This window comes from Rahnella sp. PCH160, assembly GCF_047784855.1.
Taxonomy (GTDB): domain Bacteria; phylum Pseudomonadota; class Gammaproteobacteria; order Enterobacterales; family Enterobacteriaceae; genus Rahnella.
Genome location: NZ_JBLOGT010000001.1, coordinates 1,784,475 through 2,015,160, shown reverse-complemented (window position 1 = coordinate 2,015,160; position 230,686 = coordinate 1,784,475). Strand labels below are relative to the sequence as shown.

201 protein-coding genes, 8 tRNA genes, 3 rRNA genes, 1 other RNA gene and 14 pseudogenes (2 of these 227 only partly in view) are annotated in these 230,686 nt (G+C 52.7%); 83 read left to right on the top strand and 144 right to left on the bottom strand.

All coding sequences use genetic code 11. From position 1 onward, the window contains the following. Positions 1–628, top strand: partial view of an acyl-CoA dehydrogenase FadE gene (gene fadE / locus ACM5QY_RS09430; protein WP_416120394.1) — the end only. 1,841 nt of this gene lie to the left of the window's left edge; the window shows 628 of its 2,469 coding nt (coding positions 1,842–2,469); its start codon lies off the left edge, out of view; it ends in the stop codon at positions 626–628. Between the two features lie 197 nt (positions 629–825). Here fadE and ACM5QY_RS09425 read toward each other — a convergent pair whose 3' ends face one another. Continuing rightward, the gene (locus ACM5QY_RS09425) at positions 826–2,229 is read right to left on the bottom strand and encodes a carbohydrate porin (protein WP_416120393.1); all 1,404 of its coding nucleotides are present in this window, start codon (positions 2,227–2,229) and stop codon (positions 826–828) included. Between the two features lie 294 nt (positions 2,230–2,523). After that, positions 2,524–2,994, bottom strand: a complete 471-nt coding sequence (locus tag ACM5QY_RS09420) for a YehS family protein (RefSeq protein WP_416120392.1) — start codon at positions 2,992–2,994, stop codon at positions 2,524–2,526. Between the two features lie 388 nt (positions 2,995–3,382). Here ACM5QY_RS09420 and ACM5QY_RS09415 point away from each other — a divergent pair, with 388 nt between their 5' ends. The 4 genes from ACM5QY_RS09415 to ACM5QY_RS09400 are packed head-to-tail and all read left to right on the top strand — an operon-like array spanning position 3,383 to position 8,787. Next, on the top strand, positions 3,383–4,672 hold the full coding sequence (locus tag ACM5QY_RS09415; protein ID WP_416120391.1) for an MFS transporter: 1,290 nt from the start codon (positions 3,383–3,385) through the stop codon (positions 4,670–4,672). A gap of 48 nt (positions 4,673–4,720) precedes the next feature. Further along, complete coding sequence (locus ACM5QY_RS09410; protein WP_416120390.1) at positions 4,721–5,479, top strand: oligogalacturonate-specific porin KdgM family protein; 759 nt, start codon at positions 4,721–4,723, stop codon at positions 5,477–5,479. Positions 5,480–5,525: 46 nt separating this feature from the next. Further along, the gene (locus ACM5QY_RS09405; RefSeq protein ID WP_416120389.1) at positions 5,526–6,746 is read left to right on the top strand and encodes an alginate lyase family protein; all 1,221 of its coding nucleotides are present in this window, start codon (positions 5,526–5,528) and stop codon (positions 6,744–6,746) included. A 19-nt stretch (positions 6,747–6,765) separates the two neighbouring features. After that, the gene (locus ACM5QY_RS09400; RefSeq protein WP_416120388.1) at positions 6,766–8,787 is read left to right on the top strand and encodes a heparinase II/III domain-containing protein; all 2,022 of its coding nucleotides are present in this window, start codon (positions 6,766–6,768) and stop codon (positions 8,785–8,787) included. A gap of 75 nt (positions 8,788–8,862) precedes the next feature. Here the strand turns inward: ACM5QY_RS09400 and mtnK are convergent, their stop codons facing one another. Then, positions 8,863–10,062 (bottom strand): S-methyl-5-thioribose kinase, encoded by a 1,200-nt coding sequence (gene mtnK, locus ACM5QY_RS09395; RefSeq protein ID WP_416120387.1) that lies wholly within the window; start codon positions 10,060–10,062, stop codon positions 8,863–8,865. A gap of 116 nt (positions 10,063–10,178) precedes the next feature. On the opposite strand from mtnK, the gene mtnA reads away from it, so the two are divergent. The 3 genes from mtnA to ACM5QY_RS09380 all read left to right on the top strand — a co-directional run bounded on the left by mtnA (position 10,179) and on the right by ACM5QY_RS09380 (position 11,699). Continuing rightward, positions 10,179–11,207 (top strand): S-methyl-5-thioribose-1-phosphate isomerase, encoded by a 1,029-nt coding sequence (gene mtnA / locus ACM5QY_RS09390; RefSeq protein ID WP_416120386.1) that lies wholly within the window; start codon positions 10,179–10,181, stop codon positions 11,205–11,207. Between the two features lie 64 nt (positions 11,208–11,271). Then, positions 11,272–11,505, top strand: coding sequence for a hypothetical protein (locus tag ACM5QY_RS09385; protein ID WP_416120385.1), 234 nt, complete (start codon positions 11,272–11,274; stop codon positions 11,503–11,505). A gap of 72 nt (positions 11,506–11,577) precedes the next feature. Next, a non-coding RNA gene (locus ACM5QY_RS09380) (RtT sRNA) lies at positions 11,578–11,699 on the top strand. 278 nt (positions 11,700–11,977) lie between these two features. Here ACM5QY_RS09380 and ACM5QY_RS09375 read toward each other — a convergent pair. The 3 genes from ACM5QY_RS09375 to ACM5QY_RS09365 are packed head-to-tail and all read right to left on the bottom strand — an operon-like array spanning position 11,978 to position 13,832. After that, positions 11,978–12,523, bottom strand: coding sequence for a 1,2-dihydroxy-3-keto-5-methylthiopentene dioxygenase (locus ACM5QY_RS09375; protein WP_416120384.1), 546 nt, complete (start codon positions 12,521–12,523; stop codon positions 11,978–11,980). Positions 12,524–12,534: 11 nt separating this feature from the next. Further along, on the bottom strand, positions 12,535–13,221 hold the full coding sequence (gene mtnC, locus ACM5QY_RS09370; protein ID WP_416120383.1) for an acireductone synthase: 687 nt from the start codon (positions 13,219–13,221) through the stop codon (positions 12,535–12,537). Beyond that, positions 13,218–13,832, bottom strand: a complete 615-nt coding sequence (locus ACM5QY_RS09365; protein WP_416120382.1) for a methylthioribulose 1-phosphate dehydratase — start codon at positions 13,830–13,832, stop codon at positions 13,218–13,220. Before ACM5QY_RS09365 ends, mtnC begins: the two co-directional genes overlap by 4 nt. A 187-nt stretch (positions 13,833–14,019) precedes the next feature. On the opposite strand from ACM5QY_RS09365, the gene ACM5QY_RS09360 reads away from it, so the two are divergent. After that, positions 14,020–15,180 (top strand): pyridoxal phosphate-dependent aminotransferase, encoded by a 1,161-nt coding sequence (locus ACM5QY_RS09360; protein WP_416120381.1) that lies wholly within the window; start codon positions 14,020–14,022, stop codon positions 15,178–15,180. Continuing rightward, complete coding sequence (locus ACM5QY_RS09355; RefSeq protein ID WP_416120380.1) at positions 15,168–15,941, top strand: amidohydrolase; 774 nt, start codon at positions 15,168–15,170, stop codon at positions 15,939–15,941. Before ACM5QY_RS09360 ends, ACM5QY_RS09355 begins: the two co-directional genes overlap by 13 nt. Positions 15,942–16,028: 87 nt before the next feature. Here the strand turns inward: ACM5QY_RS09355 and ACM5QY_RS09350 are convergent, their stop codons facing one another. After that, on the bottom strand, positions 16,029–17,243 hold the full coding sequence (locus ACM5QY_RS09350; RefSeq protein ID WP_416120379.1) for a nucleoside deaminase: 1,215 nt from the start codon (positions 17,241–17,243) through the stop codon (positions 16,029–16,031). A 358-nt stretch (positions 17,244–17,601) separates the two neighbouring features. Beyond that, positions 17,602–18,108 (bottom strand): DUF1993 domain-containing protein, encoded by a 507-nt coding sequence (locus ACM5QY_RS09345; protein ID WP_416120377.1) that lies wholly within the window; start codon positions 18,106–18,108, stop codon positions 17,602–17,604. 212 nt (positions 18,109–18,320) lie between these two features. On the opposite strand from ACM5QY_RS09345, the gene ACM5QY_RS09340 reads away from it, so the two are divergent. Further along, a complete protein-coding gene (locus tag ACM5QY_RS09340) occupies positions 18,321–19,589 on the top strand; it encodes a glutamine amidotransferase-related protein (protein WP_416120375.1) in 1,269 nt (422 codons plus the stop codon). A 13-nt stretch (positions 19,590–19,602) separates the two neighbouring features. Here ACM5QY_RS09340 and uraH read toward each other — a convergent pair whose 3' ends face one another. From uraH to ACM5QY_RS09295, 9 genes are all read right to left on the bottom strand, one after another. Then, positions 19,603–19,953 carry a hydroxyisourate hydrolase gene (gene uraH / locus ACM5QY_RS09335; RefSeq protein WP_416120373.1) on the bottom strand — a complete coding sequence of 117 codons (351 nt, stop codon included), beginning with the start codon at positions 19,951–19,953 and terminating at the stop codon, positions 19,603–19,605. Further along, entirely contained in the window at positions 19,950–20,447 is a 498-nt protein-coding gene (gene uraD, locus ACM5QY_RS09330) for a 2-oxo-4-hydroxy-4-carboxy-5-ureidoimidazoline decarboxylase (RefSeq protein WP_416120371.1), read from the bottom strand. The genes uraH and uraD overlap by 4 nt, the downstream gene beginning before the upstream one ends. Continuing rightward, positions 20,444–21,718 (bottom strand): allantoate amidohydrolase, encoded by a 1,275-nt coding sequence (gene hpxK, locus ACM5QY_RS09325; RefSeq protein WP_416120369.1) that lies wholly within the window; start codon positions 21,716–21,718, stop codon positions 20,444–20,446. Before hpxK ends, uraD begins: the two co-directional genes overlap by 4 nt. Beyond that, the gene (locus ACM5QY_RS09320; RefSeq protein WP_416120367.1) at positions 21,718–22,956 is read right to left on the bottom strand and encodes a pyridoxal-phosphate-dependent aminotransferase family protein; all 1,239 of its coding nucleotides are present in this window, start codon (positions 22,954–22,956) and stop codon (positions 21,718–21,720) included. The genes hpxK and ACM5QY_RS09320 overlap by 1 nt, the downstream gene beginning before the upstream one ends. Before the next feature lie 18 nt (positions 22,957–22,974). After that, positions 22,975–23,727, bottom strand: coding sequence for an amino acid ABC transporter ATP-binding protein (locus ACM5QY_RS09315; RefSeq protein WP_416120365.1), 753 nt, complete (start codon positions 23,725–23,727; stop codon positions 22,975–22,977). Further along, positions 23,727–24,377 carry an amino acid ABC transporter permease gene (locus ACM5QY_RS09310; RefSeq protein ID WP_416122856.1) on the bottom strand — a complete coding sequence of 217 codons (651 nt, stop codon included), beginning with the start codon at positions 24,375–24,377 and terminating at the stop codon, positions 23,727–23,729. Before ACM5QY_RS09310 ends, ACM5QY_RS09315 begins: the two co-directional genes overlap by 1 nt. Before the next feature lie 2 nt (positions 24,378–24,379). Continuing rightward, complete coding sequence (locus ACM5QY_RS09305) at positions 24,380–25,045, bottom strand: amino acid ABC transporter permease (protein WP_416120363.1); 666 nt, start codon at positions 25,043–25,045, stop codon at positions 24,380–24,382. A 24-nt stretch (positions 25,046–25,069) separates the two neighbouring features. Then, positions 25,070–25,861: a transporter substrate-binding domain-containing protein gene (locus tag ACM5QY_RS09300; protein ID WP_416120362.1), complete on the bottom strand. Its 792-nt coding sequence runs from the start codon at positions 25,859–25,861 to the stop codon at positions 25,070–25,072. A 257-nt stretch (positions 25,862–26,118) separates the two neighbouring features. Then, the gene (locus tag ACM5QY_RS09295; protein ID WP_416120361.1) at positions 26,119–26,958 is read right to left on the bottom strand and encodes a MurR/RpiR family transcriptional regulator; all 840 of its coding nucleotides are present in this window, start codon (positions 26,956–26,958) and stop codon (positions 26,119–26,121) included. A gap of 197 nt (positions 26,959–27,155) precedes the next feature. On the opposite strand from ACM5QY_RS09295, the gene ACM5QY_RS09290 reads away from it, so the two are divergent. From ACM5QY_RS09290 to hpxZ, 4 genes are read left to right on the top strand one after another with little or no spacing between them, the layout of a single operon-like run. Then, complete coding sequence (locus tag ACM5QY_RS09290; protein WP_416120359.1) at positions 27,156–28,742, top strand: gamma-glutamyltransferase family protein; 1,587 nt, start codon at positions 27,156–27,158, stop codon at positions 28,740–28,742. A 15-nt stretch (positions 28,743–28,757) separates the two neighbouring features. Continuing rightward, complete coding sequence (gene hpxX, locus ACM5QY_RS09285; RefSeq protein WP_416120357.1) at positions 28,758–28,952, top strand: oxalurate catabolism protein HpxX; 195 nt, start codon at positions 28,758–28,760, stop codon at positions 28,950–28,952. After that, positions 28,949–30,352: an AtzE family amidohydrolase gene (locus ACM5QY_RS09280; protein ID WP_416120355.1), complete on the top strand. Its 1,404-nt coding sequence runs from the start codon at positions 28,949–28,951 to the stop codon at positions 30,350–30,352. Before hpxX ends, ACM5QY_RS09280 begins: the two co-directional genes overlap by 4 nt. Positions 30,353–30,397: 45 nt before the next feature. Continuing rightward, the gene (gene hpxZ / locus ACM5QY_RS09275; RefSeq protein WP_416120353.1) at positions 30,398–30,781 is read left to right on the top strand and encodes an oxalurate catabolism protein HpxZ; all 384 of its coding nucleotides are present in this window, start codon (positions 30,398–30,400) and stop codon (positions 30,779–30,781) included. A gap of 395 nt (positions 30,782–31,176) precedes the next feature. Here hpxZ and ACM5QY_RS09270 read toward each other — a convergent pair whose 3' ends face one another. The 4 genes from ACM5QY_RS09270 to ACM5QY_RS09255 form a co-directional block, all read right to left on the bottom strand. Beyond that, positions 31,177–31,668, bottom strand: coding sequence for a hypothetical protein (locus tag ACM5QY_RS09270; RefSeq protein WP_416120351.1), 492 nt, complete (start codon positions 31,666–31,668; stop codon positions 31,177–31,179). 304 nt (positions 31,669–31,972) lie between these two features. After that, complete coding sequence (puuE, locus tag ACM5QY_RS09265) at positions 31,973–32,917, bottom strand: allantoinase PuuE (RefSeq protein WP_416120349.1); 945 nt, start codon at positions 32,915–32,917, stop codon at positions 31,973–31,975. After that, complete coding sequence (locus ACM5QY_RS09260) at positions 32,910–33,668, bottom strand: aspartate/glutamate racemase family protein (RefSeq protein WP_416120347.1); 759 nt, start codon at positions 33,666–33,668, stop codon at positions 32,910–32,912. The genes puuE and ACM5QY_RS09260 overlap by 8 nt, the downstream gene beginning before the upstream one ends. After that, complete coding sequence (locus ACM5QY_RS09255) at positions 33,668–34,402, bottom strand: GntR family transcriptional regulator (RefSeq protein ID WP_416120345.1); 735 nt, start codon at positions 34,400–34,402, stop codon at positions 33,668–33,670. The genes ACM5QY_RS09260 and ACM5QY_RS09255 overlap by 1 nt, the downstream gene beginning before the upstream one ends. 176 nt (positions 34,403–34,578) lie before the next feature. Here ACM5QY_RS09255 and ACM5QY_RS09250 point away from each other — a divergent pair, with 176 nt between their 5' ends. Beyond that, positions 34,579–36,081 (top strand): NCS1 family nucleobase:cation symporter-1, encoded by a 1,503-nt coding sequence (locus ACM5QY_RS09250; protein WP_416120343.1) that lies wholly within the window; start codon positions 34,579–34,581, stop codon positions 36,079–36,081. An 83-nt stretch (positions 36,082–36,164) separates the two neighbouring features. Here ACM5QY_RS09250 and ACM5QY_RS09245 read toward each other — a convergent pair. From ACM5QY_RS09245 to aguB, 4 genes and pseudogenes are all read right to left on the bottom strand, one after another. Next, positions 36,165–36,241: transfer RNA gene (locus tag ACM5QY_RS09245), tRNA-Asp, on the bottom strand. Positions 36,242–36,380: 139 nt separating this feature from the next. Further along, complete coding sequence (gene dnaQ, locus ACM5QY_RS09240; RefSeq protein ID WP_416120341.1) at positions 36,381–37,118, bottom strand: DNA polymerase III subunit epsilon; 738 nt, start codon at positions 37,116–37,118, stop codon at positions 36,381–36,383. A gap of 152 nt (positions 37,119–37,270) precedes the next feature. After that, positions 37,271–38,355: pseudogene (gene aguA / locus ACM5QY_RS09235) on the bottom strand (agmatine deiminase). A gap of 3 nt (positions 38,356–38,358) precedes the next feature. Next, positions 38,359–39,243, bottom strand: coding sequence for an N-carbamoylputrescine amidase (gene aguB, locus ACM5QY_RS09230; RefSeq protein ID WP_416120339.1), 885 nt, complete (start codon positions 39,241–39,243; stop codon positions 38,359–38,361). A gap of 271 nt (positions 39,244–39,514) precedes the next feature. On the opposite strand from aguB, the gene rnhA reads away from it, so the two are divergent. Next, complete coding sequence (gene rnhA, locus ACM5QY_RS09225) at positions 39,515–39,982, top strand: ribonuclease HI (RefSeq protein WP_056781594.1); 468 nt, start codon at positions 39,515–39,517, stop codon at positions 39,980–39,982. 21 nt (positions 39,983–40,003) lie between these two features. On the opposite strand, the gene ACM5QY_RS09220 is transcribed toward rnhA, so the two are convergent. Continuing rightward, the gene (locus tag ACM5QY_RS09220) at positions 40,004–40,729 is read right to left on the bottom strand and encodes a methyltransferase domain-containing protein (protein WP_416120337.1); all 726 of its coding nucleotides are present in this window, start codon (positions 40,727–40,729) and stop codon (positions 40,004–40,006) included. Positions 40,730–40,772: 43 nt separating this feature from the next. On the opposite strand from ACM5QY_RS09220, the pseudogene gloB reads away from it, so the two are divergent. Then, positions 40,773–41,527, top strand: a pseudogene (gene gloB, locus ACM5QY_RS09215) (hydroxyacylglutathione hydrolase). A 69-nt stretch (positions 41,528–41,596) separates the two neighbouring features. Next, a complete protein-coding gene (gene mltD / locus ACM5QY_RS09210; protein WP_416120334.1) occupies positions 41,597–42,982 on the top strand; it encodes a murein transglycosylase D in 1,386 nt (461 codons plus the stop codon). Between the two features lie 50 nt (positions 42,983–43,032). On the opposite strand, the pseudogene ACM5QY_RS09205 reads toward mltD, so the two are convergent. Together ACM5QY_RS09205 and ACM5QY_RS09200 are read right to left on the bottom strand one after the other, a co-directional pair. Beyond that, positions 43,033–44,360 (bottom strand): annotated as a pseudogene (locus ACM5QY_RS09205) (IS4 family transposase). 141 nt (positions 44,361–44,501) lie between these two features. Continuing rightward, positions 44,502–45,332 (bottom strand): endonuclease/exonuclease/phosphatase family protein, encoded by an 831-nt coding sequence (locus ACM5QY_RS09200; protein ID WP_416120331.1) that lies wholly within the window; start codon positions 45,330–45,332, stop codon positions 44,502–44,504. 332 nt (positions 45,333–45,664) lie between these two features. On the opposite strand from ACM5QY_RS09200, the gene yafC reads away from it, so the two are divergent. Then, complete coding sequence (gene yafC, locus ACM5QY_RS09195; RefSeq protein WP_416120330.1) at positions 45,665–46,561, top strand: DNA-binding transcriptional regulator YafC; 897 nt, start codon at positions 45,665–45,667, stop codon at positions 46,559–46,561. Between the two features lie 733 nt (positions 46,562–47,294). Here the strand turns inward: yafC and ACM5QY_RS09190 are convergent. From ACM5QY_RS09190 to gmhB, 24 genes are all read right to left on the bottom strand, one after another. Further along, positions 47,295–47,990, bottom strand: a complete 696-nt coding sequence (locus tag ACM5QY_RS09190; RefSeq protein WP_416120329.1) for a 4'-phosphopantetheinyl transferase superfamily protein — start codon at positions 47,988–47,990, stop codon at positions 47,295–47,297. Beyond that, a complete protein-coding gene (locus ACM5QY_RS09185) occupies positions 47,991–49,220 on the bottom strand; it encodes a beta-ketoacyl-ACP synthase (RefSeq protein ID WP_416120327.1) in 1,230 nt (409 codons plus the stop codon). It abuts the gene before it with no gap. Then, positions 49,217–49,948 (bottom strand): 3-ketoacyl-ACP reductase FabG2, encoded by a 732-nt coding sequence (locus ACM5QY_RS09180; protein WP_416120325.1) that lies wholly within the window; start codon positions 49,946–49,948, stop codon positions 49,217–49,219. Before ACM5QY_RS09180 ends, ACM5QY_RS09185 begins: the two co-directional genes overlap by 4 nt. Continuing rightward, positions 49,945–50,424 (bottom strand): hotdog family protein, encoded by a 480-nt coding sequence (locus ACM5QY_RS09175; protein WP_416120324.1) that lies wholly within the window; start codon positions 50,422–50,424, stop codon positions 49,945–49,947. Before ACM5QY_RS09175 ends, ACM5QY_RS09180 begins: the two co-directional genes overlap by 4 nt. Continuing rightward, positions 50,421–51,593, bottom strand: coding sequence for a beta-ketoacyl-[acyl-carrier-protein] synthase family protein (locus ACM5QY_RS09170; RefSeq protein WP_416120323.1), 1,173 nt, complete (start codon positions 51,591–51,593; stop codon positions 50,421–50,423). Before ACM5QY_RS09170 ends, ACM5QY_RS09175 begins: the two co-directional genes overlap by 4 nt. A 1-nt stretch (position 51,594) precedes the next feature. Beyond that, the gene (locus ACM5QY_RS09165; RefSeq protein WP_416120321.1) at positions 51,595–52,170 is read right to left on the bottom strand and encodes a DUF3261 domain-containing protein; all 576 of its coding nucleotides are present in this window, start codon (positions 52,168–52,170) and stop codon (positions 51,595–51,597) included. Beyond that, a complete protein-coding gene (locus ACM5QY_RS09160) occupies positions 52,167–54,473 on the bottom strand; it encodes an MMPL family transporter (protein ID WP_416120319.1) in 2,307 nt (768 codons plus the stop codon). Before ACM5QY_RS09160 ends, ACM5QY_RS09165 begins: the two co-directional genes overlap by 4 nt. Further along, positions 54,463–55,068: a LolA family protein gene (locus ACM5QY_RS09155; RefSeq protein WP_416120317.1), complete on the bottom strand. Its 606-nt coding sequence runs from the start codon at positions 55,066–55,068 to the stop codon at positions 54,463–54,465. The genes ACM5QY_RS09160 and ACM5QY_RS09155 overlap by 11 nt, the downstream gene beginning before the upstream one ends. Beyond that, on the bottom strand, positions 55,065–55,508 hold the full coding sequence (locus ACM5QY_RS09150; protein WP_416120315.1) for an acyl-CoA thioesterase: 444 nt from the start codon (positions 55,506–55,508) through the stop codon (positions 55,065–55,067). Before ACM5QY_RS09150 ends, ACM5QY_RS09155 begins: the two co-directional genes overlap by 4 nt. A gap of 1 nt (position 55,509) precedes the next feature. Then, entirely contained in the window at positions 55,510–57,237 is a 1,728-nt protein-coding gene (locus ACM5QY_RS09145; protein ID WP_416120314.1) for a glycosyltransferase family 2 protein, read from the bottom strand. Next, positions 57,228–57,572, bottom strand: a complete 345-nt coding sequence (locus ACM5QY_RS09140; protein WP_416120313.1) for a 3-hydroxyacyl-ACP dehydratase FabZ family protein — start codon at positions 57,570–57,572, stop codon at positions 57,228–57,230. The genes ACM5QY_RS09145 and ACM5QY_RS09140 overlap by 10 nt, the downstream gene beginning before the upstream one ends. Then, positions 57,569–58,948, bottom strand: coding sequence for an AMP-binding protein (locus tag ACM5QY_RS09135; RefSeq protein WP_416120311.1), 1,380 nt, complete (start codon positions 58,946–58,948; stop codon positions 57,569–57,571). Before ACM5QY_RS09135 ends, ACM5QY_RS09140 begins: the two co-directional genes overlap by 4 nt. Further along, positions 58,915–59,448 (bottom strand): COG4648 family protein, encoded by a 534-nt coding sequence (locus tag ACM5QY_RS09130; protein ID WP_416122855.1) that lies wholly within the window; start codon positions 59,446–59,448, stop codon positions 58,915–58,917. The genes ACM5QY_RS09135 and ACM5QY_RS09130 overlap by 34 nt, the downstream gene beginning before the upstream one ends. Positions 59,449–59,510: 62 nt before the next feature. After that, positions 59,511–59,765, bottom strand: a complete 255-nt coding sequence (locus ACM5QY_RS09125; RefSeq protein ID WP_152324699.1) for an acyl carrier protein — start codon at positions 59,763–59,765, stop codon at positions 59,511–59,513. Between the two features lie 10 nt (positions 59,766–59,775). Beyond that, a complete protein-coding gene (locus tag ACM5QY_RS09120; protein ID WP_416120309.1) occupies positions 59,776–60,033 on the bottom strand; it encodes a phosphopantetheine-binding protein in 258 nt (85 codons plus the stop codon). Between the two features lie 3 nt (positions 60,034–60,036). Further along, positions 60,037–60,831, bottom strand: coding sequence for a lysophospholipid acyltransferase family protein (locus ACM5QY_RS09115; protein ID WP_416122854.1), 795 nt, complete (start codon positions 60,829–60,831; stop codon positions 60,037–60,039). A 17-nt stretch (positions 60,832–60,848) separates the two neighbouring features. After that, a complete protein-coding gene (locus ACM5QY_RS09110) occupies positions 60,849–61,574 on the bottom strand; it encodes a beta-ketoacyl synthase chain length factor (protein WP_416120308.1) in 726 nt (241 codons plus the stop codon). A 440-nt stretch (positions 61,575–62,014) separates the two neighbouring features. Next, positions 62,015–62,091: transfer RNA gene (locus ACM5QY_RS09105), tRNA-Asp, on the bottom strand. 101 nt (positions 62,092–62,192) lie between these two features. Beyond that, positions 62,193–62,308: ribosomal RNA gene (gene rrf / locus ACM5QY_RS09100) — 5S ribosomal RNA — on the bottom strand. A gap of 121 nt (positions 62,309–62,429) precedes the next feature. Beyond that, positions 62,430–65,337, bottom strand: a 23S ribosomal RNA gene (locus ACM5QY_RS09095). Between the two features lie 208 nt (positions 65,338–65,545). After that, positions 65,546–65,621 (bottom strand) — tRNA-Ala (locus ACM5QY_RS09090). A gap of 133 nt (positions 65,622–65,754) precedes the next feature. After that, a tRNA-Ile gene (locus tag ACM5QY_RS09085) sits at positions 65,755–65,831 on the bottom strand. A 71-nt stretch (positions 65,832–65,902) separates the two neighbouring features. Beyond that, a 16S ribosomal RNA gene (locus tag ACM5QY_RS09080) occupies positions 65,903–67,445 on the bottom strand. Together the 16S, 23S and 5S rRNA genes with 3 tRNA genes alongside form the textbook arrangement of a ribosomal RNA operon. 414 nt (positions 67,446–67,859) lie before the next feature. Beyond that, a complete protein-coding gene (gene gmhB / locus ACM5QY_RS09075; protein WP_416120307.1) occupies positions 67,860–68,426 on the bottom strand; it encodes a D-glycero-beta-D-manno-heptose 1,7-bisphosphate 7-phosphatase in 567 nt (188 codons plus the stop codon). Between the two features lie 180 nt (positions 68,427–68,606). Between gmhB and metN the strand changes: the two genes are divergently transcribed. The 6 genes from metN to proS all read left to right on the top strand — a co-directional run bounded on the left by metN (position 68,607) and on the right by proS (position 74,282). Continuing rightward, the gene (gene metN / locus ACM5QY_RS09070) at positions 68,607–69,638 is read left to right on the top strand and encodes a methionine ABC transporter ATP-binding protein MetN (protein ID WP_416120306.1); all 1,032 of its coding nucleotides are present in this window, start codon (positions 68,607–68,609) and stop codon (positions 69,636–69,638) included. Then, complete coding sequence (locus ACM5QY_RS09065) at positions 69,631–70,284, top strand: methionine ABC transporter permease MetI (RefSeq protein WP_104924647.1); 654 nt, start codon at positions 69,631–69,633, stop codon at positions 70,282–70,284. The genes metN and ACM5QY_RS09065 overlap by 8 nt, the downstream gene beginning before the upstream one ends. A 63-nt stretch (positions 70,285–70,347) precedes the next feature. Continuing rightward, the gene (locus ACM5QY_RS09060) at positions 70,348–71,163 is read left to right on the top strand and encodes a MetQ/NlpA family lipoprotein (RefSeq protein ID WP_416120305.1); all 816 of its coding nucleotides are present in this window, start codon (positions 70,348–70,350) and stop codon (positions 71,161–71,163) included. A 170-nt stretch (positions 71,164–71,333) separates the two neighbouring features. After that, positions 71,334–71,741, top strand: a complete 408-nt coding sequence (gene rcsF / locus ACM5QY_RS09055) for an Rcs stress response system protein RcsF (RefSeq protein WP_416120304.1) — start codon at positions 71,334–71,336, stop codon at positions 71,739–71,741. Beyond that, a complete protein-coding gene (gene tsaA / locus ACM5QY_RS09050; protein WP_416120303.1) occupies positions 71,738–72,445 on the top strand; it encodes a tRNA (N6-threonylcarbamoyladenosine(37)-N6)-methyltransferase TrmO in 708 nt (235 codons plus the stop codon). The genes rcsF and tsaA overlap by 4 nt, the downstream gene beginning before the upstream one ends. Positions 72,446–72,563: 118 nt before the next feature. After that, a complete protein-coding gene (proS, locus tag ACM5QY_RS09045) occupies positions 72,564–74,282 on the top strand; it encodes a proline--tRNA ligase (RefSeq protein WP_416120302.1) in 1,719 nt (572 codons plus the stop codon). Between the two features lie 84 nt (positions 74,283–74,366). Here proS and nlpE read toward each other — a convergent pair whose 3' ends face one another. The 3 genes from nlpE to ACM5QY_RS09030 are packed head-to-tail and all read right to left on the bottom strand — an operon-like array spanning position 74,367 to position 76,083. After that, on the bottom strand, positions 74,367–75,044 hold the full coding sequence (gene nlpE / locus ACM5QY_RS09040; protein ID WP_416120301.1) for an envelope stress response activation lipoprotein NlpE: 678 nt from the start codon (positions 75,042–75,044) through the stop codon (positions 74,367–74,369). 56 nt (positions 75,045–75,100) lie between these two features. Beyond that, the gene (gene arfB / locus ACM5QY_RS09035) at positions 75,101–75,556 is read right to left on the bottom strand and encodes an alternative ribosome rescue aminoacyl-tRNA hydrolase ArfB (RefSeq protein WP_416120300.1); all 456 of its coding nucleotides are present in this window, start codon (positions 75,554–75,556) and stop codon (positions 75,101–75,103) included. Next, positions 75,523–76,083: a YaeQ family protein gene (locus tag ACM5QY_RS09030; protein WP_416120298.1), complete on the bottom strand. Its 561-nt coding sequence runs from the start codon at positions 76,081–76,083 to the stop codon at positions 75,523–75,525. The genes arfB and ACM5QY_RS09030 overlap by 34 nt, the downstream gene beginning before the upstream one ends. Before the next feature lie 215 nt (positions 76,084–76,298). Between ACM5QY_RS09030 and ACM5QY_RS09025 the strand changes: the two genes are divergently transcribed. Further along, the gene (locus ACM5QY_RS09025; RefSeq protein WP_416120297.1) at positions 76,299–76,499 is read left to right on the top strand and encodes a YaeP family protein; all 201 of its coding nucleotides are present in this window, start codon (positions 76,299–76,301) and stop codon (positions 76,497–76,499) included. Further along, complete coding sequence (rof, locus tag ACM5QY_RS09020) at positions 76,486–76,746, top strand: Rho-binding antiterminator (protein WP_101079200.1); 261 nt, start codon at positions 76,486–76,488, stop codon at positions 76,744–76,746. The genes ACM5QY_RS09025 and rof overlap by 14 nt, the downstream gene beginning before the upstream one ends. Positions 76,747–76,815: 69 nt before the next feature. On the opposite strand, the gene ACM5QY_RS09015 is transcribed toward rof, so the two are convergent. The 22 genes and pseudogenes from ACM5QY_RS09015 to rpsB form a co-directional block, all read right to left on the bottom strand. Further along, positions 76,816–77,148, bottom strand: coding sequence for a c-type cytochrome (locus tag ACM5QY_RS09015; RefSeq protein ID WP_416120294.1), 333 nt, complete (start codon positions 77,146–77,148; stop codon positions 76,816–76,818). Positions 77,149–77,178: 30 nt separating this feature from the next. Then, positions 77,179–78,525 carry a tRNA lysidine(34) synthetase TilS gene (tilS, locus tag ACM5QY_RS09010; RefSeq protein WP_416120292.1) on the bottom strand — a complete coding sequence of 449 codons (1,347 nt, stop codon included), beginning with the start codon at positions 78,523–78,525 and terminating at the stop codon, positions 77,179–77,181. Between the two features lie 4 nt (positions 78,526–78,529). Continuing rightward, entirely contained in the window at positions 78,530–78,922 is a 393-nt protein-coding gene (locus tag ACM5QY_RS09005; protein WP_416120290.1) for a VOC family protein, read from the bottom strand. Positions 78,923–79,014: 92 nt separating this feature from the next. Continuing rightward, positions 79,015–80,342, bottom strand: a pseudogene (locus ACM5QY_RS09000) (IS4 family transposase). 104 nt (positions 80,343–80,446) lie between these two features. Further along, a complete protein-coding gene (locus ACM5QY_RS08995) occupies positions 80,447–82,594 on the bottom strand; it encodes a lysine decarboxylase LdcC (protein WP_416120288.1) in 2,148 nt (715 codons plus the stop codon). Positions 82,595–82,783: 189 nt separating this feature from the next. Continuing rightward, positions 82,784–83,743, bottom strand: a complete 960-nt coding sequence (gene accA, locus ACM5QY_RS08990; RefSeq protein WP_416120286.1) for an acetyl-CoA carboxylase carboxyl transferase subunit alpha — start codon at positions 83,741–83,743, stop codon at positions 82,784–82,786. Positions 83,744–83,755: 12 nt separating this feature from the next. After that, positions 83,756–87,238, bottom strand: coding sequence for a DNA polymerase III subunit alpha (gene dnaE, locus ACM5QY_RS08985; RefSeq protein WP_416120284.1), 3,483 nt, complete (start codon positions 87,236–87,238; stop codon positions 83,756–83,758). Positions 87,239–87,325: 87 nt separating this feature from the next. Beyond that, positions 87,326–87,922 carry a ribonuclease HII gene (gene rnhB / locus ACM5QY_RS08980; RefSeq protein WP_416120282.1) on the bottom strand — a complete coding sequence of 199 codons (597 nt, stop codon included), beginning with the start codon at positions 87,920–87,922 and terminating at the stop codon, positions 87,326–87,328. Continuing rightward, positions 87,919–89,067 carry a lipid-A-disaccharide synthase gene (gene lpxB, locus ACM5QY_RS08975; RefSeq protein WP_416120280.1) on the bottom strand — a complete coding sequence of 383 codons (1,149 nt, stop codon included), beginning with the start codon at positions 89,065–89,067 and terminating at the stop codon, positions 87,919–87,921. The genes rnhB and lpxB overlap by 4 nt, the downstream gene beginning before the upstream one ends. A gap of 18 nt (positions 89,068–89,085) precedes the next feature. Continuing rightward, positions 89,086–89,874, bottom strand: coding sequence for an acyl-ACP--UDP-N-acetylglucosamine O-acyltransferase (gene lpxA, locus ACM5QY_RS08970; RefSeq protein ID WP_104924632.1), 789 nt, complete (start codon positions 89,872–89,874; stop codon positions 89,086–89,088). A 3-nt stretch (positions 89,875–89,877) separates the two neighbouring features. Continuing rightward, on the bottom strand, positions 89,878–90,366 hold the full coding sequence (gene fabZ, locus ACM5QY_RS08965; RefSeq protein ID WP_183850297.1) for a 3-hydroxyacyl-ACP dehydratase FabZ: 489 nt from the start codon (positions 90,364–90,366) through the stop codon (positions 89,878–89,880). A 113-nt stretch (positions 90,367–90,479) separates the two neighbouring features. Further along, positions 90,480–91,502 (bottom strand): UDP-3-O-(3-hydroxymyristoyl)glucosamine N-acyltransferase, encoded by a 1,023-nt coding sequence (lpxD, locus tag ACM5QY_RS08960; protein WP_416120278.1) that lies wholly within the window; start codon positions 91,500–91,502, stop codon positions 90,480–90,482. 2 nt (positions 91,503–91,504) lie between these two features. Then, positions 91,505–92,002 (bottom strand): molecular chaperone Skp, encoded by a 498-nt coding sequence (gene skp, locus ACM5QY_RS08955; RefSeq protein WP_104924630.1) that lies wholly within the window; start codon positions 92,000–92,002, stop codon positions 91,505–91,507. Positions 92,003–92,155: 153 nt separating this feature from the next. Further along, positions 92,156–94,576 (bottom strand): outer membrane protein assembly factor BamA, encoded by a 2,421-nt coding sequence (gene bamA, locus ACM5QY_RS08950; protein WP_416120276.1) that lies wholly within the window; start codon positions 94,574–94,576, stop codon positions 92,156–92,158. 36 nt (positions 94,577–94,612) lie between these two features. Then, complete coding sequence (gene rseP, locus ACM5QY_RS08945; RefSeq protein WP_416120274.1) at positions 94,613–95,968, bottom strand: sigma E protease regulator RseP; 1,356 nt, start codon at positions 95,966–95,968, stop codon at positions 94,613–94,615. A 41-nt stretch (positions 95,969–96,009) separates the two neighbouring features. Next, the gene (gene cdsA / locus ACM5QY_RS08940) at positions 96,010–96,858 is read right to left on the bottom strand and encodes a phosphatidate cytidylyltransferase (RefSeq protein ID WP_416120272.1); all 849 of its coding nucleotides are present in this window, start codon (positions 96,856–96,858) and stop codon (positions 96,010–96,012) included. 9 nt (positions 96,859–96,867) lie between these two features. Beyond that, positions 96,868–97,625, bottom strand: a pseudogene (gene ispU, locus ACM5QY_RS08935) ((2E,6E)-farnesyl-diphosphate-specific ditrans,polycis-undecaprenyl-diphosphate synthase). 284 nt (positions 97,626–97,909) lie between these two features. Continuing rightward, the gene (gene ispC, locus ACM5QY_RS08930; RefSeq protein WP_416120270.1) at positions 97,910–99,106 is read right to left on the bottom strand and encodes a 1-deoxy-D-xylulose-5-phosphate reductoisomerase; all 1,197 of its coding nucleotides are present in this window, start codon (positions 99,104–99,106) and stop codon (positions 97,910–97,912) included. Between the two features lie 158 nt (positions 99,107–99,264). Continuing rightward, positions 99,265–99,822 (bottom strand): ribosome recycling factor, encoded by a 558-nt coding sequence (frr, locus tag ACM5QY_RS08925; protein ID WP_104924624.1) that lies wholly within the window; start codon positions 99,820–99,822, stop codon positions 99,265–99,267. Positions 99,823–99,930: 108 nt separating this feature from the next. Next, on the bottom strand, positions 99,931–100,662 hold the full coding sequence (gene pyrH / locus ACM5QY_RS08920) for a UMP kinase (protein WP_101079218.1): 732 nt from the start codon (positions 100,660–100,662) through the stop codon (positions 99,931–99,933). Positions 100,663–100,820: 158 nt separating this feature from the next. After that, positions 100,821–101,672, bottom strand: a complete 852-nt coding sequence (tsf, locus tag ACM5QY_RS08915) for a translation elongation factor Ts (protein ID WP_416120268.1) — start codon at positions 101,670–101,672, stop codon at positions 100,821–100,823. Positions 101,673–101,819: 147 nt separating this feature from the next. Beyond that, positions 101,820–102,545 carry a 30S ribosomal protein S2 gene (rpsB, locus tag ACM5QY_RS08910; protein WP_416120267.1) on the bottom strand — a complete coding sequence of 242 codons (726 nt, stop codon included), beginning with the start codon at positions 102,543–102,545 and terminating at the stop codon, positions 101,820–101,822. Between the two features lie 367 nt (positions 102,546–102,912). On the opposite strand from rpsB, the gene map reads away from it, so the two are divergent. The 4 genes from map to ACM5QY_RS08890 all read left to right on the top strand — a co-directional run bounded on the left by map (position 102,913) and on the right by ACM5QY_RS08890 (position 107,901). Beyond that, positions 102,913–103,704, top strand: a complete 792-nt coding sequence (gene map / locus ACM5QY_RS08905) for a type I methionyl aminopeptidase (protein ID WP_416120265.1) — start codon at positions 102,913–102,915, stop codon at positions 103,702–103,704. Positions 103,705–103,799: 95 nt separating this feature from the next. Continuing rightward, a complete protein-coding gene (gene glnD / locus ACM5QY_RS08900) occupies positions 103,800–106,490 on the top strand; it encodes a bifunctional uridylyltransferase/uridylyl-removing protein GlnD (protein WP_416120264.1) in 2,691 nt (896 codons plus the stop codon). 46 nt (positions 106,491–106,536) lie between these two features. Continuing rightward, positions 106,537–107,361: a 2,3,4,5-tetrahydropyridine-2,6-dicarboxylate N-succinyltransferase gene (gene dapD / locus ACM5QY_RS08895; protein ID WP_416120262.1), complete on the top strand. Its 825-nt coding sequence runs from the start codon at positions 106,537–106,539 to the stop codon at positions 107,359–107,361. 150 nt (positions 107,362–107,511) lie between these two features. Then, positions 107,512–107,901, top strand: coding sequence for a DUF3461 family protein (locus tag ACM5QY_RS08890; protein WP_056781756.1), 390 nt, complete (start codon positions 107,512–107,514; stop codon positions 107,899–107,901). Positions 107,902–107,988: 87 nt separating this feature from the next. Here ACM5QY_RS08890 and ACM5QY_RS08885 read toward each other — a convergent pair whose 3' ends face one another. The 3 genes from ACM5QY_RS08885 to ACM5QY_RS08875 are packed head-to-tail and all read right to left on the bottom strand — an operon-like array spanning position 107,989 to position 109,563. Continuing rightward, positions 107,989–108,438, bottom strand: a complete 450-nt coding sequence (locus tag ACM5QY_RS08885) for a flavodoxin (protein WP_416120260.1) — start codon at positions 108,436–108,438, stop codon at positions 107,989–107,991. A gap of 29 nt (positions 108,439–108,467) precedes the next feature. Next, positions 108,468–109,247 carry a tRNA pseudouridine(65) synthase TruC gene (gene truC / locus ACM5QY_RS08880; protein WP_416120258.1) on the bottom strand — a complete coding sequence of 260 codons (780 nt, stop codon included), beginning with the start codon at positions 109,245–109,247 and terminating at the stop codon, positions 108,468–108,470. A gap of 1 nt (position 109,248) precedes the next feature. Beyond that, on the bottom strand, positions 109,249–109,563 hold the full coding sequence (locus tag ACM5QY_RS08875) for a YqcC family protein (RefSeq protein ID WP_416120256.1): 315 nt from the start codon (positions 109,561–109,563) through the stop codon (positions 109,249–109,251). A gap of 188 nt (positions 109,564–109,751) precedes the next feature. On the opposite strand from ACM5QY_RS08875, the pseudogene ACM5QY_RS08870 reads away from it, so the two are divergent. Continuing rightward, positions 109,752–110,989: pseudogene (locus ACM5QY_RS08870) on the top strand (MFS transporter). Positions 110,990–111,649: 660 nt separating this feature from the next. Here ACM5QY_RS08870 and syd read toward each other — a convergent pair. Further along, complete coding sequence (gene syd / locus ACM5QY_RS08865; protein ID WP_416120254.1) at positions 111,650–112,201, bottom strand: SecY-interacting protein; 552 nt, start codon at positions 112,199–112,201, stop codon at positions 111,650–111,652. Positions 112,202–112,280: 79 nt separating this feature from the next. Here syd and queF point away from each other — a divergent pair, with 79 nt between their 5' ends. The 3 genes from queF (at position 112,281) to xni (ending at position 115,564) form a co-directional block, all read left to right on the top strand. Beyond that, positions 112,281–113,126: an NADPH-dependent 7-cyano-7-deazaguanine reductase QueF gene (queF, locus tag ACM5QY_RS08860; protein ID WP_416120252.1), complete on the top strand. Its 846-nt coding sequence runs from the start codon at positions 112,281–112,283 to the stop codon at positions 113,124–113,126. Positions 113,127–113,368: 242 nt separating this feature from the next. Beyond that, a complete protein-coding gene (gene ppnN / locus ACM5QY_RS08855; RefSeq protein ID WP_416120250.1) occupies positions 113,369–114,733 on the top strand; it encodes a nucleotide 5'-monophosphate nucleosidase PpnN in 1,365 nt (454 codons plus the stop codon). Positions 114,734–114,811: 78 nt separating this feature from the next. Beyond that, the gene (gene xni, locus ACM5QY_RS08850; RefSeq protein WP_416120248.1) at positions 114,812–115,564 is read left to right on the top strand and encodes a flap endonuclease Xni; all 753 of its coding nucleotides are present in this window, start codon (positions 114,812–114,814) and stop codon (positions 115,562–115,564) included. A gap of 173 nt (positions 115,565–115,737) precedes the next feature. Here the strand turns inward: xni and rlmM are convergent, their stop codons facing one another. The 4 genes from rlmM to ACM5QY_RS08830 all read right to left on the bottom strand — a co-directional run bounded on the left by rlmM (position 115,738) and on the right by ACM5QY_RS08830 (position 118,917). Beyond that, entirely contained in the window at positions 115,738–116,844 is a 1,107-nt protein-coding gene (gene rlmM, locus ACM5QY_RS08845) for a 23S rRNA (cytidine(2498)-2'-O)-methyltransferase RlmM (protein ID WP_416120246.1), read from the bottom strand. Further along, complete coding sequence (locus ACM5QY_RS08840; protein ID WP_104924610.1) at positions 116,837–117,232, bottom strand: DUF423 domain-containing protein; 396 nt, start codon at positions 117,230–117,232, stop codon at positions 116,837–116,839. The genes rlmM and ACM5QY_RS08840 overlap by 8 nt, the downstream gene beginning before the upstream one ends. A gap of 91 nt (positions 117,233–117,323) precedes the next feature. Then, a complete protein-coding gene (locus ACM5QY_RS08835; RefSeq protein ID WP_101079234.1) occupies positions 117,324–118,244 on the bottom strand; it encodes a transcriptional regulator GcvA in 921 nt (306 codons plus the stop codon). A 451-nt stretch (positions 118,245–118,695) separates the two neighbouring features. Then, a complete protein-coding gene (locus ACM5QY_RS08830) occupies positions 118,696–118,917 on the bottom strand; it encodes a YgdI/YgdR family lipoprotein (protein WP_104924609.1) in 222 nt (73 codons plus the stop codon). A 188-nt stretch (positions 118,918–119,105) separates the two neighbouring features. On the opposite strand from ACM5QY_RS08830, the gene csdA reads away from it, so the two are divergent. Together csdA and csdE are read left to right on the top strand one after the other, a co-directional pair. After that, positions 119,106–120,311, top strand: a complete 1,206-nt coding sequence (csdA, locus tag ACM5QY_RS08825) for a cysteine desulfurase CsdA (protein ID WP_416120243.1) — start codon at positions 119,106–119,108, stop codon at positions 120,309–120,311. 18 nt (positions 120,312–120,329) lie between these two features. Beyond that, the gene (csdE, locus tag ACM5QY_RS08820) at positions 120,330–120,764 is read left to right on the top strand and encodes a cysteine desulfurase sulfur acceptor subunit CsdE (RefSeq protein ID WP_416120241.1); all 435 of its coding nucleotides are present in this window, start codon (positions 120,330–120,332) and stop codon (positions 120,762–120,764) included. Here the strand turns inward: csdE and tcdA are convergent. After that, the gene (gene tcdA / locus ACM5QY_RS08815; protein WP_416120240.1) at positions 120,752–121,567 is read right to left on the bottom strand and encodes a tRNA cyclic N6-threonylcarbamoyladenosine(37) synthase TcdA; all 816 of its coding nucleotides are present in this window, start codon (positions 121,565–121,567) and stop codon (positions 120,752–120,754) included. The two genes, csdE and tcdA, sit on opposite strands and share 13 nt — an antisense overlap. 28 nt (positions 121,568–121,595) lie before the next feature. Then, a complete protein-coding gene (gene mltA / locus ACM5QY_RS08810; RefSeq protein WP_104924605.1) occupies positions 121,596–122,708 on the bottom strand; it encodes a murein transglycosylase A in 1,113 nt (370 codons plus the stop codon). A gap of 221 nt (positions 122,709–122,929) precedes the next feature. Here mltA and ACM5QY_RS08805 point away from each other — a divergent pair. The 3 genes from ACM5QY_RS08805 (at position 122,930) to ACM5QY_RS08795 (ending at position 123,295) form a co-directional block, all read left to right on the top strand. Further along, positions 122,930–123,006: transfer RNA gene (locus tag ACM5QY_RS08805), tRNA-Met, on the top strand. A 63-nt stretch (positions 123,007–123,069) separates the two neighbouring features. After that, positions 123,070–123,146: transfer RNA gene (locus ACM5QY_RS08800), tRNA-Met, on the top strand. A 72-nt stretch (positions 123,147–123,218) separates the two neighbouring features. Then, positions 123,219–123,295 (top strand) — tRNA-Met (locus ACM5QY_RS08795). A 113-nt stretch (positions 123,296–123,408) separates the two neighbouring features. On the opposite strand, the gene amiC is transcribed toward ACM5QY_RS08795, so the two are convergent. Then, on the bottom strand, positions 123,409–124,659 hold the full coding sequence (amiC, locus tag ACM5QY_RS08790) for an N-acetylmuramoyl-L-alanine amidase AmiC (protein ID WP_416120238.1): 1,251 nt from the start codon (positions 124,657–124,659) through the stop codon (positions 123,409–123,411). A gap of 229 nt (positions 124,660–124,888) precedes the next feature. On the opposite strand from amiC, the gene argA reads away from it, so the two are divergent. Next, positions 124,889–126,214, top strand: a complete 1,326-nt coding sequence (gene argA / locus ACM5QY_RS08785; RefSeq protein ID WP_416120236.1) for an amino-acid N-acetyltransferase — start codon at positions 124,889–124,891, stop codon at positions 126,212–126,214. A 74-nt stretch (positions 126,215–126,288) separates the two neighbouring features. Here the strand turns inward: argA and ptrA are convergent, their stop codons facing one another. The 9 genes from ptrA to rppH all read right to left on the bottom strand — a co-directional run bounded on the left by ptrA (position 126,289) and on the right by rppH (position 136,264). Continuing rightward, positions 126,289–129,174, bottom strand: coding sequence for a pitrilysin (gene ptrA / locus ACM5QY_RS08780; protein ID WP_416120234.1), 2,886 nt, complete (start codon positions 129,172–129,174; stop codon positions 126,289–126,291). 304 nt (positions 129,175–129,478) lie between these two features. Then, complete coding sequence (locus ACM5QY_RS08775) at positions 129,479–129,835, bottom strand: prepilin-type N-terminal cleavage/methylation domain-containing protein (protein ID WP_416120233.1); 357 nt, start codon at positions 129,833–129,835, stop codon at positions 129,479–129,481. Next, positions 129,828–130,304: a YgdB family protein gene (locus tag ACM5QY_RS08770; protein WP_416120231.1), complete on the bottom strand. Its 477-nt coding sequence runs from the start codon at positions 130,302–130,304 to the stop codon at positions 129,828–129,830. Before ACM5QY_RS08770 ends, ACM5QY_RS08775 begins: the two co-directional genes overlap by 8 nt. A gap of 8 nt (positions 130,305–130,312) precedes the next feature. Beyond that, positions 130,313–130,900 carry a prepilin peptidase-dependent protein gene (locus ACM5QY_RS08765; RefSeq protein WP_416120230.1) on the bottom strand — a complete coding sequence of 196 codons (588 nt, stop codon included), beginning with the start codon at positions 130,898–130,900 and terminating at the stop codon, positions 130,313–130,315. After that, a complete protein-coding gene (locus ACM5QY_RS08760) occupies positions 130,891–131,376 on the bottom strand; it encodes a prepilin-type N-terminal cleavage/methylation domain-containing protein (RefSeq protein ID WP_416120229.1) in 486 nt (161 codons plus the stop codon). Before ACM5QY_RS08760 ends, ACM5QY_RS08765 begins: the two co-directional genes overlap by 10 nt. Before the next feature lie 249 nt (positions 131,377–131,625). Next, positions 131,626–132,420 (bottom strand): thymidylate synthase, encoded by a 795-nt coding sequence (gene thyA / locus ACM5QY_RS08755; protein ID WP_416120228.1) that lies wholly within the window; start codon positions 132,418–132,420, stop codon positions 131,626–131,628. 6 nt (positions 132,421–132,426) lie between these two features. Beyond that, positions 132,427–133,296 (bottom strand): prolipoprotein diacylglyceryl transferase, encoded by an 870-nt coding sequence (gene lgt / locus ACM5QY_RS08750; protein ID WP_416120226.1) that lies wholly within the window; start codon positions 133,294–133,296, stop codon positions 132,427–132,429. 182 nt (positions 133,297–133,478) lie between these two features. Next, complete coding sequence (gene ptsP, locus ACM5QY_RS08745) at positions 133,479–135,725, bottom strand: phosphoenolpyruvate--protein phosphotransferase (protein WP_416120225.1); 2,247 nt, start codon at positions 135,723–135,725, stop codon at positions 133,479–133,481. A gap of 11 nt (positions 135,726–135,736) precedes the next feature. Continuing rightward, positions 135,737–136,264 (bottom strand): RNA pyrophosphohydrolase, encoded by a 528-nt coding sequence (gene rppH, locus ACM5QY_RS08740; protein ID WP_104924595.1) that lies wholly within the window; start codon positions 136,262–136,264, stop codon positions 135,737–135,739. Positions 136,265–136,958: 694 nt separating this feature from the next. On the opposite strand from rppH, the gene mutH reads away from it, so the two are divergent. The 3 genes from mutH to ACM5QY_RS08725 all read left to right on the top strand — a co-directional run bounded on the left by mutH (position 136,959) and on the right by ACM5QY_RS08725 (position 139,199). Further along, complete coding sequence (mutH, locus tag ACM5QY_RS08735; RefSeq protein WP_416120223.1) at positions 136,959–137,645, top strand: DNA mismatch repair endonuclease MutH; 687 nt, start codon at positions 136,959–136,961, stop codon at positions 137,643–137,645. A gap of 124 nt (positions 137,646–137,769) precedes the next feature. Then, complete coding sequence (locus ACM5QY_RS08730) at positions 137,770–137,988, top strand: YgdI/YgdR family lipoprotein (RefSeq protein ID WP_416122853.1); 219 nt, start codon at positions 137,770–137,772, stop codon at positions 137,986–137,988. A 170-nt stretch (positions 137,989–138,158) separates the two neighbouring features. Continuing rightward, positions 138,159–139,199 carry an NADP(H)-dependent aldo-keto reductase gene (locus tag ACM5QY_RS08725; protein ID WP_416120221.1) on the top strand — a complete coding sequence of 347 codons (1,041 nt, stop codon included), beginning with the start codon at positions 138,159–138,161 and terminating at the stop codon, positions 139,197–139,199. Between the two features lie 70 nt (positions 139,200–139,269). Here the strand turns inward: ACM5QY_RS08725 and lplT are convergent, their stop codons facing one another. The 3 genes from lplT to ACM5QY_RS08710 all read right to left on the bottom strand — a co-directional run bounded on the left by lplT (position 139,270) and on the right by ACM5QY_RS08710 (position 145,237). Continuing rightward, a complete protein-coding gene (gene lplT / locus ACM5QY_RS08720; protein ID WP_416120219.1) occupies positions 139,270–140,478 on the bottom strand; it encodes a lysophospholipid transporter LplT in 1,209 nt (402 codons plus the stop codon). Then, entirely contained in the window at positions 140,475–142,640 is a 2,166-nt protein-coding gene (gene aas / locus ACM5QY_RS08715) for a bifunctional acyl-ACP--phospholipid O-acyltransferase/long-chain-fatty-acid--ACP ligase (protein WP_416120217.1), read from the bottom strand. Before aas ends, lplT begins: the two co-directional genes overlap by 4 nt. Before the next feature lie 326 nt (positions 142,641–142,966). Further along, positions 142,967–145,237 carry a molybdopterin guanine dinucleotide-containing S/N-oxide reductase gene (locus ACM5QY_RS08710; protein ID WP_416120216.1) on the bottom strand — a complete coding sequence of 757 codons (2,271 nt, stop codon included), beginning with the start codon at positions 145,235–145,237 and terminating at the stop codon, positions 142,967–142,969. A 250-nt stretch (positions 145,238–145,487) separates the two neighbouring features. Here ACM5QY_RS08710 and galR point away from each other — a divergent pair, with 250 nt between their 5' ends. Continuing rightward, positions 145,488–146,495 (top strand): HTH-type transcriptional regulator GalR, encoded by a 1,008-nt coding sequence (gene galR, locus ACM5QY_RS08705; protein WP_416120214.1) that lies wholly within the window; start codon positions 145,488–145,490, stop codon positions 146,493–146,495. Here the strand turns inward: galR and ACM5QY_RS08700 are convergent. The 5 genes and pseudogenes from ACM5QY_RS08700 to ACM5QY_RS08680 form a co-directional block, all read right to left on the bottom strand. Continuing rightward, positions 146,492–146,941 carry a GNAT family N-acetyltransferase gene (locus ACM5QY_RS08700; protein ID WP_416120212.1) on the bottom strand — a complete coding sequence of 150 codons (450 nt, stop codon included), beginning with the start codon at positions 146,939–146,941 and terminating at the stop codon, positions 146,492–146,494. The genes galR and ACM5QY_RS08700 overlap by 4 nt on opposite strands. 2 nt (positions 146,942–146,943) lie before the next feature. After that, entirely contained in the window at positions 146,944–147,717 is a 774-nt protein-coding gene (locus ACM5QY_RS08695; RefSeq protein WP_416120210.1) for an FCD domain-containing protein, read from the bottom strand. Positions 147,718–147,786: 69 nt separating this feature from the next. Then, complete coding sequence (locus ACM5QY_RS08690) at positions 147,787–148,104, bottom strand: PTS sugar transporter subunit IIB (protein ID WP_101079257.1); 318 nt, start codon at positions 148,102–148,104, stop codon at positions 147,787–147,789. A 14-nt stretch (positions 148,105–148,118) separates the two neighbouring features. Next, a complete protein-coding gene (locus ACM5QY_RS08685; RefSeq protein ID WP_416120208.1) occupies positions 148,119–149,555 on the bottom strand; it encodes a glycoside hydrolase family 1 protein in 1,437 nt (478 codons plus the stop codon). 22 nt (positions 149,556–149,577) lie between these two features. Beyond that, positions 149,578–150,919: pseudogene (locus ACM5QY_RS08680) on the bottom strand (PTS sugar transporter subunit IIC). Between the two features lie 279 nt (positions 150,920–151,198). Here ACM5QY_RS08680 and ACM5QY_RS08675 point away from each other — a divergent pair. Continuing rightward, entirely contained in the window at positions 151,199–151,519 is a 321-nt protein-coding gene (locus ACM5QY_RS08675) for a PTS lactose/cellobiose transporter subunit IIA (protein WP_101079260.1), read from the top strand. 39 nt (positions 151,520–151,558) lie between these two features. Here the strand turns inward: ACM5QY_RS08675 and lysA are convergent, their stop codons facing one another. Next, on the bottom strand, positions 151,559–152,818 hold the full coding sequence (gene lysA, locus ACM5QY_RS08670) for a diaminopimelate decarboxylase (protein WP_416120207.1): 1,260 nt from the start codon (positions 152,816–152,818) through the stop codon (positions 151,559–151,561). Positions 152,819–152,953: 135 nt separating this feature from the next. On the opposite strand from lysA, the gene ACM5QY_RS08665 reads away from it, so the two are divergent. Continuing rightward, a complete protein-coding gene (locus ACM5QY_RS08665; RefSeq protein ID WP_416120205.1) occupies positions 152,954–153,883 on the top strand; it encodes a LysR family transcriptional regulator in 930 nt (309 codons plus the stop codon). A 77-nt stretch (positions 153,884–153,960) separates the two neighbouring features. Here ACM5QY_RS08665 and ACM5QY_RS08660 read toward each other — a convergent pair whose 3' ends face one another. Together ACM5QY_RS08660 and ACM5QY_RS08655 are read right to left on the bottom strand one after the other, a co-directional pair. Further along, on the bottom strand, positions 153,961–155,124 hold the full coding sequence (locus ACM5QY_RS08660; RefSeq protein WP_416120204.1) for an MFS transporter: 1,164 nt from the start codon (positions 155,122–155,124) through the stop codon (positions 153,961–153,963). A 217-nt stretch (positions 155,125–155,341) separates the two neighbouring features. After that, positions 155,342–156,259: a LysR family transcriptional regulator gene (locus ACM5QY_RS08655; protein ID WP_416120203.1), complete on the bottom strand. Its 918-nt coding sequence runs from the start codon at positions 156,257–156,259 to the stop codon at positions 155,342–155,344. 116 nt (positions 156,260–156,375) lie between these two features. On the opposite strand from ACM5QY_RS08655, the gene ACM5QY_RS08650 reads away from it, so the two are divergent. From ACM5QY_RS08650 to ACM5QY_RS08635, 4 genes are all read left to right on the top strand, one after another. Then, the gene (locus tag ACM5QY_RS08650) at positions 156,376–157,251 is read left to right on the top strand and encodes an MBL fold metallo-hydrolase (RefSeq protein WP_416120201.1); all 876 of its coding nucleotides are present in this window, start codon (positions 156,376–156,378) and stop codon (positions 157,249–157,251) included. A gap of 287 nt (positions 157,252–157,538) precedes the next feature. Beyond that, positions 157,539–157,871 (top strand): DUF805 domain-containing protein, encoded by a 333-nt coding sequence (locus ACM5QY_RS08645; RefSeq protein ID WP_416120200.1) that lies wholly within the window; start codon positions 157,539–157,541, stop codon positions 157,869–157,871. A 118-nt stretch (positions 157,872–157,989) separates the two neighbouring features. Then, positions 157,990–158,268, top strand: a complete 279-nt coding sequence (locus ACM5QY_RS08640; protein ID WP_416120199.1) for a type II toxin-antitoxin system RelE/ParE family toxin — start codon at positions 157,990–157,992, stop codon at positions 158,266–158,268. Continuing rightward, a complete protein-coding gene (locus ACM5QY_RS08635; protein WP_104924579.1) occupies positions 158,268–158,564 on the top strand; it encodes a HigA family addiction module antitoxin in 297 nt (98 codons plus the stop codon). The genes ACM5QY_RS08640 and ACM5QY_RS08635 overlap by 1 nt, the downstream gene beginning before the upstream one ends. Positions 158,565–158,601: 37 nt before the next feature. Here ACM5QY_RS08635 and ACM5QY_RS08630 read toward each other — a convergent pair whose 3' ends face one another. Next, positions 158,602–159,318: a tetratricopeptide repeat protein gene (locus ACM5QY_RS08630; protein ID WP_416120198.1), complete on the bottom strand. Its 717-nt coding sequence runs from the start codon at positions 159,316–159,318 to the stop codon at positions 158,602–158,604. 129 nt (positions 159,319–159,447) lie between these two features. Between ACM5QY_RS08630 and ACM5QY_RS08625 the strand changes: the two genes are divergently transcribed. Next, positions 159,448–161,202, top strand: coding sequence for an ABC transporter ATP-binding protein/permease (locus ACM5QY_RS08625; RefSeq protein WP_104924577.1), 1,755 nt, complete (start codon positions 159,448–159,450; stop codon positions 161,200–161,202). A gap of 182 nt (positions 161,203–161,384) precedes the next feature. Further along, the gene (locus ACM5QY_RS08620) at positions 161,385–162,125 is read left to right on the top strand and encodes a GntR family transcriptional regulator (protein ID WP_416120197.1); all 741 of its coding nucleotides are present in this window, start codon (positions 161,385–161,387) and stop codon (positions 162,123–162,125) included. A gap of 6 nt (positions 162,126–162,131) precedes the next feature. On the opposite strand, the gene ACM5QY_RS08615 is transcribed toward ACM5QY_RS08620, so the two are convergent. Continuing rightward, on the bottom strand, positions 162,132–163,733 hold the full coding sequence (locus ACM5QY_RS08615; RefSeq protein ID WP_416120196.1) for a PTS transporter subunit EIIC: 1,602 nt from the start codon (positions 163,731–163,733) through the stop codon (positions 162,132–162,134). Positions 163,734–164,345: 612 nt separating this feature from the next. Here ACM5QY_RS08615 and ACM5QY_RS08610 point away from each other — a divergent pair. The 3 genes from ACM5QY_RS08610 to ACM5QY_RS08600 are packed head-to-tail and all read left to right on the top strand — an operon-like array spanning position 164,346 to position 170,046. Next, positions 164,346–165,479, top strand: a complete 1,134-nt coding sequence (locus tag ACM5QY_RS08610) for an efflux RND transporter periplasmic adaptor subunit (protein ID WP_416120195.1) — start codon at positions 164,346–164,348, stop codon at positions 165,477–165,479. A gap of 12 nt (positions 165,480–165,491) precedes the next feature. Beyond that, entirely contained in the window at positions 165,492–168,641 is a 3,150-nt protein-coding gene (locus ACM5QY_RS08605) for an efflux RND transporter permease subunit (RefSeq protein ID WP_416120194.1), read from the top strand. Then, a complete protein-coding gene (locus ACM5QY_RS08600; protein WP_416120193.1) occupies positions 168,634–170,046 on the top strand; it encodes an efflux transporter outer membrane subunit in 1,413 nt (470 codons plus the stop codon). Before ACM5QY_RS08605 ends, ACM5QY_RS08600 begins: the two co-directional genes overlap by 8 nt. A 295-nt stretch (positions 170,047–170,341) precedes the next feature. Here ACM5QY_RS08600 and ACM5QY_RS08595 read toward each other — a convergent pair whose 3' ends face one another. Continuing rightward, positions 170,342–170,710, bottom strand: coding sequence for an endonuclease domain-containing protein (locus ACM5QY_RS08595; RefSeq protein ID WP_416120192.1), 369 nt, complete (start codon positions 170,708–170,710; stop codon positions 170,342–170,344). Between the two features lie 294 nt (positions 170,711–171,004). Between ACM5QY_RS08595 and ACM5QY_RS08590 the strand changes: the two genes are divergently transcribed. From ACM5QY_RS08590 to ACM5QY_RS08575, 4 genes and pseudogenes are all read left to right on the top strand, one after another. Continuing rightward, on the top strand, positions 171,005–172,915 hold the full coding sequence (locus ACM5QY_RS08590; protein ID WP_416120191.1) for an NAD(P)-binding protein: 1,911 nt from the start codon (positions 171,005–171,007) through the stop codon (positions 172,913–172,915). After that, positions 172,912–174,088 (top strand): annotated as a pseudogene (locus ACM5QY_RS08585) (cytochrome c). Before ACM5QY_RS08590 ends, ACM5QY_RS08585 begins: the two are co-directional and overlap by 4 nt. 215 nt (positions 174,089–174,303) lie before the next feature. Next, positions 174,304–175,323 carry a DUF6973 domain-containing protein gene (locus ACM5QY_RS08580; RefSeq protein ID WP_416120189.1) on the top strand — a complete coding sequence of 340 codons (1,020 nt, stop codon included), beginning with the start codon at positions 174,304–174,306 and terminating at the stop codon, positions 175,321–175,323. Continuing rightward, positions 175,310–175,813, top strand: coding sequence for a hypothetical protein (locus ACM5QY_RS08575; protein ID WP_416120188.1), 504 nt, complete (start codon positions 175,310–175,312; stop codon positions 175,811–175,813). Before ACM5QY_RS08580 ends, ACM5QY_RS08575 begins: the two co-directional genes overlap by 14 nt. Positions 175,814–175,880: 67 nt before the next feature. Here ACM5QY_RS08575 and ACM5QY_RS08570 read toward each other — a convergent pair whose 3' ends face one another. From ACM5QY_RS08570 to ACM5QY_RS08555, 4 genes and pseudogenes are all read right to left on the bottom strand, one after another. Further along, on the bottom strand, positions 175,881–177,287 hold the full coding sequence (locus ACM5QY_RS08570; protein ID WP_416122852.1) for an efflux transporter outer membrane subunit: 1,407 nt from the start codon (positions 177,285–177,287) through the stop codon (positions 175,881–175,883). Between the two features lie 34 nt (positions 177,288–177,321). Continuing rightward, positions 177,322–180,447: an efflux RND transporter permease subunit gene (locus ACM5QY_RS08565; protein WP_416120187.1), complete on the bottom strand. Its 3,126-nt coding sequence runs from the start codon at positions 180,445–180,447 to the stop codon at positions 177,322–177,324. Positions 180,448–180,450: 3 nt separating this feature from the next. Then, a pseudogene (locus ACM5QY_RS08560) lies at positions 180,451–183,643 on the bottom strand (efflux RND transporter permease subunit). Continuing rightward, a complete protein-coding gene (locus ACM5QY_RS08555; RefSeq protein ID WP_416120185.1) occupies positions 183,640–184,974 on the bottom strand; it encodes an MdtA/MuxA family multidrug efflux RND transporter periplasmic adaptor subunit in 1,335 nt (444 codons plus the stop codon). The pseudogene ACM5QY_RS08560 and the gene ACM5QY_RS08555 overlap by 4 nt, the downstream one beginning before the upstream one ends. Positions 184,975–185,457: 483 nt before the next feature. Between ACM5QY_RS08555 and ACM5QY_RS08550 the strand changes: the two genes are divergently transcribed. From ACM5QY_RS08550 to ACM5QY_RS08540, 3 genes are all read left to right on the top strand, one after another. Beyond that, positions 185,458–186,288, top strand: coding sequence for a gamma-glutamyl-gamma-aminobutyrate hydrolase family protein (locus tag ACM5QY_RS08550; protein ID WP_416120183.1), 831 nt, complete (start codon positions 185,458–185,460; stop codon positions 186,286–186,288). Further along, on the top strand, positions 186,285–186,833 hold the full coding sequence (locus tag ACM5QY_RS08545) for a M15 family metallopeptidase (RefSeq protein ID WP_416120182.1): 549 nt from the start codon (positions 186,285–186,287) through the stop codon (positions 186,831–186,833). The genes ACM5QY_RS08550 and ACM5QY_RS08545 overlap by 4 nt, the downstream gene beginning before the upstream one ends. Before the next feature lie 166 nt (positions 186,834–186,999). Beyond that, the gene (locus ACM5QY_RS08540; RefSeq protein WP_416120181.1) at positions 187,000–188,184 is read left to right on the top strand and encodes a sugar transporter; all 1,185 of its coding nucleotides are present in this window, start codon (positions 187,000–187,002) and stop codon (positions 188,182–188,184) included. Positions 188,185–188,250: 66 nt separating this feature from the next. Here ACM5QY_RS08540 and ACM5QY_RS08535 read toward each other — a convergent pair whose 3' ends face one another. Further along, positions 188,251–188,667: a DUF2000 domain-containing protein gene (locus tag ACM5QY_RS08535; protein WP_416120180.1), complete on the bottom strand. Its 417-nt coding sequence runs from the start codon at positions 188,665–188,667 to the stop codon at positions 188,251–188,253. A gap of 132 nt (positions 188,668–188,799) precedes the next feature. Between ACM5QY_RS08535 and ACM5QY_RS08530 the strand changes: the two are divergent. Continuing rightward, a pseudogene (locus ACM5QY_RS08530) lies at positions 188,800–189,006 on the top strand (Lrp/AsnC family transcriptional regulator); the annotation flags it as partial. A gap of 13 nt (positions 189,007–189,019) precedes the next feature. On the opposite strand, the pseudogene ACM5QY_RS08525 reads toward ACM5QY_RS08530, so the two are convergent. After that, positions 189,020–190,346, bottom strand: a pseudogene (locus ACM5QY_RS08525) (IS4 family transposase). Positions 190,347–190,430: 84 nt separating this feature from the next. Here ACM5QY_RS08525 and ACM5QY_RS08520 point away from each other — a divergent pair. Further along, positions 190,431–190,712, top strand: a pseudogene (locus ACM5QY_RS08520) (Lrp/AsnC ligand binding domain-containing protein); the annotation flags it as partial. Between the two features lie 123 nt (positions 190,713–190,835). Here ACM5QY_RS08520 and ACM5QY_RS08515 read toward each other — a convergent pair. The 4 genes from ACM5QY_RS08515 to ACM5QY_RS08500 form a co-directional block, all read right to left on the bottom strand. After that, entirely contained in the window at positions 190,836–191,939 is a 1,104-nt protein-coding gene (locus ACM5QY_RS08515) for an amidohydrolase (protein WP_416120178.1), read from the bottom strand. 35 nt (positions 191,940–191,974) lie between these two features. Further along, a complete protein-coding gene (locus ACM5QY_RS08510; RefSeq protein WP_416120177.1) occupies positions 191,975–192,442 on the bottom strand; it encodes a YjiG family protein in 468 nt (155 codons plus the stop codon). Then, a complete protein-coding gene (locus ACM5QY_RS08505; protein WP_416120176.1) occupies positions 192,435–193,115 on the bottom strand; it encodes a nucleoside recognition domain-containing protein in 681 nt (226 codons plus the stop codon). The genes ACM5QY_RS08510 and ACM5QY_RS08505 overlap by 8 nt, the downstream gene beginning before the upstream one ends. A gap of 365 nt (positions 193,116–193,480) precedes the next feature. Further along, complete coding sequence (locus ACM5QY_RS08500; RefSeq protein WP_416120175.1) at positions 193,481–194,620, bottom strand: M20 family metallopeptidase; 1,140 nt, start codon at positions 194,618–194,620, stop codon at positions 193,481–193,483. A gap of 135 nt (positions 194,621–194,755) precedes the next feature. On the opposite strand from ACM5QY_RS08500, the gene ACM5QY_RS08495 reads away from it, so the two are divergent. Both ACM5QY_RS08495 and argG read left to right on the top strand, forming a co-directional pair. Beyond that, positions 194,756–195,661, top strand: coding sequence for a LysR family transcriptional regulator (locus ACM5QY_RS08495; protein WP_416122851.1), 906 nt, complete (start codon positions 194,756–194,758; stop codon positions 195,659–195,661). A gap of 278 nt (positions 195,662–195,939) precedes the next feature. After that, positions 195,940–197,304: an argininosuccinate synthase gene (gene argG / locus ACM5QY_RS08490; RefSeq protein WP_416120174.1), complete on the top strand. Its 1,365-nt coding sequence runs from the start codon at positions 195,940–195,942 to the stop codon at positions 197,302–197,304. 473 nt (positions 197,305–197,777) lie between these two features. Here argG and ACM5QY_RS08485 read toward each other — a convergent pair whose 3' ends face one another. The 6 genes and pseudogenes from ACM5QY_RS08485 to ACM5QY_RS08460 all read right to left on the bottom strand — a co-directional run bounded on the left by ACM5QY_RS08485 (position 197,778) and on the right by ACM5QY_RS08460 (position 202,429). Further along, positions 197,778–198,032, bottom strand: a complete 255-nt coding sequence (locus ACM5QY_RS08485) for a DUF7683 domain-containing protein (protein WP_416120173.1) — start codon at positions 198,030–198,032, stop codon at positions 197,778–197,780. Then, positions 198,029–198,561 (bottom strand): annotated as a pseudogene (locus ACM5QY_RS08480) (colicin E3/pyocin S6 family cytotoxin); the annotation flags it as partial. The gene ACM5QY_RS08485 and the pseudogene ACM5QY_RS08480, both read right to left, overlap by 4 nt. A gap of 156 nt (positions 198,562–198,717) precedes the next feature. Beyond that, entirely contained in the window at positions 198,718–198,969 is a 252-nt protein-coding gene (locus ACM5QY_RS08475) for a DUF7683 domain-containing protein (RefSeq protein WP_416120172.1), read from the bottom strand. 42 nt (positions 198,970–199,011) lie between these two features. After that, on the bottom strand, positions 199,012–200,472 hold the full coding sequence (locus ACM5QY_RS08470) for an S-type pyocin domain-containing protein (protein WP_416120171.1): 1,461 nt from the start codon (positions 200,470–200,472) through the stop codon (positions 199,012–199,014). Between the two features lie 308 nt (positions 200,473–200,780). After that, positions 200,781–201,206 (bottom strand): annotated as a pseudogene (locus ACM5QY_RS08465) (tyrosine-type recombinase/integrase); the annotation flags it as partial. Between the two features lie 111 nt (positions 201,207–201,317). Beyond that, positions 201,318–202,429, bottom strand: a protein-coding gene (locus ACM5QY_RS08460) for an IS3 family transposase (protein WP_416120170.1) whose coding sequence is annotated in 2 segments (ribosomal slippage) — positions 201,318–202,168 and positions 202,168–202,429 — 1,113 coding nt in all. Because the reading frame shifts where the segments join, the coding sequence is not laid out codon by codon here. Between the two features lie 800 nt (positions 202,430–203,229). Between ACM5QY_RS08460 and ACM5QY_RS08455 the strand changes: the two genes are divergently transcribed. Continuing rightward, positions 203,230–204,399, top strand: coding sequence for a DUF6602 domain-containing protein (locus ACM5QY_RS08455; protein ID WP_416120169.1), 1,170 nt, complete (start codon positions 203,230–203,232; stop codon positions 204,397–204,399). Positions 204,400–204,797: 398 nt separating this feature from the next. Here the strand turns inward: ACM5QY_RS08455 and ACM5QY_RS08450 are convergent, their stop codons facing one another. The 4 genes from ACM5QY_RS08450 to ACM5QY_RS08435 all read right to left on the bottom strand — a co-directional run bounded on the left by ACM5QY_RS08450 (position 204,798) and on the right by ACM5QY_RS08435 (position 208,064). Further along, positions 204,798–205,211, bottom strand: a complete 414-nt coding sequence (locus ACM5QY_RS08450) for a hypothetical protein (RefSeq protein ID WP_416120168.1) — start codon at positions 205,209–205,211, stop codon at positions 204,798–204,800. Further along, positions 205,208–205,954 carry a hypothetical protein gene (locus ACM5QY_RS08445; RefSeq protein WP_416120167.1) on the bottom strand — a complete coding sequence of 249 codons (747 nt, stop codon included), beginning with the start codon at positions 205,952–205,954 and terminating at the stop codon, positions 205,208–205,210. Before ACM5QY_RS08445 ends, ACM5QY_RS08450 begins: the two co-directional genes overlap by 4 nt. Positions 205,955–207,095: 1,141 nt before the next feature. After that, positions 207,096–207,269, bottom strand: a complete 174-nt coding sequence (locus ACM5QY_RS08440) for an ogr/Delta-like zinc finger family protein (RefSeq protein ID WP_416122850.1) — start codon at positions 207,267–207,269, stop codon at positions 207,096–207,098. Between the two features lie 9 nt (positions 207,270–207,278). Next, entirely contained in the window at positions 207,279–208,064 is a 786-nt protein-coding gene (locus ACM5QY_RS08435; protein ID WP_416120166.1) for a capsid protein, read from the bottom strand. Between the two features lie 578 nt (positions 208,065–208,642). Here ACM5QY_RS08435 and ACM5QY_RS08430 point away from each other — a divergent pair. The 6 genes from ACM5QY_RS08430 to ACM5QY_RS08405 are packed head-to-tail and all read left to right on the top strand — an operon-like array spanning position 208,643 to position 212,629. After that, entirely contained in the window at positions 208,643–208,903 is a 261-nt protein-coding gene (locus ACM5QY_RS08430; protein WP_379671615.1) for a helix-turn-helix transcriptional regulator, read from the top strand. Further along, a complete protein-coding gene (locus ACM5QY_RS08425; RefSeq protein WP_416120165.1) occupies positions 208,900–209,145 on the top strand; it encodes a hypothetical protein in 246 nt (81 codons plus the stop codon). The genes ACM5QY_RS08430 and ACM5QY_RS08425 overlap by 4 nt, the downstream gene beginning before the upstream one ends. A gap of 13 nt (positions 209,146–209,158) precedes the next feature. Continuing rightward, the gene (locus ACM5QY_RS08420) at positions 209,159–209,683 is read left to right on the top strand and encodes a host cell division inhibitor Icd-like protein (protein ID WP_416120164.1); all 525 of its coding nucleotides are present in this window, start codon (positions 209,159–209,161) and stop codon (positions 209,681–209,683) included. After that, entirely contained in the window at positions 209,680–209,943 is a 264-nt protein-coding gene (locus tag ACM5QY_RS08415; protein WP_379671613.1) for a hypothetical protein, read from the top strand. The genes ACM5QY_RS08420 and ACM5QY_RS08415 overlap by 4 nt, the downstream gene beginning before the upstream one ends. Beyond that, positions 209,940–210,281 (top strand): DUF5375 family protein, encoded by a 342-nt coding sequence (locus tag ACM5QY_RS08410; protein WP_416120163.1) that lies wholly within the window; start codon positions 209,940–209,942, stop codon positions 210,279–210,281. Before ACM5QY_RS08415 ends, ACM5QY_RS08410 begins: the two co-directional genes overlap by 4 nt. Positions 210,282–210,292: 11 nt before the next feature. Continuing rightward, positions 210,293–212,629, top strand: a complete 2,337-nt coding sequence (locus ACM5QY_RS08405) for a primase-helicase zinc-binding domain-containing protein (RefSeq protein ID WP_416120162.1) — start codon at positions 210,293–210,295, stop codon at positions 212,627–212,629. Between the two features lie 236 nt (positions 212,630–212,865). On the opposite strand, the gene ACM5QY_RS08400 is transcribed toward ACM5QY_RS08405, so the two are convergent. The 7 genes from ACM5QY_RS08400 to xerD all read right to left on the bottom strand — a co-directional run bounded on the left by ACM5QY_RS08400 (position 212,866) and on the right by xerD (position 220,638). Beyond that, entirely contained in the window at positions 212,866–214,038 is a 1,173-nt protein-coding gene (locus tag ACM5QY_RS08400; protein WP_416120161.1) for a tyrosine-type recombinase/integrase, read from the bottom strand. 164 nt (positions 214,039–214,202) lie between these two features. Next, positions 214,203–214,276: transfer RNA gene (locus ACM5QY_RS08395), tRNA-Gly, on the bottom strand. A 149-nt stretch (positions 214,277–214,425) separates the two neighbouring features. Continuing rightward, positions 214,426–215,955 (bottom strand): lysine--tRNA ligase, encoded by a 1,530-nt coding sequence (gene lysS, locus ACM5QY_RS08390; protein ID WP_416120160.1) that lies wholly within the window; start codon positions 215,953–215,955, stop codon positions 214,426–214,428. A 9-nt stretch (positions 215,956–215,964) separates the two neighbouring features. Then, a protein-coding gene (gene prfB / locus ACM5QY_RS08385; protein WP_416120159.1) for a peptide chain release factor 2 occupies positions 215,965–217,063 on the bottom strand; the annotation gives its coding sequence in 2 pieces (ribosomal slippage) (positions 215,965–216,987 and positions 216,989–217,063; 1,098 coding nt in all). Positions 217,064–217,193: 130 nt separating this feature from the next. Further along, entirely contained in the window at positions 217,194–218,927 is a 1,734-nt protein-coding gene (recJ, locus tag ACM5QY_RS08380; protein ID WP_416120157.1) for a single-stranded-DNA-specific exonuclease RecJ, read from the bottom strand. A 6-nt stretch (positions 218,928–218,933) separates the two neighbouring features. Continuing rightward, on the bottom strand, positions 218,934–219,653 hold the full coding sequence (dsbC, locus tag ACM5QY_RS08375) for a bifunctional protein-disulfide isomerase/oxidoreductase DsbC (protein ID WP_416122849.1): 720 nt from the start codon (positions 219,651–219,653) through the stop codon (positions 218,934–218,936). A gap of 25 nt (positions 219,654–219,678) precedes the next feature. After that, positions 219,679–220,638, bottom strand: a complete 960-nt coding sequence (gene xerD, locus ACM5QY_RS08370) for a site-specific tyrosine recombinase XerD (RefSeq protein ID WP_416120156.1) — start codon at positions 220,636–220,638, stop codon at positions 219,679–219,681. A gap of 110 nt (positions 220,639–220,748) precedes the next feature. Between xerD and fldB the strand changes: the two genes are divergently transcribed. Beyond that, complete coding sequence (gene fldB / locus ACM5QY_RS08365) at positions 220,749–221,267, top strand: flavodoxin FldB (RefSeq protein WP_416120155.1); 519 nt, start codon at positions 220,749–220,751, stop codon at positions 221,265–221,267. Between the two features lie 23 nt (positions 221,268–221,290). Here fldB and ACM5QY_RS08360 read toward each other — a convergent pair whose 3' ends face one another. After that, the gene (locus ACM5QY_RS08360) at positions 221,291–221,743 is read right to left on the bottom strand and encodes a protein YgfX (RefSeq protein ID WP_416120154.1); all 453 of its coding nucleotides are present in this window, start codon (positions 221,741–221,743) and stop codon (positions 221,291–221,293) included. Beyond that, positions 221,724–221,990 carry an FAD assembly factor SdhE gene (gene sdhE / locus ACM5QY_RS08355; RefSeq protein ID WP_416122848.1) on the bottom strand — a complete coding sequence of 89 codons (267 nt, stop codon included), beginning with the start codon at positions 221,988–221,990 and terminating at the stop codon, positions 221,724–221,726. Before sdhE ends, ACM5QY_RS08360 begins: the two co-directional genes overlap by 20 nt. 278 nt (positions 221,991–222,268) lie before the next feature. Between sdhE and ygfZ the strand changes: the two genes are divergently transcribed. After that, a complete protein-coding gene (ygfZ, locus tag ACM5QY_RS08350; protein ID WP_416120153.1) occupies positions 222,269–223,261 on the top strand; it encodes a tRNA-modifying protein YgfZ in 993 nt (330 codons plus the stop codon). Between the two features lie 74 nt (positions 223,262–223,335). Here ygfZ and ACM5QY_RS08345 read toward each other — a convergent pair whose 3' ends face one another. Then, positions 223,336–223,866 (bottom strand): class IV adenylate cyclase, encoded by a 531-nt coding sequence (locus ACM5QY_RS08345; protein WP_416120152.1) that lies wholly within the window; start codon positions 223,864–223,866, stop codon positions 223,336–223,338. 184 nt (positions 223,867–224,050) lie between these two features. On the opposite strand from ACM5QY_RS08345, the gene pfkB reads away from it, so the two are divergent. Together pfkB and ACM5QY_RS08335 are read left to right on the top strand one after the other, a co-directional pair. Further along, entirely contained in the window at positions 224,051–224,995 is a 945-nt protein-coding gene (gene pfkB / locus ACM5QY_RS08340; protein ID WP_416122847.1) for a 6-phosphofructokinase II, read from the top strand. A gap of 159 nt (positions 224,996–225,154) precedes the next feature. Then, the gene (locus ACM5QY_RS08335) at positions 225,155–225,595 is read left to right on the top strand and encodes a DUF1198 domain-containing protein (RefSeq protein ID WP_416120151.1); all 441 of its coding nucleotides are present in this window, start codon (positions 225,155–225,157) and stop codon (positions 225,593–225,595) included. Positions 225,596–225,649: 54 nt separating this feature from the next. Here the strand turns inward: ACM5QY_RS08335 and ACM5QY_RS08330 are convergent, their stop codons facing one another. After that, positions 225,650–225,985 carry a DUF2002 family protein gene (locus tag ACM5QY_RS08330; protein WP_410150564.1) on the bottom strand — a complete coding sequence of 112 codons (336 nt, stop codon included), beginning with the start codon at positions 225,983–225,985 and terminating at the stop codon, positions 225,650–225,652. A gap of 126 nt (positions 225,986–226,111) precedes the next feature. After that, on the bottom strand, positions 226,112–227,308 hold the full coding sequence (locus tag ACM5QY_RS08325) for an MFS transporter (RefSeq protein WP_416120150.1): 1,197 nt from the start codon (positions 227,306–227,308) through the stop codon (positions 226,112–226,114). A gap of 318 nt (positions 227,309–227,626) precedes the next feature. Between ACM5QY_RS08325 and ACM5QY_RS08320 the strand changes: the two genes are divergently transcribed. Next, a complete protein-coding gene (locus ACM5QY_RS08320; RefSeq protein ID WP_104924533.1) occupies positions 227,627–227,923 on the top strand; it encodes an ElaB/YgaM/YqjD family protein in 297 nt (98 codons plus the stop codon). A 128-nt stretch (positions 227,924–228,051) separates the two neighbouring features. Here the strand turns inward: ACM5QY_RS08320 and pdxR are convergent, their stop codons facing one another. Then, entirely contained in the window at positions 228,052–229,524 is a 1,473-nt protein-coding gene (pdxR, locus tag ACM5QY_RS08315) for a MocR-like pyridoxine biosynthesis transcription factor PdxR (RefSeq protein WP_416122846.1), read from the bottom strand. 122 nt (positions 229,525–229,646) lie between these two features. On the opposite strand from pdxR, the gene ACM5QY_RS08310 reads away from it, so the two are divergent. From ACM5QY_RS08310 to nrdI, 3 genes are all read left to right on the top strand, one after another. Continuing rightward, positions 229,647–230,078 (top strand): carboxymuconolactone decarboxylase family protein, encoded by a 432-nt coding sequence (locus ACM5QY_RS08310; protein ID WP_416120149.1) that lies wholly within the window; start codon positions 229,647–229,649, stop codon positions 230,076–230,078. A gap of 290 nt (positions 230,079–230,368) precedes the next feature. Continuing rightward, positions 230,369–230,608 (top strand): glutaredoxin-like protein NrdH, encoded by a 240-nt coding sequence (gene nrdH, locus ACM5QY_RS08305; protein WP_416120148.1) that lies wholly within the window; start codon positions 230,369–230,371, stop codon positions 230,606–230,608. Positions 230,609–230,618: 10 nt separating this feature from the next. Then, on the top strand, positions 230,619–230,686 hold the 5' end (the start) of the coding sequence (gene nrdI / locus ACM5QY_RS08300) for a class Ib ribonucleoside-diphosphate reductase assembly flavoprotein NrdI (protein ID WP_416120147.1). Its footprint extends 337 nt past the window's final position; only the first 68 of its 405 coding nucleotides appear in the window; it begins with the start codon at positions 230,619–230,621; its stop codon lies off the right edge, out of view.

Here is a 230,686-nt window from a genome sequence, read left to right as displayed (position 1 = left end):
TCTCAGCCAGATGTACCTGGCGACGGCGACGCTGAAACGTTATGACGAAGAAGGTTGCAACGAGGCTGATTTACCGCTGGTTCACTGGGGCGTGCAGGATTGTCTGCATCAGGCCGAAGTGGCTATCGACGACCTGCTGCGTAACTTCCCGAATGCGTTTGTGGCAGGTGTGATGCGTCTGGTGATTTTCCCGCTGGGCCGTTCGCACGCGGCACCGTCGGATCGTCTGGATCACGAACTGGCGCGCATTCTGCAGGTACCTTCTGCGACGCGCAGCCGTATTGGTCGCGGTCAGTATCTGACGCCAAGCGAACACAACCCGGTCGGGCTGCTGGAGCAGGCGTTGCTGGATATTCTGGCCGCTGAGCCGGTGCATAAACGTCTGTGCGATGCGATGGGCAAAAAACTGCCGTTTACACGTCTGGATATTCTGGCGCAAAAAGGTCTGGATGCCGGTCATATCAGCGCCGACGATGCACGTATTCTCAGCCGTGCGGAAGAAAGCCGTCTGCGTTCCATTAACGTCGATGAGTTTGAGCCGGACGAACTGGCCGCCAAAAAGCCGCAAGCGGAGCAAGAAAGCGCAAAAAAGGATGACGCCAAACCGCGCCATACCGAAGCGGCATAATCCTTAAAATTCACCGACAAAAAAGCCTGAGTGGTTGCGCACTCAGGCTTTTTCTTTTCATATCCTTCCAGATTACCCTAAATAATTCGGGTCGCAGGAAGGCGGCAAGTAAACGCATCCCCGGGAGCATAGATAACTATGTGACCGGGGTAAGTGCGCGCAGCCAACGCATCTGCGGCCTGAAGTATGAAGGGTAATCAGAAGAAGTATTTAAAGCGAACACGCCCGCCATACCGCTGGTCGCTGTCATTATCGTTGCTATAATTTTTATCCGCTTCCAGCATCGACACATACGCGCCCAGATAGACATTGAAGTTTTTCATGTCCATCACGTTCGGAATGAGATAACTGGCGTGGATGGTATGAATATCGTAGCTGCCCGGCTCGCTGAACCAGTCATCGCCGGCGTTTTCGTTATTCATTGGCCGTAAACCGTTGGCATTAAATTCTTCAATGCGGTTGTGCGCGTAGATATAGCCCAGCTCAAAGTTCTTCCACAACGCATTGGTGCCGACCGTGAAATCTTTCTCATCCGAGGCGTCCATATACGCCGTGCTCAGGTTCGCGACGATGCCGTTTTCCGGATCCGCTTTCTGACCGTTCCAGGTCATGGTCATGCCGTAACCGTTACGTTTGGACTGATCAATGGTTTCGCCCTGATCATTCTTATAGCCGTAAGCGTTGTTGACCACGTTGGTTTCCATTGCCGCCGCCACCGAGAACACATCCCCTTTCCAGGCGATAATCGGACGCAAATACGCGACGTTTTTATCCTGTTCCAGCTTGTTGCCGTGGTAGTTCTGATCGGCAAACAGCGACGTCCCGTTTTCCATCAGCGTATTCAGCTCGAAGTACCAGTTGCCGAGCGTTTTGTTCAGCAGGATGTTGCCGCCGCTGTCACTGCGTCCGCGCCCTTCTTTCATCATGTACACATAGCCGTAGCCGTCTGCGTACAGGTCATTGGCAGTGTTCCCGGAGTATTCGATAAAGGTATCCTGATTCAGCGGGAACATATCGTACGCTTCGAAGCGGCCGATTTTTGCCATCCAGTTTTGCTCTTCACCGAAGAAGAATGCCGCGTCATCGACATTCATCGAGCCGTTTAAATCGGCGGTCGGTTGCACGGAGAATCCGGAGAATTGCCCTTTTTCATTCCGGCGATAACCATCAAGCCCGATTAACAAACGGCCATTCACATCCCAGCGTTCATTGCCGCCATTCCATTTATTACTGTCACCATTTTTCGCCGAAATTAATTGTCCGCTGCGGCTTGCACCGTCAACGTTAAACTCCACATCGCCGTAGAGTTTCAGATTATCAAAACCATTTAACGTTAATAATTTATCCTTGGAGATACCGTCTGTTTTTACTTCTACCGGCGTGGCTTCTTTCACACTGGCAATTTCCTGCTCACGTTTTACATCCTGTTTTTTCAGTTGCTGGATTTGCTTCTCGGCCGATTCCGCGCGTGCTTCCGCCAGTTGCAGGCGCTGCTCAAGCTGTGCCATACGCGCTTCCAGACTGGTTGAAGAACCTGCTGCCATCGCTGAACCTGACACGGCGATCCCCACCAATAATGCCAGCGTCTTAATCTTTCTCATAATTACGATATCCTTTTCAATACAAAATCAAACCGCCGATATAAATTAACGACGCTGTTTTGTTTTTATTAAAATAGTATCCAGAGATTACATAATGAGAATTGAAGATAGATTCTGGCAGAATAAGCTGTCAAAAATAAAACAGGGAAACGTGAAGTAAAACTGTATTAACGAAATTTCATCCTTACAAAACCAATAAACGTAAAAACGGGATGCTGATATTCACAACATCCCGCTTATTATTTTATTTAGATACATTATGCTGAAACTATTTATCAGCCGAATGTTTAATACTTAACTTTTCTTAGGACGAATTTTCGCCGTCAGCCCTTTCAGGAAGTAGCGCAGAACCTGATCGCCGCACGGACGGTAGTTTTTGTGCCCTTCCTTACGGAAGAATGCGCTCAGTTCGCCTTCTGAAACCTTGAAATCTGCCGTGGTCAGCACAGCAATCATGTCTTCGGTTTTCAGCTCAAACGCCACGCGCAGTTTTTTCAGCATGATGTTGTTGGTCAGACGCTTTTCCACTTCCGGTGCCGGGAAGCGATCGTCTTTACCGCGTTTGAACACAATCAGCCCGTTCAGGAAGTTCGCCATCACTTCGTCAGGCACTTCCATATACCCTTCTTCGTCTTCTTTTTTCAGATAACGGGACATCACTTCAGGGCTGACCGGCGTGCCGGTGGTTTTGAGGATTTCAATGACCTGGCCTTCGCTCAAATCCAGCATGTAGCGCACGCTGCGCAAGACATGGTTATGCATCATAATTCTGTATTCCTGTTAAAAGTAAACCGAGGAAATGCCACCGGGTTTACCCCTACGCACCTCGAAGGCGGGCATTATACAAGGCTGCGCGCGCGGGTCGCCTGTTAATTGTGGCAAATTTCGCAGTTTCGCGCCTCCGGAGGGAAAAATCAGCGACTTCTCCACGCCTTTTCTTCGCCGGGAGATATGGCCTCTCCGTCTTAGTTTAGTGCATATATATAAAATCCAAATGGAAATTATTAATTCATCACCTCAATAGATCTAATTTAATTTGAGATAGCTCACATTACTTTCTGTTGCCTAAACCGCATAAGAAGCAAATACTAAAACAGCGTTTCATTTATATAAAACCCGTAACACAAATAACTCATCAGATGCAGGATGGCATATGAAAATCAAAGGACTACGGTGGTGGATAATAGCGTTAGTGACGCTGGGAACTATCACCAACTATTTATCACGCAGTGCACTTGGGGTGGCAGCGCCCACGTTAATTAAAGACCTGGGGATTAGCCAGCAGGAATACTCTTACATCGTCAGTGCATTTCAGGCTACCTATGCATTAGGCGCTCCGGTTGTCGGTTATATTATCGATATAATAGGTTTAAAAGTGGGGTTTGCAGTTTTTGCAGTGGCCTGGTCGATATTTAATATGGCTCACGGCTTTGCAGGTTCATGGCAACCTTTAGCGTTCCTGCGCGGATTAATGGGCGTGGCAGAATCCACAGCAAATCCGGGCGGAATGAAAGTTGTGGCAGAATGGTTTCCGGCGAAAGAACGCGGAATTGCCTGTGGGTTATACAGCACCGGTACATCCCTTGGCGCAATGCTGGCACCGCCTTTGGTGGTCTGGGCAATTTTAGAATATAACTGGGAAATGTCTTTTGTCATTACCGGTGCTGTCGGGTTGATATGGGTCATTATGTGGCTGGTATTTTATCAGTCGCCCGAAAAACATAAGTCCATGACGCAGGAAGAAATTAACTATATACATAGCGGGCAAGAACCGGTTAATACTCAGGCCATAAAACCGCGCCGTACCCCTTTAAAAGAAATGCTGGGAAACCGTAACCTCTGGGGAATATCCCTGCCCCGTTTTATGGCAGATCCGGCATGGGGAACATTACATTACTGGATGCCTTTATACCTGGTCACTGTGCGCCATATGGATCTGCATGAAATTGCGATTTTTGCGTGGCTGCCCTTCCTCGCCTCCGACTTTGGCTGCATGTTCTCAGGCTTTATGTGCCGGATATTAAACGCACGCGGCATCTCCATCATCAATGCCCGCCGAATCACATTCACCTTCGCGGCCGTGCTGATGTTGTCTATGGCAGGCGTCGGACTGGTCAGCAATGTCTACATCGCGATTGCTCTGTTTTGCATTGCAGGCTTTGCACACCAGTGTCTTTCGATCACCGTGATTACCATGTCTGCGGACCTGTTCAACAAAAATGAGGTGGGTACGGTGACCGGTTTTGCGGCACTTTCAGGGGGGACAGGCAACTTCCTGTTCTCGCTGTTTCTCGGGGCAACTGTCGCCACCGTCGGCTATACCGCCTTCTTTGTTGGCTTAGGGTTCTTTGATCTCATTGGCGCATTTTTCTTATGGATGCTGGTGCGCGACCCTTTAAAAACTCACTCAGCGCATCCTCATACCGGAATTAAAAACTCGTAGTCTGATATAAAAATCATCGCGAAAAATTAAAGTTACAAGGACATTAATATGAATATCACATCGCCACTGCGCATAGCCTGTGGTTTAGTAACCCTATTGCCATTATTCGGGCACGCCGTCACTTTTGATGTGCGCGGCGGATATAAAGCCGCAAGCCATGTGTATGAATCCCGATTTAAAGTCAGCCAAATCTGGAAAAGTGGTTGGTGGGCCAGTATGGAAACGGATAATAAGGACAATAAAAACAACGAACGCGGGCCGAATGGCACAGATAAAAGTGACAGCGCGCATTCCCTGGGAGATATCACAACAGACTATAATGAGATCGAAACCAATTACACGTATAAGCTGGATGATAAATGGAGTTTACAACCCGGCGGAATTCTTCACTGGAGCAGTAACGGAACACAGCTCCGCCCCTATATTCGTCTGAATTATAAAATTAGCGAAAATCTGAATTCAGGATTGCGATACCGTTATGATTATAACGACTACGAAACCAAAAATACGGATGACGAACTTCATCGGGATAGCGTCAACCGTCTGGATTTGTATTTGGGGTATAAAATAAATCCGACATGGAGCCTGAATTATCAGGGCACCGTTTATCGCCATTCCAGTGCGGATTACGAATATAAAAACGGTAAATCCTGGTCAACGGAAAATGCTTTCACTGTCCGCTACAAATGGAATAACACCGTCAGTAATTACGCCGAGTATGACTATCTGGATAAAACGGGTTATTACGAGGGTGAAGGTAATAAAGCCGAATCACGTTACCGCATAGGTATCACGTTCAACTTGTGATCGCCGGGCGATTTACAATGAATGATTAATAACACGAGTAATCCGAATGAATAAATTAAATGTGGCATTACGCGCGCTCCCTGCGCTGCTTTTCCTGTGCAGCGGGTTAACCCACGCGGCCCCTTCGCGTTGTTTTACTTACGATGCCGCAACACTAGCCCGGACCCGTTCTCAGGTTGCGCAGAAAAATAGCCCGCTGCTGCCTGTATATCAGGCATTACTGTCAGCAGCAGACAAAGCGCTTAAGCAACCGGCGCTGAGTGTGACCCAAAAAACGCTTTTGCCCGCCTCCGGGGATAAGCATGACTATTACAGTTTTGGGCCTTACTGGTGGCCAAACCCGGATATGGCAAGTCATCTGCCGTATATCCGTCAGGACGGCAAAACCAATCCTGACAGCAAAACCGACGCCACGGACAGCACGCGGTTAGTTCGTTTCGGCGATGACCTGCGCGTACTCGGCTTAGCGTATTACTTCTCCGGCAATAAAGCGTATGCCGACAAAGCTGCCGAAATGGCACGCGTCTGGTTTATCAACAGCCAGACACGGATGAACCCGAATATGGCTTATGCACAGGCGATTCCGGGTGTGGTTGATGGACGTGGGATAGGCATCATCGACAGTCGTGTTCTGATTGACGTCATGGACAGCATTGAGCTGATACGCCCGGCAGATACGCTGAGCGAAGCGGATTTTCAGGCCGTCAAACGCTGGTACGGCACTTTCTCTCAGTGGCTGCTGACCAGTGACAACGGCTTTGAGGAGGGCAACTGGCACAATAACCACGGGGTATTCTATGACGCACAAGTCGTGGCCTTTTCCTTGTTCAGCGACCACCCGGATGTCGCAAAACAACAAATGCGCGTCGCGATGTTGCGCCATCTGACTGCACAAATTGACCGGAAAGGTTACCTGACGGCGGAAACCGAGCGCACCCGCTCCTGGCATTACACGCAGTTCGCCCTTTCGGCATTTCAGCGTCTGGCGCGTTACGGCGAACTGACAGGCGTGGATTTGTGGAATTCAGCGATAGACGATCACCGGCTGGAGCAGGCGCTGACCGTCCCGGCGCAGTTTCTGGATAAACCCGCTGAATGGCCTTTCGCGGAACTGAAATTCGATGCTCAGGAAGCGCTTGGCAATATGATCGCAGCGGCGCACGCTTACCCGAAAAATGCGTTGTTTCGCGAGAAGGCACAACAGTTGTCCGTGGCTTATCCTGATAACATCAACCTGTTAACCATCACCGCGCCGCTGGTGCGCTGAAGACAAGGACGGTCTCCTGATGAAACAATTTACGCCGGACGAAATGCAGGAAATCCGCGAACGGTTACCCGCGTTTCAGCACGTTATCGCCACGCTGGAAAAAGAGAACGCCGTCGTCCTGAATCACCCGCTGGTGGTTCAGAAAACCGCGCTCGCGACCTGGAATCATTACTATTATTGCCCTCAACACGGCGTGCGCCTGGAGTGGCGCTATGACTCGCCAAACTCTCACCGTTGCCCGGAAGACGGCCATCTGTTTGAGGGCGAGCCCTACGACGGCGCGTGGTGGCGCTGGCTGAATGGCCTGAATGCGAAAGCCTGTCAGGAGCTGGGGTTACTGTGGCAACTGACCGGCGAAGCGCGGTATCTGGAGAAAGTCAGCGCGCTGCTGCTGACTTATGCCCGTTATTATCCTGATTATCAGGAACATGGCGGCATTCCGTATAACGGCCCCGGCAAGGCCAATGCGCAGACACTCTGTGAGGCCAATTGCCATCTGCAACTGGCACTGGGTTATGACTTTGTCCGCGACGCGCTTTCGGCTCAACAGTGCGCGCTGATTGAAACCCGCCTGCTGCGGGAGGGGGCTGAATTTCTGATGCGTCACCGCCACGATCAGTTGCATAACCATGAGGTGAAAATCAGCGCCACGCTTGGCGTCATCGGTGCCGTCATTGACGAACCACGGTATCTGGATTTTGCCGTCAACAGCCCCTACGGATTACGCTATCAGCTTGAGCACGCTCTGCTGCCGGGGGGTTTATGGTTCGAAGGATCGTTGCACTATCACTTTTACGCATTACAGGGCTTTTTTGCCTTCGAAAAACTGGCAAGAAACACACCTTACAGCCTGATGGATTTGCCGTATTACCGGCAGATGCTGACACTGCCGCTGGCGTTACTGATGCCAGACGGTGCCACACCCCGGCTAAATGACTGCACCGCCGGACAGGAAAAACTGACCCAAAGTGATCTGTACGAATTTGGCTGGCGGTACGTCGGAGCCCCCCTTTATGCCGAAGCGCTGCATGTTATTTATCAGCACAAATCGCGGGAAAACCTCGATGCCCTGCTTTACGGCGTCAGAGAATTGCCGCCGGTGAAGGGAAACCTGCCACCGGCAGCTTCGTTCCACCATCCCGGCATCGGATTAACCGTGATGCGTGATGTGACCAGACAGCGGGCGCTCCTTGTTAAGCACGCGCCCTACGGCGGCGGACACGACCACTATGACCGGCTGGGGATCATGCTGTTTAACCACGGGAATGAGATCTTCCCCGATTTGGGCACAACGGGTTACGGCGTGCCCTTACACGAGGGGTATTACAAAAACAGCGCCACGCACAATACAATTTGCATCAGTCAGGCCAACCAGCCGCCTGCAACGCCGAGGGTTTTACAGTGGCACGTCACGCCCGAAATGCAGTATCTGGATGTCTGTGTTGACTGGTTAACGCCGGCTAAAATGCCCGACAGTTTTACGCAGATCAAATGGGACAATGCGGCCTATCAGGATGTGTTCTGCCGCCGCCGTTTACTGATGGCAGGCGATATCATTCTCGATATTACACAAGTATCAAACCCGCATCGGCAACAGGTTGACTGGATCTTACACGCCGATGCCGAAGCGCTGAGTGCCTATCCGCACACCTGCACGCAATTTTCTCCTGACGGGCCTTTGCAGCACATGACGAATATCAGCACCCGGCCGCTGGCGGGCGTATTACCGCATCTTTTTGCCACGCAAAGCGGCGCATTTTCCGTCTGGCTGTACGGTGAGGGGGAGGTTTTTCAGGGAAAAGCACCGGGAAATCCGCCGTCTCATTCACTGAATTATCTGGTTGCCAGAAGCTATCAGCCGCAGATTTTACAGGTGGCGCTGTACGATTTGTCGGTCGAAAAACCGCTGGAAAAAGTGACGATAACGGATGACGGCCAGACGCTAAATATTACCGCCCTCAGCAGGCAGGGGAAAATCGCGATTAACGTGTCTTTAGGGGAAGAAGCCCGCGAGCCGGAAATGACCGTCACGCCGCCATAAGTGAAAGAGGGGTAATCAAAAGCCGGAGCAGACGCACCGGCTTTCACTTTTATCCACGCCTTTTATCCGCAAACCTCAGCTGAACTGGCGGATGCGCGCGATAAAGGATTCCACGTCACTGATTTGCCCGGCGGTCAGAATCAGCCATTTGCCCAGACTCAGCGCGTGGCGCTGGCAGTCGGCTCGCATTGCGGCGTCTTTGATAGAATCGAGATCGGCCACGTGCGCTAGCCCGATGGTGCGACGGATTAACTCCGCGCCGCAATACCCGACGGCATCGTGCCAGACTTCCTGCAAGAAAGCGTCGGCATAGCCCGGTTCGGCCAGCGTCGGATCCTGGGATTTTTCACGTGCCAGTTGCAGGAAACGTTCGGAAAAACTCAGCCACAGTTCGCGCACATCTTTCAGACGCTGTTCGCGACCGTCAGCCGCTTCACGCACGCCCACCAGCCCCGGCAAACCGCAATAATTCAGCAACAAATTACCGATAGCCGAGCCCGGATCAAAACCGACAGGACCGTAATAACCGAACTCGGCATCAATGGCTTTCAGCTTGCCTTCGGCGACAAAAATCGAGCCGCTGTGGATATCGCCGTGCAGCAACGCTTCTGCCTTGCTCAGGAAACGGTGCTTGAGCGCCGCCACCGCCAGACGCAGGGGTTTGTCTGCACGCAGCGCACCGACTTCCGGCTGTAAAACCGGATCAAAATTATTCCGTTCGTGATCGACATAAGGATCGGTAAAGAACAGATCTTCGGTGATCTGGCAAAGTTCAGGATTGGTAAACCGTGAAACTTCGGCTTTCTTGGTTTGCGCGTTCTGATAAAAATCGGAGGTATGGAATAACGTTTGCGCCAGATATTCACCCAGCTGGCTGGCGGCCTGCGGGAAGTATTTGCCCTGCACCAGCTCACTGCGCCAGATCTGATGATCTGACAAATCTTCCTGCACCATCACCGCCAGTTCCGCGTCGTGATACAACACTTTCACCGTATGCTGCGGGCAATACTGACCGTGAATGATCAGCGTTTCCGCTTCGATGCGCGCACGGTCGAGCGTCAGCGGCCAGGATTCCCCGACGCAACGCACGTAGGGCAAAGCCTGTTTCACGATCACCCGGCTTTTGCCCGTGGTATCACGAATTTTAAACACCAGATTCAGGTTTCCGTCACCGATTTCATCGGCGGTCACCAGAGACTGCGGATCTGCTACGCCACCGTATTTACGGGCATATTCAACAGCATCTTCGGCGGTAAATGTGTAGTAGCGCGACATCCTGACCTCTCGAATTCTTTTTTAGACGCTAAAGCGTTTGGACGTCTATACATCCGTAAAACATGTTGGCAGAATAAGTGAACAGATGCAACCGGGCAACAAGGATTTAACCAACAATGCAAAGCCTCACAACCACCAGTTTACGTATCCGCGAAAACCAACTGTGGATCCTCGATCAGCAGGCCCTGCCACAGCGTTCCGACTGGCGCGAATGCCGCGACGTCAGCGACCTGGTGGATCACATCCGTACCCTGCGTGTGCGCGGTGCGCCGCTGATTGGTTTATCCGCCAGCCTGCTACTGGCGTTGCTGGCTGAACTGGGCATGAAGCAGGATGAACTGGCGCATTCACTGGACGTCCTTCGCGCCTCGCGCCCGACGGCGGTGAACCTGATGAACAATCTCGAACGCATGAAAATCGCGTTACAGCAGCCCGATTTCGTCACCGCGCTGACGGCTGAAGCGCTGCGTCTGGTGGATGAAGACCGCGCGCTGTGCGAAAGCATTGCGACGCACGGTGCAACGCGGGTCACGCCGGGCAGCCGTTTGCTGACCCACTGCAACACCGGTGGTCTGGCGACAGCGGGCGTCGGCACGGCGATTGGCGTGATCCGCCGCGCGCATGAGCAGGGAAATGTCGAACAGGTTTGGGTCGATGAAACGCGCCCGTTATTGCAGGGCGGACGCCTCACCGCGTGGGAACTCGGCGAACTGGGCATTCCGTATCAGCTGATTTGTGATTCGATGGCTGCCAGCCTGATGGCACAAAACCGCGTCGACGCCATCTGGGTCGGTGCTGACCGCATCGCCGCCAACGGCGACGTCGCCAACAAAATCGGCACTTACAGTCTGGCGGTTCTGGCGAAATACCACGGCATCCCGTTCTACGTCGCCGCGCCGCATACCACGCACGATCCGCATTGTCCGAACGGCGCAGCCATCCCCATCGAGCAGCGTGATGCCCGCGAAGTCACCGGTGTTTCCGGCAGTTTTGGTTCCGTGCAGTGGGCTCCGGCGGATGCGCAGGTCTACAACCCGGCGTTTGATGTGACACCTGCGGAGCTCATCAGCGGATGGGTGCTGGATGTGGGGGTGGTGACGCCTGCGCAGGTGCGCGAAGGGATCTTCGCGGCTTCCTTAAAGTAGCGGCTGGCGGCTGGGCTGAGCCGCGGGCAGCGTTCAAAATTGACCGAGAATATTTCGGTTTTTCATGTGCGGTGATCGCTTAGCGGCTCGCGCCGAAACCGACCAAAAGAGGGAAGTGCTTTCCCTCTTTTGGATTTCTCCCCGCTTTTTCAACACGCGCTATCGCTCGCTGGCTATGTTTCAGCAACACCCGTTATTGCCGCAAACGCCGCCGCTGCGCGGTGCTCTCATTTCAGGCTCGAACCTGCTCGGAAAAAGACTCTCGCTGTTTCTCACCGTTCATTCGACGTCGTTTTGAAAGCGGCCTGGGGCTTATCTAAATTCAAAAGCAGAATGGTTTTGTCTTTTAAATAGGTGAGATGGCGCGCTCAGAAATTTTGCTGACCGAGGGTTCGAGACCGCAAGGCTCGAGCCGAGCGAAGCGAGACAGCGTCACGAAGTGACGACCCGAAGGGCGAGGCCATAGGCCGAGTAACCCCTCGAGGAAGGCACCGCGCAGCGGCAAGATTTCGCGCCACACGCCGAAGTTGCAGAACATGTCCATCGACCCAGCGGTAGCGCGCAGTTTAAGAGCCCGGGATTCTCAAGGGGCGCGGCGATAGGCGCTCCTTGAGGCCGGTTTGGGTGGCAACCCAAGGTCTTGACCTGAGCTAAGCGATCACCGCGCATGAAAAACCGAAATTTACGCTAAGCTGTCCCTTTGGGCCAGTTTGACCGGCAACCCAAGGTCCTGACCTTAAAAAGAAATTTTAAAAGCTTTTCTAAAAAGCTTATTCCCCCATCCTCGGGTACTTATCCGCGATACCATCGCCAGTGAAATGTGCCACCCATCCTTCCGGATTATCAAAAACGCGAATCGCCGTAAACGACGGTGAACCGCCCATATCAAACCAGTGGCGGGTATTTGCGGGGACGGAAATCAGATCGTTTTTCTCGCACAGGATCTGGAAAATCTTACCGTTCAGATGCAGGCAAAACAGCCCCGCGCCTTCGACGAAGAAACGCACTTCGTCTTCGCCATGGGTATGCTCGGAGAGGAATTTGGTGCGCAGCACTTCGCGCTGTTCGTTGTCCGGGCGCATACTGATCACATCCCAGCTCTGATAGCCCTTCTCTTCCACCAGTTTGTCGATTTCATGCTGATAGGCGGCGATGACGTCCTGCGGCTGCGGGTTCTGGCCTAAATCACGGTCGGCCTGCCAGCGTTCGAAACGCACGTCAATCTTGCTCAGTTCGGCAGCGATGGCCTCACCGTCACGGCTTTCCCAGACTGGCGCGGAAGGATCCTGGTCACTAAAAATCGTTAATGCACTCATGGTCAACCCTCTTATAAGAATGTTTCTAAGGCTATCTGATCAAAACGATTAACTTGCAGGTGATCGCTGAGTTCGTCAGCGTCGTCACGGATCAGCTGACAGGTATGCCAGCCCGCTAAGCGCGCGGCATCCAGCTCCTGACGGATGTCCGATAAAAACAGTAAATCAGCGGGCGGTAGAATCAGCTGTTCGGCGATGTTCTGGTAGGATTCCGTTTCGCGCTTGGCACCGACGCGGGTGTCGAAATATCCGCTGAACAGCGGCGTAAGGTCGCCCGCATCGCTGTAACCAAACAGCAGTTTTTGCGCGTCTACGGAACCGGAAGAATAAACACAGAGCCGCAAACCGCCGGCTTTCCAGGCTTCTAACTGCGGCGCAACATCCGCGTACAAATGCCCGCGAAAATCACCGTTCTCATAACCGGTGCGCCAGATAATGCCCTGCAGCACTTTCAGCGGCGTCGATTTGACGTCGTTGTCCATGTAGGTAAAAAGCTGCTCAATCAGGGCTTCGACGCTGGCCTGTGGCCGGTCGATTTCGGCGCGTAATGCGTTCAGCGCAGCCGCCACTTCCGGTGCTTCGTGATGATGACGCAGAAATTCGGCGAGGCGCTGACGGGCATAAGGGAATAACACCTGATGCACAAAACGGATATCCGTAGTGGTGCCTTCAATATCAGTGACGATGGCGCGGATCATTTGGCCTCCAGCAGGCGGCGTTGCAGTTCACACTGGAACAGAAATTCCAGCCCTTCCAGATGGCGGCGCGCTTGTGCCACATCCTGTCCCCAGCAGGTCAGCCCGTGACCGCGCAACAGAAAACCATACCGCAACGGCGCGTGTTCTGTGCTGGCAATAATCTTCTGCACCAGCGCAGAGATATCCTGGCTGTTGTCGAAAATCGGGATCACCACCTGATCAAGGTGCGTTGTCTGGCCGCTCAGCGATTTCTGCATTTCGTAGCCTTCCAGCACCAGCGTACTGCTGCGTTCCACGCGGGACAACACGGTCGAATTCACCGAATGTGTATGCAGCACCGCACCTGTTTCAGGATAGCGGGAATAGAGCATCGTGTGCAGGCCGGTTTCCGCCGACGGGCGACGTCCGCTTGGCGCGAGGCCGCTCTCCAGTTCAACCAGCAGAAAATCGTCTGCGGTCAGCGAGCCTTTGTCCTTCCCCGATTCGGTGATCAGGCAATGTTTGTCGCCCTCGCGGACCGACATATTCCCGCCTGTCGCCGGGCTCCAGCCCTTCTGACCAATCCAGTGACAGGCCGCCAGCAGCGCGCCCAGTTGCAAATTCTCTGTCATCGTAATCCTGAAAAATCGTGCGTTGAGGGCCTGAGTTCGGAGTGAAAATCGCGATATATAAATAATTGATATGGCCTAGATTGAATTAGCATTTAGCCATCTAAGCATCTCGATTGCCAAATATTAACATCGTGTTATATTGTGAGCAACATCGCTATCTGCACCGGTCCAGGAGTATTGACCCGCCATGAGCACAGCCGCACTGATCCCGGAAAGTAAGCTTCCTTCCCTCGGCACCACCATTTTCACTCAGATGAGTGCCCTGGCGCAGAAGCACAACGCCATTAACCTGTCTCAGGGTTTCCCTGACTTCGACGGCCCCGAATATCTGCGCAACCGTCTGGCGTACCACGTCAGTCAGGGCGCAAATCAGTACGCACCGATGACCGGCACCGCGCCATTACGTGAAGCGATTGCCGCGAAAACGGAACAGATTTACGGTTACGCGCCGGACGCCAATACCGACATCACGATCACCGCCGGTGCCACCGAATCCTTATACATCGCCATCACTGCGCTGGTGTCAAAAGGTGACGAAGTGATTGCCTTTGACCCGAGCTACGATTGTTACGCGCCAGCAGTTGAACTGGCGGGCGGCGTGATGAAGCGTATTCAGCTCCAGCCGCCGGAATTCAAAGTGAACTGGGCGGAATTTGCCGACCAGATTACCGACCGCACCAAACTGGTGATCATCAACACGCCGCACAACCCGTCGGCCACGGTCTGGAGCCACCGCGACGTTGAGCAACTCTGGCAGGCCATCGCGGATAAGCACATTTTTGTGCTCAGTGATGAAGTGTACGAGCACATTTGCTTTGCGCCGGAAGGCCACGCCAGCGTGCTGCGCCACCCGGAACTGCGTCAGCGCGCCATCGCGGTCTCTTCTTTCGGCAAGACCTATCACATGACCGGATGGCGTGTGGGTTATTGCATCGCACCCGCGATTATCAGCGCCGAACTGCGCAAAGTTCACCAGTATCTGACGTTTTCGATCACCACGCCGGTTCAGCTGGCGCTGGCGGATATGCTGCGGGAAGTGCCGGAGCACTGGCAGGAATTACCGGCGTTTTATCAGGCCAAGCGTGATCGTCTGGCGCAAGGTCTGGCGAACAGCCGCCTGAAAGTGTTGCCAGGCCAGGGCACGTATTTCCTGCTGGTGGATTACAGCGAAGTCTCGGATCTGGACGATGTTGCATTCTGTCACTGGCTGACTGAACATGTGGGCGTCGCGGCCATTCCGATGTCGGTATTTTGCGTCGCGCCCTTCCCACATAAACTGATCCGGCTGTGCTTTGCCAAACAGGAAACCACGCTGGACGCTGCTGCGGAGCGCCTGTGTCAACTTTAAAACTGTCCGTATTGCAACAGCCGCTGGTGTGGCTGGACGGCGAGGCCAACCTCGCGCATTTCGACGGCCTGCTGGGTTCACTGACCGGCCGCGACCTGATTATCCTGCCGGAAATGTTCACCACCGGTTTCGCCATGCAGGCACCGGGCAGCGCGCTGCCGGAATCCCGCGTAGTGGAATGGCTGCATCAGTGGGCGAAAAAACTCGGTGCAATGATAGGCGGCAGCGTGGCGCTCAGCACCCCCGATGGCGCGGTGAACCGTTTCCTGCTGGTTGAGCCGCAGGGCAACGTGCATTCTTACGACAAACGCCATTTGTTCCGCATGGCGGGCGAACACAATTATTACGTGCCGGGCAAACGCCGCGAAATCGTTGAATGGCGCGGCTGGCGTATTCTGCCGCAAGTCTGTTACGACCTGCGTTTCCCGGTCTATTCGCGCAATCAGCAGGATTACGATCTGGCGCTGTACGTTGCCAACTGGCCTGCCCGACGCAGCCATCACTGGCAAACGTTACTGACCGCGCGTGCGATTGAAAATCAGGCCTACGTTGCCGGGTGTAACCGCGTCGGGGATGACGATAACGGCCATCACTACAGCGGCGACAGCCTGATTATTAATCCGCTGGGCGAAGAGCTGGCGCGCGCCGGGGCGGGTTCAGCAACGATCATAGACGCCGAACTGTCTCTGGAAGCGTTGCAGGATTACCGCGAAACCTTCCCGGCATGGCGCGATTCCGATACGTTCCTGCTGCACGATTAAATTCACGACGGCCATAAACGTCAGAAAGCCCACCCGCTGTATTGGCAGCCGGTGGGCTTTTGTTTATGGGTGATTACTCAGAAGAAATTACGGTTTCGGTAAACGGGCAATCAGCGCGTTGATCAGGTTGATATTCGTCACCTGCTGCGGATTCACCTGAATTTCCGAGCTGTATAACGGTGGCAATTTCTGGCAATACGCGGCCAGTTCGGCCTCCGAAATCGTTGGTACACCGTACTGGAACGAATCCGGATTTTCCGGCGGTAGCGCCCCTTCCATGGTGGAACCGTAAGCGCCGAGTTCAATCAGGCTGTGTGATGATTCATCCGGGCCATGCGCAAAGACAAACGTGCCGTATTTAGGGTGGGCGAGATAAGGCAACACTTCATCGTCACTCAGGCTGCTTCGCAGGTTATAACGCAGCTGCGCATAATTACGGGTTACCATCAAAAACGCGGTCTGAATCAGCGAGGCTTTTTCGTTACCCGACAGGCACATCAGCAGGTTGCCGTAATAATCGAGAAATGCCACGGCATTCCCTTTGCCGCCCTGAGCAATATCCTGATTTGCGGCTGCAATCAGATACGGTGCCAGCCCTTCATCCGGCTGCCCGCGGGACGGTGCGGTGTAACTCAGTGCATCCGGATAAAGGGCTTTTAACGCGACCACAACCGGGTTATCGGCGGGTAAATCCTGGATGTTTTTCAGCTGATCCGGCGTGAGATCCGTATTGATGCTGGCCTTGACCTGCGTCAGCGTGGCATCGAAAGCCGTTTCGCACAGCGCCACCGTCTGAACATCCATGACATCATTCGTGAAGAAATCCGGCACCGGTGCGGAAGTCGCAGCGCGTGAGAAACAGTTATTGCCGTTAACCGCCGGATAGCTGAAGGTATTTTTTGCCACCTTCGCCAGTTCAGGCGAAAGCGTCGGGAAATCCGCCAGGGTATCCCAGTTAATGCCGGAATACGTATCGAAAGCCGCAGAAATAACCTTAAACCCGCCGGTAATAATAGAGCCGGTACACATGCAGCAAGGATCCAGCGACGTCACGATAGTAATATCAGACGGTGGCGGCATATCAACGCCGGCTTCAATCTGCGCGTAATACCAGTCAATTAACTGACGTTCACCGTGAGCCGTCGGGTCGCTGGTCATATTATTTTTAACCACGTTGTTATTAATCGCATTCAGCACATTACCGCTGGCATCCAGCATAACGCCGCCGACGCTGAACGTATTCTGACAATAGGCCACCAGCGCCTGTTCTGCCGCGGCAGTGGCCGCCGCTTCGACCGTCACATACGTTTCGCCTGCTTTAACCGCTGTTGTTTTTAATGAATTACAGTTGCAATGACACATATTAATTCCTTCCGTTAGATTAAGTGTATTGATTAAGATTCAGTAATTCGCGAAGCGTAGTTTTTATAAACACACCGGAATTAAAGAGACTGCATCGTGACAAATAAATCTGTATTAAAGAAATGGAAGGTGTTGTGCCAGCAATGGCACCGGGTTTATTTTATAAATCTAAATTAATTTAGAGAGAAATTCATTTAGTTATAATTTTGATGAATATTTATTTTAAATACCCGGCCTAATTAATATATTTCAGGACGGATATTTAATTAGCGATTCAGGTAATTAAATAAAACCGGACTCAAATTTGCCCGATAAAATCGAACTTGCCGATATTCACGCCCAGATGGCGCAAGATGTTGTAGGCGGTAGTGACGTGGAAGTAGAAGTTCGGTACCGCAAACGTGGTGACGTAGCTGTGGGCGGTAAATTTCAGTTCGTGATTTTTGCCTTTCACCACGATCTCACGGGATTCATCGCCTTCCAGCTGTTCCGGTTTTACGCTTTCGATAAAGCGCAGGGTTTTCGCAATACGTTCCTGCAAGTCAGCGAATGTTACTTCATTGTCTTCCATCGCAGGAGCGGCAACACCGGCCAGACGGGCGATTGCGCCTTTCGACATATCGCTGGTGATTTGCACCTGGCGCGCCAGCGGATACATGTCCGCCGCCAGACGGGTATTCAGCACTTCTTCTTCAGATTTTCCGTTTTCCTGCGCCCACGCCGCGCCTTTTTCCAGCAGCGCAGAAAGATTCTTCAAACCACGCACAAACTGTGCCGCCGTACTGCCATACAGAGATGCTGACATGATGCTTCCTTAATGAATGGGGGTTAGAACAACCGGCGCTACATTAGCGCGTTATGGTCTAAACAGCGCGACGTTTTGTAGTAGTCCGTGGCGGCTAAAACTCGCCTTTGCGACGGACCGCGCCCTTTTTGTCAAAGCATGTAAACGCCACTCCGGGTGGATCGCTTCTTGCATTCAATACCCCCGCAAAAACATCTGACAGAGGATACCTGATGACCATCACCTTTATTGCACACTCCACGCCCGAACCTGCGTTGTACGGCGCGATGGCAGCGATACTTGCTGAATTGCGCGCTTTGCCGCTGTGTCACTTTCCCGTCAGTCATGATGCAAAACATTATCCGAATGCCCGCCAGCACGTCACGGCGCAGGGCCATGCGCTGACCAGCGGACTGGTCTGGCTGGAACGCCTGACCGGGCGCGGTGCGGGCGAAGAGTCCGGGCTGGAATCACTGATTTATCGGGCACTTAAGGAAGATATCGTGGTGCCGCTGCGCGAACCGTTATCCCCGGTACTGGCCGCTAAAATTGCCGGACACGGCATCGGCGTTGAGTCATTAAGCGTGGTCCGCAATCAGGATAAATTTCAGCTCGAAGACGGCGATACCGGCAAAATCCGCAGCAACGGCTGGGGACGCGATGCGTTTGGCCGCTGGGCGCTCGGCTCGGTTTCACAGCCGGTAATGCGCGCCGGAAAGACCCTGCGCGTGGCCATGGTCGGCGACTTTTGTGAGCAGCGCGACAGCTATCCGGCGATGCTCGCTGCACTGGGAGATGCCGCCGATGCACTGGCAATGAACATTGACGTTGTCTGGGTGACGCCTTCGCTGACCGGCAGTCAGCTCGATTCCACGTTATATGACGTTGACGGCATTATTTTGCCGGGCACCACGCTGACGTCCGGCGATCACCCCGTCAGTACTCTGGCGAGCGTCGTCTGGGCGCTGGAAAACCAGACGCCGCTGCTGGGAATTAATCAGGGTATGCACCAGATGGCGATGGCGCTCGGGCAGCGCGTACTCGGGCAGGAACGCGTGGTGATGCACGGGCCGTCGAGCCTCAACAGACTGCAAACCAGTTTGCCGCTCAGCCGTCATGAGCAGCAAAGGCTGGGCAACCATCCGGTGCTGTGCCGCAGTGGCACGTTGCTGGCGAACAAGATGGGCGAAGAATTTACGCTGCGTTATAACCAGCGCCGCTGTCTGAATCCGCATCTGCTGGCAGAGCTGGAAAGTGCCGGGCTGAAAATATCAGGCACGGATGAAAGCGGAGAACGGGCGCAGGTTATCGAACTCAACAATCACCCGTTCTTTATCGGCGTTCAGGGACAACCGGAGCTGATGTCGCGCCGCGAGCGGCCAAACCCGCTGCTGATGGCATTTCTGCAACAAGTCCGCCTGAGCAACCGCGACCGCGAGGTCAGCCATTCTGCGCTGACCAAAAGCGTGCGGCTGCGTCATCCACATTTATCCATGGGATGAATGACGTTGAAAATCAGCTGCCTCTGTATGTCGAATAAGAATACGGGCTGATCAACAAAGGCAGATGATAGTGATCCTGCTCGCCGGAAATCACGACATCGATAATCGCCGAGTGATAGAGGGTTGCGCGGTTTGTCGCGGCAAAATACGCGCCGATATCGGCACATAGCCGGTAATGGCCGGAGGGCACCGGCTCCGGCGTGAGTTTTGCCGCGCGGCCATCGGCATCGGTTTGGGTTTCGGCAATCAGCGTGATTTTCTGCCCGTCGAGTTTTTCGAGCCAGACGCGCACGTCAGCCGCAGGCTGGCCGAGCGACGTATCCAGAATATGCGTGGTGACTTTCGTTTTAGAAACAGATGTCATGATTGCAAACTCTCCTTAAAGCGCAACAGTGTGATTTCCTGGAGCTGCTGCGCGGTTTCCTGATATTCGGCTTCCGGCGTATTCTGCAAACGCCGTTGCAGGTTTTCGAGAATTTCTTCTGAACGGCGGCCTTTGGCACGGATCAGAAAAACCCGCCCGAAGCGTTGTTCGTAGCGCTGATTCCCGTCATGCAGCGCTTCAATAATCGCCTGCTGGCTGATATTGAGCGTCGCCTGTTCGCCCCGTGAAAGCTGCGCTTCTTTGCCGCTGCCGTTTGCCCGTTCGCCGATACGCGGATGCGCCGACAGCGCCTGCCAGACGTCTTCCGGCTGCCAGCTTTCGCAGGCGGCTTCCGCGCTTTGCAGCGCCTGTTCCAGCGAGAAATACGGGCGGCCGTCACTGACTTTTTTAGCCCAGCCGGGAATATTCACCAGCGGGCGGAGCAGCGCGACGGCGTCGAACGCAGACAGCGCATTAAATTCCTCCAGTGTCACAGATGACCTCCGTCGAAACTCAGTACCGTATTGATATACGCCTGCACCGCATACGCCACATCGCCGGCAGTAACGGATTCATCGGGATGATGACTGATACCGTCCTTGCAGCGCACAAACAGCATACCGACCGGCCAGCATTCGGCCATCGCAATCGCGTCGTGCCCGGCGCCGCTGGGCAACGACATCGCCTGCCCCTGCAAATGCAAAACGCTCTGACTCAGGCGATGCTGCAAACTTTCGTCGCACTCCGTCGCGCTGATGCCGTAAAACTGCTCGGCGGCAAACGTCAGGCCGCGACGTGCGGCGATTTCATGGCCTTGCGCCAGCAAGACTTTCAGCAGCGAGCTTACATCGTCATCGTGCGGCCCGCGCACGTCGAGGGACAGTTTCACCTGCCCCGGAATGACATTTACCGCGCCCGGCAAACATTCCAGCGTGCCGACGGTGGCCACCAGATTGCGTCCGGTGGTGGTAGTGAGGGTTTCAATCGCCAGCGTCCATTCGGCGGCAGCGGTCAGGGCGTCCTGACGTTGCCCCATCGGCACGGTTCCGGCGTGACCGGCATGACCGGTAAATTCGCAGTTCAGGCGGCGCGCGCCGTTGATCGCGGTGACAACGCCGAGCGGAACATGAGCCGTTTGCAGACACGGCCCCTGCTCGATGTGCAATTCCAGATACGCGCAAAAATCGCTGACCGCACGCTGCGACGCGCCGATCGCCAGCGGGCTGAGCCCGACATTTTCCATCGCCTGCGCGACAGTTATTCCCTGCGCGTCCTGACGGTCCAGCCAGTCAGCAGGCCAGGTGCCGGTCAGGCCACGGCTGCCCAGTAAGGTGATGCCAAAACGTGTGCCTTCCTCATCGCAGAACCCGACAATCTCCACGGCCATCGGCAGGCGGATCCCGTTCTGATGCAGATGCGAAACCACTTCCAGCGCCGTCAGCACGCCCAGCGGGCCGTCGTAGCGTCCCGCATTGCGCACGCTGTCGAGATGCGAACCGAGCAACAGCGCAGGCGCGGAAGGATCTTGCCCTTCGTAACGCCCGCAGATATTGCCGACGCTGTCCTGCCAGACGCGCATTCCGGCTTCCGCCATCCATTCACCCACCTGACGGTTGGCCTGTAAATGTTCAGTGGAAAGATACACGCGGGTCAGCTGACCCGGCGTTTCGCTGATGCCCGCCAGTGTGTCACAGCGCGCCATTACCCGTCCGGCTGCACGCGCAGCGCTTTGTGAAACCGCAGCCAGCGTAAAGGCTTCTGCCATTACTGACCTCCTGCGTAATGATCCCAGGCGGCCTGCGCGCCCGCGCCGTATTTCGACGCAAAACCCAGACGGTTCAGCACCGCCTCCAGCGCCACCAGCGTCTGCAATACGCAGTCTTTACGCGCGTTGTAGCCCATCGTGCCAATACGCCAGATTTTCCCGGCCAGCGGGCCAAACGAGGTGCCGATTTCAATGCTGAAATCATTGAGCATGATCTGACGCACCTGCTCACCGTGGATCCCCTGTGGGATCACCACGCCAAGCACGTTATTCATGCGGTGATCCAGATCGCCAAAGACGTCCAGCCCCATGCCCTGGATCCCCGCCAGCAGCGCGCCACCGTGCAATTTATGGCGGGCGATGCTGTTATCGAGCCCTTCTTCGAGGATAACGCGCGCACATTCGCGCGCGGCGAACAGCATGCTGGTGGCTTCCGTGTGGTGATTCAGACGTTCCGGGCCCCAGTAATCCATGATCATGCCCAGATCGAAATAGTTGGAATAGATCATCTCTTCGTCGCCGTCAGCGTGATCGGCGGTGCGGATCCCTTGCTCGACACATTTACGGCGGCGAATTTGTTCTTCAAAACGCGGGCTGATGGTGACCGGCGAACTGCCGGAGGGGCCACCGAGGCATTTTTGCAAACCGGTTGAAACCGCGTCCAGACCCCAGGCATCGGTTTCCATCGGGTTACCGCCCAGCGACGCCGTGGTATCGCAATAGAACAGCACACCGTGACGGCGGCAGATTTCACCCAGGGGCTCCAGCGGCTGCAACATGGTGGTGGACGTATCGCCCTGCACGGTCAGTAACCAGCGCGGTTTCACCGATTTAATGGCGTCTTCGATTTGCTGCGGGTCAAACACTTCTCCCCACGGCACTTCAAGGGTATGTACTTCGGCGCGGCAACGGCGGGCGATTTCACACAGTAAATGCCCGAAACGGCCAAACACCGGCACCAGCACTTTGTCACCCGGACGGATACCGGAAAGCAGCACGGCTTCGATACCGGCGCGCGAGGTGCCGTCGATCAGGAACGTCCACTGGTTTTCGGTTTTGTACAGCGCACGGTAAAGCGCCATCACTTCGTTCATGTAGCCGGTCATCACCGGGTCATATTGCCCGACCAGCTGACTCGCCATCGCCCGCAGCACGCGCGGATCGGCGTTGATTGGCCCCGGCCCCATCAGCAGACGGCTTGGCGGGTTGATTTGTCCGAGTGTTTGGATGCCTGACATAGTGAATCCTTGAAAATGTTAACTTGCGGTGGCTTCGTTTAAGCCACGAACGGATGCGATAAATTGTTTCAGTTCAGGAGTTTGCGGATTGGCAAACAGCGCGCGGCTTTCGCCCTGTTCCCACACGGTGCCCTGATGCATAAACACTACGCGGTCGCCCACTTCGCGGGCAAAATTCATTTCGTGCGTCACCAGCACCAGCGTCATACCTTCTTTCGCCAGTTGCTCCAGTACTTTCAGGACTTCACCGACCAGTTCGGGATCCAGCGCGGAAGTGATTTCGTCGCACAGCAACACTTTCGGGTTCATCGCCAGCGCACGGGCAATCGCCACACGTTGCTGCTGGCCGCCGGAAAGGTTCGACGGGTAATAATCCATGCGATCCGCCAGCCCGACTTTCGCCAGCATCTGCGCGGCCAGTTCACGGCACTCCGCCGCGGATTTTTTCAGCACGCGACGCGGCGCTAACATGACGTTTTCCAGCGCGGTCATGTGCGGAAAAAGATTGAAACTCTGGAAGACCATCCCCACTGAGCGGCTGATATCACGCGCCTGAGAATCGCGGTCGGTGATGGTCATGCCACCAAGCTTGATGCTGCCATCCTGATAGCCTTCCAGCCCGTTCATGCAGCGCAAAAGCGTACTTTTGCCGGAACCGCTGCGGCCAATGATGGAGATCACTTCGCCGCTGTCGATGTCCAGATCCACGCCTTTCAGCACATGGTTCTGGCCGTAAAATTTCTGAACCTGATTGATGGTGATCAGTGGCATTACTGTTTCTCTCCACGCAACGATTTTTCTAAATGCTGACTGTAACGCGACAGCGGATAGCACATCAGGAAGTAGCCCAGCGCCACTAATCCGAACACTTTGAACGGCTCAAACGTGACGTTGTTGAGCATCGTCCCGGCTTTGGTCAGTTCGACAAAACCGATAATGGACGCCAGCGCCGTACCTTTGACCACCTGAACGGAAAAGCCCACGGTCGGCGCAATCGCAATCCGCAACGCCTGCGGGGTGATTACGCGCCATAACGTCTGGCCAAAATTCAGGCCGAGGCAGCGCGAGGCTTCCCACTGGCCTTTTGGCAGCGCCGCAATACTGCCGCTCCAGATATCCACCAGATACGCGCTGGTGTAGAGCGTCAGCGCCAGAGCCGCCGCGGTCCACGGGCTGACGTTAATGCCAAACAGACCAAGGCCGAAGAACGCCAGAAACAGCTGCATCAGCAGTGGCGTCCCCTGGAATAATTCTGAATACAGGCGCACAAAGCGCGCCGGCCAGCGACGTTTAGTCAGACGCATCAGCAACAGCGGCAGCGTCACCAGCGTACCGCCGATAAACGCCGTCAGCGAAAGCAGCACCGTCCAGCGCGCCGCCAGCAGCAAGTTGCGCACAATGTCCCAGTCCGTGAAGGTCATCATCAGCTTGCACTCCCAAAGAAGCGGCGTCCGGCCAGCAGCAGTAACTGACGCATCACGACGGACAGCAATAAATAGAACAGCGTAGTGACCAGATAGACTTCAAAACTGAGGAACGTGCGCGACTGAATCAGGTTGGCGGCGAACGTCAGTTCTTCATAGGACACCTGCGAGACCACGGAAGACCCGAGCATCACGATAATGCACTGGCTGACCAGCGACGGATAAATGCGTTTCAGCGACGGCGGCAGCACAACGCGCAGAAAGGTCTGGCTGCGGCTCAGCCCCAGCACACGCCCCGCTTCCCACTGGCCTTTCGGCGTCACCTGAATCCCCGCGCGGATAATTTCGGTGCTGTACGCGCCGAGGTTAATCAGCATCGCCAGCAGCGCTGCTTCTCCGGCAGTCATTTTCAGACCGATCGCCGGCAGGCCAAACACGATGAAAAACAACTGCACGACAAACGGCGTATTGCGGATGGCTTCGACATACACGCCCCAGACCGTCCGCAGGGTTTTGTGATTACCGCAGCGAATGGCCGCGCCGCAAATACCGATCGCGACGCCGCCAATCGTTGCCATCACCGTCAGCTCAATGGTGGTCCATAAGCCGGCCAGCAGTTCCGGCATATAAGGCCACAGCGCGCTAAAGTTAAGCTGATAGGTCATGAAAGTTCTCCGTCAGTCAGCTGATTACGCGCCAACAGATGCAGGCAGCGGCGCCTTCATCCATTTTTCAGACAGCGAATTCAGCGTCTTATCCTTGATACCTTCGGCAATCAGTTCATTCACTTTGTCTTTCAGCGCCGGTTCGTCCTTACGCAGGCCGACGTAGCACGGCGAATCTTTCAGCATCACTTTGGAAACCGGTGCTTTCTCCGGGTTCATGCGGGCAATCGCAGCGACCACCAGATTCCCGGTCGCAATGTATTCCACCTGACCGGAGAGGTACGCCGACAGCGTGGTGTTGTTGTCTTCATAACGCTGAATTTTGGCGTCTTTTGGCGCCACATCGGTCAGCGCCAGATCTTCTACCGCGCCACGGGTCACGCCGATGGTTTTGCCGGACAGTTCTTTCAGATCCGCCAGTTTGTCGCCCTTCGCGCCAAACACACCGAGGAAGAACGGCGCGTAAGCGTGACTGAAATCAATGACCTTTTCGCGCTCAGCGTTTTTACCGAGGCTGGAAATCACCAGATCCACTTTGTCCGTTTGCAGGTAAGGCACGCGGTTGGCGCTGGTCACCGGCACCAGTTGCAACTTAAGTTTCATCTTATCGGCCAGATAATGCGCCATATCGATGTCATAACCTTCCGGCTGCAAATCCTTGCTCACCGAACCAAATGGCGGGAAATCCTGAGGAACCGCCACGCGCAGCACGCCGCGTTTCTGAATATCCTGCAACTGATCGGCCATTGCGCCGGATGCCTGAAGCACCAGCATTGCAGCACCTGCCCACGCCAACAGCCGTTTGTTCATGTTCATAGATTATCTCCGGTGAAATGTTTTTGGAACGATAGATTCTTATAATGTGAACTTTGCAACGAATGTGCCAAAACCGTTCGCGCGAAGTAAATGTGCGCAAAGTCACGGTATGACAAGGAATTACGCAGACAGACAGAAAAATCAGGAGACATTTTTCGCCCTGAAGCAGGGCAAAATAACGAAGCTGGCAAAAGTTTATTGCACCTTACAGGTGCGCAGGCACCAAAAAAGCGCCTGTTTTGTTCGTAAAACGGGAATCAGCGTTGTTCGAGTTCGTCGAGTTCGTTGTACAAATCGCTTATCTGATGAATTCTCTGACGGCCCGACGCCAGCAGATCGTGCAGCAACGCATTGCTCAGCAAATTCGCCAGACTCATCGCAGAAGAATAGCTGTCAAACGCTGACACGCTGTCGAGCGGTGCCGCCAGATGCCACGCTGCCAGCGGGATCAGCGTTTGCGCCTGCGGTTCGCAAATCAGAAGCACCGGCACGCCAAGTGTCTGTAATTGCGTAAGAATAGCTTTCGCCATACGCGGCCTGCGGCGGAACGCCACAAAAATCACCACATCCTGAGTGGTCAGGTCGACCAGCTCTTCCGCCAGCGTCTGCCCCGGCTGCGGCATCATCATCACGCCGGAACGCACCTGAATCAGTTGCTGACGCAGGTGCAGGGCTACCGGATAACTGTTGCGAAAGCCCAGCAGACGAACCTGCCGCGCCTGGCTGAGTGCCACGATCAGCTCGCTAAACGCTGCGCCGTCGATGTGGTTAATCCACTGCGTCAGATTGGCCATTTCCTGCTTATAGTGCCGCGATAACAAGGTGTTACCTTGCACCGCATCGCGGCTGTCGGTCAGCGGCATTCCGCTCTGACGCAGCGTGCGCATTTCGTCGCGCATATCGCGGTAACTCGGGTAACCCAGACGCTTAAACAGACGGCTCACCGTGGCTTTCGACACGCCGCTAAGCCGCGCCAGCTCGGCGCTGTTGTAACTCATCAGGTCATCGATGCTGGCGAAAATGAAATCCGCCACCCGCTGTTCCTGCGGCGTCAGTTCGGCGTAATGATCACGCAGACGCTCATCAATCTGTTTCATGTCCGACCCTTGTAACGTAAGTTTCAGTGAATCAGCGGAACATACCATGCACTATGCTTGCCAATGCAAGCGAATTTATCCGCGGATGCGGTGAGATCCTGCCGATGTGGAACACGTTTTGCTTAACTTAATGACATCGCGCCCCTGTCCCTGCAGGCCGGGCAGTATAAAAAACAGAGTTGTCAAAAGGACATCGCATGATTAACAGTAACAGCGCGCCGCTCGGTATGGCGGTTACCCCTCATCATCTGGCCAGCCAGAGTGCGCTTGCCGTTTTGCGCGAAGGCGGTAACGCCATCGAAGCGATGGTGGCCGCCGCTGCAACGATTGCCGTGGTTTATCCACACATGAACGGGCTGGGCGGAGACGGCTTCTGGCTGATTGTGCCGCCGCAGGGCAATCCGGTCGCCATCGACGCCAGCGGAGCCGCCGGTTCTCTGGCCTCCCTGGATTTCTACGCCGGTGAAAGTCACATTCCGCACCGTGGCCCGAAAGCCGCGCTGACCGTCGCGGGAACGGTGGGCGGCTGGCACGAAGCACTGAAAGTTTCGGCTGAATTTGGCGGCGAGCAAAAACCCCTTTCCCGACTGCTGCGCGATGCCATCCGTTACGCCGCAGACGGCATTCCCGTAACGGCCTCGCAGGAAGCCGCGACCCGCGCCAAGCAGCACGAACTGAAAGACATCCGTTCCTTTACAGACGTCTTTTTACCGAACGGCGATGTCCCGCGCGCCGGAAATCGTTTCACCCAGCCGCAGCTGGCGAACACGTTATCGATTCTTTGCGAAGACGGGCTGAACAGTTTTTACCGTGGCAAGCTGGCCGATAATATGGCGGCGGACATGGAAAAACTCGGTATGCCGCTGACGCGCGCCGACCTTGCCGCTTATCAGCCCCAGCGCCGCGTGCCATTACGGCTCAAACACAGCAAAGGCGAAATCTATAACCTGACGCCGCCGACACAGGGGCTGGTTTCACTGGCGATCCTCGGCCTGACCGACCGTTTGCCGCTGGAAACCATGGATGAAAGCGCCACCATTCACAGCGTGGTTGAAGCCACCAAACTGGCCTTCGGCCTGCGCGATCGTTTCATCACCGATCCGCGGATGATGACGCAGGACGCTCAGAGCCTGCTGGATCCGCAGTATCTCGATGCCCTCGCGACCCGCATCAAACCTCACAGCGCAGCCGAATGGGGCAAAGGCAAAGGCCCCGGCGATACCGTCTGGATGGGCGTGATGGACAGCAGCGGGCTGGCGGTATCGTTCATTCAGAGCATCTATCACGAGTTCGGCAGTGGCGTGGTGCTGCCGGGCAGCGGCGTTTTATGGCAAAACCGGGGCGCGTCTTTCAGCCTCGACGCCGATCATCTGCTGGCTCTCGCGCCGGGCAAACAACCTTTCCACACACTGAACCCGGCGGCGGCACGCTTATACGATGGTCGCACGATGGTTTACGGCTCAATGGGCGGCGACGGTCAGCCGCAAACGCAGGCGGCGGTATTTATCCGCCACGTCGTGCAGGGACAGTCGCTTCAACAGGCGATCAGCGGCCCGCGCTGGCTGCTGGGCAGAACCTGGGGCGAGAGCTCTGATTCCCTGAAACTGGAAGGCCGCTTCGGATATCAGACGCTGGCCGGGCTGCGTCAGCGCGGTCATGACGTCGAACTGTTACCCGATTTCAGCGAAGCCGTCGGTCATGCGGGCGCCATTGTGCGCCACACCAACGGCATGTTTGAAGGCGCTTCCGACCCGCGCAGCAACGGCAGCGCGGCCGGTTTTTAAACTGAGGAACTGAACATGAAAAAACCCCCTGCGGTCACCGACTGGGCCGTTTACATCAGCCAGATGGAAGCCGTTCTGGCACTGGAACTCAACGATGAACGCCGTCAGGAATTGCTGGTGCAGTTCGGCCGCATTGCGCAGATGGCGCAACCGCTGATGGATTTACCGCTCGACCCTCGCCTGGAAATCGCCGGAGTGTACAGAGCATGAAATCGTTTGATAGCTTCACGATTACGCGGCTACATCAGGCGATTACGCAGGGCGAAATTTCTGCCACGGAAATCGCAACCTCCACGCTGGATGCGGTTGAACAGGCGAATCCGGTCATCAACGCCTATACGCACATCACCCGCGAACGCATGTTAAGCGAAGCGGCGAAAGTCGATAATACCCGCGCCAGCGGCGTGAAATTGCCGCCGCTGGCCGGGATCCCTTATGCGGTGAAAAACCTGCTGGACGTCGCCGGTGAAGTCACGCTGGCCGGTGCCAGCCTGAACAGCAGTAACGCCGCTGCGCGTCAGGATGCCTGGGCCGTTTCACGTCTCGCCGCACAGGGCGCGACACTTTCCGGCATGCTGAATATGGATGCCTACGCCTACGGTTTTACCACTGAAAACAGTCATTACGGCGCAACCCGCAACCCGCGCGACCTGTCGCGGGTTGCCGGTGGCTCGTCCGGCGGATCGGCGGCGGCCGTGGCCGCCGGTCTGGTGCATTTCACATTGGGCAGCGACACTAACGGTTCGATCCGTGTTCCGGCTTCTTTGAGCGGCATTCTCGGCCTGAAACCGACCTTCGGGCGCATTTCCCGTCGCGGCAGCCAGCAGTTTGTCGCCAGTCTGGATCACCTCGGCCCGATGGCGCGGTGCAGCGAAGATCTCTCGCAGGTTTATGACGCAATTCAGGGCACGGATCCGCTGGATCATTTTCAGGCCGACAAACCCGCTACCGAAACCTTTTCCCGGCTAAATCGCGGTCAGGAAGGTCTTCGTACTGCGATCCTGGGCGGCTATTTCTCAACCTGGAGCGATGACAACGCCAAAGCGGCGGTTTTGCAGATTGCCCGTGCGCTTGAGGCTCAGGAAGAAATTGAGATGCCTCAGGCTGAGCTGGCGCGCTCCGCCGCGTTTATCATCAGCGCTTGCGAAGGGGGAAATCAGTACCTGCCAAAACTGCGCAGCATCCCCGAACAGTTCGAACCGCTTTCACGCGAGCGTTTGCTGGCCGGTGCCATGATCCCGGCAGCGTGGTATGTGCAGGCGCAGCGTTTTCGTCACCAATTTCAGCAACAAATCTTGCCCTTATTCGAACATTGGGACATCTTGATTGCGCCTGCCACGCCGTGCCCGGCCACGGTCATCGGCCAGGAGACCATTCATATCAATGGTCAGAACCTGCCAACGCGCGCCAATATGGGCATGCTGACGCAGCCGATTTCGTTCCTTGGCCTGCCGGTTGTGACAGTTCCGGTGACCACCGCAAGCGGTCTGCCCATCGGGCTGCAACTGATTGCGCCGCCATGGCGGGAAGACCTCTGCCTTCGCGCTGCCTGGGCGCTGGAGCAGCAGGGCATTGTGAATGTCAGCAGTTCTCCGGTGGTGCCGGTTTGATTATTCCGGCCACCGTTTTCCAGGGTGAAGTTAAGAGAGTAAAACATGAAAACTGAACATATCGACCGCCCGGCGATCCTCGCCGAAATGAATGCGGCATTTTATCGCTACGAACAGGCGCTGATTACCAACGATACGGCAGTACTCAACGAACTGTTCTGGCATGACCCGCGCACTGTCCGTTTCGGTGCGGGTGAAAATCTTTATGGCATCGACGCCATCCGCGCTTTCCGCGCTGCGCGCCCTTCTCAGGGGCTGGATCGCGAACTGGTTAACACGACGATCACCACCTTCGGGGATGATATGGCGGTGGCGAGCACTGAGTTCCGCCGCGACGGAACTGACCGGATGGGTCGCCAGCAGCAGACGTGGGTGAAGATGGCGAGCGGGTGGAAGATTGTGGCAGCGCATGTGAGTTTGATGATTTGACCGAATCATGGGCGGTTCAGCTTTGGAAAGCTGAGGAAACGGTTCTTTAAGAATTGAAAGGTGAACATTTCGGTTTCTCACGGGCGGTGATCACTCAGTGACTCGCGCCGAAACCGACAAAAGAGGGCTAAGACGAGCCCTCTTTTGAATCTCCGCGTCTTTTTTACTCCGCGCTGTCGCCGGGTCGACGGACATGTTCTGTCACCACGGTGGGAGGCGCAAATCTTGCCGCTGCGCGGTGCCTTCGTTTCGGGATTCCAGCCCCAGGTCTGGAACCTCTCACTCAGCAAGATTTTGAGCGCGCCTGGGTGGGATCTTAAACATCGTAAGGTTTGAAATGGTCATGATGTGCGGGTCATTCTATCAATCTTTCACTCACCTTCTTTAATTCGCATTCAGGGTAATTTCATGGATATTTCAGCGAACAGTTTTAGAAGTGTAAAAATAAGACCGGTCATTCCTGCCAGCATAAAAGTACAGAACGGAACACCCACTTTCCAAAGCAGCGTCGATTTTAGTTCTTTTATTTCGCTTGAGAATTTATCCCCCATTTTATCGATTTTGAGATTGAGTTCATCGCGGGTGCTGTAGATCATTCGCATAAGATCATTGTGTACATTTTTAATATCATTCGAGAGTTCGTAGCGACAATCGCTGATCTCTCCTTTCATTTCTGCCCGTAAGTTTTCAATGTCTGCGCGGGTTGCGTAGTTGGATTTGATGACAGCCACATCGATTGCCATTTTCGTCACTTCGCTTTCCAGGTTCCCTACCCGCTTTTCCAGATTTCCTGTCATAGCGCCACCTCCGCTATTATTAGCGCTTCGCTTAATCATTCTGTGTTCCCGAAAGGGGAAGGCATCAAATGAACTGAGTGTTGACGTCATAAATCTTCCTTAATAAAAAAACATCCATTCTTCAACGCTGCCAATATAACTGACCCGCGATATAAAAATCATTACCGGGGCAGGTAACGATATTACGTTACGTCAATCTGGAAACTGTTAACTCAGGGGAAATATAAACAATAAAAATAAAGAAATCTCACTAATCTACGTTTTGCATTCGTTACATTTATTTCCTGCGCGATGTCTTCCAGTTAATGCGAACAATAAAGGTAAAGGCCAATAAAGGCGCAGTCAAAAAGCCTGCTGAACGGAGTGCGTGGGCGGTGAGCCCACGCTTTTGACCTTATTCTTTCGCCGGATGCATCAGCGCCCAATGATCCGCAATCTCCTGCCGTTTACACACCCACACCCTGTCATGAGACTCGATATAATCGAGAAATCGCTGCAATGCCCGAAAGCGTCCGGGACGCCCCAATATCCGACAATGCATCCCGATCGACATCATTTTCGGGGAGGTTTCGCCCTCTTCATACAATACGTCGAACGTGTCTTTCAGGTAGGTGTAAAACTGTTCACCGGTGTTAAAACCCTGCGGCGAGGCAAACCGCATGTCGTTGGTTTCCAACGTATACGGGATCACCAGATGCTGTTTAATTTCGCCGTTTTCCAACCTGACCGGTGTCCAGAAAGGTAAGTCATCGCCGTAATAATCGCTGTCGTACTGGAAACCACCGGATTCGGCGACCAGCTGGCGGGTGTTCGGGCTGTCGCGTCCGGTGTACCAGCCAAGTGGCGCTTTACCGAACAGGTCGCGCAGCACGGTGATGGCTTTTGCCATGTGCTCCGCCTCTTCGGCTTTGCTCATGTTCTGATAGTGGATCCAGCGCCAGCCGTGGCTGACAACGTCGTAATCCGCTGCTTTGATGGCGCTGACGATTTCCGGGTTACGCGCCAGCGCCATCGCGACACCGAAAACGGTGAGCGGCAGGCCGCGCTTCTGGAACTCATTGTGGATCCGCCAGAAACCGGCGCGTGAGCCGTATTCATAGAGCGAATCCATTGACATATGACGGTCAGGGAAACTGGCTGCGCCGATAATATCCGACAAAAATTGCTCCGAACCGGCGTCGCCGTGCAGGACGTTATTCTCCGCGCCCTCTTCAAAGTTGAGGACGAACTGCACCGCGATCCGGGCGTTGCCCGGCCAGTTTGCATGTGGCGGGCGTCCTGCGTAGCCAATCAGGTCGCGCGGGTAATTTTCAGTAAAACCGTTATCGAATTCAGACATGGTTATCTCTCAGATTCAGCCCGGCAAAGCGGCCAGACAAAGGTTTTTCCAGCGGATAATCCAAATCACCGTGTTTACTGGTGGTCAGGCGAAGTGCGGCCAGTGACTCGATCATTTTGACCGCGGCGCTGACGCCGTCGATCACCGGAATATTCAGCTCCAGCGTCAGCTCATGCGCCAGGTCAGCCATGCCGCCGCAGCCCAGTACAATCGCCCCGCTGCCATCGGATTTTTTCGCGGCGATACATTGTTCACGCACTTTCTGCTGCGCCAGCCCGCTGCCGTCTTCAAGCGCAAGTACCGGAAGATCAATCGCGTGCAGCGCCGCGCAATGACGCTCGAAACCGTACTGATGAAGTAAATGGCGGGCGATGGTGAGGGTTCTTGGCAAAGTAGTGACGATGGAGAAACGCGTCGCCAGCATCGTGGCCAGATGCATGGCCGCTTCCGCAATGCCGATGACCGGGGCACGCGCCAGCTCACGCGCAGCCAGCAAACCCGGATCGCCAAAACAGGCAATGATATGGCCGTCGACGCCGGCTTCACGCCCGGCTTTCACCTGCTGTAAAACGCCCAGCGTGGCAATCGCCTCGTCAAAATGCCCTTCAATGGAAGGCGCACCTTCCTGCGGACAAACCGCCACGATTTGCGTATCCACGGCGGCGACAGAGCGTGCGGTTTGCGCCATCACTTCCGTCATCGCCAGGCTGGTGTTTGGGTTGATCAGTTGTATACAAAGCGGTTTTACCATCACTCTGGCTCCTTTCCGGCGACCAGAAGATGAGATGAAAAGATATTCGCAAAATCAGGCACCTGTCCTTTATTTTGCTCAAAACGCAGGCTGGACACGATGCTGTCGAAGTGATGCGACATGCTTTCCGTCAGGCCCGCAACATCCCGCTTTTTCATCAGTTCAAGCAGATCGTCATGATCATTGCAACGGCAGCCCTGCTGCCACGGCGCGCCCCAGGCAGCAATCGCCAGAGAAGAACGCAGCGTGAGCTGAGAGACCGATTCGGTCAGCACTTTGTTACCGGAAATCGCCTGAAGCTGAACGTGAAATGCAGCAGAAAGGCGGATAGCCGCCGGACCGTTACGTTCTTCATGAGCGCGCTTTTCTTCCTGCAGGATTTTTTTCAGCGCCACCAGGTGTGTGGACTGACAATGCGCGATCACCAGCGGCAGGTTGGCGCATTCAAGAATTTTTCGGGTGGCGAAAACGTCGCGGGATTCTTCTGCGTCCGGCGTGGTGACGTGCGCACCACGTTTGGGCAATAACGTGACCAGTTGCACTGCAGCAAGGCGCTGCAACACGCGCCGGATGCCCGTCCGGCTGACAGAAAATGCGTCAGCCAGCGCTTCTTCCGGCAATTTACTGCCCGGTAAAAGCTGGTGTTCCACAATAGATTTCACCAGCGCGTTGTAAATATGGTCGTCCTTATCCTCGGTAAAATAGGCCGTATTCAGCCCGCTCCAACTGGTCATTGCCGTTACTCCGTATACCGTTCGATAGTTTAATCGTATACATGAAAATTATTCTTTGTATACAAAAATGAAATATGGCCTGATTTGTGCAGTGCTTCTGTGACTGCTTTTCACCTTTGGGCAGCCGGACACCGGCTTGCGACTTTTACATGTTGTTAATGACAGGAGCACGATTTATGCCAAATCAGGAAATCACCTCCGCCACGGCGTCTTCTGAACAGAGCGCCGGGATCATCAAATCTTATTACAGCCCGCGGCTGTGTAACGATGATTTAGCGCCCACTCGTGACCAAAACTGGAGCTGGTACAACATATTTTCTTTCTGGATGTCGGATGTGCACAGTATGGGTGGCTATGTGGTCGCGGCGAGTTTCTTCACGCTCGGCCTGACCAGTTGGCAAGTTTTGCTGTGTTTGCTGTGCGGAATTTGTATCGTGCAGGTTTGCGCGAACCTGGTGGCGAAGCCGAGCCAGCAGGCGGGCGTGCCTTATGCGGTAATTTGCCGTCAGGCATTTGGCGTATTTGGCGCTAACATTCCGGCGGTGATCCGCGGGCTGATCGCATTTGCGTGGTATGGCATTCAGACGTATCTGGCGGCCAGCGCGCTGATGCTGGTGTTGCTGAAATTCTTCCCGTCCCTGATGCCGCTGACCGTGCCGCACTGGCTGGGTCTTTCTGCGCTGGGCTGGATCTGTTTCGGCATCATGTGGGTATTACAGGCGATGGTGTTCTGGCACGGCATGAGCGCAATCAAGCGTTTCATCGACGTGGCAGGCCCGGCGGTGTATGTCGTGATGCTGATGCTGGCCGGGTGGATTTTGTATAAAACCGGGCTGAGCAATATCTCTTTCACGCTGTCGACCAAAACGCTGACCATCGGCCAGCAAGGCTGGGAAATGCTGACCGCCACGGCGCTGGTTGTCTCTTACTTCTCCGGTCCGCTGCTGAATTTCGGTGACTTCTCACGTTACGCCAAAAGCATGGGTGAAATCCGTAGCGGTAACCGCTGGGGCCTGCCGTTTAACTTCCTGCTGTTCTCGATTGTGACTGTGGTGATTGTATCCGGTACACAATCCCTGTTCGGCCAGATGATCACTGACCCGATTGAAACGGTCAGCCGCGTAGGTAACAGCGTCGCGGTCGCGCTCGGCCTGCTGACCATGATCATCGCGACAATTGGTATCAATATTGTCGCGAACTTCGTGTCACCGGCATTCGACTTTTCCAACTGCTCACCGCAGAAAATCAGTTTCCGCACCGGCGGGATGATCGCCGCCGTCGGTTCTGTTCTGCTGACGCCGTGGAACCTGTTCCAGTCACCGGAGCTTATCCACTATACGCTCGACGTTCTCGGGGCGTTTATCGGGCCACTGTTCGGTATTTTGCTGGTGGATTACTACCTGATCAAACGCGGTCAGATGGATGTCGATGCGCTGTTCAATGCCACGCCTTCCGGCCGTTACTGGTACCGCAACGGGTTCAACCCGAAAGCTATCGCCGCACTGGTTCCTGCTGTACTGATTGGCCTGGTCATCAGCTTTACACCGAGCCTGCATCAGGTGGCGAATTTCAGCTGGTTCATTGGAGCATTTCTGGCAGGCGGCTTTTATCGCTATATCGCCCGCCATGACCGCGCGGCAAGTCACGCGATGGGATATATGAAAACCGAAGTGGAATAAATCGTTGTAACAGGGAGGAAAAAAGCCAGGAAGGCTGAAACGACGAAGCCCTGAGTGATTTCTCACTCAGGGCTTCTGAATAGTGGCGGAACGGACGGGGCTCGAACCCGCGACCCCCTGCGTGACAGGCAGGTATTCTAACCAACTGAACTACCGCTCCGCGTTTTGTTCTGGTTAAGAACGAGGCGGATATTAAGGAATGCCCGCCATTACGTCAATGCTTTTCCTGATATTTTCCACCAACTGCACAGTTTTTCCACACGGCTGATATTTTCAATACAAATCGCAGAAAACGCGCGTCACGAACGCCATAAACAGCTGCCGCCCTTTTTCACCACTAAATCTAACCGTTCTTCATGCCACGCCAGTTCCTGCCAGGTGGCAGTGATCACTTTCAGCCCGGATGCCGGACGCGTCACGCGCTGGATCCCCTGCCCGTCAGCCCCGGTATTTTGTTCACCTTCGTGGGTGAATTTAATACTGGTCTGCCCGCCGGTCATCATCAGATAAACTTCGGAAAGAATTTCGGAGTCAAGTAATGCGCCGTGCAGCGTTCGTTTGCTGTTGTCGATCAGGTAGCGATCGCTCAGCGCATCGAGGTTGTTACGCTTACCGGGAAACAGCTTACGCGCCATCGCCAGGCTGTCGGTGATTTTGCAGAACGTTTCGGTTTTCGGCAGATTGCGGCCGAGCATACCAAACTCGTAATCCATAAAGCCGATATCGAACGTTGCGTTATGAATGACTAATTCTGCACCGCGAATGTATTCGATGAAATCATCGGCGATGTCGGCAAACACCGGTTTATCGGCAAGGAATTCGTCACTGATCCCGTGGACGCCGAAGGCTTCCGGGTCAACCAGACGATCGGGTTTGAGATAAACGTGATAATTGCGCCCTGTCAGGCGACGGTTAACCACCTCAACGGCCCCGATCTCAATGATCCTGTGCCCTTCATAATGAACGCCGAGCTTATTCATACCGGTAGTTTCGGTATCGAGAACGACGATCCTGGTAGATGTGTTTTGTAAATCCATGGCTATTTACCCAACCCTGCCGATCATTTTGAAACGAAACCCTGGCGACAGAGGCATCGTGATTGCGTCACAGAGTACCATCAGGGGGATGCTTAAGTCATTTCGCCGGAGAAGTTGATGGGCCCGCAGCATGACGCCGCGGGCACTTCATCTTACGCGGGGATTTGCTGAGTGATGCAGTGGATGTTGCCACCGCCCAGCAGAATTTCACGGGCCGGAACGCCGGTCACTTTGAAATCAGGGTACATCTCTGCGAATAATGCCTCGGCCTGTTTATCCGTTTGCGGGTCCAGCAGCGGGAAGATGATGTGCTGATTGCTGATGAGGTAGTTGACGTAAGACGCCGCCAGACGGTTGCCTTCGTGGCGTTCAATCGCCGTTCCCGGCAGCACATCAATGGTCTCTTCTGCGCTGGCGAACAGCGTCGGCGGCGACGGCATTTTCCAGATTTTCAGGCTGCGGCCTTGGGCATCTTTCGTCGATTCCAGCACTTTCAAGGCGGCAAGAGAACGCGCGTATTGCGGGTCGTTCTGATCATCAGTCCAGTGCAGCACAACTTCGCCCGGACGAACAAAACAGCACATGTTATCGATGTGACCGTCGGTTTCGTCGTTAAACACGCCGTCTTCAAGCCAGATGATTTTCTTAACGCCCAGATATTCCTGCAACTGCTCTTCGATTTCTGACTTCGAAAGATCCGGATTACGGTTGGGATTAAGCAGACATTCCGCTGTGGTCAGCAGCGTACCTTCGCCGTCAACATGGATTGAACCGCCCTCAAGCACCAGACTCGTGGAGAGATACGGAATGTGATGATAGTTCGCCACCTGACGGGCGACCAACTGATCGCGATCCCAGCTGGAATACAGGCCGCCATTGAGCCCCCCCACGCATTAAACGTCCAGTCGATCGCCAGACGCTCACCTTTTGGATTGATCACGATGGTCGGGCCAGTGTCGCGCATCCAGGCGTCGTCACTTTCCATTTCCACCAGCGTAATCTGCGAAGGCATCAGGCCACGGGCGTTCTCCATCTCCGCAGCAGGTACCGCCATGATAACCGGCGTGGTGCTGGAGATGGCCGCCGCGACGGCAGAAAAAGCCTGTTGCGCAGGACGTCCGTTTGAACGCCAGTTGTCCTTGCGGTAAGGCCAGATCATCCAGACAGCCTGCTGCGCCGCCCATTCGGCCGGCATCGCAAAACCTTCACGCTGGGGTGATGCAGGAATAGAGGACATCAGTTATTTCCTCGTTGAGCCGTCGGAAGTGGCAATCGCGCCGTACATTTCCGGACGACGGTCGCGGAACAGGCCCCATGACGCGCGCTGCGCGGCAATCGCATCCAGATCAAAGGTATGAACCAGCACGGTTTCTTCTGTCTTACCGGCTTGCGCAACCAGTTCGCCGGTCTGATCGGCAATAAACGAAGACCCGTAGAAGGTCATTTCATAATCGGGAATGAATTTACTTTTTTCCGTACCAATGCGGTTAGAGGCAATCACCGGCACCAGGTTCGCTGCCGCATGACCTTGCTGAACGCGGGTCCAGTGCGGCTGGCTGTCGATTTCAGGATACGCGGGCTCAGAACCAATCGCCGTCGGGTAGAAGATGATTTCCGCGCCCTGCAATGCCAGGCAACGTGCGGTTTCCGGGAACCACTGATCCCAGCAAATCCCTACGCCGATTTTCGCGTAACGGGTATTCCAGACTTTGAAACCGGTATCGCCGGGAATGAAGAATTGTTTTTCCTGATAGGCAGGGCCGTTCGGAATGTGGGTTTTGCGATAAATATCCAACACGCTACCGTCAGCATCAATCATGACCAGCGAGTTGTAATAAGCGTTGTTGCACTTCTCGAAGAAGCTCAGCGGCAGCACCACTTCCAGTTCTTTTGCGAGTGCGGAGAAATGACGGATGAGCGGGCTGTTGGTCAGCTCCTGCGCCAGGGCGTAGTGTTCCGGGCTCTGATCGATACAGAAGTACGGTGCGGCAAAAAGCTCCTGAATCAGAATGACTTGCGCGCCCCTGGAATGTGCCTCGCGAACCAGCTTTTCGGCATTAACAATATTCTTTTCCAAATCCCAGCTGCAGCTCATTTGTGTTGCAGAAACCGTTACATTTCTCATCAGACATCCTTAAAGCATTGAAAAATTAGCAGTGAAAAAACCATGAAAGGCGGAACTCGCTCAGAGTTTTGAACTGCCACTCTGCATTTTCCTATTATATTGCAAAAGACAGCGCTCTCCAGCCAAAAGAGTGATGAATGCCCGGATAACCGGTAGCAAAAGCCCCTCTTCGCCCCTCTTTCAGACAGTTGTACCCCAAGATATTACTGTGACCGGCGCAGAGGTTTATGTCAGACTTGGTTTTTACATTTGATGAAAGAGCCTGCCAGAGATGACCAAACAGGTAGAAATTTTCACCGACGGCTCCTGCCTCGGCAACCCCGGCCCCGGCGGTTTTGGTGCGATTTTACGCTATAAGCAACACGAAAAAGAGTTCAGCGCGGGTTTCCGGCTGACCACGAATAACCGCATGGAAATGATGGCGGCCATTGTTGCGCTCGAAGCCCTTTCTACGCCGTGCGAAGTCACGTTAAGCACCGATAGCCAGTATGTGCGTCAGGGGATTACCACCTGGATCCATAACTGGAAAAAACGTGGCTGGAAAACCGCAGACAAAAAACCGGTGAAGAATGTCGATTTATGGAAGCGTCTTGATGCAGCCATCCAGACTCATCAGCTGAACTGGATGTGGGTTAAAGGCCACGCAGGTCATCCTGAGAACGAACGCTGCGACGTGCTGGCAAAAGAAGCAGCGGGGAATCCGACGCTGGAAGATGTGGGTTATCAGGCTGAGAATTAAACGACAAAGCATCGGGCACACTCAGTCCCGATGCTTTTCCCGATAACTTTTTGTCGCTCCGACGGCCTGCTGTATTTTCTGTTTCTGCGCATGGACTTTTTTCGCCGTTGGCGTGAGCGGGAACGTGCGTTTGCGGGCGATGATCAGGGTCATGCAGCCCAGCGCGGGCAAATGCGTACTCAGCAATTTCCCGCCATTTTGTTTCCACGGCAGCACATGAAAACGCCGGTGAACCATCACTTCATAATTGAGCAATGACAGCCAGTCGAGCAGCCGCATCTGAGTAAACAGACGGCTGCTGTAAGGCTGCCGTTTGCGAAAGATCGGCATCAGTTTGCCGATCCCTAACAGGCTCAGCGGATTAAAACTGCTCAGCACCATCCAGCCATCATCAATCAGCACGCGGTCAACTTCCCGCAGAATACGGTGCGGGTCATCCGCATACGCCAGCGTGTGGCTCAGCAAACAGGCATCGACCGATTTAGCCGCAAACGGTAAATAGTAAGGGTCGCCCCTGACGTGCAGCCCTTCGCCTTCCGGTGCAAAATTGACCTGATGCGAGATAGGACAGGCTTCTGCGTTGATTTCGGCACTTAATGCGCCGATTTTCAGCAGGTGAAAACCATAGAGTTTTCCCCACCAGGGTTGCAGTTGTTGCTCAAGCGCGGCACGGTAATAGTCGCCGCAGGGAATATCTTCCCAGGATGCCGGTGCAACAATGGTCTTACGGGCGCGGGCTGGTCGCATATTTTATTATCTTCTTTCAAGCAGTTGCCAAAGAGAGGTTGCCATGAATCTTATCAGTATTCCTGCCCTGCAGGATAATTACATTTGGATGCTCGATGACCAGAAAGGGCATTGCCTGATTGTCGATCCCGGTGAGGCCGCACCTGTTTTGGCCGCCCTGAAAACAGCAAATTTAACGCCAACCGCGATCCTGCTTACACATCATCATCACGACCATGTGGGGGGGTAAACGAAATTTCCAGCCATTTTCCCGGTCTGAAAGTGTACGGACCTCACGAAACTGAGAACAAATTTAGTCAGATTAGTCTTAAAAACGGCGACAAATTGGTAATTGGCGGTCTGGAATGGCAGATTTTTGCTACGCCCGGTCACACACTTGGTCATATTTCATACTATAGCGCGCCTTATCTTTTCTGCGGAGACACGATGTTTTCCGCCGGATGTGGCCGTCTGTTTGAAGGAACGCCAGAGCAAATGTACCAGTCGTTTCAACGGATAGCGGCGCTACCGGACGAAACATTAGTCTGCGCGGCGCACGAGTATACTCTCTCAAATCTTAAGTTTGCGCGCTCCATTTTACCGGAGGATCATGATATTCATTCTCATGAGCACAAAGTGCAACAAATGCGTGAAAAGGGACAATCTTCCCTGCCTTCAACCCTCGGTCTTGAGCGTAAAATTAACGTCTTTTTACGCTGCGATGATATTGATTTACAAAACAAATTAAACCTTAACGTTCCCTTAAAGACGGGCTCGCAGGTTTTCGGCCATTTAAGGGCACTCAAGGACACCTTCTAGACCCAAAGGTTGTGTTTTTCATCGAAGCAAAGTATTATCGCTCGTCTTTTAAGCAACTATGACACACACATGAAGGCAAACGCGATCCTAATAATCGCCTCCATGTTGCTCACAGGTTGCCAGGCGTCCAGGCAGGGCGTGAAGGTACCCGAGCAACATGCACAGAGTTTGTCTTCGGCAAGTCAAAGTGAAGCAGGACAGTACACAGATGATGGCCGTGCGGCCTCTGGGGGATGGTTGGATGGAAACGACACCGTCTCCCAACAAAATTTGTGGAACTTCATAGGCGACGAGCTGAAGATGAAGGTTCCGGATAATCCCCGGATCCGCGAGCAAAGAGTTAAATATTTAAAAAATAAGAGCTATCTCCACGATGTAACATTACGGGCAGAGCCGTACATGTACTGGATCACCGAGCAGATTAAGAAACGTAATATGCCGATGGAACTGGTACTGCTACCCATAGTGGAGAGCGCTTTTGACCCAAAAGCAACCTCATCAGCTAACGCTGCTGGGTTGTGGCAGATTGTGCCACAGACGGGTCGCAACTATGGTTTGAAACAAAACCAGTGGTATGACGGACGCCGCGATGTTGTGGCTTCCACGACTGCTGCGCTTGATATGATGCAACGCCTGAACAAAATGTTTGGTGGTGACTGGTTACTGACCATTGCCGCGTATAACAGTGGTGAAGGCCGAGTGATGCAAGCGGTTAAAGCGAATAAAGCCAAAGGTCGATCGACTGAGTTTTGGGCACTGGCGCTTCCGCGTGAAACGTCGATTTACGTGCCTAAGATGTTAGCGCTGAGCGATATTTTAAAGCACAGCAAAAAGTACGGTATCAGCCTGCCGCAACCGAGTGAAGACCGTGCCCTGGCGCGTGTTGAAGTCGGCCAGCAGATGCAGTTGACCCAGGCCGCTGAAATGGCCGGGATGTCCCTGACGAAGCTGAAATCGTTTAATACTGGCTATAAGAAGAATGTGACCGCGCCGAATGGCCCGCATTACATTGTTCTGCCGAAGGCGCATGCCGACCAGTTAAAAGACTCTCTGGCTGATGGCGATATTGCCGCAGTGCAGGAAACGAAACTGGCCAGCAACACTCCGTCAGGTGCAAAGCAGTACAAGGTCCGCTCCGGCGACAGCTTGTCCAGCATTGCAGCCCGGCTGAATGTGAAAACCCGTGATTTACAGCGTTGGAACAATTTGCGCTCAGCAGGCGCGTTAAAAGTTGGGCAAACACTGCAAGTGGCGGATAACAGCGTCAGCGAAACCAGCGTAAACGGCGGCAGCATCACTTATCAGGTACGTAAAGGCGATTCGTTGTCGAGCATTGCCAAGCGTCACGGCGTCAACATCAAAGATGTGATGCGCTGGAATGCAAATGCCGATAACCTGCAGCCGGGCAACAAGCTAACGTTGTTCGTCAGCACTAAGATGAGCCCGGATACCTGATAGTATCGACCATAAAAAAGCACCCTGAACATTCCGGTAATGCCAGTCAGTTAAGCAACTGACTGGCTTTTTTCCTGTGCTTTTGGATACTTCCGGGGTCTTTCCTTCACCACTCTCGGAAAGGCCCTTTCTCTTCTTATCGGCAGCTTCACCATCTGCGCCATACTCTCCAGATTACGCAACAGTTCGGGGATCCGGCCCGGAGATGCGCCCTGAAGCGTCATTAACATCCTCATCACCAGACTGCACGAGTCTGAGAAGCTTAGCTGATTCGGCCAGTAACCCTTTAGGGTTTTAGACATCTTAATCATCTGATAACGAACAAGATTATAGGCTAGTAATACCCCCCATAACTCCTGCTCGACAAGTTCTGGTTTTTTACTTCTCAGCGTTAACCGACTCAGTAACATCGTCTGCTTAATTTCACGATAACCCAGTTCGATTTCCCAACGGTGGCCGTAGAGATCGGCCATTTCCCCCCCGGGTACCGCATGGCATCTGTCATTGAGGTCAGCAGATGGCAGACTTTGCCTTTACGGGTAAACGTCAGAAGGCGAGCCGTCATTTCCTCCCCCAGATCAGGCCACTTTTTCCGGGCCTGAGGACTGGTTTTCATCCTTATCAGATGATCGCCTTTACCGAGTTTTCGCACCTCTTCGTACTGCGCTCCTTTTTTCAACGGGATCATCCAGTGACGGCTCTCTCCCGCCTGATGCCAGGCATTCAGCAGCCCCAGAGAATAATAACCTTTATCGAGTAAAGTCAGTGTGTTATCGCCTGTTTGTTCTATCAGTTTTTCTGCCAGCGTATATTCGCTTTCTTTCATCGTACCGAAGGCGGCAGCCGTAAGCAGGTGGCTGGTCAGTTCCATCTGGCAGACCATTTTCACCTGCGGATAAAGCCCCGGTTGCCCGGCATAGGTCTGTCGCGGGAAAGCCACATCATTTTCTGGTGTATCCTGGGTTCGCCAGACGACACCGTCCACCGCCAGTAATGTCAGACCACACCAGTGTGGATGGGTGACGGAGTTGTGCCACACCTGTGCCGTTTGGGTAAACACGCGGCGAACGGCATCACTTCCCAGGCGCTGGCGGGCCTGGATAACGGCGCTTGGGGCAACGAAGGGCCGGTTGCCGGGGAGCATAATATCCAGCCGGTTCACGATTTGGTGGAGGGGTTCTTCGCGTTCGAGCGCCATGCCAATGATGCACCAGACCATCATTTCCAACGGGAGACGGCGTTTACGCAGCGTGACGGAACCTGACTCGGCCAGACAGCGGGAGACAAGGTCGGGATCCAGAACATCACCGAGAGAAGTCAGAGGGTTACGGGTAGAGTCGTAGCAGGAAACGAGCTCAAGAGCCTGAGCAATGCGCATAAAAAAAATCCAGAAACGAAGAACGTTTCTGGATTTTTACACAGCCACTGGATCGTTCAACTGATCCTTAACTGATCGGCATTACCTGAACATTCCGGGTGCTTTTTTTATGTCTGCATCTTTTGAGAGAGTAAATAAGCGCTATTGCGTCAGCGGCTTACCGGAAAGCGGTTTATTGTTAATCTGATTACTGGTCAAAAAGTCCACCCGTAACGGGTTATGGTCAGAAGCGCGGGTTTCCATGACTGACGCACTTTTCACGCTGAGGTCACGATAGAAGATAAAGTCCAGCGGCCTGCCGAATGCCCGTTTGCGGTAATCGGATGGGAAACGCACTTCCTCCAGATGAATATTCCCCGCAAAGCCAAAGAGTGCATTGATGCGTTGTTTACTCCAGGCGTTGAAATCCCCCGCCATAATCACCGGCCCTTTGTGGTTGGCAATCTGTTCGCCAATCGGGTCAAGCTGCTTGCTGTAGACGTCGATACCGATACTGAAATTCACCGCGTGAATATTCACAACCATCAGCAAACGGCCATCTACTAACGGATAGACCGTGACCAGCGCCGATTTAGACAGCCTCAGAAGCGGCTCACGCTCACGCAGCGGGCAACAATAAACCGGATGCGCCGCTGACAGCGTCATCACGCCAGAAGGGTGCTGAGGGAGCATAAACGCAGGTACCTGATCGGCCGCCAGATAGTTGGACGTAGCAAAATGGATCAGTTCCGGCGTGGTCTGCGCTTCCTGCAGCAACACCAGCTGCGCATCTTTGCCATAATCCCGCAGAACTGACAACCAGTCAGCCCGCTGCTGTTTGAAGATATTCCACACCATGACGCGCAAAATATTTGAGTTGGGTAGCGCGGCTCCCGGCGGCAAATCCGGTCCAAGATGTGCAGGGACCCCGGGAAAGATTTGCTCTGCGGGCTGACCGGCGACATACCTCATTGCATATGTTTTTTTCCGCACACTAATCGCCTGTTTACCCGTTGTATCGATGCTATATGAGAGAGTTTCTCACAGCGAAAGTTCAGTATACGCCCGCAGACGCTCAGGCCAAATCTGTTTACATTCGTATACAACCCGGTCACATCTTCAGGCGGGTATCAAATAAAAAATGGCCAGGCGGTTGGTTTGGGATGTTATGCGACACCACCGTTGCGCTGATGCGATTGCTGTCAATGCAAGCGGCATAACCTTTACTCCGCAATGAATTTCGATTTGATGGCGGCTGTTTTCGGCTTGTGCTTAAATGACATAAATAACCAAAGTATCAAATTATTTATGCTGGAGTAACATCAATGCGAGCCAGTTCAGAAGAGTTGATTACCTTTGTGACCGTGGTGGAAAGCGGCAGTTTCAGCCGGGCGGCGGAACAACTGGGGCAGGATAATTCGGTGGTCAGCCGGACGCTGAAACGTCTGGAACAAAAACTGGGAATCACCCTGCTCAACCGCACCACGCGTCAGATCAGCCTGACGCACGAAGGCGAACGTTATTTCGTCCGCGTGCAGAAAATCCTGCATGATATGGCCGCTGCCGAAGATGATTTGCTGGAGAACCGTGACGATCCGCAGGGCCTGTTGCGCGTCGACGCCGCAACGCCGGTGATCCTGCACGTCATTACCCCGCTGGTCGCAGAATTTACCGAACGCTTCCCGAAGATGTCGCTGGCGCTGTTCTCGTCCGAGAGCAACATCAATCTGATCGACCACAAAGTGGATGTTGCCATCCGCATCGGCGAGCTTGAAGATTCCAGCCTGAGGGCACGTGAGCTGATGTTGAGCTACCGCAGCGTAATGGCGTCGCCGGATTATCTGAAAAAATGGGGCACACCCAAAACTGCCGACGAGCTGTTGAAACACCGCTGTCTGGGCTTTAACGAAGTGGTTGCACTGAACAAATGGCCGCTGCTGTGCGCTGACGGCCAGCAACTGACGGTCACGCCGTTTATCAGTTCCGGCAGCGGGGAAACCCTGCGCCGGCTGTGTTTGCAGGGCAATGGTATCGCCTGTTTATCCGATTTTATGACTGACGAGGATGTGCAGCGCGGGGATCTGGTGAAACTGCTGGTACCGGATGTGATGCGGATTGCGATGCCGTTGCATGCGGTTTATTACAGTGACCAGACGGTGAGTACGAGGATCCGGTGTTTTATTGATTTTCTGAGCGAAAAATTAGGGCAAGCCCAGAGTTAATCTGGATCGAGAGAGTTTCGGCTTCTCACTTGCAGTGACGGCTTCACTCAGGTCAAGACCTTGGGCTCGCCGCCCAAACTGGCCTCAGGTCAAAATCAAGACCTTGGGTTGCCACCCAAACTGGCTTTAAGAGGCGCCTGTCGCCGCGCCTCTTAAAAATCTCCGGCTCTTTCACTGCGCGCTATCGCTGGCTGGCTACGTTTCAGGGACTTTTGCTAGTGCCGCAAAATCCCGCCGCTGCGCGGTTCCCTTCCGTCGGGTTACAAATCTCGCAAAAAACGCTCGTTTTTACACCACTCCTACGGCGTGATTTTTGAAAGCGGCTGGAGGCTTTTTCAATTCAAAATCAGCCTGCATCGTTCTTCCGAATTACATAGCCCTAGCCGCTTTCAAAACGACGTCGAGTGAGTGGTGAGAAACGGCGAGAGTCTTTTTTCTCGCTGGTTCGAATCCGAAATGAGAGAACCGCGCAGCGGGGGCGTTTGCGGCACTAGCAGGAGTTGCTGGAACGTAGCCAGCGAGCGATAGCGCGGGTTGAAAAAAGCGCGGAGGAGTCCAGAGGAGGGAAAGCACTTCCCTCCTCTGGTCGGTTTCGGCGCGAAAGGCCAGGCGATCACCGCACGTGAGAAACCGAAATCATCTCGGTCAAGCCCTCACGGCAACTGAGAAACCGAAATCATCTCGCTCAAGCCCTCACGGCAAGTGAGAAACCGAAATATTCTCGGTCCAGCCCTCAGCCCGATCGCAGATGAATCAACCCCCACTGGCGAGCGACGCGCTGAATAATCCGCCCGCTTCGGGCATCAAAACCATACTCTTCACACGCCGTCACGCTCACCGGCAATGCCATTGCAGACATCACGGTTTCTCCGGCGGCCCACCACAGTTTGCTGTCCGTCGCGGATTCGGGGGAAAATTGCCCGGCATAGGGATCCAGCCGGATCCGTTCCATCTGCCACACGCTTCCGGCCTGCTGTTTCAGCCAGGCTTCGCGCAGACACCATAATTGCCAGAACGCATTTAGCGGGTTTTCCTGTTCCGTCAGCCAGCAAAACTCGGTTTCGCTGAATGCCTGCCTCGCCACGTCCAGATACCGCGCCCGTGGCCGTATCTGTTCGACGTCGCCGCCCGCTTCGCCCGCGGCGCACAGCACCAGTTGCAGGCTGTTAACGCTGTGACTGAGGGAGAAATGGGGCAGCGAAGGATCGGTAAAAGAGGGTTTACCCCGCGCGGAAATTTGCATTTCTGGCAGCATTTCCTGTCCGCTGGAAGCAAACAACGCTTCGGCCAGCAGCGCCCTGCCCGCGCGCCATTGCTGGCGGCGGGCAGGATGCAGGTTTTCACTTTCCGCCAGCAGTTCTGCGGGCAGGCGTGACAGCGGAAAAGTGTCATCCAGCGACGCGGTGATAATGCGCGCAGAATTTATCATTTACGGCCAGCGGCGGAAAACCAGCGACGTGTTAATGCCGCCAAACGCAAAGTTGTTCGACTGGATAAACTCGGTCTGGATATGGCGCGATTCACCCATGATGTAATCCAGTTCACCACAAAGCGGATCCGGCTGATTCAGGTTGATGGTCGGCACAAACCGGTCTTCGCGCATCATTTCCAGCGACATCCAGGCTTCCAGTGCGCCACAGGCCCCCAGCGTATGACCGAAATAACTTTTGAGCGACGAAATCGGCGTCTGATCGCCAAACACCGCAGCCGTGGCGTGGCTTTCAGCGATATCGCCACGGTCGGTTGCCGTGCCGTGCGCGCTGATGTACCCGATTTCAGCCGCCGGGATCCCGGCGTTTTTCAGCGCCTTTTCAATGCAAATCTGCATCGTGGATTGCTGCGGCTGGGTGATATGCGCCGCATCGCAGTTGGTCGCGAAGCCCACTATTTCAGCATAAATTTTCGCGCCACGCGCCTGTGCATGTTCGAGCGATTCGAGAATTAACGCCCCGGCACCTTCGCCAATCACCAGACCATCGCGCTGTGAATCAAACGGACGCGGCGATAATTCCGGGTGATCGTTTTGCTGACTGGTGGCAAACAGCGTGTCGAATACCGCCGCTTCTGACGGGCAAAGTTCTTCTGCGCCGCCTGCTACCATCACGGTCTGGTAGCCGTGTTTGATGGCTTCGTACGCGTAGCCGATGGCCTGACTGCCCGATGTGCAGGCGCTGGACGTCGGGATCACACGCCCTTTGAGGCCAAAAAACAACCCGGCGTTGACCGCTGTGGTGTGCGGCATCATCTGCACATACGTCGTGCCGGTAATGTTGTTGGTATGTTTTTCCGTCAGCATGGTAGCGAATTCGCTGACCGGTCCGGTGCTGCCGGTGGATGAACCGAAAGCAATGCCCGTTTCGCCGTTGGTCAGGACTGGGTCTTCCAGCAAACCGGCCTGTTCCAGCGCCAGTTCGGTGGCGCGGGTCGAAAGCAGGGAAACGCGCCCCATCGAACGGATGCGTTTTCGGGTGTAATGCGCAGGCAGTTCGAAATCATCAACGGGCGCGCCAAGGTGCGTATTCAGCCCCTGATAAATCAGCCATTCATCCATGTGGCGGACGGCATTTTTCCCCTGTTGCAGGCGCGCGCTCACGTCATCCCAGTGGTTACCGAACGCCGTAATGCCTTTCATGCCAGTAATCACGACACGCTGAGTCATACCATACCTCCGTTAATGGAGATCACCTGACGGGTGACATACCCCGCGATGTCGGACATCAGATAGCTCGCCAGCCCGGCCACTTCTTCCGCGCTGCCCATACGTTTCAGCGGGATCATGCCCATCGCAGCGTCGAGCGCCGGTTTTTCCATATCGAGCATGCCGGTATCAATCAGCCCAGGCGCAATGCAGTTGACGGTAATTTTGCGCTTCGCCAGCTCCAGCGACAGCGCTTTACATGCGCCAATAATCCCGGCTTTGGCGGCACTGTAATTCACCTGGCCACGGTTGCCCGTGATGCCGGAAACTGAAGACAACGCAATAATGCGGCCGCCCTGACGCAGGCCAATCATCGGCATGACGCAGGGTTGTAAGACGTTGTAGAAACTGTCGAGATTGGTGTGGATCACGCCGTCCCAGTCTTCGTCCGTCAGTGCCGGAAACGCGGCGTCACGGGTAATGCCGGCATTATTGACGACGCCGTAGTAAGCGCCATACGCTTCAATATCGCTCTCAATTACGTCGCGGCACAGCGCGCGGTCACTGATATCGAACTGAATCAGTCGCCCCTTTCCGCCGGATTCTTTTATCTGTTCCAGCGTGTGTTCTGCTCCGCTTTTATCGCTGTGGTAATGAACCACAATCTCGAAGCCGTCCGCTGCCAGTTGCCAGGCAATCGCTTTACCGATCCCTTTGCTGGCTCCGGTCACTAATACCGAACGCGTCATTCCTGTTTCCCCTGTGTGAGCGTAATAAGTTCGTCCTTTGCTGGCTGATACGTATTCAGCCTTCCCTGAGCAACCTGAAGGTTGTCTTTTTCCTGTTTAATACTGATAACACCTTCAAAGCAGGCGAGTTTTTCATCGCGTAATACCATTGAAACGCTGATAAGTAATTCACTGCCCGCCGCAAACTCAGGAACGCTGCATTTTATCGCACGACCGCCGAGTAACATGCCAACCTCCGGAGGCTGGCCGGATTGCGCACCGTGCCAGCCGCTCCAGACGCCAATAGTCTGTGCGATCAGTTCGATGGCATACCACGCAGGTAAGGCGCCACGGGCATTCAGAAAAGGTGCCAGTACGCCGTCAGGTGAGACGACGACGCGGCAAAGCGCGGTTTCTTCCGCCACGCTGATGACGTTTTCCAGCAACACCATTGGCGCGTCGTGTGGCAAATATCTGGCGGCGGGCAGTGTGCTCATGACGGCCTCCCGATCACAATGCTGGCGTTGTTGCCACCAAAGGCGAAGGAGTTGGACAAGATAACCGGACGCTCCAGCCTTTGCAGCGCATAGACCAGACGGATATCCGGCAGGCTGGCATCACGCGCCGTTATACTGAAATCCTGAGGCGGCAGATTGAGATTTTGCGTCAGGATCAGCCAGCTCAGCGCCGCTTCTGTCGCACCTGCCGCGCCCAGCGTATGACCGGTTAGATGTTTGGTCGAGCTGCACGGGATCTGGCTGCCGAATACGCGATGGATCACCGCCGATTCCACCTGATCATTAAGCGGTGTGGCGGTTCCGTGCGCATTAATATAACCGACGTTTTCAGGTTCAAGCCCCGCTTGCTGTAACGCCATGCGGATGGCCCGTTCTGCGCCCGCACCTTCAGGATGTGGCGCGGACATATGCCACGCGTCCGAAGACTCCCCGGTGCCCAGCAGCGCGACATCCGCCGGTTCACGCGTCAGTAAAATCAGCGCCGCCGCTTCACCAATATTAATGCCATCGCGATCCTGCCCGAAGGGTGTACAACGGCCACGGGAGAAAGATTCCAGGCTGTTGAAACCGTTGACCGGCATCCGGCACAGGCTGTCCGCCCCGCCGACCAGCGCGGCATCAACCAGCCCGGATTGAATCAGCCGCATCCCGCTGATAATGGCTTTCGCGCTTGATGAACACGCGGTCGATAGCGTGTACGCCGGGCCCGTCAGCCCCAGCAGTTCTGCCATAAATTGCGAAGGATCGCCGAGTTCCTGCTGCTGATAATCATAGCCTGGCGGGAAAGCACCGTGCTGATGATGATGGCGCACCGCGTCTTCCCCTTCAGCAATACCGGAGGTGCTGGTGCCCATAATCACCGCAACGCGTTCGTGGCCATAACGGGCAATGATGTCGCTGACCGGCGTTTCTATGTGCGCCAGCGCCGCCAGCAACAGCTGGTTATTGCGGCTGCGATGCGCGGAAAGCGAATCCGGGATCGCCGGTAAATCGCCCGTCACCGTGCCGAGCCAGACCGGGCGATTTTCCGTCAGCCAGCCTTCCTGCTCAGACATGCCCGGTGAAACACCCGCCGTCAGGCTGGCAGCAATCTGCGCGTTGTTGTTTCCCAGCGCGTTAACCATGCCCACGGCCGAAAAGTAAATCATGTTATTCACCGACATTCTGGATAGTGATCTGGTAATGGAACGCCATCTGGGTAATCGAAACAGGCCGCTGTGTTTTGCCCTCCGGCAGATAGTCAATCCGGGTGATGGTGTTGCCTTTGGCATCCGATAACGTGCGGCGCAGAGGTTGATCTTTCAGCGTCCAGCCCGGCGGCAACAGCGGCTGCCAGCTTTCCACCGGCCAGTAGCTGAACATAATATCGGCCAGAACCTGATTTGCCGGAGGCAAACCCTCAATCTTTATTGTCTGTTCAGTATGGATGCCGGTTTGATCGTAGACCACTTTAAAGAGACGGATCCCCAACGGTGAGAGCCCGGCCAGTTGCAAAGATTTGCCGTCGGCGTTGAGCAGTACCAGCAAAGACTGCTGCTTTCCGTTCACCGTTGCCGTCAGTAATTGTTGCTGACTGACCGGCGTTGCCAGCACCGGCGCGGGTAATTTCACCTGCACGCCCGGTTTCAGCCAGGCCTGCGCCAGCGTTTCGGCAGGAGGACGCGAGGCACAGCCGCCAGACATCAAAATCAGCAGTGCCAGAACCGGCAGCGTGAAGCGGATCATTTTTTACGTCCTCTTTTTTTAGCGGGTAACGTCAGCGGCGACAGCAAAAATGCCGTCAATATGCCGGAACTCAGCACAATACCAAAACTGCTGATCGCCTGCGTGGAGCTGAACACCAGCATGCCGAACGTCAGTAACGTGGTCGCGACAGCCATAAAAATAGCAAACATCGAGGTGGTCGGCGTCCCGCGCGGATTGGTGAAAAACAGGGTGTAGTTGATGCCTATCCCCAGAACCAGAATCAGCGCCAGCAATGAAAAAAGGTTGAGATGATGACCGCTGTAACCGAGCGCGGCGATGCCCATTCCCAGCGAAAGCAGCGTCGGCACCAGACAAATCAGGCCGTGCGGCAGGCGGAAACGCCAGAGGTAAATCGCGGCAATGACCGTCACGGCCAGCCCGAGCAGATAAGTGAGATAAACGCGGTACTGAGAAAACAGTTCACTGAATTCAGACTTGCGGTCAATCCAGCCGGTTCCCGGGGAAGACGCCGCCAGCGCGGCGACGGCGGCGGTATCGTGAACGCCACTGACCGGAATTAACGTCGCGCTGCGCCCGTCCGGTAAAGACAGCCACAGTAAGCGCCAGCCCTGGCTGACCACGCTGTTAAGCCAGAGCGGAACATCTGCCGTTTGCGGGCTGAGATCCGGCGTGGCGACCGAAATACCGGCCTGCTGCAACTGCGCAATAATCTGCGGCGCACGCAGACGGAGCAACGCGAGATCTTTTTGTTGCTGTAATTGCGACGGCAGGCTGAGCGCCCGGTAACCTGCAATCACGCCATCCGTTTTCGCCTGTTCCAGTTTTGGTCGTAAGGCTTCAAGACGCTGAAGCGTCTGCTCCGCCGTATCGCCGTAAACGATCAGCCATTTCTGATCGTTAGTTTGCCCGGTCAGCGCGGCAATCTGCTGTTCCTGCTGCTGTAAGTCTGCCGGTAACGTCTGTAAATCGGCAATATCATCATTGATTTTGAGCTGATAAATGCCGCCCGCCGCCAGCGCTAAAATCAAAACGGGCAGACCAAAGCGAACCGGTTTGCGGCTGCGCCATGCCAGCAACCATTTCAATATCAGCACCAGGCCTGGCGTCGGCCCGACCGGCAAACGCGCCGATAAATACGGATACCAGCACATGACGGTAATACAGGCCGCGCTCAGCCCGGCGGCGGCAAAAACTGCCAGCTGTTGCAGGCCGGGGAACGGCGCAATCAGCAACATCAGGTAGGCCGCGACCGTAGTCAGCAGCGCCGCAGATAACGCCGGGAACAGCTTTTTCAGGCTTTCGAGCGGCGTGCTGGTTTCACCGTGAACACGCCGTTCAGTGAGGAAGTAAAGAGTATAGTCGGCAGAAATCCCGACAATGCTGGCGCTCAGCACCAGCGTCATCACGTGTATTTCACCGAAGACCCACAGGGTAAATACCGTGCCCGACAGCGCGCCAATGCCGATTGAAAGCAGGCTGAGCAGCAACGGCAGCACGGAGCGGAACATCAGTAGAATCAGCAGAAAGACGCCGATAACCGAGGCCGCACCAATGGTAGATAGATCATGCTCAGCCTGCTGGCTGGCATAATTGCTGTAAAAAATCGTGCCGCGCTCAAGCACTTTCGCGCCCGGCCAGCGCGCTTCAAAAGCGTGTCTGACCGCATTCAGTTCAGCGACAGTGTGCTTCGCGCTGGTGATGTCATAGGACGACGCATTCAGCTCACCGTGAAGCAAATACCAGCTGCGCCCCTGCTGATCGCGCGTCATCAGCCAGCCCTGATCGAGTGTCATGCCGCCGCTGTTTTGCTGCTGCGCCATTTGTGAGGCACGCACCAGCAACAAAGGATCGTTAGCCAGCTCTTTCCCGCTGACACCGGCAAAGGCAGAATAAACCTGCCCCATGATCCACTGGCTTTGCTGTTCAGCACCGGCGCTCAGGCGCTGACGGGTAGCGTCATCAAGCAGAGCATTGCGATGCCGGAAAAAGAACGCGCCCCATTCCTGCTGACGCGCCTCATCCATCGGCCCTTCTACCTGACTCAGCGCAGTAAGCGATCGCAGCTGTTTCAGCCAGTCCTCAAGAGGTTTTACTCCCGCGCCTTCCGGCGGGCTGACCAGCCACATTAACTGGCGATCAAGCCGCTGCGTAAAGCCATCAGAAATCGCCGGAGGAAGACCGGCCGTCTGTTGCTGCGGCAGAAGCGCCAGCACGCTGCTGTTAATCTGGCTGCGCGGTAGCAACCAGACCAGCGCGGCGACGAGCAACGCAATAATCAGCAGCCAGATTTGCGCCAGCCTGCGGTGAAGATCAGGATGCAAAATGGCGTTTCTCGGCGTCAGTCAGTTCAGCAGGCGTCGTTTTCTGGTTGAAGAAACGGATGTGCGTCGCGTCGCCCTGCATGTCATCGATATCAATCTTGTTCAGGAAGGTTTCCCCGTTCAGGGTGATGCGGCGGAAAAGGCGGTTCAGCGGCGAAACTTTTGGCACCAGCACCAGCGTCCAGGCGCCCTGCCCTTTATCCGTGAAATCCAGCGTGAAGTTTTCTTCCAGCACGCGACGGTCTGCATGAAATAGCGCGCTCAGCAGGGAGTTGAACTGGAACATCTGCGGATTATTGCTGGCCGTCACCACCTGCGGCTGCTGGCCTGCCATGATTTGCACCATGCGGGTTTCGGTCAGAAGTAACGTCAGGGGAAACGGTTTTTCCTGCTGCCACCAAAGCCCCTGTTTCTGGGCAATCAGTAAATTCCCGCCGGAGTTAAGCGGCTGCGCCATCCCGCTGATGGTTCTCTGCTGCGCGAATTCGGCACGCAGCACAGGCACCTGACTAAAACGTTGCTGCAAATCATCCAGCGTCACGGCCTGCGCGGCCACGCTGAACACGGCGAGTAAAATGAACAGAAGTGACTTCACAGACTGACTCCTGTTTTATCGAAAAGAACCTGCGGCGAAACAAAACACATCTCTTTGGTTTGAGCATCCACGGCGACCTGCAACGTGTAGCCCGTCGTCGTCCGTTTGCCGGTTGCGACATCATAGATTTGATAGCCGATGCGCAGGCGGTTTTCGATTTCTTCAAGCTGCGCGTGAACGGCAATCCGCTGTTCGAACAAAACGGGCGCAATGTATTTGACGCGCGTATCCACAATCGGCCATACGTAACCGGAGGCTTCCATCTGACGATAGCCATAATCGAACTGTTTCAGTAATTGCTCACGCGCAACTTCCAGATAACGGAAATAATTGCCGTGCCAGACCACGCCCATCGCATCGGCATCATGAAAAGGCACGGTGATTTCGACCACGGTGGAAAAGCGCGGGTCGTTGAAGCGCGGATCAAGTTTGGATGTCATATCAGTCAGGTTTCCTGTCAGAGGCGTCATCTGCGCGATGCTGCCAGAAATCATAAAAATTAAACCAGTCGTGAGGTGCCAGCAGGCTGTAATGCTCAAGACGCGCGGCGTAATGGTCGACGGTTTCCTGCAATGCAGGCAGACGATTTGCGCGGGGCAGAATCAGCGGATTGGCAAAAGATTCGCAGTAAATATGCAGACGCCGTTCCTGTCTGATGCCAAACATCAGCACCACAGGCGCTTTCAGGGCGGCAGCCAGAATAAAAGGCCCCTGCGGGAAAGCCGCCGGTTTACCGAGAAAATCACTCCAGATAACGCGGGAATGCTCACCGCGCTGATGACGACTGGCGGACGTTCTGTCGCCCACAATCGCCACCCATTCGCCGGCATCGAGTTTTTCCTGCAACAGCATGGCGGTTTCAGGCCCCATCTGGCTCACTTGAATCAGATTCACCAGCGCCTGCGGGTTAATTTCTTTCATTACCTGATTAAAGCGTTCGGCATTTTCGGTGAAAACCAGCGCATTCACGGTGATCCGGTGGTTCAGCGCGCCTATGGCGCGGCAAGATTCGATGTCGCCGAGATGTGAGGCGAGGATCAACGTGCCGCGACCCGATGCAATATGCGCTTCACAGACATCGGGATTCACCAGCACCGCGTCATTCAGGGTTTTATCGCCCTGCCAGCTCGCCAGTTTGCTCAGCATCGATTCGCCAAACCGCATGAAATGCCGGAATGTACTTAACGGATATGGCAACGCGATATTGCGCTGTGTCGCAATTTCGCGGACGCGCTCAAGCCACGCGGCCGACGCCTTGCGCTGTTTTCCGCCCGTCAGCCAGAAATAGCCAATCACCGGATAAAGCAGTAACTGGAAAACCTGGTAGCCCAGCACCCGATAAATCTTCAGCATCAGACGAATGCCCCACAGCCCTTTGCGTTCGCGCGTTACCGACCAGTGCGGATCGCTTTGCTGCGTTTTTCTCTGGCGCAGCAAAAAAGGAATGCGCGGCAACATGCCGAAAAACAGGCGGGTGTGCATCCACGAGATTTTAATGTTGTCTTTGACCGCATCAAAATGCGAAACGCCATCTTGCGGATAGGTGACGCGCGTCGGCAGGAAGCGGCTGCGCGTCCCCTGCCAGTAAAGCCGCACCATGATTTCGGTATCGAAATCCATGCGTAAACCCAGCGGCTGTTTGTCCATCAGCCTCAGGCAAGGCTGCAACGGATAAACGCGAAATCCGCACATGCTATCTTTAAGGGAAAATGACAGGGTTTCGATCCAGACCCAGAAATGCGTGACATAACGACCATAAAGACGTGATTTCGGCACGCTTTCGTCATACACCGGCTGACCGGAGATCAGGCAATCCGGATATTTCTGCGCTTCCTCCAGCATGAGAGGAACGTCGGAAAGCTGGTGCTGACCGTCTGCGTCAACCTGCATGGCGTGGGTAAACCCTTTTTCAGCCGCCAGCCGCAAGGCTGCCATGACGGCGGCTCCTTTGCCCTGATTCGTTGACAGGCGCGTCAGGCTCATCCACGGTGTTATCTGCGCCAGACGTTTTAATTCGTCCGCCGTTTGCGCCCCGCTGCCATCATCGATCACAATGCACGGCAACCCGAAAGACCGGAGTTTATCCAGCACACCGGCCATCATCGGCCCGTGGTTGTAGCACGGGATAATCAGACAGGGCGCAAACAGCACGGTGGACGTTACGGGCATAATGTGATTTTTCCACTGCTGGCAATGGTTTCGCCCAGGATGTAACGGAAAACCAGCCGGTGTTTTTCTTTAAGCCAGTCAATGTGCAGGCTGACGGTTTCACCCGGCAAAAGTGGCCGCTGAAACTTCACCACTTCCATACCCGAGAAAACCTTATCCAGCCCTAAAACCTCGCCCGCATACTCCATCACCCAGTTCACCTGCGTGACGCCAGGAAGCAACGGATACGTAGGAAAATGTCCGCGAAACCAGAACAAATCCGCTGAGAGCCTCAATTCGAGAAGCAGACTGTTTTCGCTGCTTTTATGCAGGCTCAGGACTTCGGGCTTCATCATAAAAACATTTCCTGTAATTCAGCAGTTGCGCGTTTTCCTTGCTGATTAAGTGGGATCGCCGGAACAATACGCCAGTACCGGGGCAGCGAAACCGGAGATAACCATTCCCTCAGAGCATGGCGGATCTGCCCAAAGAGGACATTCCGATTTTCAGCCTGCAATAATGCATCACCCGTATGACTCAGTACAATCACCGCTGCGACCGAAACCCGGCGCTGTTTTTCAATGGTCAAAACACAGGCATCAGTCAGAAGGTCCAGTGCGCGTAAGCGTTGCTCAATTTCATCCAGCGAGATCCGCTGTTCAGCAATTTTGACGATCCGGTCTTTACGTCCCAGCAGATCAAAATGACGTGAACCCTCAGGCGACAGTTTTATCTTATCATTGAGAGCAATGCCTTCCGGCTGCGGGATAATCGGGGAAATCAGCGAAAGGGTGCCATCTGCCTGATGCCGTAAATCTACGTTGTCGAACAACGTCCAGGCTTCGCCAGGCTGAGTTTGCTGGCGAAAAGCGATAACACCACTTTCGGTAGTGCCGTAAATTTCCGTTGGCGGGCAACCGCATGTCTCTTTCACTAACTGCGCCGTATCGCTTTCCAGAGGGCCGCCTGCGGAAAAAACTTCACGCAATGTGACCGGCGCTAATGTGGCGTCCAGACGTTTGAGAAAGGCCGGGCTGCTGACAAACGCCAGTGGAATTTTCGCTGCAAGTGACCGCAGTTGCTCATGGTACTGGACACTGTTGGTCGCAAACGGCAAACCAAGGGACAGCGGCAACATGAACGCAAAGCTCAGGCCGTACATGTGATGAGGTGCCACCGTGGCGGCGAACCGGGAACCGGCTAGCTCAGCACCCCACTGCGCTGAGAGCCACTGGCTTTCACGCTCAAGACAAGAGACCGGTTTGATAATTTTCTGCGGTTTTCCGGTTGATCCGGAAGTGAACAAGATCAGCGATGCATTTTCTGGAAATGCGGGCAAAACCAGAAGCATTTCATCCGCAAAAAACGGAAAACGAAGGACAGGACAGTTGAGTTGCAAGGGCAGGTCAGTGATCAGAGCATCGAATTCATCGCACTGCTCCGTTAGCAAAGACTGACGAAAATGGCCGGGCAGAACAGGCGTTTTTCCGCTGTAAAGAACGGCCAATAAGGCCACAGCGAACGAATAGTTATCTTCCAGACACAGCGCCCAGCGCGAACATAAACTCGCACTGACTCTGGCAAACAGCGCTGCGACATCACGACGGAAATCGCGCTGCCTGTGCTCTCGGGTTTCACTCCACGCAACCAGATGATCATCTGCTCTTTCCGTGCCCAGCCATTGGCACATTGGCAGCGTCATGACTTGCGCAGACGTTTTCTGACTATCCATTCAATACCCATTAATAAGCCAATCAGCAGATAACTGATCCCACCGTTGTAAAGCGCCCATAAAGACACATTGCCTTCCAGGCAGGTATATAAAGCAAAAGATCCGTTACAAACAAAAAACAGGCACCAGACTTGCGTCACGCGTCGCGTATAAACAACACCTTCTGGCGGCAAGTCGGGCTCGCTCAGCCGGGCAAGACGTTCAACCAGTGATTGCCGGGCGAACAATGAACTGAAGAATAAGCCCAGAAGAAGAATATTTACCGCCACCGGGTAATACAACAGCATCGATGTTTCACGCAATAAAACACTGATGATCACCAACACAATGCCAGCGAGGGCGATGGCTTTGCCAAAGAAAGTAAGCTGATTTAATTTTCCGCGAAAAGTCAGTAACCGCAGAGTAAACGCAATAATCAGGAGAGGAGCAAGAATACCCATTCCCCAGTTTTTTAACCCGCACCATACCGCTATAGGATATGCAATAATCGCCACGGGCATTGCCCAGCGAGCAATCGCTGTGACAAGCTGCAGGGAAAAGCGCCGGGTTTCAGGCACAGAAACTATTGCGCTGGCGTGTTAAGTAATTCATCGATGGCATCAACAACATCCTGAACGGTTCGCACTGACTTGAACATTTCAGGTTTAATTTTTCTGCCCGTCGATTTCTGCAGATGCACAACTAAATCCACAGCATCAATACTGTCTAATTCCAAATCTTCGTAAAGTTTGGCATCGGGACTGATATCACTTTCGTCAATTTCAAATAGCTTGATTAATAACGCGCTAATCTGCTGGTAAATTTCTTGCTTCTGCATAGGAATCTCTTTAACCACGCTGAACTGATATAAATTGGCTAAGGCTTTCAACAGAATAAAAATGCTCACGCATTTCCTGACTTTCCGCCGAAAGGATTACGCCGTATTGCTTTTTCAATGCCAGGCCTAGTTCGAGGGCATCAATAGAATCCAGCCCTAATCCGTCGCCAAAAAGAGGCGCTCGCGTATCTATCTCGTCTGGCGTCATTCCCTCCAGATTGAGTGTCGCGATGATAAGTTCTTTAATGTCGTTACTTAATGAATCCATGACTTATTTCTCATTATTTTGAGTATTACCGGGCATCAGTTCAGAGCGCAAATGCTGTGTCAGACGCCTTGCTGCCAGCGCAGGCGAAAGATCCTGTTCATCAAAAAAATCCTCAGCCTTTACCTTATCGGCAACTGTGATGACAAACTGAGGTTTTACACGCGGAATTTCATACCATTTTCCCTGCTTGGTCAGCATTGGCGGCTGACAGGAAATATGAACAATCCGCACATCACAACCGGCTCTGAGCGCAATGTTTGCAGCTCCGCGCTGGAGCGTAATCGGTTTCTCAGGCAATGATCGCGTTCCTTCAGGAAAAATTAGCAACGTTCCTCCCGCTTTTAGACGCGTCTCACAAGCCTGAAGCAACTCCTCAGACCCGGAGTTAACCAGATACCCGGCAGCTTTTATGACGCCGGCCAAAAATGGGTTCTTCAGCAACGCCTGCTTGACGATGCAATCACAACGCGGCATCCGCGAAGCCAGAATCACATAATCTAGAAGGCTGGGATGGTTTGCAACAATCAGGCATCCGGCATCCTGCTGAAACTTTTCATCTCCGACAAACCGGTAATCCATCACACCAAACAGTCGCAATCCTCCGAGGAAAAGCCGAAAGCTATTACGAATGCTGTTCAGGGTCATCCGATGTAATTGCTCCGGCTCACGTATGATTAGCCGCAACAGAGTAAACCAGAACAACGAAAGCAACAGTCCGCCAATTCCGAAAAACGCGAAAAAAATGCCCGTAACTGACCATCGCCATATCCGATCCGGCAAAGAGGAAACATCCTTCATCAAAGCAGGCTCTTTGCTCACAGTTCACGCGTCCATTGCCAGTGATGGCGATTATCAGCGCTGACCGTGAATAAAGGCGTTGATGAAAGATAACCTCGCAGGAATTGCAGCGCTTGAGGAAGAACAGACAGATCTGCCTTATCGGCTTTTGAAATACGCTGGCACTGCAAAGTATCGCCAGCCGTCACGATTATTGCCATCGCGTAAGGAAGAAACTCGGAATTTACCGATTCAGTATACAGGGAAGGGATCTCACCCTCGAAGTCGACCAGCATGATGCGTGAAGCATCACCCGACAGCATCGCTTGTGCTTCCAACAATCCCTGCTGAAAACTGTCTTTTCCCGCAGCCAGCGAAGTCACCGGCAGTGGATTCTTACTAATAATGGTTAGCCAGCCGGCGGCAGTGTTATGGACAGACATCGAAAATTCTGTGGGGGAAATAGCATCGTCTTCGGCCAGAGCATGTAAAATTCGCCAGCTTCTTTCAAGCTCACCGTGCTGGCTGGAAAAAATTGCGGCATCTACCTGATGCTTTGCAAGCAAGGAAAGCCCTACATCAACGGCGAAGCGACTTCCAATACTCATTCGACGCGCAGACATCATGGGAATCTGCTCACTCTTTGGAATTTCGCCAGAAAATGCATCCGCACCTGAACATTGCGCCCATTGGATCCAATCGGCACAATTATTGACGCCAGGCGCAACAGCCCGCCAGTCAAGTATATCCAGTGAGAATTTCATAATGATTAATCTTCGCGAATTTTCCGAATAAGGACTTTATGATATTTTATTAAAAGTTGCATCTGTAATCTGACAAGCTACTGCGTGGAAAAGTGTATTTCAGTTATTTTTACAACGAGTTAGAGATTTCCGACCAGAATACATATCTGAAAAATCTTAGTTTTATAACGAGAAATAGTCACTGAAGTTTCTCTAGGATTAATAGTAGCGGATTATAATAGGTCAAAATAAGAAAACATTATTATTTTCATAAAAAGGAACAGCAACTATATAGATAAATCTTCAACAAAAAGTTAATCGATTGATTTTAAATATTCACATAAAGGTTTCTACACGATAAAACGTTTTATATCAGGAGTTCGGTATATTAAATATTCAATTTATTGCAAATTTAAACGCAAAAAACCCTGAATCTTTCGATTCAGGGTCTATGCAATTAGTGGCGGAACGGACGGGGCTCGAACCCGCGACCCCCTGCGTGACAGGCAGGTATTCTAACCAACTGAACTACCGCTCCACCGGTTCTTTCACATATATCAGCAACCGGCTGATATATGTTTGTTCCTGTTATTTTCCTTGTCAGGGGAAAAGGAACATGTTCTTCATTATAAATTTGATGCCTGGCAGTTCCCTACTCTCGCATGGGGAGACCCCACACTACCATCGGCGCTACGGCGTTTCACTTCTGAGTTCGGCATGGGGTCAGGTGGGACCACCGCGCTACTGCCGCCAGGCAAATTCTGTTTCATCCATAACGCTTACCCTGTCTCAGGCTTGCACTACGAACCAATCTCGGAACATCAGCTGAAAATCAAAGTATCTGCACAGAATCTCTAAAAACACCTTTGGTGTTGTAAGGTTAAGCCTCTCGGGTCATTAGTACTGGTTAGCTCAATGCATCGCTGCACTTACACACCCAGCCTATCAACGTCTTAGTCTTAAACGTCCCTTCAGGTGGCTTAAAGCCACAGGGAAGACTCATCTCGAGGCAAGTTTCGCGCTTAGATGCTTTCAGCGCTTATCTTTTCCGCATTTAGCTACCGGGCAATGCCATTGGCATGACAACCCGAACACCAGTGATGCGTCCACTCCGGTCCTCTCGTACTAGGAGCAGCCCCTCTCAATCTTCCAACGCCCACGGCAGATAGGGACCGAACTGTCTCACGACGTTCTAAACCCAGCTCGCGTACCACTTTAAACGGCGAACAGCCGTACCCTTGGGACCTACTTCAGCCCCAGGATGTGATGAGCCGACATCGAGGTGCCAAACACCGCCGTCGATATGAACTCTTGGGCGGTATCAGCCTGTTATCCCCGGAGTACCTTTTATCCGTTGAGCGATGGCCCTTCCATTCAGAACCACCGGATCACTATGACCTACTTTCGTACCTGCTCGAGCCGTCACTCTCGCAGTCAAGCTAGCTTATGCCATTGCACTAACCTCACGATGTCCGACCGTGATTAGCTAACCTTCGTGCTCCTCCGTTACTCTTTAGGAGGAGACCGCCCCAGTCAAACTACCCACCAGACACTGTCCTCACCCCGGATTACGGGGCCGAGTTAGAACATCAAACATTAAAGGGTGGTATTTCAAGGTTGGCTCCACAAGAACTGGCGTCCTCGCTTCAAAGCCTCCCACCTATCCTACACATCAAGGCTCAATGTTCAGTGTCAAGCTATAGTAAAGGTTCACGGGGTCTTTCCGTCTTGCCGCGGGTACACTGCATCTTCACAGCGAGTTCAATTTCACTGAGTCTCGGGTGGAGACAGCCTGGCCATCATTACGCCATTCGTGCAGGTCGGAACTTACCCGACAAGGAATTTCGCTACCTTAGGACCGTTATAGTTACGGCCGCCGTTTACCGGGGCTTCGATCAAGAGCTTCGCATTGCTGCTAACCCCATCAATTAACCTTCCGGCACCGGGCAGGCGTCACACCGTATACGTCCACTTTCGTGTTTGCACAGTGCTGTGTTTTTATTAAACAGTTGCAGCCAGCTGGTATCTTCGACTGGATTCAGCTCCGGGAGCAAGTCCCTTCACCTACGCGCCAGCGTGCCTTCTCCCGAAGTTACGGCACCATTTTGCCTAGTTCCTTCACCCGAGTTCTCTCAAGCGCCTGAGTATTCTCTACCTGACCACCTGTGTCGGTTTGGGGTACGATTTCGTGTTACCTGGAGCTTAGAGGCTTTTCCTGGAAGCATGGCATCAACTACTTCACCACCGTAGTGGCTCGTTATCACGCCTCAGGGTTATACAAAAGAGCGGATTTACCAACTCTTCCCCCTACACGCTTGAACCGGGACAACCGTCGCCCGGCTAGCCTAGCCTTCTCCGTCCCCCTTCGCAGTAACACCAAGTGCTGGAATATTAACCAGCTTCCCATCGACTACGCTTTTCAGCCTCGCCTTAGGGGTCGACTCACCCTGCCCCGATTAACGTTGGACAGGAACCCTTGGTCTTCCGGCGTGCGGGTTTTTCACCCGCATTATCGTTACTTATGTCAGCATTCGCACTTCTGATACCTCCAGCAAACCTCACAGTTCACCTTCGACGGCTTACAGAACGCTCCCCTACCCAACAACGCATAAGCGTCGCTGCCGCAGCTTCGGTGCATGGTTTAGCCCCGTTACATCTTCCGCGCAGGCCGACTCGACCAGTGAGCTATTACGCTTTCTTTAAATGATGGCTGCTTCTAAGCCAACATCCTGGCTGTCTATGCCTTCCCACATCGTTTCCCACTTAACCATGACTTTGGGACCTTAGCTGGCGGTCTGGGTTGTTTCCCTCTTCACGACGGACGTTAGCACCCGCCGTGTGTCTCCCGTGATAACATTCTTCGGTATTCGTAGTTTGCATCGAGTTGGTAAGCCGGGATGGCCCCCTAGTCGAAACAGTGCTCTACCCCCGAAGATGAGTTCACGAGGCGCTACCTAAATAGCTTTCGGGGAGAACCAGCTATCTCCCGGTTTGATTGGCCTTTCACCCCCAGCCACAAGTCATCCGCTAATTTTTCAACATTAGTCGGTTCGGTCCTCCAGTTAGTGTTACCCAACCTTCAACCTGCCCATGGCTAGATCACCGGGTTTCGGGTCTATACCTTGCAACTTGACGCCCAGTTAAGACTCGGTTTCCCTACGGCTCCCCTATACGGTTAACCTTGCTACAAAATATAAGTCGCTGACCCATTATACAAAAGGTACGCAGTCACCCCATAAAAGAGGCTCCCACTGCTTGTACGTACACGGTTTCAGGTTCTATTTCACTCCCCTCGCCGGGGTTCTTTTCGCCTTTCCCTCACGGTACTGGTTCACTATCGGTCAGTCAGGAGTATTTAGCCTTGGAGGATGGTCCCCCCATATTCAGACAGGATGTCACGTGTCCCGCCCTACTCATCGAACTCACAATCTGTGCATTTTTGTGTACGGGACTATCACCCTATACTGTGCGACTTTCCAGACGCTTCCACTAACACACAAACTGATGCTGGTTCTGGGCTCTTCCCCGTTCGCTCGCCGCTACTGGGGGAATCTCGGTTGATTTCTTTTCCTCGGGGTACTTAGATGTTTCAGTTCCCCCGGTTCGCCTCATTACACTATGTATTCATGTAATGATAATGTGTCGAAACACACTGGGTTTCCCCATTCGGGTATCGTCGGTTATTACGGTTCATATCACCTTACCGACGCTTTTCGCAGATTAGCACGCCCTTCATCGCCTCTGACTGCCTAGGCATCCACCGTGTACGCTTAGTCGCTTAACCTCACAACCCGAAGGTGTTTCCACCATCGCATTGCGATTATTTGAGAGACTCTGTTACAGACTAATCACCACTCAGTACTTCTACGGAGAGTGATGTTCAGCTGTAAACTTTCAATTTTCAGCTTGTTCCAGATTGTTAAAGAGCAAAATACTTCGCAGCATACTGTTTCCAATACACTCTGAAGTATTATTTAAAGGCTGTACGGTAATGGTGGAGCTAAGCGGGATCGAACCGCTGACCTCCTGCGTGCAAGGCAGGCGCTCTCCCAGCTGAGCTATAGCCCCATACAGTCACTTACAGATACCTTAATTACTCATCAGTCAGATGAGTCAGCCAATTACTTTCTCATCAAGGCGGAGTCATGCGAAGTTTGCTTGTGCAAACGAGACATGGCGACAACGAAGAGGAGGAGGGAATTGGTAGGCCTGAGTGGACTTGAACCACCGACCTCACCCTTATCAGGGGTGCGCTCTAACCACCTGAGCTACAAGCCTATTAAGGTATTTCTGCTCGTTACTTTCTATCAGACAATCTGTGTGGACACTGCACAATGCGTATCTTGAGGTAAGGAGGTGATCCAACCGCAGGTTCCCCTACGGTTACCTTGTTACGACTTCACCCCAGTCATGAATCACAAAGTGGTAAGCGCCCTCCCGAAGGTTAAGCTACCTACTTCTTTTGCAACCCACTCCCATGGTGTGACGGGCGGTGTGTACAAGGCCCGGGAACGTATTCACCGTAGCATTCTGATCTACGATTACTAGCGATTCCGACTTCATGGAGTCGAGTTGCAGACTCCAATCCGGACTACGACATACTTTATGAGGTCCGCTTGCTCTCGCGAGTTCGCTTCTCTTTGTATATGCCATTGTAGCACGTGTGTAGCCCTACTCGTAAGGGCCATGATGACTTGACGTCATCCCCACCTTCCTCCGGTTTATCACCGGCAGTCTCCTTTGAGTTCCCGACATTACTCGCTGGCAACAAAGGATAAGGGTTGCGCTCGTTGCGGGACTTAACCCAACATTTCACAACACGAGCTGACGACAGCCATGCAGCACCTGTCTCAGAGTTCCCGAAGGCACTAAGCTATCTCTAGCGAATTCTCTGGATGTCAAGAGTAGGTAAGGTTCTTCGCGTTGCATCGAATTAAACCACATGCTCCACCGCTTGTGCGGGCCCCCGTCAATTCATTTGAGTTTTAACCTTGCGGCCGTACTCCCCAGGCGGTCGACTTAACGCGTTAGCTCCGGAAGCCACGCCTCAAGGGCACAACCTCCAAGTCGACATCGTTTACAGCGTGGACTACCAGGGTATCTAATCCTGTTTGCTCCCCACGCTTTCGCACCTGAGCGTCAGTCTTTGTCCAGGGGGCCGCCTTCGCCACCGGTATTCCTCCAGATCTCTACGCATTTCACCGCTACACCTGGAATTCTACCCCCCTCTACAAGACTCTAGCTTGCCAGTTTCAAATGCAGTTCCCAAGTTAAGCTCGGGGATTTCACATCTGACTTAACAAACCGCCTGCGTGCGCTTTACGCCCAGTAATTCCGATTAACGCTTGCACCCTCCGTATTACCGCGGCTGCTGGCACGGAGTTAGCCGGTGCTTCTTCTGCGAGTAACGTCAATGCAATGTGCTATTAACACATTACCCTTCCTCCTCGCTGAAAGTGCTTTACAACCCTAAGGCCTTCTTCACACACGCGGCATGGCTGCATCAGGCTTGCGCCCATTGTGCAATATTCCCCACTGCTGCCTCCCGTAGGAGTCTGGACCGTGTCTCAGTTCCAGTGTGGCTGGTCATCCTCTCAGACCAGCTAGGGATCGTCGCCTAGGTGAGCCATTACCTCACCTACTAGCTAATCCCATCTGGGCACATCCGATGGCGTGAGGCCCGAAGGTCCCCCACTTTGGTCTTGCGACGTCATGCGGTATTAGCTACCGTTTCCAGTAGTTATCCCCCTCCATCAGGCAGTTTCCCAGACATTACTCACCCGTCCGCCGCTCGTCACCCAGAGAGCAAGCTCTCCTGTGCTACCGCTCGACTTGCATGTGTTAGGCCTGCCGCCAGCGTTCAATCTGAGCCATGATCAAACTCTTCAATTAAAAGTTCGATTTGCTTAAACAAGTTAAGCGGTGCTCAAAAATTAACTTTCGTAATAATTCACTAAATGAATTACTGCTTGGTCACTCTTTAAGACTTGATATTTTTTTGCCACCGAAGTGGCTGATATCGTCTTGTGAGTGCCCACACAGATTGTCTGATAAATTGTTAAAGAGCAGTGAGTTACGCGCTTTCGCTTGCTAACTCGAGGTGGCGTATATTACGCTTTCCTCGTTCAGTGTCAACCGTTTATTTCATCCGGTTGCCGCTGCTTTAAATCTTTTCCGACCCGGTCACTTCGTGATGTTGTTCACGTTGTTCCCTGTCGATGGAGCGGCATTATAGGGAGTTGGATTTGAATGGCAAGCGAATAAATGCAGTTTTATTTCGTTTGCCGTTTTTTTATCCAAAGAACCTTATTTCTGCCCTTTTGCTATAAAGGAAGGCAAAGCAGCAAGGCTTTCCAATACCGCATCCGCAGCAGTTTCGCTTTCTGCGGTGACCGGCTTGCCTGTACGAACTAAAATCTTCGTTCCCACGCCCGCAGCCGCAGCCGCCTGCATGTCTTCCAGCTTATCGCCCACCATATAAGAAGAAGCCATATCAATATTGAGCTCTTCTTTAGCCGTCATAAACATACCCGGCAGAGGCTTACGGCAATCGCAAACCTGGGTAAACTCTTTAACGGTACCTTCTGGATGGTGTGGACAGAAATAGATGCCATCGAGATCCACACCTCTGTCGGCAAGCGACCAGTCCATCCACTCGGTCAGCGTCATAAACTGATCTTCAGTAAACTTGCCGCGCGCGATACCGGACTGGTTGGTCACTAATACCAATAAGAAGCCCATCTCTTTTAGTTTGAGGCAGGCATCAATAACACCATCGATAAACTGGAAATCATCGATTTGATGTACATAGCCGTGATCGACATTCAAAGTACCATCACGGTCAAGAAAGATTGCTGAAACGGGTTGTGCCACGAATTTGCTCCTGATGGCGGGTTAATGACGTCAGTATCGCATGTTTTCAATGCCGGTGAGAATGCTAACCTGGTTGACTTAGACGTCTAGACGCCTTAGCATCCACAACATACTTCGGGGATGTGCTCCCGAAGAGTTAATTTCACCATGTCACGGCAAAAAGACAGAATAAAAAATAATATGATTAAACTTTCAAATATCACCAAGGTTTTCCAGCAGGGTTCGCGCCAAATCGTCGCGCTCTCTGACGTGAGTCTTCACGTCCCTGCCGGGCAAATTTATGGCGTAATCGGCGCATCTGGCGCAGGGAAAAGTACGCTAATCCGCTGCGTTAATTTGCTGGAACGTCCGACCAAAGGCCAGGTGCTGGTCGATGGTCAGGATCTGATGTCCTTCTCCGAAAAAGCGCTGACCCGCGCACGTCGCCAAATTGGTATGATTTTTCAGCACTTTAATTTGCTGTCGTCACGTACTGTCTTTGGCAATGTGTCACTGCCGCTGGAACTGGATAATTTGTCTTCTGCTGAAATCAAAAAACGTGTTTCAGAGCTGCTGAGCCTTGTTGGCCTGGAAGATAAACATGATGCCTATCCGGCCAATCTTTCCGGCGGACAAAAACAGCGTGTGGCGATTGCGCGCGCCCTGGCCAGTAATCCCAAAGTCTTGCTGTGCGATGAAGCGACCAGCGCACTTGATCCGGCGACAACCCGTGCAATTCTTGAATTGCTGAAGGACATTAACCGCCGTCTTGGTTTAACCATTCTGTTGATCACACACGAGATGGACGTCGTTAAGCGTATTTGCGATCAGGTTGCCGTGATCAGCGATGGCAAATTAATTGAGCAGGATAAAGTGAGCGAGATGTTCTCGCATCCTAAAACTCCGCTGGCACAGCAGTTTATTCAGTCAACGCTGCATCTGGATATCCCGGAAGATTACGCCGTGCGTCTGCTCCCTGAACCGGAAGCCGGTCGGGTACCTTTATTACGTCTGGAATTTACCGGCCAGTCTGTAGATGCGCCGTTGCTTTCTGAGGCCGTGCGCCGTTTCGACGTGAACAACAATATTATCAGTGCTCAGATGGATTATGCCGGCGGCGTGAAGTTCGGGATTATGCTGACAGAAATGCACGGCGCAGAAGAAAACACTCAGGCAGCTATTCAGTTCCTGCACGAAAATCAGGTTAAAGTAGAGGTACTCGGTTATGTCTGAGCCAATGATGTGGTTAATGGGCCGGGGGATTTGGGAAACTGTCATTATGACACTGACCTCAGGCTTCTTCGGTTTTGTTCTGGGCTTGCCTTTTGGCGTGCTGCTTTATGTCACCCGTCCGGGCCAGATTGCAGAGAACAAAAATGTTTATCGCGTGATGTCTGCGCTGGTTAACATTTTCCGATCTATTCCCTTTATTATTCTGCTGGTCTGGATGATTCCGTTCACGCGTCTGATCGTCGGGACCTCTATTGGTTTGCAGGCGGCAATCGTGCCTCTGACCGTCGGCGCAGCGCCGTTTATCGCACGTATGGTCGAGAATGCGCTGTTGGAAATCCCAAGCGGTCTGGTGGAAGCCTCCCGCGCAATGGGCGCCACGCCGATGCAAATAATCCGTAAAATTTTGTTGCCGGAAGCCTTGCCGGGTCTGGTCAACGCAGCCACTATCACGCTGATCACTCTGGTGGGTTATTCCGCTATGGGCGGTGCTGTCGGTGCCGGTGGGTTAGGGCAAATCGGTTATCAGTACGGTTACATCGGTTATGACGCAACTGTAATGAATACGGTATTAGTCCTGTTAGTCGTTTTGGTGTATTTAATTCAGTTTTGTGGCGACCGCATCGTAAAAGCAGTCACACATAAATAATGAAACAACAGCTGTTATAGCTAACCCTGTGAATAATTTTTATCCGCTTATTGAGGAAAGGACATGTCTACTAAATTTAAATCCATTGCAGTTGTCGGCGCGCTTCTGGGAACGCTGGCTTTAGTTGGTTGCGGGCCGAAAGAACAGGATCCTAACCATATTAAAGTGGGCGTGATTGTGGGTTCTGAACAGCAGGTTGCTGAAGTTGCGCAGAAAGTCGCAAAAGAAAAATACGGTCTTGACGTAGAGCTGGTGACTTTCAACGACTACGTGCTGCCAAACGAAGCACTGAGCAAAGGCGATATTGATGTTAACGCCTTCCAGCATAAACCTTACCTTGATCAACAGATTAAAGATCGTGGTTATAAACTGGTTCCGGTCGGCAACACTTTCGTCTACCCAATCGCCGGTTACTCTAAAAAAATCAAATCTGTTGATGAGCTGAAAGACGGTGATCAGGTTGCATTGCCAAACGACCCGACTAACCTGGGTCGTTCTTTGCTGCTGCTGCAAAAACAAGGTTTGATCAAACTGAAAGACGGTGTTGGCCTGCTGCCGACAGTTCTGGATGTGACTGAGAACCCTAAAAATCTGAAACTGGTAGAACTGGAAGCACCACAACTGCCACGTTCACTGGATGACGCAAAAATCGCACTGGCTGTGATCAACACCACTTACGCCAGCCAGATTAACCTGACGCCAGAGAAAGACGGCATCTTCGTTGAAGATAAAGAATCTCCATACGTTAACCTGATCGTTGCGCGTGAAGACAACAAAGACGCGGAAAACGTGAAGAAATTCGTTCAGGCTTACCAGTCTGACGAAGTTAACGCTGCAGCGAACAAGATCTTCAACGGCGGCGCGGTGAAAGGCTGGTAATTCGCGAATGTCAGGAACTCAATATTCATCCTGATAATTACTCTCGCAATTATTCCTTTCACAAATAAATTCAAGGCGGGCTTATGCCCGCCTTGTTATTTCCCCAATACCTTGGTTCAATAACGCCACATTCTTTCCTGTAAACATTTTAAAAAAGCAGAGGACATACTATGCGTGCTTTACCTCTCTGTTTGTCGGCACTTTTGCTGGCGGGTTGTTCCCTGACTCAACACTCACAGCCAACACCCCCTGCACCTGTTGCTAAAGAAGAGCCAAAACCTGTCAAACCAAAACCGGCTCCGGTTCGCCCTGCCCCCGTCAAACTGTATAAAGATGCAGAAGCCCTGGTCGGAACACCTTTCCGCGATTTGGGCGAAGTTTCTGGTGAGTCTTGCCAGAGCGATCAAAACGATACGCCGCCAAGTCTTGCAGCCGCGCGCAAAAGAATGCTCACCCGCGCCTCTTATATGAAAGCGAACGCGGTGCTGTTGCATCAGTGCGAGATCATCGGCGGCGTGCCGGGCTGCTACCAGCAGGCAATTTGTCAGGGTTCTGCCCTGAATGTCACCTTTAAATGACCTCATTTTCTTTTGAGCAAATAGGGACCATTCATTCGCCCTATAAAGAGAAGTTTGCTGTTCCGCGCCAGCCGGGTCTAATTCAGGATGGTGGTGGCGAATTACATCTTCATGCGCCTTATAACCAGCCCGAGGCTGTACGCGGGCTGGAAGATTTCAGCCATATATGGGTGATGTTCATTTTTCATCAGACGATGGACGGCGGTTGGCGCCCGACTGTACGTCCACCGCGTCTTGGCGGCAACACGCGTACCGGCGTATTTGCCACACGCTCCACCTTTCGTCCCAATCCGTTGGGCATGTCTTTGGTGGAGTTGAAAGGCATTCGCTGTCAGGGGCAGAACGTGATTCTGCAACTGGGCAGCCTTGATCTCGTCGATGGCACCCCCGTTGTTGATATCAAGCCGTATTTGCCCTTTGCGGAAAGCCATCCTGAAGCCCGTGCGGGTTTTGCCCAGCACGCCCCGCAAGCCGATATGCTCGTTGAGTTTCTCTCTCAAGCAGAGTCACAGCTGGCAAAACATGCAGGAAAATATCCACATCTGCGCCGTTTCATTACGCAGGTATTAGGGCAGGATCCGCGTCCTGCTTACCGTAAAGGCGAATCCACCGAACGGGATTATGCCGTTCGCCTGCTGGAATTTAATGTCCGCTGGCGGGTGGTGGGTTCTCTGAATCAGGTATTGTCCCTCGACGAAGACTAAATTTCCTCTGCGTCTCTTTTGGCAACACCAACTCGCTGGTAAACTAAGCCACTTTTCACGTTTTGGCTGCCACTGGCAGCCCGATTGCAATTTGCAGTGCTAACGGAACCAACACATCATGCGTACTACTCAATATCTGCTCTCTACACTCAAAGAGACGCCAGCCGACGCAGAAGTCATCAGCCACCAGCTGATGCTTCGCGCAGGTATGATCCGCAAACTGGCCTCCGGCCTTTACACCTGGTTGCCGACAGGCTTACGTGTTCTCAAAAAAGTTGAAAACATCGTGCGCGAAGAAATGAACAACGCGAACGCCATTGAAATGTCGATGCCAGTGGTTCAGCCCGCTGATCTGTGGCAGGAGAGTGGACGTTGGGAACAATACGGTCCGGAACTGTTGCGTTTTGTTGACCGTGGCGACCGTCCATTCGTTCTGGGTCCAACCCATGAAGAAGTCATCACGGATCTGATCCGCAACGAAGTCAGCTCTTATAAGCAACTGCCGCTGAATTTCTTCCAGATCCAGACAAAATTCCGTGACGAGGTTCGCCCGCGTTTTGGTGTTATGCGCTCGCGTGAATTCCTGATGAAAGATGCCTACTCGTTCCACACGACGCAGGAATCTCTTCAGGAAACTTACGACGCGATGTATGCGGCCTACAGTCAAATCTTCAGCCGTATGGGTCTGGATTTCCGTGCTGTGCTGGCAGATACCGGTTCTATCGGTGGCAGTGCGTCCCATGAATTCCAGGTACTGGCGCAAAGCGGTGAAGATGACGTGGTGTTCTCTGATTCTTCAGATTTCGCAGCAAACATCGAATTCGCAGAAGCGCTGGCTCCGGCTGCACCTCGGGCTGCCGCAACGCAGGAAATGCGTGTGGTGGAAACACCGGATGCAAAAACCATCGCTGAACTGACAGAACAGTTCCAGGTTCCGGTTGAGAAAACCGTGAAAACCCTGATGGTACACGCGACTGCTGAAAGTGGTCATAAACTGGTTGCTCTGCTGGTTCGTGGTGATCATGAACTGAACGAAATCAAAGCTGAAAAACTGCCGCAAGTTGCTGCTCCGCTGACTTTCGCAACTGAAGCAGAAATCCGTGAAATCGTTGCAGCTGGCCCGGGGTCACTCGGTCCGGTTAATCTGCCAATGCCAGTAATTGCTGACCGCACCGTCGCCGCAATGAGCGATTTCAGTGCCGGGGCAAACATCGACGGTAAGCATTACTTTGGCATTAACTGGGATCGCGATGTTGCGTTGCCGGAAGTGGCGGATATCCGTAACGTGGTTGCCGGCGATCCAAGCCCGGATGGTCAGGGTACGCTGGTCATTAAACGCGGTATCGAAGTCGGTCACATCTTCCAGCTGGGCACTAAATATTCAGAAGCGATGAACGCGACAGTTCAGGGCGAAGATGGCCGTAACCAGGTCATGACCATGGGTTGTTACGGTATCGGGGTGACTCGTGTGGTGGCTGCGGCGATCGAACAGAACCACGATGACCGCGGAATTATCTGGCCGGACGCTATCGCACCGTTCCAGGTCGCTATTCTGCCAATGAATATGCACAAATCTTTCCGAGTGAAAGATGCGGCGGAAGCGTTGTACAAAGAACTGCGTTCTCACGGTATTGATGTGATCCTAGACGATCGTAAAGAACGTCCGGGCGTCATGTTCGCAGACATGGAACTGATCGGTGTTCCACACCACGTCGTGATTGGTGATCGTAATCTGGACGCTGAAGAGCTGGAATACAAAAACCGTCGCAGCGGTGAAAAACAAATGATCAAGCAAGGCGATATTGTTGAATATCTGCTGAGCCAGATCCCGCGTTAATGTTTTAGTGACAAATGTTCGCCCATAAAAATGCCCGCATCGCGCGGGCATTTTTGTTTGTGGTGTTCAGTAAAAGCGTAAGGCCTAAGGGCAAACTTTGTTGGCATCAAAACTGATATTCTTATCCGCAACAACCGCCCGTTGCATCTGCCCCTCTTCCATTGACGGTTCTGTCATAAAATGACCGTCCATCGAGATGAAGACCAGCTGGTTCGGCGCTTTACGCGCAGCAAGATAACCGGCTTCCAGCGTTTTATTGGCGGACATCGGGAAAATATTACCCGTTGCACAATCTTTGAAAGAGGCCGTATCGGCGCTGTATTGCATCATGCCGGTCAGTGCCATCGGCGTTTTCGGCAAGTTCTGCTGCACAGGCTTCAGCGTATAGTTAAATGAGGAAACGATCGGCTCCCCGCGCTGATCGAGCATTTCAAGATTTTCATCTTTCGGGTGGAAATAGCGCTTCTCACCACGACTGTCGGTCAGCACCAGCTTATCCGCAGTACGCGCCCAGCGGCCATAAGTGGCAAAGCTTTGATCGCCCTCTTTACTGCCCTGATACACTTCCTGCAGGATATAAGTCCCGTCCTGTTGCAGGAACAATGAGGTTTTTAAGCCGCTGCAATCTGCACAAGGCAGAACACCACTGTAACTTTGCTGCATCGCCTGAAGCGGTTTTTCATGATTGAAGGCAGCGGTATGGCAGCCGAACAGTGACAGCGCCCCGAGCGCCAGCACTGCCGTGATAATGATTTTTTTCACAGTTTCTCCCCTACTGCTTTTTCTTTGTGCTGCGAAATACCGTCTGGCAACACGATTTAAGACTGACGAATTTTGCCTCGTAATGCTTTTGTGGCACCTTTGCGCACTTTACCTTCTACGCGGCGAATTTTGGACCCTTTGGTTGGCTTCGTCGCCCGGCGAGGTTTTTCCACTACCATCGCCTGCGAAATCAACGCACTCAGCCGGGCCACAGCGGCTTCGCGGTTCTGTTCCTGGCTCCGGTATTCCTGGGCTTTAATGACGACCCAACCGTCGGCAGTAATAGAGTGGTGATTGAATGCCAGTAACCGCTCTTTATAATATTCTGGCAAACTCGACGCTTTAATATCAAAGCGTAAATGGATCGCCGTTGATGTTTTATTGACGTTCTGACCACCATTTCCCTGAGCGCGGATCGCCGTTAATTCAATTTCGCTGTCAGGGATTTCCAGCTTTCCGGAAAGGATTAGCACACTGATTACCTTCCGTCGTTTCCGGCAAACTCTTTCCATTCAGAAAAATGAATTTCCAAATTACTCTGAGCGTCGGAAAGCCAAATAGTTCCGTCCTGTAACGTTGCCTGTAAATCCATGGTACGGCTGCCAAAAGCGGTTAGCTGAGTCAGGAGTTCATCTTCTAAATAACGGATGCGAAGGTTGTTAAAACCTCTGACTTTCCCTTCTATTTGTGACCACCAGACTTTCGCCGCTCGCTCACCATAAGCGTAAAGCACGACTTCACGCGATTGGTTGCAAGCCTTTTTCAGGCGCTTCTCATCAGGCAACCCTAATTCAACCCATAATTCGATACCGTTATGATCGTTTTTACGCCAGATTTCGGGTTCATCTTCCGCACTGAGTCCACGGGTAAAAGTCAGTCGTTCATCGGCATGATAAATCCAGGCCAGCAGACGCAACATCATTCGTTGTTCTGTTTCTGAAGGATGCTGAGCCAAAGTCAGGTTGGCATCATGAAAGAAATTACGATCCATATCAGCAATGTTGATTGCTGCTTTATAAATTGTTGCTTTTAGTGCCATGGGAAACCTCTTGATATCAGACGCACAGTGTACTTGAAAGCATCTTGCCTAAACCAGTTTTCACCCGAAGGACGTTCTGAATAAAGGCTGTACGCAAACGATTTACCTTTACAGGCCTGCTAATAACTCACACTCTCCTGTGCTATAGTCGTTTAATACTGAGAGTTTATCTTTCTGCGCTTTCCTCAGAGGGATACGCTTTTTAGGGAGAACTTATGCAACAATACTGTGAATTGGTACGCCGTAAATATTCTGAAATCGCCAGCGGCGATCTCGGATATGTGCCCGATGCGTTGGGTTGTGTATTGAGAGCATTGGACGAAGTGGCAGCGAATGCTGATCTTCCGTCTTCCGTCAGGGACCAGGCGGCCTACGCCGCCGCCAACTTATTGGTGAGCGATTATGTCGATGAATGATGAGTACCAACCCATCAATTGTGATGACTACGATAATCTCGAGCTCGCCTGCCAGCATCACCTGGTTTTGACGCTGAAGCTGCGTAGCGGAGAAGTCGTTGAGGCAAAAGCCAAAGATCTGTTAATGCGCAAGAAAGTGGAGTATCTGGTGGTCGAGGCCAGCGGAGAACAACGCGATCTACGGCTTGATCATATTGAAAGCTTTAGCCATCCGGAAATTGGCACGGTGGTTGTGAGCGCCGAGTAAGCGATAACCTCCGTCAATATGACTTAACGGGCAATCTCAGGGTTGCCCGTTTGCATTTCTGCATCAGCCCTATTTAAGCGGCGTAAGACTGGCATAGTAGGCAGCCAGATCACTGATATCCTGCTCAGACAATGACGACGTAAATGCCTGCATGACGCCCGCCTGCCCGCCGCTGCGTTCTCCTTTCTGATAAGCGTGCAGCGCCAGCGCCAGATAATCTTCATTTTGCCCGGCGAGATTAGGGTAAATGACGTTCACCGCTCTGCCCTTTGTGCCGTGGCAAGAAGCACAACTTGCCGATTTTGACTGACCATCAGCGCTGTTTCCCTGTGCCAGAACCGGTGAACTCACTAACATCAGCGCCAATACTCCTGCAACCGCACGCATCAGAACTCCCAGCATGAAAACTCCCGACATGAACCGCTTTCTATTTTATTGAGCAACCGACCACACCAGCGACCATTGCCCTTCGTTATTTTCAGCCAGTGCCTGACGGGTGATAAACCAGCCGGCTGCGGCAATAAGCTGTTCATTGTAATAAATCAGCGGAATGCGATCCCGTTGCCAGGGAGGAACACCTAACTCATACCACAGTTTTTTTGCCTGACGAGCCCGATCGCGCCCGAACTTTTCGATCATCCCCTGAGCATGAAAACGAACGGTGATCGTTTCCCCGTCACGCGGCTGACGGATAACGCAGTTTTCACCATCATCAGCCAGATCCAGAGAAACAGATAAAACACCCAGATCATCTGGCAGCAGCAACATGTCAGCGGGATCCCAACTGATGACCTGATCTTTAAGTGACGAATATTGGGGCAGAAGGTACAGCCGCTGCCGAAATCGCCGTACCGATAGATTCCCAAGCTGAAGTTGCGCCTTTGCATCTTCACGGCTCATCGCAACCTCATCCCAAATCCTCTGCAACTGCTCGCGGGAAGGCATTTTTGCTCCCCGACCAGCCAGCCAGCGGCGCAATAACGCAGAGCGCCTTGCTGGCGAAAAACCTTCTATGCCCTCAACAGACAAGCTCCCCTGTTCATCTGTTAACGCAATCAGGGACTCATTGAGCAGTTCATCAAGAAGGGATTCCTGTTCCGCACATAACGAAGCACTGCGGGCGGTCGATTGCGCAAAGTGTGGCCAGCGCGCATAGAACGAAGGGAGAATATCGAGTCGCAGAAAATTACGATCAAAACGGTCGTCACCGTTGCTGTCATCCTCAACCCACGTCAGTTGGTGTTGATCTGCGTATTCCTCAAGCTGATCACGGCTGAGATCGAGCAACGGCCGCAACAGGCGATAACCCAGCCCCATACTGTCCGCGCTCATCGACGACAAACCCGCAGGGCCACTGCCGCGTTTAAGTGCCAGCAAAAACGTCTCACACTGATCGTTTAGATGCTGCGCCGTCAGTAATACTTCGCCCTCTTCCAACTGTGCTGAAAATGCCTGATAGCGCGCGGCTCTTGCCGCCGCTTCAATCCCGCCATCCTGAGCGTTGACCTGAACCTTTATGACGGACAGACCGATATTGCGGTGCTGGCAAAAATCATGGCAATGTGTCGCCCAGTGATCCGCAAACTGACTTAATCCGTGATGCACATGCAACGCCCGCAGCTGAATATCCGGGAGCTGGTCGTCCCTCAACTGCGCAAGACCCGCCAGCAAAACGGTTGAATCCAGGCCACCACTGAACGCCACGCAAAGTTTCCGTGCATGACCTATTTTATTGCGCAGATGCTCTGCCAGTAATAATGCTGACCGATGAGGATTCATGAGATTACCGCGACTCGTAAAGCTCTAACGGCAGGCCGTCGGGATCGGTGAAAAAGGTAAACTGTTTGCCGGTATAAGGATCGGTTCTCACCGGTTCGCAAACTACACCGGCTTCGTTCAGCGCACTGACGGACTGCCCGATATCTTCGACGCTGAATGCCAGATGGCGCAAACCACAAGATTCAGGCCGACTTGGCCGCGCAGGCGGATTGGGGAAACTGAACAGTTCAATTGTGTACTGACCGTTCAGTGCCAGATCGGCTTTCCAGGAATTACGTTCTTCACGGTAAAACTCGCCAAGCAGCGTAAAGCCCAGAATATCGCAATAGAAATGTTTGCTGGCCTGATAGTCGGAACCAATGACCGCGATGTGATGAATCTGGCGAAGATTAAGCATGATGATTTCCTGTTAATTCCTGCTGTGCACGTTACTCAGGGTGTTTGCAGACGTCAATAAAAAGCCCTCACGAAGAGGGTAATGCCAGTCAGTTAAGCAACTGACTGGCTTTTTTCCTGTGCTTTTGGATACTTCCGGGGTCTTTCCTTCACCACTCTCGGAAAGGCCCTTTCTCTTCTTATCGGCAGCTTCACCATCTGCGCCATACTCTCCAGATTACGCAACAGTTCGGGGATCCGGCCCGGAGATGCGCCCTGAAGCGTCATTAACATCCTCATCACCAGACTGCACGAGTCTGAGAAGCTTAGCTGATTCGGCCAGTAACCCTTTAGGGTTTTAGACATCTTAATCATCTGATAACGAACAAGATTATAGGCTAGTAATACCCCCCATAACTCCTGCTCGACAAGTTCTGGTTTTTTACTTCTCAGCGTTAACCGACTCAGTAACATCGTCTGCTTAATTTCACGATAACCCAGTTCGATTTCCCAACGGTGGCCGTAGAGATCGGCCATTTCCCCCCCGGGTACCGCATGGCATCTGTCATTGAGGTCAGCAGATGGCAGACTTTGCCTTTACGGGTAAACGTCAGAAGGCGAGCCGTCATTTCCTCCCCCAGATCAGGCCACTTTTTCCGGGCCTGAGGACTGGTTTTCATCCTTATCAGATGATCGCCTTTACCGAGTTTTCGCACCTCTTCGTACTGCGCTCCTTTTTTCAACGGGATCATCCAGTGACGGCTCTCTCCCGCCTGATGCCAGGCATTCAGCAGCCCCAGAGAATAATAACCTTTATCGAGTAAAGTCAGTGTGTTATCGCCTGTTTGTTCTATCAGTTTTTCTGCCAGCGTATATTCGCTTTCTTTCATCGTACCGAAGGCGGCAGCCGTAAGCAGGTGGCTGGTCAGTTCCATCTGGCAGACCATTTTCACCTGCGGATAAAGCCCCGGTTGCCCGGCATAGGTCTGTCGCGGGAAAGCCACATCATTTTCTGGTGTATCCTGGGTTCGCCAGACGACACCGTCCACCGCCAGTAATGTCAGACCACACCAGTGTGGATGGGTGACGGAGTTGTGCCACACCTGTGCCGTTTGGGTAAACACGCGGCGAACGGCATCACTTCCCAGGCGCTGGCGGGCCTGGATAACGGCGCTTGGGGCAACGAAGGGCCGGTTGCCGGGGAGCATAATATCCAGACGGTTCACGATTTGGTGGAGGGGTTCTTCGCGTTCGAGCGCCATGCCAATGATGCACCAGACCATCATTTCCAACGGGAGACGGCGTTTACGCAGCGTGACGGAACCTGACTCGGCCAGACAGCGGGAGACAAGGTCGGGATCCAGAACATCACCGAGAGAAGTCAGAGGGTTACGGGTAGAGTCGTAGCAGGAAACGAGCTCAAGAGCCTGAGCAATGCGCATAAAAAAAATCCAGAAACGAAGAACGTTTCTGGATTTTTACACAGCCACTGGATCGTTCAACTGATCCTTAACTGATCGGCATTACTCACGAAGAGGGCGGTTTGTTAACCCGCTTCCGGGAGTTTTAAAACTTTTACCAGGTAGCGCCCGTCTTCTGTGAGGCGGGTTCCATGAATATCGGTTTCAAAACCCGGATAACGCTCACCAATAGAGCAAAGCATAATCAGAAAATCGAGAACGGCACGGCTCTCTTCTGTAATCATCTCGCCGGGCATCACCACAGGAACACCCGGTGGATACGGCAGAATCATATTGGCGGACACTTTACCTATCAGTTCGTCAATATCGCACTCATCGATATGCCCGCGAACCTGATGCTGGAACATTTCGTACGGCGTCATTTTCATTTCAGGCAACACATCAAAAGCTTCGATCATCAGACGGGGAAGATCATGGCGGACAATCAGTTTGTGGATCCCCTGAGCCAGATCCTGAATACGCATATTACGATAGAAATCCGGATCCTCCGCATAGAGGTCCGGAAGCATATTTTTGACCCGAAGATTAAGATCGTAACTGCGTTTGAAATCGGTCAGCCCGCGCATCAGGCTCATGGATTTGGTTTTATCAATACCAATGCTGAACAGGAAAAGCAGATTGTACGGGCCTGTTTTCTCCACCACTACGCCACGCTCATCAAGGAATTTCGCCACCAGCGCCGCCGGGATCCCCTCTTCTTCGAGTTTGCCTGATTCATTCATGCCAGGCGTCAGGATCGTCACTTTGATCGGATCCAGATACATATGGTCGGTATCCGCATCAGCAAAGCCATGCCAGTTTTGATCAGGGTTCAGCGGCCAGCACTCGGCTTCATCAATATGTTCAGGTTGCCAGATATCAAAGAACCAGCCGTCAGTTTCCTCACGCAGCCTTTGAATCTCTTTGCGAAAATGCAGTGCACGTTCCACAGAACGGTTGATCAGCCGCCGTCCGGGATTTCCGCGCAACATAGCCGCCGCAGTTTCTGCCGACGCCACAATGCCGTAGTTCGGTGATGTGGTGGTATGCATCATATAGGCTTCATTAAAGGTGCTTTCGTTATAGTCACCTTTAATGTGAATCATCGAAGCCTGAGAGAACGCAGCCAGCAATTTATGCGTCGATTGCGTTTCATAAATCACTTTACCGGGAACCCGCTCGCCGCTCATTCCGCTTTTGCCATCATAAATCGGATGGAAGTTGGTGTAAGGCACCCACGCAGAATCAAAGTGAATCGACGGTACATCCAGCGTGCTTTTAATGTAATCCGTGTTGTAAAGCAGCCCGTCGTAGGTGGAATTGGTGATCACCGCATGTACAGGCCAGGTGGCGTTTTCAGTTTGCGCGATTTTCTCTTCAATACTTTCACGCGTGAATTCCCGCTGCGGGATCCCGCCCAGAATACCGTAGGCATTTCGGTTCGGACGCAAATACAGCGGCACAATGTTGGTCATCATCATCAGATGCGTCAGGGATTTGTGGCAGTTTCGGTCAATCAGCACCGTGCTGCCCGCGGGCGCGGCATACATCCCGACAATTTTGTTTGCCGTGGAAGTGCCGTTAGTGACGATATAGCTTTGCTCTGCCCCAAACGTCCGCGCGATGTATTCTTCCGCCTCTAAATGCGGGCCAGTGTGATCAAGCAGCGACCCAAGTTCCGTCACCGAAATCGACACATCCGCTTTCAGGGTCTTTGCACCGAAGAAATCATAAAATAGCGTCCCGACCGGGCTTTTCAAAAACGCCGTCCCCGCCATGTGGCCCGGAGTGCAGAAGGTATATTTGCCCTCTTCCACATAGGTGAACAGCGCTTTGGTCAGCGGCGGGGTAATCGTATCGATATATTCATCGGTGTACTGGCGGATACGCTTGGCAATATCATCAGAGGCCGCAAGCGCATATTCGAAGAAATACAGCACCATGCGCATCTCATTCACATCAACATCCAGCGTTGAGTGCGTATTAATAAACGCATAAAGCGGCAGGTATTCATTCAGTTCATTGATTTCAGTACAAAGCTCTTCACTGTGCTGGTCCCAGTCGAAAATCGCCCCGCAGATACGGGCATTATTTTCGATAAGTTTCAGTAAGTCTGCGCGATCGCGCGGATAAATAATCTGGAATCCGAGAAGCGTCAGGGCGCTATCCAGTTCGCGGATTGGCTCTTCTTTGTAGTAGGCCCCTTCCGGGCGCATGATAGCGATAATATTCATCTGACAAATCCTTCTGTTATATGTCTCTCGGGCATTTATAGAAACACGGTTAGTGAACGCTGTGTACTCTTTACCGCTGAGTTTCGAGCAAGTGAGGGAAATTTAAGAATGTAGGAAAATTTGAGAGGCAAAAATGGACAATAAAAAAGGCTATGCCGGAGCATAGCCTTTACGCAATACATGGCTGGATCAGCAGTAGCCGTAAGTCATCAGACGCTGATAACGACGGTTACGCAACTCTTCAGTACTCAAAGCATCCAGATCGCTGAGGTCAGCTTCCAGTTGCGCGCGCAGAGAGGCCGCCATCGCTTCGACGTTACGATGAGCGCCACCCAAAGGTTCCGGGATGACGGAGTCGATCAGTTTCAGCTCTTTCAGACGCGGGGCAACGATACCCATTGCTTCCGCTGCCAGAGGGGCTTTATCTGCGCTTTTCCACAGAATCGACGCACAGCCTTCCGGTGAAATTACCGAGTAGGTGCTGTATTGCAGCATGTTAACTTTGTCACCCACGCCAATGGCCAGAGCACCACCGGAGCCACCTTCACCGATGACGGTGCAGATAACGGGTACGTTCAGACGGGACATTTCGCGCAGATTACGGGCGATAGCTTCAGACTGACCACGTTCTTCTGCACCCACACCAGGGTATGCACCCGGAGTATCGATGAATGTGATGATTGGCAGTTTGAAACGTTCGGCCATTTCCATCAGGCGTAACGCTTTGCGATAACCTTCCGGTGCAGGCATACCGAAGTTACGGCGGATTTTCTCTTTGGTTTCACGGCCTTTTTGATGACCAATGATCATCACAGCACGTTCGCCCAGACGAGCAATGCCGCCAACGATAGCTTTATCGTCTGCGAATGCACGGTCACCGGCCAGTTCATCAAAATCGGTGAAGATATGTTTGATGTAGTCCAGGGTATACGGGCGACGAGGGTGGCGCGCCAGTTGGGCAATCTGCCAGGCGCCCAGATCAGAGAAAATCTTACGGGTCAGTTCAACGCTTTTCTCGCGCAAGCGTGCAACTTCTTCGTCCAGATTAATATCTAATTTTTCGTCTTGACGGCTGACTGCAGTCAGCGAGTCAATTTTCGCTTCCAGTTCCGCAATCGGCTGTTCAAAATCAAGAAAATTCAGACTCATAGCATTCCTATTTTAGTCAAATTCCAGTTCCACCTGCTCACTACCGACCAGGCCTCGCAAATCCAGCAACAGTTTGTCCGTTGGCGTTACACGCCATGACGCCCCGAATCGCAGCCGGGCTCTTGCATTTTCTCGTTGGTAATACAGATGCACTGGTATCGTCCCCGATCGGTGAGGTTCCAACGATTGGCGGAGACGGTTCAAAAGCTGGTCATCAATTTGCCTGTCAGTCAGCGAGATAGCAAGACCGCGAGCATATTTTTCCCGTGCTTCACTGATGTCCATTACATCGCGGGCCATCATTTTAAGCCCGCCACTGAAGTCATCAAAGCTGACCTGTCCTGTGGCGATAAGGATACGGTCTTTTTCCAATAAATGCTGGAATTTTTCCAACGCTTCAGTGAACAACATGACTTCAAGACGACCGGACCGGTCATCGAGAGTACAGATCCCAATGCGGTTACCGCGTTTGGTGACCATGACCCGTGCGGCGAGAACCAGCCCCACAGCGACGGTCATTTTGCCCCGTTCCGTCGGGTGCATATCTTTCAAACGCTGGCCACCGCCATAGCGTTCAATTTCTTTCAGATACTGCGTGATCGGATGCCCGGTCAGATACAAGCCGAGCGTTTCCCGCTCGCCGTCGAGCACCGTTTGCTCTGGCCACGGCATCACGTTTGCGTAAGATTTTTCAACCTGTTCAGGCGCTTCAGCCAGAACACCAAACATATCGACCTGACCAATCGCTTCCGCTTTCGCGTGCTGATCGGCCGCTTTCAGCGCGTCACTGAGAGAACTCATCAGCGCGGCACGGTGCGGCCCAAGCCGGTCAAAGGCCCCGGACATAATCAGTTTTTCAAGGATACGTTTGTTCAGCTTTTTGACGTCGGCCCGCGCGCACAAATCAAAGAGCTCTTTGAAATAGCCGCCTTCATTACGCGCTTCAATAATCGCTTCAATCGGGCCCTCACCCACGCCTTTTATCGCGCCGATACCGTAAACGATTTCACCTTCGTCGTTGACGTGGAAGTGATACAGACCGCTGTTGATATCCGGCGGCAGGATTTTCAGGCCCATACGCCAGCATTCATCCACCAGCCCGACGACTTTCTCGGTGTTATCCATATCAGCGGTCATGACCGCCGCCATAAATTCTGCCGGATAATGCGCTTTCAACCACAGCGTCTGATATGACACCAGTGCGTAGGCAGCGGAGTGGGATTTGTTAAAACCGTAACCGGCAAATTTCTCTACCAGGTCAAAGATTTTAATCGCTAGTTCGCCATCAATGCCGCGTGATTTTGCGCCATCTTCGAAGCCGCCGCGCTGTTTAGCCATCTCGACCGGGTTTTTTTTACCCATTGCGCGACGTAACATATCTGCACCGCCCAGCGAATAACCCGCCAAAACCTGCGCAATCTGCATGACCTGTTCCTGGTACAAAATGATGCCGTAGGTCGGCTCCAGTACCGGTTTCAGGGATTCATGCTGCCACTGAATATCAGGGTAAGAAATTTCTTCACGCCCGTGTTTACGGTCGATGAAGTTATCCACCATCCCCGACTGTAATGGCCCTGGGCGGAACAGCGCCACCAGTGCGATCATGTCTTCAAAGCTGTCGGGTTTGAGGCGTTTGATCAAATCTTTCATGCCGCGGGATTCAAGCTGGAAAACCGCTGTGGTTTCCGAGCGTTGCAGCATGTCGAAACTTTTCTTGTCATCAAGCGGGATCGCGGCGATATCCAGCGGTGCTTCGCCCGTTTTGGCGCGGCGGGCGTTGATCATTTCCAGCGCCCAGTCGATGATCGTCAGCGTGCGCAGGCCCAGGAAGTCGAACTTCACCAGCCCGGCGTATTCCACGTCGTTTTTATCGAACTGTGTAACCGGGTGATTACCTTCGGCATCGCAATAGAGCGGCGCAAAGTCGGTAATTTTTGTCGGCGCGATGACCACACCGCCGGCGTGTTTACCGGCATTACGGGTGACGCCTTCCAGCTGACGCGCCATATCGATCAGCGACCTAACTTCTTCATCCGCTTCATAAATCTCAGGCAACTGCGGCTCAGCGGCAAACGCTTTTTCCAGCGTCATGCCCGGATCCGGCGGGACTAATTTTGAGATACGGTCGACGAAACCGTAGGGATGACCCAGCACGCGGCCAACGTCACGGATGACCGCTTTCGCCGCCATCGTACCGAAAGTAATGATCTGCGAGACGGCTTCACGGCCGTACATTTCCGCGACGTGATCGATAACCCTGTCGCGTTTTTCCATGCAGAAGTCGACGTCAAAGTCGGGCATGGAAACACGTTCAGGATTAAGGAAACGTTCGAACAGGAGATCGAACTCAAGCGGATCCAGATCGGTGATTTTCAGCGCATAAGCCACCAGTGAACCTGCACCGGAACCGCGTCCCGGCCCGACCGGCACGCTGTTATCTTTCGACCACTGGATGAACTCCATAACGATCAGGAAGTAGCCCGGGAAGCCCATCTGGTTGATTACTTTGAGCTCGATATCCAGACGTTCGTCATATTCAGGGCGGCGCTGTACGCGGACTTCAGGATCCGGGAACAATGACTGGAGACGCTCTTCCAGCCCAATTTTTGATTTTTCGACCAGGAAATCTGCCGTGGTCATTTCACCTGTCGGAAATTGCGGCAGGAAATATTCGCCCAGGCGAATCGTGACATTACAGCGCTTGGCAATTTCCACGCTGTTTTGCAGCGCTTCGGGGATATCTTCAAACAGTTCGCACATTTCATCTTCACTGCGCATATATTGCTGCGCGGTGTAGTTTCGCGGACGTTTTGGATCATCAAGCGTAAAGCCATCGTGGATCGCTACACGGATCTCATGAGCGTCAAAGTCAGTCGGCAACATAAAGCGAACGTCGTTGGTCGCCACAACGGGCAACCCGCGCGCCGTCGCCAGCGCCACGGCGGCGTGCAGATAGTTTTCTTCTTCGGCGCGGCCGGTGCGGATCAGTTCGAGATAATAACGGTCGGGGAAATATTGCTGATAGAACTCCAGGCATTGCTCAACCTGCAGATCGTTTCCGCGGATCATGAACTTGCCGACATCCCCCATTTTCGCGCCAGAAAGCAGGAGCAGCCCTTCGTTCAGCTCAGCAAGCCATTCACGGTCAACAATCGGGCCTGCCGCGCCGTAGCCACGCTGGTAAGCACGGGAAATGAGCAGGGTCAGATTCTGATACCCCTGATTGTTCATCGCCAGAACGGTCAGTTGCGCGAGTTCATCGCCGAGGATTTCACTTTGGACATTCAGGTCTGCACCGATAATCGGCTTAACGCCCGCACCGTGCGCCGCACCGTAGAATTTCACCAGCCCGCACAGGTTGGTGAAGTCGGTAATAGCCAGAGCAGGCATGCCGAGTGACTCTGCGCATTTCACCAGCGGACCCACTTTCGCGAGGCCATCCACCATGGAATAGTCGCTATGTACGCGCAGATGAATAAAACGAGGTTCGGCCATATCCAGAGTCCAGAAATATGTGAATTAAGGGTTTATGTGCCCCACCATTTTATAATTAAAAGCTTGGGGCATAAACAAAGAGACGTGCTATGCCAGCCCGAGCGCGCGTTTCACCGGCGCAAAACTACGGCGGTGGTGGGCTGTCGCGCCAAGCCGGGCGAGACTTTCAAGATGCACCGGCGTCGGATAGCCTTTGTGTTTCGCAAAACCATATTCAGGGAACTGCAAATCCAGTTCAACCATTTCGCGATCACGGGTCACTTTGGCAAGAATAGATGCCGCACTGATTTCAGCGACTTTACTGTCGCCTTTCACCACAGCCTGAGAGGCCATAGGCAATTTCGGACAGCGGTTGCCATCAATCAGCACCATATCCGGCGTCAGTGCCAGACCGGCGACGGCTCTCTGCATCGCAAGCATTGTGGCATGCAAAATATTGAGTTCGTCGATTTCATGCGGTTCAGCACGCCCAAGGCTCCAGGCCAGCGCCTTTTCCTTGATTTCGATGTATAACGCTTCGCGACGTTTTTCGGAGAGCTTCTTTGAGTCTGCCAGCCCCGTAATCGGGTTGGCAGGATCGAGGATCACCGCAGCTGTCACCACCGCGCCAACCAGCGGACCACGACCGACTTCATCCACACCGGCAATACACACGGCCTGCGGATAAACAAACAATTCACTCATCGGTTTGCCAGCTCCATCACGGCCTGAGCGGCCTGCTCATCAGCATCACGACGAATGCTTTCATGCAATTTCAGGAAGATTGCACGCAATTCCTCGCTTTTTTCACCGCCCGCCAGTAAAGGCAGAAGTGCAACAGAAAGCTTTTCCGGTACGCATTCGGTTTGCAGTAATTCAGTCACGATTTCCCGTCTTGCCAGCAAGTTTGGCAATGAAACGTAAGGGGTTTTCACCAGACGCTCAGCCAGCCAATACGTGAAGGGTTTCATGCGATAACCCACCACCATCGGACATTTTGCCAGCATACATTCGAGCGCGGCTGTACCCGACGCCAGAAGGGCAGCATCGCTGGCAATCATGGCTTCACGCCCTTTGCCATCCAGCAAATGCGCAGGCAGGTCCGGTGCAATCTCAGCCTTGATACGCTCGAATTGCTCTCGGCGCTTAGCATTTACCAGCGGCACCACGATATGCAAATCAGGGTATGTCTGACGCAGCTGCAACGCTGTTTTCAAAAAATCCGCACTGAGCATTTCAACTTCGGCATGACGGCTTCCCGGCAATAATGCCAGGCAATGCACATCATCGGGGATCCCCAGAGATACGCGGGCCGCATGCTTATCCGGATGCAAAGGCATTGCGTCCGCCATCGTGTGACCGATGAAACGGCAGGGAACGTTAAATTTGTCGTAAAACGCTTTTTCGAAAGGCAGGAATGCCAAAACTAAGTCGGTTGCTTTCCCGATTTTGAAAACACGTTTTTGTCGCCAGGCCCAGACGGAAGGGCTGACATAATGAATCGTGCGGATACCGCGCTGTTTCAGACGGCCTTCCAGCGTGATGTTGAAATCCGGGGCATCAATGCCCACGAAAACATCAGGTTTAAGTTCGCTGAAGCGTCGTGTGAGGTCTTTGCGGATTTTCAACAGGCGTGGCAGCCGTTCTAACACTTCCACCACGCCCATCACTGCCAACTCTTCCATTTCGTACCAGGCTTCACATCCCTCTGCTTGCATCAGCGGACCTGCAACCCCCACAAAACGGGCATCAGGATGATGTTTCTTCAGGGCGCGAATCAGCCCGGCGCCAAGAATGTCACCGGACGTTTCACCGGCCACCAGGCCAATTGTCAGAGCAGGCTTTTGCATTGTCTTCCGAAGCGCAGATCAGCGAATAATGCCGCGAGTTGAGCGGCTAAAGAAATCACTGAAAGGTTTAGCTTTCGGGAATTCAGCAGCAATAGCGGCGATTTCCGGTTGAGCTTCTTCCAGCGTTTTTCCGCTGCGGTACAGTAACTTGTACGCATTACGGATCGCGTGCAGATCTGCTTTCTCAAAACCACGGCGCTTAAGACCTTCGATATTGATACCGAATGGTGTCGCATGGTTACCCTGCGCGATGACGAACGGCGGAACATCCTGAGCAACGCCAGAACAACCACCGACCATAACGTGTGCGCCGATGATGCAGAATTGATGCACTGCGGTCATACCGCCAATGATAGCGAAATCGTCGATCTCTACGTGACCGCCGAGCGTCGCATTATTCGCCAAAATACAGCGATTACCAATGACGCAATCATGGGCAATATGCGCGTTAACCATCAACAGGTTATCACTGCCCACTTTTGTCAGACTACCGCCCTGAACGGTTCCACGATGAATGGTCACGCTCTCACGAATATTGTTGCGATCGCCGACCTCAACGCGTGTTGGTTCACCGGCATACTTCAGGTCCTGGTTAATTTCACCAATGGAAACGAACTGGAAGATGCGGTTATCGCGACCGATTTTGGTCACGCCATTAAGAACTACGTGTGATTTAAGCTCAGTTCCTTCGCCGATTTCCACCTGGGAACCGACATAACAGAAAGGACCGATATGAACACCAGCACCGATAACGGCGCCTTCTTCAACAATAGCGCTTGGATGTATATAGGCGGTTTTGTCTATCATGTATTAAGACTCCCGGCGACGGGCGCACATCATTGATGCCTCGCAAGCAATCTCACCATCTACTTTTGCGACACCTTTAAAACGAGCAACACCACGACGCTCTTTAATGAATTCAACTTCCAGAATCATCTGGTCACCCGGCAACACCGGACGTTTGAAGCGTGCATCATCAATTGCTGCAAAATAATACAGCTCGCCCGGTTCCAACTTCCCTACGCTTTTAAACGCAAGAATACCCGTGGCCTGTGCCATGGCTTCCAGAATCAGAACACCTGGAAAAATCGGCTTACCCGGGAAATGCCCCTGGAAAAACGGTTCGTTAAAGGAAACGTTTTTCACTGCGCGCAAAAATTTCCCTTTTTCAAAATCCAACACACGATCAACCAGCAAGAACGGGTAACGGTGCGGCAATAAATCCAGTATCTCTTCAATACGCAGAGTATGAGTGTCAGTAGTCAAAATACTCTTCCTGTCTATAAAAACTGATGGCATCAAAAACACGGCCTGCCAGACCCCAAAAAAAGGTCATCAGGCAGGCCGCAAATAGGAACGAATGCCGCAGGTTCACCCCGGAAGGGAACACAAAGCAGCACCGTAGGTGGTAATTAGTCTTTTTCGATTTTACGCTCGACAGCTTTCAAGCGCTTATTCATCTCGTCAATATTCATTACCAATGCAGCCGTCTTACGCCAAACTTTATTCGGTTGTAACGGAATACCGGAGGAGTATACCCCAGGTTCAGTGATTGGTCGCATTACCATTCCCATTCCGGTTACGACAGCCTGGTCACAAATCTCCATGTGACCATTGATAACACTGGCTCCGCCGATTTGGCAGTAGCGTCCAATTTTCAGACTACCGGCCATAATAACACCGCCGGCCACCGCCGTATTGTCTCCAATCACGACGTTGTGTGCAATCTGGCATTGATTATCAATGATAACGCCGTTGCTGATAATGGTGTCATCCAGGGCGCCACGGTCAATCGTGGTACAGGCACCAATTTCGACGCGATCGCCAATGATGACTGTCCCCAACTGAGGGATTTTGATCCAGTTGCCGCGATCGTTGGCATAACCAAAACCGTCAGAACCGATCACCGTACCCGACTGAATCAGGCACTGCTCGCCAATCTCAACGCAGTGATAAATTGAAACGTTGGCCCACAAACGTGTACCCGCGCCTATTTTTGCCTCTTTACCAATAAAGCAGCCTGCACCGATGACGACATTGTCACCCAACACAACGCCTGATTCGATGACTGCATTTGCGCCAACCGAGACATTCTTACCTAACGAAGCACTATCAGAAATCACTGCGCTCGCAGCAATATCCTGTGCTGGTGCTGGCGTGGTATCCAGCAACTGCGCCATACGTGCGTATGTCAGGTAAGGGTTTTTAACCACTAATGCCGCTGTAGGGCAAAATGGCAGATCCGCTTCCGTCAACACTACGGCACCTGCGGTACAGGAGGCCAACTGTTCACGGTAACGGCTGTTTGATAAAAACGTGATTTGCTCAGAGTGTGCGGAATGCATTGAAGCAACGCCGGTGATGGCAATTTCGCCATCACCGTGCAATTGTGCATCCAACTGCTGCGCGAGATCAGCCAGTCGAATTGAAGACATGTTTATTTAACCTGTTTCAGCACATCAGCAGTAATATCTTTGTCATTGCTTGCGTACGCGATTGCGTTTGCATCAATAACAACATCATAACCTTCTTTGCTGGCAACAGATTTCACAGCGTCCTGAATACGGCTCAGGATTTTGTTACGTTCTTCGCCCTGGCGACGACGGTTATCTTGCTCGAACTGCTGCGCTTTAGCTGAGAAAGCTTCACGCTGAGCCATTACGTCTTTTTCGAGTTTAGAACGATCGCTGGCTTTCATGGTTGCGCCATCACGTTGCAGACGTTGCATTTTGGTTTGCAGATCACGTTCCTGAGATTGCAAATCAGTTGCACGACTTTTGAACTCGTTTTCCAATTGTTTAGCCACAGCTTCACGAGCTGGCATTTGTTGGAAAATGCTAGCGACGTTAACGATAGCAATTTTGTCAGCAGCCTGAACGCTAGCTGAAGAAGCCATAACTAAACCGAGGCCTGCGGCATATAACCACTTTTTCACTATAAACTCCTTCCATCACCCGTTTGTGCCATCTGGCACAGTAAATTACACAAAACACCCGACATTAAAACAATACACGGGCCGAAACCCGTGTATCAAATTCAGCATCAGGCCATTGCGATTCTGCTGAATAAACTCTTTGCAGACAAAACGTTACCAGGTTTTACCAATGTTAAACTGGAACTGTTCCGCTTTGTCGCCTTCGTATTTCTTAACTGGCTGAGCGTAAGAGAACACCAGCGGCCCCAGAGGGGACTGCCATTGCAACGCCAGACCAGAAGACACACGAATGTTGCCAGGCTTACTGTAATCAGGTACACCCGCTGCAATAGTTTGCGGCGTGTTTTGCCAACCTGTATCCCAGACTGTACCGCTATCCACGAACAGAGACGTACGCAATGAGTTAGCGTATTTCTCGCTAACAAACGGAGTTGGAACAATCAGTTCCGCACTCAGGATGGCCATTGCGTTACCGCCCACTGCATCGCTCGAGTTATCAATCGGGCAGGTGCTGTACGAGGTATTCGCCGTAGTACATTTGTAATAGGCTGCTTTCGGACCGATGGTGTTCGACTGGAAACCACGAACACTGCTTGAGCCGCCGGCATAGAAGTTGTCATAGAACGGTACGTCTTTACCGCCCAGACCATCCGCATAACCTGCGCGCGCACGCCCCATCAGAACCCAATCACGATCCTGATTCAGCGGCATATAGCTGGTTGAATCGAATGTGATTTTATAATATTCGTTATCTGAACCCGGCACGGTGACTTTACCGTTCAGGCTGGCTTTGGTCCCGGACGTCGGGAAGTAACCACGGTCGAGGTTGTTATAACCCCAACCCAGACTCATGAAGAAGTCATCAGCACTGAAATCAGCATCTGAGTTATCGCTGGTCGTTACCGCAGGATTCAGGCCCACAGAGTTCAGATAACGGAACATGGCGATCTGAGGTTCCATATTGGACAGATCGTTGTGTACGTAATCCAGACCCAGACGCAATGAGTTGTTTTCATTGACAGGGAAACCCAGGTTGCCGCCAATACCGTAACTTCTGTTGGTATAGTCAGACAGGTCCGCATTATCCGCTTTAAAGTCGTTATAGAAAATACGACCGCCCAGACTCACACCATCAACGGTGAAGTACGGGTCTGTAATCGTGAATTCTGCGTACGTCTGGTAATCATTTTTCGTACCGCTGATGCCTACGGAGTTACCCGTACCCAGCCAGTTGTCCTGCTGGACGCCGACCTGGAAGCTGACACCACTTTCAGTACCGTAACCGACACCAAAGTTGAAAGTACCGGTGTTACGTTCTTTCACTTTGTAGACCACATCAACCTGATCCGGTGAACCCGGAACCCGTTGTGTATCCACATCAACAGTTTCGAAGTAACCCAGACGGTTCAGGCGCTCTTTACCTTTATCGACCAGATCATTACCTAACCAGGCACCTTCCATCTGACGCATTTCACGGCGCAGAACACTGTCTTTGCTGGTGTCATTGCCTTCAAAGCGAATATGACGCACATAGAAACGGTTACCCGCATCCACGTTGATATGCAGTTTTACTGTCTTGTCAGCATCGTTAATTTCAGGCTGCGTTGTCACACGCGGATAGGCATAGCCATAACGGCCCAACATCTGCTTGATGTCGTTTTCCATCTTGGTGACTTTAGCGCCGTTGTACAGCTCGCCTTTATCAATTTTAGTCAGGCTTTGAACTTCAGCTGAGTGGCCCGCCATGCTGCCGGTCACGTCAACGCCAGAAAGTTTGTACTGCTCACCTTCTGTGATGTTCAACGTAATGTAGATGCCTTTTTTGTCGGGCGTCAGGCTGACCTGCGTCGAATCAATATTGAAACGGGCATAACCGCGATCCAGATAGAAGCTGCGCAGGGTTTCAAGGTCACCCGCCAGTTTCTGCTTCTGGTATTTACGGTCGCCGACCACGTTCCACCAAGGCACTTCATCGCGCAGTTGGAAGCGTGAAATCAGTTCATCCGTTGAGAAGGCATGGTTACCCACAATGTTGATCTGCTGAATCTTGGCAGAAACACCTTCGGTAAACACCAGTTTCAGGTCAACACGGTTACGCGGTAAAGGGGTCACAACCGCTTTTACCGACGCACTGTATTTGCCGACGCTGTAGTAGAAATCTTCCAGGCCTTTTTCAATACTGCCGATAGTTGTACGGTCAAGCGCTTCGCCAACGCGGACGCCAGAGGCTTCCAGGTTTTGTTTCAGCATGTCATCTTTCACCGATTTATTACCGGAGAAAGTGATGCTGGCAATGGTTGGACGTTCTTTGACCTGAACAATCAGAGAATCACCATCGCGAAGGACGCGAACGTCCTCAAAGTTGCCAGTGGCAAACAATGCGCGAATGGTATTACTGATATCATCGTCAGTAACGGTATCACCGACACGAACCGGCATATTGAGTAACGCCGCACCGACGGCAACTCGCTGCAGGCCTTCGAAATGAATGTCTTTCACTACGAAACCGTCTGCACCGTATACGGTGGCGCTGCCAAACAGCAGCGACGCTATGAGCAACTTTTTGATCGCCATCGTTGTTATGCGTTCTTCCTAACCTAATCTCAGGTCTTAGAGACGAGAGAAATCATTGAAAAGTGCAAGCCCCATCAACAACACCAGCAAAACTGAACCAATGCGGTAACTGAAGTCCTGAACTCGCTCGGAAACTGGCCCACCTTTAAGCTTTTCTATTGCAAGAAATAGCAGGTGGCCACCATCTAATACCGGTAATGGGAAAAGGTTGATGATCCCCAGATTGACACTGATGAGTGCCAAAAACGTGAGGTAAGACACCAACCCATACTCCGCTGACATTCCTGCGCCCTGTGCGATGGAGATTGGGCCACTCAGATTGTTCAGCTTCACATCCCCGGTAATTAACTTACCCATCATGCTCACGGTGAGTTTCATCAGTTGCCAGGTTTTATCCCCGGCCTCATAAAACGCCACAAACGGACCATACTGACGGATTGTTTTGTACTCATCAGGCAGCGGCACCACTTTCGGAACCACACCAGCAAAACCCTGTATTTTGCCTTTACCTGCAGACTTCGTGTCCGGCGTCAGTGTTAAAGCGATGGGAGAACCACCCCGCTCAACGTCCAGAAGGATTGGCTTGCCGGGATTGTCACGCACCTGAATGACAAACGACTGCCAACTATCCAGAATCTGACTATCGACTTTAACGATCCTATCTCCGGCTTGCAAACCCGCCTTCTGCGCGGCTGAATCTGGCTGCACTTCCTGCAAGACAGATTCTATCTGCGGACCTCGTGGAATCATACCCAAAGAGACCACCGGATCCTGCTTTTCAGGATCAAACTGCCAATGACGTAAATCCAGTGTTTTCTCAACGACCTGATTGGAGCCAAAAGGAGCAACTCCGACGGTCGTTTGATCATCACCAATTTCGCCAATCAACGCCATACGAACTGAATCCCAATCAGGCGTTTCGATACCGGCAACAGACTTTAGTTCCATTCCCGGAGAAATATTGGATTGCGCAGCGATTGAATTTGCAGCCACATTTGCAACGACCGGACGCACGCTCGGAACACCAATAACGAAAATCACCCAGTATGCAAAAATAGCAAAGATGAAATTGGCAATCGGCCCGGCACTGATGATAGCAGCGCGTTGCCAGATTTTTTTGTTATTGAAGGATTGATGACGAAATTCAGGCGCGACAGCCTCGACGCGTTCGTCGAGCATTTTGACGTAGCCCCCGAGAGGAATAATGGCGAGCACATATTCGGTTCCCTGACGGTCGGTGCGACGCCATAGCGCGCGACCAAACCCGACAGAAAAACGTTCTACACGCACACCACAACGACGAGCAACCCAGAAATGGCCGAACTCGTGCACGGTGATAAGCACCCCCAATGCGACGATAAAGGCGGCCAGGCTCCAGAGTATGTTCATCATATGTCCAACTATTCCTTAGAAAACTTCACCGTCGGCGACGGTTAATACACTAACAGCATCAGACAGGCGAATACAGGAACCGCGGCAGTCAGGCTGTCGATACGATCCAATATTCCGCCATGACCCGGTATCATATTACCACTGTCTTTGATTCCGGCTTCACGCTTGAACATGCTTTCCGTCAGGTCGCCCAGCACAGAAGCCAGTGCAGCAACCACAGAACAAATCAGTAATGTTGCCGGCTGCACGCTCAATGGCGCGTAGCGACCAAACAACCAGGCTATCAGGGCAGACGTTACCAGGCCACCGATAAACCCTTCCCAGGTTTTCCCCGGAGAAACTTTAGGTGCCAGTTTATGCTTACCGAACAACTTACCAAACAGGTAAGCGCCGGAGTCAGCACCCCAGACCAGCAGCATCACATATAACAGCCACCACGCACCGGTGTGAGGATTCTCAGCATAACCATACTGGCGCAGCGCGACCATACCCCAGAAGAATGGCACAATCGTCAGCACGCCAAACAACACACGCAATACACGAGAATGCCGCCAGAATGCAGCCGAAGCCGGATACGCGACAACCAAAACTAACGCCAGGCACCACCATGCAAGTGCCGCCCATAACGAGCCGCTGACTTGCGGTAAGTGTACGCTGTGATGATAAGCCGGAATGCTCAGCATCATGGCGGCTAACAGAAAACCACAGAGTATAGCGAGCCAGATACGCTGACTACGGCTTGCAAACCCGGCAAACTGGCCCCATTCCCACGCGGCCAACATGCAAACCACGAGGGTGACAATGGCAAAACCCACCGGCGGCAACAAAAAGAGTGCTGCAATAACAATCGGTATTAAAATCAGAGCTGTGATAATGCGATACTTCAGCAAATGTTCTCCCTAGGACGCATCGGCGCCGATAGGTGTAGTCCCCCGAAGCGGCGCTCTCGCTGTGCAAACGCGGTCAGCGCACCTTCAAAGGTGTTTTCATCAAAATCAGGCCAGAGGACATCGGTAAAGTAGAGCTCCGCATAGGCAATCTGCCACAGCAAAAAGTTACTGATCCGATGTTCCCCACCGGTTCTGATCACCAAATCGACGGGTGCCAGTTCGCTCATACAGACCGCTGAGTTCAGCAATTCTTCTGTAATTTGCTCTGCCCGCAATGTACCGGCTTCTACCTGTCCGGCCAGCGTCTTCACGCCCTGAAGAATATCCCATCGGCCACCGTAATTTGCAGCGATGTTCAGGGTCAGACCGTCGTTGTTTTGAGTAAGTGTTTCTGAACGACGAATGCGTTCTTGCAGACGAGCACTAAAACGACTGACATCGCCAATGATCCGCAACCTGACATTGTGTTTATGCAGGCTTTTAACTTCGCTGTCCAACGCGCGGACGAACAGCTCCATCAACGCAGAAACTTCCTGAGCCGGACGATTCCAGTTTTCACTACTAAAGGCATAAAGCGTGAGTGCATCAAGATGATGATTGGCAGCAAAGCTCACTGCTTTACGCACTGACTTCACTCCCGCTTTATGACCAAAAACCCTCATTTTACCCTGACGTTTTGCCCAGCGTCCGTTGCCGTCCATGATAATGGCTACATGGCGAGGTTGAGAGCAACACATATCAGACATCTGTTGATTTTCGAGGGACATAACGCGTACTCATTTCCTTTTATCAGAACACAACGACTTTCCAGCTGACCTAAGCCTGATAGGGCTCACGCCACAACGTTAGCTGACGCGGCACCTTTTATCGAGGGTGCGGCAACACGCGCAAAAAAGCCGTGTCTCCCTTGCAGGCACGGCTTACACTGACAGCTCACCGATTCCACCTTTAACATTCAGGCTCAAAAAAGCCAAATCTACTGTCAGCGTGGCGCAGACTATACCATTTCAATGTGACGCTAACAAACTGCTGCATAAGCACTAAACCGGTCTTATCGCGCAAACCCAGGAAGTTTATCTTTTGCCGATGCGCGTGCGCTAGCATCAATCTCCAACACTTCCTCAACAGAAGTCGGTTCGGCGCTCACTAACTGTTCCATGACCTGACGATTCAGCGAAGCAATGTCGGTAAAACGAATTTCACCCTTCAGGAAAGCCGCCACCGAGATTTCATTCGCAGCATTCAGCGCCGTGGTGGCTGCCTGCCCGGTATTGCTGGCTTCGATAGCAAGCTGGAGGCAGGGATAACGTGCATAATCCGGAGCGCTGAACGTCAGTGCGCCCATCGTACAAAAATCCAGTGCTTCAACGTCTGTCGCCACCCTTTTCGGATATGCCATGGCATGCGCAATAGGCGTCCGCATATCCGGTGAACCCAACTGAGCCAGTACGCTGCCGTCGCGGTAGCGAACCATCGAGTGGATCACCGATTGTGGATGGATAATGACTTCCATTTCGGCGGCAGACGCATTAAACAGCCAGCGCGCTTCAATATACTCCAGCCCTTTATTCATCATCGTGGCGGAGTCGACAGAAATCTTACGCCCCATTGACCAGTTTGGATGAGCGCATGCCTGATCGGGTGTCACTCTGCTGAATTGATCTAAAGGCAATTCGCGGAATGGCCCGCCGGAACCGGTAAGAACAATTCGGGAAATCCCATGTTCTTCAAGGGAAGCATAGCCCAGTTGTTTCTGAACGGACTCAGGCAAACTCTGGAAAATGGCATTATGCTCGCTGTCGATGGGTAAAAGCTGAGACTGGCTTTGACGGACGGCATCCATAAAAATGCGGCCACAGGTCACCAGAGACTCTTTGTTTGCCAGAAGAACTTGCTTACCGGCACGAACGGCAGACAGCGTCGGTAACAGCCCAGCGGCACCAACAATGGCAGACATCACCTGATCGACATCATCAAGCGCCGCCAGTTCGATAGCTGCGTCAGTGCCGGAAAGGACTTCGGTATTGATTCCCTGTTCCGAGAGGATAGCCCGCAACTGGCGCGCGGCAGACTCATCCGCCATCGACGCATACGCCGGCCGGAATTCCAGACATTGCTGCGCCATGACATTGACATTGCGGCCCGCAACCAGCGCCTTTACTGAAAATGCGTCAGGGTTAGACCGGACAACGGAAAGCGTGCTGGTGCCGACAGACCCTGTCGAACCAAGAATAGTCATTTGTTTCATGAAAATGCCCGGGATAACGCGCGTAAATTCGGAAAGTGCACAGTCTGAAACCTCTTATCGGGCTTGTCCATGAGATTGTGCAGACAGATAAAAGAATTGAAGGCCACTTAAAAACAAAGCGCCGCAGTAGCGGCGCTTTATAAGAGAAATAAGCCGGATTAGAAATCCATCAACTCAGTTTCTTTTTCAGCTAAAGCAACGTCGATTTTCTTGATGAAAATGTCAGTCAGTTTCTGAATATCGTCCTGAGAACGGCGATCTTCATCTTCGCTGATTTCTTTGTCTTTCAGCAGTGCTTTGGTTTTGTCGTTAGCGTCACGGCGGACGTTACGCACAGAAACACGGCCCTGCTCTGCTTCGCCACGCACGACTTTGATCAGGTCTTTACGACGCTCTTCAGTCAGTGCCGGCAAGGGGACGCGAATGGTCGCGCCAGCAGAAGACGGGTTCAGGCCCAAATCAGAGGTCATGATCGCTTTTTCCACCGCGGCGCTGATAGAGCGGTCGAATACGGAAATAGCCAGAGTACGGGAATCTTCAACCGTGACCTGAGCCAGCTGACGTAATGGCGTAGATGAACCGTAATAATCGACCATGATACCGTCAAGAATGCCGGGTGAAGCGCGGCCAGTGCGGATTTTGCTGATATGCGTTTTGAATGATTCAACGCATTTTTCCATACGAATTTCAGCGTCTTTTTTAATTTCGTTAATCACGTTGTGAACCCTTGAAAGCTGGTTACCTGGCAGACCATAACATCAGTATAGTCCGTGAATACTTATGCCAGCACAGGCTGGCTGAACGTAACGTTCAATTGTGAAGGATCACTCCGCGTTAGAAATCAGCGTCCCTTCGTTTTCACCCATCACCACTCGGCGCAGTGCGCCCGGTTTATTCATGTTGAAAACACGAATTGGCAGATTGTGATCGCGAGCCAATGTAAACGCCGCCAGATCCATTACTTTCAATTCCTGCTCCAGCACTTCCTGATAGGTCAGTTTTTCGTACAGTGTCGCTTCCGGGTTTTTCACCGGGTCGGCAGAATAAACGCCGTCGACTTTGGTGGCTTTTAATACAACATCGGCTTCGATTTCGATACCACGCAGGCACGCTGCAGAGTCAGTGGTAAAGAATGGATTGCCTGTACCGGCAGAGAAGATCACCACACGGTTGTGACGCAACAGGCTGATCGCTTCTGCCCAGCTGTAATTATCACAAACACCGTTCAAAGGAATTGCGGACATCAGACGTGCATTAACATATGCACGGTGTAACGCGTCACGCATCGCCAGACCATTCATGACAGTCGCCAGCATACCCATATGGTCGCCTACAACACGATTCATGCCAGCCTGCGCCAGACCCGCACCGCGGAACAAGTTACCGCCGCCGATCACAACGCCTACCTGAATGCCGAGTTCGACCAGCTCTTTCACTTCCTGAGCCATACGATCTAATACACTCGCGTCGATACCAAAACCTTCACTGCCCTGCAGGGCTTCGCCACTGAGTTTGAGCAGGATACGCTGATAAACGGGTTTCGCATTGGTAGCCATGGTGTCTGTCCTAGAAGCAATGTGTCTTGATGGATAGTCAGTCTTTACATCATAGCGCTGCCTGAATGACCACACGCACAATGTAATAGGAATTTGGGGCTGGATAAAACGGAACCGCCCTTTCGCAGCGGTTCCGTTTCAGGTGTATCAGTTACTGATTAAGACTGTTTAGTCATTGCTGCAACTTCAGCAGCAAAGTCAGTCTCAACTTTCACGATACCTTCGCCCACTTCGAAGCGGATGAAGTTAACAACGTCAGCATTGTGCTCTTTCAGAACCTGGCCCACGGATTTGCTTGGGTCGATAACGAAAGGCTGACCAGTCAGAGAAACTTCGCCGGTGAATTTCTTCATGCGGCCTTCAACCATTTTCTCTGCGATTTCTTTAGGCTTGCCAGACTGCATAGCGATGTCCAGCTGTACCTGATACTCTTTTTCGACGACTTCAGCAGACACGTCTTCTGGTTTAACAAATTCAGGCTTGCTCGCCGCAACGTGCATAGCAATTTGTTTAACCAGCTCTTCGTCAGCGCCTTTAGCCGCAATCAGAACACCAATACGTGTGCCGTGCAGGTAGCTACCCAACACGTCGCCTTCCAGGGAAGCAACGCGACGAATGTTGATGTTCTCACCGATTTTAGCAACCAGTTGTACACGTTCTTCTTCGAACTGTGTTTTCAGAACTTCAACGTCAGTGATTTTGCCAGCAACCGCAGCGTCCAACACTTTGTCAGCAAATGCCTGGAAACCGGCATCTTTAGCAACGAAGTCAGTCTGGCAGTTAACTTCCAGAATCACACCGTAGTTGCCTTCGATTTTGGTTTTGATCACGCCGTCAGCAGCTACATTGCCTGCTTTTTTCGCCGCTTTGATCGCGCCAGATTTACGCATATTTTCAATTGCCAGCTCGATGTCGCCGTTAGCTTCAACCAGAGCTTTCTTACAATCCATCATGCCAGCGCCAGTACGTTCGCGCAGTTCTTTTACCAGGGCAGCGGTAATATCAGCCATTGTATTTTCCTCGATTATCTCAGTGCAAAAAGGCTTTTTGCGGTGAGATATTTCTCGCATTTAAGATAAGCAAAGGGGGCCAATAAAGGCCCCCTAACCAACATATTTCAATACCTGGTTAATAAGGGCTCTGCTGAGCTTGCCTTATTATTCAGCTTCTACGAAGCTTTCTTCTGCCTGAACAGCCAGATCTTGCGAACGGCCTTCACGGACAGTAGCTGCAACAGCGTTCAGGTACAGCTTTACTGCACGGATTGCGTCATCGTTACCAGGGATAACAAAGTCAACGCCATCCGGATCGGAGTTGGTATCAACAATGGAGAATACCGGGATACCCAGGTTGTTAGCTTCTTTGATTGCAATGTGTTCGTGATCAGCGTCAACAACGAACAGAGCATCAGGAAGACCACCCATATCCTTGATACCACCCAGGCTGTTTTCCAGCTTAGCCAGTTCACGAGTACGCATCAGCGCCTCTTTCTTGGTCAGCTTCTCGAAAGTACCGTCCTGAGACTGAACTTCCAGATCTTTCAAACGTTTGATGGACTGACGAACGGTTTTCCAGTTAGTCAGCATGCCGCCCAACCAGCGATGGTTCACGAAGAACTGGTCGCAGTTGTGTGCAGCTTCTTTTACCGCTTCGCTTGCTGCGCGTTTAGTACCAACGAACAGGATCTTACCTTTACGGGAGGAGATCTTCTGCAACTCAGCCAGAGCTTCGTTGAACATTGGAACAGTTTTTTCCAGGTTGATGATGTGAACCTTGTTACGTGCGCCGAAGATGAATGGCTTCATTTTCGGGTTCCAGTAACGGGTTTGGTGACCGAAGTGAACACCAGCCTGGAGCATGTCGCGCATGGAAACAGTTGCCATGATAAAACCTCTATTAAGTAGTTGGGGTTATGCCTCCACGTATCCCATAACACCGACCCTGCAGAACGAATTCCCAGAGCACCCCGGTGTATGTGTCGATACGTGTGTGTTATTACTTACGTTAATAAGTACACATATGAGTGAATTCGGCTTTAATCCCCCGGAGTCTGGGACCCAGAGCGGATTGCCGGCGCGTTTTATACCACAAATAACGGGCGGACAGCAACTTTAGTTCTCCGGATTGCGTACCGGAAAATGATAGTTTGGCAGGTAATATCAGGGCTGATACCATAAGCCACAGCTAATTATTGACGACATCGGTGCAGAAATAAAGCACACCCGATGAACAGAACCTGCAGGACTACTCATGGCTATTTCAATCAAAACCCCGGAAGATATCGAAAAAATGCGCGTCGCTGGCCGTCTGGCTGCGGAAGTGCTGGAAATCATTGAGCCTTACGTTAAACCGGGCGTCAGCACCGGCGAGCTCGACAGGATCTGTGCCGATCACATCGTGAACAAACAACACGCCATTTCTGCCTGCCTGGATTACCACGGCTTCCCGAAATCGGTCTGCATCTCTATTAACGAAGTGGTTTGCCACGGTATTCCGAGCGAAGACAAAATCCTCAAAGATGGCGACATCGTCAATATCGATGTTACTGTGATTAAGGACGGTTTCCATGGCGATACCTCTAAGATGTTTATCGCCGGTAAACCGACCATTCTTGGCGAACGTCTTTGCCGCATCACGCAGGAAAGCCTGTACATTGCCCTGCGCATGATTAAACCAGGTATCCGTCTGCGCACGCTGGGCAAAGAGATTCAGAAATTCGTGGAAGCCGAAAAATTCTCCGTGGTGCGTGAATATTGCGGTCATGGCATCGGCGAAGGCTTCCATGAAGAACCTCAGGTTCTGCATTACGATGCAGATGACGGTGGCGTTGTATTACAGGCCGGTATGGCTTTCACCGTTGAACCGATGGTCAACGCCGGTGATTACCGTATCCGCACCATGAAAGACGGCTGGACAGTAAAAACTAAAGATCGCAGCTTGTCGGCTCAGTACGAGCATACTATTGTGGTGACAGATAACGGTTGTGAAATTATGACGCTGCGTAAGGATGACACTATCCCGGCTATCCTGACGCACGACTAACAGTCCCCCGCTCGGCGCAGAGGGGTTAAATCTGAAATCAAACCGGCGAAAGCCGGTTTTTTTATCCTTAACGTGTAGGAATAGGCTGCGCATCTATGATTGAAAACATCTCTGCTGAAAAGAGCCTGCCACAGCAAACCTCGCAGGAACTCAGCCTCGCGTTCCCGCCACAGCCTGTTTCTCCTTGCGCCTATCCGGACGACGATTTAAACCGTCAGAGCCTTAAGCAGCATATGGAACAGTTCCAGGTCTGGCTGGCCGAAGCCTTTAATGCCGGGCAACATGCCGAAGCGCTGGTGGATGCGCGGGCGCATTACATTGACCAGCTTCTGCAACGTCTATGGACGTTTTACGGCTTTGACAATATCCCTGAAACCGCGATGGTTGCCGTGGGCGGTTACGGGCGCGGGGAATTGCACCCGCTGTCCGATATCGATGTGCTGGTACTCAGCCAGAAGCGCCTCAATGATGAGCAGGCGCAGCGCATTGGCGAGTTGATTACCCTGCTCTGGGATTTGAAACTGGAAGTCGGCCACAGCGTGCGTACGCTGGAAGAGTGTTTGCTGGAAGGACTTGCCGATTTAACGGTCGCGACCAACCTTATCGAATCCCGCCTGATTTGCGGCGATGTCGCCCTGTTTCTGAACATGCAAAAGCACATTTTCAGCGACGGCTTCTGGCCTTCTCCGAATTTCTTCCGCGCTAAAATTACCGAACAAAATGAGCGCCATCAGCGCTACTACGGCACCAGCTACGGGCTGGAACCGGATATCAAAAGCAGCCCCGGCGGCTTGCGCGATATTCACACCATATTGTGGGTCGCACGTCGCCATTTTGGTGCCACATCGCTCGATGAAATGGTCGCGTTTGGCTTCCTGACCAAAGCCGAGCGCAACGAACTGCTGGAATGCCAGAGCTTCCTGTGGCGCATCCGTTTTGCCCTGCATCTGGTGCTGCCGCGCTACGACAATCGTCTGCTGTTCGACAGACAGCAAAGCGTGGCACAACTGTTGCAATATCAGGGCGAAGGCAACCAGCCCGTCGAACGCATGATGAAAGATTTCTACCGCATGACCCGCCGGGTTGGCGAACTGAATCAGATGTTATTGCAACTGTTTGATGAGGCTATTCTGGCCATCGGCCCGAATGAAAAACCCCGACCACTGGATGAGAATTTCCAGTTGCGTGGTGATCTCATCGACCTGCGCGACGAATCGTTGTTTAAGCATCGCCCTGAAACCATTATCAGCATGTTCCAGCTGATGGTTCGCCATCGGGAAATCAAAGGCATTTACTCCACCACGGTGCGATTACTGCGCCATGCGCGACGCCATCTAAAAGAACCGTTGTGTATGATCCCGCAGGCGCGTGAAACGTTTATGTCGATTTTGCGCCACCCCGGCGCGGTCTCGCGTGCGCTGGTGCCGATGCATCGCCACAGCGTGCTCTGGGCTTATATGCCGCAGTGGGGGCAAATCGTCGGGCAGATGCAGTTTGACCTTTTCCACGCCTACACGGTTGATGAGCACACCATTCGTGTTCTGCAAAAATTAGAAAGCTTCGCCCATGAAGAAACGCGACCAAAACATCCGCTGTGTGTGGAGTTATACCCGCGCCTGCCACAGCCTGAATTACTGCTGATCGCCGCCTTGTTCCACGATATCGCCAAAGGGCGTGGCGGTGACCATTCCATTCTCGGCGCGCAGGACGTACTGGAATTTGCTGAACTGCACGGCCTGAACTCGCGCGAAACGCAGCTTGTTTCCTGGCTGGTGCGCTGCCATCTGCTGATGTCAGTCACTGCGCAGCGCCGCGATATTCAGGATCCCAACGAAATACAGCAATTTGCCGCAGAAATGCAGAGCGAAGTACGTCTGCGTTATCTGGTCAGCCTGACAGTTGCCGATATCTGTGCAACCAACGAAACGCTGTGGAACAGCTGGAAACAGAGCCTGATACGCGAGCTATACTTTGCCACAGAGAAACAGCTGCGCCGTGGCATGCAAAACACACCAGATCTGCGCGAGCGTGTGCGTCATCACCGTTTGCAGGCGCTAGCTTTGCTACGTATGGATAATATCGATGAAGAAGCGTTGCATCGCATCTGGAGCCGCTGCCGCGCCGATTACTTCCTGCGCCATTCGCCGAATCAGCTCGCGTGGCACGCCAGACATTTGCTTGAGCATGACTCCACCAAACCGCTGGTGCTGGTCAGCCGCCAGGCCACCCGTGGCGGCACCGAGATATTCATCTGGAGCCCTGACCGCCCGTATCTGTTCGCCACGGTAGCCGGTGAGCTGGACAGGCGAAATCTGAGCATCCACGACGCGCAGATTTTCACTAACCGTGACGGCATGGCGATGGATACCTTTATCGTGCTCGAACCAGACGGCAGCCCGCTGGCACAGGACAGGCATGAAGCCATCCGTTATGCACTGGAGCAATCGATGACGCAGGCTTATCAGCCGCCGCGTGCGCGACGTCCTTCGCCGAAGCTGCGTCATTTCAGCGTGCAGACCGAAGTCAGCTTCCTGCCGACGCATACTGACCGCCGGACTTACATGGAACTGGTCGCGCTCGATCAGCCGGGTCTGCTGGCCCGCGTCGGGGAAGTCTTCTCGGATCTGGGCCTCTCGTTGCACGGCGCGAGGATCTCGACCATCGGTGAGCGCGTAGAAGACTTATTTATTCTGGCAAACTCGGAGCGCCGTGCGCTGGATAAACAAACCCGCAAGGAAATCACACGCCGATTAACCGAGGCACTCAACCCGGGCGATAAAATGTGATACAAGTAGCCTTATCTTTTAAAACCCATTCAGGAAAGAGAACAGGATGCAGCAACTACAAACCGTTATTGAACAAGCCTTCGAACGCCGTGCGGATATCACTCCGTCAAACGTTGACAGCGTAACGCGCGACGCCGTAAACCAGGTTATCAACAAAATCGACAGCGGCGAATTGCGCGTTGCCGAGAAGATTGATGGCGAATGGGTAACGCATCAGTGGCTGAAGAAAGCGGTGCTGCTGTCCTTCAGAATCAACGACAACCAGGTTATGGAAGGCGGCGAAAGCCGTTACTTCGACAAAGTCCCGATGAAATTCGCAGACTATGACGAAGCCCGTTTCCAGCGTGAAGGTTTCCGCGTCGTGCCGCCTGCGGCAGTCCGTAAAGGCGCGTTCATCGCCCGTAACACAGTACTGATGCCTTCATACGTCAACATCGGCGCATACGTTGATGAAGGCACTATGGTGGATACCTGGGCAACCGTCGGTTCTTGCGCGCAGATCGGTAAAAACGTTCACCTGTCCGGCGGCGTCGGCATCGGTGGCGTTCTGGAGCCGCTTCAGGCTAACCCGACCATCATCGAAGACAACTGCTTCATCGGCGCGCGTTCAGAAATCGTTGAAGGCGTGATCGTTGAAGAAGGCTCTGTCATTTCCATGGGCGTTTACATCGGCCAGAGCACCAAAATTTATGACCGTGAAACCGGCGAAGTATTCTACGGCCGCGTCCCTGCGGGTTCCGTCGTGGTTTCCGGGAATCTGCCTTCTAAAGACGGTAAGTACAGCCTGTACTGCGCCGTTATCGTGAAGAAAGTAGATGCGAAAACGCTGGGCAAAACGGGCCTGAATGAGTTACTGCGCACCATCGAGTAAAATTAAAAAGCGGGTAATTGTTTTGAAAACAAAAAGATTACCCGCTATTTTTTTATCTTGCAGATGGCGAATTGTGTCATCAGTCAACGATTCGGACCGCCGTTCGGTTCATTATGATCAACAGATATTCTCCTAAACCAAGGTGGCGCTATGTATGACAATCTGAAAAGCCTGGGCATTAATAATCCCGACGATATTGATCGTTACAGCCTGCGTCAGGAGGCCAATAACGATATTCTGAAGATCTATTTCCGCAGAGACAAAGGCGAGTTTTTTGCTAAAAGCGTGAAATTCAAATACCCGCGTCAGCGCAAAACGATCGTGGCCGATAATGCAGGTCAGGGTTATAAAGAAATTCATGAAATCAGCCCGAATCTGCGTTACGTCATTGATGAGCTGGATCAAATCTGTCAGCGCGATCAGGTGGAAGTCGATCTGAAACGTAAAATTCTTGATGACCTTCGTCACCTTGAATCCGTCGTGGCAAATAAGATTACTGAGATTGAATCCGATCTGGAAAAACTGACTAGCGGCCGCTGATTACCCGCAGCCCGAACTGTCAAAAAAGCAAAAAGGTCAGGTTTTTAGCCTGACCTTTTTTATTGCGTTATGCAGCGCCGGACTGACTTATTTCAGCAGCTGGCCCCATTTTTCGGCCCATGGAATCGCCACGGTTTCCGGCTCAGCCGTTTCCATCGCATCAATTTCCAGCATTTCGCCAATTCGGGAAGCGCCCTGCTCCTGCAATAAATCATCCAGCTTATGGCCGCCGCCGCAGAAATGATCGTAACTGCTGTCGCCCAGCGCAATCATGCCGTAACGCAGCTCTGGCTGATAACCGACGGTATCGCGGATCGCGGCATAAAGCGGCGCGATGCTGTCCGGCAAATCGCCCTGACCGGTCGTCGACGTCACCACCAGCACAAAATGATGGCGGTAATACTGCCAGGCTTCCAGCGTGCCTTCTTCAAACAGCTTGACGTCATGCCCCTGGCTTTTAAGCACGGTTTCCGCTTCTTCCGCCACCAGTAACGCATTGCCGTATACCGTCCCGACAAAAATTCCGACTTCAGCCATGGGCTTCACTCCTGTGTGATCTTAACGTCTTAAATTTGTGCACTATCCTGACCGCAAGCCGGGTCAAACTCAACCCTTTCAAGCCCGGGGACTTTTCCCTGCCAGCCGAACTGCGTCACGACATTTTGCCAGCGGTGATCCCAGCGCGCCTGCAGGCTGAGCAACTCGCCCGTCACTGGATGCGGCAGTTGCATATGGCTGGCGTGCAGCATCAAACCGGAACAACCGAAATGTTCGGTCATCCCCCGATTTTGTTTTAAATCACCGTGCGCGCTGTCGCCAATAATCGGATGACGCAGATGCGACATATGACGGCGAAGCTGATGCTTGCGACCGGTTTCCGGCCTGAGTTCCACCAGGCTGTATCGGGCCGTATCGTAACGCCCGATGGCCACCGGCATTTCTACCTGAGCGAGCGCACGGTAATGGGTCACTGCGGGCTGCGGTGCTTTATCCGGATTCGCAAACTTATCGGCAATTTTATCCAGCTCTTCCGTCAGCGCGTAATCAAGCGTTCCGTCTTCGGTGACGTAGCCGCGAACCACGGCGTGGTACACCTTGCTCATCTGATGATTTTCAAGCTGCTGAGACAACAACCGCGCCACGTCGCTCGACAGCGCCAGCAGCAAAACACCCGACGTCGGTTTATCCAGACGATGAACGGTAAAAACATGCTGACCAATCTGATCGCGTAATGTTTGCATCACAAACACCGTTTCATGTCGGTCCAGCCAACTGCGATGAACCAGCATACCCGCAGGTTTGTTCACTGCGACCAGATGTTCGTCCTGATACAAAATTTCCAGCATGTCAGTCTTCTATATTGAGCAAATCGTCAAGGCGTTGCAGCTGATTCAGTAACAGAACTGCTTCAGGCATAGCCTCTTCAAAATAAGGGGTGATCGCAAAACGGGTAGGCAACGGAGCTTCAGCGGACAGCAACGCGTACATGCGTGGGATCAAAACCCATTGCAGCCATTGTTCAGCAGACATGGTATCCACCGAAAACGGCTCTTTGCTTTCAAAAGCTTCCGGTTCCGGCGGCGTGGCATGCCACAATTTATCGTTGCGCATCGCCTGTTCGATATCTTCTAAAATCTCGCGAACCTGTTGTTCTGTATTCATGGGCTACTCTCTTCGTTCATGGCCCTGGCAGCCTCTGCCGGGGGCGCAAAGCATAACATTGAAGGCCGGATGCCCCAACCTTCTGCATCGTACCCAAATTATCAATCAATCTATAAGTTTTTCATGGTGGCGGTAAACGCCCGATACGGGCAAACTACCGCCACTTTTTTCTTCACAGATGCGTCAACATGCCTTCACAAAATCCGCAAAAAGCACAGGCTACGCCAGCCAAAGCTATGCTGGCCTCCGTCACGGGTTACGCCATGGACGGTTTTGATTTATTGATCCTCGGTTTCATGCTGCCCGCCATTGCCAGTGAATTCGGTTTAACGTCCTCACAAAGTGGCTCTCTGGTCACCTGGACGCTGATGGGTGCCGTTCTCGGCGGCGTCATTTTCGGTCCGATAAGCGACCGTTATGGCCGTATCCGCGTGCTGACTTTTACCATTCTGATGTTCTCCGTCTTCACCGGCCTGTGCGCTTTTGCGCAAGGCTACTGGGATTTACTCATTTACCGCACGCTGGCAGGCGTGGGTCTGGGCGGCGAATTTGGTATCGGTATGGCACTGATTGCGGAAGCGTGGCCGGTTGAAAAACGCAACCGCGCATCGGCGTATGTCGGAATGGGCTGGCAGCTGGGCGTTTTACTTGCCGCCTTCCTGACGCCGATGTTGATCGGGATTATCGGCTGGCGCGGGATGTTTCTGGTCGGGCTGTTACCGGCGCTGGCTTCTTTCCTGATCCGCCGCACCATGGGCGAACCGGAAGCTTTCGTCAAAAATATGGCTACGGATAATGAGGGTTCGCTGCTGAGCCGCATCAGATTGCTGTTCCGCGATAAAGCCACCACCAAAGCCAGCCTCGGCATTCTGATCCTCTGCTCTGTGCAGAATTTTGGCTATTACGGGCTGATGATCTGGATGCCCAGCTACCTGTCGAAAAACTTTGGTTTCTCGCTGACAAAATCCGGCTTATGGACGGCGGTGACAGTCGTGGGGATGACCTTTGGGATCTGGCTGTTCGGCGTGTTGTCAGACCGTTTCCCGCGCTGGAAAATCTTCCTGATTTATCAGATTGGCGCGGTCATCATGGTGGTGTGCTACGCGCAGCTTTCAGACCCGACGCTGATGCTGTTTGCCGGCGCGGTGATGGGCATGTTCGTGAACGGGATGATTGGCGGCTACGGCGGACTGATTTCTGATCTCTATCCGGTACGCGTCAGGGCGACGGCGCAAAATTTGCTGTTCAATCTGGGTCGCGGTGTGGGGGTTTTGGCCCGCTGGTGATCGGCATGCTGGTTTCACAGGTTTCCTTTACTGCCGCGATCAGTCTGCTGGCGGCCATTTACCTGCTGGATATCTTCGCCACGCTTTTCCTGCTGCCTAAAAAACAAGGGCAGGATGACGTGCTGGGCGCGATTGGCTGACGACAACGGGTGCTCCTGTTCAATCGGGAGCGCCTTTTAACGCGGGAATTGCTGTGCAGAGACAAAAAGTTGGGGGCACTGTTTTCACAGTGCCCCCGGTTCGTTTTATAGCAATCCAGCTACATTAGTGCTCCCTGCTCGGTCCATGAAAACTTTTCCTGCGGTTATCCTAACCGGCTGTCCTTCGCATCGTCCTACTTTCATCCTGACGGTTTATCCTAAGTCATCCCGACTTGCATCCTGGTCATCTGTGACCCGCTCAGCTTCCTTTGTGAGCTCTCTTCTCCGTCCTGGAGGTGTCCCTGGTTTCGTCCTGAAACATCCTGGCATAATCCGATGCCGTCCTGACTCTTCCTGAGTCGTCCCCTGCTTTAAGAATCAGCCATCATCCTGATGTTCTGTTTCATGCTTCCTTGGTGCACAACTAGAATCGTCGATTTCGGCTTTCGGAACAAGACAGCGTGTAAGCCAAAACCTGTGAATGTGAGCCGTCTTACAAGCGATGAAACCGTTAATTTATTGATAAAAAAGGATTTGTTAAATAATGAAAGTAGATGACTAAGTCAAATTAGCGAGATCTCTTACAGCCTTTGTGAGAGATCTCTCACACGCATGTGAGCCATTTGTGCTCTGGGGGATGGGGTGTTTTTCAGAAAGGCATCAGGCTGGATAAACAGCGGTCAGCATTGTAAGAAATTCTGACAACGATGGCGAGAGTATCGTTCTTTTTTTACTGCCAAACTGCTCAAGCACCACATTCCCGGTGACATTGCACAACGAAACCATATCCAGCTCGGAATCCGTGGTCGCCAGAAAAACCGTCGGCATCAGCTTCAGGCGTTTTTGCGTGACCAGATGACCAATCAGATTCTCCTGCAAACGGGTAAAATCTTCCGGGCTCCAGACCTGAAGCAACGTCATCGCATTGCCCTGCCAGCTGGCCGTCATATCACCGGCAAACTGCGTCGTGTAAAACGCATGCGCTTCCGGCCGCAATTGCAACGCCATCGCACGCTCGACATTTTCCAGCGTGGCCGCCGGGCTGAAAACCTGAGTCAGCCAGTACACAACGTCGTCATCGGTTTTCACCACACAGGGAGAATCGACGCCAAACAGCGCTTCGCTGGACGGCGGCATACCGGTCTCCTGCTGCCAGACATCAACATAACGCTGAGTAAATTCACGCAATGCTACAGAAACTTCAGACTCCATAATTCTCTCATCTTCAGGTAAGGCTGGGTTAAACTGGTGGCTATTCCCTATTGTACCTATCTCTAAGCAAGGTGACAGCATGTCCTCTTATCAGGATAACCCCGCACTGGCGCAACTGACGCTGGGCAAAAGCACGGCTTACGTCGATCACTACGACGCTTCTTTATTACAGGCGGTTCCCCGCAGCATGAACCGCGAACCGCTGGGCCTGTTCCCTGACAATCTGCCGTTTCAGGGTGCCGATATCTGGACGCTGTACGAACTGTCATGGCTCAACGCCAGAGGATTGCCGCAGGTCGCCGTCGGTGAAATCAGCCTGAAAGCTGACAGCCAGAATCTGATCGAATCCAAAAGCTTTAAGCTCTATCTGAACAGCTTCAACCAGACCGTATTACCGGACTGGCAAGCCGTGCAGGAAACCTTAACGCGGGATTTAAGCGCATGCGCTCAGGGCGACGTCACCGTCACCGTTAGCCACCTGTCCGATATTGAAGGCTCACCCGTCGGGCACTTTGCTGGCACCTGCATTGACGATCAGGACATAGAGATCAACAGCTATGAATTCAGCACGGATTACCTTGCTGACGCCGCCGGTGACGAAATTGTCGATGAATCGCTGGTCAGCCACCTTTTGAAATCTAACTGCCTGATCACCCATCAGCCCGACTGGGGTTCCGTGCAAATCCAGTATCGCGGTCCGAAAATTGATCGTGAAGCCCTGCTGCGCTATCTGGTTTCATTCCGCCATCACAATGAATTCCACGAACAATGCGTCGAACGCATCTTCAATGACATCCTGCGTTTCTGTCAGCCCGAAAAGCTGGCCGTTTATGCCCGCTATACACGTCGTGGCGGCCTGGACATCAATCCCTGGAGATCTAACTTCCCGTTTGAACCTGCAACGGCGAGACTTGTCAGACAATAATGCGGGGCATTGCTCAAGAACTGAGCTAACACTCTGTCAGCATTGGTAAAAGCCGGATGACAAGGTTACTGTTAATTCAGAGAGAGATTCCTGGCAAATCATTACCGGCGTTCTCTCTGCTATCAGGCTAGTGCTTTTGTTTGCCTTTCGCGATGCGGCGCAAAAAACGTGATCCGAAAAATCATGCATAGCTTAGGCAAGACAGAAACATTCACAGCACCATTTGGTGTCAAGGAGCAACTTTGATTACACATATCAGCCCGCTGGGCTCAATGGATTTGTTGTCGCAGTTGGAAGTCGACATGCTCAAGCGAACCGCGAGCAGCGACTTATACCGTCTTTTCCGCAACTGTTCACTGGCCGTTCTCAACAGCGGCAGTCAGACCGACAGCAGTAAAGAACTCCTCGAACGTTTCGAAAGTTTTGATATTAACGTGCTGCGCAGAGAGCGCGGCGTGAAGCTTGAACTGGTGAATCCACCGGAAGATGCCTTTGTCGATGGCCGGATTATCCGTTCTTTGCAGGCAAACCTGTTCGCCGTCCTGCGCGATATCCTGTTCGTCAATGCCCAGATTTCCAGTAATTCGCGCTTTGATAATTTCAACAGCGAGAATTCCGCCCATCTCACCAACATGGTGTTCTCGATTTTACGCAACGCCCGTGCGCTCCATCTGGATGAAGATCCGAACATGGTGGTGTGCTGGGGCGGTCATTCTATTAATGAAAATGAATACCAGTATGCCCGTAACGTCGGTAGCCAGTTGGGTCTGCGTGAACTGAACATTTGTACCGGCTGCGGTCCGGGTGCGATGGAAGCGCCAATGAAAGGTGCCGCCGTCGGCCACGCGCAGCAACGTTATAAAGCCGGTCGCTTCATCGGGATGACCGAGCCTTCAATCATCGCAGCTGAACCACCGAATCCGCTGGTCAATGAACTGATCATCATGCCCGATATCGAAAAACGGCTGGAAGCTTTCGTGCGTATTGCTCACGGGATCATTATCTTCCCCGGTGGCGTGGGCACGGCGGAAGAGCTGCTGTATCTGCTGGGTATTTTGATGGATCCGGAAAACAGTGCGCAGGTTCTGCCGCTGATCCTGACCGGGCCAAAAGAAAGCGCGGATTACTTCCTCGTTCTGGATGCCTTTATCAAAGACACGCTGGGCGAAGAAGCCTCTAAGTTCTACACCATCATCGTTGACGATCCGACCGAAGTCGCGCGCCAGATGAAACGCGCGATGCCGCTGGTGAAAGAAAACCGCCGAAACAGCGGTGATGCATACAGCTTCAACTGGTCCATTCGTATTGCGCCAGACCTGCAGCATCCGTTCGAGCCGAACCACGAAAACATGGCTAACCTGAATCTTTACCCGAACCAGCCACCGCAGGAACTGGCCGCCGCACTGCGCCGCGCCTTCTCCGGGATTGTGGCCGGTAACGTTAAAGAATTCGGCATTCACGCAATCGAAAAGCACGGGCGTTTCAAGCTGCATGGTGACCCAGCGCTGATGAAAAAAATGGACAGTCTGCTGCAAGGCTTTGTCGCACAACACCGCATGAAATTGCCGGGCAGCGCGTACATTCCTTGTTATGAAATCTGCGCCTGACACCGTTCAGGCTGCATTTCTGAAACAGTTACCGGAGCGACGTAAGTCGCTCTGATTTTATGGATTGATGACCCGCTTATGGCCATACACCTGCTGATTATAGATGCCCTCAACCTGATCCGCCGCATTCACGCGGTTCAGGGTTCTCCCTGCCTTCTCACCTGCCAGAATGCCGCCAGACAACTCGTTCAGCATACGCAGGCAACGCACGCCGTCGCGGTTTTTGATGAAGACGACCGCGCCGACAGCTGGCGTCACCAGTGCCTGCCGGATTACAAAGCCGGACGCTCCCCGATGCCGGACAACCTGTTTGCGGAGATGCCGGAACTGAAGGCGGGTTTTGCCGCGATGGGCATCACCTGCTGGCACTCAGCCGGAAATGAAGCGGACGATCTGGCTGCCACGCTGGCGGCAAAAGTTTCTTCCGGCGGGCATCAGGTCACGATTGTGTCGACGGACAAAGGTTACTGCCAGTTACTGGCACCGAACGTACAAATCCGTGATTACTTTCAGAAACGCTGGCTGGACATGCCTTTTGTGCGCGAAACCTTTGGCGTTTTGCCGCAGCAGCTTGCGGATTACTGGGGTCTGGCGGGGATCAGCAGCAGCAAAATTCCGGGCGTGCCGGGAATCGGGCCCAAAACAGCGGTGACATTGCTGACGCAGGCGGGTTCACTCGATGAGCTTTACCACAATCTGGAGGGTGTACCGGAGAAGTGGCGTAAGAAGCTGGAAGAACACCGTGAACTGGCTTATGCCTGTAAACGCGTTTCCACGCTGCAAACCGATATCGCGCTGGACGGTAATTTACAGCAACTGCGTTTGCCCTGAATTTCGCATTAAAAAAGGCGTTTCTTATTAAGAAACGCCATAACCAGATACTCAAAATAATTCGAGTTGCAGGAAGGCGGCAAGAAAGTGAACCCCGATGAGCTTACATTAGTAAGTGATTCGGGTGAACGCGCGAAGCCAACGCATCTGCAGTTCGAAGTATAAAGAGTATCTCAGCGGTCGCGCTCGTCGCGACGTCCACCAATTGCCGACCAGAAACGACGGATGTGTACGGTCACTTCCTCGCGATCGTGATAAAGCTGTTTAGCGAAAATCTCCGCATTAACGCCGTTTTCTTTCAGGCGTTCATCGATGCGTTCAAGAATGTTAGTCACTTCTTCATAACGCTTCTTCATCGGCAACTTCAGGTTGAAAATCGCCTCACGACACCAGCCATTTACCAGCCAGTCACACATCAGCGCGGCCACTTTCGCCGGTTTCTCTACCATGTCGCACACCAGCCAGTAGTTTTTGGTGCTGGTGGATTTATAGCGGAAACCATCTTCGCGCAAATGAATAACCTGGCCGGTTTCCATCAGGCTCGGCGCCATCAGACCGTTATCAATCGCGGTCACCATCATGCTGCGTTGAGTCAGCTGATACGTCCAGCCGCCCGGGCAAGCGCCCAGATCCACCGCATACATCCCGCTCGCCAGACGCTCATCCCACTCGTCGGCCGGAATAAACACGTGGAACGCCTCTTCCAGTTTCAGCGTTGAACGGCTCGGCGCTTCAGACGGGAACTTCAGCCGCGGGATCCCCATATAGAACGGAGAATTGTTGTTGCTGTAGGAATAGCCCACGTAGCAGCAACCCGGAGCAATAAAGAACACGTGAACGACCGGGCGCAGCGCGTTTTCTTTTTTACCCAGCACACGACGCTCACGCATTGCAGAGCGCAGCGGAACGGTCAGCTTACGGCAGAACTTGGTCAGCTCTTTGCTTTCGTTGGTGTCCGGTACTTCTACGCGCAGCTCGCCACCGTTGGTAATAACGTTCTGTACCATACCGACGATCGGCGAAACGCGATCTTCCGGGGGTAAATCTTTCAGAAGTTCGCCGACAACGATCATCTGGCGGGCAAAAATCAGCTCGCGGAACGGCAAATTTTTGGCCAGACGATCGGCATCATCCGGCTGATAACACTCAAACAGCACATAACCGCTGTTTTCTTTTACACGGGCAAAACCGAAGATTTCCATCTTGGCGGCTTTGTCGGTAATTTCTGCTGCACATTCTTTTTCAAAACCCTGACGGCAGTAGAGGGCAACTTTATTCATGGCGTTCGGCCTTTTTCTTCAGGCGCAGTGCGCCGATCAACAACAAAATCCAACCGACCAGAAATAAGGTACCGCCAATCGGAGTTACAAAAGCGAATAAACGGAGATGAGACAGCGCCAGACAATAAAGGCTGCCGCTGAATAAAACGGTTCCCAGCGCTAAAAAGGCGCTGCTCCAGTAGAACCACACATTACGCTGGCGCTGCATCGCAACACCTAAAATCATCACCACAAGCGTGTGGATACTTTGATACGTTAAGCCGGTATGGATCCATGCCATTTCCGCATCGCCAAGCGACTGGCTCAGGACGTGTGCGCCGAAAGCCCCAAAAGCGACGTAAACAAAACCGCTGATCGCGGCAAAGATCAACATTGAACGACTGGTCATTATGCGTTACCTGTTATCGTTGTTTGCTGATAAAGCCGCGAATTATAAGCTTTGTCAGCCTGTTCAGGAAAGCTTTCCCCAGACTCAGGCATCACGCCTGATCGAACCGAAAACGCAGTTTTTCCTGCTCGCTGGCTGCGCGGGCGAGGATCCACTGACGAAAGGCGGCTATTTTACCCAGTTCTGCCTGACTGTCATGACAAACCAGATAAAAAGCATTTTTACTGATTAAAACTTCACTAAACGGACACACCAGACGTCCGGCCTCGATTTCGGTCTGCGCCATCACATTATTCACCAGCGCAATCCCCTGCCCGTGCACCGCCGCCTGAACGACCATCGCACTGTGGCTGAAAATTGGCCCCTGTTGCACATTCACCTGCTGCAAACCCAGCTGTTTGGTGTAGGCCAGCCAGTCTCGGCGTGAGGCATCGTGCAATAATGTGTGATGACTCAAATCTGCCGGTTCTTTCAGCGGATTATCGCCCATCAGCAAAGACGGAGAACAAACCGGAAGTAAATATTCGGCATATAAACGTTCCGCACGCAGGCCCGGCCAGTTGCCCCGCCCGTGGAAAATCGCCACGTCCACGTCGTCGGATAATTTGTCCTCTTCGCGGTCAACGGCCTGGATACGCACATCAATGCCCGGATAAGCTGAGTTAAAGCCAGACAATCTTGGCACCAGCCATTGAATCGCAAAGCTTGGCGGCAAACTGACAGTCAGCGCGCCTTTCGCACTCCGCGCCTGAAGTTTACGCGTTGCCTCATTCAGGGCCGAGAATATCTCTTTGATATCCAGATAATAACTCTGCCCTTCTTCGGTCAGTAACAAAGAGCGATTGCGCCTGCGAAACAGTTTTAGCCCTAAAAAGTCCTCAAGTGACTTAATCTGGTGGCTAACGGCGGCCTGTGTGACAAACAATTCCTCAGCCGCTTTAGTAAAACTAAGGTGGCGCGCTGCGGCATCAAACACCCGCAGAGAATTAAGTGGCGGTAAACGTTTTGACATAGAATGGATACTTCTTGTTCGCCGGTAAGCGGAACGCCTGTCCGTGGGTTTTGATATTAGTTTTTTTAATCCGAGACATTATAATTTGTCCGTTGAGGATGTACAGGCAAAAACCTATAGTGGCGCCACTTCCTGAGCCGGAACGAAAAGTAGATTGGTATGAGGATGCTGAAATACTTTTGGCTTGTGGTTGTGATGTTGTGTTTGCAATTGTCCGGCAATCCGGACACGTAGCGTGAATGCTACAAACTTTTCACTTCCTGTACATTACCCTGTCTGTCCAAAGTGATTTTTCAGCACCGCTATTTGCGGTGCTTTTTTTTTGCCCGAATTTCACCGCAGGGCACGGCGCAGGCTGCGCCTAATGTGACAAAACCGGCCACGTCGCAAGCGGGGCCGGTTTTGTCACAGAGGTTCTGAATGAGTGCCCGTCAGGGTCTCACATAAGGGATCAGTTCCCTTCAGCCATTTCTTTGACTTCAGATTTATTGATCTGCTGCTTGTTGCCATACGCATCGGTATAACTGATCATACCGGTATCGCTGTCGGTGCTGGGTTTGCCTTCAGCAACAATGGTACGGCCATCGTTGGTGTGCATCACATAATTGCTCGAACAGGCGGCAAGTGTTGTTGTCAGCAGTGCAGCTGAAATTACGGCGGCGATCTTCTTCATCATAGACTCCTTGCAGATTAAAATGCTTTAAACTCCTGGGAAAACCCCAGGCTAATGCTTCTAGTCATCGTAATTCAGCATAACAAACCTCTGATAAATTTCCAGGTAACCATTCCTAAAATGAATAAGTGGCTTGTGTAACGGGTAAACCTGTATTTTTTAACTCAGGCCGAAGGATCTGATTTCGTATGAAAGACTTTAAACCTGCTGATTTTCGTCAACAATTTCCCGCGCTGGCGCAGGGGCAATGCTATCTCGACAGCGCCGCGACGGCGCTCAGGCCACAGGCGGTGATTGACGCGACTGTGAATTTTTATACGCAGGAAGGTGCGACGGTCCACCGCAGCCAGCACCGCGCGGCGCAAACGCTGACAGAAGAATATGAGCAGGCCAGGACACGGGTTGCGCAGTGGATTAATGCACCGCGCCCAGAAGATATTGTCTGGACGCGCGGCACCACGGAGTCCGTCAATCTGGTTTCCCAAGGCTGGCTGCGCCCGCGATTACAGCCGGGCGACGAGATTATTGTCAGCCAGGCCGAGCATCACGCAAACCTGATCCCATGGCTTATCGTGGCGGAGCAATGTCAGGCGCGCGTGGTCACGCTGCCGGTTGATGAGCACGGTTTGCCGGATATCTCAGCACTTCCGGCCATTCTGAACGCCAAAAGCCGCATGCTGGCATTAGGACAGATGTCGAATGTCACCGGAGGCGCACCGGATCTGGCCCGCGCTGTTGAACTCGCCCATGCTAACGGAACACCGGTCTTTATCGATGGCGCGCAGGGCGCAGTACATTGCCCGGCAGATATGCAGGCTATGGACATTGATTTCTATGCTTTCTCCGGCCACAAACTGTACGGTCCGACCGGCATTGGCGTGCTTTACGGGAAAACGGCGCTGCTGGAAAATATGCAACCGTGGCAAGGTGGCGGGAAAATGCTGACGCAGGCGTCGATGACCGGCTTTACGCCTCAGACCGTTCCGCATCGTTTCGAAGCAGGAACGCCGAATATTGCGGGCGTTATCGGACTGTCGGCGGCGCTGAAATGGCTGGAAACCGTCGATATACCAGCCGCCGAAATTTATGCGCAGCACCTCGCGACGCTCGCAGAAGAGCAGCTAGCAGGGATTACAGGTTTCCGCAGTTTCCGTTCGCAAAACGCATCGATCTTATCGTTTGATATCGCCGGTGTGCATCACAGCGATCTGGTGACATTACTGGCCGAACAGGGGATCGCACTTCGCGCAGGCCAGCATTGTGCGCAACCGTTGATGGAGGCGCTGGGCATCAGTGGAACATTGCGAGTCTCATTTGCGCCGTATAATAACGAAGACGACGTGTCGCGGCTGGTCGCGGCGGTAAAATACGCCCTGACGCTGTTAGCAGACTAATTTACACCGAGGAAAGCCATGTTAGCCCCACACCCTTTCGGGCATGAGATCACTGAAACGTCACTGACGGAAAAATTTGCTTCATTCCGCCAGTGGGAAGATCGCTACCGTCAGTTAATTCTGCTCGCCAAATCCCTGCCGGCGCTCGATATATCGCTCAGGACACCTGAAAACGAGTTATCAGGCTGCGAGAACCGGGTCTGGCTGGGGGCCGAAAAGGCAGAAAATGGAACGATGCATTTCTATGGTGACAGCGAAGGACGGATCGTTAAAGGGTTGCTGGCCGTATTACTGACGGCCGTAGAAGGCAAAACACCAGCAGACATCCTGAAGCGGGATCCGCTGGCGTTATTTGATGTGTTAGGTTTACGAGAACAACTGAGCACCAGCCGTTCCAGCGGGCTGAATGCGCTGGCAGAGGGGGTAATCGCCCTCGCCCGTCAGGCTGCCTGAGCCTGACGCTGAGCTTTCGCCATCATCTTTTTGAGCACATGGGAAACCGCGACAAAACCAAATGTGGCGGTAACCATGGTCGCGGCACCAAAACCAGAGGCACAATCCATACGCTTCGGGCCTTCCGCCGTCGCGCGTGACGTACATACCGATCCATCCGCCTGCGGATACATCAGCGGTTCACTGGAAAATACACAATCAATTCCCAGTTTCCCTTTGCTGTTTTTCACGACATTAAAACCACTTTTCAAGCGTTCGCGCAGTTTCGCAGCCAGCGGATCCTGAATGGTTTTTGCCAGATCGACGACAGCGATTTGCGTCGGATCAATCTGACCACCGGCACCGCCCGTTGTCACCACGGGGATCTTGAAGCGGCGGCAGTACGCCAGCAGAGCGGCTTTCGGACGAACGCTGTCGATGGCATCAATGACGTAGCTGAAGCCTTTGTCGAGCATTTCAGCGACATTATCGGGCGTAATGAAATCGTCGATACAGGTCACGTTGCATTCCGGATTAATCGCCAGAATGCGCTGCGCCATAATTTCCGTTTTCGCCTGCCCGACGTTTTCCCGCAACGCATGAATCTGCCGGTTGGTATTCGTGACGCACACATCATCCATATCAATCAGCGTGATAGCGCCAATGCCGGTTCTCGCCAACGCTTCCGCCGCCCAGGAACCGACTCCGCCAATACCAATCACACAGACGTGTGCCTGCGAGAACAGCGCCAGCGCCTGCTGACCATAAAGGCGAGCTGTACCGCCAAAGCGTTGCTGATAAGCATCGGAGTATGTTGCTGTCATGAACGAAAAACCTCAGTGCGTCTGAAACTTAATTAGATTGTGAATAAGCGGTGAACAGCGGTTTGCCGTTCTGAGCTGATTTTAACACCCACACGCGCCCGTAGTGATTATAAAATCCTGCTGCATGTCCTGCATCCGTACCAATCCCCTGATACATATCGAAATGTTGTCCTTTAATCGCACCGCCGACGTCCAGCGCAACCATCAGACGCATATGATATTTCCCGGTAAACTTACCTTTATCGTTCAGTTCAGGCACTTCTGCCAGCAGCGTGGTGCCTGCCGGGATAAGTGAACGGTCAGAAGCAACGGATGCTTTGGCAATCAGCGGAACACCGCTGGCTCCGCGAACAGGCGCAAAAGGCTCTGGCTTAAAGAAGACGAACGACGGGTTTTGCTCCAGCAGTTCGCGAACTTCTGCCGCAGAATGGGTATCAGCCCACTGACGGATGGCCTGCATCGACATATTTTCGCGCGCCACTTCACCACGGTCGATCAACACTTTGCCAATACTGCGGTAGGCGTGACCATTTTTGCCCGCATAACCAAAGAACATAAAAGGACGCCCGTCACCGTAATCCACGTAACCGCTGCCCTGCACTTCCATCATGAAGTTATCCATCAGGGAATTGGTCCATGCGACCACGTAGTTGTCGCTCAGCGCGCCGGAGTATATAGAGGCACGATCCGGCAGACGACCGCGTTTTGGCGGCATACGGTAAAGCGGGTACTGGAATTCGCCCTGACGGGTGTAGCGCGCCTGCACAACCGGCGTGTAATAGCCGGTCAACTGCACGTTACCAAAGTTATCAGCGCCTTCCATCTGATAGGCGCTGATGCCGTACTGGCTCAGGTTTCGGGTATCCGCCCCGGAGCGCAGCCATTGTTCCACAGCCTGAAATGTCGTGTTATTTCTGCCATACAAACCAGAAGAAGCGATTTGCACCGCAGCCACCTGATTGGAATAATCCAGCGCGTTGACCGGTTTCCCTGTTGCGTTAGGCTCATTCACGTATTCAAGCGCGTTGTCCAGACGGCCATCTTTATACTGCTGGCCCCGGTCAGTCGGCCGTGAGGAACAGCCCGCCAACACTGCAATCACCAGACCACTCAGCAGATACTTACTCCAACGTCCTTTCATTGTTGCCGCGCTCTCTTACTTTCAGGGAAATGACTGGCGAAACGATAACAAACGGCCTATCAGAAAGGAATTACCACAGCCTAAAAAAGTGCCCTCTGCAAAATGGGGAGCAAAACAGCAACGATATGTGTAAAAAGCCAGCAACTAAGTGCTTTATTTGAATAATTTCAAATAAAGGGTTGCGCGAAATCTCATGGGGAGTATAGTTCGCCTCCATCGGACGCGGGGTGGAGCAGCCTGGTAGCTCGTCGGGCTCATAACCCGAAGGTCGTCGGTTCAAATCCGGCCCCCGCAACCAATTCGATTTCGATGTTTGAAATGCTCAGTTGAATTGTTCGATGTAATAAAGCAGTATCACGGACGCGGGGTGGAGCAGCCTGGTAGCTCGTCGGGCTCATAACCCGAAGGTCGTCGGTTCAAATCCGGCCCCCGCAACCAATTTGAGACTGATGCATAACGATGTTCAGTTCGGATTCTGTGATGATGCAAGTAGTACCAAGTAGTGACGGACGCGGGGTGGAGCAGCCTGGTAGCTCGTCGGGCTCATAACCCGAAGGTCGTCGGTTCAAATCCGGCCCCCGCAACCAACTACTTAAGCAGTGAATTGAATTAAACAACAAGCACCTTAACGGGTGTTTTTTTGTATCCAAATTTCGGGTACAGCCAGGAATGGCTTCATATTCTTCCACCCTTCCCCTGCTTATTTCGCCCTTGCTGCCCCGCCTTCCGAGAACCAGACTTTGATTCCTGCCATGATCGATTCCGCGACCTGCTGCTGAAAATGGGCCGTCCGCAATTTTTTCTCTTCGTTGATATTACTGATGAAAGCTGTCTCGACCAGAATGGACGGAATGTCCGGCGCTTTCAGAACGGCGAAACCGGCCTGATCAACTTTGTTTTTGTGCAGATGATTAATTTTTCCCATGCGCGTCAGCACCTCTTTGCCAAATTTGAGGCTGTCGCCGATGGTTGCCGTCTGAACCAAATCAAACATCGTATGATCCAGATAACGATCGCCACTTTTGCTGACACCACCAATCAGGTCAGATTCATTCTGGGTTTGCGCCAGAAAACGTGCTGCGGAACTGGTTGCGCCCTTCGTGGATAAGGCAAAAACGGACGAGCCTTTTGCCGCCCGATTGGTAAAGGCATCGGCGTGAATAGAAATAAACAGATCTGCCCTCAACTTTCGTGCTTTCGCCACCCTGACTTTCAGCGGAATAAAGACATCTTCGTTACGGGTCATGTAGGCTTTCATATTGGGTTCACGCGTAATCAATTTTTGCAGGCGGCGCGCGATTTGCAAAACTACGTCTTTTTCACGCGTTTTATATTTACCAATCGCGCCCGGATCTTCGCCGCCGTGCCCAGGATCCAGCATAATCACCAGCGGCCTGCTTCGCCCGGCCTGACCGTCTTTGGCCGTTTCCGGCGGTAACGTTCTCGCCACATCGCCCCGGTTGTAATCTTCCAGTAATGCCAGCAGCGGATCATCTTCTGCACTCACGGCACCGTCTTCCGGATACAAATCCACCACCAGACGGTTGTGGAACTCGGCAACCGGCTTGAGTGTAAAAACATGAGGATTGATGGCCCGCTTGAGTTCGAGCACCATGCGCACCGTTTTGGTATCAAACTGCCCTACCCGCGCCTGACGGATATAAGGGTCACTTTGCTGCACCTTTTCCCCGAGCCCTTTCAGTACGCTGTTAAGGTGAACCCCTTCAATATCGACGACCACGCGTGGCGGATCACCCAGCAAGAATTGCTTATATTTTAGAGGAGTACTGGATTCGAGCGTAATGCGGGTGTACGTAGAAGAAGGCCAGATGCGTACCGCGATAACCTGTGAGCTGGCAGCGAACCCCACTTTGCTCACACTCAGCATCCAGGAAGCGGCTACAGTTTGAAGAAGTCGTCGTCTTCCGGGATTGTGATTATCGTCAGTCATGCAGTCTCAAAAAGTGTCTAAAAGTAAAAATTAGCCGATAAAAAACTCAGTTTACGGATTCTAACGAATCGAACCCTGCATGTCATTCCTAAACATTTATTCTATTTATCAATTTGTTGTACGTTTGTAATGGGTGTTAAAACAAAAACAGAGATTTCTTACTTGCCACACGACGCCAAAAGAATAAAAATACAAAAATTACGAATAAAAATTCATACGAGGTTTTGCCGTGAAGGAACGTAGTACAGAACTGGTTCAGGGATTTCGCCACACAGTTCCCTATATTAATGCGCACCGTGGCAAAACGTTCGTGGTCATGCTCGGCGGGGAAGCCATAGAACATGAGAATTTTAGCAATATCGTCAACGATATCGGGCTGTTACACAGTTTAGGCATCCGTCTGGTGGTCGTTTATGGTGCCCGTCCGCAGATTGATGAGAACCTTTCTGAGCACAATTACGAGCCGATTTATCACAAAAACATCCGCGTCACGGATGCCAGAGCCCTTGAACTGGTGAAGCAGGCAGCGGGTTTGTTACAGCTTGATATCACCGCGCGGCTTTCCATGAGCCTGAATAATACGCCACTTCAGGGTGCGCATATCAACGTGGTCAGCGGGAACTTTATCATTGCTCAGCCGCTGGGCGTGGATGACGGTATTGATTACTGCCACAGCGGCCGTATCCGCCGTATTGATGAAGAGGCGATTCACCGCCAGCTCGACAGCAATGCGATTGTGCTGCTCGGCCCGGTTGCGGTTTCCGTTACTGGCGAAAGCTTCAATCTGACGTCAGAAGAAGTCGCGACGCAGCTGGCGATCAAGCTGAAAGCTGAGAAAATGATCGGTTTCTGCTCTTCTCAGGGCGTGATCAACGACGAGGGGAATATTATCTCTGAGTTGTTCCCTAACGAAGCGCAGCAACGCATCGACCTGATGGAGTCGGGCGGGGATTACCTTTCCGGTACCGTCCGCTTCCTGCGTGGAGCCGTGAAAGCCTGCCGCAGCGGCGTGCGACGCAGCCATCTGATCAGTTATCAGGAAGATGGCGCGCTGGTTCAGGAACTGTTCTCACGCGACGGTATTGGTACGCAAATCGTCATGGAAAGCGCCGAGCAAGTTCGCCGCGCCACCATCAACGATATCGGCGGTATTCTCGAGCTGATTCGTCCGCTGGAGCAACAGGGTATTTTGGTGCGCCGCTCCCGTGAGCAATTGGAAATGGAAATCGACAAATTCACCATTATTGAACGTGACAACCTGACCATTGCCTGTGCCGCGCTCTATCCGTTCCACGATGAAGGGATTGGCGAAATGGCCTGCGTGGCCGTTCATCCGGATTACCGCAGCTCTTCACGCGGCGAAATGTTACTTCAACGCGTCGCCAGTCAGGCTAAACAAATGGGCCTTAACCGGTTGTTTGTTCTGACGACACGCAGTATTCACTGGTTCCAGGAGCGTGGTTTTAAACCTGCGGAAGTCGACGTTCTGCCGATTCAGAAACAGGAAATGTACAACTATCAGCGACGGTCTAAGATCCTGATATCAGATCTCTGAAATCAGGTCACAATATTTTGCCGGTAAAAAAGGACGCTCACGCGTCCTTTCACTTTTACAGAAACCAGGAACTTCTATTTACTGGTTTGCGATTTCAGCGCCTGCTGCAAGGTCGAGGTATCCGGCCAGGTTTTAAAGCCTTCCGGCGCAGCGTACTGAGGCGTTTTACTGTCATTACCAGAAACCTGTGACAGCATCGCCAGACCATCTTGCGCAATCACGGCCTGATGGAAATAATCCGCCAACTGCGTCTGAGTTAATCCGGCAATCACGCGGATCACGTTTGCCCGTGTATCAAACTGAGCGTTCCCACGGCTGAAATCATTCCCCAACCGGTCAGCTTCTTCATCCAGCGTCTGAGGACGTTGCTGCATCTCATTCACCAGCCCCTGCTTATATTGCAGAAATTCATCATCTTTCATCTCGCGCAAACGCTTTTCAGCCTGCGGATAAAATGCCAGATAACGCTGATAAAGATAGTCAGGTTGTTTGCTGTTACTTTGCAGCAGGAAGCCGATACCCCACTGTTTACCGACCGGAATCGGGAAAGCAAACACGGCGTATCCCAGCTGTTCCTGCGTACGTAACTGGCTGTAGAACCACGGCTGAATAATCTGCCCAAGCATTGCGCTGTAACCCATACTCTGCACTTCGTCGTAACCGCGTGGCACATATACCGCCGCCAGCGCAGAATCCGTGCTGGTGCCGGTACGCTGAATATTGGCCTTCATCGGTTCTGTCACTTCAGCCTGCTTTCCGCGCCACCATTCGGTTCGGTGCACACCCAGCTTCTGCATAATCTCTTGTGACATCGCTCTGACTTGCTCGGCTGTCATGTTACCCACCACCATCACTTCAACGGCAGCATGGTGAATCAGCTGTTCGCGGTAAGTATTCACGTCATCAAGTGTAATCTGCGCCACTAGCTTTTCACGCTCTGCCCGTTCGGTATAGGGCACGCGGGAAAGTAACTGGACCGGCTGTAATGCCAGTTCGAAAGCTTTGCCTTTATCAGCTGAAGATAAGCGTTCGAGATACCAGGATTTTGCCTGGTCCAGTTGTTCCTGCGTCGGCTTAAAGTTCGGATAGTTATCCACTAATGCGGCCAGCAAATCAGGCAAGCATTCGGTAAAGCCGGTAGCGGTAAATTGCAGACCGTTATCCGGAGACGTTCCGAACGTAATCCCGCCAATAGACGCCTGATAGCTCAGCTGATCAAACGCAACCCCGGTCAGATAATCCGTCAGGCCGTAAAGAACTTGATTTTTTGCTGAACTGAGCGCTTCTTCATTACGGAAAGACACTGTCACATTGGCTTTCGGCTCATCGGCGAAATAGCGGCTTGGCATATAGAAAACACGCAGCCCTTTGTCTTCCACCAGCAACTCGGGTTTAGTGGCCGTCGAGTCTTTCGTCACCAGCGCCAGAGAATCGGGAATATACGGATTCAGCGCAGGCAGCGACAACGTAATACCTTGCGCCAGCGTTTTCCATTGCTCGAAAGTTTGCGGCGGCACTTTATCGACTTCGTAAGGTGCATCCATAAAGTAAGCCATTTTGTTGTGCGGCTCATTCGGGCTGATTATCCAGTAGCGCGCATTTTGCGGCGTCATTTCATCCAGACGCGATGCAATAGCCTTGGGATCATACTGGTCAGTCAGATACGGTGAATCCAGCACATGTTCAACCGGAACGCGCAGCATGGTATCGACCAGCCATTCCACATAATCCATATCGCGGGTTAACGCCGGATAACGAAAATCGAGCGCCATGACGTGAGCAATTTCATCAAAATAGGATTTCTTAACGCCCTGCGATCGCATCTCATTGAGGTAGCTAAAAATGGCAGCAATCACCGTATCGCGCTGGGCTAGACCTTTATCCGTTAATGAAACAGAGATATTAAATACCCCCATATTCCGGTTAACCATCGGGTCCGCACCGGCGCTGATCCCATCTGCGTACCCTTGTTTCTGTAACCAGTCTGACAACGTATTCGGGCTGCGGTTACCAATCAGATAACTGATATAAGTATCTGTTTTACTACGGAAATCCGCACTGTTGTTATCGATGGCAAATTCAACGCGCAATTCTTTGCGGGGCTGTGCGGGAACAAAGTGGATGAATTCACCTTTCTGTTCTGCCGTCACCGTGGGTACAGTAATCGGCGGCACAACAGCATGATGATTTGTTATCTTTCCAAAAGTATTGGCGGCCAGTTCAGCCAGTTCCGGCAACGGTTTGTTGCTGTAAATGACGCCCACCAGCAGGTTTGCCGAATAATAACGGTGATAGAACGCGGTGAGCTGGTCATGAAGTTTACTGCCCGGCTTATCTTTTAACGTATCCAGATTACCACCGGAATAGCGGGCTGCCGGATGTTCAGGGTTTAACGTTTCGGCCCGAACCTGCGCCATACGCATACCGTCACGAGAGCGTGCCATCGTCAGCTCGGCATTCACTGCATTACGCTCACGGTCACCGTTAGCAGGGTCTAACAGCGGCTCACCAATAGCATCCGAAAGACGATCTACGGCTTCAGGAAGCGCATCGTTTTCAACTTCCAGATAAAAGGCCGTACGGTAAGACGCCGTGCTGCCGTTATGGCTGCCGCCGTGTTTCTTAAGGAATTCAGAGAGGCTTTCAGGCTGAGGATACTTCTTTGATCCCATCAGAAGCATGTGCTCTGTGTAATGAGCAAGCCCCAGCTGGGAATCAGGATCTTCGAGAGAACCGACGGGAATAGCCAGCGCAGCGAGCGACTTAGGCGCCTGAGGATCAGAAACCAGTAATACCGTCATATCATTATCGAGCTTTATCGCCTGATACAGACGGGGGTCGTTCTGACTTTTATTAATAGCTTGTGCATAAGGCTGCCAGGTGGCGGCACTTGCGACTACAGGGGCCCAAAAGGTCAACAACAACAGTACCCCTGAAACACGGGTAACCTGTTTCAACATTGCCACTCTCCCTCAATCGAGTAAATATGCCCCACGGGCACTAAAAATAAACAGTTCAACAACTGATAGATCTCAACCTGCTGTTTTCTGCTATCAGGTCTATTCAGACCCCGCAGACGCAGGATAGTTGTCAAAAAAATCGAACCGGGATAGGCAGTCAGGAGCTCCGTCACATTTTATTCCGAAACCTGAAGCTTCCTGCAGGGGAAAATCACCCTGTTAAACCACTCTAAGCTGTTAGCCTGTCATTGCAAGCGGCTTGAGGGTATTTTACCGACTTATTCTGAAGCTGTTCTGCTGGCATTTAGTCACCTGATTTACAGATTAACCGCTGCAAAATTGCCTGATATTTTGCCGGTGACCGTATGAGAACATTGACCCGTTGGCACGATTGCCCGGCAGAACTCACCGACAGCTGATATTCCCAACCTTTCATGACAGTTTCGTGGCTCCGCCCGGTTGCTGCGTAAGCTTCCAACTGCGAATGCGCCTCCGACCATGCCTGTTGCACCTGCCACTGACGCATAAACCCGTAGGTCAGTGACTGGTAATAATCCAGCAGCCCTAAAATAGAAACTGACAGCAAAAATGCGGCAATAAGAGCCTCCGGCAAGCTAAAGCCTTGTTGTGAGATGTCTTCTTTCTCTGGCGCATTAACCATTACAAATCAGCTCATTAGTTTCCGGGCAAAAATCCAGCCAGCCTTGTTTCAGCGAGATAAAAGCCATAGTTCCGTCAGCCTGTTTTTTGCCACTGGCCTGCTGAAACTGCATTACAGGCTCACCGCCTTCGGCCATTTTCCCTTCCCCGCGCAGCAAAAATACATCCGGACGCAGTAACGGTCGCACGCAAGCCCGACCTTTGCCAGAAAGCAGCAAACCTGCGCTCACATCCTGACATTGCCAGTCTGAGCCCGTGAAGACCTTCCACTTCTGCTGAACTCCCCAGGCTAACGCCGTGGAAGCATTTTCCCCGGCAATAACAAACCGGTGCTGGCCGGATGTCAGCGCCAGCCCGGCCGAAAGCTGCTGCTGTAATGAGTTAAGGGCAATCAGCCCCAGTCCCATCATCACCATTACGCTCAATATAATGGCGCTTCCCCCCTGCCGTTCGGCACCGGTTAAATTCACAACAGCCTTCACAGGTTATGCCCCGCAACCTGCGCACTGACCAGCTGACGGATAAAAGGATTTTTACTCCAGCGGGCTTCTAGCTGAAGGGAAAATAAATGACCGGAAGATCCGCCGGTTTGCTCAGTGACGTTAAACTTTGTCACGCTAACTTCGGCAGGGTCGAGCAGTTTTTCCCAACCGGAGCCACTGCAATCAGCCGCTCCGCGCTGAATTTCAATGCCTCCCTGACGCAGGCGATAGCCAAAATATTCAGATTCGGCAGTACCGGGGCTTTCCCATTTTCCGTTGCGGTTCAGGTCGTAAATAGCGATCACACAGGAAGCTGCCGCTTCCCCGGCTGCATTCCCGATGATGACGGGCTTTCCTTCACAACTGCCGTTACAGAAACCTGCGCGACGGAGATCTTTTTCAATCGTAGAAGTCGTCTGGCGCAGAAGCTGATCGAGCTGATAATGCCTGCCAAGGCTCTGGCTTCTCTGGCGCATCAGCGGGTAAATTTGTGCGGCACTGAGCATCAGCATACTGCCCAAACCCATCGCCATCATCACTTCCGGCAGCGTGAAACCGAGGCTGTTTCGCGGGATTACTGGCATGACGCGATACCCAGTAACGGCTTATTTTCACTGCATAGCCGCAATCTCCCGCGCGCAGAAAGAATGAGTCGCAGGCTGCCCGCCGTATTTTTCAGTGTGAGATGTCCCGGCATCGCAGAATTTCGCAGCCCGTAAAAACCCGTTACGTTATCCGAGAAGTCGAGCAATTCAATGTCCGGGTCATTAACAGTAAACACCTTGCCACCGGCGGCATTGCAATCTGCCGGACGCATCCCGGTTCCCACGCAGCCGCTCATGGCCCACAACACGGCGGAACGATTGTAATTATTGGCTTCGGTCTGCACACCGTAGAGAAATAAACGCAGCCGCTGAGCATGTTGCTCAAGTTTGAGCGCCTGCCGGTAACCGTGCCAGCTGTGCATTCCCCACAGTGCACACATCGCCACGATAACCACCACGACCATCATTTCTATCAGCGACATTCCCTGTTCTCCTGTCCGTTGCGTTGTTTTCATGCGGTCAGGTTAGGCATTTAACTTTTTACCGCCACAGGCAAAACGAGTTTTTCCAGCACGTATCGGGAACATTATGTGCAACAAGGCTCACATGGCAAAAACGTTGCGCGATGTCTCGCAGGAATGAAAAGGAGTTCGAAACCGGGGCTGAAATCGTCAGGGAAAGGTGTAAAACGTACGGCAGCAGGAAGAGGGTGTTAAAGAGAAATGGCCGCCTGACAAAACTGACAGGCGGCGAACAACGAAGGATCAGATAGCGACAGGCGCTTTGATTGCCGGATGCGGATCGTACCCTTCAATCTCGAAATCTTCGAAGTTGTAATCAAACAGGGAGGCAGGTTTGCGCTTGATGATCAGTTTCGGCAATGCACGTGGTTCACGGCTCAGTTGCAAATGCGTCTGTTCCATGTGGTTGCTGTACAGATGGGTATCGCCGCCGGTCCAGACAAAATCGCCCACATCCAGGTCGCACTGTTGCGCCATCATGTGAACCAGCAGTGCATAACTGGCGATATTAAACGGCAAGCCGAGGAAGATATCGCACGAACGCTGATAGAGCTGGCAGGACAATTTACCGTCAGCCACATAGAACTGGAAGAAGGCGTGGCACGGTGCCAGCGCCATCTGATCCAGCTCACCCACGTTCCATGCCGAAACAATGATACGGCGGGAGTTCGGATCTTGCTTGAGTTGCTCAATCACATTCGACAGTTGATCGATTTGAGTGCCATCAGCCGCCCCCCACGCACGCCACTGCTTACCGTACACCGGACCGAGGTCGCCGTTTTCATCAGCCCACTCGTCCCAGATGCTGACATTGTTCTCACGCAGATAGGCGATATTGGTTTCGCCTTTCAGGAACCACAGGAGTTCATGGATGATGGAACGCAAATGGCATTTTTTCGTGGTGACCAGCGGGAAGCCTTCCTGCAAATTGAAACGCATCTGATGACCAAAAATCGACAACGTACCAGTCCCGGTACGGTCGGCTTTAGGGGTGCCCTCGTCGAGCACTTTCTGCATTAAATCCAGATACTGTTTCATGTTACCTCACGACAATTGTTTCTGCGGACGGCGATATGCCCAGACCATCATAATCAGGCCAATGACCACCATCGGGATGGACAGAACCTGCCCCATGCTGATGACCCCATCGAACAGCCCCAGTTGTGCATCCGGCTGGCGGAAATGTTCGACGATGATGCGGAATAAGCCGTACCCAATCAGGAACAGGCCTGACACCGCACCCATCGGGCGTGATTTGCGAATAAAGACGTTCAGGATGATGAACAGCACGATACCTTCAAGCAGCAGTTCATACAGCTGTGAAGGATGGCGCGGCAGAACGCCGTACTGGTTCAGCAACGGCTGCCATTTAGGGTCAGAGGCGGCAATCGCGATATCTTCCTGACGGGAGCCGGGGAACAGCATCGCCCAAGGCACATCCGTGGTCACGCGCCCCCAGAGTTCGCCGTTAATGAAGTTACCGAGACGTCCGGCACCCAGACCGAACGGGATCAACGGAGCAATAAAGTCAGCAACCTGGAAGAAATTACGTTTAGTACGACGGGCGAAAATAAGCATCACGACGATCACACCGATCAGACCGCCGTGGAAGGACATACCGCCGTCCCACACTTTGAAAAGATACAGAGGATTGTCGAGGAAGAGAGGCAGGTTGTAGAAGAAGACATAACCGATACGACCACCGAGAAATACGCCGAGGAACCCTGCGTACAACAAGTTTTCAACTTCATCTTTTGTCCAGCCACTGCCAGGCTTGTTGGCACGGCGCACCGCCAGCCACATTGCGAAGACAAAACCGACCAGATACATCAGTCCGTACCAGTGAAGAGATACCGGCCCGATGGAGAAAATCACCGGGTCAAACTGGGGAAACGCCAGATAGCTGTTGCTCATCTATCACCACAAATTGTTTATCATTATCGCCCGGTTAAGGGCCAGCAGGGAGCGAATAGTAGCATAGCCGGGAGGTTTTCCGGGGCTAGGCCGCTGGAAAAGTTCTGTAAAAAATCATCTCATGGTGCGCCGGGATACGGCCAGAGCAGAAGTTACGCGGTACAGCGTACCGCGTAAGGTGTTTATTTACCGCCGCGGATCAGGCCGCCCAGCCCGCGTCGTTCCATAAATGCCGCCGTCATATGGCGAACATCTGTGGTGAAATGCGCCTGCAGAACGCGGCTGGCCAGCTCTTCCGCATCGTGTAATTCAATGCGCCGGAGCAGGTATTTTATACGGGCAACACTGCGGCCGTTCATGCTGAGATTACGGAACCCCATCCCCGTGAGCAACAGCGCGCCCATCGGGTCACCGGCCATTTCGCCGCATAAACTGACATCCAGCCCGGCGGTCTCGGCGCTGGTCACAATCTGTTTAAGCACGCGTAACATTGCCGGATGAAGGCTGTCATAAAGCCCGGCGACACGGGTATTGTTGCGGTCAACCGCCAGCAGATATTGCGTTAAATCGTTGGTCCCCACCGAGATAAATTCCACTCTTCCGGCCAGAGCCGGCAGCATGAAGATCATCGAAGGCACTTCGATCATCACGCCCAGACGCGTCGGCGGCAGCTCATAACCCAGCTGTTCTTCCACTTCGCGACCGGCGCGATCAATCAGCCGGCGCGCTTCATCAATCTCTTCGAGGCTGGTGACCATCGGCAACAGAATGCCGAGATTGCCGGTCGCCGCATTGGCGCGCAGCATGGCACGAACCTGAATCAGGAAAATCTCGGGCTGATCGAGCGTGATACGGATACCACGCCAGCCCAGACACGGGTTTTCTTCGCTGATCGGCATATACGGCAATTGTTTGTCAGAACCGATATCCAGCGTGCGCAGCGTGACCGATTTTTGCGGAAAGAGCTGCAACATGCCCTGATACTGCGCAACCTGCTCTTCTTCAGAAGGGAAGCCGCTTTGCAGCATGAACGGAATTTCTGTGCGGTATAGCCCGACACCGTCAACGCGGCTGCCAAACAGTTTTTCGTGATCGGCACTCAGCCCGGCGTTGAGCATTATCTGCACCCGCTCGCCACTTTTCAGCGCTGCCGGTTGCTCAACATCATCTTCGGCTTTCTGGCTCAGCTCCATTTCTTCGCTGATCAGCCGTTTGTATTCGGTAACCAGCACCGCTTCCGGGTCAATCAGCAATTCGCCACGGTAACCATCAACTATCAGCTGACGCTGGCTCAGCAGCGCAGGCTGAATATCAGCGCCCATAATGGTCGGGACGCCCATCGCACGGACTAAAATCGCCGCATGTGAGTTCGCTGCGCCGTCGCGGACAACTACGCCCGCCAGTCTGTCTTGCGGAACTTCCGCCAGCAGCGTCGCAGTCAGTTCATCAGCGACCAGAATGAAACGTTCCGGCCACTGAGTATTGCCCTGAATGGTATCGTCGAGATGAAACACCAGCCGCTGGCCGAGGGCGCGCAAATCACTGCCACGCTCGCGCAGATAGGTATCCTGGAGGCTGGCAAACTGTGCGGCAAATTCTTCAACGACTTTTTTGACCGCCCATTCCGCTACTGCGCCCTGATCAATCTGCGCAAACAGCTCGCGCTTAAGGCGCGCATCATTGAGTAAGTGGGAGTAGAGATCGAAAATCGCCGCGCTTTCTTTCTGCGCGCTGGCCGTAAAGCGTTTACTGAAACGACGGAATTCTGCACCGGCATCTTCCAGCGCGCGGGTCAGCCGCTCGCGTTCACGAACCGTATCCAGCGTGGACGCCATGTAGACATGTTCGAGCGAGGGTTGCGAGCTGTCCTGCCAGCCAATGCCAATCGCCACGCCAGGCGATGCAGCCAGTGCGCGAACGCGGGTCTGACGGAAGCGCCCGTAAAGCACATTGAGCTGTGCCTGCGAGAGGATCGCCGCCAGCTGGGTTGCCAGCGTGACCATAAAGGATTCTTCACTTTCATCAAACTGGCGGTGCTCGCGCTGCTGAATAACCAGCACGCCCAGCAGTTGACGACGGTGAATGATCGGCACACCTAAAAAAGATCGGAAAAGATCTTCTTTAACGGCGGGAATATATTTGAAACTAGGATGGCTCTGCGCATCGGCGAGGTTGATGGGTTCTGCCAGACGCCCGACCAGCCCCACGATCCCCTGATCAAATGCCAGGGTAATAGTACGCCCGCGAGGTTTTTTCAAACCCCGCGTCGCCATCAGATAGTAACAACGGCGGTCATTGTCAGCGAGATAGACTGAACACACTTCGGTGTCCATCGCCAGGCAGGTTTCGTTGACCAGTACGTCCAGCGCATCATTCAGGCTGGACGCCATTGCTACCTTTTCAACAATTTCTCGCAAACGCGTGAGCATTTCTTCGTGACTTAGCCTCTTTTACGACGATAAGCGGGTGATGTCTTTGGAAGAGAGACTTCCTGCATCGGCATAATGTTGGCTGAAAACTCCTTCATTACACGACGGTAGACATCACGTTTAAATGACACCACCTGACGAACCGGATACCAGAAACTCACCCAACGCCAGCCATCAAATTCAGGCGTGCTGCTGCGTTGCATATTGATATCCGCATCGTTACACATCAGTTGCAGCAAGAACCATTTTTGTTTTTGGCCGATACAAACCGGCTTTGTGTCCCAACGCACCAAACGTTTTGGCAATTTATAACGTAACCAGTTACGGGTCGAAGCCAGAATACGTACATCTTTACGGCCAAGCCCCACTTCCTCAAACAGCTCGCGGTACATGGCCTGCTCAGCGGTTTCACCGGGATTTATGCCCCCTTGTGGAAACTGCCAGGAGTGCTGACCGTATCGTCTGGCCCATAACACCTGACCCTGCTTGTCACAGATTACGATACCAACATTCGGGCGGTAGCCATCATCATCGATCACCGGACTACCTCAATAGCTTAAACTCATAGATGTTCTGATTGTTTCATACTACCAACAGGCGGTAAACCACTGGTTAACGCCGATTGGCCTGAATAAAAATGGGATAACTCACAGTTATGAGCAAAGTTATAAACAGATTTTAGAAATCACCCCGATTTTATTCACTTTTTCTGTGGATAGATATGTGAAGAACTTAAGAGTAAGCAGGGTAAAACTATTTTGAACTTATTTTTCAGAGAAAAAATAAATCAAATAAAATCCTTAAAAAACAGAAATCTGGATGCAAAACATCATGTCATCCCATGCTCAAAAACGAGAACTAAATCACATTAGAAAGTGATCTGGCGAAAGATCAACCAATGACGTTTTTATCCACAGCGATCGACTAAAAGTTGACGTTGTCGGGCCAAAAATTGGGTAAAACCCTATCCGTCAAGCCTGTAAATCGAACCAGTGATCGGTTACAGGCAAGGTTATCCAAGAAATCTGTGGATAACTAGGGGGGGGATCCTGTTCATTGTCGCCTTCAACAGGTGATCAACCTACTCTTTAGCGCGCAAAATCCGCCAGAAAGCGGAAAAAAAACTAAGGTAAATCATGCTATTATTCCGCCATCCTGCAGGTATAACTTTTTATTCACTGCGCGGGATGAAAGCAGTACGAAATTTAATCTATTGAATGAGCATTGTTTTTTATGTCAATTCCTTTACCTGCAACACAACCCCCGCGCGATGAAAATGCGTTGCTGCAACGCGCGCAATCTCTTGCAGGCCATACATTAGGCGAGCTGGCCGCGCACGCAGGTTTGCCTATTCCGGCGAATTTGAAACGAGAAAAAGGCTGGGTCGGGATGTTGCTGGAAGTGTATCTCGGGGCCGTTGCGGGCAGTAAACCTGAGCAGGATTTCGCTGACATTGGCATTGAGCTGAAAACGATCCCGGTTGATTCCGGTGGAAAACCGCTGGAAACCACTTTCGTGTGCGTCGCTCCGTTAACCGGAAACACCGGCGTGACCTGGGAAAGCAGCCATGTGCGGCACAAACTGGCCCGCGTCTTGTGGATCCCCGTGGAAGGCGAGCGTCAGATCCCACTGGCTGACCGGCATATCGGCGCACCTTTACTGTGGCAACCGACGCAGGAAGAAGACGAACAACTGCGTCAGGACTGGGAAGAACTGATGGATTTAATCGTGCTGGGTAAAGTGGAAAGCATTACCGCCCGCCACGGTGAATATCTGCAACTGCGCCCGAAAGCCGCCAACAGCAAGGCGCTGACAGAAGCTATCGGTGAATTCGGACAGCCGATCCTGACGCTTCCCCGCGGCTTTTATCTTAAGAAACGCTTCACCGCAGCGTTGCTGTCGCGCCACTTTTTGCTTTGATTGCCGAAGTTTATAAAACTTCACACACCTTTTCTGTCACTTTTTATTCCATTTGCTACGCTAGACTGGAGATCATTTTCCGTGACTCAAAATCTTCGACGTAAACAAAGGAATAACAACAATGATGAAGAAAACGTTAATGCTGACCGGCGCTGCGCTTCTGGTTATTGGCCTCGCAGGCTGCGCCAGTGACTACGTGATTTCCACCAAAGATGGCAACATGATCCTGACCGACGGCAAACCCGAACTGGACAAATCCACCGGCCTGCTCGGTTACACCGATGAACAGGGCAATAAACGTCAGATCAACAACGATAACGTCAGCCAGGTCATGAAACGCTAAAACCACGTCATCAGCCTTTTCGGGCTGATGCTGCAACACGGGTGGCGATACGTGCCGCCCGCGTTATTGCCGCCTGTTTGCCCTCTTCCCCCTTGTTGCAGCCTTGTATATAGTCAGTAAAGGCGCTTTTTCGTTAGGCTGACATTCTCAGATAGAAAGGAAGACCGGCAATGCAATATCACCGTATACCCCACAGTTCTTTAGAAGTGAGCTTACTGGGACTTGGCACCATGACTTTTGGTGAACAGAACAGCGAAGCCGACGCCCACCAGCAACTGGATTACGCCGTTGCGGCGGGCATCAATCTGATTGATACCGCAGAAATGTATCCCGTTCCGCCGCGTCCTGAAACGCAGGGCCTGACGGAAAGTTATATCGGCAGCTGGCTGAAAGCCCGTGGCAATCGTGAGAAGATCATTCTGGCGAGCAAAGTCGCCGGCCCTTCACGCGGCAACGATAATTCCATCCGTCCGGGCCAGATGCTGGATCGCAAAAATATCCGCGCGGCACTGGATGCCAGCCTGAAACGTCTGAATACGGATTATCTGGATTTATATCAGTTGCACTGGCCGCAGCGTCAGACCAATTTCTTTGGCAAACTGAGCTATCAGTACACGCAGGATCAATCGCCGGTGACGCTGCTGGAAACGCTGGAAGCACTGAACGAACAAGTGCGCGCCGGTAAAATCCGCTACATCGGTGTGTCGAACGAAACGCCGTGGGGCGTGATGCGTTACCTGCAACTGGCCGAGAAACATGACCTGCCGCGTATCGTTTCCATTCAAAACCCGTACAGCCTGCTTAACCGCAGTTTTGAAATCGGTCTGGCAGAAATCAGCCAGTACGAAGGTGTCGAATTGCTGGCATATTCCAGCCTGGCGTTCGGTACCCTGAGCGGGAAATACCTGAACGGCGCAAAACCGGCGAATGCCCGTAATACGCTGTTCAGCCGCTTCACCCGTTATTCTTCACCGCAGTCCGAAGCAGCCATCACGGAATACGTGGCGCTGGCGAAGAAACACAATCTGGATCCGTCGCAGATGGCTCTGGCCTTTGTGCGTCAGCAACCGTTCGTTGCCAGCACGCTGCTGGGTGCGACCACGCTGGAACAGCTGAAGATCAACATCGACAGTCAGGATCTGACGCTTGAAGGCGATATTCTGGTTGAGCTGGAAGAAATCCATAAACGCTTCACGATCCCGGCTCCGTAACGCCGGATTTCAGGCATAAAAAAGGGCGCTCAGCGCCCTTTTACTTTTGCGGAATGGCTATAAAACAGCCTCACGCCAGACGGCGTTTCTGCATATTTTTCCAGATCCACAGCGCGGTAATCGCCAGCGCAAACACCACGCCAAAACCGATTCCAATCGCCACGACCGGCGCACCCGCCATCACCACCAGCGAATACAAGCCCAGCATCAGCAACATCGCCGTATTCTCGCCGAGATTCTGTACCGCAATCGCATTACCAGCACCGACGGAAATTTTACCGCGATGCTGTAGCAGCGCGTTCAGCGGAACCACGAAGAAACCGCCGAGGATCCCGACGACCACCAGCACAATGTACGAACTCAGCATGCTGGTTTGCAGGGCGAAAACCACCACCGCAATCCCGATCGCCACACCCGCAGGCAGACAGCGTTTCACGGTATCAAGGCGGATCAGTTTCGCGGCCGCACCGGCACCAAACACAATACCGATGGCGACCATCGCGTTCAGAAGCGTCGGCGTTTTGTTATCGGTAATGCCCAGCGCCACCGGCACCCACAGCACCAGCAGGAAACGCAGCGTCACGCCCGCGCCCCAGAACAGGCTGGTACCGACCAGCGAAAAGCGGGTTTCGCCATCCTGCCACAGGGTTTTGCAGGCGGAGAAAAACGTCCGCGTCATTTTGGCCGGGTTCCAGGATTGCCCCGGACGCGCCGGTGTCAGCTTGGGAATAAACCAGTTCGCCGCGACCGCCGCGCCATACGCCAGCACGCAGATACCCAGCGCCGCCAGAATGCTCCAGTCAGCCAGCGCGCCACCGGCCACAGACCCGAGGAGGATCGCCGCAATGGTCGAGGCTTCCATCATGCCGTTGGCTTTGACCAGTTGCTCGCCGCTGGCGATTTCACCCAAAATGCCGTATTTGGCCGGTGAATAGGCCGCCGCGCCAATCCCCACCAGCGTATAGCCGAGGAACGGGTTCAGCCCGGCGCAAATCACCGCCGCGCCGCCGAGTTTGAGCAGGTTGGCGACCATCATCACGCGCCCTTTCGAGAAGCTGTCAGCGAACTGCCCGACAAACGGCGCGAGAATAATATAGGTGGCGACAAACGCCATCTGCAAAACCGGCTGACTCCAGTCGGGATAAAGCTGTTGTTTGATCAGCGCCAGCGCAGCAAACAGCAGCGCGTTATCGCCAAACGCAGACAGAAACTGCGCGACGATCACCGCCGTCATGCTTTTTGACATCAGCGGCGATGCCGCCGTAGAAGGTTGACTCATGCCTCACTCTCCGGGTTTTCTGCCATCTCGCGCAGGGTGACAAAATCAGGTTTACCGCTGCCCAGCAACGGCAAGGCTTTCACCACGCGAATATCACGCGGCACGGTAAGTTCCGGCAGCCCCAGTTCACGGGCAGCTTTGCTCAGGGCATCACGGCGTAATTCCGGGTCGGTGGTAAACAACACCAGCGCTTCGCCTTTACTGCTGTCAGTACGTGACGTCGCCGCATGTTGTTTATCCGGCGAGGCTTTAATCGCCAACTGCTCGACACTTTCCAGCGACACCATTTCACCGGCCAGTTTGGCAAAACGTTTCACGCGGCCACGAATGGCGCAGAAACCTTTGTCATCCAGCGTGACGATATCGCCGGTGTCATACCAGCCCGCCTGCATTTCGCCGTCGGCGTTTTCGGCCTGCGGCGTTTCCAGCACGCCCGGATTTTCAACGCGCAGATAGCCTTTCATGATGTTCGGGCCGCGAAGTTGCAGACGCCCGCCCTCTTCAATGCCCGGCACTTTAATCAGACGGGATTCCATGCCCGGCAAAATCTTACCGACGGTATTCACTTTGGCCGCCATCGGCACGTTAATCGCCACCACCGGCGCGCATTCGGTCACGCCATAGCCTTCGAGAATGCGGATGCCGAATTTGTTCTGCCAGATTTCCTTGGTGCTTTCCGCCAGTTTTTCTGCGCCCGCAACGACATACCGCAAACGCGCAAAATCATAAGGATGTGCAAAGCGGGCGTAGTTGCCGAGGAAGGTCGAGGTGCCGAACAGCACGTTGCAGTTCTGATCGTAGACCAGCTCCGGCACGATGCGATAATGCAGCGGGCTCGGATACAGGAACACGCGCGCGCCCGTCATGATCGGCGTTAACAGACCGACGGTCAGCCCGAACGCATGAAACAGCGGCAGGGAGGACATGAAACGGTCGCGCGGGGTGAAATCTGCCACGGTGCGGATTTGCTCGACGTTCGCCAGCAGGCTTGCGTGGGAATGCACCACGCCTTTCGGATTGCCTTCGGAGCCGGAGGTAAACAGCACCAGCGCAGCATCGTCAGGCAGTTGCGCCAGCATCGCACGACGCGGGAAAATCAGGTGGAACAGGATCCACAACTTGTCCTGCAACGTGACGGTATCTTTCAAATCTTCCAGATACACCCAGTTGGCTTGCGGGACATTCTCCGGCAACTGCGTCAGTTTGCCTTTTTCGAGAAACTGGCGGGACGTAATGATCGTTTTGATTTGCGCCGCTTTCATGGCGCTTTGCAGGCCTTTTGCCCCGGCGGTGTAATTGAGCAGCGCCGGAATACGGTTGCGCATTGACGCACCAAACAGCGCCGCCGCCATGATTGTGGCATTGGGCAGCAGCATCCCGACGTGTTCCCCTTCGCGGGTAAACCGTTGCAGGATCCGGCTGACACCGAGGGATTTTTTCAGCAGGCCCTGATACGAATCTTCCTTGAAAGAAACGTCGGCGATGCACGGTTTGCGGCGGCCATAACGGGTTTGCGCCGACAGAAATGCCTGATACAACGTTTCCGGCTCGCGGGTTTCCATGCGCGCCTGCATCATCACTTTATGCAGCTGCTCACCGGCCAGCACGCGGCGGTCGCGGGAACGCGCGGTTTCCGGCATCGGGATCGTCACCGGCGGTAAAACGTTGATCGTCACTTTCGGGAACCAGCGGATTTTGAAACTGCCAAACAGGCGACCAAACGGCGTGAATTCCGCGCCGTCAATGCGGATCGGAATGACCGTGGCCTGTGACTTCGCCGCCACAAAGGCCGCGCCGTCATAAATCTTCATTAATGAACCGGTGACCGTGATGCGCCCTTCCGGGAAAACCACCACCGGACGTCCCTTCTCCACTTCGCGGATCAGGTGCTTAATCGCCATCGGTTTGGTCGGATCCAGCGGCATGAAGTCCACGTAAGGCTTCAGCCAGCGCATAAACCAGGTATCCGTAATGTTGGAATACACGGCGAACACCGGTTTAACCGGCAGGAACAACACCAGCAGCATGCCGTCTATAAAAGAAACATGATTGGGCGTGAGCAATAAACGCGGGTAATTAAATGAGGATTTCGCCGGCGTGACGGTGACCCGAAACGCAATGCGAAACAGCCACCTGAACGCGGCGAAAAGAAAGTTATACATGTTTGCCATCTCCTTATGTGTCATCCCTGATCTTGAAAGAAAAAGGTTGGGGAAACAGCATACTATAAGCGGCGGAAGAATCACGACAGTCAGATGAGAGTTTAGGAGGAGCCTGATGAAGTTGTCAGGTTTGGGGCAAAAAAAAAACCTACGCATCCGCGTAGGTTGGTGCAAATTTAATCGGTATCAACATGCAGAGCACGTTGATGATTCACCAATCAATACCTCTGGGACGTTCAATTTAGCTGGTTTGCACGATCATCAGCCAGCAGGCAATCGAAACATAATTCCGCAAAGTGTAACCAGTGGTGAAAATAGTCCCGATTTTAGTCATTTAATGCTAACGGTGAGACTTCCACCAGACAACTCATCGCATTCGGCCCCTGTGTTAAACGCGATGTGCCGATGTCCAGCGTCAGTACGTTCGGATTCCCTGCCTGCTCGGTTTTGTGCCATTGACCACCAAAACCCGGATCAAACCAGGCACCGGTGGACATCAGCACCACGCCGCGCGTTATGCCGTCATTGAATGAAACCCCGGCCAGACAGCTGCCGCGCGCGTTATGCACTTTCACCCGGTCGCCGTCGTTCAGCTCGCGGCTGGCCGCATCTTCCGGGTGCATAAACAGCGTTTCTTTACCGGCGGTTTTATTCGACTGCGCCAGTGGTGACTGATCGAGCTGGCTGTGCAGACGGTCTTTCGGCTGGATGGAAATCAGATGCAGCGGCCACTCTTTGGCCGTTTCTGCGCCGAGCCATTCCACCGGTGGCTGCCATTCCGGGTGCGGAGCGAAATCTTCGTAACCGTATCCGGCGATGGTTTCAGAGAACAATTCAATTTTTCCGCTGTGCGTTCCCAGCGGATTAGCGCGCGGGCTTTTACGGAATTCTTCAAAGAACACGTAATCTTTTTCCGGCGTCGGTAATTCAACAAAACCGCGTTCCCAGAACGTTTCAAAGTCCGGCCATTCCACGCCGGTGCCTTTCTGCGCTTCACCGCACTGACGGTAAATATGGCGCAGCCACTGATCCTCGTTACGCCCTTGCGTAAACTGCTCGCGGTAACCCAGACGGTCGGCGATATCGGCGAAAATATCAAAATCGTTACGCGCCTGATGCTGAGGTGCGATGGCCTGATGCATCGCCAGCACAAAACGGTCACGCGAAGAACCGCCTATGTCATTGCGCTCGAGCGACGTGGTCGCAGGCAGCACGATATCGGCCATCTGCGCCGCCGGTGTCCAGACGTTATCCTGCACGATCACAGTGTCCGGTTTCTGCCAGCCTTCGACCAGCCGGTTAAGTTGCTGATGGTGATGGAACGGATTACCGCCCGCCCAGTGGACCAGATGAATATCCGGATAATTCAGCGTCTCGCCCTGGAATTCGTACGGCTGGCCGGGGTTGAGCAACATGTCGCTGATACGCGCCACCGGAATCGACAAACCGGAAGGATTCGGCCCGGCGCTGACGGCAGGCCCCGGCGTGTCAAAACGCGGATTGCCGACGCTGTTCATGGAACCATGACCAAACGAGAAGCCGCCGCCCGGCAAACCGACCTGCCCGAGCATGGCGGATATGGCGATCATCATCCAGTACGGTTGTTCGCCGCGATGGGCGCGCTGCACGGAATAAGAACAGGTAATAAAGCTGCGGACGCCCGTCAGATCATCGGCCAGCCGCGCAATGCGTTCAGCCGGAACGCCGGTAATGTGGCTCGCCCATTCCGGCGTTTTCGCCACGCCGTCGGTATCACCGCGCAGATACGCCGCGAGCTGCGGATATCCCACGCAGTGGCTGGCCAGAAACGCATCATCCTGTGCGTCTTTGCGCTGAATCTCATACGCGATCGCCATCATCAGCGCCGCGTCAGTGTTCGGGCGGATCGGGATCCACTCGGCATTCAAAAACTCCGGGCAGTCGTCGCGCATCGGGCTGATGTTAATCACCCGCGTGCCTTTTTTCGCCAGCTGTTCCAGCGCCGGTTTCAGCGTATGTTCCACCGCGCCGCCGGACGCCACTTGCGCGTTTTTCAGCGCCAGACCGCCGAAAGCCAGCAGGATTTCCGCGTGTTCCACCACGCTCGGCCACGACGTGACGCGCCCGGTCAGTGGCGTAAATGTGCCAATCACATACGGCAGGAAAAACTGCGCCGAGCCCCAGCTGTAGTTGCCCTGCTGATCCACACCGCCGCCACCAGTGAAATAAAAACGGCGCACCAGCGAACGGGCATGGTGTAAACGCCCCGCAGAAGACCAGCCGTAAGAGCCGTTGAAAATCCCCGATGCACCATAACGGTCGCGCACGCGTTTGTTCTCTTCAGCCACCAGATCCAGCGCCAGATCCCAGTCCACTTCGACAAAATCTTCGCGCCCGCGCAGCGAGCGATCGCTGTTTTCACGCTTTTGTAACCACGAACGGCGCACCGCCGGTTTGCGGATACGTTTATCGGAATAGACCAGCGGGGCAATCGAATCGAGTAAAGGCGAAGGGTCAGCATCGGCGGAATAAGGTTCACAGCGGATCAGCCGGCCATCTTCCACCACGGCGGTATACGCGCCCCAGTGAGCCAGTTGCGGGTAACGTTTTATCGACATTTTTTCTTTTTCTCAGCGCGGGTGAATACCTTAAAAATACCATTCACGCCGTTCTCAGTTCAAAGAACAATTAATCTTAATCAAACCCATTTCGGCCCTTTCCGGCTGCGATTTCCGTTAAAGGCGGCATTCTTTTTCTGTTACATGCGTCTTGCATCAAAAAGTTGCGATCATCCTCCTTGCAGGCACCGGTCTTTTCCGCAAAACTGGGCAGTGTAAACGATTACCCTCACGGAATAGCGGAAGTGTTATGGCAACGATTAAGGATGTAGCAAAACTGGCAGGCGTATCGGTTGCGACCGTTTCACGCGTGATAAATCATTCCCCGAAAGCCAGTGAAAGCTCGCGGGAAGCCGTACAGAACGCCATGCAACATCTGCAATATCATCCCAATGCCAACGCCCGCGCCCTGGCGCAGCAATCCACCGAAACCCTTGGCCTGATTGTGGCCGACGTGTCTGATCCCTTTTTTGGCGCAATGGTCAAAGCCGTCGAACAGGTGGCGTATGCAACCGGTAATTTCCTGCTGATTGGTAACGGTTATCACAACGTGGAAAAAGAGCGTCAGGCCATCGAACAACTGATCCGCCACCGCTGTGCGGCGCTGGTGGTTCACGCCAAAATGCTGCCGGAAGATGAACTGACCAGCCTGATGCAGCAAATTCCCGGCATGGTGCTGATCAACCGCACGCTGCCCGGTTTCGGGGAGCGCTGCATTGCCCTTGATGACCGCTACGGTTCGTGGCTGGCTACCCGCCATCTGATTCAGGCCGGGCATCAGCGCATCGCGATTCTGTGTTCCAACCACGGCATTTCCGATGCCAGCGACCGCCTTCAGGGCTACATTGACGCCCTGACCGAACACAATATTCCTGTGGATGACAAACTGATCGCCTACGCAGAACCCGATGAAATCGGCGGTGAAAAAGCGATGGCGGATTTACTGGGATTAGGCAAAAGCTTTACCGCCGTGACCTGCTACAACGACCCGATGGCTGCGGGAGCCCTTTCGGTATTAAGCGATAACAGCATTGATGTGCCGGGGGAAATTTCCCTGATCGGGTTTGATGACGTGCTGATTTCGCGCTATCTGCGCCCGCGTCTGACCACGGTGCGGTATCCGGTTGTCGCGATGGCAAATCAGGCCGCACAACTGGCGTTAGCGCTGGCGAACGGCCAGCCGTTGCCGGAAACCACGCACATGTTCAGCCCGACGCTGGTGCGCCGTCACTCGGTGAGCAGTCCGGCAAATAATTAAATAAACTGACGGTAGAGACGGACTGGTTTATCGGGATAATCCAGCGCATCGCCGATGTATTTCCAGCCAAACCGTTCGTAGTAGCCGGTAAATTCAGCGTAGAGATAGAGTTCGGAAAAGCCGCTGCGGCGGCTGTGTTCCAGCACGAAGGCCTGCAATTTCTGCCCTAAACCCCGCGATCTGAAACCTTCATCAACGTACAGCGCCGCCAGCCACGGCATGAGATCCTGACGGCTGATTAAATCGCAGCGCCATAACCCGACCGTCCCCGCCAGCGTATCGCCGTCGAGTGCGATAAAGGTTTGCGGCAAATCCGCGCCGCACAGGCTGCTCTGCACTACGCTTTCGAAAAACGCCCGGCTGTTTTCGCTGCCAAACGCTTTCCACAGCCAGTCCGTGACGGTTTCCTGAAATTCCGGCCGTTCGCAGAGATTTATGATGTTCATTCTCAGACCATTTTCCCCTGGAAAATCGGCACAGATTCAAACAGATAACCGTCGAACTCCGGCGCATCGACGTCGGAAAGTTCCATCAGCGTGTTCTTCACATTTTCCATGTGCTGCCACATGGCCTGATACGAACCCATCACGTCGCGGCGGCGCAATGCGGCCAAAATATTCTGATGATCTGCCAGCCATTTCAGCCGGTAACCGCGCGTGGCGATGTGGCTGTGTAATTGTTTCCACAGCGGGCTGGCGTCGCGGTGCATCCAGATATTTTTGACGGAATCGAGCAACATCTGGTTTTGCGTGGCACCGGCAATCAGCAGGTGAAACAGCCGGTCGTTGTCGCCACTTTCGTCATTGGCGACAATGGCGATCTGTTCCTGCTCCAGCGTGCGGCGCAGGTTTTCGATATCCGCTTTGGTCGCCATCCTGGCGGCAAACGCGGCAATATTACTTTCGAGCAACTGCCGCGCCTGTAAAATTTCAAACGGACCAATCTGCCCCTGATACATCAGTTCGTCTTCGCCCTCTTCCTGCGAAGGAATGCGGATCACGTAAACGCCGGAGCCCTGGCGGATATCCACCGTGCCTTCGAGTTCCAGCATCAGCAGGGCTTCGCGCACGATAGTCCGGCTGACGCCGTAGGTTTCAGCCATATTACGTTCAGGCGGCAGGCGGGAACCTACAGCGAAATGCCCCTGCATGATTTGCTCGCGCAGGTCGTGCCCGATTTCCTGATACTGTTTTCTGTCCTGCGAAACCACACCTTTATCCACACATTCACCCTGATGCAAAGACTGACAAATTGGCTCCAAAGACAGAGCCAATGGACATACGCTGAAGGGTCAGTGTATCAAACTTAATGCCTGATCCAGCACTTTGGCGCCGTTCAGGGTTCCGTACGCCACCATGTCGATCACGGCGATGGGAATGTTGTGTTCATCCGTCAGCTTTTTATTTTCCGCCAGTTTGAACCGCACCTGCGGTCCTAACAGCACGACCTGAATATCACGTCCGTAGGCCTCAAGTTCGTCGCGCAGATTATTTTCCGGGATGGCGTAAATCTTAAACTCCAGCCCGCGGGCGGCGGCTTCTTTTTCCATTTTGGTGACCACAAGGGAAGTGGACATCCCTGCCGAACAAGCTAAAACGAGTCGTTTCATAATGTTTCCTCGGGTTATTTATCTTCATCGTCCAGTGTTAAAGACAACACACCACTTTCACTGAGTGATTTAAACCAGTGAGATGATTTCTTCTGACGGCGATCACGGTTGTTATCAAGATCAATCTCAATCAGCCCGTAGCGGTTTTTAAACGCATTCATCGGCGAGACGTTATCGGTAAAGGCCCAGAGCATATATCCCTGGCAATTTGCGCCGTCTTCCCGCGCCTTTAATGTCCAGTAAAGATGTTCGGCAATAAATTCAATACGATAATCGTCCTGAATTTCTCCGCTGTGGGCATCACGGAACTGGCCTTCATTTTCAATGCCCATTCCGTTCTCAGCAATAAACCACGGAATATTCCCGTACTCCGCTTTAATCCGCATCGCAAAGTCGTAAACAATTTTCGGGTAAATTTCCCAGCCTCGTGATTTATTCATCCGGCGACCCGGCAGTTCAAAATGTTCGTAGTAAAATGCCGGATGGAAAGGTGTCTCTTTATTCCATTCGCGCGATGGCGCTTTAACGCGGTGCGGGTAATACAAATTAATGCCCACTTCGTCCACCGTGTTATGACGAATAACCGCCAGTTCCTGCTCTGAATAATCGAAATGCACGTCGTGCTTTTGCAGCAAATCGAGCAATTCCTGCGGGTATTCGCCTTTAATCATCGGGTCTAAAAATACGCGGTTATAGAATAAATCGTATAAATGCGCGGCTTTCTGATCGTGCACCGCCGTTGAACGGGCGTACGTCACTTCCGGGTTTAAAATCACGCCCATCGTGCCGTGCGAACCGTAACCTTTACGGTGAAACAGCTCGACGACTCTGGCTGTTGCCAGCACTTTATGGTGATTCCACTGCATCCATTTACCGGTGTTCTGCTCAAACGGCCAGCGGATTGCATCCAGATATACGCGGGTTTGCACCACCACCGGCTCGTTGAAGGTGAACCAGCGGCTGACCTTTCCGGCATAGCGTTCAAGCACTTTTTCCGCGTACAGGACAAACAGCTCAACGACCTTTTTCGAACTCCAGCCATCATATTTTTCAAGCAGATACGCCGGTAACTCGTAGTGCTCAAGACACAGCATCGGCTCGATGCCGTTACGTTTCATCTCATCGAGAAGATTGCCGATGTACGCCGCATATTCTTCATCGACGGTGCCCAGCTCATAGTCCGTCAGAAACCGCGACCAGTTGACGGAGGTGCGGTAATGGCTCAGCCCGCTGGCTTTCATCAGCGCCACGTCTTCCTTGTAGCGGTTGATGAAATCGGTGGCTTTCGCCGGGCCGTAGCCGTTATGCCAGACGTGGCGGCTGTTTTTGTACCAGAGATCCAGATATGAATCCTGCCCTTCCTTTTTGCCACTCCAGCCTTCGGTTTGCCACGCAGAAGCCGCCGCACCGAGCATAAATCCGTCAGGAAGGGTGATTGAAACCTTGCTCATAATTTTCCTCGTTGTCCCGAATTCAGGCCGTTGCAGCGCGTTTTTGCTGTTGCGCGATCGCGTCAATCTGCGCCTGTTCTGCCCGGCGCGAAGCCACTTTGACGAACGGCAGATATATCAGTACCGCCACCACGATGCAGCCAATCTGGGTGATCACCGCGCCCATCGAACCGGCGGTTGAAAGCCAGGCATTAATGATCGGCGGCGTGGTCCACGGCACCATCACCACGGCGCGGCCGGCAAAACCCAGGCTGGTCGCGAAATATCCGATAGTGCCGGTGATGAGCGGCGTGATGATGAACGGGACCGCCAGAATCGGGTTGAGCATGATCGGCATGCCGAAAATCACCGGTTCATTGATGTTGAAGAAGCCCGGCCCCATGGATAACTTGGCGATTTCGCGCATTTCTTTGCGGCGAGTTCCCAGCATGACCGCCAGCAAAAGCCCGATGGTGCAGCCGGAACCACCGATGCTCATGTACACATCCCAGAATGGCATGGTGATGATATTCGGCACTTCATGTCCCTGCTCGAACGCCGTCATGTTGACCATGATCGCGCCCAGCAGCAGAGGTTCGCGGATAGGTTTAATCATCTGATTGCCGTGAATACCAATGACCCAGAACAGCTGCGCGACAAACATCAGCAGCAGAATGCCCGGCAGGCTTTGCATCACCGATTCCAGCGGGCGCTGGATCACCTGATACACCGCATCGTACAAATACATGCCGGTCACGCGATGGAAAACAAAACCAAAAGTCGCCACCACCACCACGGTGATTATCGCGGGGATCAGCGCGGAGAACGACGCGGACACATTCGGCGGCACGCTTTCCGGCATTTTAATGCGCAGGCCGTTAACCTTTTCCAGGCAGGAATATATTTCCACCGAGAGAATGGCAATAAACATGCCGAGGAACAGACTTTTAGTATCGGAGAATTGTTTCGCCAGCACATCTTTGACTTCCTGCATCTGACCGTTGACCATCATATCGACGGTGGTCGGCGTAACGGCAATAAAACAAATCACCGCCAGCAGGCCGGGAAATAACGAGCGCGAGCCGTTAATTTTCCCCAGTTCAATACCAATCAGAAATACGGCACCGATAGTCAGAAAACTCAGCGTGGCGTAGTTAATACTGCTCATGATCGGTTTGAGCGTCGCCAGCCAGGAGAACATTTCAAAGTGAGCTAATCCGTTTTTCGGATCCATCACCATATTGGAAATTAAAACTGAGAATGCCCCACGATAATGACCGGCATTAACGTGATAAAAGAAGCCTTAATCGCCATGATGTATCTGAGGCTATTAAAGGTATTCGCGAATCCCCGAGAGAATCGATAAAACGGTCTTTCAATGACATGACACCACCTCTTTTAATATTGTGTTTTGCTATGCAGGTGTTTGTTTCGCATTGACCTTTGTAAGTATCAGAGGATAAAGGTATGGCGCGAATGTAAAGTCAGATTCCGCTTCTGTGAGACATTCCGTGATTTCTGTTTTGCGAAAACTTACGCAATGTGGCATGCCAAAAAATAGCGTAATACGAATTAATTTCTGTGACAGCGTTCTCACATGTGAATATTGGAATTCCAATATGATGAATTCACCCCTTTCTGGTATACCAATTTTGGAGATGTCGATGGAATTCGATCTGGAACAAACGGTAATGGAGTTATTGATCAACGCCGGGGAAGCGCGTTCTAACGCGATGATGGCGATTCAGCACGCCCGCAAAAAGGAATGGGAGCAGGCCGATGCCATGCTGAAAGCCTCAGATGATGCAGCGCGCGTCGCGCACAAAGTGCAGACGCAGCTGATCGGGCTGGATGAAGGTGTGGGGAAAATTCCGGTGAATCTGATCATGGTGCATTCGCAGGATCATCTGATGACCGCCATGCTGTGCCGCGAACTGGCCGAAGAAATCGTGTTACTGCGCAAAGAAATGTTTGAGAAGGCGTGAGTCCAGCATCTCCCCCTTTGCAGGGGGAAATGCTAAAAATTATAACTCTAAGGCAATCAGTTCTTCTACCGTCTGACGGCGACGGATCAGTCGCGGAACGCCATTCTCGAACAGCACTTCCGGCAGCAGCGGACGGGTATTGTAGTTGGAAGACATTGATGCGCCATACGCGCCGGTATCGTGGAATACCAGATAATCGCCGATCTGCACCGGTGGCAGCGGGAAGGTTTCAACGCCGCCGCCCGCCTGCTGGGTAAATACGTCGCCGGATTCACACAAAGGTCCGGCAATCACGGATTCCGTCAGCGGCTGGCCGCTGAGGTCACGACCGTCTGCCGGTAACAGCGAAATATGGTGATAACTGCCGTACATCGCCGGTCGCATCAGGTCGTTAAACCCGGCATCGCACAGCACGAAATGGCGGCTGCCCATGTTTTTCGCTGCGCGGATTTGCGCCACCAATACGCCGGATTCCGCCACCAGGAAACGCCCCGGTTCGATTTCCAGTTTCACTTCATGCCCGAGGTGTGCAGCAATTTGCTCACGCGCACGGTTCCACAGGCCAAAATAGTGGCCGGTATCGATAGATTCTTCGTCAAAATGATACGGAATCGACAACCCGCCGCCCGCTGAAATCGCTTCAATATCGTGGCCGGTTTCAATGACCTGGCGAACCATCGCATCACAAACCTGCTCAAGATGGCCGTAATCCACGCCGGAACCGATGTGCATATGAATACCCACCAGTTTCAGACCGTAACGGGCAATTTCAGCCAGCGCCTGCGGTAAATCGGCATGCCAGATCCCGTGTTTGCTGTTTTCGCCGCCTGTATTGGTTTTCTGGCTGTGACCGTGGCCAAAGCCCGGATTCACACGCAGCCACACCGGATGTCCGGCTTTGTGCTGACCAATCTGGCCGAGCATATCAATAGAACCGGCGTTCACCGGGATATCCAGCGCAGTCACGCGTTCCAGCGTCGGCTGATCCAGCACGTCGGCAGTAAACACGATTTCGCTGTTTTCGCGACCCGGAATAAATCCGGCCACCAGCGCACGTTCGATTTCGCCCAGCGACACCGAATCCACCTTCACGCCCTGCTCACGCATCAGGCGCAAAATGTGAATATTCGAACAAGCTTTTTGGGCAAAGCGGATCACATCGAATTCACGCAACTGTGCGATGCGCTGCTTAATGATTTCAGCGTCATACGCCCAGACCGGGCAACCAAATTGTTGTGGCAAAGCCAGTAAATTCGAGGCGTTAAGTGCAGTGGACGTATCGTTCAGGGCGCGTGGCATAAGATTTTCCGTCAGATGAAGGCTGTCATATTTCGTTCAGTATGACGGCAGAGGAAGCGGTGATAAAATATCTATTTCAGGCCAGTCTATTCATTTATGATATGGTTTAACGTCTTCCCTGAATGCGATAACCCCATGCCCGCTCTCTCTTTGCGCCACATCGAAATTTTTCATGCGGTGATGACCACCGGCAACCTGACCGAGGCCGCCGCGCTGCTCAATACCTCGCAGCCGACGGTCAGCCGTGAACTTGCGCGCTGCGAAAAACTGCTGGATCTCCAGTTATTCGAACGTCTGCGCGGGCGGTTATACCCGACGGTACAGGGTTTGCGGCTGTTTGAAGAAGTACAGCGATCGTATTACGGGCTGGACAGGATCGTCAGCGCAGCGGAAGGGATCCGCCAGTTTGAGCAGGCACAACTGTCGATCGCCTGTCTGCCGGTTTTCAGCCAGTCGCTGTTACCGTCGGTCTGTAAGCCGTTTCTGGATAAATACCCTGACGTCAGTTTTAACATCGTGCCGCAGGAATCACCGCTGCTGGAAGAGTGGCTGTCAGCGCAGCGCCATGATCTGGGGCTGACGGAAAACACCCAGACGCCCGCCGGTACCGAACGCCAGACGCTGCTGACGCTCAACGAAGTTTGCGTGCTGCCCGCAGGCCATCCGCTGGCGGCGAAAAAGCGCCTGACCCCGCAGGATTTTAGCGGCCTGAATTTCATCAGTTTGTCGGCTACCGACAGTTACCGGCAGTTGCTGGATACTTTGTTTGTCGAGCAGCACGTTGCGCGGCGGCTGGTGATGGAAACGCACAGCGCCGCCTCGGTGTGCAGCATGGTGCGCGAAGGCGCGGGCGTGTCAGTCGTCAATCCGCTCACCGCGCTGGATTATGCCGAACGCGAGCACGGCGTGGTGATCCGCGAATTCAGCGTTGCCATCCCGTTTACCGTCAGCCTGATCAAACCGTTGCACCGCCCCGCTTCCTCGCTGGTCACAACGTTTACCGAACATTGCCATCAGCAGGCGCAACGGTTCGCGGAACACCTCGAGGTGGCCGTCGGCGGGTGATCGGAAATAAAGAAGCCACGCCGGAGATAATCCGCGTGGCTTCTTTGCACAGTCCTTTTTATTGATTAAACCGCGCGTTACCCGACGACTCTCTCAGCCTTTTTCGCCGCACGCCGGAAAGTGATTACGCACAGCACAAAGCCGACAGCGCCGAGTCCGCCCGCCGCCAGCGGCACAACACTCAGGCCCAGCCCGCGTTCAATCACCACGCCACCGACCCACGCACCCAGCGCGTTACCCACGTTAAAGGCCGCAATATTGAGCGTCGACACCAGATTCGGCGCGTGTTTACCGTACGTCACCACATTCACCTGCAAGGCAGGAACCGCAGCAAAGTTCACCATGGCCCAGATAAACAGCGTGATTTCCGCCGCCACCAGATGCACGCTGGTGAAGCTGAACAGCACGGAAAACACGGCGATCAGCAGGAAAGTCATGGTCAGGGAAATACCCAGACGCCAGTCCGCCAGACGCCCGCCGACCACGTTACCGATGGTCAGACCGAGGCCAATCAGCAGCAGCGTCCAGCTGACGCCGTGCTCGGAGACGCCGGTAATTTCCGTCAGGATTGGCGCGATATAGGTGAACAGCGCAAACATTGCCGCCGAAAAGAAAATGGTGATCGACAGAGACAACCACAGGCCGAGGCTGCCCAACGCACGGATTTCTTTGCGCAAATCCGTCGGCTCTTCTTCCTTTTTATCCGGCAACTTTTTATACAGTGCAAACAGCGACGCCACGCCGATAATCGCCACGACCCAAAACGTGGAGCGCCAGCCAAAAGCCTGCCCCAGTGCTGTACCCAGCGGAACACCCAGCACGTTCGCCAGCGTCAGGCCGGTAAACATCAGCGCCACCGCAGAAGCCCGGCGGTTAGGTGCTACCAGGCTTGCCGCTACTACCGCGCCAATCCCGAAGAATGCGCCGTGGCACAGTGCGGTGATCACGCGCGCCAGCATCAGGAAGCCGTAGGTGTAGGACAACGCACACATCACGTTGCCGATAATAAAGATGCTCATCAGCAGCAGCAGGGTTTTCTTACGTGGCAGTTTGGCGGTCAGCACCGCCATGATTGGCGCGCCGATAGCCACACCCAGCGCATAACCGCTGATTAACCAACCTGCGGAAGGAATGCTGACATTCAGATCACCCGCCACATTGGGCAACAGCCCCATGATGACAAATTCGGTGGTACCGATGGCAAATGCGCTTAGCGCCAGTGCCAGGAGTGCGACAGGCATAAATACTCCGGATATTTTAGTTATGATTAAAGGCTCCGGCATTCCGCCGGATTGGCTTAAATACCACGTTGATCACACTTTTGACCAGACGCAGTCTGTGCCCTTGCTGCCGGTAAAACGTTCAACACCCGGATTAATCTTTACATAACAATACATTGCATAAAATGCGATAAAAGCGGAAAAGGAACCGATTCCAGTAAGCACCTTGCGCAGCGGCTCAGCGTTTTTCATCCGTCAGAGACAGCCAGCGCGGATGCCCTTTAAACCATTCCACCAGAAAATCGAGCAAAGCCCGCAGCGCCGCAGGCATCTGCCGCCGTGATGCGTATATCGCATAAATACCCATTTCCTGCGGCTGCCAGGGTTCGAGCAGGGAAACCAGTTGCCCGCGGGCAATCAGCGGCGCCGCCGAATAATAAGGCTGCATGACGATCCCCGCGCCTTCCACCGCGCCGGTCAGCAGCACCAGCGATTCATTGGCGCTCAGATTGCCGCTCACCGGCACCGTCAGTTTTTCGCCCTGATGCTCAAACTGCCACAGGCTTTTGCCGAAATAGGTGTACGTCAGGCAATTGTGAACGCTCAAATCCTGCGGATGCAGCGGCGTTCCCTGCGCGGCAAGGTACGCCGGAGACGCGCATACCACCGACGGGCACAGCGCCAGCGGACGGGCGATCAGGTTCGGATCCAGATCGTTGGTAATGCGCAGCGCCAGGTCGATACGGTCTTCCACCAGATTTATCGCCCGGCTTTCCAGCTGGAGATCAATGCTCACCTGCGGATGACGCCGCAAAAACTCACTGACGGCAATCACCACCGCGCCCTGCCCGAAAGATTGCGAGCAGCTTAGCCGCAGCAAACCGCGCAGCGCTTCACTGCCGGTATCGGCCACGCTGCCCATTTCCGCCGCGACCGATAACATTTTGCGGCACCGCGCCAGTGTATTTTCACCGGCATCGGTCAGGCTGAGTTTACGGGTGGAACGGTGCAACAGGCGCGCGCCCGACCACTTTTCCATCTCCGACAGATAACGCGTCACCATCGCCCGCGACATATTCAGCGACTCGGCGGCATTGATCATGCTTCCGCGTTCCACGATGGCAACAAACACTTGTGCTGCGGTAATTCTGTCCATGATTCGTCCGGTTTATGCAACAAACAGTTGCGCATTATCCGGTTTTTCTCGCGGAATATGCAACGTACAGTAGATGCTTACTGAACGTGATTATTTTTACTCTCTGAGGAAATGCTATGCGCCTGTCCCTGAAACCCCTGACCCTGATCGCCGCCCTGCTGGGCAGCAGCCTGTCCGCTCATGCCGCCACTGCGCTGAAAATGGACATTTATAATCCCGGAGAACACAGCGTGTTCCCGGTCTCTTCTGAAATCATTACCGGCGAAAAAGAAGCAGTACTGATCGACGCACAGTTCCAGCGTAACGACGCGGAAAAGCTGGTGGAGATGATCAAAGCGACCGGCAAAAAGCTGACCACTGTGTACATCAGCCAGTCTGATCCGGATTTTTACTTTGGTCTGGACGTGATCCACGTGGCTTTCCCGGAAGCAAAAATTATCGCCACGCAGGCAACCGTCGATCAGATCAACGCCACCAAAGACGGTAAAGTCGCGTTCTGGGGCCCGCAACTGAAAGACAACGCGCCGAAATCAGTGGTGGTTCCGGCTCCGCTGAAAGGTAAGTCTTTCGAACTGGAAGGCCACAAGTTTGAAATTCAGGGCGTGGATGCTGAGCGTACTTTCGTGTGGATCCCGTCGCTGAAAGCCGTGGTCGGCGGTGTGCTGGTGAATGGCGACAATATGCATATCTGGACGGCCGACACGCAGACCACGACATCGCGCAAACAGTGGGTCGACACGCTGAATGAAATTACCGGGCTGAAACCAACCGTCGTGGTGCCAGGGCATTTCCTGCCAGGCGCTTCTCAGACGCTGGAAGCGGTGAAATTTACCCGCAACTATCTGCTGACGCTGGAAAAAGAATTACCGAAAGCCAAAGATTCCACCGCGCTGGTCGCCGCGATGAAAAAACATTATCCGCAGCTCAAAGACGATTCTTCATTACAGCTGAGTGCAAAAGTATTGAAGGGCGAAATGAAGTGGCCGCAGTAAATACCATTTTGAAATAACGAATAAAATCTGACGGCGATATTATTTATCGCCGTTTTTATTTTCAGAAAATACAGAAACCCCGTTTTTACTATTTATCATGGCGTTAGCATTCGCCCTTTCCTGAAAAGTCAGAAAACCCCTTATTAAACAACAGTAATTCATTAATCAGTAATTGAAGCCTCACTTTCCCCGTATTAGACTCTGCCCGGCATTACACTTCCCAAAAGGCACAGGGAATATCCCATTCATTCTGGGATTACCCGCTTCAATTTATATAAAGGAATATTATGAATTGGTATATCAAGGCATTAAAAAATTACTCCACATTTTCTGGGCGCGCGCAAAGAAGAGAGTACTGGTGGTTTACCCTTTTTAATGGCCTTATTTCAATAGGCGTAACTTTGATTGCGCTGTTATTTGGCGATGATTGGATTATGTCGGCGATTTACTCTTTATTCACGTTATTACCGGGTCTGGCAATTATGGTTCGCCGTAATCACGATGCCGGTTACAGCGGCTGGTGGATCCTTTGTCCCGTTTTTAACCTGATCCTGATGTTCTTCAAAAGCGATCCTCAAGATAACCGCTTTGGCCCTTATCCGGCGGAAACTCAGGCGTAGGACTCGCAGGAAATCTTGCGTCGCACACCAGAAACTATTCATTTTTGACAAAGGGTGTTGCTTCACACGCAACACCCTTTATACTGTTGCGTGTGAAGCAACACGCAGGATGCAACGGATGATTAAGGATTTCAAACACAAAGGGCTCAGTCGTTTTTTTACGTCCGGCTCGACCTCAGGCATCAACGCTGAACATGCAAAAAAACTACGACTCCGGCTGGCAACTCTTCATGCGGCTGAGTTTATCGGCGATATCGATCGCCCCAGCTACGGACTGCATGCCTTACAAGGTTCCCGACATGGACAATGGGCAGTTACGGTTTCGGGCAACTGGCGTATCACCTTTGAATTTATCGATGGAAATGCTTACATCGTCAATTATGAGGATTATCACTGATGAACATGCATAACCCACCTCATCCCGGTGAACTGATTGCAGAAACGCTGGATGAGCTCAACGTCAGCGTGCGTGAATTTGCCCGCGCTCTGCACATCGCGCCTTCAACGGCTCAGCGGATCGTGACAGGGAAAATGGCCGTGACGCCGGAAATGGCGGTTAAGCTGGCAGCGGTATTGGGAAGCTCAGCAGAGTACTGGCTGAAGTTGCAGGCAAACCGGAGCTTATGGATAGCAGAACAAACGGTGGACACCAGCGGATTGCACCGGCTGGTCATGACGTTAAAACCCGCATAACGCGGGTTTTTTATTACCTGAAAATCCTCACCACAACCTACTGCGTCACCCTGACAAATTGCCCTTCGGCGCGGACGTTTTGCCCGAAACCGCAGTCGCCGGTGGTGTGCAGCATGACGCTGGCGGCATCGAAATTCATGTCCACGCTGCACTGGCCGCCGCCGGCTGCGGCGTCATCGGTTTCGTGGTAAACCGCGTGGTTATCTTTCACCGCCGTCACGACGGAAAAATCGCCGGTATTCGGGCCGTAGTACAACGACATCTGCCCCATGTACATGCCGGTGAAATCGATTTTGAACTGGGCTTCTTCCGCTTTGACTTCCACCAGGTTCCAGCTGCCAAAACCGGCGTATTGCCAGTAGACGCCCGCCGGGGACGCAGGCTGCGGTAAAGCATCCAGTTTTGGCTGGATCTGGCTGAGATTGTATTGTGATTTTTTGTCCGCAGGCACCAGCATCAGCCAGGCTTTGGCTTTCAGGTAATCTCCCTGCTTCATGTACGTCAGCGCGATGTTGTTGTAAGCCGTCGCAATCTGGTCCTGTGGCTTGTGGCAAAACTCACTCCAGGCCACCTGATTACGGAAAATCTCCCGCGCTTTGGCGATATCCCCTTGCTGGTACGCCACTTTTCCGGCGGCCGCATAGATGCCCGCTTTCACGCAATCATGCGCAATATCCGGTTCATCAATCTGAGCAAACGCCTCAACACTGGCAAAACATCCTGCCACCAGCAGTAAATTCACTGCGACTTTCATCAAACATCCTTCTACTTTTGTGGTCTACAGAGCTTCGTGCTGGAAAAACATCCTTACAAGTGGTTCATTGCCCTATCGCACTGAGACACTCATTCTGGGATGATTGGCTTCACAACATATCGATGACTAATGGCTATTATGACTAAAAAACCTGGGAAATCGGCGCAATGGGGCGCCGTCTGGCAGTTAATTAAGCCTTACTGGCGCTCAGAAGAAAAGTGGCGAGCCTGGGGCATGTTGACCACTATCGTTATTCTCTCACTGGCAACCGTTTACATCAGCGTGCTGCTAAACGAATGGAACCGCGTGTTTTATGACGCGCTGCAAAATAGAAACTATCCGGTTTTCAAAGCCCAACTGTTCAAATTTACCTGGCTGGCGCTGCTCTTCATCGTCATTGCGGTTTACCGCGTTTATCTGACGCAGGGCCTGCAAATGAGCTGGCGTCGCTGGATGACCGAAGAGTATATGGAGAAGTGGCTGACCAATCACGCCTATTATTACACGGAGTACCAGCATCAGGTGGATAACCCCGATCAGCGTATTGCGTCTGATCTGAATGCGCTGACCAGCGGCACGCTTTCACTGGTGCTCGGGCTGCTGTCGAGTGTGGTCACGCTGTTCTCGTTTGTCTTTATTTTATGGTCCATCAGCGGGCCGCTGAGCTTCGTGCTGGGCGGACATCATTTCGAAATTCAGGGCTATATGCTGTGGTTCGCCCTGCTGTACGCCGCGCTGGGATCCTTCATTATCTGGTGGATCGGTAAACCGCTGGTCAAACTCGGTTTTAATCAGGAATGGTTCGAGGCGAATTTCCGTTTTGGTCTGATCCGCATTCGTGAAAACAGCGACGCAATTGCGTTGTATCACGGCGAAAAAAATGAGCGCGAGCAACTTTCCGGCAAGTTTGATTCCATCAAAACCAACTGGTGGTCGATTATGCGTGTCACCCGTCGCCTGAATATTGCCTCAAACTTCTACGGCCAGTTTGCCAATATCTTCCCGATTCTGGTGGCCTCCCCGCGTTATTTCTCGGGTGCAATTCAGATGGGTGCGCTGATGCAAATTGCCTCGGCGTTCGGTCAGGTTCAGGGCTCATTATCCTGGTTTATCGATGCGTTTACCGATCTGGCCAGCTGGAAAGCCACCGTTAACCGTCTTGCCGGTTTTAATGCGGCGATTGACCAGGTGAATGCCCAGCCGCGCGGGATCAGTGTGGAGAAAAGCGCAGAACATGCCCTGCAACTGGATCAACTGACGCTGAACCTGCCGAACGGTAATCCGCTGTTCTGTAACGTGTCTGCGGCCATGAAACCGGGCGAACGTGTGCTGATAGCTGGCCCTTCCGGCTGCGGTAAATCCACGTTACTGCGCGCCATCGCCGGTATCTGGCCTTACGGCTCAGGCAAAATTACGCTGGCAGAAGGGAAAAGTTATCTGTTCCTGCCGCAGCGCAGTTATATCCCGATTGGCACGCTGCGCGATGCGCTGAGTTACCCTGATGCCAGCCGCGAATACACGGACGAACAACTGCAACGCGTGCTGGAACAATGCCGTCTGCCGCATCTGGCTGCGGTTGAAATTCTGGACGATTACGCCAACTGGAGCCAGCGCCTGTCGCCGGGTGAGCAGCAGCGTCTCTCGTTTGCGCGTGCTTTGCTGATCAAACCGGACACCCTGTTCCTTGATGAAGCTACCAGCGCACTGGATGATGAAACCGAGCAACAGGTTTACGCGCTGCTGTTAAGCGAATTGCCGGGGACGTCGGTTATCAGCGTGGCGCACCGTAATACGGTGGCGAAGTACCATCAGCATTGCTGGCGGTTCAAAAATCAGGAAAACGGCCCGTGCGGATTCACGTCGTCGGCCATTTTGCCTGAGTAAACGCTGACGCCACGGTACAGTGGGGTCGAAATACAGAAAGGTTGCTGATGTCAGCAACCTTTCTTTTTTGTGTTCCAACACCCATTTCGCGCAGAAAATCAACAGTCTGGTTGGTTCAAATGTATACCTGACTATACAATTATCTTTAAGTGACTTTCTTTAAACCCGGAGGTTCAGGTCTGATGAAAATAGATAAAAACTCGTTCACACCGCTTTACCTGCAAATCGAACAACAACTTACTGAGAAAATCAGCGCGGGCGAGATCAAACCCGGTGACCCGATCCCGACGGAAGCTGCGTTATGCGAGATCTACGGCGTATCGCGCATGACAGCGCGCAAAGCGGTGGATTATCTGGTCCGTCAGGGGCGCGTAGCGCGTTTTCGCGGACGCGGCACGTTTGTGGTTGAACCCGGCGAACAGCAGAAAATCATCTTACCGCTCGACCGCCACCTGACCGCCAGCGAAGTCGCGCAGGAAAATAATCAGCGCATTGAAAATCAGGTTCTGGAATTTCGCCGGATGCCCGCCAGCGAAAATATTGCCCGTGAGCTGAATATTCCGGCGGAGACGGACGTGTATTTTATGATCCGCCTGCGACTGCTGGGCGATGAGCCGTTCGTGTATGAGCAGTGCTGGATGCGCGCCGAGAATCTGCCGGATATCAACCGCGCGGCGATGACATCCTCGAAATACGCCTATCTGCGGTCAAAAGGTTTTCAGCCTGCGGGCAGCACAAAACTGATTTCGGCCGAACTGCCTTCCAACGAGATCCGCCTTGCGCTGCATCTGTCTCGCGACCAGCCGGTGCTGCATTCACATGCCGTGGTGTCCTTTACTGACGGCACGCTGTTTGAAGTGTCCGACGTTTACTACAACCAGAAAAACTACAGCTTCAGCGTCCATGCCAAAGTTAAAGCCTAGCCGCCATCAGGCGATGCCTGGCAACTCCGCTTTCACCCGATTCGCCACCTGCTCAACCTGCGGGCCATAAATCACGTGAATGTCGGTGTCAGTGATCCGTTTGACACCCGCCGCACCGGTTTTCATTAGCGTGCCGTCCTGTACCTGAGCCATATCTTTTACCTTCACGCGCAGACGGGTAAAGCAGCAGTCGACGGCGGTAATATTCCCCTCGCCTCCCAGACCGATAATAATATTTTTGGTGTTCTCGCCGGTTCCCTGTGGCGGTTTTTCGCGTTCTTCCGCGTCATTTTCATCTTCACGTCCCGGCGTTTTCACCTGCATCCGCAAAATCACCCAGCGGAAACTGAAGTAATACACCGGCGCATAAATGATCCCGAGGATCAGCGGATACCACCAGTGTGTCCTGCTGCCACCCAGCACGCCGAAGATCAGAAAATCGATCACCCCGCCCTGCACGTTACCGATCATCACATGCATCATTTGCATCAATACGAACGAAAGCCCGGTCAGCAACGCGTGCAGGACATACAGCACCGGCGACACGAAGATAAAGCAGAACTCGAGCGGTTCGGTAATCCCGGTGGTGAATGACGCCAGCCCGCCCGCCAGCATCAGCGCTTTCACGCGGCCTTTATGTTCAGGGCGCGCGCAGTGATACATCGCCAGCGCGGCGGCCGGTAAACCAAACATCATGACCGGAATTTTCCCCTGCGCGAGGAACCGCGTGGCCTGTTGCGTGACAGCGTCCGGAATCATTCCCGGATTGGCCAGCGCGGCATTAAAGATATTCAGCGCGCCGACAATGCTCTGGTTATCCACCGTCGTCACCCCGCCAATCGGCGTGAAGCGCACGGTTTCATTGATGATGTGATGCAAACCGGTTGGGATCAGCAGGCGTTCCGAGGTTGCGTAAATAAACGTCCCGGCTTCACCCGTCCGGCCAATCAGCTCGCCAACCCACTGAATGCCTTGCGCAATCGTCGGCCAGATCAGCGACATAATGACGCCGACAATGGGCAACACCAGGATCGTAATAATCGGCACAAAACGACGCCCGCCGAAGAACGCAATCGCCGTCGGCAGCACAATCGTATAGAACCGGTTATGTAGCCACATCGTGATCAACCCGACCAACACACCGCCCAGCACGCTCATGTTGTAGGTGAAAATCCCCAGCGTTTGGGTGAATTCGGCGGCGTAAATCAGGGCATTCGTTTCGGTCATGCCTTTTGCGGTGAGCTTCGCCACGGTAATGGTGTCCGGCGAAATCCCCTGCGCCAGCAAACTGTAATTCACCCCAACGTGCAACCCGACGAAGCCGATCACTGCGGAAAAGGCCGCCGTGGCCTTTTCTGCATTGGCCAGACCCATCGCGGTGGCGACGGCAAAGAACAGCGGAAGATTGGCGAACAACGCGCCGGAAACCTGGCGGATAAACCCAATCACCAGCTGTAAGGTTTTCATCTGCGCAAAGGTTTCACCGGTCACCGCCGGGTTCTGTAATGCAGCCGCCAGCCCTAAGAAGATCCCGGCGGCGGCAATCACCGAGATAGGCGTCATCAGGGCTTTGCCCAGGTCATGAATTTTGCTGCCAAGTTTAATCATCTGAGATCCCTCAATGGGGTAGCTAAAAATAAAGCGTTAATTGAGTTAAGTCACAGAATGTATAGTTGTATAGACATAGTAGTCAGGAGTATGAAAGGGATCACAGTTTGCAGGCAGAAAACGGGGGGGACAAAATAAAAAAAAGCCCACATCGGACTGTGGGCACGGGGGTTGCAACTGACCGTCGTTCAGAACGGCTGGCAACAAGCAAATGTGAGAACTGCTCGCTCTCGGGTCTTAAGGTAACGGCAGAGCGCCAAAACCTTCAGCCTTTTCTGGTAAGCGGCAGGTTAAAATGTATAAATTTGTTTGATCCAGATCACACCCCCCCGCGCTACAACAATTCATTTACTTTCAGAATATTCTGCTGATATTCATTCGCAAGAACAATTCATTAGTTTACTAAGTAACAACTTTACTGTTCTTTACCACTGCACGAAATGATTAAAACCACAATGATACAAGGGTCTATGGCGCAACATTTACCTTCTATTTTGAAACATCAGAACATTCGTCATAACAATAACTTTACACAGAGAAGTCGGGCGCTCTCGTATAGTGGAGAACTTGTTGAGAACGATTATTCTCAATTACCCAAAAAGAGTGAATTCTATGCGCCTGAAGTTTCTTTCTTTCAGTACAGTTGTGCTGCTTTCCGCATGTGATGGTTCCGCCGGTTCTGCCTCTCCGGCGGCACAAGTGCCTGCGGTCAATGTCGTTACTCTGCACAGCCAGCACGTCACGTTGACCACCAGCCTGCCCGGCCGCACAACCGCCGTGCGCAGCGCTGAAGTGCGTCCGCAGGTCAGCGGCGTTATCCTGAAACGTCTGTTTGTGGAAGGGAGCGAAGTGAAAGCCGGTCAGCAGCTTTATCAGATTGATCCGTCAACCTACCAGGCGACCTTCGACCGTGCGATGGCAACATGGAAAAGCGCCGACGCCACCGCGCGCCGCTATAAACCGCTGGTCGACGCGCAGGCCGTCAGCCATCAGCAATATGACGACGCCGTTGCGGCAGAGCGCGAAGCCGCCGCCGATGTCGAAACCGCCCGCGTAAATCTGCAATACACCAAAGTGTACGCGCCGATTTCCGGTCACATTGGCCGTTCGTTGTCCACCGAAGGGGCGCTGGTCACCAGCGGCCAGACCACGTCGATGACCACTATCGACCAGCTCAATCCTATCTACGTTGACGTGAATGAATCCTCACTGAATTTGCTCAAACTGCGTCGCGCGCTGGCTTCCGGAAAATTGCAGTCCGCCGGTGAAAACGCCGCGCAGGCCAACCTGACGCTGGAAGATGGCAGCAAATATGCCCTGCCGGGCAAACTGGAATTCTCAGAAGTCACCGTGTCGCAAAGCACCGGTTCCGTCACCCTGCGCGCCTCATTCCCGAATCCGCACGATGAATTATTGCCGGGCATGTTTGTTCACGCCGAGCTGCAACAGGGCGTGGATGACAACGGGATCCTAGTGCCGCAGGAAGCGATCATGCATGACGTGAAAGGTGCGCCATACGTTTACGTGGTGAAAGCCGATAACACCGTCGAACAGCGTTCCATCGCTACCGGTCAGATGATGAAAGGCTTATGGCTGGTGAATCAGGGCCTGAGCGATGGCGACAAAGTGATCACCGACGGATTACAAAACGTCAGAGCGGGGGCCAAAGTTAACGCCACCGAGCGCCCGGCCAGTGCTCCTGCCGAACAGGCTAATCTCGCGATGACCGATCCTTCCGCGCAATAACGGGTGAGCTGAATGTCTACTTTCTTTATTAATCGTCCCATATTCGCCTGGGTTGTCGCCATCGTCATCATGATCGCCGGTGCGCTGTCGATCATGCAGTTGCCGGTCAACCAGTACCCGAATATTGCCCCACCGGCAATTTCCGTCAGCGTCACCTATCCGGGTGCTTCGGCAGAAACCGCGCAGAACACCGTCGTTCAGGTTATCGAACAGCAACTTAACGGGCTGGATAACCTGCGTTATATCGAATCGCAAAGTAACAGCGACGGCAGCGCCACAATTATTGCCACCTTCGATCAGGGCACTAACCCGGACATCGCGCAGGTTCAGGTGCAGAACAAAGTGTCTCTGGCCGAATCGCAGTTGCCGACCGAAGTGGTCAATCAGGGTATCCGTATTGCCAAATACCAGTCCAACTTCATGCTGCTGGTCAGCCTGATTTCGACCGACGGCAAAATGAGTAACTCGGATCTGAGTAACCTGCTGGTGACCAAGCTTGAAGACCCGATTGTCCGCACGAAAGGCGTCGGCGACTTCCTGCTGCTCGGTTCAGAATATGCCATGCGCATCTGGCTGGATCCGGCGAAGCTCTATAAATATCAGCTCATCCCCAGTGATGTCAGCGCGGCGATTGAAGCGCAAAACGTGCAGGTTTCTTCCGGTTCTCTCGGCGGATTACCGACGGTAAAAGACAGCAAAGTCAGCGCGACCATCATTGGTAAAACCCGTTTTGACAGCATCAGTCAGTTCAAAAATGTGCTGCTGAAAGTGAACGCCGACGGTTCTCAGGTGCGCCTGAGCGATGTCGGGAATGTGGATCTGGGGCCGGAAAGTTATTCCATCTCTTCCACCTTTAACGGCAAACCGTCTACCGCCATCGCCCTGCGTCTGGCGAGCGGCGCAAACGTACTCGATACCGACAAAGCGGTAAGAGCCACCGTTGCCGGGCTGGCGTCCTCACTGCCTGCCGGCGTAGAAGTGAAATACCCTTACCAGACCGCTCCGGTGGTCAGCGCTTCCATTGAAGAAGTGGTGAAAACGCTGATCGAAGCCATCGTGCTGGTGTTCTGCGTCATGCTGCTGTTCCTGCAAAACCTGCGCGCCACACTGGTGACTACGCTGGTGGTGCCGGTCGTTCTGCTCGGAACCTTCGGGATCCTGGCGGCGGCGGGATATTCCATTAACACCCTGACGATGTTCGGGATGGTGCTGGCGATAGGCTTGCTGGTGGATGACGCCATCGTGGTGGTGGAAAACGTCGAACGTGTGATGACGGAAGAAAAGTTATCGCCTAAAGACGCCACGATTAAGTCGATGAAACAGATTCAGGGCGCGCTGTTCGGGATCGCACTGGTGCTGTCGGCGGTGTTAGTGCCGATGGCGTTCTTCGGCGGTTCAACCGGCATCATCTACCGTCAGTTCTCGATCACCATCGTTTCCGCGATGGCGCTTTCCGTTCTGATGGCACTGATTTTCACCCCGGCGCTGTGTGCCACTATCATCAAACACAACGATGAAGAGAAATCCCAAAAAGGCTTCTCCGGCTGGTTTAACCGTAATTTCGACAAAGGCGCGATGCACTACACCCGCGCCGTCGGTACGGTCATCACCCGCCGCCGTCTGTTTATGGTGATTTATCTGCTGATTGTGATCGCCACCGGCTTTATGTTCACCCGCGTACCGACCACCTTCCTGCCGGATGAAGATCAGGCCGTGATGCTGATTCAGGCCACCTTACCGGCCAACGCGTCATCAGAGCGTACTCAGGAAGTGCTCGATAACGTCCGCGAATATCTGATGGATAAAGAAGGCGACGTGGTGTCCTCGGTGTTTACCGCCAACGGCTTCAGCTTCGCCGGTCGCGGGCAAAACGTCGGCATCGCCTTCGTCCAGCTGAAAAACTGGGCACAGCGCCCGGACGCTGCGCAGAAAGTGCAGGCGCTGGCAGGCCGTGCAATGGGGCATTTCGCCACACTTAAAGACGCCCGCGTGTTTGCCTTCGTTCCGCCAGCGGTCATGGAGCTGGGTAACGCCACCGGTTTCGACTTCTTCCTTCAGGACACCAACGGCAAAGGGCACGAAGCCCTGATGAACGTCCGTAACCAGTTCCTGCAAATGGCGTCTCAGGATAAACGCCTGACGGCCGTTCGTCCGAACGGGATGGAAGACGAACCGCAATACCAGCTGGAGATTGACGATGAACGCGCGCAGGCACTGGGTCTGAGCCTCGACGACATCAACAACACGCTCTCAGCGGCCTGGGGTTCGGCGTATGTGAACCAGTTCATGTACAACAACCGCGTTAAGCGCGTTTACATCCAGGGCAAAGCGGCGTCCCGCGTCACGCCTGAAGATCTGAACAACTGGTACTTCCGCAATAGCAGCGGTGCGATGGTACCGTGGAGCGCCTTCGGCAGCGGTAAATGGGTTTACGGCTCACCGCGTTACGAGCGTTTCAACGGGGTTTCTTCGGTCGAACTGATGGGCGCACCGGCTCCGGGCTACAGCTCAGGGGATGCCAACGACGCCGTCATGGAAATCGCCGCCAAGTTGCCGCAGGGCTACAAAGTGGCGTGGCACGGTCTGAGTTATGAAGAAAAACTCTCCGGATCGCAAACCCCGGCGCTTTATAGCCTGTCTCTCATCGTGGTGTTTCTGTGTCTGGCCGCGTTGTATGAAAGCTGGTCGATTCCGTTCTCGGTTCTGCTGGTGGTGCCACTGGGGATTTTAGGGACGATCGGTGCGGTGCTGCTGCGCGGATTATCCAACGACGTCTTCTTCCAGGTCGGGCTGTTAACCACCGTCGGGCTGGCGGCGAAGAACGCCATACTGATTGTCGAATTTGCCAAAGAGTTGCACGAGAAAGAAGGGATGCCGATTGTTGAGGCCGCCGTGGAAGCCGCCAAGCTGCGTATCCGCCCGATCATCATGACCTCGATGGCCTTTATTCTCGGTGTGTTCCCGCTAACGATTTCCAGCGGCGCCGGTGCAGGCAGCCAGCACTCGATTGGTACTGCGGTTGTGGGCGGGATGATCACGGCCACCTTCCTGGCGATTTTCTTCGTCCCGATGTTCTACGTGACCGTGGTAAACCTGTTCACGCGTAAATCAAAGAAACAAAACAAGGCGCTTCCGGCGACTGAGGCAACACACCATGAATAAACCGCATTTCGCGCTGTCCGTGATTGGCGCGTTTTCACTCACCCTGCTGGCGGGTTGTACGCTGGAACCAAAATATCAGCGCCCCGCTCTGCCGGTCGCCAGCAACTGGAGCGCCGGAAACGGCGCAAAAGCGAGTGCCGCGCAGGATATCGGCTGGAAGGCGTTTTTCAATGAACCGGCCATGAAGCAGTTGATCACGATGTCCCTCGATAATAACCGCGACTTACGGGTCGCGGCGTTAAATGTCGATACGGCGCGTGCCTCCTTCCAGATTGACCGCGCCGCGCTTCTGCCAACGCTCGATGCCAGCGCCGGGGAAACCAACCAGCATCTGCCGGGCGGATTGTATTCAACGCAAACGTCGGGGCCGGTGACGTATCAGCAATACAGTGCCAATCTCGGCGTGACGTCCTATGAAGTGGATCTGTTTGGCCGCGTGCGCAGCCTGCGCGATCAGGGGCTGGAAACCTATCTCGCCACTGAAGCCACGCAGCGCGCCACGCAAATCACGCTGGTTTCCGAAGTGGCTTCCGGTTATCTGAGCCTCGCGGCGGATAACGATTTGCTGAAACTGGCGATCAACACTGCCAACAGCCAGAACAAATCTTACGATCTGACCAAACGCAGCTACGATTCCGGCATCAGTACGTCGCAGGATCTGGTACAGGCGGAAACCACCGTGCGGGCGGCGCAGGCCGATATCGCGCAGTACACGCGTCAGGTACGGCAGGACGTCAACGCGCTGACGTTGTTAGTCGGCACGACGATCCCGCAAAACCTGCTGGCCGGTGCCACGTTGCAACAGGACTGGAAATTCCCGCAGACGCCCGCCGGTTTACCGTCTGATCTGCTGACACGTCGCCCGGATATCATTGCGGCGGAACACACGCTGAAGGCGGCCAACGCCAACATCGGCGCAGCCCGCGCGGCGTTCTTCCCAAGCATTACACTGACCGGCACCGCCGGTTCTGAAAGCGGCAGCCTGAGTAAGCTTTTCGACGGCGGCACCGGCGCGTGGTCATTCATGCCATCGATTAATATCCCAATATTTGACGGCGGCGTGAATCAGGCGAACCTCGACATCGCCAAAGACACTAAGAAAATCGACATCGCCAACTATGAGAAAGCAATTCAGACGGCGTTCAAGGAAGTGTCCGACGGTTTAGCCGGAGAGGCGACCTACAAAGACGAATTGCTGGCCCGCCAGCAAGACGCCGACGCCAACCAGCGCAACTACGATCTCTCGCAGATGCGTTTCAAAGGCGGCATCGACAACTATCTGAGCGTGCTGGTCGCGCAACGTTCACTGTATTCGGCACAGCAAACGCTGATCACCACGCAGCTCGCCCAGCTGAATCAGGACATCAGTTTGTATAAAGCGCTGGGCGGCGGCTGGAAGGAGTAAATCGACAGAAAACTTATCCCAAAACGGGATAGCAGCAGATAAAAATGGATCAGGTCATTGATAGATAAGATGAAATGTAATATTGATGAGTTATCTGGGAAAAAATTTGGGTGAAAAATTTTATCTCGAGCCGTTTTTAATACCCCACCCCAACCCTCCCCTTCGCAGGGGAGGGAGCCGACCGAGATTTGTTTCACCTCCTGCGAATAACTCAGGCAACGTTGAGTTTCAGGATTTGGCTTTTAGCTCCTCCCCCTGCGAAGGGGGAGGTTGGGAGGGGGTTTTACATGCACGATCATGGGGTTAACACTTTCTTCCGCCTGGTTATTTCACCGAGCAAATGCTCAAGAACAGCCGGCAGTTCCTGCATTACCTGAAAATTTGTATACCGCAAAACCTTCATCCCAAAATCATTGAGAAGACATGTTCGCGATTCATCCGCAAAAATACCTTTCTCGTCGAAGTGACTTTCACCATCCACTTCAACAATCAACGATATTTCTGCCGCATAGAAATCAACAATATAAGGCCCGACCCCGTGCTGACGCCGGAACTTCACACCTAACGCTTTGCCTCGAATAGCCTGCCACAAAATGAACTCCGGACGCGTAAGGTTTCCCCTGAGCCGTTGCCGCAAATCCTTATGTTTTAAACCATTGAACATAGTGAACACCGCGCAGCCATTAATCCCCCAACCCTCCCCTTCGCAAGGGAGCGAGCTGTTCTGAGCATATCGGTATGCTCAGCGGCAAAAAACTCGGGCAGAGATTTTTGCGGCGTAGCTTCCAGGTTTACCAACTTGCCTGCCCAATCCATCATTCCTCATTTGCGCCCGCCATCACTCTTCCTAAGTCGCTCTTTATGTTAAATTTGTTAAACAACTGAGACATTTTGTAAGCACAGAACTTTTGCTGCACGGCTTCCGTGCGGGTTGATGGTGTAATTTTGAGGAAACAATATGGGCATCACTCGTCGTGATTTTTTAAACGGTGTGGCGATTACGGTCACTGCCGGTATGACGCCGTTCGAGGCGCTGCGGGCTTCGCCGCAAACCGCTGCACAGTCTTTGTATTACCCGCCTTCACTCACCGGTTTACGCGGTAATCATCAGGGATCTTACGAAGCCGCGCATATTCTCGGGCGCGAAGGGAAGAAAGTTGATCCTTCCGGTCTACCGGTAGAGGATGAGTTTGATCTGGTGGTGGTCGGTGCCGGGATCAGCGGGCTGGCGGCCGCGTGTTTCTGGCAGGAGCAGCATGGCAAGGATCAACGCATTTTGCTGCTGGATAACCATGATGATTTCGGCGGGCACGCGAAACGTAATGAATTCCACGTCGAAGATAAAATGTTGCTCGGCTACGGCGGCAGTGAATCTTTCCAGTCGCCGCGCACCAATTTCAGCCCGGTGGCGATGGGATTACTGAAAACGCTGAACGTCGATATCGAGACGATGGCGAAAGATTTCGATCAGACGTTTTACCCGGATCTGCATCTTAGCCGTGGCGTGTATTTTGACCGCAAAAACTTTGGCGTGGATAAAATCGTCAGCGGCGATCCGGGCCGTGCGGTGGCCGATGATATTCCGCCAGAGCGCCTGAATGGCCGAGATATCACTGCGTTCATCAGTGATTTCCCGCTGCCGGAATCCGACCGCAAGGCATTGATCGCCCTGCACACCGAAGCAAAAGATTATCTGCACGGCATGACGCAGGAAGAGAAAGTCGCCTGGGTTGACGGGCACAGCTATACGCAATTCCTGCGCGAGAAAGTCGGGCTCAGCGAGATGGCGATCCGTTACTTCCAGCAACGTACTAATGATTTTCAGGCCGTCGGGATTGATGCGACATCGTGCAGTGATGCGCGCATTTGCGCCCTGCCGGGGCTGGAAAATATGGGATTGCCGCCGCTGGATGCCGAATCGCTGGAAGATCTCGACCAGCCGTATATTTTCCACTTCCCCGACGGCAACGCCGGTTTAGCGCGTCTGATGGTGCGGCATCTGATCCCGCAGGTGGCACCCGGCAATACGATGGAAGATATTGTGCTGGCGAAATTTGATTACAGCCAGCTGGATAAGGCCGGACAACCGGTGCGTCTGCGCCTCAACAGCACCGGAATGCACGTCGCCAACGTGGAGCATGAAGGAAAACCGGCGGTTGACGTGACATACATGACCGGCAGCACGCTGCACCGCGTTCGCGCCGGGCAGGCGGTGATGGCCGGTTACAATATGATGATCCCGTACCTGGTGCCCGAAATTGCCGAAGCGCAAAAAGCGGCGCTGAAAGAGAATGTCAAAGCGCCGCTGGTGTATTCGAAAGTCGTGATCCGCAACTGGCAGCCGTTTATCAAGCTGGGCGTTCACGAGATTTACTCCCCCGCCGCGCCTTACAGCCGCGTGAAACTGGATTATCCGGTGAACATGGGCGGTTATCAGCATCCGCGCGACCCGAATCAGCCGGTTGGCCTGCATATGGTTTATGTGCCGACGCTGCCGGGCAGCGGCCTCAGCCCGCGCGAACAGTCGCGTAAAGGCCGTGCCTTATTGCTCGGCACTTCCTTCGATGCGCACGAAAAAATGATCCGCGATCAGCTTCAGGGCATGTTCGGCGAGGCTGGTTTCGACCATCAGCGTGACATCATGGCGATCACCGTCAACCGCTGGTCGCACGGCTATTCCTACTTCCTCAGCGGGATGTTCGATGATGAGGAACAGTCGCAGAAAACCATTCACCTTGCCCGCCAGCCGGTCGGCCGTATCACCATCGCAAACTCCGATTCTGACTGGAGCCCGTACGCTAATTCAGCGGTGGATCAGGCATGGCGCGCAGTGAATGAACTGACGGCAATGAAGAAGGATAACGCATGAAAAATCTGATGATTTTTGCCACCCTGATGGCGACAGCGGGCTCTGCGATGGCCATGTCTGAAGGGGAATACGTCGCCAAAACGGCAGACTGCGCGGCCTGCCATACCGCGCCTGATGGCAAGAGCCTGACCGGTGGCGTGCGTTTTGCCACGCCGCTCGGGAATGTTTACTCCACCAATATCACCCCGGATATTCAGCACGGGATTGGCGACTACCGTTTCGAAGACTTCGATAAAGCGTTACGCAAAGGCATCGCCAAAGACGGTCATGCACTTTATCCGGCGATGCCCTACACCTCTTACGTGAAAATGAGCGAAAAGGACATGCGCGCGCTGTATGACTATCTGAGGAAAGAGGTGAAACCGCAGCCGGTCGCCAACCGCGACAATGACATCAGCTGGCCGTTATCCATTCGCTGGCCGATGCACGTGTGGAACAGTGTTTTCCTCGAAGATGGCGAATACATTCCGCAATCAGAACAGAGTGCGCAATGGAACCGGGGGCGTATCTGGTGCAAGGTGCCGGACATTGCGGTGCGTGCCACACGCCGCGCGGCTGGGCGCAGCAGGAGAAAGCGGTTAATCAGCAAAACATGGGGTATCGGAGCGGCGGTGAAGCCGATGGCTGGTCTGCGCCTTCGTTGCGTGAACTGAACATTAGCCAGGAAGGACTGGTGACGTTGCTGAAAACCGGCCGCAACGCCCACGATGCCGTCAGCGGTCCGATGGGTGATGTGATCACCAACAGTACACAATTTATGACCGACGCCGATCTCAACAGCATGGCGGTTTATCTGCTGAGTCTTAAAGCGAAAACGCCGCAAAAACCGGCTAAACCTGCCGCTGCGACGCCTGCCGGACAACAAACCTTTATGCGCTATTGTTCAACCTGCCACGGGGTGAATGGCGAGGGAAAAGTGTTCGCCATTCCTGCGCTGGCGGGCAATCTGACGGTCAATGCTGAAGATCCGCAAACCTTGCTGCGGGTGATCCTCAGCGGGGGCAGACACCGGTCACCGCTGGGCACATGGCCAATACGATGCCGGGATACGGCTGGGCGCTGACCGACCAGCAGGCCGCAGACTTAACCAATACCCTGCGTGCCAGCTGGGGAAATCATGCAGAAGAAGTCACGCCGGGCGATGTGGCTAAGGCACGTAAAGCCGGGAAATAGGTCCGTGCGGGGCCGGGGTAACATCCGGCTCTGGTTCCGGCTGTCATCAGATGCGGATACCGGTTTGGATCGGAACAAAATATATTTTTTATTAAACAATGACTTTTCCTCAATTAACATCACATATTTTTCCTTTCATCAGGTTTAATTTGTCAGTGGCTCAATTCTATTTTTAATAATGCCGGGCAATAAAAACCTCAAAGGAAATGCATTCAATGTCACATGGACCGTATAAAGAATACGTTGTTGACGGGGCTGAAATGAGTTGCTCAGCCTGCGGCACGCACAATGACGCCAATCCTGCATCTCTCCCGGCATCAATTAATGGAGGGTTTTATATTCATAGAGTTGATACTAAAAGAGTGACTATTCAAAGCAAACGGGTATGCACTGAGGAGGATAAAAAAATCCTCTGCAAAGCGCCGTTATATTGTATGAGAACAGGGATGACATGCACACCAATATTAGGCGAATGGATAAATTTCCGGGGAAGAGCGGCGAATGTTAAAACCAAGGGTTATCATTTTTTACTGGATGATGCCACTATTCAATGTGAGAAAGGCGGAGGAATACTGACGTTCGCAAACTCCGGGCAGACATTGCATAAACCATTACCAATCATGAATTTTAAATTAATCCCATCGAAAGCAAGAGAAATATATTTTGCATTGTCAAACCCAATAGCCGCTAACAAAATAGGTCAGTATAAAAAAAACGGGAATAACATTTCAACGATAGCCGTTTTGTTTGCAAGCAATATTCACCTTCCTCAACCGGAAGTTAAAGAGGGTACAAAGGTTAATGCCTTCAGACATTCATTCTGGCAGGCTATGATAACCAGTGAATATGGGCAAGATATCTCATCCGACGCGGGTAATGCTCATGAAGAAAACCCCATGTTGTTACAGGAAATTGCCGACCTGTCACAAAGAGGGCTGGTCGTAAGTTCTCTTTTGGACATTGAAGTTGCTGATGAAATAGCAGACTTACATAATAATATAATCGGCCGGAAATTAGGCTACGAAAATCAAACACTCAATAACAGTGATTTAGCAGAAAAACTTCTGGAGATTTTTAAGGAAAGTGGTTTGTATATTGCAGAAAAATACAACGACACAAAATACTACAAGGTCAGAAAAGATAACATTGATCAAGAGACTTATGATAAGGCAATCGAAGCGATTCATCGTGGTCTAGATCCTAAAAACAAGGATCGCCAGAATGAAAGGGGTTAAGCGGAATTATATTTTCATCGCATTAGCACTTGCGATAATCACGTATTATCAGGCCAGAAGTTATAATGTCATGGGTAGAATAATTGATTCCTGTCAGGTTGAAGACTCAACGATAGCATTAAAAAAAATAATACCTATTGACTGGGACACATTATACATAGTGAGTGGCCCTGAGAATTCAGAGCATTTTTATCAAAGATTTCAATTAACAGGAAACAAAAACGTTACGCGTGAAAACGAAATATCCTTGTATTTTATTTTAAAAAATAAAGCTGTATACATTGAAAACTACAATGAAAATTCAAAAATTAGAGTGGGCATAACCTCAATTGATGATCCTTATATTGAATTCAAAGCCACGCGTGCTTCAGAAACAAAAATGAACGGCAGTCGGGTGGTTGCAATCTACGACAATAAAGAAATACTCAGATTTCCTTTGTTTGATCAATTATTTGATCCCTGCATCCCCACGCCAACAGAGCAAAACTAAGGATTCAGTATCTCTACAGCAAGGCCACAAAAATGTGTCTTTGCTGTAGAGATTAACTCATCTCAAATCACTTCCCCACATCCCCGCTCCAGCCACCACCCAGTGCGGCGATCAGTTTTACGCTGGTGACCATCTGGGTGCTTTGCAGCGAAAGAACGCTTTGCTGCTGGGTCAGACTGGTGTTTTCGGTGGTGGCGACGTCGAGATAGTCGATCATCCCGGCCTGATACTGGTTGTTGGTGACGCGCGCGGATTCTTTGGCGGAGTCGGCGGCGTTCTGGCGGGCGACAAGTTCAGCGTCGATCGTGTGCAATTCCACCAGATAATCTTCCACTTCCTGCATTGCGGTTAACACGCTCTGGCGATAGCTGGCGACATCGGCGTCATACGCCGCTTCGGCTTGCGCGACTTTTCCGCGCGTGGCACCGAAATCGAGCACGGTCATGCTGAGTTCCGGGCCCAGCGACCAGACGCGGTTCGGCAGGGAGAACAGGTTATGCAGCGCGGAGCCAGTATAACCGCCGCTGGCGCTGAGGGTCAGATCCGGGAAGTAGGCAGCGGTGGCGACACCAATCGCGGCGTTGGAAGATGCCATCGTGCGTTCAGCGGCAGCGACATCTGGACGGCGTTGCAACAGCTGCGATGGCAATGCGTCCGGTACCGCCGGCAGGTTCAGTTTCACGTTGCTCGCGGCCAGGCTGAACTGCGCCGGGGGTTTGCCGATCAATACCGCGATGGCATGTTCGAGCTGCGCGCGCTGCCATTGCAGGTCGAGCGCCGAGGCTTTGGTGCTTTCCAGCTGCGTCTGCGCCTGTGCCAGCGTGCCGCGCGAGGTATTCCCGCCCGCATACTGATTCTGAATGACCGTCAGATAACGCTGATACGCATCAATGCTTTGTTTATACAGCGCAATTTGCTGATCCATGACACGAAGCTGGAAATAATCCTGCGCCAGTTCGGACTGAGCGCTGAGCGTTGCGTCCGCCAGATCGGCCTTGCTGGCCTGCGCGCTGGCATCCTGCTCTTCCGCCGTGCGGCGAAGTTTGCCCCACAGATCCAGCTCCCAGCTGGCACTGAGCTGCGCCGTCTGTTTGTTGGAAACGGACGACGAGGTGGCGCTGCGTGTGCTGCCTGCGGTCGCGTCTACGGACGGGTAAAGATCAGATCGCGCCTGTGTCACCAGCGCCTGCGCTTCACGGTACTGCGCGGCGTACTGGGCGACGTTTTGGTTAGAAATCTGCACCTGACTCAGCAGGGAAGAAAGCTGCGGATCCTGATAAACCGACCACCATTCGCCTTTGCTCTGGTTATCTTTCGGGACAGCCGCCGTCCAGCCTTTGGCTTCTTTAAACGCCACCGGCATCGTAACGTCGGGCCGTTTGTAATCCGGGCCGACGGCACAGGCGCTGACCAGCAGGGCCAGCGCCAGCGGAGCAAGACGGAACACGAGAAAACGCGGTTTTTGCAGAGTCATCAGATTCGCTTCAGGGTAAGAATTCATTGTTTTATCAGTCATGAGAGCTGACCTCCGGCGGTGTCGCATGCGGGCGCAGACGGTGCCATAAACGGTGCGTCGCTCGGCTGGTGCGATCCATATACAGGTAAACCACCGGCGTGGTGAATAAGGTGAGGATCTGGCTCAGCGCCAGACCCCCGGCAATCGCCAGCCCCAACGGACTGCGCAGATCCGCGTCGCCGCCGCTGCCCAGCGCCAGCGGTAAAGCGCCGAAGAAAGCCGCCAGAGTGGTCATCAGGATCGGACGAAAACGCATCAGGCAGGCCTGGGTGATCGCCTGTTGCGGCGACAACCCGAGCCGCCGTTCGGCATCCAGCGCGAAGTCGATCATCATGATCGCATTCTTTTTCACGATGCCGATCAGCAGCAGGATCCCGATCAGCGCGATCACCGTCAGTTGGGTATTGGTCAGCAGCATCAGCAATAACGCGCCCAGACCGGCCGACGGCAGCGTCGAGAGGATCGTCAGCGGATGAATGTAACTTTCATACAGCACGCCGAGCACGATATACACCGCCGCCAGCGCCGCCAGAATCAGCCACGGCATGGTTTTGGTCAGCGCTTCAAATGCCTGCGCCGTACCGGCATAACTGCCGTGAATGGTGTCCGGCAAACCAATCTGCGCCATGGCGGTTTTCAGCGCGGCCTGCGCATCTTCCAGCGCATAGCCGTCCGCCAGATTGAAGGCAATGGTCGTGGTCGCCGTCTGCCCCTGATGCGAAACCGACAGCGGCGAATTCGCCCCGCTGAACGTCGCAAAAGCGGATAACGGCACCTGCGCGCCCGCGTCGGTCACCACGTAAAGCTGGTGCAGCACGTCCGGGTTGCTGGTGTAATCCGACGTCAGGTTCATCACCACGTGATACTGGTTCAGCGTTTTGTAGATCGTGGCGATCTGCCGCTGACTGAACGCGTTGTTAAGCAGCGTGTCGATCATTTTCACGTTCACGCCAAGCTGCGTGGCGCGATCGCGGTCGATGTTGAGCATGATTTCCTGCCCGCCGGTCTGCGAGTCGGAATCCACGCCGGTCAGTTGCGGGAGTTTCGCCAGCGCTTTCTGTACCTTCGGTGCCCATTCGCGCAGCAGGGAAAGATCGTCAGCCTGTAAGCTGTACTGATATTGCGCATTCGCGCTGCGGCCGCCGATATGCAGATCCTGCGCCGCCATCAGGAACAGCTGCGAACCGGGCACTTTGGCAGTCGCCATCATCAGGCGGTTGGCTACCTGATTGGCGGTCGCGGTGCGTTTATCAAAATCTTTCAGGCGCACGAAGAAGGTGGCGGTATTACGCGCCCCAAACCCGCCGCTGCCCGCCGAACTCATCACGGCTTCCACGGCCGGATCGTCCTGAATGATCTTGCTGTATTTCAGCACCTGCGGCTGGATCGACTGGAATGACGTGTTCTGATCCGCACGCAACATGCCCATCAGCATGCCGGTGTCCTGATCCGGGAAGAAGCCTTTTTCAACCACCGTATAAAGATAGAAATTGAGGATCACGGTGAGGAACAGGCCGACCAGCGTGACCAGCTGATGGCGCATCACCCAACCGAGCGCGGCGGAATAGGCCGCCAGAAGCCGGTTCAGGCCACGTTCGATCATCCGGTAAATGCGCGGCTGACGTTTTTCCACCGGCGGTTTACGTTTCAGAAAACGGGCGCACAACATTGGCGTCAGGCTCAGCGACACCAGCATCGAGATGATCAGCGAAACGCTGAGCGTTACCGCAAATTCACGGAACAGACGCCCGACGATACTGCCCATCAGCAGGATCGGGATGAAAACGGCGATCAGCGAAAGCGTCATCGAGAGCACAGTAAAGCTGACTTCCTGCGCCCCTTTGATCGCCGCGCGTACCGGCCCCATGCCTTCCTCGATATGCCGCGTAATATTTTCCAGCACCACAATGGCGTCATCCACCACGAAGCCGGTCGAAATGATCAGCGCCATCAGCGAGAGGTTATCGAGGCTGTAGCCGAGTAAATACATCACCGCGCAGGTGCCGATTAACGATACCGGCAGCGCCAGCGCGGGGATCAGCACCGCATTCCAGTTGCGCAGGAACACGAAAACTACCGCGATCACCAGCAACGTGGCTTCAAGCAAAGTCATTTCGGTATCGCGCAGGGACGCGGAAACGTTCGGCGAGCGGTCGAGCGCCAGATTAAGCTGGACGTCGCCCGGCAGGCTTTCTTTCATCAGCGGCAGCGCGGCTTTGATTGCCTCGATGGTTTCCAGCATGTTCGCGCCAGCCTGGCGCGTCACGCCAATCATCACCGACGGCGTGCTGTTGTAATAGCCGACGTTGTATTTATCTTCAACGGAATCATAAACATTGGCGATATCGCTGAGGCGAATCGCCGAACCATTGATGTAGGTAATAATCAGCGTTTTGTACTGCGCGGCGGTGCTTTGCTGGCCGTTGCCTTCAATCATCCACGACTGATTCTCGCCTTGCAGCAACCCTTTTGGCAGGTTACTGGTGCTGTTAGCAATCGCCTTACGAATGGTATCGAGGGAAATGCCGTAAGACGTGACCGCCTCCGGACGCAAATCAATGCGCACGCCCGGCAGTGCAGATCCGACCAGAGAAACCTGCCCGACGCCGTTCACCTGCGCGATTTTCTGTTGCAGCTGGCTGGAGGCAATGTCGTACAGCTCGCCCTTGCTGCGCGTGGCCGACGTCAGCGCCAGCATGATGATGGGCGCGTCCGACGGGTTGGCTTTGCGGTAGGTCGGCAGCGACGGCATGCTGCTCGGCAATAACGATCGCGAGGCGTTGATCGCCGCCTGCACATCGCGGGCGGCACCGTTAATGTCACGGTCTAAATCGAACTGCAAAATGACGCTGGTGGAGCTTTGCGAGCTGCGCGAGGTCATTTCCGTCACACCAGCGATTTGCCCGAGCGCCCTTTCCAGCGGCGTGGCGACGGTGGCCGCCATGGTTTCAGGGCTGGCGCCCGGCAGGCTGGCGCTCACCAGAATGGTCGGGAAATCCACCTGCGGCAGCGGCGCGACCGGCAACAGACGATACCCCAGCAAACCGAGCAGAAGGATCGCCATCGTCAGCAGTAAGGTCGCGACCGGGCGTAAGATGAAGAAACGCGAGATGTTCATCGGTTATTCCGCCCGCTGTGCTGCACGCCGGTGACGTGGGTTAAGGCGGTGAGATAAACGGTCAAACATCAGGTAGATCACCGGCGTGGAGAACAGCGTCAGGATCTGGCTGAAGATTAAACCGCCGACGATCACCAGCCCCAGCGGCTGACGCAGTTCAGCACCAGATCCGCTCGCCAGCATCAGCGGCAACGCCCCAGCAGCGCGGCCATGGTGGTCATCATGATCGGGCGAAAACGCAGTAAACACGCCTGATGGATAGCTTCACGCGGCGATAAACCCTGCCGGTTTTCAGCGTCCAGCGCAAAGTCGATCATCATAATGGCGTTCTTTTTCACGATACCGATCAACAGGATCACCCCGATCAGGGCGATCAGGCTGAATTCCGTTCCGGAGAAGATCAGCGACAGCAACGCCCCGACGGCCGCCGACGGCAACGTGGAGAGGATCGTCACCGGGTGAATAAAGCTTTCGTACAGAATCCCCAGCACCACATACATGGTCAGCAGCGCAGCCAGAATCAGCCACAACGTGTTGCCGGTGGCGCTTTCAAACGACGCCGCCGCGCCCTGATAACGCAGGGTGATGCTGTCAGGCATCGCGATATCTGCCACAGTGGTTTTGATGGCCTGCTGCGCCTGTTCCAGCGAATAGCCGTCTTTCAGGTTGAACGATACGGTCACCGCCGGGAACTGATTCAGTCGCGCCTGCAACAGCGCGCCGGTGCGCATATGAATTTTCGCAATCGACGTCAGTTTGATCATGCCGTTAGTCGCACCGGAATTGGTGGTGGTCGCGCCGCTGTCGGCCGTCGTCGTTGAGGCCGTGGTGGCGGTTGTCGCGACCGTGCCGGATGAGGACGTACTGTTGTTGGTCGCCAGATACACATCATCAAACGAGGCCGGAGACTGCTGGAACTGCGGTGCAACTTCGAGCACCACGCGGTACTGGTTTGCCTGGGTAAAGATGGTGGAAACCAGACGCTGGCCGAACGCGTTATATAACGCGGTATCGACGTCTGACGCCGTAATGCCGTAACGCGCAGCGGCGTCGCGGTCGAGTTCGACATACGCGATTTGCCCCTGATTTTGCAGGTTGCTGACCACACCGGTGAACTCCGGCAAAGCGCTGAGTTTTTCCAGCAACGTCGGCGTCCATTTCACCAGATTTTCGCTGTCGGCATCATCAAGCGTGAACTGGTACTGGCTTGGCGTGACCTGATCGTCAACGGTCAGATCCTGCGACGCCTGCATATAAAGCTCAATGCCAGGCACCCCTGCAGTTTCCTGTTTCAGGCGTTCGATAATCGCCGGCGCGCGCGCGCTGCGCTCATCAAAAGATTTCAGGCTGATCTGCAAACGGCCACTGTTCAGGCTGGTGTTATTGCCGTCCACGCCGATAGTAGAGGCCACACTTTCGACATCCGGATCGTTGAGAATTGCCGCCGTCAGTAACTGCTGGCGACGTCCCATCTCACTGAAAGAGACGTCCTGCGAAGCCTGCGTGATGCCCTGAATCATCCCGGTATCCTGCGACGGGAAGAACCCTTTCGGCACAATCACATACAACAGTGCGGTGAAGACTAACGTCGCAGCTGCCACCAGCAGCGTGATGTTCTGGTGATTCAGCACCACGATCAGCATGCGGTCGTAACCGGCAATGATTTTGTCGAAAAACTCGCCGCCTTTGCGGTAAAACTTGCTCTGTTTTTCTACCGGCGTGTGGCGCAGTAAATAGGCGCACAGCATCGGGGTCAGCGTCAGCGAAACGATCATCGACACCAGAATCGACACCGCCAGCGTGATCGCAAATTCACGGAACAGACGCCCGACCACATCGCCCATAAACAGCAGCGGGATCAGGACGGCGATCAGCGAGAACGTCAGGGAAATTATCGTGAAGCCGATTTGCTGCGAGCCTTTCAGCGCCGCCTGCATCGGCGTTTCGCCCTCTTCCAGCCGCCGTGAAATGTTTTCCACGACCACAATCGCATCATCGATAACGAAACCGGTGGCAATCGTCAGCGCCATCAGCGAAAGGTTGTTGAGGCTGAATCCACACAGATACATCACGCCAAAGGTGCCGACCAGCGAGAGCGGCACGGCAACGCTTGGGATCAGCGTTGCCGCAACATTGCGCAGGAACAGGAAAGTGACCATCACGACCAGTGCAATTGACAGCAGCAATTCGAACTGTACGTCGCTGATCGACGCGCGAATGGTTTGCGTGCGGTCAGACAAAATACTGACTTTGACCGATTCCGGCAGGGCTTCCTGCAATTTCGGCAACTGCGCTTTAATCGCATCGACCACCTGAATCACGTTCGCGCCCGGCTGACGCTGAACGCTGATAATGATCGCCGGTTGCTTGTTGGCCCAGGCGGATAAAAACTGGTTTTCCGGTGCTTCGGACAGCGTCGCCACATCGCTCAGACGCAGCGCCGCACCGTTTTCATAGTTAACGATCAGCTTGCCGTACTCGTCTGCGGTACGTAACTGGTCGTTGGCATCGATAGTAATCGAGTGATGCGGGCCGTCGAAACCGCCTTTGGAGCCGTTAACGTTGCTGTTACCGATCAGCGTATTAATAGTTTCCAGGCTGATGTTGTGCGCCGCCAGCTTGCGCGGATCGACCTGCACGCGAATAGCAGGCTGGTGCCCGCCCGCCAGCGTCACCATACCGACGCCGGAAATCTGCGACAGTTTCAGCGCCACGCGGGTATTCACCAGATCCTGCACTTTGGTCAGCGGCAGCGATTCAGGCGTCACCGCCAGCGTGAGCACCGCCGCATCCGCCGGGTTGACCTTTTTATAGGTCGGCGGATTGGGCAGATCGCTGGGCAGCAGGCTGTCAGCGGCATTGATCGCCGCCTGCACTTCCTGCTCGGCGACGTCGAGCGACAAATCCAGCGAGAATTTCAGCGTAATAATGGAGGAACCGCTGGCGCTGGTGGAATACATCTGGCTCAGACCCGCCATCTGGCCGAGCTGGCGTTCAAGCGGCGCGGTAATCCCCGACGCCATAACGTCCGGGCTGGCACCCGGATACAGCGTGGTCACCTGAATGGTCGGATAATCGACCTGCGGCAGCGCCGAGGTCGAGAGCATGTTGTAGGCAAAAATCCCGACAACAGCACGGCGACCATCAGCAAAATGGTCGCGACTGGCCGGAGAATAAAGAGGCGTGAAGGATTCATTTAGACCCGCTGTCTTTACCGGCTTCGTTTTTACCGGCGTCAGCGTTATCCGCACCGCTGGTGGCTTTATCCACGCCGCCGCTTTGCTGACGCTCTTTGGAAGAACCGCCCGCTGCGGCCGCATCCAGTGAGTTTGCTGTCACGATCTGGACTTTCGCGCCGTTGGTCAGACGGTCAATCCCCGTCGTCACCACCTGCTCACCCGGATTGACCCCCGACAAAATCGCTACCTGATCGTCACCAAAGTCCGGGCCGGACTTCACCGAACGGCGCTCAATGGTGTTATCGGCTTTCACCACGTACACAAAATCGCCGTCGCTGCTCAGTTGCAGCGCCGCCGCCGGGATCACCGTGGCGTCTTTCAGCACGGACACCTGTAAGCGGGCGTTCACAAACTGGTTCGGATAGAGCTTCTCATCGGCGTTGTCGAACAGCGCTTTCAGCTTGATGCTGCCGGTGCTGGTGTCAATTTCGTTACTGATAAACTGGAGTTTGCCCTGATCGAGCACTTCGCTGCCGTCCTGATTAAACGCCGTGGTTGGCAACTGATTTCCGCCACGCAGCGCTTTGAGTAAGGTTTGCAGATTGCTCTGCGGCACGCTGAAGGTCACAGCAATCGGCTGGGTTTGGGTGATCGTCACGATACCGGTGGTGGAACTGCTGGTGACCATATTGCCCGGGTCAACCAGACGCAGACCGACATGCCCGCTGACCGGCGCGGTGATTTTAGCGAATTCAAGATTCAGCCTGGCCGCCGAGATTTGTGCCAGATCGGCTTTCACTGCGCCTGCATACTGACCGGCGGTGGCCATCTGGCTTTCCAGATCCTGACGCGCCAGGGAATCCTGCGCATACAGTTTGCGGTAGCGCGCTAACGTCAGTTCAGCACTTTTCGACAGTGCCTGATTCTGTGCCAGATCACCCTGATATTGTTCCAGCGTCGCCTGATAGCTGCGCGGGTCAATCTGCGCCAGCAACTGCCCCTGCGCGACTTTCTGCCCTTCGGTGAAATACACCTTCATTAATTGGCCGTCGACCCGGCTGGTCACGGTGACTGTCGCATTCGCCACGACCGTACCCAGCGCACGCAGATAAACCGGGACATCCGCCTGCGTGGCTTTTCCTGCCTGCACCGGTGTGTCCATGCCCATCATCATCTGGCCACGCATCGCTCGCATACCGCCCCGACCGCCCGGACCTTTTTTGGCCGTGTGATCAGAATCGCTTTGGTGGAAAGCAAAAAACCAGACCAAGATCGCAGCAACGATAATGGCGACAATAACCCACACGATGGTGCGTTTTTTGGAACGAGAAGAGGCAGTCGGCAGCATAAATTTCTTGGTTTCGCAGTATTAATGGGGAGAAAACAGCTGAAATAAGACCTTCAACCAGAGATTTTCTTATGTCATTCATTCGATAGTCACAGCGCATTATCCCTGAAAAGGTCGGGTGGCTGTTTTTAGGACAACGTAAAGATTTCGTTAGCAATTAAGAAATTCCATTTCAATCGCCCGCGTGAATTATACGCGCTCATTTTGCCTCCAGGCATCCCCAATGTTAAGAGGTAAATGAGAATGAATATTGAAGACGCCGACAGAAAATTATCAGGAAGTGTCAGCCTGCATCGAAATTTTGTCAGGAAAACGCAGGGTTAGGGCAGAAAACGACCTGTCTTACCACCTGAACGGGTGATAAAACCAGAGCTAAATCCTGAAAATACGACCTATTGATAATTTATATTGTTTGCGTCGACCCCGACTTGATATTGTGAATTTTCTGATTGTTATTCAGCTTCATGGCAGGGACCCGGACGAATGCAGACAAAATTTCAATCCAGACCAGTCATCGGTGTCACGTTGGACAGTGAAGAGGCGGGCGGTTACGCCGATTTTCCCTGGTATGCGTTGCGTCAGAATTACATGAGCAGCCTGGCGGAGCTGGGTGCGGTGCCACTGGCGTTGCCACACCACGCTGAACTGGCCGACGAATATCTGGCGCTGTGCGACGGCATTGTCGTGACCGGCGGCGCGTTTGATGTCCCTCCTGAGCTGTTTAATGAGACGCAAAACAGCGATCAGGTGCGCCTGAAACCCGGCCGAACTGAATTCGAAAAAGCCATCGTCAAAGGCGCGATGCAACGCAATATGCCGCTGCTGGGCATTTGCGGCGGCGAACAATTGCTGGCCGTCTTAACCGGCGGCACGCTGCATCAGCACATTCCCGACGCACTGCCCGATGCGCTTGAACACAGCACCACGGTGGACACCGAAAATGCCGGGGGCAAAAAACGCGCGCGGCATCCGGTTGAAATTGTTGAAGGCACGCTGCTGAGCCGTTCAGTCGACCGTGATCATTATGAAGTGAACAGCTCGCATCATCAGGCGGTGAAATCCGTCGGGCCGGGTTGCATCGTCAACGCCTATGCGCCGGACGGTGTGATCGAAGGCATTGAATGCGAAGGGTATGATTTTTGCCTTGGCGTCCAGTGGCACCCGGAATATCAGCAACATCAGCAGGATACGCAATTGCTTAATGCGTTTGTCGCCGCAGCGTCACATTATCAGCACGCCATGCGTTCTTCCGGTAAAGCCATGACAGAAGTGATGAACGACGTGATTACCCGCACGGGAAATGAAAAGGCATGAATCAGGCGGCGCTGAAAGCCAGAACCGGACAGATTCTTCTTGAGCTGAATATCGACCCGGATGTGATTGCGCACCGCACGCTGCCTTACTTCGAAGAGGTCAGTGAGCACTTACTGGTGGACGCTGAAACTGACGCCGATACCGGCAGAATCTTCCGGCTGATCGCGCCCGCCGCACAGGCATGGCGAGAGATGAAGCAACGGGCCGCCGCCGACGGTATTGGCATTTATCTGGTTTCCGCGTGGCGCAGCCTCGATTATCAGGCCGGATTAATCCGCACCAAACAAGAAGCCGGGATCGTGCCGGAAGACTTTTTTACCTCACTGGCACCGCCCGGATGCAGTGAACATCACACCGGTTGCGCCGTGGATATCAATACTCCCGGCTGCGATGAAGTCACCGGTATCTTTGGCGAAACCGATGCTTTCCGCTGGCTTGAGGCCAATGCTGCGCGCTTTGGCTTTGTGATGTCGTTTGCACAGGATAATCCGTGGGGATTCATTTATGAGCCGTGGCACTGGTGCTGGCATCCGGCTAAAAAGTGAGTGACGCCCGTCACATCTGCCATAACTAAAATTGTCCCCTAAACATTTATCTGTTAGGCCAATTTTCTGTTTCATTTTTAGAACAAATAAAACACACTATGCCCTCAGAAGGCTTTCCGCGTCGAAGGCCTGATCTTTACACCTTCTTAAAAAGTCATAAATTTCAATGCAATCAGATACCGTTTCGCGCAGGACAGCATGGCTTCGCGTTGTGATGATGGCTATTGCCGCGTTCATCTTCAACACCACTGAATTTGTGCCTGTCGGGTTGCTTTCCGACATTGCCGCCAGTTTCAATATGCAGACAGCACAGGTTGGCCTGATGCTCACCATCTATGCGTGGGTCGTCGCACTGATGTCACTGCCATTGATGCTGCTGACCCGCAATATTGAGCGAAAGCGCTTACTGATCGCGATTTTCATCCTGTTTATCGCCAGCCACATTTTGTCCGTCGTCGCCTGGGATTTCTGGAGTCTGGTGGCATCCCGCGTGGGTATTGCCCTCGCCCACGCCATTTTCTGGTCAATTACCGCCTCGCTGGCAATCCGTGTCGCCCCGGCCGGTAAAAAAACACAGGCGCTGAGTATGTTAGCCACCGGCACCGCGCTGGCTATGGTTCTCGGGCTGCCGCTCGGGCGCGTGATTGGTCAGTATCTTGGCTGGCGCACCACGTTTATGAGCATCGGCGTCGTCGCGCTGCTGACGCTGATTTGCCTGATTAAACTGCTGCCGCCGCTGCCAAGCGAACACACCGGTTCCCTGAAAAGTGTGCCGATGCTGTTCCGCCGTCCGGCGCTGGTGGGGATGTATGTTCTGACCGCACTGATAGTGACCGCTCACTACACGGCGTACAGCTACATCGAACCGTTCATCCAGACCGTGGCCAATATGGGTGAAAACTTCACCACATTCCTGCTGCTGATCTTCGGTGGCGCGGGGATTTTCGGCAGCATCCTGTTCAGCGTGCTCGGCAACCGTTTCCCGGCGGCGATGCTCAGCGGCCCGATTTTGATGGTGACGCTCAGCATGTTGCTGTTGTTTGTCGCGGTAATGAATCCGGTCGCTATTTCAATACTTTGCGTCGTCTGGGGGCTGGCAATGATGATTATCGGCCTGGCGATGCAGGTGCGCGTGCTGGCACTGGCGACCGATGCGACTGACGTCTCGATGGCGCTGCTTTCCGGCATCTATAACATTGGTATCGGTGCAGGCGCGCTGATTGGTAATCAGGTGAGTTTGCATCTGGAAATGAGCAACGTCGGTTATGCCGGTGGTCTGCTCGGGTGTATCGCGTTTGTCTGGTGCCTGACCATTTTCAAACGCTACCCGCAGCTCAAAGTGACGAACTGACAGGGAAAAAGCGTCTCTGACAAGACCGGATACGATTCCTGTATTCGGTCTTTTTTGTTTATGGTTTCAACGTAATAACTTGAGATTTCCTGTCAGCGATTTAATCCACTTTTCCGGCCCGACAAAACCCACGCCATCCAGCACTTCATCGTATAAATCCCGCAGCGGGAAAGCCTGTTCGTATTCCTCAAACGTATGCATCGTGCGGGCAAAAGCCGGGAATGGCACCACACTGCGCTCCCCTTGTGCCTCAAGCGCTTTGAACATCAGCGCCTTAATGTGATCCGGCGTCGCTTGTAAAATCGGCAGCGGGTATTTCGAGATAACGTCGGTGGCCATCCCTTTTGCATCGCACAGCGAATGGCCTGCCAGCATCGGAAATTTTGCCGCCAGACCAATACCAATCACCCCCGCCGTATTCGCCAGTAATCCGGGCGGAAGATCAGGATTGAGGATAATTGCCAGCCGGAGAGTGTCTGTCATGTTTGCGCCCTTTTTCATCGTTATTGATACAAAAATCATAACCGCCCGTGGCTGAAAGGTGCTTTCTTTTATCGCTGTAAAATGCCCTAATTGGGTTATTCCTTTCAATAAATATTCTAAAAAAGGCAGGTTATGTCTACATCGGAAATTTCACCGGCAGATCTTCGCATTCTCAGACAACTTCAAAAATCAGGACGTATGACCAACCAGGAGCTGGCTGAAAAAGTCGGCATGGCGGCCTCACCTTGCTGGCGGCGGATGAAACAACTGGAAGAGAGCGGCGTGATTACCGGTTATCAGGCCAATCTCGACAGAAAAAAAATCGGGCTCGGGCTGCTGTAATGCCAGTCAGTTAAGCAACTGACTGGCTTTTTTCCTGTGCTTTTGGATACTTCCGGGGTCTTTCCTTCACCACTCTCGGAAAGGCCCTTTCTCTTCTTATCGGCAGCTTCACCATCTGCGCCATACTCTCCAGATTACGCAACAGTTCGGGGATCCGGCCCGGAGATGCGCCCTGAAGCGTCATTAACATCCTCATCACCAGACTGCACGAGTCTGAGAAGCTTAGCTGATTCGGCCAGTAACCCTTTAGGGTTTTAGACATCTTAATCATCTGATAACGAACAAGATTATAGGCTAGTAATACCCCCATAACTCCTGCTCGACAAGTTCTGGTTTTTTACTTCTCAGCGTTAACCGACTCAGTAACATCGTCTGCTTAATTTCACGATAACCCAGTTCGATTTCCCAACGGTGGCCGTAGAGATCGGCCATTTCCCCCCCGGGTACCGCATGGCATCTGTCATTGAGGTCAGCAGATGGCAGACTTTGCCTTTACGGGTAAACGTCAGAAGGCGAGCCGTCATTTCCTCCCCCAGATCAGGCCACTTTTTCCGGGCCTGAGGACTGGTTTTCATCCTTATCAGATGATCGCCTTTACCGAGTTTTCGCACCTCTTCGTACTGCGCTCCTTTTTTCAACGGGATCATCCAGTGACGGCTCTCTCCCGCCTGATGCCAGGCATTCAGCAGCCCCAGAGAATAATAACCTTTATCGAGTAAAGTCAGTGTGTTATCGCCTGTTTGTTCTATCAGTTTTTCTGCCAGCGTATATTCGCTTTCTTTCATCGTACCGAAGGCGGCAGCCGTAAGCAGGTGGCTGGTCAGTTCCATCTGGCAGACCATTTTCACCTGCGGATAAAGCCCCGGTTGCCCGGCATAGGTCTGTCGCGGGAAAGCCACATCATTTTCTGGTGTATCCTGGGTTCGCCAGACGACACCGTCCACCGCCAGTAATGTCAGACCACACCAGTGTGGATGGGTGACGGAGTTGTGCCACACCTGTGCCGTTTGGGTAAACACGCGGCGAACGGCATCACTTCCCAGGCGCTGGCGGGCCTGGATAACGGCGCTTGGGGCAACGAAGGGCCGGTTGCCGGGGAGCATAATATCCAGACGGTTCACGATTTGGTGGAGGGGTTCTTCGCGTTCGAGCGCCATGCCAATGATGCACCAGACCATCATTTCCAACGGGAGACGGCGTTTACGCAGCGTGACGGAACCTGACTCGGCCAGACAGCGGGAGACAAGGTCGGGATCCAGAACATCACCGAGAGAAGTCAGAGGGTTACGGGTAGAGTCGTAGCAGGAAACGAGCTCAAGAGCCTGAGCAATGCGCATAAAAAAAATCCAGAAACGAAGAACGTTTCTGGATTTTTACACAGCCACTGGATCGTTCAACTGATCCTTAACTGATCGGCATTACTCGGGCTGCTGGCATTTATCCGTGTGAAAATCGATAGCCACAGCGAGGAAGATGCACAGCGTTTTGAGCAGCAGGTCGGCGCGTTGCCGCCGGTGATTGCCTGCTATGCGATTGCCGGTGACGCTGATTTTTTGTTGCAGGTGGTGGCGAAAGATCTCGACAGTTTTTCCAGTTTTGCGATGGAAGTCGTGCGGCGTTTGCCAGGGATTAAAGAGATGCAGACTTCGTTCGTACTGCGGGAAGTCAAACCACTGGATGCGTTGCCGCTGGACGATTTATAGCAACATGCCCGGCCGGTGCCGGGCATGTTCAGACTTACTTTAGTGTCGCTAAAATCACGCTGGACGCTTTGACCAGCGCCAGATTTTTCTCAAACGTCAGGCTCAATAAAGGTCAGCGTGCACTTACCCTAATACCTTCTCCACACAGCTTTTAAAGACTCTGACGCCAATGTCCAGTGCCTCAAGATCAAAGCGCATTTCAGGGTGATGCAGGCCAGGCGTAAGATTTGCGCCCAGCCCCCAGAACCCGGTTTTGACCGTCGGCCGCTGGCGGGGATAATGGAAGAAATCTTCACTGCCTGGCGTGAATTTCGGCTCAGTCAGCCCTTCTTCGCCGAGCACTTCTGCAATGGATTGGGCAATAAGTGCGGTCACATCACCATCAACTTCCGCCGCTGGCATTTCTTTCGTCACATGAATCTCCACCGTGGCTCCTATCGCCGCCACGCTGTGCTCAATGGCTTTAAGAACTTTCGCCTTCAGCTCATCCATTGGTTCGTTATGTTGAGAGCGTAAATCCCAGCATACGCGCGCCAGGTCAGGGACCGAGTTCGTCACGCCTGCATCACACAGAAAACGGGTCGCCTTCACGCTGTAAGTGAGGCTTGGTGCGAGATGGATAGTATTCACCGCCTGAACGGCTGCGACTGCAGCATCCAAGGCGTTGATTCCCAAATGTGGACGCGCCGCATGAGAAGGAACACCAGTGATGATGGCTTCGACTGTGGCACAAGCCGAATAATACATAGCAGGCACAGCTTTACCCATCGGACATTCTTCGAGAGGACGGACGTGAAAACCCAGCAACATATCCACATCATCAATAACTCCGCCTTCGACCATAGCAAGCGCACCGGTTCCCAACTCTTCCGCAGGCTGGAACAGAATTTTCAAGCGCCCTTTTTTAACGATGCCTTCCTGTATGATTTCCTGCGCGGCGGCCAATACCACTGAGGAATGACCATCGTGACCACAGGTATGCCGCGCTACCCGTTCGCCGTTAATGATATGGCCAAGAGCGTCCATATCAGCGCGCAGCGCCATGACCGGACCGGGTTTTCCGCTGTCGATTTCAGCCACAATCCCGGTGGTTCCGTTGACGTTACGTGTGACCTTAAAACCTGATGCCTCCAGCGCCTGCGTAATATAGGCAGACGTTTTGAATTCGACAAAACCCAGTTCAGGGATCAGATGCAGATGTTGATAATGTTCAATAGCTTTGGACATAAGCGAGCTCTCCGGAAATGTAGATTTTTTCAGAATCAGGCAAAAATACGCATCAGGATCATTGAGATAATGGCGTTCAGCACACTGGTCAGCATCAGCAACGGCCAGTATTTTTTCGGCACATCGGCCACGCCCAGCAGACGCCCCATGTACTGGAGTTGCGAACCCATCAGGAAAATCGCCGGCACCAGAATAGTGATTTGGGTCACATCCAGCGTGCCTTTAGTCAGCAGGCTTATCGCCACACCGGTTCCCGCTGAAGAGGAAAGCCATGAGGTTAACAACACAGTGACCGCTTCACCGGGCAGCCCCAGCAACCCCATTAATGGCGCGAAAATATGGCCGACCAGTGTCATCACGCCCAGCAGATTCAGCATTTCCGAGATCACATATGCCATAACCACGTTTGGCATCAGATTATTAATGGCAATATTAAAGCCTTTACGGGCACCAACGACAAAAATATCGAACGGATTTGAGGAAGTGCGGATCGAATTACTCATTTTCAAAATCTCTTTTATAAACAGTGTTCAACATAAAACGGACAAATACAGCACCTACAAATTTCATCACAAACATCACGACCAGTGGAATAATGACTGGCATCGTTAATGAAGCAAACATAGCGGAACCGATAGAGAAATAGTTATTGATCAACCCGGCACCGGAATACTGCCAGGCCCCCATAATCACAACATCTTTCTTTGTCACCTGTTTATTATCATAAAGCTCTTTACTTAAAGCCGCACCGGCATCGGTACTTTGCAGATCGGTAATTAACGCCAGACCGGTATGACCTGGAATACCTAATATTGGTTTGAGCAGTGGCGTTAATAATTTATGTGCAGCGCGAATAGCACCATAATGTGTAAATATTTCCAGCAACCCGAGCGCCAACATGACTGTCGGCACTAAGGACAGCGCAAAGAGAAAACCAGCTTTTGCACTCACTCCACCCGCGCCCACAAAGGTGCTGCTTTCGCCTTTCATGGTGCCAAATGAACCACCGAGCGTAGTGAAGTCAAATGCGCCCAGCCATGCCATGCCGTCAACTTTCAAAAATGCGCCAGAGAACAGCAGGATAACGACAATCAGCGACACGTATGCGCCCTTGCCGACTTTCCATTCATCCACTTCCGCAGTGGCGTTTTCATCTGATATTCGTGTGTCGCTCATTTTACTTACCTTCTCTGGTATTTACCTGTCATGAAAATTTTAAATAACGATTGTCGTCATTTTTCAATCAATACTTTTGTGAAAAATAAAATTATCTATTCAACATCAGAATCCTGCCCATCATTTATTTTAACTGTCTGTAGTACAGCAGGAAACGTGCCAACTTTCGCTTTTAAATAAATCAGTAAATAATGAAGGATAACGATAAAAATAATACATGGGAAATAGCCTTCATCGTAACAAAGGCTTTTATGGTGAAAAATCAAATTTTAATAAATAACGCGATGACGCATTGCACCAATTTTTTATTTACTGCACCAACTGAGTGCCCGCGAATTTCATGTCATGCTCCATTCATAAAAATTTCATGCGTCTGAGCGCTCATTGCCCCGGATTATTTCTGCTATTAACGCTGCTCTCAGTGGAATATCTGCAATAATAATGTGCTCATCTCTGGCGTGAATGCCTGAACCGGTCGCACCCAGCCCGTCGAGCGTAGGAATGCCCAGTGCTGAGGTAAAATTGCCGTCACTGCCACCGCCGACCGCCTTACCTTTCAGCTCGATGCCCAAACGTCTGGCTGACTGTTGTGCCTGTATAAATAACGCCAGATTTTGCGGCGTCTGTTCCATTGGCGGGCGTGACATTCCGCCTGTCACAATGACCTGCGAACCGGGTAGATGCGGCTGACAATCTTTTATTGCGGCTTCGACCCGCGCCGCTTCCGCCATATTCGTCACGCGTAAATCGACACCCAGTACCGCGTGATCGGCAACGACGTTGATTTTACCGCCTCCGTTTGCCAGGCCGACATTCACTGACGTTCCGGCCTGCGGAGCATTCAGGTTATGAAGAGCTAAAATCTGATGCGCCATCTCCTGAATTGCGCTGATTCCGTCTTCAGGATTATTACCCGCATGCGCTGAACGCCCGGTTATTTTCACTTCAAACCGGCCGGACCCTTTACGGGCAATTTTAGCTTCATTGGTACTTGCGACTGCCGGTTCTGCTACCAGAACACGCAATGAACCCGCAGCACTGCGTTCGATCCATTTGCGCGAAGACGGGCTTCCCAACTCTTCATCAGAAGGACAAATAAACTGAATACGTTGCTGCGCCAGCTTGCCGGTTTGCATCAATGCCCGCACCGCCCATATCGCCTGCACCAGGCCACCCTTCATATCCAGAACGCCGGGGCCAAACAATTTGCCGTCTTCTTCCACCATCTCCAGCTCGCCGCATTCCCACACCGTGTCAAAATGGCCAAGAATGCTGGTTACCTCCTGTCCATTGCCGACACTAAACAGCAGATGATTACCCAATTTTTCCTGCGGAAAAACCTGCGCCTGAACATCCAGCCGCTCAGCCATCATGCTTTGCAGCACTTCACCACAGCTATCCACCGCCGTTTTGTTAAGCGAGGGCGATTGCGCCTGAACCAATCGTTTAATGTCACTGAGGATCAGCGCGGCATGTTGCTGCAGATAGTCATACGCGGTTTGCATGGAGTTTCCCGATGTCGGATGTCTTTTTTGTCGTCAATTTTGATTATCTACAACCCATCCTTTAATATAAATGTCGTATCTCAGACTATATTGTTGCCTTTTAGTCAACAGTTACCGGACCGTTTTATGAGCCCAATGTTCCACGAAAAACAGATCAGTTATCTCTATGAGGTCGGAATTCAGGGCGGGATCCGCCGCGCAGCCGATATTCTGGGGATTAACGCCTCGGTAATCAGCCGTCAGATCGCGCTGCTTGAACGCAAACTGCAACTGCCGTTGCTCGAACGCAGCGGGCGTACGGTTGTCCTGACTGAGGCAGGGAAATTACTGGCGGATGATTTTTTTGAAAGCCGTGTTCGCCGCGAGAAGCTGGAACGGCATTTAAAAGATTTGCGCTATATGAAAGGCGGGACAGTCACCGTTCGTGTCGGAGCCGGGCTGGTCGATACGTTCGTCGAACATGTACTGAAAAACTTCGCGAAGTCGTATCCTAATGTTTTTGTGGAAATTGTCGCGGGAAACATGCAGGAAACACTGGCGTCGATTGTGCAGGGAGAGGCAGATATGGCGCTGGCTTTCGGCCCGATTGGTAACCCTGAACTAAAGCGACACAGTTTCCCGTGGGGGCCCATTTGCGCAGTGGTCAATCCGCAGCATCCAATCGCACATTTGAAAACGGTATCGATTGAGGAACTGAACAAACACCCGTTGATCTCCCTCAGTGAGACGTTCGGTTTGCAGCGGCACATGAACGCGATGTTCCAGAGTAAAGGCTTTCTGTTCACCCCCGCTTACCGCTGCAACCTTTTCTCCACCGCCATGAGCCTGAGCATTTCAGGTATGGGGATTTCCTTTATGAGCGCACAAGCCGCTGGCGAACGCATTGAACATAATATTCTGGTCGCAGTGCCTGTCGATCATCCTATTGCCACCGAAGCTCAGTGCCATTTGCTGCGTAACTCGGACCGGCGCTACACGCCAGCAGCGCATCATTTATGGCAGTTGCTGCTGAATTTTTTCCAGAGCCAGAACGCGCGGTGAATTCTCCCTTTCCCAGGGAGATGGAGTTGATTTACTTTGGCCATTTCCCGCTTTAGATTTTAACCTGTTATCTGCAAGACAAAACCGGTAAAGATGTCACATATACGTTTTAAGGTGTTTTGAATGAAACAACGCTCACCACGCGTGATTACTAAATAGTCATGCAATTAAATGCGCATAAATATGCAAAATGTCTTTTACCCGACGCCGGTTTTGCGATATTAATATAAGCATTGAGACCTTTACCAGACTGACCTAATTCATACAGGATTTTATCGATGACAACTATTCTCAAGCACCTTCCTATCAATCAGCGTGTGGGTATTGCTTTCTCAGGCGGTCTGGACACCAGTGCAGCACTGCTCTGGATGCAGAAAAAAGGGGCGATTCCTTATGCCTACACGGCCAACCTGGGCCAGCCTGATGAAGAAGATTACGATGCCATTCCGCGTAAAGCGATGGAGTACGGTGCAGAGAAAGCCCGCCTGATTGATTGCCGTAAACAACTGGTTGCGGAAGGGATTGCGGCCATTCAATGTGGTGCATTCCATAACACCACGGCGGGTGTCACTTACTTCAACACCACCCCGCTGGGCCGTGCCGTTACCGGAACCATGCTGGTTGCCGCGATGAAAGAAGACGGTGTGAACATCTGGGGTGACGGCAGCACTTACAAAGGTAACGATATCGAGCGTTTTTATCGTTACGGCCTGCTGACCAATGCTGAGCTGAAAATTTATAAACCGTGGCTGGATACCGATTTTATCGATGAACTCGGTGGCCGTCATGAGATGTCAGAATTTATGATTGAATCCGGTTTCGATTACAAAATGTCGACCGAAAAAGCCTATTCCACCGACTCCAACATGCTGGGCGCGACTCACGAAGCCAAAGATTTGGAATTCCTCGATTCCGGCGTCAAAATTGTTAATCCGATTATGGGCGTAAAATTCTGGGACGAGAATGTCGTTGTAAAAGCGGAAGAAGTGTCTGTCCGTTTCGAGCGCGGTTATCCTGTTGCTCTGAATGGCGTGACTTTTGACGACAGCGTTGAGCTGATGATGGAAGCGAATCGCATCGGCGGCCGTCATGGTTTGGGCATGAGCGACCAGATTGAAAACCGTATTATCGAAGCCAAAAGCCGTGGCATCTACGAAGCTCCGGGGATGGCACTTCTGCATATCGCTTATGAACGCCTGCTGACCGGTATTCATAACGAAGATACCATCGAGCAATATCATGCAAATGGTCGTGTTCTGGGACGTCTGCTGTATCAGGGCCGTTGGTTTGATCCTCAGGCGCTGATGCTGCGTGACTCCGCTCAGCGTTGGGTCGCCAGCGAAATCACCGGTGAAGTGACTCTGGAACTGCGTCGTGGCAATGACTACACCATCATGAATACGGTCTCTGAGAATCTGACTTACAAACCAGAACGCCTGACCATGGAGAAAGGTGATTCCGTGTTCTCACCAGACGATCGTATTGGTCAGCTGACCATGCGTAATCTGGATATCACCGATACCCGCGAGAAGTTGCATAACTATGTTGAAACAGGGTTATTGTCATCCTCAGCCACAACAGGTTTACCGCAGGTGAACAACAATAATCTGCCCGCGCGCGGATTACAGGCTAAGAATAAGTAATTGTTGCTAGCATAGAATGAAGCAGGTTTGGGTGAATCGCCTGAATCTGCTTGATCAAAACCAAATTCCCCCGCCATCCTTTTACACTCTCTTTCTCATAGTAATCACCTATTTTTATTCGATTTTGTATTATTTAATCAAATTTTTGACAGGTAAAAGCAACGTACAGAAAATACGAATAAAAGTGATTGGGTAGTGAAATTTTTGGGTAATGAATAGAGTTAAAGAAAGAAGCGTTTGGAGCGGTGAAGGGAGTAGAATCAACACAAACAAACCCAGATAAAATGGTAAACCAAGAGTTTTAAAAGACGATTCTATACACAAACATTTCTGCTTGAATCTTTTTCGTATGTTTTTTTGTACTAACTTATGCGCCCTGAACTCTCTTCTTTCAGACAGGGAAAATGAAAAGCCCCTGCTTTTCAGAGCGGCGCTCAGAGAGTCAACCTTTTGTGGCTGCTGTACTCTTTTGTCTATATTTCACCGCTGCTTATTTGAAAATCGAGGTCATCCATGAAAAAGTGCTTATTCAAAATATTTTCTATCGCCTTTACTTGCTCCTTCGTGAGATCAAATCCACCTAAACCAGCAACAAAATCGTTATAATCAGATGCAGACAAATTCATAACCATAGATATATCAGGTAATTTTTCTTTAGGAATTTCAATCTCAAAATCAAGCAGTTCATCCGTTCGGTTGAACGCATCCACTGTATATATCATTGTCATTTTTCAACACTCCTAGTCGGATCGGCGGCCTTCGTTTGCTCACCAGTTACAGGATCAAACTCCCCCAAATGCTTATGCCCTGTTCTGTCATACATCTCAACAGTACCGTGCTGCGAATCCCATTCATAAATTTTCCCGCTATTATCTTTACAGCGAGAACGAAGGGTTCCACCTCCTTTCACCGGCGTTTTTTTCTTCGCCTTTTGGGCATCAGGGAATGCTGGTAATGGTGGGTTTCCTTTTGGTGCCACATGATATTTATGATCATTACACAGATAATTATAAATCGGTGCATACCGTGCGGCAGATTCACCAGGATGTAATCATCAAACGATTTTTCATCCGGGATCGGCAGCGAGATTGACGGGCTGCCTACTTCCCCAGCGCTTGGCAGCGGTAATACTGTGATAGTCGACGGTATATAAGGCTCGTCCCGGTTGCCGGTATTGGCTGGCGCTTTAAACTCCACCTCGTCCGGCGTCCAGACTATCGTTGGCTTGTCTGCACCATCTCCCCAGAACTCATAGTCGCTTGGTCGCTGGTTCAAGTCCAGCAAGGACCACCAAATTAAACAAGGACTTACGCTAAAAACGTGAGTCCTTTTTTTTTAGGGGATACTTCCGAACGCTAAACACAGAGTTTTATGGCTGCGTTTCGTCCACCTTCGCCACAATATCCATCTTACTCAAACCTCACCACCTGCGATCTGGATAATGAATTGCTCCGAATAGAACACCACACCTAACAAAACCTCAAGCTTTTCAGCTTGTTCCTTTGTGACATTAAAACCACCTACACCATTAAAAAATGATTCTTTATCCACAGCGTTCCAGCCCATGAGTTTCGCTACAGCTTCCAATTGAAACTCAGGAATTGTAATTTCACGGATCAACTCTTCGCTCACTTTGTCGAACATCTCAATAGAATAAATAATCATTATTTTTCAACCCTCCTCGTTGGGTCTGCAGGTTTTGTTTGTTCACGCAGTAACAGAATCAAACTCCCCTAAATGCTTACGCCCTGTTTTGTCATACACCTCAACAGTGCCGTGCTGTGAATCCCATTCATATATTTTCCCATTAGAATCTTTCCACCTGGCCCTCAACCCTCCACCACCTTGTATTGCTGTTTTCCTAGGTGCACGTTTAGCGTCAGGGAACGCTGGTAATGGTGGCGTAGTCTGGGGTGGAGAATGATACTTATGAGGGTTACTCAAGTAGATATAAATCGGCGGCATGCCGTGCGGCAGATTCACCAAGATGTAATCATCAAACGATTTTTCGTCCGGGATCGGCAGTGAGGTTGACGTGTTGCCTACTTCCCCTGCGCTTGGTAACGGTAGTACTGTGATAGTCGAAGGTAAATACGGTTCGTCCCGATTGCCGGTATTGGCTGGCGCTTTAAACTCCACTTCGTCCGGCGTCCAGACTAACGTTGGCTTATCGGCGCCATCTGCCCAGAACTCATAGCTCCCGGAAAAACGGTTCCGCTCCATCGAGCGTACGCGCACCTGATCCAGACTGCTATCAGCGCCAGTGTGATACGCCACCGGCTTTAAGCGCCCGTACTTATCATTCACCCACTGAAACCGGATACGTGTCGGTGCCGATTTACCCGCCAGTGCTGCCAGTTGGCTACCTGTCAGTATGTCGTCTTCTCCGGCGTTCAGTTTGCTGGAATAGAACGTTCCGACCACGCCAACCGTGACAGGGTTAACAAACACTGCGCCAGAACCGACAAAGTGACTCAGCCCGCGTAAAGCGTTCATTCCGGCTGCTGCCAGCTCTGCCCCGACGCCGGTTGCCACCGGAATTGCCAGCGGCATACCGGCCTGCGCCGGTGCGTCAGGTTTAGCGCCAAACATCCGTTTGTACCACGGTAAGCCGGTGTCCGTTTTTTGGCTACCGCTGGCCGGTTTACGATTCGCCGCCTGGGCGTGTTGCTCTGGTTCTGGCTTCGCCTTCTCGAGCTGGGCTGGAGTACCAAAAGACAGATGACCAAAATTATAGTGAGATTCATCTGACGTGCCCGCTTCGGTGTTACCCCTCCCACGTTCACCAGATTTTGCAAATACCGGTACAGGGGCAGCCGGAGGCGCAGAAGAGGAAACCTGCGCAGCGGTTTTTAGTGCTGCGGCCTCGGCTGGCGCGTTCTGGCTAAAAGCCTCACCCGCTGGGGAAACATATTGGGTCGTGGAGCCAAAAACCACATTGTTCGGGCATCTGCAGAGAACACGGTCACCGGTCGCCACAAATGCCTTACCATCCTCCGACATATCGAAGACGGTTCCTATTATCTGATAAACCCCACCACACTTGCTGCATGAGGCCATATCCCCTGTGAGTGCCAGCGCCTTGTTACCTTCGTAACATGACGACGACGCAGACAAAACCGCCCCATACGTGGTTTTATCTCCCAGACAAACTAATGCTCTAGCCATAATCCCTCATGAAACCAATGGATAAGAGCAACCATCTTATAGCCATACAAACTTAAGCCAAATTTTTTAACCAATAAACCTCAAGAACTTAGCATTTTGGGCTTTTTATCTTAAATCTTTGTTTTCAATTGAGGATTTAAATCGATGGGAGCCAGAGTTAATTAACAGAATAGGCGAACGGTTAAGCGCTTAAAACGTGGAGGGCACTAAGCACCACCAGCGCATTATGAACGACGATCACGTCACCGCCATTAGGACCAAGCGCAACCGCTCTGTTTCGGCTTTCACTTTTTCGGTGGCCGCATAAATTCGCTAATTGGCCGGTGGCCGATCACCGGGAAGACATCGGCCTCAAACGTTTTAAGCATTTCAGTGCGGTATGAATCAGACCAGCGATCATAGCGACGGGCATACCACTCACGCGCTATCTGCTCGAACGTATTGGATGCATCACCCAACCGGGCATGTTTTACCTGTTGCTTGTTTTCGCTGGGATCGCCGCCTGCGTTAAGTAATTTTTTGGCTTCATCTCTGATGGTTCGGGCTTCAGCCAGAGACACTTCAGGATATACCCCCACGGCCAGCAATTTTTCTTTAACGCCTATCCGATACTTCATGCGCCAGTAACGTGAGCCGTTTGGATTGACCAGCAGGAACAGCCCGCCACCATCGGCAAGCTTGTAGGCTTTCTCTTTCGGCTTGGAAGTCTCTACCTGTCTGGCGTTGAGTTTCATTTGGGGGTATCTCATGGGGAGAGCATCGCTCTGCTGGGGGTATTTTTACAGGGTGAACAACCTGATACCCCCATATATACCCCCAGACAAGGGTATGTAAGTAACCCAGCTTTAGTTCCACACACTTTTTGAGATTTCCGGTTTCTCAGCCATCAGCCGGTATTCTTCCGGTGTCAGGTTATTCAGGGATTCATGGGGCCGCTCACTGTTATATTCATTCAGCCAGCGCTCCGTTATTTCCCGTGCTTCATTCAGTGTTCTGAACAGATAAAAATCCAGTATTTCGGTCCGGTATGTTCGGTTAAACCGTTCTATAAACGCATTCTGTGTTGGCTTACCCGGCTTGATAAATTCCAGCATCACGCCATGCTCTTCGGCCCATTGCGCCAGAGCCAGTGATATCAGTTCCGGTCCGTTATCCATCCGCATCTTCAGCGGATATCCACGGTTTGCCACGACCCTGTCCAGCACTCTCACGACCCTCTGCGCCGGGATATTCAGGTCAATTTCGATCGCCAGTGCTTCGCGGTTAAAATCATCCACCACGTTGAAGGTCCGGAAGCGCCTGCCGCACACCAGAGCATCGTGCATAAAATCGATGGACCAGCTCTGGTTCATCGCCTCTGGCGTCGCCAGCGGAGCCGGATTACGCAGCGGCAGGCGCTTTTTTCCCTTACGGCGAAAATTCAGTTTCAGCAGGCAGTAAATACGGTGAACCCTTTTATGGTTCCATGTATTGCCCTGCCTGCGCAGCACCTGAAAAAGCTTTTTAAATCCGTATCGCGGATAGCGTTCAGCCGCCACGGTCAGCGCCATAATCACCGGCTCATCACGTCGCGTATCCGGCTGATAACGAAATACCGTCCTGCTCAGCGACAATGTCCTGCATGCCTGGCGTAAGCTCATGGCAAACTGCGCGGTCAGATAGCTGACCAGCTCACGCTTTATCGCTGGTTTTAAAGCTTTTTTTCAATAACGTCTTTCAGGGCGCGGCACTCGAGACTCAGGTCCGCAAACATCTGTTTCAGCCGGCGGTTTTCATCCTCAAGATCCTTCATCTTTTTGATATCAGAGGCTTCCATGCCGCCGAACTTCGCTTTCCAGTTGTAGTACGAGGCCTCAGAGATCCCGGCCTCGCGGCAGACATCCTTAACGGTGCGTCCGGCTTCGACGGACTTCAGAACGGCGATGATCTGGTGTTCGGTGAATCGTGCTTTGCGCATGGCGATCTCCTCCGGGGACATAATCAGTATGCCGGAAGATCTCTAAAAGTGAATGGTCCGGTTTACCGGGATACTTACAGGTAGATTTCAATAGATAGCAGAGGACAAGGCCAGAGCGATAAAGTGGCTTAAGGCGCGTATTTACTGGGTTTAGAGGACTTTATGGGAGGCTACTGGAGGACATTTTGGAGCGGTGAAGGGAATAACCATTGATGAATAAATAATTGATAATTATGTCATAAATATTTTTAAATTACTTTCATATACACATTACTATACACAATCCATCGCTCTGCCTTTCGTATACAACTTTGGTAAATGCGATTTACTAACTACTGTTCATCACAGCCTGTCGCTGTATGTCAAACATAACATTATGACCTCGATCTATGCCCTACACCCGCTGTTATCACAACATAGATATCTGCATTTACTTGGCTATCCATTTGCGTTTTACTTGACTATCACCAAAAAAAATTACCCGACCAGACTACATTGAGAGACAGTTGTCAACGAAGAACGGCCATTGACTTCCACAAGAAGCAAAGAAGTTCCGAAAGTAAATGGTCTGGTTATGTGAGAGACCTACAGTACAACCGATAACATTCACTTTTCATTCGTTTTTTTTCAACCTCAAATTTTACTAACGACTAGTACATAACTACACTTTTGAGAATAGTAATGCTCGCAAAAAAGTAAAACCAGAGCTAATATATATTATAAAACAACTGACTATAGTCAAATACCATATACAACCCTTAAGGGCCAAGTCATTTAACTATTAATTTCATGAGATAAATATGGATATACGAAAAATATTTGAAGCTATAAGTTTGGAGTTATCGGCAAAATTCCAAAAGACTATACAAATAAAGCACAATGGTGGAAAAGGAGATAATAGGGAGAATGCTTTCGTAGACTTCCTAAAGGAGTACTTGCCTAATAAATATGGCATAGGTCGTGGCGAGGTGATTTCGCCTGAAAATGAAATTAGTGGTGAACTGGATATTGTGATCTTTGATAAAGATCATTGCCCTCTATTTTTAAAATCTGATTCTCACTCTCTATACCCAAGAGAAAGCGTATTTGGGGCTATCAGCATGAAGTCTCACCTTGATAGCGATGAGCTAAAAGATGCGTATAAAAACATTGCTAGTTTAAAAAAAGTAATGTCCACGCAGGATTTTACTGACTCATTTGCACCTGGAATGGTTACAGGGTTGAGTCCTGTAGTACCTGTAACTGCAATATTTGCTTATGCAGCAAATAGAAGTCTTGAGGCTATTGCAAAACAAGTTAACGACTTAGATAAAGAACTGGATAATATTAACCTAAGGCCGGACTTTGTTGTAGTTCTCGGGCTAGGTATTGTCGGCCCCAATGGTCGAATAAGAAATAATTTTAACATGTACAATCTGCCAAATGATTATGATAACCTATCATTATTAAGAGCAACTGGTAGGCATACGCTTCTACGATTTTATATGCAACTGCTTGATGAATTAAATTCAATAACGCAGCCTAAACTCAATCTTCATTCATATTTCAATATGCCTTCTAGAGTAGGAGAGCACAAGGTAAGGAATCATGATCAGTTAATTATTAGATTTGATGGTGAAGAGAAAAAATCTGTTAGGCGCCTGACACTTGCAGCTATAGATAAAATTATTCAAAACTCAAAAATGGTCACACTAAAAGAGCACTTCATAAACCATTTGGGTAGGCTACCATTAGATGCCGAGGAAATGTATGATTTATCAACTTTTGTGTATGAATACAATCCCATGAACAAACCACCAATACAAATCCTGTTGAATGAAAACGGACGCCCGGTTGCTGATGTAAATACCTTTCAACCACTTCAAGTTGAGATTGATGGAAATAAATATGCTATTGATGCAAATAGTATTAATAAAGATGACTTTGAGGAAAATCCTGACTTTACGGTTACCGAACTAATGTCGCAGTGAGGCATAGAGAACGTAATAAGTTGAAACGTTTACTCGCTGCACTCCCAAATTATTTACATGTTGCCAGCGTTACCAATGTTTGCTTATGGCAAAAAGTCGCCAGATTGAAGGATCATAAGTTCTGCAATGAGCAAGAAGCGGGCTTCATGTTTAATAGATTACATCATGAGGTACAGATAATCTGAAGCATTCCATGAAGTACAATTTTTCATCAAAAATCTGGTTGGATTTCGCAGCATCCTCTGAGCTGAAATGAATGTAGTCTTTGATTCAAAGCGACTATAAGCCAGTTAAATTACTGTAAACACAAAATCATTCCACCGACCTTTCCCAAATTTGTAAACACCATCCAAAAAATCTTAACTTTTAAAATAAAGGAGCCTTTCGGCTCCTTTATTTTACTCTTCAGTTTGTGGCTTTTGCTCTTCACCTTTAGAGCTAATAGTCGATTTGCCAAGTTTACCTATCTCAGCGTCAATCATTTCATTGTACTTGATCCGTTTTTGCACATCAGATAAGTTAGACTTGTCAATAAGATTAACAACTCTTTGCAACTCTTCGCTTATACCCTTACCCGTTATTGCGTCAAACATAGTTTTGATCTGACACAGTATAAAGCCAAATATAGATACAGATGCTTTCGCGGACGAATTAGGTTCCATAGCAAGAAACGTGATTATGCCCGGGTATGCGCCGGTTAAAAACCACAAAAATGCTCCAAGAACATAACCAACTGCACTTCTGATTGGGTAATAGAAAGTTAGGATTCTACATCCGGCATCAATCCATCTTGAAGCAACATCACTGTTCATTGGAAGACTCCATTCTCAGAGTTAAATACTTTACTCTTCTCCACCCTCAAAAGGTCGACAAAAACTTTCCGTTTCCCATTTTTGTCATCAAAGTCATTTTTATTTTTCTTGTCTGTAATGAATTGCAGAAGTTGCAAAGCCTCTAGTCGATTAGTTCCGAAAAAACCATTAGTCACTCTGAATTCCAATACTCTTATCTTAACTTCAAGAATAATGAAGAATGCTATGGGGACTATGCAAACCAACAATGATTGACTATAAAATAGGCTCGCTATTGTTAGCGCTGCAAGCCCTATTACAGCAATAAACTTCGCTCGTAAGTTCTCAACTTTTGATTTAGCCAAAAACAATTCTGTTACGGTTTCTTTAGCATCTTTCCTTTTATTTATTTTTTGTTTATTTATATTTAAAAGATTCCTCCGCATAACCTCAAATTTTATTGCACGCTTGATAAGTATCTTTTCGAGGAAATTTTCATTGTTTTCTAAAATATAAATACTAGCTTCTAATATTTTAGAAACAGAATTAGGCGCAATTTCCAAAAGAGTTTTTGCTAGTAAAGCTGCCACATTGGTTGCCTGCTTAAAAAACACACCTGCAAATACTGCGGAAATAGCAGGAATTAAAAAACTTACTAAAGAAATTAATATTTCATTCTTACTTTCGTAAGCAAAATACACGCCAGCAATGATAGCTATCACTGACACTACTGATAAAACTAGCTTAATCAAATATTTATCCATTATAATCTCTTAAAGTAAACCTGACTCGATTAATGATTTAATATTAACTTCCCCGTCAATATACGTTTTCTCGTTTGTGTAGAATGAAACCTCACTCGCTTTAACACTATCAACGCTCAGCTTAATTGGCTCTTCATTCTCTGCGACTTCCTGTTCCAGAAAATAAGATGACTGTCCGGATGAATTTATCAAAGCGAGAAATTACTTCCAGAATATCAATCCGCTAAATGACTCATACTCAGTTTGCATGCTGCGCCTAACTTTTTCCACGTATGAGCTATCCAAGGTACTTCATAATGATTTCCCCCTAAAGATACTCTAACTTCCATGTAAGGTCTATGTATCCACTTCGTCTGCCCTTCGTTCAGTAGTTAGTTAATAGATGTCACCGTTCAATTCGCACCGGATCATGCACTTATAATCAGCGAAAAACAGCCATCAGCAGATGAGAAGCTTGTCCTATAACGGTTAGTTTTCCACACCTAACTGAAGGACTACCGTTAGGTAATTTGACCTCTACTCCATTTATTGGCATAGCCTGAGAATAGCAATATCTGCTTTGGGCACATAACCGTCGCTAGATAGCTTGAACCGTGGTGTACGGGTTAAACAGTTATTAAGTGGTTCACTTACGCTGCGCGACTACAACGGCTAAGTTGCAAAGGCTTAGGCCACAGTGCGTGCACTAAACAAAATAACGAAGACGGGCATGCAAGAAAGTTTACGCTTTGCCTCAGAGTCGGATCTATTACAGGGGTGCTGACCCTAAATCTGATTTATTAAACAAAGCCATTAGAGAATGGTGAAAAATTTTAAATAGAGAACTGTTTGTGCCATTTTTCTTCTGCCACACCTCGGCGCGCGCAGTTCTCCCCGCCTGCCCGCTGCGGACTTAGCTCACTGGTTTTAATGCATGAATTAAAGCCTCTCAAAACCCGTGTAGCAAGGAGTTAGAGCCATTTTGAGCACTCTGGGTTGCATGCAAAACCATGCATCCTATGCATGCAGAGCTCACAAGGACAGGCTAGCCAGAGAAAAGGCTGTCAGGAAGGACGGTTTTGCACTGCATTCATGAAAAATGCCGCCTTATTCGAAAGCGGCACTTGAGATTGTTTTTTGGGGAATTGATACGAGCTGAAATTTATATTTTCCGCTTCAGATTTTCTCTTTTAACGATTTTACTGACACTTTCATTCGTTTTACATGTGCATGAGCATTCCAGCCTGGTGCACTGATAATAAGACTCCTTTATCTGTTCGGTGATATAACGGCTTGTGCGAATGTGAGAAACAGAGCTGCAAAGCGGGCAGCGCATCATTTACTGTTACTCCTTACTTGTAGCAGCACGCTCTGCCAGCTTACGTGCAAGTAACTGCCTTTTTATGGGACTTTGCAGCAGCCCCATATCGACACCAGGCAGCGCAGGAGAATGCGTCCCGATTTTCTCCAACATAGGTTCTGCATCCATGTTGAACTGACCTATGCTAGCCGCCCCGACAAGCGCCTTGCCAATTTCAGCGCTGACAATTTTGGCGGGCTCTACATAATGACCGGTTTGTGTTTCCTGGTAGCTGACGTTGGATAACGCCAGAAGTTTAAGTTTCACAGCGCGTACCAACGCCGGACTGAGATTATTGATGGCCAGTCGCCACTGATGGTCAGCATAGACATTGAGTGCGCTGCGGTGGGCGCTAATCAACGCATCCCCGGCATTAGCACAATGCAACATCGCCGACTGTTTCTCGACATTCAATTCTTCAATCAGGTCATCGAATTCTTTAACTAATCCCTGCTGAACAGCTCGCTGACTGTGCGCATTCTTGAGTTCGTCAGTCATAACCCCGCGTGACTTGCGAAAACGCGAACGCCAACTCTCTTCGTTCTCTTTGATTTCGCTGTTCGCCGTTTCTTTTTCCTGGGCGCATCGCGCAATCGAACTTTCAATTTCATCAAGTGCCCGCTTTTCCTGAGCAAAAGCCGCTTTGGCCTGCTCAAAGTGTTGGATGGCACCTTCCGCGTTTCCTGATGATGGCTTTTCGTTGTGACCGGCTTTGACCTGAAGAAAGTCCTGGATAACGGCTTCGACGGTTTTGGTTGAATCGGGTTTCATGGCATACCTTAGCAATGTGTTGTCAATGTGAGGATATTGTGGGGAGGCTGGCACAACATTTCTATCTGATGGCGTTTGTTCAGCGCTGGTACAACGGACTGAGATGTAAGCCAAGAAAGTGGAGAGAGTTTATGTTTCTATAAATACTATTCACTACTGTTCACTCTAAAATAAAATATAATTAAATCATTAAGTTAAACAGTGAACACCTTACCTAAAGGTATTCACTCGCTGTTCACGACTGTTCACTGTCTTAAAAAGCCTTTTTTCTGGCTAGCCCAAAATAATTTAATATTTTTTTCCTATTAAAATTGAGTTTATTAATAACCAAAGCCACTTAATCATTGTTCAGTAAACAACCTGCATATCACTGTAGGCATTTGTAGGCAACTGTAGGCAACTGTAGGCATTTGGGCTTTTGTGACCTGATGTTGTTTAAAAAAACAAGCATTTTTTTTCAAGGTTTTTTAACGCAAGAGCTTGTTGCTAAACGCAAAAATATTATCAAAATAGGGGGCTCCTTAACGAAACAGCCGGTACTGGACGCGTCCAGCCGGATACTAATATGAGGTAGCACCATGCTCTCCACCGCTCAAAATACGCCCCCTTCTTCTGCCCTTGTTATGCCACCGGCTTACCCGCGCGATCGCTTTATGCGACTGCCGGAAGTGATCCACACCACCGGCCTCTCCCGCTCAACCTTGTACGACTTAATCAGCCGTCAGCAATTTCCTGCCCAGATTTCTCTCGGTGGCAAGAACGTGGCCTGGCTGGCTTCCGAAATAGAGGGCTGGATGAATGACCGCATCGCCGCACGCGCTCAGGAGACCATGCAATGATTTCTCTGTCTGTCGGTCATCATAATATCCAGCTCAATACACAAGAGGCGGCCTATCTGGCTGAAGGCCTGATGGCTGAAGGCCTGATGGCTGCCGCCTGCGGCAGAAAAAATCCCTTGCCTGCGTTTACCAGCAATACCCTGGGCGTATTATCTGTAGCAGCCGAAGGCGTTAGTTCAGGGGATGATTCACACTTCCGATCAAATCCGCAGCAGTCCGATCAAGTCCTGACCGATTGCTAAGGAGAAACGGCAAATGCTTCAAAAAAGGCTTTTCTCTGGCGAGCCCCTGCTCTATAGTTTTTGTGCTGCCGCAAAATCGGCAGCCGGGCGTGGAAACCCGAGTTTAACTATGGCGACACAACACGCGCCTTGCGTGTTTTTTTATGTCGCGGCCTTAGTGCACCTGTTATCTGCTCAGTGGTTTCTTAACCGCTGTGCTTATCAAGCAATGGTGGCTCAGGCGGGGCAGCCTTCGGGCTGGCCGGTTCACATAGTTACCGGTATTTCCACCCCCGTCTGGGCTACCACCCATAAGCGTGGAAACTTCGGTGGTAGCTGTAACCAGCTAACTATGGAGGCCAATATTTTGGCTACTACCCTCGCATCATCACACCCAAAATTTACGTTCCTGTTTGCCGCCGTTCGCCGTGCTGAACCCAAAGCGCCGGTTTGTATGCTGCGCTCCGTAGCCGACAATGAACATTCCGCCCGTCGCCTGTTTGCCCGTGACTATGTGCTGTGTTTTGCCGGTCGCCTGCCCGCTCAGGAGGCCGCATGAACAAGCTCGCGTCCTTCTATTTCCCCAACACCCATTACCCTATTCCGCATGCTGATTTCCTGCGCCTGCAACACGCGCACAACGTCGGCGTGATGTTCCTCGACATGCTTGATACGCAGGACACCTTCGGGCATGTACCCAGCGGGGATCAGCTAAATTCCATGGCCTCCATGGTTGCACTGCTCACTGACCAGCTCGGCAAAGTGGTAGACACCTGCGAAACCGCCATAAAAACGCAAATGGAGGATGTCTACGAATGAATATGACTCAGCAGTCCTGCCTGCCGGTTGAAGTGCTCACCGCCCTCTACCGGCGCGCACTGGCACAGGCTTATCTCGACGCCTGTACCGCCTACGGCGTTGAAACCGGCTACACGCTTGATGAACTGCAAATGACCATCGCAAAAGAAGTCGAAAGCTATTACGTCCGTCAGCACGGCGCAAAGCTGGGTATGGACATCGCCTGCGCCATGCTCCGCGATATGGTGCAGCCCGATATTCTGGTGGCAAAACCCCGCCTGACACCGCTGGGAGAATCCATGATGGACGAGCTGTTCCGGCCTTGTCTTCACACCACTCCACATACCACGCTGCACTGACAGAGGCGCACATGACACAAATGATTGTTCAAAACACCGTGAGCGCCGCAAAAGGCCGCTGGCCTCAGCTTCTTTCCGCGCTGGGAATAAACGTTGCCCTTCACGGGCATCATTCTCCCTGCCCCGTTTGCGGGGGAAAAGACCGCTTTCGCTTCGATAATCGTGAAGGAAGAGGCACCTGGATATGTAACCAATGCGGTGCCGGTGACGGATTAAACTTGGTTGAGAGAAAACTGGATATCAGTGTGAAAGAAGCCGCCGTGAAGGTGGCTGAAATTCTGGGAGAGGTTCAGCCTCTTGCGGTTCATCACGACGAGGCCGCAGAACAAAAGCAAAAAGACGATGCCCGCCATAGGGCAGCCGGTCAGGCCAAAGCGCTGGTGAATGCCGCCCGTAAAGCGGCAGGCAATGCCTATCTGAAGAATAAAGGCTGGCCGGATAAGGAAGCACTGAACTTACAGGGCAGCGGCCTGCACGTGGGCGGCATAGATTTCGCGGCGGGTGACCTGGTCATTCCGCTGTATGATTTGTCGGGTCACCTGGTCAACGCCCAGCTTATTAGCGGGGCGGGGAAAAAATGCACACTTGCAGGTGGGCAGGTAACCGGCGCCGCTCATCATTTTGAAGGGAACGACAACACCGTTATCTGGATGGCAGAAGGCTATGCAACCGGTCTGACAATACATGCGCTGACGGGCGAAACCGTGTATGTGGCACTGAGTGCCAATAACTTCCCTCATCTGGCTGAGTGCCTGCGAGAGAAATACCCTGACGCCTTGCTGCTTATGGCGGCAGATAATGATGAGAACGGCACAGGACAGAAGAAAGCGAAAGAAGCCGCAAATCTGGCCAGCGGAAAGGTTGCGCTCCCCTTAATCGCCGGTGACTGGAACGATGTATTCATGCAGGAAGGTCGTGACAAAACGCTGGAACAGCTCCGCGCTTTTACTCAGCAATCTCCTAAGAGCCCCTTTGAAACGGTCAGCGATGCCGATCTCAAGGCCATGAGCCAGAGTGAGAAGTGTGAACTGCTGATAGTCCATTATGAACACCATCTGGCTATGCCTCCGGTGGGGGAAGATCTTTGCCGCTATGAGAACGGGGCTTGGCTGGTATTGCCGCACAGGATCCTCAGCCGTGAAATTGCCGCTCTATTTCAGAAAGCACAAGCGCCTTTTTCAGCGCCACTGATTAGCGGCATGATCGAAACCCTAAAGCTCATGGTGCCTGAAATGAGCAAGCCCGCGCGTCACTTAATTGGTTTTCGCAATGGCGTTTTTGACACCCGCACCGGAAGTTTTAGCTCTCACCGCAAAGATAACTGGTTGCGTACCGTCAATAGCGTGGATTATTCGCAGGCCAAGCCAGGGGAAAATCTTGCCGAGCATGCTCCTCACTTCTGGCAATGGCTTACGCGGGCGGCAAACCAGCAAGGCGAAAAGCAAGAGCGCATTCTCGCGGCGCTTTTCATGGTTCTGGCGAACCGATATGACTGGCAATTGTTCCTTGAAGTGACAGGACCAGGCGGCAGTGGTAAAAGCGTCATGGCAGCCATAGCGCGCATGCTTGCTGGGAACGACAATACCACCTCCGCCAGCATCGAAACGCTTGAGTCCTCCCGCGAACGGGCTTCCCTGGTGGGATACTCTCTGATTATCTTACCCGACCAGGAGAAATGGAGCGGCGATGGTGCAGGGATTAAAGCCATCACCGGCGGCGATGCGGTAGCCATTGACCCGAAATACCGTGATGCTTATTCAGCGCACATTCCGGCGGTGATACTTGCGGTGAACAACAACCCGATGCAGTTCAGTGATCGCAGCGGCGGCGTATCGCGCCGGCGGGTGATCATTACCTTTCCCGAAGTCATATTGGCTAAGGAACGCGACCCAAAACTGATCGAGAAAATAGAGGGAGAGCTCGCGGTAATTGTCCGCCATCTGATGGGACGCTTTGCAGAGCCTGGCGAAGCCCGCGCACTGCTGGAAGAGCAACAGAACTCCGACGAAGCGCTAGAGGTCAAACGAAGTTCAGATTCAATGGTCGATTTTTGCGGTTACCTGCTCGCGGTTCCGTCACCCAGTGGTTTGTATATGGGCAACGGAAACATACGTCCGTCCAATCCCCGCAAATACCTTTATCACGCCTACCTGTCTTTTATGGAGGCGCGCGGGCATCAACACCCGATCACTCTCTCACACTTCGGCAAGTTCATCCCGCAAACGATGAAAGAGTATGAGATTGAATTTTTAAAGAGAAAGACTAATCAGGGCGTGCAAACCAATCTGATATTAAACGAGGACTGCGAAGCTGACTGGCTGCCAAAGAGCGACATCAATCAAGTGTAAACAGAAACCGGCTTAGGCCGGTTTTTTTCATATAACGAGATAAGTGGTCACCGGAAAGTGATGAGGTGTGAACAGCTGCGGACAAGGTAATCACCACTTAGTTACTTGAAAAATAATGAATAAATAGAAAAGTGAACACTGTGAACACTTTTCTAATAAATCTTTTTTTCTAAGTCACCTGTTCAGCGTGAGTTTGGATACAATGAAAAAACGTTAAGGTATAGGATCTATAACATTCAGATGCCAAAACTATCCATATAATCCGCATACCACTGCATCATCTCCCGACGCCCATCTAAATATAAAGCGTGGTTATACGTGCCCCTAATGCTGTTCTTATCAACATGAGCGAGCTGTAGCTCGATCCAAGCAGAGTTATAACCTTTCTCATGCAATATTGTGCTCATGGTATGTCTGAATCCGTGACCGGTTGCTCTACCGTTGTAACCAATGCGTTTCATCACCTGGTTTATAGAGGCCTCACTGATAGGTTTTCTAAAGTCTCGCCCTGGGAAAATGAGTTCATAACGGCCAGTCACGATTCTGATTTGTTCAAATAAGCCTATTGCCTGTTTAGATAACGGCACCAAATGAGGACGCCCCATTTTCATATGCTCGACGGGTACTTCCCACACCTTATTCTCCATGTCGATTTCAGACCATTGCGCCCTACGTACTTCACCTGGGCGTAATCCAGTCAGAATTAGAAGCTGGGTCGCAATTTTGGTGATCACGCTGCCGGTATAAGCGTTTAACTCACTTAAGAACTCAGGTAATTCATGGGCGGCCAGATGTGCATAATTATTGGCCTTATGGGGTTTCATCGCTGAGGCGAGATCCGGCGCGGGATTGTACTCTGCGCGACCAGTGATAATAGCGTAACGGAAAACCTCACCACACCTCTGGCGCACCTTGCGTACTTTCTCTGTCGCTCCCCTGCTTTCTACCTGTCTAAGCATTGCCAAAAGCTCTAAAGGCTTAATTTCTGCTATAGGACGAAAACCAAGATACGGAAATACATCTTTCTCAAAGGTATCCATCATCTCAGTTCGGTATGATGCCGACCAACGGTCAGAACGATGCTCATACCATTCACGGGTAATCGCTTCAAAGGTGTTAGTTGCTGAAAGAATCTTTGCGGCTTTCTGCTCCTTCCGCAATGTACTTGGATTAACACCTGATGCAACCAGTCGACGAGATTCATCACGCCTTTGTCGCGCATCAGCCAGGGAAACGTGCTCATAGGTTCCTAATGACAGCATTTTGGGTTTACCGTCAAAACGATAGCGAAAACGCCAAGCTTTACTACCGTTGGGCTCAACAAGAAGGGATAAACCCAGGCCATCGCTCAGAGTGTAAGGCTTTTCTGTGGGCTTAGCCTTTTTGATTTGTAGTTCTGTCAGGGGCATTGTGTATAGGAATCCGTGTGTATAGAAAAACTATACGAGATCATATACACATCAGGCACTGGCTTTCAAGGGATGCACTCGGACGCGAGCGGACAACAGAATGGATAATAACATTGATTCTATTGGTTTTTTTGGATGATTACGGAAGGTTTGGGAAGTGCTTTTGGAGCGGGTGAAGGGAATCGAACCCTCGTATGCAGCTTGGGAAGCTGCCGTTCTACCATTGAACTACACCCGCTAAGGTGTGCGACTGGCATTATAACCGGTTACGACGCCGGAGCAAGGCGTGATTACGGAGAAGCGCTGGAGTTTTAAGCAGTTAGCATCGGGCGTGATCTCAGACACGAAAAAGGGCGCCGGAGCGCCCTTTGTTGTTTCCGGCGGGACTTATTTTTGCGTCTGAGGACGCATTGCCGGGAACAGGATCACGTCGCGGATGGTGTGGCTGTTCGTGAACAACATCACCATACGGTCGATACCGATGCCCAGACCGGCAGTCGGTGGCAGGCCGTGTTCCAGCGCTGTCACGTAGTCTTCGTCATAGAACATCGCTTCGTCATCGCCTGCATCTTTTGCAGAAACCTGGTCAGCAAAGCGCTGCGCCTGGTCTTCTGCGTCGTTCAGCTCGGAGAAGCCGTTACCGATTTCACGACCACCGATGAAGAATTCGAAACGGTCAGTAATTTCAGGGTTTTCATCATTACGGCGCGCCAGCGGAGAAACTTCTGCCGGGTATTCAGTAATGAAGGTTGGCTGGATCAACTGCGCTTCGGCGGTTTCTTCGAAGATCTCAGTCACGATACGGCCCAGCCCCCAGCTCTTCTCAATTTTGATACCGATAGATTCTGCAATCGCGGTCGCTTTCGCCAGGTCGTCCAGATCGGCAACGTTGGTTTCAGGACGGTATTTGCAGATAGCTTCACGCATGGTCAGTTTGGCGAAAGGCTTGCCGAAATCGAAAGTCTGATCGCCGTACTGCACAACACTGCTGCCCAGAACAGACTCAGTCAGGGTGCGGAACAGGGTTTCGGTCAAGACGATCAGGTCTTTGTAATCCGCGTACGCCATGTAAAGTTCCATCATGGTGAACTCAGGATTGTGACGCGGAGAAACGCCTTCGTTACGGAAGTTACGGTTGATTTCGAAAACGCGTTCGAAGCCACCGACAACCAGACGTTTCAGATACAGTTCCGGCGCAATACGCAGGTACATGTCGATGTCGAGTGCATTGTGGTGAGTGATGAACGGACGCGCCGCCGCACCACCTGGGATCACCTGCATCATCGGGGTTTCGACTTCCATGAAGCCATTTTCCACCATGAAGCTGCGGATACCCGACATGATCTGAGAACGGATCTTGAAGGTTTTACGGGAATCGTCGTTGGCGATCAGGTCAAGATAACGCTGACGGTAACGCGCTTCCTGATCCTGCAAACCGTGGAATTTATCCGGCAACGGACGCAGCGCTTTGGTCAGCAAACGCAGTTCAGAACAGTGGATCGACAGTTCGCCGGTCTTGGTTTTGAACAGTTTACCGGTCGCACCCAGGATATCGCCCAGATCCCATTTTTTGAACTGCTCGTTGTAGATGCCTTCCGCGAGGTCATCACGCGCAACGTAAAGCTGGATACGACCGCCAACGTCCTGCAAGGTCACGAAAGACGCCTTGCCCATGATACGGCGGGTCATCATACGGCCACCGACGGTAACTTTGACGTTTAAGGCTTCCAGTTCTTCGTTGGTCTTCTCGCCGTATTTCGCATGCAGATCGTCAGAAATGCTGTCACGACGGAAATCGTTAGGGAAAGCGATACCGGATTCGCGCAGCAAAGCCAGCTTCTCACGACGTGCTTTCAGCTCGTTATTGAGATCTGGTACGTTTTCTGCGCCTTGCGCGGCTTGTTGTTGTTCAGACATGTTGGTTCCTTATAACCCGGCTTTCAAACTGGCTTCGATGAATTTATCCAGGTCGCCATCCAACACGGCCTGCGTATTTCGTGTTTCGACGCCCGTACGCAAATCTTTAATTCGGGAATCATCCAGCACGTAAGAACGAATCTGGCTGCCCCAGCCGATGTCAGACTTGTTGTCTTCCAGCTGCTGTTTATCCGCATTTTTCTTTTGCATCTCATACTCATAAAGCTTCGCTTTCATCTGCTTCATGGCCTGATCTTTGTTTTTATGCTGGGAGCGGTCGTTCTGACATTGGGTCACAATGTTGGTCGGAATGTGGGTAATACGTACCGCAGATTCCGTTTTGTTGACGTGCTGACCACCCGCGCCGGACGCGCGGTATACGTCGATACGCAGGTCTGCCGGGTTAATTTCGATTGCGATGTCATCGTCCACTTCCGGATACACAAACGCGGAACTGAAAGACGTATGGCGACGGCCACCGGAGTCAAACGGGCTCTTACGCACCAGACGGTGAACGCCGGTTTCAGTACGCAGCCAGCCAAACGCATAGTCGCCGATGATTTTGATGGTAGCGGATTTCAGGCCTGCGACTTCGCCGTCAGACTCTTCAATCACTTCCGTTTTGAAGCCTCTGGCTTCAGCCCAGCGTAAATACATACGCAGCAGCATGCTTGCCCAGTCCTGCGCTTCGGTACCGCCGGAGCCCGCCTGAATGTCAAGATAGCAGCTGGCGCTGTCGTATTCGCCGGAGAACATGCGACGGAATTCAAGCTGTTCCAGCTTGCCGGTCAGCACATCAAGTTCTGCAACGGTTTCGTTGAACGTGTCTTCATCGTCAGCTTCAACAGCCAGCTCCAGCAGGCCGGTGACATCTTCGGCACCCTGCAGTAACTCGTCGATAGTTTGAACGATAGCTTCCAGTGCGGAACGTTCTTTACCCAGCGCCTGTGCGCGTTCAGGTTCGTTCCAGACGTCCGGCTGTTCGAGCTCGGCGTTTACTTCTTCGAGGCGTTCTTTCTTGGCATCATAGTCAAAGATACCCCCGAAGAACGACTGTCCGCTCGGACAGGTCCTGAATGCGGTTTTTAACCGGATTAATTTCAAACATGATTTTTCGCGTCTTACGTTAGATTCGGAGTTGGCCCAATGCCATTCGAACCGCCGATTCTAACGGAATTAGCGGTCTTTTTATAGCAAGGAGCCGTTTTTTTGCAGGCTTTATTCGGGATGAAAACCGCTTATTTCGGCCATAAATGTTCGATGATCAGTTGAACGCTGCGATTTCCCCGAAATTCATTGATATCCAGACGGTATGCCAGCTGCACTTCACGAATGCTGCTGTCCGGCCAGAATGTCGGATCGATATTAAACGCGATACCGTCGAGCAGCGGGCCGCCACCCAGCGGTTCGATCATCAGCTTCAGATGGCGCTCTTTCAGAAGCTTTTGTTGCAGGATACGGAAAGTGCCGTCAAACGTCGGTTCCGGGAATGCCTGCCCCCACGGGCCGCCATTGCGCAGCATTTCCGCAGTATCAATCGTCAGCTCATGCGCGGAAAGTTCGCCGTCCGACCAGACCACGCCTTCAAGATGCGACGGATCCAGCCATTCGCCGACCAGTTCGGCGAAACGGTCACGAAATTCGTCGAATTTACCTTCTTCGAGTGATAAACCTGCCGCCATCGCGTGGCCACCAAACTTCATCATCAGGCCAGGGTTCAGCGTATCAATACGTTCCAGCGCATCGCGCATGTGCAAACCGGCAATCGAACGGCCAGAACCTTTGAGAATACCGTCACCCGCAGGCGCGAACGCGATCACCGGCCGGTTAAAGCGTTCTTTCAGACGCGAGGCCAGAATGCCCACCACGCCCTGATGCCACTCCGGATGGTACATCGCCAGCCCGAACGGCAACGCGTCAGTGCTGCGCTCAAGTTTGTCGCACAGCGCCAGCGCTTCAACCTGCATCCCCTGCTCTATTTCTCGGCGCGTTTGGTTCAGCGCATCCAGATCACTGGCCAGTGCACGCGCCTGACCAATGTCTTCGCTGAGTAACAACGCCACGCCGACGGACATATCATCGAGACGTCCGGCGGCATTCAGCCGTGGCCCGAGCGCGAAACCCAGATCACTGGCGCACAGCGTGCGCGCTTCACGACCGGCAACTTCCAGCAGCGCACGAATACCGGCACGGCATTTCCCCGCGCGAATGCGGTTCAGCCCCTGATAAACCATGATGCGGTTATTGGCATCGAGCGGCACAACGTCCGCCACCGTGCCCAGCGCCACCAGATCCAGATGTTCCGCAAGATTCGGAACCGCCAGATTGTTTTGCTCAAACCAGCCGCTTTCGCGCAACGCACTGCGCAGCGCCAGCATCAGGTAAAACGCGACGCCAACGCCCGCCAGAGATTTAGACGGGAACTCACAGCCGTGCAGATTAGGGTTAATAATCGCTTCTGCGTCCGGCAACGTTTCGCCCGGCAGGTGATGGTCGGTGACCAGTACCTGGATGCCTTTGGCGTGCGCAAGCTCCACACCGGCGTGCGATGAAATCCCGTTATCGACGGTCAGGATCAGCTCAGCACCGCGTGATGCCGCCTGTTCTACTACTTCCGGACTGAGGCCGTAGCCGTCTTCAAAACGGTTCGGCACCAGATAATCCAGATTACCGCAGCCCATACTGCGCAAAGAAAGCAGCGTGAGCGCCGTGCTGGTTGCGCCATCGGCATCAAAATCGCCGACGATAATAATGCGCATCCGATCGCTCAGGGCTTTTTGCAGCAATTTCACCGCAGTATCGATGCCATCAAGTTGCTGATACGGCAGCAAACCTGCCGCGCTGCGCTCCAGTTCCTTGCTCTGCTTAACGCCACGGGCCAGATATAACCGGCGCAATAACGGGGAAAGTTCAGCGGGAAGATCCACGCCAGTCGCCACCTCACGGCGGCGAAGTTGAGTCTGCAAGGTCACGAAAAATCAACCACCGGTTTTATGTGAAGGATCACGCTGGTCAAGCATCGCGGCCATTTCTTTTGGCGGCTGATAACCGGGGATCAAAGTACCATCTTCCAGCACAATGGCCGGAGTCCCTGTCACGCCAAACTGCACGCCCAGCTCGAAATGTTTCGCGATATCGCTGCTTTTGCAGGTCGCTTCCGTAATCTCATCACCCCGCATCGCTGCATCAAAACTGGCTTTGCGATTGCCGGTACACCAGATGGATTGCATATCTTTTTCAGTTTTGGAATTCAGGCCCTGGCGCGGGAACGCCAGATAACGCACGGTAATCCCGAGGTCGTTATAGTCCTGAATTTGCTGATGCAGCTTGTGGCAATAGCCGCAGGTGATGTCCGTAAAGACGGTGATCACGTGCTTCTCGTTTTTAGCCTTGTAGATAATCATCTCTTTTTGCAGCGCATCGAGTTTTTTCACCAGCGCCTTATTGGTCACGTTGACCGGCTGACTGCCGCTGACATCGTACATCGGGCCCTGCAAAACGTGTTTGCCGTCACTGGTGATATAAATGACGCCGCTGTCGGTGGAAACCGCACTCAGGCCGTTGACCGGCGTCGCCTGAATGTCGGCATTGTTCATTCCCAGCTTGTTCAGCGTGGCTTTGATTGCCGCGTCGTCAGCCTGTGCCACGGAACTTATACACGCAGCCAGAAGGGTCAGCAGCATTAAACCTTTTTTCATCATTTCGTCCTTTTTCCCTGGCACGTCACGCGCGGGGATGATGTTGTTGATGTAGCAGTTTGAGTCGTTCAGTCGCTACATGGGTATAGATTTGAGTCGTTGATAAGTCACTGTGACCTAACAACATTTGCACAACGCGGAGATCCGCACCGTGGTTTAACAGATGGGTTGCAAATGCGTGGCGCAACACGTGGGGGGATAACCGTTCCGCATCAATACCGGCAAGGATCGCATAGTGTTTGATGCGATGCCAGAATGTCTGCCGCGTCATTTTCTGCGCCCGGCTGCTGGGGAACACAATATCCAGAGACTGACCGTTCAGCAGCCACGGCCTTCCGTGCTCGAAATAATTCTCCAGCCAGTACACCGCTTCTTCGCCCATCGGCACCAGCCGTTCTTTGTTGCCTTTACCGATCACCCGCACCACACCCTGCCTCAGGCTGATATCGCTGAGCGTCAGCCCGACCAGTTCGGATACACGCAAACCGGTGGCGTAGAGCAATTCGAGCATGGCTTTATCGCGCAGTTCGAGCGGAACATCCACTACCGGCGAGGCCAGCAGCGCATCAACCTGGGCTTCGCTGAGATCTTTCGGCAAACGCTGCGGAAGCTTCGGCGAAGACAACAGCGCCGTCGGGTCGTCCTGCCGCACAGATTCACGGTTCATATACTGAAACAGTCGGCGCATCGCGCTGAGCAAACGTGCTGAGCTGGTTGCTTTATAGCCGCCTTCAATGCGCTCAGACAGGAAGGATTGTAAATCCCCGGCACTGACGTGCAACAAATCTGTCTCATTGTGATGCATCCAGCCCAGTAGCGATTTCAGGTCCTGACGATAAGATGAAAGCGTATTTTCTGCGAGATTGCGCTCAATCCAGAGCATATCGAGAAACTGTTCCGTCAGGGCCTGATCGGCCTGATTGACGGCTGGCGCAGCCTGTTCAGGCGTTATCTCCTGATGGCCTGCATTATCTTGTTTTGGCATCCCGACTCCTGTTGCTTGCGTACAGACGACACCCGCCATTATGCCTTTCATTCACCCAAATCTGCTACACTGCCTGCCATTCGTATTCTGATGACGTTATGGCAGCAAGCATGAAAATTGGACTTTTCTACGGTTCCAGCACCTGTTACACCGAAATGGCCGCGGAGAAAATTCGCGATATTTTGGGCGAAGATCTGGTTGATTTGCACAACATTAAAGATGTTGAGCCCGATAAGATGGAAGACTACAGCATCCTGATCCTCGGCATCCCGACATGGGATTTCGGCGAGATTCAGGAGGACTGGGAAGCCGTCTGGAATGAGCTGCCTACGCTAAAATTGCGCGGAAAAATTGTCGCCATGTACGGCATGGGTGATCAGCTCGGTTACAGCGAGTGGTTCCTCGACGCGCTCGGCATGCTTTATCATCAGCTGGTTCCGCTGGGCGTTCGCTTCATCGGTTTCTGGCCGACGGAAGGTTTCGAATTCACCAGCCCGAAACCGCTCAGTGCCGACGGCAAACATTTTGTCGGCCTCGCACTCGACGACGTCAACCAGTTTGATCTCACCGACGAGCGCCTGCAACAGTGGTGCGAACAGATCCTGCTGGAAATGGACGCTCTGCTGTAGCCCTTACCGGACCAGCAAATACCTCAGCCCGGTTCAGCCGGGCTGCGCGGATCAGCGCGCAGCAATATCTGGCGCAAGTGCCGCCATTCATCCAGCCCCATACTGTCCGACGCCAGCCATAGCCGTTGTCTTGAGCTGCGCATCGCCTGCGCCAGCCCGCCTTTGCGTTTTTCGCGGCGCAATGTCAGCAACACGCCGCTGCTTATCATCCAGACCGGCTGCTTAATTTGCCATTCATGGCCACGCCACAACAGGCGATTATCCTCAAGCAGGATAATTTCGCCGGTTCGGGCAGTAATACGCCGCTGGCTGCGGATGCATTCAAACAGCACCAGCAAAAGCAGTGCTATCCATACCGGCCAGTAACCCGCAGGCCAGGGTGCCAGCAAAATCAGTAACATCACACCACCGTAAGACCCCAGTGAAATGAGCTGACTGCGCCAGGACACCCTGAGATCACATCGCCACAGGGCCACGGGCTTTGTTTCGAGTCTGAATAAGGGCAATCATGCGTTGTAATTCTGTGTCTTTCGGTTCGCCGTGGTTCATCAGCCAGTTGAACAAATCCGGATCGTCTGAGGTCAGCAGGCGAGCAAACAGTTCTTTGTCGGCATCGGTCAGCGAATCATATTCATGCTCAAAAAACGGCATGATGGAGATATCCAGCTCGCGCATACCGCGACGACAGGCCCAGTGAATACGGGAACGGTTATTGATATCCAGTTGGTTTTTGCTTTCCATAATGAGACTCTTTTTGGGGATACAGAATGAGAATTCTTTTATATAGAAAGCGATTCTATCAGCCGTCAGCCGTCATAAGTAACTTTTCAGTGCCCTGTTTTGTCAATCTACGTGATGTGCCGTAAAACCTGCTGCAAACCTGTCGCTGGCTTTACATTCTCTGGAAGGCATCCCGTAAAAGGCACCAATAACTGTTTTCAAAGCCGGTGGGCTCTTTTACCATGAGGCATCAGTCACATTTCATTGACCGGGATAAGAAAATGGCTAACGCATTCCCCTTTCCACCGCAAAAACCTTCAGCATCTTCCCATCTGCCGCTGACCCTGATTTCACTGGAAGACTGGGCTTTAGTGACCATAACCGGTGCCGACACGGTGAAATATCTGCAAGGTCAGGTGACCGCTGACATCGATGCGCTGGCGGCCAACCACCACACTCTTTGCGCACATTGCGACGCCAAAGGAAAAATGTGGAGCAACCTGCGTCTGTTCACGCGTGGCGATGGCATGGCCTATATTGAGCGTCGCAATCTGCGTGACACTCAACTGACAGAGATAAAGAAATACGCGGTATTTTCGAAAATTACCTTCACCGCCGATGATGACGTGGTGCTGCTCGGTGTGGCCGGTTTTCAGGCCAGTGCTGCGCTCACAGGGTTATTCTCGACGCTGCCAACAGCAGAACAGCCGGTTGTACAGCAGGATGAAACGACTCTGCTGCATTTCTCCCTGCCCGCCGAGCGTTTTCTGATTGTCACCAGTCCGGAAAAAGCCCGTCAGGTGGTGGAAGAACTGGGTGAACAGGCGCAGCGCAACGACAGCCAGCAGTGGCTGGCGCTGGATATTGAGGCCGGTTTCCCGGTTATTGATACCGCCAACACCGCGCAATTTATCCCGCAGGCCACCAATATTCAGGCACTTGACGGGATCAGCTTTACCAAAGGTTGTTACGCTGGTCAGGAGATGGTTGCACGCGCGAAATACCGTGGTGCGAACAAACGCGCACTATACTGGCTGTCGGGTAAAGCCTCGAAAGTGCCAGCGCCGGCAGACGATCTCGAACTGCAACTCGGTGAAAACTGGCGTCGTACCGGCACCGTGCTGGCTGCAGTTCAGCTTAGTGATGGCACCGTCTGGGTTCAGGCAGTTCTTAACAACGATCTGGAAGCCGACGCCAGCCTGCGCGTTCGCGACGATACAACCAGCCATTTAAGCATCCAGCCTTTACCGTACTCACTGGAAGAAACCAAATAATTCGGCATTTTCTGCCGCCTTCTTCATGACCGAACGGTTAAAAGAAGGCGGCAATTCTCAATGTGATATCTGGCTTACGCGTGGTGATGTTTGCCTTTCTGATTAAGCAAATCGACATACGCCTGATCCACCAGTTCCTGCCGGTCGATCCCCAGCCGTTCAAGCAGCTCCTCAGCAATCGCAATACCCTGCTCCGGTGTTTCGCTATCGTCGAGCACCACTTCGAACTCCAGATAATCGCCCAGCCCTTTTACACGGTCGAGATGCAAACGAGTTTGCCCGAGCATGAAAAGCGTGCGTTGTTTGATAACCCTGCCTGCCGCGCCGTACGCCAGTGTGAGCGTTTCACGCAAACTGTCAGGATCGTGAGTTTCAGAAAGCGTATAGAAACTGGTTTTCGGCCCTGCCTGATCCGGGCGCTGATAGAAGATCAGTTCACCACGATCTGCCGCCAGCGTGCGCAGTTTCAGGCGGCCGTGCGGGCAGATAAAAAAGGTATCATCCTGTTCAATAATGTCCGGCAGTCCGTCGGATATCAGCGCAATCTTTTCGTACAGCGCGGAAAAATCATCAACCTTCGCTTTAATCTCAATATTTCTGGCCATCGCTTACTCCCTTAAAGTTGACTCTTTTTTACGTGTGTTTAATGAACCTTTGTTGACCTTACCGTGACAGAATGCTCCGCCGCAAGGAGGTTTGATCTCGCTTACTAAATACGCAATCAAAGGCTGCAAAATCAGGTCAGGGTGCTACCCTGAGTGAGGTTTTTGGAAAATTGAGGGAACGATGATGACCAAAATTGTAACGCTGACTCTGGCACCTTCACTCGACAGTGCCACACTGACGCCCAAGATTTATCCTGAAGGCAAACTGCGTTGTACTGCACCGGTTTTTGAACCGGGCGGAGGCGGAATTAACGTCGCCCGCGCCATTGTCCATCTCGGCGGGCAGGCGACAGCGCTGTTCCCGATTGGCGGCCCGACCGGCGCGCATCTGGCGCAGTTATTGCGCGATGAAGGGATCGTAACGGATACGGTGGAGACTCAGGACTGGACGCGGCAAAACCTGCACGTTCATACCGAAAATACCGGTGAGCAATACCGGTTTGTCATGCCCGGTGCGCGGCTGACGGAATCCGAATTCGCCAGCCTGAGTGCAAAAGTCGAAAATATTCCTGCCGGTTCCCTTCTGGTGATCAGCGGCAGTCTGCCGCCCGGTACGCACATCAATGCGCTGACCGATCTGATCCGCAAAGCGCAGGACGCCGGTTTACGCTGCATTCTCGACAGCTCCGGTGATGCACTGGCCGCAGGCCTGAAACTGGGTGGTCTGGCGCTGGTGAAGCCGAACCAGAATGAGCTTTCGGCGCTGGCCGGGCGTCCGCTGGAAAACCCGGGTGACGTGCTGGCCGCAGCGCAAAAAATTATCCGCGAAGGCGGCGCCGAACGCGTCGTGGTTTCGCTCGGGCCGCAGGGTGCGCTGGCCGTTGATGCGCACGGCGCATTCCAGGTGGTTCCGCCGCCGGTGAAAAAAATGAGTACCGTCGGTGCGGGTGACAGCATGGTGGGGGCGATGACGCTCAAACTCGCGGCGGGCGCTGATCTGCCCGACATCGTGCGCTTCGGCGTTGCAGCAGGCAGCGCCGCGACGCTGAACATCGGTACGCGGTTGTGTTCCGATAAAGATACTCAGCAGATTTATCAGTATTTATGCCAGCAAACAACGGCGTATTAATGCCCTGAATGCGTTCCGCGAGGCCTTCTGACTTCGCGGCGCGTAAATTCTTTGTCACACCTTCACGTATTTCCTTTCATTAGCAGATAAACTCGCAGCATCGGGTGTTGCATGCACCTTTCACATCTCGCCAGAAAAGGCCGGAGGCCAGAGTCCAGAATGATATGGATTATGCTTGCTGCAATTGTTGTGGTTTTTATTGTGGGTTATTGGTTTATGACGGCAGACACCCGTAAAGCGAACGATTCTCTCGCCAGTCTGTTAAAAATTAAGCCGGTTTACATTGATTCAATGCTGCTGGAAATGGGCAAACGACAGAGCCAGATGTTTATCCGCTCAATCAGCGGTGGCTATGCTGAAGAGATCCGCAAAGCGGCCTACGTTGTTTTTATTTATCACACATTTATTAAAGATCCTTCTGAAGAGAACGTTGTCCGCTGGCGGAACATTCTGGTGCGTGCGCACCTGCCGCCTCAGCTCAGCAGCGAGCACGCCGAACTGGCGCTGTTCTACTTTGCTGAACTGGACATCGAGCCTTTTGAACTGGCGCAGTTTCGTCGCGATTACAACGAAACCTATAATCAGATCCATCTGGTGTAGATGTAAAAAAGCCGCTGAGTCAGCGGCTTTTTTGCGTCTGCGATTGATAACTGATTATCTGAACACGTTATCCAGATAACTGGCCAGGATCTGGCGCGAGCTGAAACCGTGGCAGATGCCGTAATACGTTTCGCTGTCGCTCGAGACATCCAGCGGGAAATTTTTGTAAACGCCGCTGCTGCGAAACGATGCCGTCGGCTCGGCAAAACGCTCACTGCGTTCTTTCATCGCCGGGTGTATTACCAGGGCAGTCCGGCCAAACCGCGCTTCCCGGTTTACATACACATAGTGTTCGCCACGGCGATAACCGTAGGCTTTATCATCAATATAATCGCGTTCAAATCCGGATGTTTCTAAAACGCGTGCCACTTCATCTGGCCGTAAATACATGGTTGCTCCTCGCTTCTTTAACCGCAAGGCGACCTTACCGCAATAAGCCTGCCAAACAATGCCTAAATCCTGAGTTTTGGCGTATTTAGGATTTATCTAAACTCAAATACCCTGCGCTGAAGAAGGCTATTCAGCGGACTTTTGTGTGTCGGTTTGCAGCCATATTTTGAGTGTCAGCAGCCACGCCACCACCACCATAAAGGCCGCTGCCAGATAAATAGAAGGCGTGCCAAGACGGGAAATAATCAGACCGGCTACCGGCCCGGTGATGCCTAATCCGAGATCCAAAAAGGCGGAATACAACCCCAGCGCCGTGCCCTGATTCTGTGGTGGAACCTGTTTCACCGCCTCGACGCCCAGCGCCGGGAAAATCAGGGAAAAACCAGAGCCGGTGAGGAACGCGCCCAACTGGACAGACAGCGGATCGTGCCCCTGCCAGATCATCAGCAAGCCCGCGATTTCAAAGACAAAAGACACCAGCGAGACCCTCAGGCCACCAAAGCGGTTGATCATGTTGCCGAAGACCAGACGCGCGCCGACAAAACCGAGGCTGAATAATGTGAGGGTGAACGCTGCGCCGCTCCAGCCTTTATCCGCGTAATACAGCGTAATAAAGGTGGCGATAACGCCGAACCCGATGGTCCCAAAACCGAGCCCCAGACCGTACAGCCAGATACGCCCGACCACCGCTTTGAAGGCAATGCGTTTACCGGCAGTGACAGAAATCGCCGCTTTCAGGCAGGCCAGAATGGCGGCAATGGCGGCGGCCACAACAATCAGCACGGCCACGCCCATCAGGCCAAACCTATGATTGAGCATAACGCCGAGCGGTGCGCCCACGGCCATCGCGCCGTAAGTTGCCACGCCGTTCCACGAAATCACCCGCGCGGTGTGTTTGGCCCCCACTGCGCCAATTCCCCACAGTGTAGTGCCGGTGCTGCCAAAACTTTCGCCCACACCGAGGAAGACGCGTGCCAGACACAGCAACAGCAGGCTCGCCAGCGGCCAGTCGGTCAGGAAGTACGCCGCAGCGTAGAAAATGCCGCTTATGCCACAGCAAATCAGGCCGAAAATCACCACCCTTTTCGGCCCCAGCAGGTCGGCATAGCGCCCGGCGTGCGGACGACTGATCAGGGTAGAAAAATACTGGACGCTGATCACCAGACCGGCCAGCACGGAGTTATATCCGAGCGTGTTATGCACAAATCCTGGCAATACCGCGAGCGGTAAACCAATGGTCAGGTAAACGACGAACGTAAACAGCATGAACGACAGAATGCGTTTATTGAGCTGTGCGTTAGAGCGAAACGAGCTTAAAAACATGAGCAGGACCGGCGTGAAACGCGACGAATGGAATGAATAGCATAAACAGGTTTTGGAGAGGATCAAACGTATAGCGACGCAAAAAATGTTATTGGCTGTAACGTTCAAAAGCATTTGCAGAGAAATCTGAACCGCGTCACGTAAAGCCGCGCCCCGCCTGAACTTTTTCGCCAGCCATATGACCTGAAAACCCCCTTTTTCATAGCCCGATGTTCTCAAAGAACCGTCGGGTACAACATTTTGGTCTATGCTTTTATTCATAGCTAAACGAAAGCATTAGCGAAACGAAATCTACAGTTCACAACATGGAGAGACAGAATGGCTAAGAAATTAGAAAAGACGATTGATCAGGATCTGACCTTACTGGCTGACACGCTGGATGAGGTGCTTCAGTCCGCAGGGAATAAATCCAAGGACGAACTGGATAAAATCCGCAGCAAAGCTGAAGGTGTTTTACGTGATGCCCGTTCACGTTTCAACGGTGAAACCCTGACTAAGCATGCCCGTGAAGCCGCCGCAACGGCTAACGACTACGTGAAAGATAACCCGTGGTATGGCGTAGGTGCGGGTGCCGCGATCGGTATTGTCATCGGTGTGTTGTTGGGACGTCGATAACGTAAGAGGCAATTGGCGGTGTTTCTTTCCTGTGTCGGGAATATGCGTTAAAAAGCTGAAACACCCGCGTGGCTCCCTCATTGCCGCGCGATTGCTAAAAAGATGACGGAGCCTTCGGGCTCCGTTTTCTATTTTGTGGATCCCGTTATCACACCGGAATCTGTAACAATCTGCGCCAGCCGTGCCACCAGCAAATTCGCCATTTCCTGTGAGCTGATGTTGGGAAAACCCATCAGCAAACCGTTAGGCCGCAGCCGGTCGTGGCGAACGCGGCGCAGAACCTGCCAGTCGGAAAGCGCCTGCACCGCCAGCCCCTGTTCACGCGCATTTTTGGCAATCAGCGCATCATCCAGCTCGCGGCTGAGCGTGGAACAAAGCTGGATCCCCCCTGCCTGCTGGTTTATCTGTAAAACATCCTGTGAAAACGCCGCCGTCAGCGCCTGTTCCAGATAACCACGCCGTTCGGCGTAAAGCTGGCGCATGCGTTTCAGATGCCGGTAAAAATGCCCCTGATCGATAAACTCGGTGATGCTCGCCTGAATCAGCGGCGGCGTGCCGCAGATCCGCAGCGGGCAATAGGCTTCGATTTTTTCCACCAGACTTTCCGGCACCACAACGTATCCGCAACGCAGCGCCGGAAACATGACTTTGCTGAATGTCCCGGCATAAATCACCCGCCCCTGCGTATCAAGACTTTTTAGCGAAGGCAGCGGCTGGCCGTGATAGCGGAATTCGCTGTCGTAATCATCTTCGATAATCCACGCCTGTTCTTTTGCCGCCCAGTCCAGCAGCGCCATGCGCCGCGAAAGGCTCATTGTCACGCCGAGCGGGCTTTGATGAGCGGGTGTCACCACGGCAAAACGGGCGTGCGAATGTTGCGCCACGGCCTGCGGAACGTTCATGCCCTCTGCATCGACATTCACCGCGACCAGCGTGGCACCGGCGGCGCGGAAAAACGCCTGCGTGACCGGATAGCCGGGATCTTCCAGCCAGACGCCGTCGCCCGGCTGCAAAAGGCTGCCGATAATCAGATCCAGCACCGGCGCATATCCGCCGCAAATAAAAATCTGTTCGGGGCGGCAGGTAAAGCCACGGGAAAGCTGAAGATATCGCGTCACTGACGCACGCAGCGCGTCAATGCCGGTCAGCGGCGGATGGCCCAGATCGTTCATCGCGGTATGACGGCTCTGGCGCGCCACAATACGTGACCAGATCGCACGCGGAAAAGCATCGAGCGCAGGCAGGCCAAGCTGGAAAGGTAGCGACGAGACGGAAGGCAGCATCGGGTTAATCGGTTTGCGCGGCGCGGGTTTCGTGGCGGACGACGGCACGGATGCGGATAGACTTTCCGGCGCACTGACCACGGTTCCCGCCTGCCCGCGGCTTTGCAGGAAACCTTCTGCCGTCAGCAGGCCGTAGGCGTTTTCCACGGTCGCACGCGCCACGCCCAACTCGCTGGCCAGCGCACGCACAGAAGGCACCCGGCTGCCCCGTTTGAGTTGCCCTTCCATGATCGCCCGTTTTACGCGCTGATAAATCTGGCGGTAAAGCGGTGCCTTGTGCTGCGGATCGAGGGAAAAAACGAGGCTAAAGCGGCTCATCATGACCTGCTTAAAGAGAGTTTTTATGGCCCTGTAGTATAGACCATATCCCGCGTAAAGTAGCCGTCATTGAGATGCGCGGCGCATCCATTTATCACTCAATTTCACCACAGGAAATCATCATGAATACGCTTCGTTTGCCATACTTCTCCCTGTCCTCTTCCGTGATGGAGCCGATGAAAGCCGCTCTCGGCGCGCTGGAAAATGGCCCGCTGGATAACGTGATCATCGAGCTGGCGTTCCTGCGCGTTTCACAAATCAACGGCTGTGCGTATTGCCTGGATATGCATTCCAAAGCGCTGCGCAAAATGGATGTGAATCAGACCAAGCTGGATCAGCTGGCGGGATGGCAGGTGAGCCATGCCTATTCTGAACGCGAACGTGCCGCTCTGGCCTGGTCAGAATCGCTGACGCTGATTGCCGCGACCGGCGCACCGGACAGCGCGTTTGAACCGCTGAAAGCACATTTCAGCGATGTGGAAATTTCAGAACTGACTTTTGCTATCGGTCTGATGAATGCGTTTAACCGTCTGGCTGTGGGTATGCGGCAGTAAGTTTCGCAATTTACGCAGTGCGTTTTTTAAACACGTCTCTGCGCGAAAATCTGAACCAAAAAAGTTTTCTCCCGCCAGCCCGCTTCCTGCGGGCTTTGTCGTTTTTGCAATAAGCAATTTTAGAAAATCTACATATTGTGTGGTTGAAAAATATAATCACTACATCTAGTATTCAATGCATCGGGACGCCACGATGGCACCGAATCTCGCGCCTCTTCCCGGCTGAAGCAGTGGCACAGCGGGTGAGGCAAAAATTGTCTCTGATTTCTTACCAGATGGAAATACGAATCATGAGCATTATTATTTACAGTAAACCAGACTGTGTCCAGTGCAACGCGACGTACCGTGCATTAGATAAACATGGCATCGCCTATGAAGTGATCGATTTAACGCGGGATGCTCAGGCGCTCAGCCAGGTGCGTGCGATGGGTTATCAGCAGGTTCCGGTGATTGTCGCCGGTGACGATCACTGGTCTGGTTTCCGCCCCGATAAAATCAGCGAACTTCGCCAGCTTCAGGGCGCGTGCTGAGGATCGGCGGATGAATCCGTTGGTCTATTTTTCCAGCAGTTCAGAAAACACCCATCGTTTCGTCGGCAGAACCGGATT

Bases quoted from the DNA above. Each gene is read 5' to 3' on its own strand.
- ACM5QY_RS09290 (WP_416120359.1), top strand. From the start codon at position 27,156: ATGATTAACAGTAACAGCGCGCCGCTCGGTATGGCGGTTACCCCTCAT.
- ACM5QY_RS09180 (WP_416120325.1), bottom strand. From the start codon at position 49,948: ATGACGCGTTCGGTATTAGTGACCGGAGCCAGCAAAGGGATCGGTAAA.
- csdE (WP_416120241.1), top strand. From the start codon at position 120,330: ATGTTAGCCCCACACCCTTTCGGGCATGAGATCACTGAAACGTCACTG.
- ACM5QY_RS08420 (WP_416120164.1), top strand. From the start codon at position 209,159: ATGCTTCAAAAAAGGCTTTTCTCTGGCGAGCCCCTGCTCTATAGTTTT.
- ACM5QY_RS08655 (WP_416120203.1), bottom strand. From the start codon at position 156,259: ATGGACAGAATTACCGCAGCACAAGTGTTTGTTGCCATCGTGGAACGC.
- ACM5QY_RS09120 (WP_416120309.1), bottom strand. From the start codon at position 60,033: ATGGATTCATTAAGTAACGACATTAAAGAACTTATCATCGCGACACTC.
- rnhA (WP_056781594.1), top strand. From the start codon at position 39,515: ATGACCAAACAGGTAGAAATTTTCACCGACGGCTCCTGCCTCGGCAAC.
- ACM5QY_RS08570 (WP_416122852.1), bottom strand. From the start codon at position 177,287: ATGACTCTGCAAAAACCGCGTTTTCTCGTGTTCCGTCTTGCTCCGCTG.
- ACM5QY_RS09305 (WP_416120363.1), bottom strand. From the start codon at position 25,045: ATGACCTATCAGCTTAACTTTAGCGCGCTGTGGCCTTATATGCCGGAA.
- ACM5QY_RS09340 (WP_416120375.1), top strand. From the start codon at position 18,321: ATGACCATCACCTTTATTGCACACTCCACGCCCGAACCTGCGTTGTAC.
- puuE (WP_416120349.1), bottom strand. From the start codon at position 32,917: ATGTCTGAATTCGATAACGGTTTTACTGAAAATTACCCGCGCGACCTG.
- ACM5QY_RS08400 (WP_416120161.1), bottom strand. From the start codon at position 214,038: ATGCCCCTGACAGAACTACAAATCAAAAAGGCTAAGCCCACAGAAAAG.
- ACM5QY_RS09165 (WP_416120321.1), bottom strand. From the start codon at position 52,170: ATGATCCGCTTCACGCTGCCGGTTCTGGCACTGCTGATTTTGATGTCT.
- ACM5QY_RS09375 (WP_416120384.1), bottom strand. From the start codon at position 12,523: ATGAGTGCATTAACGATTTTTAGTGACCAGGATCCTTCCGCGCCAGTC.
- ACM5QY_RS08510 (WP_416120177.1), bottom strand. From the start codon at position 192,442: ATGAGTAATTCGATCCGCACTTCCTCAAATCCGTTCGATATTTTTGTC.
- dapD (WP_416120262.1), top strand. From the start codon at position 106,537: ATGCAGCAACTACAAACCGTTATTGAACAAGCCTTCGAACGCCGTGCG.
- ACM5QY_RS08440 (WP_416122850.1), bottom strand. From the start codon at position 207,269: ATGCGCTGCCCGCTTTGCAGCTCTGTTTCTCACATTCGCACAAGCCGT.
- ACM5QY_RS08325 (WP_416120150.1), bottom strand. From the start codon at position 227,308: ATGTTTTTAAGCTCGTTTCGCTCTAACGCACAGCTCAATAAACGCATT.
- ACM5QY_RS08890 (WP_056781756.1), top strand. From the start codon at position 107,512: ATGTATGACAATCTGAAAAGCCTGGGCATTAATAATCCCGACGATATT.
- ygfZ (WP_416120153.1), top strand. From the start codon at position 222,269: ATGGCTAACGCATTCCCCTTTCCACCGCAAAAACCTTCAGCATCTTCC.
- lpxA (WP_104924632.1), bottom strand. From the start codon at position 89,874: ATGATAGACAAAACCGCCTATATACATCCAAGCGCTATTGTTGAAGAA.
- fabZ (WP_183850297.1), bottom strand. From the start codon at position 90,366: ATGCCATCAGTTTTTATAGACAGGAAGAGTATTTTGACTACTGACACT.
- ACM5QY_RS09385 (WP_416120385.1), top strand. From the start codon at position 11,272: ATGTGCGGTGATCGCTTAGCGGCTCGCGCCGAAACCGACCAAAAGAGG.
- ACM5QY_RS08685 (WP_416120208.1), bottom strand. From the start codon at position 149,555: ATGAGCAAGGTTTCAATCACCCTTCCTGACGGATTTATGCTCGGTGCG.
- ptsP (WP_416120225.1), bottom strand. From the start codon at position 135,725: ATGCTCACGCGTTTGCGAGAAATTGTTGAAAAGGTAGCAATGGCGTCC.
- ACM5QY_RS08435 (WP_416120166.1), bottom strand. From the start codon at position 208,064: ATGAAACCCGATTCAACCAAAACCGTCGAAGCCGTTATCCAGGACTTT.
- ACM5QY_RS08320 (WP_104924533.1), top strand. From the start codon at position 227,627: ATGGCTAAGAAATTAGAAAAGACGATTGATCAGGATCTGACCTTACTG.
- ACM5QY_RS08335 (WP_416120151.1), top strand. From the start codon at position 225,155: ATGATATGGATTATGCTTGCTGCAATTGTTGTGGTTTTTATTGTGGGT.
- rcsF (WP_416120304.1), top strand. From the start codon at position 71,334: ATGCGTGCTTTACCTCTCTGTTTGTCGGCACTTTTGCTGGCGGGTTGT.
- glnD (WP_416120264.1), top strand. From the start codon at position 103,800: ATGATTGAAAACATCTCTGCTGAAAAGAGCCTGCCACAGCAAACCTCG.
- ACM5QY_RS09220 (WP_416120337.1), bottom strand. From the start codon at position 40,729: ATGCGACCAGCCCGCGCCCGTAAGACCATTGTTGCACCGGCATCCTGG.
- ACM5QY_RS08635 (WP_104924579.1), top strand. From the start codon at position 158,268: ATGAACATGCATAACCCACCTCATCCCGGTGAACTGATTGCAGAAACG.
- ACM5QY_RS09405 (WP_416120389.1), top strand. From the start codon at position 5,526: ATGAATAAATTAAATGTGGCATTACGCGCGCTCCCTGCGCTGCTTTTC.
- dnaE (WP_416120284.1), bottom strand. From the start codon at position 87,238: ATGGCCGAACCTCGTTTTATTCATCTGCGCGTACATAGCGACTATTCC.
- ACM5QY_RS08625 (WP_104924577.1), top strand. From the start codon at position 159,448: ATGGCTATTATGACTAAAAAACCTGGGAAATCGGCGCAATGGGGCGCC.
- lpxD (WP_416120278.1), bottom strand. From the start codon at position 91,502: ATGTCTTCAATTCGACTGGCTGATCTCGCGCAGCAGTTGGATGCACAA.
- xerD (WP_416120156.1), bottom strand. From the start codon at position 220,638: ATGCCAAAACAAGATAATGCAGGCCATCAGGAGATAACGCCTGAACAG.
- ACM5QY_RS08995 (WP_416120288.1), bottom strand. From the start codon at position 82,594: ATGAATATTATCGCTATCATGCGCCCGGAAGGGGCCTACTACAAAGAA.
- ACM5QY_RS09130 (WP_416122855.1), bottom strand. From the start codon at position 59,448: ATGCCCGTGGCGATTATTGCATATCCTATAGCGGTATGGTGCGGGTTA.
- mutH (WP_416120223.1), top strand. From the start codon at position 136,959: ATGTCAATTCCTTTACCTGCAACACAACCCCCGCGCGATGAAAATGCG.
- ACM5QY_RS09270 (WP_416120351.1), bottom strand. From the start codon at position 31,668: ATGACGTCAACACTCAGTTCATTTGATGCCTTCCCCTTTCGGGAACAC.
- ACM5QY_RS09415 (WP_416120391.1), top strand. From the start codon at position 3,383: ATGAAAATCAAAGGACTACGGTGGTGGATAATAGCGTTAGTGACGCTG.
- mtnK (WP_416120387.1), bottom strand. From the start codon at position 10,062: ATGTCGCGCTACTACACATTTACCGCCGAAGATGCTGTTGAATATGCC.
- ACM5QY_RS09255 (WP_416120345.1), bottom strand. From the start codon at position 34,402: ATGACCAGTTGGAGCGGGCTGAATACGGCCTATTTTACCGAGGATAAG.
- ACM5QY_RS09025 (WP_416120297.1), top strand. From the start codon at position 76,299: ATGCAACAATACTGTGAATTGGTACGCCGTAAATATTCTGAAATCGCC.
- ACM5QY_RS09150 (WP_416120315.1), bottom strand. From the start codon at position 55,508: ATGACATCCAAACTTGATCCGCGCTTCAACGACCCGCGCTTTTCCACC.
- ACM5QY_RS09170 (WP_416120323.1), bottom strand. From the start codon at position 51,593: ATGATTTACTTTTCGGCCGTGGGCATGGTTAACGCGCTGGGAAACAAC.
- ACM5QY_RS08495 (WP_416122851.1), top strand. From the start codon at position 194,756: ATGTTCCACGAAAAACAGATCAGTTATCTCTATGAGGTCGGAATTCAG.
- ACM5QY_RS09015 (WP_416120294.1), bottom strand. From the start codon at position 77,148: ATGCTGGGAGTTCTGATGCGTGCGGTTGCAGGAGTATTGGCGCTGATG.
- ACM5QY_RS09145 (WP_416120314.1), bottom strand. From the start codon at position 57,237: ATGCCCGTAACGTCCACCGTGCTGTTTGCGCCCTGTCTGATTATCCCG.
- syd (WP_416120254.1), bottom strand. From the start codon at position 112,201: ATGGAGTCTGAAGTTTCTGTAGCATTGCGTGAATTTACTCAGCGTTAT.
- ACM5QY_RS08700 (WP_416120212.1), bottom strand. From the start codon at position 146,941: ATGAACATCATAAATCTCTGCGAACGGCCGGAATTTCAGGAAACCGTC.
- mtnA (WP_416120386.1), top strand. From the start codon at position 10,179: ATGCAAAGCCTCACAACCACCAGTTTACGTATCCGCGAAAACCAACTG.
- ACM5QY_RS08430 (WP_379671615.1), top strand. From the start codon at position 208,643: ATGCTCTCCACCGCTCAAAATACGCCCCCTTCTTCTGCCCTTGTTATG.
- nrdH (WP_416120148.1), top strand. From the start codon at position 230,369: ATGAGCATTATTATTTACAGTAAACCAGACTGTGTCCAGTGCAACGCG.
- ACM5QY_RS09110 (WP_416120308.1), bottom strand. From the start codon at position 61,574: ATGAAATTCTCACTGGATATACTTGACTGGCGGGCTGTTGCGCCTGGC.
- ACM5QY_RS08425 (WP_416120165.1), top strand. From the start codon at position 208,900: ATGATTTCTCTGTCTGTCGGTCATCATAATATCCAGCTCAATACACAA.
- hpxK (WP_416120369.1), bottom strand. From the start codon at position 21,718: ATGGCAGAAGCCTTTACGCTGGCTGCGGTTTCACAAAGCGCTGCGCGT.
- galR (WP_416120214.1), top strand. From the start codon at position 145,488: ATGGCAACGATTAAGGATGTAGCAAAACTGGCAGGCGTATCGGTTGCG.
- ACM5QY_RS08730 (WP_416122853.1), top strand. From the start codon at position 137,770: ATGAAGAAAACGTTAATGCTGACCGGCGCTGCGCTTCTGGTTATTGGC.
- bamA (WP_416120276.1), bottom strand. From the start codon at position 94,576: ATGGCGATCAAAAAGTTGCTCATAGCGTCGCTGCTGTTTGGCAGCGCC.
- ACM5QY_RS08690 (WP_101079257.1), bottom strand. From the start codon at position 148,104: ATGAAACGACTCGTTTTAGCTTGTTCGGCAGGGATGTCCACTTCCCTT.
- proS (WP_416120302.1), top strand. From the start codon at position 72,564: ATGCGTACTACTCAATATCTGCTCTCTACACTCAAAGAGACGCCAGCC.
- ACM5QY_RS08550 (WP_416120183.1), top strand. From the start codon at position 185,458: ATGCAGACAAAATTTCAATCCAGACCAGTCATCGGTGTCACGTTGGAC.
- pdxR (WP_416122846.1), bottom strand. From the start codon at position 229,524: ATGAGCCGCTTTAGCCTCGTTTTTTCCCTCGATCCGCAGCACAAGGCA.
- ACM5QY_RS08505 (WP_416120176.1), bottom strand. From the start codon at position 193,115: ATGAGCGACACACGAATATCAGATGAAAACGCCACTGCGGAAGTGGAT.
- hpxZ (WP_416120353.1), top strand. From the start codon at position 30,398: ATGAAAACTGAACATATCGACCGCCCGGCGATCCTCGCCGAAATGAAT.
- ACM5QY_RS08330 (WP_410150564.1), bottom strand. From the start codon at position 225,985: ATGTATTTACGGCCAGATGAAGTGGCACGCGTTTTAGAAACATCCGGA.
- ACM5QY_RS09250 (WP_416120343.1), top strand. From the start codon at position 34,579: ATGCCAAATCAGGAAATCACCTCCGCCACGGCGTCTTCTGAACAGAGC.
- ACM5QY_RS09315 (WP_416120365.1), bottom strand. From the start codon at position 23,727: ATGCCACTGATCACCATCAATCAGGTTCAGAAATTTTACGGCCAGAAC.
- ACM5QY_RS08640 (WP_416120199.1), top strand. From the start codon at position 157,990: ATGATTAAGGATTTCAAACACAAAGGGCTCAGTCGTTTTTTTACGTCC.
- lpxB (WP_416120280.1), bottom strand. From the start codon at position 89,067: ATGCAAAAGCCTGCTCTGACAATTGGCCTGGTGGCCGGTGAAACGTCC.
- ACM5QY_RS08545 (WP_416120182.1), top strand. From the start codon at position 186,285: ATGAATCAGGCGGCGCTGAAAGCCAGAACCGGACAGATTCTTCTTGAG.
- ACM5QY_RS08660 (WP_416120204.1), bottom strand. From the start codon at position 155,124: ATGCCTGTCGCACTCCTGGCACTGGCGCTAAGCGCATTTGCCATCGGT.
- ACM5QY_RS08835 (WP_101079234.1), bottom strand. From the start codon at position 118,244: ATGTCAAAACGTTTACCGCCACTTAATTCTCTGCGGGTGTTTGATGCC.
- ACM5QY_RS08405 (WP_416120162.1), top strand. From the start codon at position 210,293: ATGACACAAATGATTGTTCAAAACACCGTGAGCGCCGCAAAAGGCCGC.
- ACM5QY_RS09175 (WP_416120324.1), bottom strand. From the start codon at position 50,424: ATGAGCACACTGCCCGCCGCCAGATATTTGCCACACGACGCGCCAATG.
- rlmM (WP_416120246.1), bottom strand. From the start codon at position 116,844: ATGAATAAAGTTGCCCTCTACTGCCGTCAGGGTTTTGAAAAAGAATGT.
- ACM5QY_RS08580 (WP_416120189.1), top strand. From the start codon at position 174,304: ATGTCACATGGACCGTATAAAGAATACGTTGTTGACGGGGCTGAAATG.
- xni (WP_416120248.1), top strand. From the start codon at position 114,812: ATGGCCATACACCTGCTGATTATAGATGCCCTCAACCTGATCCGCCGC.
- ACM5QY_RS09345 (WP_416120377.1), bottom strand. From the start codon at position 18,108: ATGTCAGCATCTCTGTATGGCAGTACGGCGGCACAGTTTGTGCGTGGT.
- ACM5QY_RS08485 (WP_416120173.1), bottom strand. From the start codon at position 198,032: ATGACAATGATATATACAGTGGATGCGTTCAACCGAACGGATGAACTG.
- ACM5QY_RS08450 (WP_416120168.1), bottom strand. From the start codon at position 205,211: ATGAACAGTGATGTTGCTTCAAGATGGATTGATGCCGGATGTAGAATC.
- fldB (WP_416120155.1), top strand. From the start codon at position 220,749: ATGAAAATTGGACTTTTCTACGGTTCCAGCACCTGTTACACCGAAATG.
- yafC (WP_416120330.1), top strand. From the start codon at position 45,665: ATGCGAGCCAGTTCAGAAGAGTTGATTACCTTTGTGACCGTGGTGGAA.
- ACM5QY_RS08410 (WP_416120163.1), top strand. From the start codon at position 209,940: ATGAATATGACTCAGCAGTCCTGCCTGCCGGTTGAAGTGCTCACCGCC.
- rseP (WP_416120274.1), bottom strand. From the start codon at position 95,968: ATGATGAACATACTCTGGAGCCTGGCCGCCTTTATCGTCGCATTGGGG.
- ACM5QY_RS09260 (WP_416120347.1), bottom strand. From the start codon at position 33,668: ATGGTAAAACCGCTTTGTATACAACTGATCAACCCAAACACCAGCCTG.
- ACM5QY_RS09280 (WP_416120355.1), top strand. From the start codon at position 28,949: ATGAAATCGTTTGATAGCTTCACGATTACGCGGCTACATCAGGCGATT.
- ACM5QY_RS09320 (WP_416120367.1), bottom strand. From the start codon at position 22,956: ATGTCAGGCATCCAAACACTCGGACAAATCAACCCGCCAAGCCGTCTG.
- pfkB (WP_416122847.1), top strand. From the start codon at position 224,051: ATGACCAAAATTGTAACGCTGACTCTGGCACCTTCACTCGACAGTGCC.
- ACM5QY_RS08500 (WP_416120175.1), bottom strand. From the start codon at position 194,620: ATGCAAACCGCGTATGACTATCTGCAGCAACATGCCGCGCTGATCCTC.
- rnhB (WP_416120282.1), bottom strand. From the start codon at position 87,922: ATGAGTGAATTGTTTGTTTATCCGCAGGCCGTGTGTATTGCCGGTGTG.
- ACM5QY_RS08765 (WP_416120230.1), bottom strand. From the start codon at position 130,900: ATGCCAGTAATCCCGCGAAACAGCCTCGGTTTCACGCTGCCGGAAGTG.
- rpsB (WP_416120267.1), bottom strand. From the start codon at position 102,545: ATGGCAACTGTTTCCATGCGCGACATGCTCCAGGCTGGTGTTCACTTC.
- aguB (WP_416120339.1), bottom strand. From the start codon at position 39,243: ATGAGAAATGTAACGGTTTCTGCAACACAAATGAGCTGCAGCTGGGAT.
- ACM5QY_RS09400 (WP_416120388.1), top strand. From the start codon at position 6,766: ATGAAACAATTTACGCCGGACGAAATGCAGGAAATCCGCGAACGGTTA.
- ACM5QY_RS08515 (WP_416120178.1), bottom strand. From the start codon at position 191,939: ATGTCCAAAGCTATTGAACATTATCAACATCTGCATCTGATCCCTGAA.
- ACM5QY_RS08600 (WP_416120193.1), top strand. From the start codon at position 168,634: ATGAATAAACCGCATTTCGCGCTGTCCGTGATTGGCGCGTTTTCACTC.
- ACM5QY_RS09005 (WP_416120290.1), bottom strand. From the start codon at position 78,922: ATGCTTAATCTTCGCCAGATTCATCACATCGCGGTCATTGGTTCCGAC.
- ACM5QY_RS08605 (WP_416120194.1), top strand. From the start codon at position 165,492: ATGTCTACTTTCTTTATTAATCGTCCCATATTCGCCTGGGTTGTCGCC.
- lgt (WP_416120226.1), bottom strand. From the start codon at position 133,296: ATGAGCAACAGCTATCTGGCGTTTCCCCAGTTTGACCCGGTGATTTTC.
- ACM5QY_RS08725 (WP_416120221.1), top strand. From the start codon at position 138,159: ATGCAATATCACCGTATACCCCACAGTTCTTTAGAAGTGAGCTTACTG.
- ACM5QY_RS09310 (WP_416122856.1), bottom strand. From the start codon at position 24,377: ATGACCTTCACGGACTGGGACATTGTGCGCAACTTGCTGCTGGCGGCG.
- ACM5QY_RS08675 (WP_101079260.1), top strand. From the start codon at position 151,199: ATGGAATTCGATCTGGAACAAACGGTAATGGAGTTATTGATCAACGCC.
- ACM5QY_RS08455 (WP_416120169.1), top strand. From the start codon at position 203,230: ATGGATATACGAAAAATATTTGAAGCTATAAGTTTGGAGTTATCGGCA.
- ACM5QY_RS08830 (WP_104924609.1), bottom strand. From the start codon at position 118,917: ATGAAGAAGATCGCCGCCGTAATTTCAGCTGCACTGCTGACAACAACA.
- ACM5QY_RS08630 (WP_416120198.1), bottom strand. From the start codon at position 159,318: ATGAAAGTCGCAGTGAATTTACTGCTGGTGGCAGGATGTTTTGCCAGT.
- ACM5QY_RS08590 (WP_416120191.1), top strand. From the start codon at position 171,005: ATGGGCATCACTCGTCGTGATTTTTTAAACGGTGTGGCGATTACGGTC.
- ACM5QY_RS08415 (WP_379671613.1), top strand. From the start codon at position 209,680: ATGAACAAGCTCGCGTCCTTCTATTTCCCCAACACCCATTACCCTATT.
- arfB (WP_416120300.1), bottom strand. From the start codon at position 75,556: ATGGAAAGAGTTTGCCGGAAACGACGGAAGGTAATCAGTGTGCTAATC.
- dsbC (WP_416122849.1), bottom strand. From the start codon at position 219,653: ATGAAAAAAGGTTTAATGCTGCTGACCCTTCTGGCTGCGTGTATAAGT.
- map (WP_416120265.1), top strand. From the start codon at position 102,913: ATGGCTATTTCAATCAAAACCCCGGAAGATATCGAAAAAATGCGCGTC.
- lysA (WP_416120207.1), bottom strand. From the start codon at position 152,818: ATGCCACGCGCCCTGAACGATACGTCCACTGCACTTAACGCCTCGAAT.
- mtnC (WP_416120383.1), bottom strand. From the start codon at position 13,221: ATGATCCGCGCCATCGTCACTGATATTGAAGGCACCACTACGGATATC.
- ACM5QY_RS09425 (WP_416120393.1), bottom strand. From the start codon at position 2,229: ATGAGAAAGATTAAGACGCTGGCATTATTGGTGGGGATCGCCGTGTCA.
- ACM5QY_RS09300 (WP_416120362.1), bottom strand. From the start codon at position 25,861: ATGAACATGAACAAACGGCTGTTGGCGTGGGCAGGTGCTGCAATGCTG.
- ACM5QY_RS08470 (WP_416120171.1), bottom strand. From the start codon at position 200,472: ATGGCTAGAGCATTAGTTTGTCTGGGAGATAAAACCACGTATGGGGCG.
- pyrH (WP_101079218.1), bottom strand. From the start codon at position 100,662: ATGGCTACCAATGCGAAACCCGTTTATCAGCGTATCCTGCTCAAACTC.
- hpxX (WP_416120357.1), top strand. From the start codon at position 28,758: ATGAAAAAACCCCCTGCGGTCACCGACTGGGCCGTTTACATCAGCCAG.
- ACM5QY_RS09030 (WP_416120298.1), bottom strand. From the start codon at position 76,083: ATGGCACTAAAAGCAACAATTTATAAAGCAGCAATCAACATTGCTGAT.
- accA (WP_416120286.1), bottom strand. From the start codon at position 83,743: ATGAGTCTGAATTTTCTTGATTTTGAACAGCCGATTGCGGAACTGGAA.
- ACM5QY_RS09140 (WP_416120313.1), bottom strand. From the start codon at position 57,572: ATGATGAAGCCCGAAGTCCTGAGCCTGCATAAAAGCAGCGAAAACAGT.
- ACM5QY_RS08710 (WP_416120216.1), bottom strand. From the start codon at position 145,237: ATGTCGATAAAACGTTACCCGCAACTGGCTCACTGGGGCGCGTATACC.
- ACM5QY_RS09365 (WP_416120382.1), bottom strand. From the start codon at position 13,832: ATGACAGAGAATTTGCAACTGGGCGCGCTGCTGGCGGCCTGTCACTGG.
- dnaQ (WP_416120341.1), bottom strand. From the start codon at position 37,118: ATGGATTTACAAAACACATCTACCAGGATCGTCGTTCTCGATACCGAA.
- lplT (WP_416120219.1), bottom strand. From the start codon at position 140,478: ATGAGTCAACCTTCTACGGCGGCATCGCCGCTGATGTCAAAAAGCATG.
- ACM5QY_RS08645 (WP_416120200.1), top strand. From the start codon at position 157,539: ATGAATTGGTATATCAAGGCATTAAAAAATTACTCCACATTTTCTGGG.
- ACM5QY_RS08540 (WP_416120181.1), top strand. From the start codon at position 187,000: ATGCAATCAGATACCGTTTCGCGCAGGACAGCATGGCTTCGCGTTGTG.
- thyA (WP_416120228.1), bottom strand. From the start codon at position 132,420: ATGAAACAGTATCTGGATTTAATGCAGAAAGTGCTCGACGAGGGCACC.
- ACM5QY_RS09190 (WP_416120329.1), bottom strand. From the start codon at position 47,990: ATGATAAATTCTGCGCGCATTATCACCGCGTCGCTGGATGACACTTTT.
- ACM5QY_RS09420 (WP_416120392.1), bottom strand. From the start codon at position 2,994: ATGATGCATAACCATGTCTTGCGCAGCGTGCGCTACATGCTGGATTTG.
- truC (WP_416120258.1), bottom strand. From the start codon at position 109,247: ATGCTGGAAATTTTGTATCAGGACGAACATCTGGTCGCAGTGAACAAA.
- ACM5QY_RS09115 (WP_416122854.1), bottom strand. From the start codon at position 60,831: ATGAAGGATGTTTCCTCTTTGCCGGATCGGATATGGCGATGGTCAGTT.
- ACM5QY_RS09135 (WP_416120311.1), bottom strand. From the start codon at position 58,948: ATGGATAGTCAGAAAACGTCTGCGCAAGTCATGACGCTGCCAATGTGC.
- ACM5QY_RS09360 (WP_416120381.1), top strand. From the start codon at position 14,020: ATGAGCACAGCCGCACTGATCCCGGAAAGTAAGCTTCCTTCCCTCGGC.
- ACM5QY_RS08775 (WP_416120233.1), bottom strand. From the start codon at position 129,835: ATGGTTAATGCGCCAGAGAAAGAAGACATCTCACAACAAGGCTTTAGC.
- ACM5QY_RS08840 (WP_104924610.1), bottom strand. From the start codon at position 117,232: ATGACCAGTCGTTCAATGTTGATCTTTGCCGCGATCAGCGGTTTTGTT.
- ACM5QY_RS08650 (WP_416120201.1), top strand. From the start codon at position 156,376: ATGCGCCTGTCCCTGAAACCCCTGACCCTGATCGCCGCCCTGCTGGGC.
- ACM5QY_RS08535 (WP_416120180.1), bottom strand. From the start codon at position 188,667: ATGACAGACACTCTCCGGCTGGCAATTATCCTCAATCCTGATCTTCCG.
- ACM5QY_RS08620 (WP_416120197.1), top strand. From the start codon at position 161,385: ATGAAAATAGATAAAAACTCGTTCACACCGCTTTACCTGCAAATCGAA.
- ACM5QY_RS09185 (WP_416120327.1), bottom strand. From the start codon at position 49,220: ATGACTCAGCGTGTCGTGATTACTGGCATGAAAGGCATTACGGCGTTC.
- ACM5QY_RS08760 (WP_416120229.1), bottom strand. From the start codon at position 131,376: ATGAAAACAACGCAACGGACAGGAGAACAGGGAATGTCGCTGATAGAA.
- aas (WP_416120217.1), bottom strand. From the start codon at position 142,640: ATGTATAACTTTCTTTTCGCCGCGTTCAGGTGGCTGTTTCGCATTGCG.
- tcdA (WP_416120240.1), bottom strand. From the start codon at position 121,567: ATGACAGCAACATACTCCGATGCTTATCAGCAACGCTTTGGCGGTACA.
- ACM5QY_RS08565 (WP_416120187.1), bottom strand. From the start codon at position 180,447: ATGAACATCTCGCGTTTCTTCATCTTACGCCCGGTCGCGACCTTACTG.
- amiC (WP_416120238.1), bottom strand. From the start codon at position 124,659: ATGACTGACGATAATCACAATCCCGGAAGACGACGACTTCTTCAAACT.
- tilS (WP_416120292.1), bottom strand. From the start codon at position 78,525: ATGAATCCTCATCGGTCAGCATTATTACTGGCAGAGCATCTGCGCAAT.
- csdA (WP_416120243.1), top strand. From the start codon at position 119,106: ATGAAAGACTTTAAACCTGCTGATTTTCGTCAACAATTTCCCGCGCTG.
- mltD (WP_416120334.1), top strand. From the start codon at position 41,597: ATGAAGGCAAACGCGATCCTAATAATCGCCTCCATGTTGCTCACAGGT.
- uraH (WP_416120373.1), bottom strand. From the start codon at position 19,953: ATGACATCTGTTTCTAAAACGAAAGTCACCACGCATATTCTGGATACG.
- rof (WP_101079200.1), top strand. From the start codon at position 76,486: ATGTCGATGAATGATGAGTACCAACCCATCAATTGTGATGACTACGAT.
- ACM5QY_RS08445 (WP_416120167.1), bottom strand. From the start codon at position 205,954: ATGGATAAATATTTGATTAAGCTAGTTTTATCAGTAGTGTCAGTGATA.
- ACM5QY_RS08475 (WP_416120172.1), bottom strand. From the start codon at position 198,969: ATGATTATTTATTCTATTGAGATGTTCGACAAAGTGAGCGAAGAGTTG.
- mltA (WP_104924605.1), bottom strand. From the start codon at position 122,708: ATGAAAGGACGTTGGAGTAAGTATCTGCTGAGTGGTCTGGTGATTGCA.
- ACM5QY_RS08665 (WP_416120205.1), top strand. From the start codon at position 152,954: ATGCCCGCTCTCTCTTTGCGCCACATCGAAATTTTTCATGCGGTGATG.
- ACM5QY_RS09125 (WP_152324699.1), bottom strand. From the start codon at position 59,765: ATGCAGAAGCAAGAAATTTACCAGCAGATTAGCGCGTTATTAATCAAG.
- queF (WP_416120252.1), top strand. From the start codon at position 112,281: ATGTCCTCTTATCAGGATAACCCCGCACTGGCGCAACTGACGCTGGGC.
- tsaA (WP_416120303.1), top strand. From the start codon at position 71,738: ATGACCTCATTTTCTTTTGAGCAAATAGGGACCATTCATTCGCCCTAT.
- ispC (WP_416120270.1), bottom strand. From the start codon at position 99,106: ATGAAACAAATGACTATTCTTGGTTCGACAGGGTCTGTCGGCACCAGC.
- ACM5QY_RS08575 (WP_416120188.1), top strand. From the start codon at position 175,310: ATGAAAGGGGTTAAGCGGAATTATATTTTCATCGCATTAGCACTTGCG.
- ptrA (WP_416120234.1), bottom strand. From the start codon at position 129,174: ATGTTGAAACAGGTTACCCGTGTTTCAGGGGTACTGTTGTTGTTGACC.
- ACM5QY_RS08875 (WP_416120256.1), bottom strand. From the start codon at position 109,563: ATGAATACAGAACAACAGGTTCGCGAGATTTTAGAAGATATCGAACAG.
- ACM5QY_RS08345 (WP_416120152.1), bottom strand. From the start codon at position 223,866: ATGGCCAGAAATATTGAGATTAAAGCGAAGGTTGATGATTTTTCCGCG.
- ACM5QY_RS09295 (WP_416120361.1), bottom strand. From the start codon at position 26,958: ATGAAACAGATTGATGAGCGTCTGCGTGATCATTACGCCGAACTGACG.
- ACM5QY_RS08595 (WP_416120192.1), bottom strand. From the start codon at position 170,710: ATGTTCAATGGTTTAAAACATAAGGATTTGCGGCAACGGCTCAGGGGA.
- ACM5QY_RS08615 (WP_416120196.1), bottom strand. From the start codon at position 163,733: ATGATTAAACTTGGCAGCAAAATTCATGACCTGGGCAAAGCCCTGATG.
- metN (WP_416120306.1), top strand. From the start codon at position 68,607: ATGATTAAACTTTCAAATATCACCAAGGTTTTCCAGCAGGGTTCGCGC.
- lysS (WP_416120160.1), bottom strand. From the start codon at position 215,955: ATGTCTGAACAACAACAAGCCGCGCAAGGCGCAGAAAACGTACCAGAT.
- tsf (WP_416120268.1), bottom strand. From the start codon at position 101,672: ATGGCTGATATTACCGCTGCCCTGGTAAAAGAACTGCGCGAACGTACT.
- ACM5QY_RS09410 (WP_416120390.1), top strand. From the start codon at position 4,721: ATGAATATCACATCGCCACTGCGCATAGCCTGTGGTTTAGTAACCCTA.
- ACM5QY_RS08310 (WP_416120149.1), top strand. From the start codon at position 229,647: ATGAATACGCTTCGTTTGCCATACTTCTCCCTGTCCTCTTCCGTGATG.
- ACM5QY_RS09065 (WP_104924647.1), top strand. From the start codon at position 69,631: ATGTCTGAGCCAATGATGTGGTTAATGGGCCGGGGGATTTGGGAAACT.
- ACM5QY_RS08555 (WP_416120185.1), bottom strand. From the start codon at position 184,974: ATGCTGCCGACTGCCTCTTCTCGTTCCAAAAAACGCACCATCGTGTGG.
- ACM5QY_RS08885 (WP_416120260.1), bottom strand. From the start codon at position 108,438: ATGGCTGAAGTCGGAATTTTTGTCGGGACGGTATACGGCAATGCGTTA.
- ACM5QY_RS09060 (WP_416120305.1), top strand. From the start codon at position 70,348: ATGTCTACTAAATTTAAATCCATTGCAGTTGTCGGCGCGCTTCTGGGA.
- ACM5QY_RS08610 (WP_416120195.1), top strand. From the start codon at position 164,346: ATGCGCCTGAAGTTTCTTTCTTTCAGTACAGTTGTGCTGCTTTCCGCA.
- argG (WP_416120174.1), top strand. From the start codon at position 195,940: ATGACAACTATTCTCAAGCACCTTCCTATCAATCAGCGTGTGGGTATT.